This window comes from Rossellomorea sp. FM04394 (assembly GCF_041889765.1).
GTDB classification, from domain to species: Bacteria; Bacillota; Bacilli; order Bacillales; family Bacillaceae_B; genus Rossellomorea; species Rossellomorea aquimaris_B.
The window spans coordinates 1,041,709-1,272,394 of record NZ_CP168654.1; the positions used below are offsets into that span (position 1 = coordinate 1,041,709).

Annotated in this window: 214 protein-coding genes, 2 rRNA genes and 4 riboswitches (2 of these 220 running past the window's edge); of the genes, 130 read left to right on the forward strand and 86 right to left on the reverse strand. The window is 43.1% G+C overall.

Annotated features, from left to right (window positions below; translation table 11 throughout):
* Window positions 1-308: the 3' portion of an isochorismatase family protein gene (locus tag ACCB35_RS05255; protein WP_374056065.1), read on the forward strand. It extends 265 nt beyond the left edge of the window; only the last 308 of its 573 coding nucleotides appear in the window; its start codon lies beyond the left edge, outside the window; the stop codon is at window positions 306-308.
* A gap of 41 nt (window positions 309-349) precedes the next feature.
* Here ACCB35_RS05255 and ACCB35_RS05260 read toward each other — a convergent pair whose 3' ends face one another.
* Together ACCB35_RS05260 and nei are read right to left on the reverse strand one after the other, a co-directional pair.
* On the reverse strand, window positions 350-856 hold the full coding sequence (locus tag ACCB35_RS05260; protein ID WP_374056066.1) for an AAA family ATPase: 507 nt from the start codon (window positions 854-856) through the stop codon (window positions 350-352).
* 94 nt (window positions 857-950) lie between these two features.
* A complete protein-coding gene (nei, locus tag ACCB35_RS05265) occupies window positions 951-1,787 on the reverse strand; it encodes an endonuclease VIII (protein WP_374056067.1) in 837 nt (278 codons plus the stop codon).
* Window positions 1,788-1,924: 137 nt separating this feature from the next.
* Window positions 1,925-2,031: riboswitch (SAM riboswitch) on the forward strand.
* A 92-nt stretch (window positions 2,032-2,123) separates the two neighbouring features.
* On the opposite strand from nei, the gene mmuP reads away from it, so the two are divergent.
* A complete protein-coding gene (gene mmuP, locus ACCB35_RS05270; protein WP_374056068.1) occupies window positions 2,124-3,536 on the forward strand; it encodes an S-methylmethionine permease in 1,413 nt (470 codons plus the stop codon).
* Entirely contained in the window at window positions 3,505-4,455 is a 951-nt protein-coding gene (gene mmuM, locus ACCB35_RS05275; RefSeq protein ID WP_374056069.1) for a homocysteine S-methyltransferase, read from the forward strand. Before mmuP ends, mmuM begins: the two co-directional genes overlap by 32 nt.
* 75 nt (window positions 4,456-4,530) lie before the next feature.
* Here the strand turns inward: mmuM and ACCB35_RS05280 are convergent, their stop codons facing one another.
* Window positions 4,531-5,892, reverse strand: coding sequence for a glucoamylase family protein (locus ACCB35_RS05280; RefSeq protein ID WP_374056070.1), 1,362 nt, complete (start codon window positions 5,890-5,892; stop codon window positions 4,531-4,533).
* A gap of 304 nt (window positions 5,893-6,196) precedes the next feature.
* On the opposite strand from ACCB35_RS05280, the gene ACCB35_RS05285 reads away from it, so the two are divergent.
* Window positions 6,197-7,690: an amidase family protein gene (locus ACCB35_RS05285; protein ID WP_374056071.1), complete on the forward strand. Its 1,494-nt coding sequence runs from the start codon at window positions 6,197-6,199 to the stop codon at window positions 7,688-7,690.
* 85 nt (window positions 7,691-7,775) lie between these two features.
* Here ACCB35_RS05285 and ACCB35_RS05290 read toward each other — a convergent pair whose 3' ends face one another.
* On the reverse strand, window positions 7,776-8,678 hold the full coding sequence (locus tag ACCB35_RS05290; protein WP_374056959.1) for a Gfo/Idh/MocA family protein: 903 nt from the start codon (window positions 8,676-8,678) through the stop codon (window positions 7,776-7,778).
* A 192-nt stretch (window positions 8,679-8,870) separates the two neighbouring features.
* Window positions 8,871-8,974, forward strand: a riboswitch (purine riboswitch).
* A gap of 169 nt (window positions 8,975-9,143) precedes the next feature.
* Between ACCB35_RS05290 and ACCB35_RS05295 the strand changes: the two genes are divergently transcribed.
* The 3 genes from ACCB35_RS05295 (at window position 9,144) to ACCB35_RS05305 (ending at window position 12,042) form a co-directional block, all read left to right on the forward strand.
* On the forward strand, window positions 9,144-10,013 hold the full coding sequence (locus ACCB35_RS05295; RefSeq protein WP_374056072.1) for a 5'-methylthioadenosine/S-adenosylhomocysteine nucleosidase: 870 nt from the start codon (window positions 9,144-9,146) through the stop codon (window positions 10,011-10,013).
* Window positions 10,014-10,148: 135 nt separating this feature from the next.
* On the forward strand, window positions 10,149-10,934 hold the full coding sequence (locus ACCB35_RS05300) for an SDR family oxidoreductase (RefSeq protein ID WP_374056073.1): 786 nt from the start codon (window positions 10,149-10,151) through the stop codon (window positions 10,932-10,934).
* A 169-nt stretch (window positions 10,935-11,103) separates the two neighbouring features.
* A complete protein-coding gene (locus ACCB35_RS05305; protein WP_374056074.1) occupies window positions 11,104-12,042 on the forward strand; it encodes a TRM11 family methyltransferase in 939 nt (312 codons plus the stop codon).
* Between the two features lie 59 nt (window positions 12,043-12,101).
* Here the strand turns inward: ACCB35_RS05305 and ACCB35_RS05310 are convergent, their stop codons facing one another.
* On the reverse strand, window positions 12,102-12,287 hold the full coding sequence (locus ACCB35_RS05310) for a hypothetical protein (RefSeq protein WP_374056075.1): 186 nt from the start codon (window positions 12,285-12,287) through the stop codon (window positions 12,102-12,104).
* Window positions 12,288-12,673: 386 nt separating this feature from the next.
* A complete protein-coding gene (locus ACCB35_RS05315; RefSeq protein ID WP_374056076.1) occupies window positions 12,674-13,723 on the reverse strand; it encodes a DUF3231 family protein in 1,050 nt (349 codons plus the stop codon).
* Between the two features lie 275 nt (window positions 13,724-13,998).
* Here ACCB35_RS05315 and ACCB35_RS05320 point away from each other — a divergent pair, with 275 nt between their 5' ends.
* Together ACCB35_RS05320 and ACCB35_RS05325 are read left to right on the forward strand one after the other, a co-directional pair.
* The gene (locus ACCB35_RS05320) at window positions 13,999-15,030 is read left to right on the forward strand and encodes a fatty acid desaturase (RefSeq protein WP_374056077.1); all 1,032 of its coding nucleotides are present in this window, start codon (window positions 13,999-14,001) and stop codon (window positions 15,028-15,030) included.
* Between the two features lie 79 nt (window positions 15,031-15,109).
* Window positions 15,110-15,601: a response regulator gene (locus tag ACCB35_RS05325; RefSeq protein WP_374056078.1), complete on the forward strand. Its 492-nt coding sequence runs from the start codon at window positions 15,110-15,112 to the stop codon at window positions 15,599-15,601.
* Between the two features lie 64 nt (window positions 15,602-15,665).
* Here ACCB35_RS05325 and rluF read toward each other — a convergent pair whose 3' ends face one another.
* Window positions 15,666-16,373: a 23S rRNA pseudouridine(2604) synthase RluF gene (rluF, locus tag ACCB35_RS05330; RefSeq protein WP_299746019.1), complete on the reverse strand. Its 708-nt coding sequence runs from the start codon at window positions 16,371-16,373 to the stop codon at window positions 15,666-15,668.
* Window positions 16,374-16,562: 189 nt separating this feature from the next.
* Here rluF and ACCB35_RS05335 point away from each other — a divergent pair, with 189 nt between their 5' ends.
* The 3 genes from ACCB35_RS05335 (at window position 16,563) to ACCB35_RS05345 (ending at window position 17,999) form a co-directional block, all read left to right on the forward strand.
* A complete protein-coding gene (locus ACCB35_RS05335; RefSeq protein WP_374056079.1) occupies window positions 16,563-17,327 on the forward strand; it encodes a MerR family transcriptional regulator in 765 nt (254 codons plus the stop codon).
* Between the two features lie 94 nt (window positions 17,328-17,421).
* Window positions 17,422-17,571 carry a DUF3934 family protein gene (locus tag ACCB35_RS05340; RefSeq protein ID WP_082051258.1) on the forward strand — a complete coding sequence of 50 codons (150 nt, stop codon included), beginning with the start codon at window positions 17,422-17,424 and terminating at the stop codon, window positions 17,569-17,571.
* Window positions 17,572-17,798: 227 nt separating this feature from the next.
* Window positions 17,799-17,999: a cold-shock protein gene (locus ACCB35_RS05345; RefSeq protein ID WP_064094055.1), complete on the forward strand. Its 201-nt coding sequence runs from the start codon at window positions 17,799-17,801 to the stop codon at window positions 17,997-17,999.
* A gap of 95 nt (window positions 18,000-18,094) precedes the next feature.
* Here the strand turns inward: ACCB35_RS05345 and ACCB35_RS05350 are convergent, their stop codons facing one another.
* Window positions 18,095-18,307, reverse strand: a complete 213-nt coding sequence (locus tag ACCB35_RS05350) for a hypothetical protein (RefSeq protein ID WP_374056080.1) — start codon at window positions 18,305-18,307, stop codon at window positions 18,095-18,097.
* A 263-nt stretch (window positions 18,308-18,570) separates the two neighbouring features.
* On the opposite strand from ACCB35_RS05350, the gene ACCB35_RS05355 reads away from it, so the two are divergent.
* From ACCB35_RS05355 to ACCB35_RS05400, 10 genes are all read left to right on the forward strand, one after another.
* A complete protein-coding gene (locus ACCB35_RS05355; protein WP_064094055.1) occupies window positions 18,571-18,771 on the forward strand; it encodes a cold-shock protein in 201 nt (66 codons plus the stop codon).
* Window positions 18,772-19,557: 786 nt separating this feature from the next.
* Window positions 19,558-21,003 carry a DEAD/DEAH box helicase gene (locus tag ACCB35_RS05360; protein ID WP_374056081.1) on the forward strand — a complete coding sequence of 482 codons (1,446 nt, stop codon included), beginning with the start codon at window positions 19,558-19,560 and terminating at the stop codon, window positions 21,001-21,003.
* A 553-nt stretch (window positions 21,004-21,556) separates the two neighbouring features.
* Window positions 21,557-22,573 (forward strand): LacI family DNA-binding transcriptional regulator, encoded by a 1,017-nt coding sequence (locus ACCB35_RS05365; protein WP_374056082.1) that lies wholly within the window; start codon window positions 21,557-21,559, stop codon window positions 22,571-22,573.
* A 167-nt stretch (window positions 22,574-22,740) separates the two neighbouring features.
* Entirely contained in the window at window positions 22,741-24,849 is a 2,109-nt protein-coding gene (locus ACCB35_RS05370) for a glycogen debranching N-terminal domain-containing protein (protein WP_374056083.1), read from the forward strand.
* A gap of 54 nt (window positions 24,850-24,903) precedes the next feature.
* Window positions 24,904-26,154, forward strand: a complete 1,251-nt coding sequence (locus tag ACCB35_RS05375) for an ABC transporter substrate-binding protein (RefSeq protein WP_374056084.1) — start codon at window positions 24,904-24,906, stop codon at window positions 26,152-26,154.
* Window positions 26,155-26,307: 153 nt separating this feature from the next.
* Complete coding sequence (locus tag ACCB35_RS05380; RefSeq protein ID WP_044339849.1) at window positions 26,308-27,207, forward strand: carbohydrate ABC transporter permease; 900 nt, start codon at window positions 26,308-26,310, stop codon at window positions 27,205-27,207.
* 13 nt (window positions 27,208-27,220) lie between these two features.
* Window positions 27,221-28,051: a carbohydrate ABC transporter permease gene (locus tag ACCB35_RS05385; RefSeq protein ID WP_374056085.1), complete on the forward strand. Its 831-nt coding sequence runs from the start codon at window positions 27,221-27,223 to the stop codon at window positions 28,049-28,051.
* A gap of 478 nt (window positions 28,052-28,529) precedes the next feature.
* Complete coding sequence (locus ACCB35_RS05390; protein WP_374056086.1) at window positions 28,530-29,612, forward strand: glycosyltransferase; 1,083 nt, start codon at window positions 28,530-28,532, stop codon at window positions 29,610-29,612.
* A gap of 241 nt (window positions 29,613-29,853) precedes the next feature.
* A complete protein-coding gene (locus ACCB35_RS05395; RefSeq protein ID WP_374056087.1) occupies window positions 29,854-31,428 on the forward strand; it encodes a hypothetical protein in 1,575 nt (524 codons plus the stop codon).
* Between the two features lie 159 nt (window positions 31,429-31,587).
* Window positions 31,588-35,946 (forward strand): bifunctional 2',3'-cyclic-nucleotide 2'-phosphodiesterase/3'-nucleotidase, encoded by a 4,359-nt coding sequence (locus ACCB35_RS05400; RefSeq protein WP_374056088.1) that lies wholly within the window; start codon window positions 31,588-31,590, stop codon window positions 35,944-35,946.
* 216 nt (window positions 35,947-36,162) lie between these two features.
* On the opposite strand, the gene ACCB35_RS05405 is transcribed toward ACCB35_RS05400, so the two are convergent.
* From ACCB35_RS05405 to ACCB35_RS05430, 6 genes are all read right to left on the reverse strand, one after another.
* Window positions 36,163-39,327 carry a bifunctional cytochrome P450/NADPH--P450 reductase gene (locus tag ACCB35_RS05405; protein WP_374056089.1) on the reverse strand — a complete coding sequence of 1,055 codons (3,165 nt, stop codon included), beginning with the start codon at window positions 39,325-39,327 and terminating at the stop codon, window positions 36,163-36,165.
* A gap of 78 nt (window positions 39,328-39,405) precedes the next feature.
* On the reverse strand, window positions 39,406-39,981 hold the full coding sequence (locus ACCB35_RS05410) for a TetR/AcrR family transcriptional regulator (protein WP_374056090.1): 576 nt from the start codon (window positions 39,979-39,981) through the stop codon (window positions 39,406-39,408).
* Between the two features lie 279 nt (window positions 39,982-40,260).
* Window positions 40,261-41,253: a LacI family DNA-binding transcriptional regulator gene (locus ACCB35_RS05415; RefSeq protein ID WP_374056091.1), complete on the reverse strand. Its 993-nt coding sequence runs from the start codon at window positions 41,251-41,253 to the stop codon at window positions 40,261-40,263.
* Window positions 41,254-41,378: 125 nt separating this feature from the next.
* Window positions 41,379-42,209 (reverse strand): carbohydrate ABC transporter permease, encoded by an 831-nt coding sequence (locus ACCB35_RS05420; RefSeq protein ID WP_374056092.1) that lies wholly within the window; start codon window positions 42,207-42,209, stop codon window positions 41,379-41,381.
* Between the two features lie 33 nt (window positions 42,210-42,242).
* A complete protein-coding gene (locus tag ACCB35_RS05425) occupies window positions 42,243-43,142 on the reverse strand; it encodes a carbohydrate ABC transporter permease (RefSeq protein ID WP_374056093.1) in 900 nt (299 codons plus the stop codon).
* Between the two features lie 161 nt (window positions 43,143-43,303).
* Window positions 43,304-44,539: a sugar ABC transporter substrate-binding protein gene (locus ACCB35_RS05430; protein ID WP_374056094.1), complete on the reverse strand. Its 1,236-nt coding sequence runs from the start codon at window positions 44,537-44,539 to the stop codon at window positions 43,304-43,306.
* Window positions 44,540-44,912: 373 nt separating this feature from the next.
* Between ACCB35_RS05430 and bglX the strand changes: the two genes are divergently transcribed.
* On the forward strand, window positions 44,913-47,078 hold the full coding sequence (gene bglX / locus ACCB35_RS05435) for a beta-glucosidase BglX (protein WP_374056095.1): 2,166 nt from the start codon (window positions 44,913-44,915) through the stop codon (window positions 47,076-47,078).
* A 19-nt stretch (window positions 47,079-47,097) separates the two neighbouring features.
* A complete protein-coding gene (locus ACCB35_RS05440) occupies window positions 47,098-50,427 on the forward strand; it encodes a GH36-type glycosyl hydrolase domain-containing protein (RefSeq protein ID WP_374056096.1) in 3,330 nt (1,109 codons plus the stop codon).
* A 104-nt stretch (window positions 50,428-50,531) separates the two neighbouring features.
* Here the strand turns inward: ACCB35_RS05440 and ACCB35_RS05445 are convergent, their stop codons facing one another.
* From ACCB35_RS05445 to ACCB35_RS05455, 3 genes are all read right to left on the reverse strand, one after another.
* A complete protein-coding gene (locus ACCB35_RS05445) occupies window positions 50,532-50,912 on the reverse strand; it encodes a hypothetical protein (RefSeq protein WP_374056097.1) in 381 nt (126 codons plus the stop codon).
* A gap of 663 nt (window positions 50,913-51,575) precedes the next feature.
* On the reverse strand, window positions 51,576-51,932 hold the full coding sequence (locus ACCB35_RS05450) for a DUF3231 family protein (protein ID WP_374056098.1): 357 nt from the start codon (window positions 51,930-51,932) through the stop codon (window positions 51,576-51,578).
* Window positions 51,933-51,961: 29 nt separating this feature from the next.
* On the reverse strand, window positions 51,962-52,210 hold the full coding sequence (locus tag ACCB35_RS05455) for a DUF3231 family protein (RefSeq protein WP_374056960.1): 249 nt from the start codon (window positions 52,208-52,210) through the stop codon (window positions 51,962-51,964).
* Between the two features lie 155 nt (window positions 52,211-52,365).
* Here ACCB35_RS05455 and ACCB35_RS05460 point away from each other — a divergent pair, with 155 nt between their 5' ends.
* Together ACCB35_RS05460 and ACCB35_RS05465 are read left to right on the forward strand one after the other, a co-directional pair.
* Window positions 52,366-53,217: a CBO0543 family protein gene (locus ACCB35_RS05460; protein ID WP_374056099.1), complete on the forward strand. Its 852-nt coding sequence runs from the start codon at window positions 52,366-52,368 to the stop codon at window positions 53,215-53,217.
* Window positions 53,218-53,327: 110 nt separating this feature from the next.
* Window positions 53,328-54,152 (forward strand): SDR family oxidoreductase, encoded by an 825-nt coding sequence (locus ACCB35_RS05465; RefSeq protein WP_374056100.1) that lies wholly within the window; start codon window positions 53,328-53,330, stop codon window positions 54,150-54,152.
* A 78-nt stretch (window positions 54,153-54,230) separates the two neighbouring features.
* On the opposite strand, the gene ACCB35_RS05470 is transcribed toward ACCB35_RS05465, so the two are convergent.
* Window positions 54,231-54,737, reverse strand: a complete 507-nt coding sequence (locus ACCB35_RS05470; RefSeq protein WP_374056101.1) for a hypothetical protein — start codon at window positions 54,735-54,737, stop codon at window positions 54,231-54,233.
* A 421-nt stretch (window positions 54,738-55,158) separates the two neighbouring features.
* Window positions 55,159-55,335 (reverse strand): hypothetical protein, encoded by a 177-nt coding sequence (locus ACCB35_RS05475; protein ID WP_374056102.1) that lies wholly within the window; start codon window positions 55,333-55,335, stop codon window positions 55,159-55,161.
* Between the two features lie 72 nt (window positions 55,336-55,407).
* Here ACCB35_RS05475 and hflX point away from each other — a divergent pair, with 72 nt between their 5' ends.
* Together hflX and ACCB35_RS05485 are read left to right on the forward strand one after the other, a co-directional pair.
* Window positions 55,408-56,667, forward strand: a complete 1,260-nt coding sequence (gene hflX / locus ACCB35_RS05480) for a GTPase HflX (protein ID WP_374056103.1) — start codon at window positions 55,408-55,410, stop codon at window positions 56,665-56,667.
* Between the two features lie 112 nt (window positions 56,668-56,779).
* Window positions 56,780-57,883: a carbohydrate-binding protein gene (locus tag ACCB35_RS05485; RefSeq protein ID WP_374056104.1), complete on the forward strand. Its 1,104-nt coding sequence runs from the start codon at window positions 56,780-56,782 to the stop codon at window positions 57,881-57,883.
* 272 nt (window positions 57,884-58,155) lie between these two features.
* Here ACCB35_RS05485 and ACCB35_RS05490 read toward each other — a convergent pair whose 3' ends face one another.
* Window positions 58,156-59,025 (reverse strand): DMT family transporter, encoded by an 870-nt coding sequence (locus ACCB35_RS05490; protein WP_374056105.1) that lies wholly within the window; start codon window positions 59,023-59,025, stop codon window positions 58,156-58,158.
* 245 nt (window positions 59,026-59,270) lie between these two features.
* Between ACCB35_RS05490 and ACCB35_RS05495 the strand changes: the two genes are divergently transcribed.
* Window positions 59,271-59,798 carry a GNAT family N-acetyltransferase gene (locus ACCB35_RS05495; RefSeq protein WP_374056106.1) on the forward strand — a complete coding sequence of 176 codons (528 nt, stop codon included), beginning with the start codon at window positions 59,271-59,273 and terminating at the stop codon, window positions 59,796-59,798.
* A gap of 38 nt (window positions 59,799-59,836) precedes the next feature.
* On the opposite strand, the gene ACCB35_RS05500 is transcribed toward ACCB35_RS05495, so the two are convergent.
* The 3 genes from ACCB35_RS05500 to ACCB35_RS05510 form a co-directional block, all read right to left on the reverse strand.
* On the reverse strand, window positions 59,837-61,255 hold the full coding sequence (locus ACCB35_RS05500; protein WP_374056107.1) for an alanine/glycine:cation symporter family protein: 1,419 nt from the start codon (window positions 61,253-61,255) through the stop codon (window positions 59,837-59,839).
* Between the two features lie 279 nt (window positions 61,256-61,534).
* The gene (locus ACCB35_RS05505) at window positions 61,535-62,638 is read right to left on the reverse strand and encodes a DUF1648 domain-containing protein (RefSeq protein ID WP_374056108.1); all 1,104 of its coding nucleotides are present in this window, start codon (window positions 62,636-62,638) and stop codon (window positions 61,535-61,537) included.
* Window positions 62,639-62,642: 4 nt separating this feature from the next.
* Window positions 62,643-63,026: a GntR family transcriptional regulator gene (locus ACCB35_RS05510; RefSeq protein ID WP_374056109.1), complete on the reverse strand. Its 384-nt coding sequence runs from the start codon at window positions 63,024-63,026 to the stop codon at window positions 62,643-62,645.
* A gap of 240 nt (window positions 63,027-63,266) precedes the next feature.
* Between ACCB35_RS05510 and ACCB35_RS05515 the strand changes: the two genes are divergently transcribed.
* Window positions 63,267-63,776 (forward strand): GNAT family N-acetyltransferase, encoded by a 510-nt coding sequence (locus ACCB35_RS05515; RefSeq protein ID WP_374056961.1) that lies wholly within the window; start codon window positions 63,267-63,269, stop codon window positions 63,774-63,776.
* A gap of 83 nt (window positions 63,777-63,859) precedes the next feature.
* On the opposite strand, the gene ACCB35_RS05520 is transcribed toward ACCB35_RS05515, so the two are convergent.
* Window positions 63,860-64,216 (reverse strand): DUF488 domain-containing protein, encoded by a 357-nt coding sequence (locus ACCB35_RS05520; RefSeq protein WP_374056110.1) that lies wholly within the window; start codon window positions 64,214-64,216, stop codon window positions 63,860-63,862.
* Between the two features lie 234 nt (window positions 64,217-64,450).
* Window positions 64,451-64,783 (reverse strand): winged helix-turn-helix transcriptional regulator, encoded by a 333-nt coding sequence (locus ACCB35_RS05525; RefSeq protein WP_374056111.1) that lies wholly within the window; start codon window positions 64,781-64,783, stop codon window positions 64,451-64,453.
* A 131-nt stretch (window positions 64,784-64,914) separates the two neighbouring features.
* On the opposite strand from ACCB35_RS05525, the gene ACCB35_RS05530 reads away from it, so the two are divergent.
* Entirely contained in the window at window positions 64,915-65,409 is a 495-nt protein-coding gene (locus ACCB35_RS05530; protein ID WP_299744676.1) for a lactoylglutathione lyase family protein, read from the forward strand.
* 152 nt (window positions 65,410-65,561) lie between these two features.
* Window positions 65,562-66,026, forward strand: a complete 465-nt coding sequence (locus tag ACCB35_RS05535) for a GNAT family N-acetyltransferase (protein WP_374056112.1) — start codon at window positions 65,562-65,564, stop codon at window positions 66,024-66,026.
* A 160-nt stretch (window positions 66,027-66,186) separates the two neighbouring features.
* On the opposite strand, the gene brnQ is transcribed toward ACCB35_RS05535, so the two are convergent.
* The gene (brnQ, locus tag ACCB35_RS05540) at window positions 66,187-67,488 is read right to left on the reverse strand and encodes a branched-chain amino acid transport system II carrier protein (protein WP_374056113.1); all 1,302 of its coding nucleotides are present in this window, start codon (window positions 67,486-67,488) and stop codon (window positions 66,187-66,189) included.
* Window positions 67,489-67,791: 303 nt separating this feature from the next.
* On the opposite strand from brnQ, the gene ACCB35_RS05545 reads away from it, so the two are divergent.
* Together ACCB35_RS05545 and ACCB35_RS05550 are read left to right on the forward strand one after the other, a co-directional pair.
* A complete protein-coding gene (locus ACCB35_RS05545; RefSeq protein WP_044339829.1) occupies window positions 67,792-68,076 on the forward strand; it encodes a hypothetical protein in 285 nt (94 codons plus the stop codon).
* Window positions 68,077-68,245: 169 nt separating this feature from the next.
* The gene (locus tag ACCB35_RS05550) at window positions 68,246-69,043 is read left to right on the forward strand and encodes a LysM peptidoglycan-binding domain-containing protein (protein WP_374056114.1); all 798 of its coding nucleotides are present in this window, start codon (window positions 68,246-68,248) and stop codon (window positions 69,041-69,043) included.
* A gap of 54 nt (window positions 69,044-69,097) precedes the next feature.
* On the opposite strand, the gene ACCB35_RS05555 is transcribed toward ACCB35_RS05550, so the two are convergent.
* The 4 genes from ACCB35_RS05555 to ACCB35_RS05570 all read right to left on the reverse strand — a co-directional run bounded on the left by ACCB35_RS05555 (window position 69,098) and on the right by ACCB35_RS05570 (window position 74,890).
* A complete protein-coding gene (locus tag ACCB35_RS05555) occupies window positions 69,098-70,516 on the reverse strand; it encodes an NAD-dependent succinate-semialdehyde dehydrogenase (RefSeq protein ID WP_374056115.1) in 1,419 nt (472 codons plus the stop codon).
* Window positions 70,517-70,537: 21 nt separating this feature from the next.
* A complete protein-coding gene (locus ACCB35_RS05560; RefSeq protein ID WP_374056116.1) occupies window positions 70,538-71,926 on the reverse strand; it encodes a hypothetical protein in 1,389 nt (462 codons plus the stop codon).
* A gap of 51 nt (window positions 71,927-71,977) precedes the next feature.
* The gene (locus ACCB35_RS05565; protein ID WP_374056117.1) at window positions 71,978-73,126 is read right to left on the reverse strand and encodes an iron-containing alcohol dehydrogenase; all 1,149 of its coding nucleotides are present in this window, start codon (window positions 73,124-73,126) and stop codon (window positions 71,978-71,980) included.
* Between the two features lie 162 nt (window positions 73,127-73,288).
* The gene (locus ACCB35_RS05570; RefSeq protein WP_374056118.1) at window positions 73,289-74,890 is read right to left on the reverse strand and encodes a sigma 54-interacting transcriptional regulator; all 1,602 of its coding nucleotides are present in this window, start codon (window positions 74,888-74,890) and stop codon (window positions 73,289-73,291) included.
* A gap of 163 nt (window positions 74,891-75,053) precedes the next feature.
* Between ACCB35_RS05570 and ACCB35_RS05575 the strand changes: the two genes are divergently transcribed.
* Window positions 75,054-75,989, forward strand: a complete 936-nt coding sequence (locus ACCB35_RS05575) for an NADP-dependent oxidoreductase (protein ID WP_374056119.1) — start codon at window positions 75,054-75,056, stop codon at window positions 75,987-75,989.
* Window positions 75,990-76,039: 50 nt separating this feature from the next.
* On the opposite strand, the gene ACCB35_RS05580 is transcribed toward ACCB35_RS05575, so the two are convergent.
* The 3 genes from ACCB35_RS05580 to ACCB35_RS05590 form a co-directional block, all read right to left on the reverse strand.
* A complete protein-coding gene (locus ACCB35_RS05580) occupies window positions 76,040-77,017 on the reverse strand; it encodes a DUF4003 family protein (RefSeq protein ID WP_374056120.1) in 978 nt (325 codons plus the stop codon).
* A 135-nt stretch (window positions 77,018-77,152) separates the two neighbouring features.
* A complete protein-coding gene (locus ACCB35_RS05585) occupies window positions 77,153-77,509 on the reverse strand; it encodes an ArsR/SmtB family transcription factor (protein WP_374056121.1) in 357 nt (118 codons plus the stop codon).
* On the reverse strand, window positions 77,510-77,935 hold the full coding sequence (locus ACCB35_RS05590) for an SRPBCC domain-containing protein (RefSeq protein WP_374056122.1): 426 nt from the start codon (window positions 77,933-77,935) through the stop codon (window positions 77,510-77,512). It abuts the gene before it with no gap.
* A 366-nt stretch (window positions 77,936-78,301) separates the two neighbouring features.
* On the opposite strand from ACCB35_RS05590, the gene ACCB35_RS05595 reads away from it, so the two are divergent.
* The 8 genes from ACCB35_RS05595 (at window position 78,302) to ACCB35_RS05630 (ending at window position 87,005) form a co-directional block, all read left to right on the forward strand.
* Entirely contained in the window at window positions 78,302-79,162 is an 861-nt protein-coding gene (locus tag ACCB35_RS05595) for a GyrI-like domain-containing protein (RefSeq protein ID WP_374056123.1), read from the forward strand.
* Window positions 79,163-79,592: 430 nt separating this feature from the next.
* Window positions 79,593-80,312, forward strand: a complete 720-nt coding sequence (locus tag ACCB35_RS05600) for a FadR/GntR family transcriptional regulator (RefSeq protein WP_044339819.1) — start codon at window positions 79,593-79,595, stop codon at window positions 80,310-80,312.
* Between the two features lie 224 nt (window positions 80,313-80,536).
* Window positions 80,537-82,321 (forward strand): L-lactate permease, encoded by a 1,785-nt coding sequence (locus ACCB35_RS05605; RefSeq protein WP_374056962.1) that lies wholly within the window; start codon window positions 80,537-80,539, stop codon window positions 82,319-82,321.
* A gap of 374 nt (window positions 82,322-82,695) precedes the next feature.
* Complete coding sequence (locus tag ACCB35_RS05610; RefSeq protein ID WP_374056124.1) at window positions 82,696-83,412, forward strand: (Fe-S)-binding protein; 717 nt, start codon at window positions 82,696-82,698, stop codon at window positions 83,410-83,412.
* A 16-nt stretch (window positions 83,413-83,428) separates the two neighbouring features.
* Window positions 83,429-84,868: a LutB/LldF family L-lactate oxidation iron-sulfur protein gene (locus ACCB35_RS05615; RefSeq protein WP_374056125.1), complete on the forward strand. Its 1,440-nt coding sequence runs from the start codon at window positions 83,429-83,431 to the stop codon at window positions 84,866-84,868.
* Complete coding sequence (locus tag ACCB35_RS05620; protein ID WP_374056126.1) at window positions 84,855-85,559, forward strand: lactate utilization protein C; 705 nt, start codon at window positions 84,855-84,857, stop codon at window positions 85,557-85,559. Before ACCB35_RS05615 ends, ACCB35_RS05620 begins: the two co-directional genes overlap by 14 nt.
* A gap of 201 nt (window positions 85,560-85,760) precedes the next feature.
* On the forward strand, window positions 85,761-86,537 hold the full coding sequence (locus tag ACCB35_RS05625) for an SRPBCC domain-containing protein (RefSeq protein ID WP_374056127.1): 777 nt from the start codon (window positions 85,761-85,763) through the stop codon (window positions 86,535-86,537).
* Between the two features lie 33 nt (window positions 86,538-86,570).
* Window positions 86,571-87,005 (forward strand): SRPBCC family protein, encoded by a 435-nt coding sequence (locus ACCB35_RS05630; protein WP_374056128.1) that lies wholly within the window; start codon window positions 86,571-86,573, stop codon window positions 87,003-87,005.
* Window positions 87,006-87,153: 148 nt separating this feature from the next.
* Here ACCB35_RS05630 and ACCB35_RS05635 read toward each other — a convergent pair whose 3' ends face one another.
* Window positions 87,154-88,689, reverse strand: coding sequence for a multicopper oxidase family protein (locus tag ACCB35_RS05635; protein WP_374056129.1), 1,536 nt, complete (start codon window positions 88,687-88,689; stop codon window positions 87,154-87,156).
* A gap of 241 nt (window positions 88,690-88,930) precedes the next feature.
* Between ACCB35_RS05635 and ACCB35_RS05640 the strand changes: the two genes are divergently transcribed.
* The gene (locus ACCB35_RS05640) at window positions 88,931-89,797 is read left to right on the forward strand and encodes a DMT family transporter (protein WP_374056130.1); all 867 of its coding nucleotides are present in this window, start codon (window positions 88,931-88,933) and stop codon (window positions 89,795-89,797) included.
* 116 nt (window positions 89,798-89,913) lie between these two features.
* Complete coding sequence (locus tag ACCB35_RS05645) at window positions 89,914-90,936, forward strand: hypothetical protein (protein ID WP_374056131.1); 1,023 nt, start codon at window positions 89,914-89,916, stop codon at window positions 90,934-90,936.
* A 39-nt stretch (window positions 90,937-90,975) separates the two neighbouring features.
* Here ACCB35_RS05645 and ACCB35_RS05650 read toward each other — a convergent pair whose 3' ends face one another.
* Genes ACCB35_RS05650 through ACCB35_RS05665 form a run of 4 tightly spaced genes read right to left on the reverse strand, consistent with a single transcriptional unit; the run spans window position 90,976 to window position 94,781 of the window.
* A complete protein-coding gene (locus ACCB35_RS05650; protein WP_374056132.1) occupies window positions 90,976-91,629 on the reverse strand; it encodes an ABC transporter ATP-binding protein in 654 nt (217 codons plus the stop codon).
* Between the two features lies 1 nt (window position 91,630).
* The gene (locus tag ACCB35_RS05655; RefSeq protein ID WP_374056133.1) at window positions 91,631-92,689 is read right to left on the reverse strand and encodes an ABC transporter permease; all 1,059 of its coding nucleotides are present in this window, start codon (window positions 92,687-92,689) and stop codon (window positions 91,631-91,633) included.
* A 51-nt stretch (window positions 92,690-92,740) separates the two neighbouring features.
* On the reverse strand, window positions 92,741-94,111 hold the full coding sequence (locus ACCB35_RS05660; protein WP_374056134.1) for a sensor histidine kinase: 1,371 nt from the start codon (window positions 94,109-94,111) through the stop codon (window positions 92,741-92,743).
* Between the two features lies 1 nt (window position 94,112).
* A complete protein-coding gene (locus tag ACCB35_RS05665; protein ID WP_374056135.1) occupies window positions 94,113-94,781 on the reverse strand; it encodes a response regulator transcription factor in 669 nt (222 codons plus the stop codon).
* A 183-nt stretch (window positions 94,782-94,964) separates the two neighbouring features.
* Here ACCB35_RS05665 and ACCB35_RS05670 point away from each other — a divergent pair, with 183 nt between their 5' ends.
* The 6 genes from ACCB35_RS05670 (at window position 94,965) to ACCB35_RS05695 (ending at window position 100,199) form a co-directional block, all read left to right on the forward strand.
* On the forward strand, window positions 94,965-95,648 hold the full coding sequence (locus ACCB35_RS05670) for a sigma factor-like helix-turn-helix DNA-binding protein (RefSeq protein ID WP_374056136.1): 684 nt from the start codon (window positions 94,965-94,967) through the stop codon (window positions 95,646-95,648).
* 3 nt (window positions 95,649-95,651) lie between these two features.
* The gene (gene clpP / locus ACCB35_RS05675) at window positions 95,652-96,251 is read left to right on the forward strand and encodes an ATP-dependent Clp endopeptidase proteolytic subunit ClpP (protein WP_301280436.1); all 600 of its coding nucleotides are present in this window, start codon (window positions 95,652-95,654) and stop codon (window positions 96,249-96,251) included.
* A 216-nt stretch (window positions 96,252-96,467) separates the two neighbouring features.
* Entirely contained in the window at window positions 96,468-96,986 is a 519-nt protein-coding gene (locus ACCB35_RS05680; RefSeq protein WP_374056137.1) for a hypothetical protein, read from the forward strand.
* 78 nt (window positions 96,987-97,064) lie between these two features.
* Window positions 97,065-98,123, forward strand: coding sequence for a C45 family autoproteolytic acyltransferase/hydolase (locus ACCB35_RS05685; protein WP_374056138.1), 1,059 nt, complete (start codon window positions 97,065-97,067; stop codon window positions 98,121-98,123).
* Window positions 98,124-98,344: 221 nt separating this feature from the next.
* Window positions 98,345-98,914: a helix-turn-helix domain-containing protein gene (locus ACCB35_RS05690; RefSeq protein ID WP_374056139.1), complete on the forward strand. Its 570-nt coding sequence runs from the start codon at window positions 98,345-98,347 to the stop codon at window positions 98,912-98,914.
* A 37-nt stretch (window positions 98,915-98,951) separates the two neighbouring features.
* Window positions 98,952-100,199 carry an ATP-binding protein gene (locus ACCB35_RS05695; protein WP_374056140.1) on the forward strand — a complete coding sequence of 416 codons (1,248 nt, stop codon included), beginning with the start codon at window positions 98,952-98,954 and terminating at the stop codon, window positions 100,197-100,199.
* A gap of 49 nt (window positions 100,200-100,248) precedes the next feature.
* Here the strand turns inward: ACCB35_RS05695 and ACCB35_RS05700 are convergent, their stop codons facing one another.
* Together ACCB35_RS05700 and ACCB35_RS05705 are read right to left on the reverse strand one after the other, a co-directional pair.
* Window positions 100,249-100,926 (reverse strand): NAD(P)H-dependent oxidoreductase, encoded by a 678-nt coding sequence (locus tag ACCB35_RS05700; RefSeq protein WP_374056141.1) that lies wholly within the window; start codon window positions 100,924-100,926, stop codon window positions 100,249-100,251.
* 151 nt (window positions 100,927-101,077) lie between these two features.
* Window positions 101,078-102,037, reverse strand: coding sequence for a sodium:calcium antiporter (locus ACCB35_RS05705; protein WP_374056142.1), 960 nt, complete (start codon window positions 102,035-102,037; stop codon window positions 101,078-101,080).
* A gap of 308 nt (window positions 102,038-102,345) precedes the next feature.
* Here ACCB35_RS05705 and ACCB35_RS05710 point away from each other — a divergent pair, with 308 nt between their 5' ends.
* Window positions 102,346-102,954: a methyltransferase gene (locus ACCB35_RS05710; protein WP_374056143.1), complete on the forward strand. Its 609-nt coding sequence runs from the start codon at window positions 102,346-102,348 to the stop codon at window positions 102,952-102,954.
* A 128-nt stretch (window positions 102,955-103,082) separates the two neighbouring features.
* Window positions 103,083-104,000 (forward strand): ketopantoate reductase family protein, encoded by a 918-nt coding sequence (locus ACCB35_RS05715; protein ID WP_374056144.1) that lies wholly within the window; start codon window positions 103,083-103,085, stop codon window positions 103,998-104,000.
* A gap of 175 nt (window positions 104,001-104,175) precedes the next feature.
* Here the strand turns inward: ACCB35_RS05715 and ACCB35_RS05720 are convergent, their stop codons facing one another.
* Window positions 104,176-104,754 (reverse strand): biotin transporter BioY, encoded by a 579-nt coding sequence (locus ACCB35_RS05720; protein ID WP_374056145.1) that lies wholly within the window; start codon window positions 104,752-104,754, stop codon window positions 104,176-104,178.
* A gap of 86 nt (window positions 104,755-104,840) precedes the next feature.
* Between ACCB35_RS05720 and bioD the strand changes: the two genes are divergently transcribed.
* The 3 genes from bioD to ACCB35_RS05735 all read left to right on the forward strand — a co-directional run bounded on the left by bioD (window position 104,841) and on the right by ACCB35_RS05735 (window position 107,349).
* Window positions 104,841-105,569, forward strand: a complete 729-nt coding sequence (gene bioD / locus ACCB35_RS05725; protein ID WP_374056146.1) for a dethiobiotin synthase — start codon at window positions 104,841-104,843, stop codon at window positions 105,567-105,569.
* 16 nt (window positions 105,570-105,585) lie between these two features.
* Window positions 105,586-106,905 (forward strand): adenosylmethionine--8-amino-7-oxononanoate transaminase, encoded by a 1,320-nt coding sequence (gene bioA / locus ACCB35_RS05730; RefSeq protein ID WP_374056963.1) that lies wholly within the window; start codon window positions 105,586-105,588, stop codon window positions 106,903-106,905.
* 285 nt (window positions 106,906-107,190) lie between these two features.
* Window positions 107,191-107,349 carry a hypothetical protein gene (locus ACCB35_RS05735; RefSeq protein ID WP_374056147.1) on the forward strand — a complete coding sequence of 53 codons (159 nt, stop codon included), beginning with the start codon at window positions 107,191-107,193 and terminating at the stop codon, window positions 107,347-107,349.
* An 88-nt stretch (window positions 107,350-107,437) separates the two neighbouring features.
* Here ACCB35_RS05735 and ACCB35_RS05740 read toward each other — a convergent pair whose 3' ends face one another.
* The 7 genes from ACCB35_RS05740 to ACCB35_RS05770 form a co-directional block, all read right to left on the reverse strand.
* Entirely contained in the window at window positions 107,438-108,757 is a 1,320-nt protein-coding gene (locus ACCB35_RS05740; RefSeq protein WP_374056148.1) for a (Fe-S)-binding protein, read from the reverse strand.
* The gene (glcD, locus tag ACCB35_RS05745; RefSeq protein WP_374056149.1) at window positions 108,754-110,166 is read right to left on the reverse strand and encodes a glycolate oxidase subunit GlcD; all 1,413 of its coding nucleotides are present in this window, start codon (window positions 110,164-110,166) and stop codon (window positions 108,754-108,756) included. The genes ACCB35_RS05740 and glcD overlap by 4 nt, the downstream gene beginning before the upstream one ends.
* Before the next feature lie 99 nt (window positions 110,167-110,265).
* Window positions 110,266-111,165, reverse strand: a complete 900-nt coding sequence (gene murQ / locus ACCB35_RS05750) for an N-acetylmuramic acid 6-phosphate etherase (protein ID WP_374056150.1) — start codon at window positions 111,163-111,165, stop codon at window positions 110,266-110,268.
* A gap of 19 nt (window positions 111,166-111,184) precedes the next feature.
* On the reverse strand, window positions 111,185-112,351 hold the full coding sequence (anmK, locus tag ACCB35_RS05755; protein WP_374056151.1) for an anhydro-N-acetylmuramic acid kinase AnmK: 1,167 nt from the start codon (window positions 112,349-112,351) through the stop codon (window positions 111,185-111,187).
* Complete coding sequence (locus tag ACCB35_RS05760; RefSeq protein WP_374056152.1) at window positions 112,344-113,258, reverse strand: BadF/BadG/BcrA/BcrD ATPase family protein; 915 nt, start codon at window positions 113,256-113,258, stop codon at window positions 112,344-112,346. Before ACCB35_RS05760 ends, anmK begins: the two co-directional genes overlap by 8 nt.
* A gap of 17 nt (window positions 113,259-113,275) precedes the next feature.
* Window positions 113,276-114,364, reverse strand: a complete 1,089-nt coding sequence (locus tag ACCB35_RS05765; protein ID WP_374056153.1) for a DUF871 domain-containing protein — start codon at window positions 114,362-114,364, stop codon at window positions 113,276-113,278.
* A gap of 18 nt (window positions 114,365-114,382) precedes the next feature.
* Window positions 114,383-114,715 carry a PTS lactose/cellobiose transporter subunit IIA gene (locus tag ACCB35_RS05770; protein WP_044339790.1) on the reverse strand — a complete coding sequence of 111 codons (333 nt, stop codon included), beginning with the start codon at window positions 114,713-114,715 and terminating at the stop codon, window positions 114,383-114,385.
* 160 nt (window positions 114,716-114,875) lie between these two features.
* Here ACCB35_RS05770 and ACCB35_RS05775 point away from each other — a divergent pair, with 160 nt between their 5' ends.
* The 7 genes from ACCB35_RS05775 to ACCB35_RS05805 all read left to right on the forward strand — a co-directional run bounded on the left by ACCB35_RS05775 (window position 114,876) and on the right by ACCB35_RS05805 (window position 121,431).
* Entirely contained in the window at window positions 114,876-115,742 is an 867-nt protein-coding gene (locus tag ACCB35_RS05775; protein WP_374056154.1) for a MurR/RpiR family transcriptional regulator, read from the forward strand.
* Between the two features lie 2 nt (window positions 115,743-115,744).
* Window positions 115,745-116,050, forward strand: a complete 306-nt coding sequence (locus tag ACCB35_RS05780) for a PTS sugar transporter subunit IIB (RefSeq protein WP_044339788.1) — start codon at window positions 115,745-115,747, stop codon at window positions 116,048-116,050.
* A gap of 27 nt (window positions 116,051-116,077) precedes the next feature.
* The gene (locus tag ACCB35_RS05785; protein WP_044339787.1) at window positions 116,078-117,358 is read left to right on the forward strand and encodes a PTS sugar transporter subunit IIC; all 1,281 of its coding nucleotides are present in this window, start codon (window positions 116,078-116,080) and stop codon (window positions 117,356-117,358) included.
* A gap of 572 nt (window positions 117,359-117,930) precedes the next feature.
* Window positions 117,931-118,221 carry a hypothetical protein gene (locus ACCB35_RS05790; protein WP_374056155.1) on the forward strand — a complete coding sequence of 97 codons (291 nt, stop codon included), beginning with the start codon at window positions 117,931-117,933 and terminating at the stop codon, window positions 118,219-118,221.
* 18 nt (window positions 118,222-118,239) lie between these two features.
* The gene (locus ACCB35_RS05795; RefSeq protein WP_374056156.1) at window positions 118,240-119,571 is read left to right on the forward strand and encodes a 6-phospho-beta-glucosidase; all 1,332 of its coding nucleotides are present in this window, start codon (window positions 118,240-118,242) and stop codon (window positions 119,569-119,571) included.
* A gap of 366 nt (window positions 119,572-119,937) precedes the next feature.
* Window positions 119,938-120,861 (forward strand): DMT family transporter, encoded by a 924-nt coding sequence (locus ACCB35_RS05800; RefSeq protein WP_374056157.1) that lies wholly within the window; start codon window positions 119,938-119,940, stop codon window positions 120,859-120,861.
* A gap of 18 nt (window positions 120,862-120,879) precedes the next feature.
* Window positions 120,880-121,431 carry a cysteine dioxygenase family protein gene (locus ACCB35_RS05805; RefSeq protein WP_374056158.1) on the forward strand — a complete coding sequence of 184 codons (552 nt, stop codon included), beginning with the start codon at window positions 120,880-120,882 and terminating at the stop codon, window positions 121,429-121,431.
* 38 nt (window positions 121,432-121,469) lie between these two features.
* Here ACCB35_RS05805 and ACCB35_RS05810 read toward each other — a convergent pair whose 3' ends face one another.
* A complete protein-coding gene (locus ACCB35_RS05810) occupies window positions 121,470-123,020 on the reverse strand; it encodes a family 10 glycosylhydrolase (RefSeq protein ID WP_374056159.1) in 1,551 nt (516 codons plus the stop codon).
* Window positions 123,021-123,334: 314 nt separating this feature from the next.
* On the opposite strand from ACCB35_RS05810, the gene mnmH reads away from it, so the two are divergent.
* From mnmH to ACCB35_RS05875, 13 genes are all read left to right on the forward strand, one after another.
* Window positions 123,335-124,387, forward strand: a complete 1,053-nt coding sequence (gene mnmH / locus ACCB35_RS05815; RefSeq protein WP_374056160.1) for a tRNA 2-selenouridine(34) synthase MnmH — start codon at window positions 123,335-123,337, stop codon at window positions 124,385-124,387.
* Between the two features lie 55 nt (window positions 124,388-124,442).
* Complete coding sequence (locus tag ACCB35_RS05820) at window positions 124,443-124,793, forward strand: MerR family DNA-binding transcriptional regulator (RefSeq protein ID WP_374056161.1); 351 nt, start codon at window positions 124,443-124,445, stop codon at window positions 124,791-124,793.
* The gene (locus ACCB35_RS05825) at window positions 124,786-125,247 is read left to right on the forward strand and encodes an SRPBCC family protein (RefSeq protein WP_374056162.1); all 462 of its coding nucleotides are present in this window, start codon (window positions 124,786-124,788) and stop codon (window positions 125,245-125,247) included. Before ACCB35_RS05820 ends, ACCB35_RS05825 begins: the two co-directional genes overlap by 8 nt.
* A 127-nt stretch (window positions 125,248-125,374) precedes the next feature.
* Complete coding sequence (locus ACCB35_RS05830; protein ID WP_374056163.1) at window positions 125,375-125,833, forward strand: DinB family protein; 459 nt, start codon at window positions 125,375-125,377, stop codon at window positions 125,831-125,833.
* Between the two features lie 432 nt (window positions 125,834-126,265).
* Entirely contained in the window at window positions 126,266-130,864 is a 4,599-nt protein-coding gene (gene gltB, locus ACCB35_RS05835; RefSeq protein ID WP_374056164.1) for a glutamate synthase large subunit, read from the forward strand.
* 17 nt (window positions 130,865-130,881) lie between these two features.
* Entirely contained in the window at window positions 130,882-132,369 is a 1,488-nt protein-coding gene (locus ACCB35_RS05840) for a glutamate synthase subunit beta (protein WP_374056165.1), read from the forward strand.
* A 262-nt stretch (window positions 132,370-132,631) separates the two neighbouring features.
* A complete protein-coding gene (locus tag ACCB35_RS05845; RefSeq protein ID WP_374056166.1) occupies window positions 132,632-133,678 on the forward strand; it encodes a DUF5937 family protein in 1,047 nt (348 codons plus the stop codon).
* 12 nt (window positions 133,679-133,690) lie between these two features.
* On the forward strand, window positions 133,691-134,605 hold the full coding sequence (locus ACCB35_RS05850) for an ABC transporter permease subunit (protein WP_374056167.1): 915 nt from the start codon (window positions 133,691-133,693) through the stop codon (window positions 134,603-134,605).
* On the forward strand, window positions 134,602-135,504 hold the full coding sequence (locus tag ACCB35_RS05855; RefSeq protein WP_374056168.1) for an ABC transporter permease subunit: 903 nt from the start codon (window positions 134,602-134,604) through the stop codon (window positions 135,502-135,504). Before ACCB35_RS05850 ends, ACCB35_RS05855 begins: the two co-directional genes overlap by 4 nt.
* Window positions 135,505-135,672: 168 nt before the next feature.
* Window positions 135,673-137,121 (forward strand): N-acetylglucosamine-specific PTS transporter subunit IIBC, encoded by a 1,449-nt coding sequence (gene nagE, locus ACCB35_RS05860; RefSeq protein ID WP_374056169.1) that lies wholly within the window; start codon window positions 135,673-135,675, stop codon window positions 137,119-137,121.
* 209 nt (window positions 137,122-137,330) lie between these two features.
* Entirely contained in the window at window positions 137,331-138,044 is a 714-nt protein-coding gene (locus ACCB35_RS05865) for a DUF2161 domain-containing phosphodiesterase (RefSeq protein ID WP_374056170.1), read from the forward strand.
* A gap of 112 nt (window positions 138,045-138,156) precedes the next feature.
* Window positions 138,157-140,025, forward strand: a complete 1,869-nt coding sequence (shc, locus tag ACCB35_RS05870) for a squalene--hopene cyclase (RefSeq protein ID WP_374056171.1) — start codon at window positions 138,157-138,159, stop codon at window positions 140,023-140,025.
* A 116-nt stretch (window positions 140,026-140,141) separates the two neighbouring features.
* A complete protein-coding gene (locus ACCB35_RS05875) occupies window positions 140,142-140,915 on the forward strand; it encodes an arylamine N-acetyltransferase (protein ID WP_374056964.1) in 774 nt (257 codons plus the stop codon).
* Between the two features lie 40 nt (window positions 140,916-140,955).
* On the opposite strand, the gene ACCB35_RS05880 is transcribed toward ACCB35_RS05875, so the two are convergent.
* The 6 genes from ACCB35_RS05880 to ACCB35_RS05905 form a co-directional block, all read right to left on the reverse strand.
* Window positions 140,956-141,141: a hypothetical protein gene (locus tag ACCB35_RS05880; protein WP_374056172.1), complete on the reverse strand. Its 186-nt coding sequence runs from the start codon at window positions 141,139-141,141 to the stop codon at window positions 140,956-140,958.
* A 93-nt stretch (window positions 141,142-141,234) separates the two neighbouring features.
* Window positions 141,235-141,486, reverse strand: a complete 252-nt coding sequence (locus tag ACCB35_RS05885) for a YuzF family protein (protein ID WP_374056173.1) — start codon at window positions 141,484-141,486, stop codon at window positions 141,235-141,237.
* Between the two features lie 135 nt (window positions 141,487-141,621).
* Window positions 141,622-145,698, reverse strand: coding sequence for a S8 family serine peptidase (locus tag ACCB35_RS05890; protein WP_374056174.1), 4,077 nt, complete (start codon window positions 145,696-145,698; stop codon window positions 141,622-141,624).
* A gap of 295 nt (window positions 145,699-145,993) precedes the next feature.
* Window positions 145,994-147,244 carry a helix-turn-helix domain-containing protein gene (locus tag ACCB35_RS05895; RefSeq protein ID WP_374056175.1) on the reverse strand — a complete coding sequence of 417 codons (1,251 nt, stop codon included), beginning with the start codon at window positions 147,242-147,244 and terminating at the stop codon, window positions 145,994-145,996.
* Window positions 147,245-147,367: 123 nt separating this feature from the next.
* On the reverse strand, window positions 147,368-147,730 hold the full coding sequence (locus ACCB35_RS05900) for a hypothetical protein (protein WP_374056176.1): 363 nt from the start codon (window positions 147,728-147,730) through the stop codon (window positions 147,368-147,370).
* A 48-nt stretch (window positions 147,731-147,778) separates the two neighbouring features.
* Window positions 147,779-148,030, reverse strand: a complete 252-nt coding sequence (locus ACCB35_RS05905) for a hypothetical protein (protein ID WP_374056177.1) — start codon at window positions 148,028-148,030, stop codon at window positions 147,779-147,781.
* A gap of 185 nt (window positions 148,031-148,215) precedes the next feature.
* Between ACCB35_RS05905 and ACCB35_RS05910 the strand changes: the two genes are divergently transcribed.
* The gene (locus ACCB35_RS05910) at window positions 148,216-148,458 is read left to right on the forward strand and encodes a hypothetical protein (protein ID WP_374056965.1); all 243 of its coding nucleotides are present in this window, start codon (window positions 148,216-148,218) and stop codon (window positions 148,456-148,458) included.
* A gap of 115 nt (window positions 148,459-148,573) precedes the next feature.
* Here ACCB35_RS05910 and ACCB35_RS05915 read toward each other — a convergent pair whose 3' ends face one another.
* On the reverse strand, window positions 148,574-149,047 hold the full coding sequence (locus tag ACCB35_RS05915) for an acyl-CoA thioesterase (RefSeq protein WP_044339765.1): 474 nt from the start codon (window positions 149,045-149,047) through the stop codon (window positions 148,574-148,576).
* A 147-nt stretch (window positions 149,048-149,194) separates the two neighbouring features.
* Window positions 149,195-149,384: riboswitch (cobalamin riboswitch) on the reverse strand.
* A 202-nt stretch (window positions 149,385-149,586) separates the two neighbouring features.
* Between ACCB35_RS05915 and ACCB35_RS05920 the strand changes: the two genes are divergently transcribed.
* A complete protein-coding gene (locus ACCB35_RS05920) occupies window positions 149,587-151,098 on the forward strand; it encodes a flotillin family protein (protein ID WP_044339763.1) in 1,512 nt (503 codons plus the stop codon).
* 296 nt (window positions 151,099-151,394) lie between these two features.
* On the opposite strand, the gene ade is transcribed toward ACCB35_RS05920, so the two are convergent.
* On the reverse strand, window positions 151,395-153,140 hold the full coding sequence (gene ade / locus ACCB35_RS05925; RefSeq protein WP_374056178.1) for an adenine deaminase: 1,746 nt from the start codon (window positions 153,138-153,140) through the stop codon (window positions 151,395-151,397).
* A 77-nt stretch (window positions 153,141-153,217) separates the two neighbouring features.
* Window positions 153,218-153,319, reverse strand: a riboswitch (purine riboswitch).
* Window positions 153,320-153,544: 225 nt separating this feature from the next.
* Here ade and ACCB35_RS05930 point away from each other — a divergent pair.
* The 6 genes from ACCB35_RS05930 (at window position 153,545) to ACCB35_RS05955 (ending at window position 159,893) form a co-directional block, all read left to right on the forward strand.
* Complete coding sequence (locus tag ACCB35_RS05930) at window positions 153,545-154,336, forward strand: DUF4397 domain-containing protein (RefSeq protein ID WP_374056179.1); 792 nt, start codon at window positions 153,545-153,547, stop codon at window positions 154,334-154,336.
* Window positions 154,337-154,350: 14 nt separating this feature from the next.
* Window positions 154,351-154,947, forward strand: a complete 597-nt coding sequence (locus ACCB35_RS05935; protein WP_374056180.1) for a class F sortase — start codon at window positions 154,351-154,353, stop codon at window positions 154,945-154,947.
* A 166-nt stretch (window positions 154,948-155,113) separates the two neighbouring features.
* A complete protein-coding gene (locus ACCB35_RS05940; RefSeq protein ID WP_374056181.1) occupies window positions 155,114-156,076 on the forward strand; it encodes an alpha/beta hydrolase in 963 nt (320 codons plus the stop codon).
* A gap of 14 nt (window positions 156,077-156,090) precedes the next feature.
* Entirely contained in the window at window positions 156,091-157,188 is a 1,098-nt protein-coding gene (locus tag ACCB35_RS05945) for a low specificity L-threonine aldolase (RefSeq protein WP_374056182.1), read from the forward strand.
* Between the two features lie 330 nt (window positions 157,189-157,518).
* A complete protein-coding gene (locus ACCB35_RS05950) occupies window positions 157,519-158,913 on the forward strand; it encodes an FAD-binding oxidoreductase (protein WP_374056183.1) in 1,395 nt (464 codons plus the stop codon).
* A complete protein-coding gene (locus tag ACCB35_RS05955) occupies window positions 158,913-159,893 on the forward strand; it encodes a bile acid:sodium symporter family protein (protein ID WP_374056184.1) in 981 nt (326 codons plus the stop codon). Before ACCB35_RS05950 ends, ACCB35_RS05955 begins: the two co-directional genes overlap by 1 nt.
* 137 nt (window positions 159,894-160,030) lie before the next feature.
* Here ACCB35_RS05955 and ACCB35_RS05960 read toward each other — a convergent pair whose 3' ends face one another.
* The 5 genes from ACCB35_RS05960 to ACCB35_RS05980 all read right to left on the reverse strand — a co-directional run bounded on the left by ACCB35_RS05960 (window position 160,031) and on the right by ACCB35_RS05980 (window position 165,369).
* A complete protein-coding gene (locus ACCB35_RS05960; RefSeq protein WP_374056966.1) occupies window positions 160,031-161,344 on the reverse strand; it encodes a short-chain fatty acid transporter in 1,314 nt (437 codons plus the stop codon).
* A 221-nt stretch (window positions 161,345-161,565) separates the two neighbouring features.
* Entirely contained in the window at window positions 161,566-162,573 is a 1,008-nt protein-coding gene (locus ACCB35_RS05965; protein ID WP_374056185.1) for a FecCD family ABC transporter permease, read from the reverse strand.
* Entirely contained in the window at window positions 162,570-163,577 is a 1,008-nt protein-coding gene (locus tag ACCB35_RS05970) for a FecCD family ABC transporter permease (RefSeq protein ID WP_374056186.1), read from the reverse strand. The genes ACCB35_RS05965 and ACCB35_RS05970 overlap by 4 nt, the downstream gene beginning before the upstream one ends.
* 69 nt (window positions 163,578-163,646) lie before the next feature.
* On the reverse strand, window positions 163,647-164,573 hold the full coding sequence (locus ACCB35_RS05975; RefSeq protein ID WP_374056187.1) for an ABC transporter substrate-binding protein: 927 nt from the start codon (window positions 164,571-164,573) through the stop codon (window positions 163,647-163,649).
* Window positions 164,524-165,369 carry an ABC transporter ATP-binding protein gene (locus ACCB35_RS05980; protein ID WP_374056967.1) on the reverse strand — a complete coding sequence of 282 codons (846 nt, stop codon included), beginning with the start codon at window positions 165,367-165,369 and terminating at the stop codon, window positions 164,524-164,526. The genes ACCB35_RS05975 and ACCB35_RS05980 overlap by 50 nt, the downstream gene beginning before the upstream one ends.
* 195 nt (window positions 165,370-165,564) lie before the next feature.
* Here ACCB35_RS05980 and ACCB35_RS05985 point away from each other — a divergent pair, with 195 nt between their 5' ends.
* Window positions 165,565-166,617, forward strand: coding sequence for an NAD(P)/FAD-dependent oxidoreductase (locus ACCB35_RS05985; RefSeq protein ID WP_374056188.1), 1,053 nt, complete (start codon window positions 165,565-165,567; stop codon window positions 166,615-166,617).
* Window positions 166,618-166,647: 30 nt separating this feature from the next.
* Here ACCB35_RS05985 and ACCB35_RS05990 read toward each other — a convergent pair whose 3' ends face one another.
* Both ACCB35_RS05990 and ACCB35_RS05995 read right to left on the reverse strand, forming a co-directional pair.
* Window positions 166,648-167,340, reverse strand: coding sequence for a DUF421 domain-containing protein (locus ACCB35_RS05990; protein ID WP_374056189.1), 693 nt, complete (start codon window positions 167,338-167,340; stop codon window positions 166,648-166,650).
* A gap of 110 nt (window positions 167,341-167,450) precedes the next feature.
* The gene (locus ACCB35_RS05995; RefSeq protein ID WP_374056190.1) at window positions 167,451-168,176 is read right to left on the reverse strand and encodes a TerC family protein; all 726 of its coding nucleotides are present in this window, start codon (window positions 168,174-168,176) and stop codon (window positions 167,451-167,453) included.
* A 287-nt stretch (window positions 168,177-168,463) separates the two neighbouring features.
* Between ACCB35_RS05995 and ACCB35_RS06000 the strand changes: the two genes are divergently transcribed.
* Genes ACCB35_RS06000 through ACCB35_RS06010 form a run of 3 tightly spaced genes read left to right on the forward strand, consistent with a single transcriptional unit; the run spans window position 168,464 to window position 171,513 of the window.
* Window positions 168,464-169,471, forward strand: coding sequence for a tripartite tricarboxylate transporter substrate binding protein (locus tag ACCB35_RS06000; protein WP_374056968.1), 1,008 nt, complete (start codon window positions 168,464-168,466; stop codon window positions 169,469-169,471).
* Window positions 169,472-169,527: 56 nt separating this feature from the next.
* Complete coding sequence (locus ACCB35_RS06005; RefSeq protein ID WP_374056191.1) at window positions 169,528-169,986, forward strand: tripartite tricarboxylate transporter TctB family protein; 459 nt, start codon at window positions 169,528-169,530, stop codon at window positions 169,984-169,986.
* A 12-nt stretch (window positions 169,987-169,998) separates the two neighbouring features.
* Window positions 169,999-171,513 (forward strand): tripartite tricarboxylate transporter permease, encoded by a 1,515-nt coding sequence (locus ACCB35_RS06010; RefSeq protein ID WP_374056192.1) that lies wholly within the window; start codon window positions 169,999-170,001, stop codon window positions 171,511-171,513.
* A 45-nt stretch (window positions 171,514-171,558) separates the two neighbouring features.
* On the opposite strand, the gene ACCB35_RS06015 is transcribed toward ACCB35_RS06010, so the two are convergent.
* Entirely contained in the window at window positions 171,559-172,254 is a 696-nt protein-coding gene (locus tag ACCB35_RS06015) for a response regulator (RefSeq protein WP_374056193.1), read from the reverse strand.
* Window positions 172,255-172,266: 12 nt separating this feature from the next.
* The gene (locus ACCB35_RS06020; RefSeq protein WP_374056194.1) at window positions 172,267-173,850 is read right to left on the reverse strand and encodes an ATP-binding protein; all 1,584 of its coding nucleotides are present in this window, start codon (window positions 173,848-173,850) and stop codon (window positions 172,267-172,269) included.
* 157 nt (window positions 173,851-174,007) lie between these two features.
* On the opposite strand from ACCB35_RS06020, the gene ACCB35_RS06025 reads away from it, so the two are divergent.
* Window positions 174,008-174,415 (forward strand): ion channel, encoded by a 408-nt coding sequence (locus ACCB35_RS06025; protein ID WP_374056195.1) that lies wholly within the window; start codon window positions 174,008-174,010, stop codon window positions 174,413-174,415.
* Window positions 174,416-174,569: 154 nt separating this feature from the next.
* Complete coding sequence (locus tag ACCB35_RS06030; RefSeq protein ID WP_374056196.1) at window positions 174,570-174,935, forward strand: YbaN family protein; 366 nt, start codon at window positions 174,570-174,572, stop codon at window positions 174,933-174,935.
* Between the two features lie 102 nt (window positions 174,936-175,037).
* Here the strand turns inward: ACCB35_RS06030 and ACCB35_RS06035 are convergent, their stop codons facing one another.
* The gene (locus tag ACCB35_RS06035; RefSeq protein WP_374056197.1) at window positions 175,038-175,484 is read right to left on the reverse strand and encodes a hypothetical protein; all 447 of its coding nucleotides are present in this window, start codon (window positions 175,482-175,484) and stop codon (window positions 175,038-175,040) included.
* A gap of 10 nt (window positions 175,485-175,494) precedes the next feature.
* Window positions 175,495-175,833, reverse strand: coding sequence for an ASCH domain-containing protein (locus tag ACCB35_RS06040; protein ID WP_374056198.1), 339 nt, complete (start codon window positions 175,831-175,833; stop codon window positions 175,495-175,497).
* A 161-nt stretch (window positions 175,834-175,994) separates the two neighbouring features.
* On the opposite strand from ACCB35_RS06040, the gene ACCB35_RS06045 reads away from it, so the two are divergent.
* From ACCB35_RS06045 to ACCB35_RS06060, 4 genes are all read left to right on the forward strand, one after another.
* Complete coding sequence (locus ACCB35_RS06045; RefSeq protein WP_374056199.1) at window positions 175,995-176,933, forward strand: DMT family transporter; 939 nt, start codon at window positions 175,995-175,997, stop codon at window positions 176,931-176,933.
* A 550-nt stretch (window positions 176,934-177,483) separates the two neighbouring features.
* Window positions 177,484-178,032: a DUF3189 family protein gene (locus tag ACCB35_RS06050; RefSeq protein WP_374056200.1), complete on the forward strand. Its 549-nt coding sequence runs from the start codon at window positions 177,484-177,486 to the stop codon at window positions 178,030-178,032.
* Window positions 178,033-178,142: 110 nt separating this feature from the next.
* Window positions 178,143-178,286: a hypothetical protein gene (locus ACCB35_RS06055; protein WP_374056201.1), complete on the forward strand. Its 144-nt coding sequence runs from the start codon at window positions 178,143-178,145 to the stop codon at window positions 178,284-178,286.
* A 141-nt stretch (window positions 178,287-178,427) separates the two neighbouring features.
* The gene (locus tag ACCB35_RS06060; protein ID WP_374056202.1) at window positions 178,428-179,063 is read left to right on the forward strand and encodes an FMN-dependent NADH-azoreductase; all 636 of its coding nucleotides are present in this window, start codon (window positions 178,428-178,430) and stop codon (window positions 179,061-179,063) included.
* 41 nt (window positions 179,064-179,104) lie between these two features.
* Here the strand turns inward: ACCB35_RS06060 and ACCB35_RS06065 are convergent, their stop codons facing one another.
* The 4 genes from ACCB35_RS06065 to ACCB35_RS06080 all read right to left on the reverse strand — a co-directional run bounded on the left by ACCB35_RS06065 (window position 179,105) and on the right by ACCB35_RS06080 (window position 183,333).
* Window positions 179,105-180,379: an MFS transporter gene (locus tag ACCB35_RS06065; protein WP_374056203.1), complete on the reverse strand. Its 1,275-nt coding sequence runs from the start codon at window positions 180,377-180,379 to the stop codon at window positions 179,105-179,107.
* 33 nt (window positions 180,380-180,412) lie between these two features.
* Window positions 180,413-181,708, reverse strand: a complete 1,296-nt coding sequence (locus ACCB35_RS06070) for an alkaline phosphatase family protein (RefSeq protein ID WP_374056204.1) — start codon at window positions 181,706-181,708, stop codon at window positions 180,413-180,415.
* 172 nt (window positions 181,709-181,880) lie between these two features.
* Window positions 181,881-182,672, reverse strand: a complete 792-nt coding sequence (locus tag ACCB35_RS06075) for a polymer-forming cytoskeletal protein (RefSeq protein WP_374056205.1) — start codon at window positions 182,670-182,672, stop codon at window positions 181,881-181,883.
* A 25-nt stretch (window positions 182,673-182,697) separates the two neighbouring features.
* Window positions 182,698-183,333 carry a DUF4004 family protein gene (locus ACCB35_RS06080; protein ID WP_374056206.1) on the reverse strand — a complete coding sequence of 212 codons (636 nt, stop codon included), beginning with the start codon at window positions 183,331-183,333 and terminating at the stop codon, window positions 182,698-182,700.
* Window positions 183,334-183,549: 216 nt separating this feature from the next.
* On the opposite strand from ACCB35_RS06080, the gene ACCB35_RS06085 reads away from it, so the two are divergent.
* Together ACCB35_RS06085 and ACCB35_RS06090 are read left to right on the forward strand one after the other, a co-directional pair.
* On the forward strand, window positions 183,550-185,601 hold the full coding sequence (locus ACCB35_RS06085; protein WP_374056207.1) for a catalase: 2,052 nt from the start codon (window positions 183,550-183,552) through the stop codon (window positions 185,599-185,601).
* 347 nt (window positions 185,602-185,948) lie between these two features.
* A complete protein-coding gene (locus ACCB35_RS06090; RefSeq protein WP_374056208.1) occupies window positions 185,949-188,075 on the forward strand; it encodes an AAA family ATPase in 2,127 nt (708 codons plus the stop codon).
* A gap of 143 nt (window positions 188,076-188,218) precedes the next feature.
* On the opposite strand, the gene ACCB35_RS06095 is transcribed toward ACCB35_RS06090, so the two are convergent.
* On the reverse strand, window positions 188,219-188,731 hold the full coding sequence (locus ACCB35_RS06095; protein ID WP_374056209.1) for a CBO0543 family protein: 513 nt from the start codon (window positions 188,729-188,731) through the stop codon (window positions 188,219-188,221).
* Between the two features lie 113 nt (window positions 188,732-188,844).
* Entirely contained in the window at window positions 188,845-189,588 is a 744-nt protein-coding gene (locus ACCB35_RS06100; protein ID WP_374056210.1) for a Cof-type HAD-IIB family hydrolase, read from the reverse strand.
* Between the two features lie 151 nt (window positions 189,589-189,739).
* Here ACCB35_RS06100 and ACCB35_RS06105 point away from each other — a divergent pair, with 151 nt between their 5' ends.
* From ACCB35_RS06105 to cphA, 4 genes are all read left to right on the forward strand, one after another.
* Window positions 189,740-191,509 carry an ABC transporter ATP-binding protein gene (locus tag ACCB35_RS06105; protein ID WP_374056211.1) on the forward strand — a complete coding sequence of 590 codons (1,770 nt, stop codon included), beginning with the start codon at window positions 189,740-189,742 and terminating at the stop codon, window positions 191,507-191,509.
* Entirely contained in the window at window positions 191,506-191,829 is a 324-nt protein-coding gene (locus ACCB35_RS06110) for an MGMT family protein (RefSeq protein WP_374056212.1), read from the forward strand. The genes ACCB35_RS06105 and ACCB35_RS06110 overlap by 4 nt, the downstream gene beginning before the upstream one ends.
* A 524-nt stretch (window positions 191,830-192,353) precedes the next feature.
* On the forward strand, window positions 192,354-193,148 hold the full coding sequence (locus tag ACCB35_RS06115; RefSeq protein WP_374056213.1) for a cyanophycinase: 795 nt from the start codon (window positions 192,354-192,356) through the stop codon (window positions 193,146-193,148).
* Window positions 193,149-193,162: 14 nt separating this feature from the next.
* Entirely contained in the window at window positions 193,163-195,793 is a 2,631-nt protein-coding gene (gene cphA / locus ACCB35_RS06120; protein ID WP_374056214.1) for a cyanophycin synthetase, read from the forward strand.
* 84 nt (window positions 195,794-195,877) lie between these two features.
* Here cphA and ACCB35_RS06125 read toward each other — a convergent pair whose 3' ends face one another.
* Window positions 195,878-197,500 carry an ABC1 kinase family protein gene (locus ACCB35_RS06125; RefSeq protein ID WP_374056215.1) on the reverse strand — a complete coding sequence of 541 codons (1,623 nt, stop codon included), beginning with the start codon at window positions 197,498-197,500 and terminating at the stop codon, window positions 195,878-195,880.
* A 147-nt stretch (window positions 197,501-197,647) separates the two neighbouring features.
* On the opposite strand from ACCB35_RS06125, the gene ACCB35_RS06130 reads away from it, so the two are divergent.
* From ACCB35_RS06130 to ACCB35_RS06140, 3 genes are all read left to right on the forward strand, one after another.
* Window positions 197,648-197,971 (forward strand): hypothetical protein, encoded by a 324-nt coding sequence (locus tag ACCB35_RS06130; RefSeq protein WP_374056216.1) that lies wholly within the window; start codon window positions 197,648-197,650, stop codon window positions 197,969-197,971.
* Window positions 197,972-198,066: 95 nt separating this feature from the next.
* Entirely contained in the window at window positions 198,067-198,417 is a 351-nt protein-coding gene (locus ACCB35_RS06135) for a VOC family protein (protein WP_374056217.1), read from the forward strand.
* A gap of 394 nt (window positions 198,418-198,811) precedes the next feature.
* The gene (locus ACCB35_RS06140) at window positions 198,812-199,312 is read left to right on the forward strand and encodes a DoxX family protein (RefSeq protein WP_374056218.1); all 501 of its coding nucleotides are present in this window, start codon (window positions 198,812-198,814) and stop codon (window positions 199,310-199,312) included.
* Between the two features lie 96 nt (window positions 199,313-199,408).
* Here the strand turns inward: ACCB35_RS06140 and ACCB35_RS06145 are convergent, their stop codons facing one another.
* The 3 genes from ACCB35_RS06145 to ACCB35_RS06155 form a co-directional block, all read right to left on the reverse strand.
* Window positions 199,409-199,594 (reverse strand): YfhD family protein, encoded by a 186-nt coding sequence (locus ACCB35_RS06145; protein ID WP_044339722.1) that lies wholly within the window; start codon window positions 199,592-199,594, stop codon window positions 199,409-199,411.
* A 105-nt stretch (window positions 199,595-199,699) separates the two neighbouring features.
* On the reverse strand, window positions 199,700-199,825 hold the full coding sequence (locus tag ACCB35_RS06150; RefSeq protein WP_082051312.1) for a YfhE family protein: 126 nt from the start codon (window positions 199,823-199,825) through the stop codon (window positions 199,700-199,702).
* Between the two features lie 71 nt (window positions 199,826-199,896).
* Window positions 199,897-200,802, reverse strand: a complete 906-nt coding sequence (locus tag ACCB35_RS06155; protein ID WP_374056219.1) for a TIGR01777 family oxidoreductase — start codon at window positions 200,800-200,802, stop codon at window positions 199,897-199,899.
* A gap of 90 nt (window positions 200,803-200,892) precedes the next feature.
* Between ACCB35_RS06155 and recX the strand changes: the two genes are divergently transcribed.
* Window positions 200,893-201,699 carry a recombination regulator RecX gene (recX, locus tag ACCB35_RS06160; RefSeq protein WP_374056220.1) on the forward strand — a complete coding sequence of 269 codons (807 nt, stop codon included), beginning with the start codon at window positions 200,893-200,895 and terminating at the stop codon, window positions 201,697-201,699.
* Window positions 201,700-201,758: 59 nt separating this feature from the next.
* Window positions 201,759-202,172 (forward strand): hypothetical protein, encoded by a 414-nt coding sequence (locus tag ACCB35_RS06165; RefSeq protein WP_374056221.1) that lies wholly within the window; start codon window positions 201,759-201,761, stop codon window positions 202,170-202,172.
* A 43-nt stretch (window positions 202,173-202,215) separates the two neighbouring features.
* Here ACCB35_RS06165 and ACCB35_RS06170 read toward each other — a convergent pair whose 3' ends face one another.
* Entirely contained in the window at window positions 202,216-202,887 is a 672-nt protein-coding gene (locus ACCB35_RS06170; RefSeq protein ID WP_374056222.1) for an SDR family NAD(P)-dependent oxidoreductase, read from the reverse strand.
* A gap of 397 nt (window positions 202,888-203,284) precedes the next feature.
* Here ACCB35_RS06170 and ACCB35_RS06175 point away from each other — a divergent pair, with 397 nt between their 5' ends.
* Window positions 203,285-203,611 carry a YfhH family protein gene (locus ACCB35_RS06175; protein ID WP_374056223.1) on the forward strand — a complete coding sequence of 109 codons (327 nt, stop codon included), beginning with the start codon at window positions 203,285-203,287 and terminating at the stop codon, window positions 203,609-203,611.
* Window positions 203,612-203,650: 39 nt separating this feature from the next.
* Here the strand turns inward: ACCB35_RS06175 and ACCB35_RS06180 are convergent, their stop codons facing one another.
* Both ACCB35_RS06180 and ACCB35_RS06185 read right to left on the reverse strand, forming a co-directional pair.
* The gene (locus tag ACCB35_RS06180) at window positions 203,651-203,809 is read right to left on the reverse strand and encodes a YpzG family protein (RefSeq protein WP_082051311.1); all 159 of its coding nucleotides are present in this window, start codon (window positions 203,807-203,809) and stop codon (window positions 203,651-203,653) included.
* Window positions 203,810-203,840: 31 nt separating this feature from the next.
* The gene (locus tag ACCB35_RS06185) at window positions 203,841-204,005 is read right to left on the reverse strand and encodes a small, acid-soluble spore protein K (RefSeq protein WP_044339716.1); all 165 of its coding nucleotides are present in this window, start codon (window positions 204,003-204,005) and stop codon (window positions 203,841-203,843) included.
* Between the two features lie 151 nt (window positions 204,006-204,156).
* On the opposite strand from ACCB35_RS06185, the gene ACCB35_RS06190 reads away from it, so the two are divergent.
* On the forward strand, window positions 204,157-204,432 hold the full coding sequence (locus tag ACCB35_RS06190) for a YfhJ family protein (protein ID WP_034762572.1): 276 nt from the start codon (window positions 204,157-204,159) through the stop codon (window positions 204,430-204,432).
* A 43-nt stretch (window positions 204,433-204,475) separates the two neighbouring features.
* Here ACCB35_RS06190 and ACCB35_RS06195 read toward each other — a convergent pair whose 3' ends face one another.
* Window positions 204,476-205,462 carry a metal-dependent hydrolase gene (locus ACCB35_RS06195; RefSeq protein WP_374056224.1) on the reverse strand — a complete coding sequence of 329 codons (987 nt, stop codon included), beginning with the start codon at window positions 205,460-205,462 and terminating at the stop codon, window positions 204,476-204,478.
* A gap of 90 nt (window positions 205,463-205,552) precedes the next feature.
* On the opposite strand from ACCB35_RS06195, the gene ACCB35_RS06200 reads away from it, so the two are divergent.
* Both ACCB35_RS06200 and mutY read left to right on the forward strand, forming a co-directional pair.
* Complete coding sequence (locus ACCB35_RS06200) at window positions 205,553-205,861, forward strand: hypothetical protein (RefSeq protein ID WP_299745063.1); 309 nt, start codon at window positions 205,553-205,555, stop codon at window positions 205,859-205,861.
* Between the two features lie 49 nt (window positions 205,862-205,910).
* Complete coding sequence (gene mutY, locus ACCB35_RS06205; protein ID WP_374056225.1) at window positions 205,911-207,017, forward strand: A/G-specific adenine glycosylase; 1,107 nt, start codon at window positions 205,911-205,913, stop codon at window positions 207,015-207,017.
* Window positions 207,018-207,057: 40 nt separating this feature from the next.
* Here mutY and ACCB35_RS06210 read toward each other — a convergent pair whose 3' ends face one another.
* On the reverse strand, window positions 207,058-207,282 hold the full coding sequence (locus ACCB35_RS06210; RefSeq protein ID WP_044339713.1) for a hypothetical protein: 225 nt from the start codon (window positions 207,280-207,282) through the stop codon (window positions 207,058-207,060).
* Between the two features lie 103 nt (window positions 207,283-207,385).
* On the opposite strand from ACCB35_RS06210, the gene fabL reads away from it, so the two are divergent.
* The 10 genes from fabL (at window position 207,386) to nikC (ending at window position 217,913) form a co-directional block, all read left to right on the forward strand.
* On the forward strand, window positions 207,386-208,129 hold the full coding sequence (gene fabL, locus ACCB35_RS06215) for an enoyl-[acyl-carrier-protein] reductase FabL (RefSeq protein WP_034762580.1): 744 nt from the start codon (window positions 207,386-207,388) through the stop codon (window positions 208,127-208,129).
* Window positions 208,130-208,205: 76 nt separating this feature from the next.
* Window positions 208,206-208,412 carry a gamma-type small acid-soluble spore protein gene (locus ACCB35_RS06220; protein WP_034762583.1) on the forward strand — a complete coding sequence of 69 codons (207 nt, stop codon included), beginning with the start codon at window positions 208,206-208,208 and terminating at the stop codon, window positions 208,410-208,412.
* Window positions 208,413-208,679: 267 nt separating this feature from the next.
* Window positions 208,680-208,943: a YgaB family protein gene (locus tag ACCB35_RS06225; protein WP_374056226.1), complete on the forward strand. Its 264-nt coding sequence runs from the start codon at window positions 208,680-208,682 to the stop codon at window positions 208,941-208,943.
* A 251-nt stretch (window positions 208,944-209,194) separates the two neighbouring features.
* Complete coding sequence (locus tag ACCB35_RS06230) at window positions 209,195-209,725, forward strand: DUF402 domain-containing protein (protein WP_044339854.1); 531 nt, start codon at window positions 209,195-209,197, stop codon at window positions 209,723-209,725.
* Window positions 209,726-209,889: 164 nt separating this feature from the next.
* Window positions 209,890-211,638: an ABC transporter ATP-binding protein gene (locus ACCB35_RS06235; RefSeq protein ID WP_374056227.1), complete on the forward strand. Its 1,749-nt coding sequence runs from the start codon at window positions 209,890-209,892 to the stop codon at window positions 211,636-211,638.
* Window positions 211,639-211,953: 315 nt separating this feature from the next.
* Complete coding sequence (locus ACCB35_RS06240) at window positions 211,954-212,970, forward strand: ABC transporter ATP-binding protein (protein WP_374056228.1); 1,017 nt, start codon at window positions 211,954-211,956, stop codon at window positions 212,968-212,970.
* A complete protein-coding gene (locus tag ACCB35_RS06245) occupies window positions 212,945-213,910 on the forward strand; it encodes an ABC transporter ATP-binding protein (RefSeq protein WP_374056229.1) in 966 nt (321 codons plus the stop codon). The genes ACCB35_RS06240 and ACCB35_RS06245 overlap by 26 nt, the downstream gene beginning before the upstream one ends.
* A 74-nt stretch (window positions 213,911-213,984) precedes the next feature.
* Window positions 213,985-215,574, forward strand: coding sequence for an ABC transporter substrate-binding protein (locus ACCB35_RS06250; RefSeq protein WP_156142485.1), 1,590 nt, complete (start codon window positions 213,985-213,987; stop codon window positions 215,572-215,574).
* Between the two features lie 409 nt (window positions 215,575-215,983).
* Window positions 215,984-216,988, forward strand: a complete 1,005-nt coding sequence (locus ACCB35_RS06255; RefSeq protein WP_374056969.1) for an ABC transporter permease — start codon at window positions 215,984-215,986, stop codon at window positions 216,986-216,988.
* Window positions 216,989-217,016: 28 nt separating this feature from the next.
* Entirely contained in the window at window positions 217,017-217,913 is an 897-nt protein-coding gene (gene nikC, locus ACCB35_RS06260) for a nickel transporter permease (RefSeq protein ID WP_044339707.1), read from the forward strand.
* Between the two features lie 47 nt (window positions 217,914-217,960).
* Here the strand turns inward: nikC and ACCB35_RS06265 are convergent, their stop codons facing one another.
* Together ACCB35_RS06265 and ACCB35_RS06270 are read right to left on the reverse strand one after the other, a co-directional pair.
* Entirely contained in the window at window positions 217,961-219,043 is a 1,083-nt protein-coding gene (locus tag ACCB35_RS06265; protein WP_044339706.1) for an aromatic acid exporter family protein, read from the reverse strand.
* 272 nt (window positions 219,044-219,315) lie between these two features.
* A complete protein-coding gene (locus ACCB35_RS06270) occupies window positions 219,316-220,602 on the reverse strand; it encodes a glutamate-1-semialdehyde 2,1-aminomutase (protein ID WP_374056230.1) in 1,287 nt (428 codons plus the stop codon).
* 202 nt (window positions 220,603-220,804) lie between these two features.
* Here ACCB35_RS06270 and ACCB35_RS06275 point away from each other — a divergent pair, with 202 nt between their 5' ends.
* From ACCB35_RS06275 to perR, 8 genes are all read left to right on the forward strand, one after another.
* A complete protein-coding gene (locus ACCB35_RS06275) occupies window positions 220,805-221,815 on the forward strand; it encodes an ATP-binding cassette domain-containing protein (protein WP_374056231.1) in 1,011 nt (336 codons plus the stop codon).
* Window positions 221,816-221,864: 49 nt separating this feature from the next.
* Window positions 221,865-222,656 (forward strand): ABC transporter permease, encoded by a 792-nt coding sequence (locus ACCB35_RS06280; protein WP_374056232.1) that lies wholly within the window; start codon window positions 221,865-221,867, stop codon window positions 222,654-222,656.
* 3 nt (window positions 222,657-222,659) lie between these two features.
* Window positions 222,660-223,445: an ABC transporter permease gene (locus ACCB35_RS06285; RefSeq protein ID WP_044339702.1), complete on the forward strand. Its 786-nt coding sequence runs from the start codon at window positions 222,660-222,662 to the stop codon at window positions 223,443-223,445.
* Between the two features lie 61 nt (window positions 223,446-223,506).
* Entirely contained in the window at window positions 223,507-223,911 is a 405-nt protein-coding gene (locus tag ACCB35_RS06290; RefSeq protein WP_299745113.1) for an ion channel, read from the forward strand.
* 78 nt (window positions 223,912-223,989) lie between these two features.
* Window positions 223,990-224,454, forward strand: coding sequence for a thioredoxin-dependent thiol peroxidase (gene bcp / locus ACCB35_RS06295; protein WP_374056233.1), 465 nt, complete (start codon window positions 223,990-223,992; stop codon window positions 224,452-224,454).
* 226 nt (window positions 224,455-224,680) lie between these two features.
* A complete protein-coding gene (locus ACCB35_RS06300) occupies window positions 224,681-225,631 on the forward strand; it encodes a D-2-hydroxyacid dehydrogenase (protein WP_374056234.1) in 951 nt (316 codons plus the stop codon).
* A 1-nt stretch (window position 225,632) separates the two neighbouring features.
* Window positions 225,633-226,181, forward strand: coding sequence for a cob(I)yrinic acid a,c-diamide adenosyltransferase (locus ACCB35_RS06305; RefSeq protein WP_044339698.1), 549 nt, complete (start codon window positions 225,633-225,635; stop codon window positions 226,179-226,181).
* A gap of 93 nt (window positions 226,182-226,274) precedes the next feature.
* The gene (perR, locus tag ACCB35_RS06310; protein ID WP_374056235.1) at window positions 226,275-226,715 is read left to right on the forward strand and encodes a peroxide-responsive transcriptional repressor PerR; all 441 of its coding nucleotides are present in this window, start codon (window positions 226,275-226,277) and stop codon (window positions 226,713-226,715) included.
* 81 nt (window positions 226,716-226,796) lie between these two features.
* Here perR and ACCB35_RS06315 read toward each other — a convergent pair whose 3' ends face one another.
* Window positions 226,797-227,147 (reverse strand): YgzB family protein, encoded by a 351-nt coding sequence (locus ACCB35_RS06315; RefSeq protein WP_044339696.1) that lies wholly within the window; start codon window positions 227,145-227,147, stop codon window positions 226,797-226,799.
* 154 nt (window positions 227,148-227,301) lie between these two features.
* Between ACCB35_RS06315 and ACCB35_RS06320 the strand changes: the two genes are divergently transcribed.
* From ACCB35_RS06320 to ACCB35_RS06330, 3 genes are all read left to right on the forward strand, one after another.
* Complete coding sequence (locus ACCB35_RS06320) at window positions 227,302-228,168, forward strand: nucleotidyltransferase-like protein (RefSeq protein WP_374056236.1); 867 nt, start codon at window positions 227,302-227,304, stop codon at window positions 228,166-228,168.
* 260 nt (window positions 228,169-228,428) lie between these two features.
* A 16S ribosomal RNA gene (locus ACCB35_RS06325) occupies window positions 228,429-229,980 on the forward strand.
* A 222-nt stretch (window positions 229,981-230,202) separates the two neighbouring features.
* Window positions 230,203-230,686, forward strand: a 23S ribosomal RNA gene (locus ACCB35_RS06330) (it continues 2,451 nt past the right edge of the window).
* Together the 16S and 23S rRNA genes form the textbook arrangement of a ribosomal RNA operon.

Consider the following 230,686-nt stretch of genomic DNA (forward strand, 5'->3'; position numbering starts at 1 on the left):
GTACGCCATTATTAAGCTTTCTAAAAGAAAAAGAGGTTGAACATGTCGTCATCATGGGATGCCAAACGGAATATTGTATCGACACCGCCGTTCGGTATGCAACCGTTAATGGATTGGACGTAACCTTGGTAGCAGATGGTCACTCCACGAAAGATTCAACAGTGTTAAAAGCTGAACAAATTATTCAGCACCACAACAAGGCTTTGTATGGTCATTATAATGTGGATCATTTCTCCGACGTCAGACAATCTGATGAAGAGTTGTTTCAGCCCAAACATGATTTCTATCGGGAGAAATACAGAATGTAGATCCGTAAAAAGCCCCTTTTGTCTGGCAGACAAAAGGGGCTTTATATAATTATTTCTTTCATTTCCCTCACTAATTCCTCCACGGATTTATCTTCGTTCATCAGCTGAAAGTCTGTTCTCATCTCTTTTTTCATTACCTGTTTGTTGATCTCATTCACCTGTTCATCAGAAACATTTATATGGATCGATTGATCTCTTGCTTTGACTCTGTTCAGGCACAGTTCATGGTTTGCATGAACCCCGATCGTGATGACTGAGAAATCTTCCTTTATATTTTCAAACATTTGGTCAAAGTGAGGCGTCAATCCTGTGGATTCAAATACGATTCTGTCGTGTGTGTCCAATGAGTGTCGAATTCCTTTTTCAATGGCAGAAAAAACGTCAGATAGGTAATCTTCATTGTCGATGTGTCTATCCTTCTTCACTTTCTTTGCCCAATCTTCCACTCTTATAAAGGGTATTCCAAACTTTTGGTCCATCAGGGTCCCGATGAACGATTTGCCACTTCCCTTTGGTCCGATTAAAAGGTAGATCGTTTTATTGGTCATGGCACAGTCTCCTCGATTTCATCAGATCAATTGTTAGTATCATTTTATCTTATCTTGGGACTAGAGGACAGGTCCCTACTGAGAAATCATTTTCTTACAATACAGCGTCCCCCTGTCCCTGACAAACCGGACAAAAATACAAGCGCCTCGAAGCAGCAACCGTCTTCTCAATTTCACTCCCACAAACAAAGCAAGATGCTCCTTCCCGATTGAATACCCAATGTCGATATTTTGAACGCTTCTCTCCTTTGGCTTTTAACTTCTTAACTAGCTCAAGATCGTTTGTAATTCCACCTGTCTTATAGGATTGTTTCATTAAATGAATGATCGCCTCTGAGGCTTTCATCAATTGATCCTCCGTACAGTCAATTGGTCGAAATGAAGGGTGAATGCCTGCTGCAAACATGATCTCAGACCTCAAGTAATTCCCGATCCCGGCTACAAACCCTTGATCTAATAAAAGTATCGACCACTTTCGATTATAGAATCGTTTTTCTTTCATTCTTTGAAGCAATTCATCCGCTGTTACTTCCTCACTCAAAATATCAGGGCCCACTTTTGAAACGAAAGGATGCTCAGGCACCTCCTCGTCACGGAGGACTTCAATATCGGATGCACTGTATAGAAGTGCCGACTTTTTTTCATTATGTAGAGCAAGCCTTAGCTGGCGGTTTGTTTTCGGATAGTTGTACAGGTTCCTTATATACCATTTTCCATAGAGCTGATTGTGTGAGTAAATGGTGTAGCCATTGTCAAAGTGGATGAGCATGGCTTTTCCTTTCGTATCCACTCTGGTCACGACCGATCCTTTTAAAAGTTCTTCGTAGTCTTCTAAATGAGGGAAGGCGAAGTATATATCTTGTACGGTTTTATTTTTAAGAGCGTGCTCCACTCCATCTGCAGCTCTTCTGATTTCGGGACCTTCTGGCATGGCGGTTTCTCCTTTTTTAGTATAGTTGTTCCCTTTTTTCTTCCCAAAGTAACATCCGGATAGGCTGGGCTACTCAACTGTTTTATGGTCTTGACATTATTCCAATATATTGATAAAGTTTTAAAAAATCTCATATTTTCTTATCCAGAGAGGTGGAGGGACTGGCCCTTTGAAGCCTCAGCAACAGGTCTGTGAAGATACTGTGCTAATTCCAGCGGGTGATTCAAACCCTGATAGATAGGAGCAATCTTTTATTTGTCGGTGACGCACTCGTTTAGGGTGCGTTTTTTGTTTGTTCACCCATTCCTCAATAATTATAGAAGGAAGGGTGTTTGTATGGAAAACGCAGGACAGAGTTTTAAAAGGAAGATGAAGACGCGGCATTTAGTGATGCTGTCTCTTGGAGGGGTGATCGGGACCGGGCTTTTCTTGAGTTCGGGGTATACGATTCATCAGGCAGGACCGTTCGGGACGATCCTTGCTTATCTGATCGGGGCGCTGGTGGTGTATCTTGTGATGCTTTGTTTAGGCGAGCTTTCTGTCCATATGCCGGAGACGGGATCGTTTCATAGTTATGCTACAAAGTTCATTGGTCCAGGGACCGGTTACACGGTGGGCTGGTTATATTGGCTGACGTGGACAGTGGCATTGGGGTCGGAGTTTACGGCAGCTGGCTTGTTGATGCAGCGTTGGTTTCCTTCGATTAGTGTATGGATTTGGAGTGCGGTCTTTGCTGCGTTGATTTTTGTATTAAATGCGTTGTCAGTACGGTTTTTTGCTGAATCCGAATTTTGGTTTTCTTTAGTGAAAGTGATGGCGATTGTTGCGTTTATTGTGATCGGGGCAGGGGCGATCGTCGGGTTCATCCCTCTAAGTGATGCAGAGCCGGCTCCGTTTTTCTCAAATATCACGAGTTCAGGATTGTTTCCGAATGGGGCATTTGCCATCTTGATGACCATGCTTGCCGTGAATTTTGCCTTTTCAGGAACAGAATTGATCGGGGTCGCGGCGGGAGAAACAGAGAATCCATCACAATCGATTCCTAAAGCTATCCGTACCACGCTTGTGAGATTGATCCTCTTTTATGTAGGGACGATTGTCGTATTATCAGCTTTATTACCGAGCCAGTCAGCGGGTGTATTGGAGAGTCCTTTCGTGGCCGTGCTTGGACGGATCGGACTCCCTTATGCCGCCGATATCATGAATTTTGTGATCATAACGGCCATTTTATCAGCGGCAAACTCAGGTCTGTATGCTTCTTCCAGAATGCTATGGTCGCTTTCGGATAAGCAAACGATCTCACCGATTTTTGCCAAATTGACTGATAGGGGAGTCCCTCTCAATGCGATTGTATGCAGCATGCTTGGAGGGGGACTGGCCTTGCTTTCTAGCATCATTGCACCGGGGACGGTCTACATCGTATTGGTTTCGGTCTCGGGTCTTGCTGTGGTGATCGTGTGGATGAGCATTAGTGCTGCCCAATTTTTATTTCGAAGACAGTATATAAGGGAAGGGAATGATGTGAAAGACCTGGCATATAGGACGCCGCTCTATCCACTCGTTCCCATTGCGTCATTTCTGCTTTGTCTCGCTTCCTGTATCGGTATTGCCTTTGATCCCACTCAGAGGATTGCCCTTTATTGCGGGATCCCGTTTATCGCCCTTTGCTATGGAAGCTATTATCTAACACAATATGTAAAGAAAAGAGGAAAAGGTCATGTCGAAACAACTGAAGCTAAATCCCATTGATGCTATTTTACAAAAATATTCCCCGCTTATTTTAGATGGAGCATTAGCCACAGAGCTGGAATCCCAAGGCTGTGATTTGAACGATCCCCTTTGGTCTGCCCGTGTACTCCTGGAAAAACCGGAAGTGATCGGAAAGGTTCATGCTGATTATTTCCGTGCAGGAGCCGATTGTGCGATTACAGCCAGCTACCAGGCAACGGTGGATGGTTTCAGAAAGCGCGGAATAGAGAAACCGGAAGCGCTGGAATTAATCAAAAAAACGGTTACTCTTGCAAAACAAGCACGGGATGACTTCTGGAAGGAAGAGAAGGAAAATTCGAATCGGCCGAAACCAATCGTTGCTGGTTCTGTAGGACCTTACGGGGCATACCTTGCAGACGGCTCTGAATACGTTGGGAACTATGGAGTAAGCGATCAGCATTTAGCAGATTTCCATCTTCCGAGAATCCAGGCATTAGTGGAGGCGGGAGCTGATTTACTGGCATTCGAAACCATCCCATCCTTGCAGGAAGCTAAGGTACTAGGTTCTCTTTTGAAAGAATTTCCGGAAACCTGCGCCTGGCTGTCTTTTTCATTGAAGGATGGAGAGACGATAAGTGATGGAACGGAAATTGAAGAGTGTGCGCGTGTGTTCAATGACAATGAACAAATCGCTGCGATTGGTGTGAATTGTGCACCGATTCCTGTAGCCAGGGAGGCAATAAGCGTATTAAGCAGAAACACTGACAAACCAATCATCGTGTACCCGAACTCAGGTGAGACTTACAATGCCCGGACTAAAACGTGGCATGGGGAGGAAGGTTGTTACGCATTTGAGGAGCAATCAGAAATTTGGTACGAGGCAGGGGCCGGTATCATTGGTGGGTGCTGCCGGACGAATCCGGGTCATATAGAGGCGCTGGCGAAGAGGTGGAGGTAGACAAATACCAATTACATGCAAAAAGCCCAAGTGATTCAACCACTTGGGCTTTTGCATGTTTATCGCTACTATTTATTATTGAATAGAAAACGTCTCTTTGATCAGCAAGTCCTCAGGTGATTCCCCGATTTGATCTTGGTGGAAATAATCTCTGATGACTCCATCTTTTAGATAGTTGACGATGGAGACCATTGTCATACCCTGATCTAAAGCGAGGTAGGCGTTTGTCACTTCTCCCGTTTCCACATTGACTGAATCAAGGAAGCCGTATTTCCCGTACATATCGAAACGTTTCAACGCCTGGATGTTTTTGAACGCTTCCATCGGCGCGTATTCAAGCGCCAGGAAAGTGGCATGTGGAGTGACCGTACCATCAGACTTATAGCCGTCCATACCTAATGGAGTAGCGGCAAATTCTGAATAATTATCTGGTGTGGCTGCTGGTGACATGCCCCAGGCTGCATATCCCTGCTCTTTGGCATATTGAATCTGGATATCTACATGACGCTTATTGTTCAAGCCAAGTGCATTTTTCCCAAGTTCTTTTTCCTTCAGTACAAGCTGTGGCATCAATGCTTCAAACATGCTTCCTCCCCAGCTCGGTACATATTTAGTGCCCTTGTAGCTGTAATGTCCTTCGAAGACATCTACACCGTCATATGTTTCTGTATATCCTTCAGGAATTTGAGCCTGCCAATCCCAGCTTTCTGGCATGGTGCGGAACATTCTCCACCAATGTTCTTCCGGTACATCTTCTTTCCCAATCGCGATGTAGCTTGCTACGCGTGGTTCCGTATAAAAGGCACCGTAGTGGTGAGCAGTATAGCTCTCTGTTGCTACATCATATCCGCCCCGCATTTGTCCTACTTCCGGTGTGTAAAGAGTGGAATAATCCATGTCCTCTACGAGTGCGTGGGTCTCTTTATAGAGTTCCGGATACGCTTGTCCCACTACAACCAGCCCTGCAGACAGCCATCCATTATCTACAGTTGAGATGAATTGACCCCAATCCGTCATGAGGGTTGCATCTTCAGTGTAGTACCAGTTGTAAAATAACCCGTTCCATTTTTCCATCTCTTTTAACGAATTCAACGTCTTTTCGATGTTAGTCACGGCTTCTTCACGTGAGATCAGGCCGACTTCCTCAGCTGAAATCGTACTCATCATATACATGGCAATATTCGTAGGAGAAGTGAATTTCTGTGCATTGATCTCCCCGTTATCCATACGGACGGCATCAAACGTGAGGCCCGTTTTCTTATCTGTAAAATCTTCGAAGTATCGATAGGTATTTTTTGAAATCGCTTTCAATTGTTTGGATAATGCGATTTCTTTTCCTTTGTTTGTGCTCTCTGCAGAAGCCGCAGCAGGGAGCGTGGCGCTGACGATCAGCAATAAAGCGATCAGCAATGAAAAATATTTCTTCAAATTTGACACTTCCTTTCATTTTAGTGAAACGTTTCGATTAAAAGTATACAAGAGTTGTCAAGAGACGTATATCGCTCAATAGTAACAATTGTCTGAAAATAACACGTCGGCATATTATCTCTTTTTTGGGTCTTTTATACCAGTATCCTTCGCAGGTAAACTCTAATACAGACACCGCCCTCAATCATAGGTGCTACTGTATGGGGTGACTAGCGTCTTATTTTGCCTACAGTGCCATTGATTTCTATTGAAAAAAGGATATTTTCCCATTATGTAGAAAGTCATAGATACATAGTCGATAGGGGTGAGCAGGATGCAGGGTTTCCATTATAAAAACTACGACGGTTTAGGGCTCGCAGAATTAGTGAAGAAAAAAGAAGTACATCCTAAAGAATTGGTTGAAGAGGCCATTAAACTAACAGAAGCCCACAACCCGAAGTTGAACGCAGTGATTCATAAAATGTATGACCAGGCGAGGGAGGTTGCAGACAAAGAGATTACTGGAGCCTTCGCCGGTGTACCCATGCTATTGAAAAATATCACTCAGGAAATAGAAGGGGAGCCCATGACAGCAGGTTCAAAATCCCTTCAAACCTACCGGGCGAAGACAGATTCGGAATATACCAGGAGATTGCGGGAAGCAGGCGTGGTCATTCTGGGGCAAACGAATGTACCTGAATTTGCTTTAGTCGCTGTTACGGAGCCTTCACATCACGGTGCGACAAGAAATCCGTGGAACCTGGATTATACGCCTGGAGGTTCAAGTGGCGGATCAGCTGCTGCGGTAGCGGCCGGCATTGTTCCGATCGCGGGTGCCAACGATGGTGGGGGGTCTATAAGGATCCCGGCTGCCTATTGCGGGTTATTTGGTTTGAAACCGACGAGGGGAAGAACCCCAGTTGGTCCAACCTACGGAAGAACATGGCAAGGGGCCTCGGTTGAGCATGTGTTAACCCGGTCGGTAAGAGATGGCGCTGCCATGCTGGATGAATTAAAAATGTATGAAAAATCTGCAGCTTTTTATGCCCCGCCATTTGAAGGAAGCTACTTAGAAACTTCACAAACTCCAGTAGGCAAGAAATTAAAGATTGCCTATTCAACAGCTTCCCCCATACGTACCGAAGTACATCCTGAATGCGAAAAGGCTGTTGTGAAAGCTGCTAAAGTTCTAGAGTCCATGGGTCATGATGTGGAAGAAAAAGAGGTACCTGTGGATGGACATAAGATTGCGAGAAGTTTCTTAACCATGTATTTTGGGGAAACCGCTGCATTGTTAACCTCTTTAGAAGAAGTGCTGGGACGAAAAGCGACTTATGCTGATGTGGAACCGTCGACCTGGCTCCTCGGTTTGATCGGAAAGGCCACACCTGCTGAAGAATTCATCCTGAGTATGAGGGAGTGGGACAAAGCAGCTTATCAAATGGAAACATTTCATGAAACGTACGATTTCTACCTTACTCCTACAACGGCTTTTCCCCCAGCCAAGATAGGAGAACTGGAACCAACCCACACAGAGAAATTCTTGATACGTTCAATAGGGAAGCTGGGACTCAGAAGGCTGTTGAAAAAGATTGGGATCGTTGATCAGATAGCACAGAAGAATCTGATGCGTACCCCTTTTACACAGTTGGCCAATTTAACAGGACAGCCGGCCATGTCACTACCGATACATCAAACGTCTGAAGGGCTGCCTGTGGGAGTCCAGGTGATGGCAGCAAAGGGTAGAGAGGATTTACTGTTGCAATTGGCTGGAGAGATTGAGAAGTCTGAGCATTGGTTGGAAATAGAGAAAAACCCTTTGTTTTAAAAGGGGGAGGGAAGTAGGGACAGGTTCCTTGTCCCGACTCCCTTTTTGTGACTGGGACAGTTGACCTGTCCCTCTGTCCCAAACCTTACTTAATCATCCCGACAATCCTTTCACAAATCTCATGGGTTACGAGAGAATCCTCAATCGATGGGTCAGGCGTGGTACCATTTTCCACACAAGCTAAGAAGTGATCTACTAAATCATAAAAACCACGCTTATACAAAGTAGGCTCCCAATCACCAAATGAAGAAAAGCTGACTTCTTTATTATGATAATGGGTCGTTTCAACGAGACTGTCGACGACATATTTATGATGACCTGCAGAGTACTCGATGATTTCCTCCGTCACACCTCCATCCCGGTTCATGATGCCGACAGCGGTACAGTCCTCACCGATCAATTGGATGACTAAATGGTGGAGCTTGTCTTCTTTTTTTAGATACTGAACCTTTACATCCAGGACAACGGTATCCATTAAGAATCGCAGAGTATCGACGACGTGGATGAAATCTTCCACGATGAACCTTCTGGTGTAATCAGGTAAAGCGTATCTATTTTTTTGCATAAGAAGGAAGCTCGGTTTCCCATGCTCTTTAAGCTCTTTCACTTTTGGTATGAAACGTCTGTTAAAACCAACCATGGCGATTTTGCCCTTTTCTTTTGCAAGCTGGACGATTCTTTCGGTTTCGTGAAAGTTCAAGGAAATCGGCTTATCTATGTAAACGTCGATGCCACTCTGTAGTAGTTTTTCCGATATTTCAAAGTGTGCTTCCGTTGCAGTACTTATAAATGCTGCGTCTATATTGGATGCAATCAGTTCCTCCACCGTCTGTACCTTTTCCGGGATCCGATATTTATCTGCCAGAGCATTCAGGCTTTCAGCATTCCTCGTGCAAAGCACCAACTCTATTCCTTCTTTTTCAGAGAGAACTGGAAGGTAGGCTTTCTTGGCTATATCTCCTAATCCGATAAGTCCGATTTTCATCATTTTCACCTCGTTGATTATTTTGTAGCTTTCTTTCATTATATTAATCTCTATTGATATATCAAATGTAAGGCTTGTAAGAATGCAGAAGTTACTCTAAAAATAACGAAAAACACGAACGATATATTCATTAATAAAAATATTATTCGTATTTCTGTTGTATATTCATTTCGGGTCTGTTATAGTAGCACAGTACTGATTTTACATATCGTTACTCGTATATCCTCGGTAATATGGTCTGAGTGTTTCTACCTGGTTCCCATTATAAGAACTAGACTACGAGTTGAAGTATTCGGTTTTACGCCTTTTTTGACGTAGCCACTTTGTGATGGACATCCCGTTCGTCACCTATACTTTGACTTCGAAGGTCTGGAAAGTAGAAACCACTCTACATGTTCTGGATCTTTTTCTTTTGGCCGAAACAACGAGATATCAACATCAGGTAAAAACGTAAAAGGAGAGATTGTGATGAAAAAGAAACTAACATTATTTGCATTATTATCGGTATTAGCATTATCCGTATTTACTGGCTGTAGTTCGACTTCAAAGACTGCAGCGAAGCAAGAAAAGGCAAAGAGACCGATTATGATACAAGGTCCAATGCCTATTGAAGCTGAAAAGTTTGCGGGTAAACTAGAAAATGTGAAAGAAGAAAAATCGGGATCATTTGTTTTCTATATAGGAACGCTTGATAGTTATCCTGTCATCGTTGCCAAAACCGGTAAAGGTATGGAGAACACGGCAGCTGCTACTGCGGTAGCCATTGAGAAATACGATCCAATTGCCATCATCAACCAAGGAACATCAGGTGGACATGACCCTGAGTTAGATGTATTTGATATCGTGTTAGGAGAAAGAACCGTAAACCTGGGTTCATTGAAAACAGCTGACAAAGCTGATAACGAAGGAATTGATCCAACCGTCTGGAAGCCGATGGACTTAATGGCTTCTGAAGGCAGTGCGGGTGAAGACCCAAATGCTGAGAAGATCCGTTATTACGATGGAGACGAAGACTTACTTGAAGCTGCCAAAGCAGTTAAGGATACCTACACCAATGGGAAAATCGTCGAGGGTACCATCGGATCTGCAGACGTGTGGAATAATGAAGTGGACCGCATCCAGTGGTTCCATGAGAAATACGGTACTTCTGTTGAAGAAATGGAAGGGGCTGCAGCAGCACAGATTGCGGGTGCATATGATGTAGCGTTCCTGGGAATCCGTGTACTGTCAAATAACAAGACAAACGGTGGGGCATACAACCCGGAAACCGCATCAGCGAATCAGGAATATGTCTATGAAGTGGTTAAGGAGTATATTTCCACTATGGAAAATAAATAGTGTTGTGGGGCCAGACCCTTGGCAAACTAATGCGTTAGTGAGCCGGGGTCTGGCCTCTTTTTATATAAAAAGTTTTACACATTTTGTTAAAGGGAAGAAAGAAGGAAGGCACGTTTTTAATAGGAGGAATACAGAATGGCTAAAACAATTTTCATTACAGGAGCAGGAAGTGGTCTGGCAAGAGGAGCATCACTCGGTCTTGCAAAAAAGGGACACCGTGTGATTGCGACGACAGAGCTGACTTCCCAGAAAACCGATCTTATGAGGGAAGCGGAAGAGCAAAATGTGGATATGGAAGTATTCAAGCTCGATATTACAAACTCCAGAGATCGGGAACAGATTACCAAATATGATTTCGACGTATTTGTAGCAAACGCAGCGATCAATGAAGGCGGACCACTCGGAGAAGTTCCTATGGACCGTTTCCGTGCACTATTTGAAGTGAACGTCTTCGCAACCCTTGAAACCGTTCAACTGGCCGCAAGGAATCTTGTGGTAAAAGGAAGCGGAAAGATCGTGTTCATGAGTTCCATGGCAGGGATATCAGCGACACCATATGTGGGTCCTTACACAGCAACGAAGCACGCCATTGAAGGAATTGCTCAAACCTTGAAATCGGAGCTTGAAGAGTTCGGAGTGAAGGTTGCAACCATCAATCCGGGTGCGTTCGAGACGGGCTTCAATAAAAGAAGCGCAGAGGAAATCTGGAAATGGTTCGACGATGAAAAGAACTTTACCCGTAAAGAAGATATGCTAAAACAGCAGGAAGGGTTAAAAGACCAGTTCGATCCGGAAGACATGATTCAAAAGATGATTGAAATCATCCCCGCCGATAACCATAAATTCCGTACGGTTTATCCGGAAGAAACGGAGAAGCAGCTGAAGGAAACCCAGCAGGAACGTTGGGAAATGGAAATTTGATAAAGGATCATTTTTAGTAACGGCCCATTCGATTGTGGATGGGCTTTTTTTAATGAAGGTCCGTCCCTTACCGCGTTAAAGCGTTGAGGGACGGACCTTATCGGGTAAGAACCCTCTCCGTATGTTACAATGTTCTAATGCGTCACAACATTTTTAACATCACACGGAGATGATCATTATAGAAACGAAAAACTATTACTATATTTATTCATGGGAAGCGAATGAAGAATCCTTATGTGCATTGGAAAGAAGAGCGTTGTTTGGAAAAAGCTCTGAATCTTGTATTCTGGAAAGTTCAGTGAAAATAGATCCAAGTAGAAGTCCTTTTATTAGAGAACGGCTTGAGATCATATGCGAGGGAAAAAGTTTTGAAGATTTACTCGTAGAAATAGAAAAATTAGAAGCGCTGGATGGATTCAAAGTAGTATATGTACAAAATCCAGATTCCGAAAGAGTGGGCTTTAAGAAGCTGCGTAGGATTGAGAAGGAAGTGGGCATGCACCTGAAAGGAGAAGCCGAGTTAGTCGATCCGGTCATTTGGTTCGGGGTCATGCAGACGAATGATCGTTGGGTATTCGGAAAGCACATGAAAAATGAAGCGGTTTGGTTACACCATGTGAAGAAGCCACACAGCTATTCGACGGCACTAAGCACGCGTGTAGCAAGGGCGGTCGTGAACATTGCGTCTCCAAATCCTGATGGAATCAAGATGATCGATCCTTGTTGCGGAATCGGGACTGTACTTGTCGAGGCGTTGTCCATGGGAATCGATATAGTCGGTAGTGACCGCAATCCTTTGATCCTCGATGGAGTAAAGGAGAATATCGCTCATTTTGGTTTTGAAGGGGAAGTCTCGTTAAAGGATATTAATGACGTAAAGGACAGCTATGATGTGGCAGTGATTGACCTTCCCTACAATCTTTGTTCAGTGATTACAGACGATGAGCAGCTTGACATGCTTCGCAGTGCGAGAAGATTTGCAACGAAGGTCGTGATCGTGACGTTGGAAGATGTGGATGCCAATGTTGAAAGAGCGGGATTCCAGATTGTGGACCGTTGTGAAGTGAGCAAGGGGAGATTTGTACGTCAAGTTTTGGTGTGTCAGTAAGAGTGCCGGATACAACATTCAAAAAGAGACTCAGAAATCACTCTGAGTCTCTTTTCTATTTACCTGCCCAGAATGGCCAGTACCCCTTTGTAAATCAGGTAAAGTGAGAAAACCACCATAGCTACTACCCCAATCAGGGAAAGGATAGTTGCTACACTTGCTAAGAACGTTCCTGCTAAAGGAACTTCCGTTAATACAAAACCTGCCAGAATGCCGGCAAGCATCAAAAGAACAAATCGATCCATGTCTTGTTCCCCCCTTTCAGCACATTATATGTACAAGCTGAAACAACAGTGAGGGTTTATGAAAAATGTGTTTATGACATGGTGGATCCTCATGATAACATTCTAATAGAAGGCTGATATGAATTCGGGTACTTCTCTCAGGTGGAAGATAACATTTATCTATATAACTTTAAATTATGTCAAGAACAAGTGGATCGATTGGTTGCTATAGTTGAAAATCCTGACAGTAGTTCTCATTCCGATGACTTTGATTTTTGATCTTTTCTATTAGAGAAAAGAGGAGGTTCCCAAAATGAAACTTTGGGAACCTCCTCTATTTGGCAGTTATGAAATTTGACAGGGTGTTTTCTTTTATGTTTTAACCGGTTACCTGTACCAGTGCCGAATTACTTCGCCAATTCATCCCGATCGGCTGCCATGGGAGGCTGCTCAAGCCACCCTTTTTCGATCAGCATTTTTACGCCATCCTTAGAAAATTGGGATATTTCAACAACCAGTCTTGAAATATCAAGGGAAATGTCTTCTCTGAAAATCGAGGTGATGCCGATTCCATAGTTAACCATGCTTCCTGCGTTGGCGAGAGCCACATGATATAGCATAAGTTTTTCTGAAAAAGGGGCGACCTTTGAGTCCAAGACTTCGGGATCCCATAGTTGAGGAGATGGCAGATGGTCTTTTGTGAGTAAGTCTTGAAGGATGGTGATATTCTTCTGAGAGATATCCCTTCCCCGTACCATGTATTTTTTTAATTCCTTTGATTCCACCACCTGGCTGAATCCCATCATCAGTGATTTTCCAAGTTGGTTTGAGTCCAGGTTGACATACATAGAGGTTATTTCTGTCGAAGTCATCGGTCTTTCCTTACCGATCAGCTTATGTAGAAAGTCTTTGGATTCGATAAATCTCACCTTATCGGGAATAGGGATGAAAGGTGCGCGAATCAGGAGTCCTTTCGCAAGCATACTATTCATGGCGTCCTGATACAGTTCACTCGCATCATCAATGCACTCATCGAAGTATTGTCTGATATCATCCCTGAACGAAACCGTCAACGCGTTTGAAAACAGGAGTAAGTTAATGCGGGAGGTTTCCTTCAGATAGAACAAGTAAAATTTGTCGGTGAAGATGGCAGGTGCCTCTTCATTCAAATCGTTATCACTAAATCCGATGGGGATGGGGAATGTCTCCTTGTGAAAGATATCCTTTAATTTCGCAATATGCTTCCTTGTCATTTCCTGTGCTTTCTCGAGCAACTCTCTTATGCGTTGATCGTCTACATTTGTTAAATAATGGGTGTACACACAATCCAACAGGGTTTCGCCCAAATAATTTTTCCATAGTTCACCTAATTCCGTCGAGGTCAACGTAATATGTCTGCCGTCTTCATTCTTCAAATGCTCACCTTCTTCCTCCATTATCTGTTTTATCTTTAGCATTTCAGGTACAAATATTCCTGTCTTTGTTAAGGTGTTTTTCATTAAAAGTGGCCCAAATAAGAATATTTTTCTAATTTAAAAAAATAATATTATCACTTGGAAACGTGAAGCATTCACTCGAAATCCAGTATTAGCAGGCATTTGAGTATCCTTGAACTCGTGACAAATTCTCCCTTATGACATTTGTCATATCCAGCATATGACACCTACTACTAACACGATGATTTCGCTTATCTTATAATAAATCCAACGCCTTAAATGAAGGGAATTATGACATGACAAATATAAAAACGTTGAAAAAAGAAGTTGCTCCTTATGAAAAGTCAACCACAAAAGAAAGTGTATGGCAGATGGTCAATACGCTGGTGCCGTTCTTTCTATTATGGTTTCTTGCGTATCAAAGCCTTTCCGTATCGTACTGGCTCGCACTCGTTCCAATCGTGATCGCTGCAGGGTTCTTAACGCGAATCTTCATCATCTTTCATGATTGTACACATTTCTCATTCTTTAAAAGCCGCCGTGCGAACCGAATCGTCGGAACCGCTATGGGTGTGTTGACGCTATTCCCGTTCGATCAGTGGGGACATGATCATGCCGTCCATCACGCGACAAGCGGGAACCTGGATAAGCGTGGGACAGGTGACATCTGGACGCTGACCATTGATGAATATTTAGCAGCACCTCTTAAGATTCGTTTAGCGTATCGCTTTTACCGCAATCCGTTCGTTATGTTCGTTTTAGGACCGATTTATGTATTCCTTCTGAAAAATAGATTCAACCGTAAAAATGCACGTAAGAAAGAACGTAATAACACGTATTTAGTGAACGTGATCATCGTGGCCCTTATCGCACTTCTATGTGTGACACTGGGATGGCAGGAATTCCTGCTGGTACAGGGATCAATCTTCATGGTTTCAGGATCGATCGGTATTTGGTTGTTCTACGTACAGCATACGTTTGAAGACTCATATTTCGAAGAAGACAAAGAGTGGCAATATGTGTTGGCAGCTGTTGAAGGAAGCTCCTTCTATAAGCTTCCAAAAATCATGCAGTTCCTTACAGGTAACATCGGCTATCACCATATTCACCATCTAAGTCCGAGAGTACCGAACTACAGACTGGAAGAAGCGCATAAAAACTCAGAGCCATTACAAAAAGTACCAACCATCTCACTTTTAACAAGCTTAAAGTCATTACGTTTCAAGCTTTGGGATGAAGAAAACAAAACGTTTGTAAGCTTTAGAGGCATCAAGTCTCTGGATAAGTCAAAATCAAGAATTTCAACTGAAGCCAAACCTGAATTATAAACCTGACCGACTCTCCTTATGACCGATTCATATAAGGGGAGTCTTTACTTGATAAGGCCTTTAAAAGGAGAGAACCTACATGATTCGAATCGTCATACAAGAGGACCAACAGTTGCTCCGTGAAACCATGAGCTCCCTCCTTAACCTGGAGAACGATATGGAAGTCGTTGGTCAGGCATCGGGCATACAGGACTCCCAAACACTTATCCAACATCTAAAACCAGACCTCTTTATCATGGATATTGAAATGCTGGAGAGGGACGGACCTCTAGAAGCATTGAAGGAAGAAGGATGTCATCTGCTTATATTAACTACATTTCGCAAAAATGGTTATATAGAGCTGGTCCAACAAGCAGGTGCAAAGGGGTACATGTTGAAGGACAGTCCGAGTGAAGAGCTGACCTCCTCGATTCGCAGCATAGTGGAGGGGGAGCAGGTTTATTCTCCGAAGTTAATGAAAGAGGATGAGGAGACTCAGGAGTCTGATTCATACCACATTCCCCATCCACCTGGCCAGGTGAAAACCTATTTTACAATGATCATGGATAAGATGAAGTTACCGACTGGATGAAAACCCGATAAAGGGCCTGACCCCCACCTGCAGCTTATGCAGTGGGGTCAGGCCCTTTAATGTATTACCATTCCTTCGGTTCATAATCCAAATCCTGAAACAGTCGCGTCTTTTCTTTTTTAGAAAGGTCACGCCATTGTCCTACAGGCAGATTTCCTAAATGGATATTCATGATACGCGTACGCTGCAGTCTATATACCTCGTATCCAAGGGCTTCGCACATACGACGGATTTGGCGGTTCAATCCTTGAGTCAATGTGATTTGGAAGACATACTTGGAAATCTGCTCAACCTTACATGGGAGTGTCTTCGTTCCCAGAATCTTAACACCCTCTGACATTTGCTTTAGAAAATCCTCTGAAATCGGACGGTCAACCGTCACGATGTATTCCTTTTCATGCTGATTCTCGGCGCGGAGGATTTCATTGACGATATCCCCATCGTTCGTAAGGAGAATCAAGCCATCCGAATCCTTGTCCAGCCGTCCGATATTGAAAATTCGCAGGGGATGATTGACGAGGTCCACAATATTCCCTTTCACGCCTTTTTCGGTTGTACTCGTAATCCCAACGGGTTTATTTAAAGCGATATATACATTATTTCGTGCCACTCTTACAGGGGCTCCGCTCACCTTCACATCATCCCCGGGATTGACTTGATCACCAATCTTCGCGATCTTCCCGTTAATGGTCACTCTTCCTTCTGTAATCAATTTATCTGCACCGCGTCTGGATGCCTTTCCAGCTTCACTGATATATTTATTGATACGCATGTTCAACACAACCTTAAACTGATAATTAATAATCTAAGAATATCGGACTGCTGCTTTCTTTTCAAGGGATTCCCTAAATAGATCCCTACCGGGTGGGTTATCTTATCAAATAAAAAAATATTTTCAAAAACCCCCTTTACATTCACGCAGCGTCAACCTGTAAAGTAAGAATTGTCAGGAGGTGAAATCATGGAATATACCGTTAAGAAGCTTGGGGAGCTCGCTGGTGTGAGCACGCGAACTCTGCGCTACTATGATGAAATTGAGATTCTAAAGCCGGCAAGGACCAATTCGTCAGGATATCGGATATACGGGCAGAGGGAAGTCGACCGACTGCAGCAGATCCTCTTCTATAAAGAATTAGGTGTAGGACTGGACGAAATCAAGGATATCCTGGATGATCCTGCCTTTGACGCAAAGCATGCCTTGATGGAACACCGCGAAAAATTGTTAGCCAGACGAGAGCAGCTTGATCAATTGATTGCAAATGTAGATAAAACAATACATGTAAAGGAAGGGAAAATGACCATGTCAGATAAAGAAAAGTTTGAAGGCTTCAAACAAAAGATGATTGATGATAACGAGAAAAGGTATGGAAAAGAAGTACGGGAGAAATATGGTGACAAGGCAGTGGACGAATCCAACGCCAAAGTGATGAACATGTCACAGGAAGACCATGAAAGAGTCACAGGCCTTGAAAAAGAGATAAAAGAAACGTTAGCCGAAGCGTTCCAAACAGGTGATCCAACAAGTGACATCGCCCAGAAAGCTGCTGACCTGCATAAAGAGTGGATTACATTCTATTGGGGACAGTACAGCAAGGAAGGTCATGCCGGTCTTGCTCAAATGTATGTCGATGATGAACGGTTTAAGGCTTATTATGATGAAGATCAGGAAGGTGTGGCAGAGTTTTTGAGGGATGCTATCCACATCTATACAGGGCAAAAATCTTAAGTGGAATAAACAAGAAGTACTCTGCTCCACTAATAAGTGTTATGATATGAGGACGAACTTGAAAGAACGTACCTTATGATAACGGAGTGAAAAAATGAGTAAACCAAAGAAAAAGAGCGGAACAGGCCAAGGCACAGGAAAAAAAGGCTGGAATCGCTGGCAGGCCGGGGCCAATAAGAAAAAGAGCAACAAGCCTTATACGAGTAAAGGCGTAAAGCATGGAAGTAAGCAGGAAGATAAGTAGTCATATGTAAGTCCATTTCCTTTCGGGGGAGTGGACTTTTATATAGGAAGATAGTGACAAATTCATAAAAGCATTTGCTATTTTTACGATTTCCTGTTATTCTAAGAAAGAATTATTTTTGTTCGGTCTGTAAGGAATGAAAGTATTTAAACTTTTCGCCTTTGATATCTAATTGAGCAACGATAGTAATAAATCGTGGATTCAAGTCCACACAGGAGGAAACAATTATGCAACAAGGTACAGTAAAATGGTTTAACGCAGAAAAAGGTTTCGGTTTCATCGAAATCGAAGGTGGAGAAGATGTATTCGTACATTTCTCAGCTATCCAAGGCGAAGGATTTAAATCTTTAGACGAAGGTCAAAAAGTTACATTTGACACTGAGCAAGGTCAACGTGGACTTCAAGCGACTAACGTAAACAAAGCGTAATAGCTTTATGATGAAGGACTCTCTTTGAGGGTCCTTTTTTATTTGCGACATAAAAAAGATGTGCCTGCCGTTCGATCGCAGGCACCTTTTCACCATTACGTTAACGCATACTTGATGATTCCCTGAATGTAAACGGAGGATTCATTCTGATTACATTCCCTGATTTTGATTTTTCCTTCTTTTTCTAACTCAGCTGCCAGATTTTTGATTGTTTCTGCTTCTGCTTTTGAAGTCAGAGGGATTTCAATTGAAAAGAAGTTTCCGCGACTGGCTTGATTTAAACTCTTTAATAATCCAATTTTATTCATTTGGGTCATCCCCTTTATCTTTTACTTTCGACATAAGGACGGATTTATCCTTTACTGATAGAGAGTTTAAAGAATAAAGATGGATTGAGGGTGATTATTGTATTCGATTTGCTTTTTCTCAGGTTATCTGTTATTCTTAGTAAGAATTATTTTTGTTCGGTCTGTAAGGAAAGAATAAGTATTTAAACTTTTCGCCTTTGATATCTAATTGAGCAACGATAGTAATAAATCGTGGATTCAAGTCCACACAGGAGGAAACAATTATGCAACAAGGTACAGTAAAATGGTTTAACGCAGAAAAAGGTTTCGGATTCATCGAAATCGAAGGTGGAGAAGATGTATTCGTACATTTTTCAGCTATCCAAGGCGAAGGATTTAAATCTTTAGACGAAGGTCAAAAAGTTACATTTGACACTGAGCAAGGTCAACGTGGACTTCAAGCGACTAACGTAAACAAAGCGTAATAGCTTTTGATGAAGGGACTCTCTCGGAGGGTCCTTTTTTTTTTTGTGTTGTCGGGGCTGAACGAGCCGCCTGCACTTTAGGTTTCATCCAGCTCCGGCGGCTAGCCCCTCGAGGTCATAAGCTAAATAGGCCAGGAAGGCAAAGTGCGCCTTCCCAGCCTATTCATCTTATGCTTGTCGTGGCTGAACGAGCCGCCTGCACTTTAGGTTTCATCCAGCTCCGGCGGCTAGCCCCTCGAGGTCATAAGCTAAATAGGCCCGGAAGGCAAAGTGCGCCTTCCCAGCCTATTCATCTTATGCTTGTCGTGGCTGAACGAGCCGCCTGCGTTTTAGGTTTCATCCAGCTCCGGCGGCTAGCCCCTCGAGGTCATAAGCTAAATAGGCCAGGAAGGCAAAGTGCGCCTTCCCAGCCTATTCATCTTATGCTTGTCGTGGCTGAACGAGCCGCCTGCGCTTTAGGTTTCATCCAACTCCGGCGGCTAGAGGCTCGAGGTCATAAGTCAAACATGCCAAAAAGTCAAAGAGCGTCTTTCCGGCATGTTCGCCTTATGCTTGTCGCCTCTGGGAGAGCCGCCTGCGCTTTAGATATAAAAAGGGACCGACAGCGTTCGTCGGTCCCGGAGACAACATGTTACAAGTTAAAAATGGTTAGGTAAAGCATAACACACTATCGGTGGAATACCTAAAGATATTTGAAAAGAATTTGCTGGGGGTATAATTCCATTGAATAGAATCGACACTTTCCTATGAGAATAAAACTAAAGAATGAATAAATGAGGTAGTGAAATGAGTATAAAACAATTTACGGATTATAAGCTTAGTAATGATATTGTAAGGGCTCTATCCGGTTTAGGGTATCAAGCTCCAACCGAGGTTCAATCCAAGGTGCTTCCATTGGCTCTGGAGAAGAAGGATCTTGTTGTGCGTTCCCAAACAGGAAGCGGTAAGACAGCCTCTTTCGGGATTCCGATTTGCGAGATGGTACAGTGGGAAGAGAATAAGCCTCAAGCCCTTGTGCTGACGCCGACCCGGGAACTCGCTGTTCAAGTAAAAGAAGATATCACAAACATCGGGAGATATAAGCGAATCAAGGCGGCTGCGGTGTACGGGAAATCTCCTTTTCATCGACAAAAGCTTGAGCTTAAGCAGAAAAACCATATCGTAGTAGGCACCCCGGGCCGCGTACTCGATCATATTGAAAAAGGTACATTCCCATTGGAAAAGCTTGCGTACCTTGTGATTGACGAAGCCGATGAGATGCTGAACATGGGCTTTATCGAACAGGTGGAAGCGATTATTCAAGAGCTGCCGACGGATCGGGTAACGTTGACATTCTCAGCTACATTACCGGAGGATGTGGAAGCACTCTGCCATAAATATATGAAGAAACCCGTTCATATTGAAATCAAGGCAACAGGTATCACGACAGATAAAATCGATCACTCTTTGATCGAAGTGAGAGAGGAAGATAAGCTGACTCTTCTTAAAAACGTCACAACTGTTGAAAATCCCGATAGCTGCATCATCTTTTGCCGAACAAAAGAAAATGTGGATACATTATGTGAAGAGTTGGACAGGTCAGGGTATCCAGTGGATAAAATTCATGGCGGTATGATTCAGGAAGCCCGCTTTGAAGTGATGGATGATTTTAAGAGAGGGGAATTCCGCTATCTGGTGGCAACGGATGTGGCAGCCCGTGGAATCGATATTGAGAACATCACACACGTCATCAATTATGATATCCCCATGGAGAGAGAAAGTTATGTTCACCGTACGGGGAGAACGGGCCGCGCAGGTTCTGCAGGAAAGGCGATCACCTTCTGCACACCGTATGAAGATAAATTCCTTGCCGAGATTGAAGAATATATCGGATTTGCGATTCCAAAGCTGCAGCCGCCGTCGGAAGAAGCAGTGGCAAAAGCAAAGACGGATTTTGAACGAAAATTAGACACGGAACCTGATTTTAAATCAGATAAGAGTGCGCAGTTGAACAGAGATATCATGAAGCTCTACTTCAATGGCGGAAAGAAAAAGAAAATCAGGGCTGTCGATTTCGTCGGAACAATTGCGAAAATCGAAGGAGTGAGCGCTGATGACATCGGGATCATCACCATCCAGGAAAACCTTTCTTATGTGGAGATATTGAATGGCAAAGGGCCGTTAGTCTTACAAGCCATGAAAAAAACCACAGTCAAAGGTAAGGTGCTGAAGGTCCATGAAGCGAGAAAATAAATAATCTTTAAAACATGCAGCGGATTTATTGGAATTCGCTGTTTTTTTATGTTTTGGGAGAACATTTAGACGGGGCCATGAGAAAAAGGGGGAAGAAATAGTCCTTTGGTGTTCCTTCTTATATATGGTGAGTGATATATCAGCGGAATCCGGTTTATATCAGCGAAATTTCAAATTTATCAGCGAATCCAGACATTCAAAGGTAGGCTCGACTAGCATTCTGTTTTCCTTCTTCACATCCAGATAGGATCTCAGGTCCACCGGCAAGGATCTGATTATAACGGCGAAATTTTCAATATAACGGCGAAAATCAATTTTTAACGGCGAAATCCATGATTTAACGGCGAAATCCCAATTAACAGTGAATGAACTATTTAAAACAGGAGAAATTGCCAACGACCAACCAGCTCTAAGTTTTGGTACACGGTGCCTGTCCCCATGTCCCATCCCATGTCCCAAAAAACATCGTTATAGAAAAATAATGTTGTAATCGTTTTCAACCTGTTGTATTATTCAGTTAAAGGAAATCCGAAACGTTTTGGGAGATGTGCAAGTGACTACGATTAAAGATATTGCAAGAGTAGCCGGGGTATCCGTTACGACGGTGTCACGAGCGTTAAATGGGTATTCAGATGTCAATGAAGATACTAGGAAGAAGATTGCTCAAGTGGCAAAAGAGTTGAATTATAGCCCTAATTCCATTGCCAGAAGCCTGGTCATGAAAAAGTCGAAAACGATTGGCTTACTTGTTTCCGGATTTACGAAGGAAAGTGTGAAGGATAATTTCATCGTGGAAGTGCTGGCAGGGATTAATGAATTTGTTTCAGGTTCTGATTACGATCTTGTTTTATTCAACACCAATTCTTCGAAGCAGCGTGAGAAGACTTATACGCAGCTTTGCAGAGAAAGAAGAGTGGACGGGGTGATCATCCAGGGGATCAGAACGGATGATCCTTATTTACAGGAAGTGGTTGAAAGTGATATTCCTTGCGTATTGATCGACATCCCGCTTGAATCCGAATATGTGAGTCATGTGACGACGGATAATGTATTAGGGGCTGAAAAAGCGGTCCAGCATTTAATCCAATGTGGCCATACAAACATTGGGATGATTAATGGACATGACTATGCGTTTGTAAGTCAGCAGCGTTTGGAAGGATACAATAACGCTTTGCAAGGTGCACAGCTCGAACTCAATTCCAGCTACATCGTAAATGGGGAGTTCACAGAAGAAAGTGGAAAGAAAGCAGCTGCAGCATTACTAACCTCACATCCTGAAATGACAGCATTATTTTGTGCAAGTGATCTAATGGCCATCGGAGCGATGAGTGCGGCGAAGCAGCTGAACATTAGGGTGCCAGAAGACCTTTCGATTGTCGGATACGATGATATCCTGCTTGCATCGTATGTGAGCCCGAAGTTGACCACCGTACGACAAAATAAGTTTCAACTGGGGTATGAAGGGGCAAGATTATTGCTGGATTTATTGACAAATCAGTCAGGGCCCCATCGAATGGTGCTTGAGACAAGGTTGATCAGAAGGGAAAGCACAAATCATATAAACGAATAAACGTTGGTATAGATCTTTATGATAAAGCCAACTTTTATTTAGAGGCTGATCCGAAACGTTTTGGGAATGAAATGATTTTTTTTAACGAATTTCCAAAACGTTTCGGGAAACATCGTAATGATCAATGAACAAAAAAACAAAACGGTTTGAAAGTAGGAGGAACCATTATGAACTACAGAGTGATTAAAGAAAACAACTTATTTCTTCTTACAGATGAGCAAGGAGATATCATAAAAGACCATAGTTATGGGCTTGGTTTATACAAGAATGACACGAGGTACCTTAGCAAATTGAATGTGAAAATCAATCATGAAAAACCGATTCTATTACATTCCGATGGATCGGAAAATTATATGTCTACGATACTATCAACGAATCCCCACCAGGAAGAGGATGGAAATCTCATCCTTTGGAGGGAATCAGTCCAAATCGAGCGTAAGCGCTTTATTTATGATGATGTGTTGTATGAAACGATTACAACGAAAAACTATTATCCAAAACCTGTATCGTTTGAGTTGAATGTAGAAGTCGATGTGGACTTTAACGATATGTTTATCGTACGCGGGTTCCAAACTGGAAACGTAGGAAAGAGAACAGGTCAGAAAGTTGAAGATCAATCCATCACCTTCCAGTATGAGGGTGCGGACAATATCAATCGTGCGACAAAAATTCAGTGGGATGCCAAAACGAAAAACGTGAATGAAAATGGAGAGATTACTTTCCAGGTAGAGCTTCAGCATGAGGAAGAACAGTCCATTACATTTATGATCGTTCCACTTGAAAATGTAGAAACGAGAGATGACATTTTACCTGTTGAGGAAGCACTTCAAAAATTAAAGGTTTCTTATAAAGAATGGTCGGCTCAGTTAACGAAAGTAGAGACGGATTACGAACCGCTTCAACGTCTGGTGGACAGAGGTTTATCAGATCTTAGAGTGTTATTGACTGACACCGGATACGGAAAGTTTCCTGTAGCTGGTCTGCCTTGGTTCGGAGTTCCATTCGGAAGGGATAGTCTGATTGCCGCCCTGCAAATGATTGCGTTCCAACCCCAGGTTGCAAAAGGCACCCTGTTCACCATGGCGAGTGAGCAAGGGACGAAGGTGGATCCTTGGAGAGACGAGCAGCCAGGAAAGATCATGCATGAAATCCGCTACGGAGAGCTTGCGAATACGGACCAAATTCCGTTTACGCCTTATTACGGAACGATTGATGCAACACCGTTATTCCTTGTCCTATTGACAGAGTATGTGAAATGGACGGGTGACATGGATACGTTCCATCAGCTTGAGGACAATGTGAAGAGAGCGCTTGAGTGGATCGACCAGTACGGAGATCGTAATGGAGATCTATTCGTTGAGTACCACCAGGAATCATCCAAAGGGATTGCCAACCAAGGCTGGAAGGATTCCGGGGACTCCATCGTTCATCGAAATGGGGACTACGCTGATACACCGATCGCCTTAGTAGAGGTTCAAGGCTATGTGTACCAGGCAAAACGTGGATTGGCTGCTGTTTATAAAGCACTTGAAAAGAAAGAAGAGGCTGTCCGATTAGAGACGGAAGCGAAAAACCTGCAAGAACGATTTGAACAGGAGTTTTGGATGGATGACCTGGAATTCTACGCCATCGCCCTTGATCAAAAGAAAGAAAAGGTCGGTACGATCACCTCCAATCCAGGACATGTTCTGTATTCAGAAATGATGTCCGGTGATCGGGCTGCAAAAGTAAGTCAAACGTTGACGGGTGACAAGATGTTTTCTGGCTACGGAATCCGTACCATGGGGAAAGGTGAAGCTGGCTACAACCCGATGAGCTATCACGATGGCAGCATTTGGCCACATGATAATAGCATGACGTTACTTGGATTAAGCAAATTAGGATTCAAGGAAGAATCCAAGAAAGTGATGAGTGGATTGATCGATGCGTCACATCATTTCGAATACGACCGCTTGCCGGAGTTGTTCTGTGGATATGAGTCTACAATCGGGAAGGCTGTAAAGTATCCGGTCGCTTGTTCTCCACAAGCGTGGGCAGCGGGGACACCACTCGTGTTTATTCAATCTCTATTAGGGTTGTTTCCAAACAGCCTGACAAATGAAATACATCTTAATCCGATCTTACTTGATGAAATGAACATATTGACGGTGCACGATATTACGATTGGTGATGGAGTGCTGTCTCTATCCTTAACGCGAAAAGGAGACAAAATAGAAACCTCCATTATAGAAAACTCAACAGGCTACGACATTGTGAAAGAAAAGCAGACGGTGTAATCACAACCAGGAATAACAATCCTATTTTAAATAAATCAAAAAGGGGTTAAGAAAATGGCGAAGAAGAAATGGATCGCGAGTCTAGGTATTACGACGATGTTAGTGGGAACGGTTTTGGCAGGATGCAGTGGATCAGACGAGAAGACGAGTTCTAAGGGAGCAGACGGTGAGAAAGTCGAAATCACTCTTGCCGGATGGGGAGGAAATCCATCTGAACAGAAGCTTTTGACTCAAACAATAGCTGACTTTGAAGAAAAACATCCGAATATTGACGTAAAGCACGAAGTCATTTCTGAGCAGTATATGGACGTCTTGAAAACTCGTTTGATCGGCGGGGAAGGTCCTGACGTTTTCTATTTGGATGCATTGGAAGCTCCTGCCCTGATTGAAACAGGGGTTGTGGAGCCATTGGATGATTACGTAACGGAAGATTTCGATGTGAAAGATTTCGAGAAGCCGATGCTTGAAGCGTTCAAAGTTGATGGAAAGACATATGGTTTTCCGAAAGACTATTCGACTCTGGCTCTTTTTTACAATAAAAAGATGTTTGAAGAAGCAGGAGTGGAAGTTCCGAAAACATGGGATGAACTTCGTGAAGTATCTAAAGCACTGACAAAAGATGGCGTGTACGGATTTGGAGTGGCTCCGGAACTTGCTCGTCTTTACCACATTGCTCAGGCAACCGGTGGGGAAGTCGTGAAGGATGATCAAGCCAACTTTGCTTCGGATAAAGTGGTCAATGCCCTGCAGCCGATCATCGACCAGCATAACAAAGACAAAACCTCTGCACAGGCTTCAGAAGTGGGAGCGAACTGGGGAGGAGAAATGTTCGGTCAAGGAAAAGCGGCCATGGTCATTGAAGGAAACTGGGCGATACCATTCTTAGCGGATACGTTCCCGGATGTTGAATATGGAACGGCTGAATTACCGACCATCAATGGGGAAAAAGGAACGATGGCCTACACGGTTGGATATGTGATGAATGCGGCATCTGAGAAGAAGGAAGCTTCATGGGAGCTGATCTCGTACCTCACAGGTAAAGAAGGAATGGAAACATGGACGTCCAAAGGATTTGCCCTTCCTACACGTAAGTCAGTAGCTGAAAAGTTAGGGTATGACAAGGATGAATTACGAGGGGCACTTGTAGCCGGAGCTCCATATGCAACGGTGTGGGCAGAAGGAAAGAACTTGCCGATCATCATGAACAACTTTAACAACCAATTCATCGCTGCCTTCCTGGGAGACCGACCATTGGATGAAGCACTGAAAGAAGCACAGGAACAAGCGAATAGCGAAATTCAATAATACTTTAAATGTACCTGGCACTCATGACTGTGTCAGGTACAGCTTTACCATTGACTGTATTCTTTCTTTTGAGGTCAAAGCATACAGACCTCGGCGGAAAGAATCCAGGTAATCACTGTAGATTAAGAGACAGATAGAAGGTAGGGATGAGAAATGAACAAACAATCTTCTAAGAAGAGATTACAGGATGCAGGGCAAGGATACTTATTTATGTCTCCCACACTGTTTGTATTAGCGGTTTTTATTATCGGGCCGATTCTTTATGCCATATTTTTATCTTTTCATAAGGTTCAACTCCTGGGGGATATGAGTTTTGAATTTGTTGCATTTGAGAATTTTGCGAGGATCATGGAAGACAACAGGGCCATAATCGCTTTGAAAAACACGGCGAAGTACGTATTGATTGTTGTGCCTACACAAACCTTTCTGGCTTTGGTACTGGCGGCTACATTAAACGCTGGATTAAAAGGTGAGAAGCTTTTCAGGATTGTTTATTTCTTACCGACCTTAACGTCTTCAGCCGTGCTGACGCTGATCTTTATGTGGATGTACAACAAAGAAGGGCTGATCAACAACCTTTTAGAAAAAGTGGGCTTGCCGACGTATAATTTCTTAGGTGATCCTGACATCGCCCTGAATGCGATTATGTTGATGAACATCTGGGCAACGGCACCGTTTTTCATGGTCATCTATCTTGCAGCCCTACAGGATATCCCGGACTCGTTATACGAGGCGGCTGAACTGGATGGAGCGAATGCGATCCAGAAGTTCTTCTATGTGACCGTACCGTTTCTAAGGCCGGTTACATCATTTGTCGTGATCATGGGGGTTATCGGCACGTTCCAGCTATTTGATCAATCGTATATTTTCTCAGGTGGATCCGGTGGTCCGAATAACTCGACGTTAACGGTTGTCCTCCTAATCTATCAATATGCCTTTAAATCATTGGGCACCATGGGGTATGCTGCAGCACTTGCCTTCGCGCTGGCTCTTATCATCCTGGTGGCGACATTGATTCAACGTAAATTCTCTAAAGAAGAATCACTCTATTAAGGGGGATGGAAGCATGAATTCGAAGAAAAAGACGTTCAGTAAACGTCTTCTATACATTGTCCTCATCGGTTATGCCATCACCACTCTGATTCCATTCTTATGGGCACTCTCATCTTCTTTTAAGACATTAGAAGAAATCATTAGTGGAACGATGAATTTCATACCGAAGAATTTCACATTGGATAATTACAAACAGATCTTTATCGAGCAGGAGCTATTTCCAAGATGGTTATTCAATAGTTTATTCATCGCAGTGATCGGGACAGCATTGAATATCATCTTTAATTCCATGGCCGGGTACGCCTTGGCTCGCTTAACCTTTCCAGGGAAAAAGGCATTATTCATCATGATCCTGGCTGTCCTTATGATCCCAGCTCAAGTGACGATGATCCCGAACTATTTAATTTTAAAGGAAATCGGCTGGCTTAACTCGTATCAAGGGATGATCGTACCAGCCATGATCAATGCCACCTTCATCTTCATGATGAGGCAGTTCTTCATCAATTTCCCGAAGGAACTGGAAGAGGCTGCTCAAATCGATGGCCTAAGCCGTTTCGGAATCTTCTTCAAGGTGGTATTACCATTAGCAAAACCAGCATTGGCAGCACAAGCAATCTTTGTCTTCATGGGATTCTGGAACAACTTCATGACCCCGTTGATTGTCATGACCGATACGGAAATGTATACATTGCCATTAGGATTGAACACCTTTAAAGGCCAATACGTCAGCTACTGGAACTACATCATGGCGGCATCCATGGTCTTTACACTGCCGGTACTCCTTCTGTATGCATTCTTTAATCGCTACTTTATTAAAGGAATATCTTTCACAGGCGGAAAATAGTCATTGGGGGGCTTCTCTTTTAGGGAAGTCCCTTATTTGTATCTATGGAGTGAAGGATATGAAAAAAATAGAGGCGGGAAGCAGGAAAGTTGATGGAGTTGTTTCTTTTTTCGCTGAGTTGGTTGTGGTTTATGGTATTGGGGGCCATATTGATGGCGGATAGGGGTTCATTTTGCCATTAGAGATGGATTTATGAGCGATATTTTGAATATATCAGCGAAATCGGGATTAAATCAGCGAAATCCAAATTATATCAGCGAATGATGGCAGCAAAGACTGTGGGCACTGCCTTACGTGGGACAGAGTGCCTGTCCCCTCGTCCCGGAGGTGTGAATTTGATAGTTTGGGTATTGTGAGTGGAAGGGGTATGTTCACAAGTCTCAATCATGTAGTTTTTATGAAAAGATTGCTATTTTATTGAATTTCGACGTTGGTTTAGTTATAGTGGGATAGATTGAAATTTTTGGGAGGAGATACAATGAAATCCATACATGATATTGCCATCATCATTCCCGCCTATAACCCAGATGAAAAATTGACTATTTTAGTGAATGAAATCATTTCTGCTCAATTTTCACGTGTTATTATTGTAAATGATGGAAGTAAAAAAGAGTGTTCCGGGATTTTTAAAGAGTTAGAAGGAATGAAGGAATGTGTGGTGCTTCACCATAGTGAGAATCATGGGAAAGGTCGGGCATTGAAAACGGCTTTTACATATTTTAATGAGAATTATAACGACTCAATGGGCCTCATTACGATTGATTCCGATGGTCAACACACATTGGAAGATATGAAGAAAGTAGCAGCTAAATTAATGGAAAGTCCGAATAGTTTAATACTTGGCTCAAGGGATTTTTCAGAAGAGAATATTCCGTTTAGAAGCAGATTCGGGAATAACCTCACAAAGGTAGTTGTGAAATTTGCCAGCGGTATCAAAGTCTCGGATACGCAAACTGGTTTGAGGGCGATTCCTGCTATGTTTGTAGATGATCTTCTCGAAGTGAAGGGAGATCGATATGAATACGAGATGAACATGTTGCTGGAATGTAAGAAAAAGAATATTAAAATAGAAGAAGTAAAGATCAAAACGATTTATATAGAAGAAAATAAATCATCTCACTTCAATCCCATTAAAGATTCTATCAAAATCTATTCAGTGTTCCTCAAGTTTATTGCATCCTCTTTTGCATCATTTGGGATAGATATCGTTTTATTTATGATATTCTCATTGATGTTGAAGGAAGTGTTACCCGATTCATTTATCATCGTCTCGACAGTGCTCTCAAGGGTTTTATCTTCATTCATTAATTTTATGATTAATAGAAACGTAGTATTTAAATCCAGTTCATCGAATACGATGGTGAAATATTATTCCCTGAGTATTGTGCAGATGGGGATTTCAGCACTGGGGGTACACTATATTTATTCGGCTGTAAGTTCTGGAGAGGTAGTCATTAAGGTAATCGTAGATTCGTTGTTATTCCTTGTTAGTTTTGTGATTCAAAGAGAATGGGTTTTTAAAAATGAAGTTGGTCGTCGTGAGCTGTTGAATAATGAGTAACAGCATTGTTTCGTTTTTATTATTATTCGCGTCCTTAAGCGGATGGGGACTTCTCTCTTTTAATAGAATAAAAGTGCATATAGCTTTTATTCCCATCTTTGTCTTTTCATCCATTACGACAGTTGTGTTTTGTGCGGGTTTAATTAATATTATGCCTCTAGCAGTAAATCTCATTTACTACTTGGGGCTTATTCTTTTTGTTGTTTACCTTGTCCTTTTTTTAAAAAGGAAATATACATTAATGCCGGTGCTTCATCCCAGTATCATTGTATTTGCCCTGTCATTACTTGCTATGATGATCTACCTAAAGGGACTGATCTTAACCCACTATGACAATTTCAGCCACTGGGGATTAATTGTCAGGGAGATGTCACTGATCAATGGCTTACCCGACAGTTCGACGATTGTGACGTTTCATAACTATCCTCCGGGCAGTGCAGTGTTTATTTATTTCATATTGGAAGTATTAGGGAAACATGAAAGTTATGCCTTAATGGCACAAGCATTTTTAGCCCTCTCTTGTGTTGTGACCATGTACTATTTTAGTAAATGGAAGAGACCTGAAGTCATTCTTTTGACGATGGCGGCAAGTATGACTCTATTGCTCGTCAATTGGGGAAGTTTCTATAACCTTTTAGTGGATATCTTATTAGGATTGGTTGCTTTGGCCACGGTTATTGTAGCGTATTATTATAGAGATGACTGGAAGAAGCAGGTGATTGTGAATACACCCATCTTGATCCTCCTTATGCTATTAAAGGACAGCGGAAAAATCTTTCTGGCATTTAATGTCATTCTCATTCTAAGTTTTATCTATTCAAATTTCATACATAAGAAACAGTTTACGAAAGATGTAAGAAAGATTGTCTATCATGCTTTATTCTGGCTGATTGGGTTACCAATGTTCCTGAATTATTTATGGATAAAATACACCATTAAGGCTTACCAAGCGGGTTACGGTGCAAACAAGTTTGCGGTAACACCGGATAAAGTCGCGAATAATGAAAAGTCCTCAGAGTTTATGGATCAGATCGGCCCACAGTTATGGAGGGCCTCTACAAATTTAGAATCGAATAACTTTAAAGCTGTCGTTATTGTAAACATAATTGCCTTCATCTTGTTGGTCTTGATGTATACGGTCAATAGAAAGATATCCAAGCTTTTGGTATTCTCCATTTTCATTTCAAATAGCTTTTACATTTTATACATGTTCTCTCTCTATTTCATGTATGTGTACTTAATGCCGGAATTCGAGGCAGCGAGAATTGCTGGTTTCGGCAGGTATCAATCCACGATCATTATCTATGTGATTGGTATATTAATGACAGCTATTATCCATGAGTGGAACTCTTATTTAAAAAAGAGGCCGATTTCGAAAATGATTACTCTGCTTCTACTGGGGGGTCTATTTATATATCCATTTAGCGGAAACATAAAAGTGATTGCGGAAAAACCGGAAACGATTTCCTCAATCAGATGGGAAGTGAAAAACAAATTTAGTGAGATCACATCAACGGGAGCCGTTGATCCAGAGGTGACTTATTATAGTCCTGAGAGTAAAGATGATAGAGGTTATTTGAAATATATCGTTTCTTATGAGCAGCTATCTATGAACTATTCGATCACTAACGGGTTAAGTTCTGAGGAAGAAAAGGAAAAGTTCTTTACAAACCTCAAAAAATCGGACTTCCTGGTTGTGTTGGATTCGGATAAAGCGATCAATGAATGGCTATTAAAATATACAGACGTGGATGATCCTGAAGGAGTTTATAAAGTTCTGTACGAAGATGATGAATGGACACTTACTCCTATTTGATTAAGAAGACTATGAACCTTTTATAGGTTCATAGTCTTCTTTTATTTGTTCGAAATTTATTAAATTTTGTAAAAAAATGATAGTAAATGACAATTTTCGAAGTATAATTGACTTAGATAATTCAGATTAGAACAAAAAATGAGTCAATTCGACTGTTTCATGGATCTGAGTTGTTCCTTACATATTATTTTGAGAGGGTTGAATGGTTTGAACAATGGAGTAAAAAAGAAGTTAAGTAGTATTGCTCTGTCAACTTTAGCTTTAGGTATGATTGCTTCTCCGGTGGGGGGGACGGTTTCGGCAGAAAAAGCGCCAACTAATGTGTTATCGAATGATGCTTATGTGAAATTAAAGATAATGGAAACGACCGATGTTCATGGAAGTTTAATGGATCATGACTATTATTCTGATAAACCTGTTGAAAATGGACTTGTTCGCCTTTCAACTTTGATCAAAAAAGAGCGTGAAGAAAACCCGAATAATTTACTGTTGGATAATGGTGACCTGCTACAAGGAAATCCGTTCACTGATTTTATCGCTAAGGTCGATCCCTTAACATTTGTGAATCGTTTATCAGGCGATGATCGTTATGAAACGGCCGTAGAGGTATCGAGAAAAGGCTGGGAGAAGTCTGATACAGTAGTCATCGCACGTTCTGATGATTTTGCCGATGCGTTAACGGGGGCGCCACTGGCTTATCACTTGGATGCACCGATTCTATTGACAGGGACGAAGAGCTTAAATGCTAAGACAAAGGAAGAAATCAAACGTCTTGGTGCGAAAAAAGTGATTATATTAGGCGGGAAAAATGCCGTTTCTGCAGATGTACAAAGTGAATTAAGCAAAATGAAATTATATATTAAGAGAATCCAAGGTTCTGACCGCTATGAAACAGCCTCCATGATTGCAGAGGAAGTTGGAGGAAACACGGACACTGCCATCCTTGCATACGGATCCAACTATCCGGATGCCATTGCGATTGCACCATATGCTGCAAAGAATGGGTATCCGATTCTTCTGACAAAGAAGGATAGTGTACCAGGCACTACAACTGAATCTCTCAAAGGTAAAGATAAGACCATCATTGTAGGTGGACCTGGCGTCATTAGTGAAAAAGTTGAAAAACAACTGAAAAACCCATCGCGGATTTATGGTCAAAATCGATTTGAAACCTCACTCAAAATTGCTACCGAGTTAGATAAAGTAACGGATAAAGTATTTGTCGCAACAGGAAGAAACTTCGTGGATGGGTTAACGGGGTCGGTTCTCGCAGCCAAGCACGATGCTCCTGTCCTTTTAGTTGAGAAAAATGCCATGACTGATGCTGCCAAGCAATTGGTTGACAGCAAGTACGTATCCATACTAGGTGGTGAAAATGCTGTTTCTGAAGGCTTGATTGAAAACGAAACGCATCCGATCTATGAAGCGATGAACTTATTGGATTATGATGCTGCAACTCTAGGAAACCATGAATTCAACTATGGTTTAGACTTCCTGGAAAATAGCATCAAAGGGGCCAACTTCCCATATGTGTCAGGGAACGTGTATAAAGATGATCATGACCAGGACCCGTCAAATGATGAAAACCTTGTAAAACCATATAAAATCGTGGACAAAGAAGTCGTCGACGAAAAAGGGAACAAGCAAACGGTCAAGGTCGGTGTCATCGGTTTCGTGGCTCCTCAAATCATGCAATGGGATAAAGCGAACCTGGAAGGTAAAGTTGTAACGGAGGACGTAGTGGCGTCAGCTGAAAAATGGGTTCCGAAAATGAAGAAGGATGGAGCCGAAGTGGTTGTTGTTCTCTCTCATTCAGGCTTTGACAAAGACAAATCGAATAAAGAGAATACCGTGTACCCATTAAGTGAAGTAGACGGAATCGATGCAATACTATTCGGGCACACTCATCTGTCCTTCCCTGGGGATGCTTCCTACAACTCACTTGAAGGCGTGGATAATAAAAAAGGAACAATCAATGGTGTGGCTGCCGTTCAAGCGAATGTAGACGGGAAAACACTTGGTGTCATTGACTTGACCCTTGAACAAGTGGGCGGTAAATGGAAAGTGAAGGACTCTCAATCGGAAGTTATTTCTTCTACTGGAATAACAGCGGATAAAGAAATGGTTGATGTCTTAAAAGATTCCCACGGCAGCACCATTGAATACATCAATGGTGAAGTGGGTCAAACAGAAGCCCCGATTCACAGCTTCTTTGCACGGGTTCAGGATGATCCATCCGTACAAATTGTCAGCAACGCTCAAAAAGAGTATGTGGAGAATGCGTTAAAAGGAACTGAATACGAAGACCTTCCTGTCCTTTCTTCGGCGGCTCCTTTTAAAGCCGGAAGAAATGGTGCCGGTGAGTACACGAACATTCCTAAAGGAACAGTGACGATTAAAAATGTTTCTGACCTTTATAAGTATCCAAATACGGTTCAAGCGTTACTTTTAACAGGTGCACAAGTAAAAGAATATATCGAATGGACAACAGGAAACTTTAATCAAATCGATCCAGCGAAAACAGGGGAGCAGTCTCTGATCAATAAGGATTTCCAAGCTTACAACTTTGATACGATCGATGGTGTGACGTATCAAGTGGATGTTACGAAGCCTGCTAAATATGATCAGTCAGGGAACGTGATCAATGCAGGAGCAAGCCGTGTGAAAAACTTAATGTTCAACGGTAAGCCGGTAGATGAAGATCAGAAGTTTGTCGTGGCTACGAATAATTATCGTGCTTCATTTACTAAGCTTGCGAATCCTGATGGGAAACGAGTCATCTATGTTTCACCGGACGAGAATCGTCAAGTAGTCATGAACTACATTATTAAAAACAAAACGATTAACCCGACTGCCGATAAGAACTGGACGTTTGCACCGATCTCTGGAAATGTTGATGTCACGTTTGAGTCTTCGCCGGAAGCAAAAACGTTTGCTGAACAAACATCGAACATTCATCATGTCGGAGAAGGTACGAATGGGTTCCATAAATACAAGATTGACTTTCCGGCAGAAGAGCCCTTCGAAGTTCAATTATTAGGCATCAATGATCTTCACGGTCAATTGGACACGTACAACAAAGGTTTGAATGCTGGTGGGATTGAATATTTGGCTGCCCATTTAAAAGAACGTGAAGCGACGAATCCTAACACACTAATGGTGCATGCAGGAGATATCGCCGGGGCAAGTTCTCCGGTATCTGCGCTATTACAGGATGAACCAACGATCAAAATGCTAAACGAAATCGGCTTTGATGTAGGAACTGTAGGAAACCATGAGTTTGACGAAGGTGTAGATGAAATGATGCGCCTGATCGACGGTGGAAGACATTCAAAAACCTACTCTAAATATGGGGTATTTGAAGGGGCGAATTTCCCTTATGTAGCGGCGAACGTAGTGGATAGCAAAACGAAAGAACCGATTCTTTCTCCATATGTGGTGAAAGAGGTTAATGGAGTTCCTATTGGGTTTATCGGAATTGCTTTCTCTGATACACCAGGAATTGTCACACCGAGTGGAACAGCGGGAGTAATATTTACGGATGAAGCCGAAGCGATTAACAAATATGCAGAAGAACTAAAGGAAAAGGGTGTAGAGGCGATTGTCGTCCTTTCCCATAACCCGGTGAAATCAAACACTGATGGAACCAACCCTACAGAAGAACTGGCTGATATCGCAACAAAAGTAGACGATGAAGTGGATATTATGTTTGGTGGACACAATCATCAGTATGCGAATACCGTTGTGGATGGAAAGCTTCTTGTTCAATCGTATTCTTATGGAACAGCGTTTTCGGATGTTGATTTTATGATTGACCCGGCCACCAAGGATATCACGTCGAAAAAAGCGGAAATCGTATCTGCCGTCAGGACCATTACGCCAGATGCCGGGATTAAAGACATGCTGGATGAATATCTTGCAGATGTTGCACCTATCCTGAATGTGAAAATTGGGAACACAACAAAAGGAATCAGCAGGGATCAAAATGCCGATGGTGAATCTGCCATGGGTAATCTGATCGCAGACGCTATGAGAAGTCATACGGGAACAGACTTTGCCTTTATGAATCCAGGTGGCATCCGTGCAGAAATCGATGCAGGTGAAATCACATGGAAAGAAGCCTTCACTGTTCAGCCATTCGGTAATGACCTTGTAACGATGGATCTGACTGGACAGCAGGTCTATGAACTATTCGAATCTCAATGGGCGAAAGACCCTAACGCTCCACGAATCTTACAGATTTCCGGATTGAAGGTTTCGTATGATAGCAGTAAACCTGAAGGAAGCAGAATTCAATCCGTTACAACCGGAGACGATCAACCGCTTGACCTGACAAAAACATACTCCATTACGGTGAACAATTTTATGGCAGGTGGCGGTGACGGATATTCGGTTCTATTAGAAGGTAAGAATCAAGTCATTGATATCGTAGATTTAGAAGCTTTTGTAAACTATATCAAAGCACAAGGGACAGTAGATCCTGTTGAAGAAGGACGTATTTTGAAGGTTAATAAGTAAGGATTTGTTGGAAAGCACCGGAATATTCCGGTGCTTTTTTTGTATTATTTTTTGAGGATAAGTAGCATGATTGGTTGATATGGATGGGGATAAGGTAAATGCCAGGCACCTGAATAGTCAATTATCCCTTTAAATGATTCCGGGTTTTCCTGCAGCCACTCCCATTCATCACAAAAAAACAGCGAACCCGACAAAGGTCCGCTGCTTTCCTTTTCATTACGCTCCTGCCCAAACATCCTTGGCATATCTACCATCTTCTTCTAGTGACGCCAGCCATGCGGCAGCTTCTTCCCTCGTTGTTTGATAGAAATGCATATAGCTTTCTACTAATGTGTGTTCCACATCGGGTGCCATTTTACCACCGTCTCCACAGATATATAAGCGGCCGCCATCTTTCAGTAAAGGAAGGATGTCTTCAGCGTTTTCCGCCAACCGATGCTGGACGTACGTTTTTTCTTGACCAGGGCATCTTGAGAAAGCTGTGTGAAGAGTGACGATTCCATCTTGTTCAGCCTTCTCCAACTCCTCTTGATATAAGAAATCATGTTCAGGATTGCGGCAGCCGAAGTAAAGGTGGGCTGCTCCCAGCGTTTCTCCTTTTTCTTTAAGAATCCGGCGTGCCTGGATAAATCCTCTGAATGGTGCAATTCCCGTTCCGGGTCCGATCATGACGATTGGTGTTTCGGTTTCGTCCGGAAGCTGGAAGTTCGACTGCGGTGTAGATATAAAGCACGCTACTTTATCTCCTTCGGAACGTTCCGCCAGATAGTTTGATGCAATTCCTTTGTATTCTCCATTTCCGCTCCATGCAGCTCCGCGAACCACGCTGACCGTGATGCTCGCTTCTCCTTCTTTATAAAGGGGGGAGCTTGAAATAGAGTAGTATCTTGCTTTTAGTGCCGGGAGTAAAAGCAGGAAAGCTTCAAACGGGATTTCACATGCAAGATACTTTTCCACCAGGTCCAGCATTGTGATCCGTTTACCGAGAATTTCCCTTTTATATGTTTCATCCCCCAATAGTGCTTCAAGCTCCATTACATGGGGAGGACATACCGTGTGAGCCGCAAGTGCCCGGATTTGCGAACGGGTAGCGGGTTCTTGGAATTCCACATAATTAGAGAGTAATTCCTTAAGGTTCACTGGCTTCTCTGTTGGAAGGTGGACTGCTTTTCCCGGATCTCCAGTAAGTTGGACATAGTCTTCGCCGTTTAGGTTGAATCGACTGAGCACTCGCTCGACAAGAACGCCAGGATTACGAGGAAGCACCCCGATATGGTCTCCTTCCTGATAATCTACACCCTCTGGAAGAGTCAACTCAATATGTCTTGTATTCCTTCCACTTTCCACATGCTGCAATTCAACATTTCTACTTACCACCGATGTAAAAGCATGATGAGTACGGGCAAGTGGTGTGTCACTCACATCACTGACAAAATTCATCGTGATCGAACTGCTTTCTTGACCGTTTTGATGAAGCTCAATGTTCAATTCTTTTGCCAGGTTCGGCCAAAGTGCTTCCGACCATTTCTCGTAATCTCCTTCAAAATCGTCGCTTGCATCTCCATACCCGGTTTTCGACAGGCGGTGAGCACCTTTCTGTTCCAGCTGCTCATCAATGAAGGTAGGGATGCGTTGATACGTAGTGGCCCAGTTGTGATCGCCACATCCGAATACCGCATAGCGAACACCGTTCATTGTTCCTTCCCCGGTTTCTTTTAGCCAAGAAACGAATGCGTCCGCATTGTCGGGAGGATTTCCATTATAGGAAGCAGAGACAATGAGAACCGCTCCTTCTGCCGGAAGCCCGCCTGTATAATCATTTAAAGGGGTAACCTCGGTCATGAAGCCTTGTTGACGGCCTGTTTCAGCAAGATCGCGGGCGATTCCTTCAGCTGTCCCCATGTTAGACCCAAACAGAATATGCAGTGGTGTACCATGAGACGACTGAATAGCTGGTGCTGCCTTTTTTACGGATTGTACTTCTTCAGAAGATGCAGTCGTAAACGAAATGTCCGGTTTCCTCGGTGAAACGCGCATCTTTAAACCATCCGGCTTGAGGGTCAAGGTTTCTTTAACTTCCAATTGATATTCTCTATGATCAATCAGGTCAAAGTGCTGCAAGACCATGCCAAGAACAAGGGTCGCTTCGTGCAGGGCAAACTGCTGACCGATGCAGGCGCGCTGCCCGTTTCCGAAGGGTTTATACGCGTGATATGGAATCGAAGACGTGTCCTCAAAACGCTCAGGTTTGAACGATTCTACATCATCTCCCCAAACGGAAGAATCACGGTGAAGCTCTGGAATAATAAGGGTGAATACATCATCTTTTTTCACTTTGTATTTTCCGTTTAGCGTCGTGTCGTCCTTTGCATAAACGGAAAATGCCGGTGCGGTCGGCCATAGACGAAGAGCTTCATTAAGCACCATGCGAACATATTTCAATTTCTTCACCTGTTTATAATCTGGAACGTCATCACCCAGCACTTCATCGACTTCTTGCTGCGCTTTCTTCAACTTATCCGGATTATTCATAAGATAGTAAATGGCAAATGACAACAGACCACTTGTTGTTTCGTGTCCTGCAATTAAAAATGTGATGATTTGAAAACGGATGTTTTCATCATCCAATGCTTCACCCGTTTCCGGATCGGTTCCTTTTAACATATGGGAGAGCAGGTCATCCTCACCCTGATCACCATTTTGTTTACGTTCGGCAATCAATTCATCAACAACAGAGAACAGGTATTGAATGTCCTCTTTGAATTGTTTTCTAGATTTAACCATCAATTTATCTTGAACACCAAGCCGCTGCGTTTGACTCATGGCTTCATCCATTGCACGAACCATACTGTCGACAAATGGGTGGGAGTTTTCCCGGTAAAAGCTGTTAAATCGGTAATTGAACCCGCAGAGACCAATCGTGTCCAACGTTAAGCGGGTCATATCTTCAGGAACATCGATTTCATCAGCCGGATTTAAGCGGGCCCACTTCTGAATAAGTTGGGTGGCGAGATCGATCATTTTCGCGTGATAGCCTTTCATTGCCTGCTGGCTGAAGCTTGGCAGCAGAATATTATGGGCCTTCTTCCAATTGACTTCCTTCGTTTCGCTTGTGAAAAGACCGTCGCCGCCAAATGCTCTTACTTTTTGAAGGGCAGGGCCGACTTTCTTATCAAATCGTGTTTCGTCACAAATTTCTTCAGCAAGGGAGGCACTCGATACAAACGTACTAATACGTCCCGGAAATTGAAATTGAAAGATCGGGCCGAGCTCTCTTGCAAGCTTCATATAGGATTGAAGGGGTTTGTCTTTATCTATGACCGGCAAACTGCCGAGGGGTCCATACGTCTTTGGCTGCGGAAGTTGGTTTGAGTTTGTCATTTTGTAGCACCTCTTTTAAAAGATTTATAACGGAATGAACGTTCATTCCGTTTGGTGTAATGAGAAACAAATCATTTCTCATACATGTAACCGTACAGCGTCCCACATACTTTCTTCTACATCTTCCAATAGTTTTGCTTCCGGATCCAGCTCCCCGATACGAACCAGTCGTTGAAGCTCAAGAAACGCTCCGTAAACGATGGCAATCAACGCAGAGGAAGGAAGCTCCTTGATTTCTTTTTTCTCTTTTCCTGAATCAAAGAAATTCTTTAGGATATCCAAGAGTCCTTGAAAGCTGTCATGACTTGCTTTGTCTAAAAAATGGGCACTGCTATGTGTCTTTATAAAATAAAGTGCCTGGCTTTGCTTTGTTGTAAATAGAATCATGGCTTTAAATATATGATGAAATTGATCCCGAATGGTTTCATCATAAGGGAAATCATTTTCAAGAGTTTCTGTAAATATCCCTACATACTCCTGAAAGAGCGTGTTGCCAAGCACTTCTTTATTTTCAAAGTAACGATAAATGGTACCGGCTCCGACTCCTGCCGATGTCGCAATCATCGGAATCGTAGTCGCATCATATCCACGCTCAGCAAAGAGTACCAACGCGCTTGATATAATGCTGTCTCGTTTATTAACTGCAGTTGCCATAAGGATTCAGCCTTTCGTGTGTTAAATACGGAATGAATATTCATTCCCCTTCATTGTATACCCAGTAAAATACCATCTCAATCACACAATGTACCCAATATTTGTGAAGGTTTTGTTAACGGATGTGGAGGAGGTTAGTGAGAAAGACTTTAAGAAAGGAGTTGGTCATTATATATGTGTTTTTGTATCGGTAGGTGAATTAGAAATGCCATTTGCAATAGGAAGGGTGTTCCACGACGAAAAAAAGCAAACCCCATCATAACGGGCTTGCTTCATATTCTACCGTTTCTCTTTCACAGAACGCCTCACTATTAATTCAGTCGTCAACTTATAATAAGGGTCGACTTCCTCTTTAGCCAGCTTCTGAAAGATCAGATGAACAGCGAGTGCGCCGGCTTCGTATTTCGGCTGTCTCATTGTGGTCAAAGGGGGGGATACGTATTCTGCCAGCTGAATATCATCGAATCCGATAATCGAAATATCTTCCGGCACCCGGATTTTTTTCTCGGATAGAGCTTGTAATCCCCCAATGGCCATTTCATCATTGGCGTAAAAAATCGCTTGAGGAATATCCTGTTGGGCAATGAGCATTTTAGTTGCTTTATATCCGCCTTCACGTGTAAAACCACCTGATGTCTTCCATTTAGAACGATAGGTGATGCCGTGTTTTTCAAGGGCTTGTTTAAATCCTTGAAAACGAAGTTCATTATCATGGGAGTTATATGGACCGCTGATATAAGCAATATCCCGATGACCATTTTCTATCAAATGTTCCGTTGCTTGAAAAGCCCCCTCGACATTGTCGACTTGCACCTGGAGAACATAGTCATGTTTGATATCCCGGTCCAACACGACGATAGGGAATCCTTCGCGGGTGGATTCCAATATCGTTTCATCCGTGATGTTATGGGCTAAGATAATCACACCGTCAACTCGTTTTTCTCTCAAAAATTTAATGGCCGTGGATTGGGCACCCCCAATCGAGCTGCAGGCTATGAGATCATACCCATTCGTTGACGTCACATCCTGGACACCTTTAATTAATTCAGAATAGTACGGGCCTGATAAATCACTTAGGATCAGGGCGATGGTATTCGTGTTGGTCCGTTTTAAATCCGATGCAAGTCCGTTTTTTTGATAATTCAATTGCTTTGCTGCATCCAATACTTTCTTTCTTGTTTCTTCGCTTACCTTGGTGCTGTTATTTAAAGCGTAGGAGGCAGTCGAAACGGCTACTCCAGAAAGCTTTGCTACATCTTTGATTGTTGCCATTTATTCACATCCTATGATTGCTATATGAATAGCGTTGTTCATCTCAGTATCCAAAATCCATTATACATTTATAGTATAGGCATTCACACTTTTGGCTAGTAGAGGTTGATATTTTTTCCCCGTCACTATTTAATCCCCGACATCGTAAATCCTTCGACGATATACTTTTGGAAGAAAGAGAAGATAATGATGATCGGTACGACCATGAATGCTGCTCCTGCCATTTGAAGACCAAAGTTATTCGCGTATTGCCCTTGAAGCAGGGATAGACCTACTGACAGGGTATAAAGGCTTTCATCATTGGCAATGATCAACGGCCATAGGAAGCTGTTCCATGCTCCGATAAACGTCAGAATTCCCTGTACAGCAAAGATCGGCTTCGCAATGGGAACGATTAATTTAAAGAAGATATAGAATTCTCCTGCCCCATCAAGGCGGGCTGCTTCAAGCAGATCAGTTGGAATCGTGGTCATAAACTGTCTGAATAAAAAGATACTGAATGCTGCTGCAAGCCCGGGCAGGATGATTCCGGCCATCGTATTGGTCAAGCCCATTTCATTTAAAATTAAGTAAACGGGAATCATCGTTACTTGTGCAGGAATCATCATAGTTGCCAGCACAATATAAAAGATTTTTTCTTTCCCTTTAAAATGAAACTTTGCAAATCCATAACCAGCCATGGCATTAAAGAATAATCCTAAAAAGGAAAATAAGACGATGACAAGGGTATTTCTTAAATACACACCAAAGTTCATGCTTTCAAATAAGTTAAGATAGTTTTCCAATGTAGGATTCTCTGGAAACAAGGTAGGTGGTATTTGCAATACTTCACTTTCAGGTTTGAATGAGCTTGAAATCATCCAGATGAAAGGAATGGAAACAAGGACTCCACCAAGAATCATGAGTAAGGCTACCAGCGTTTTTTCGGTTTTTCGCTTCATTGTATTTGCTTTCATTGTTTCAGCCCCGATACTAATAAATTTTCAGACTTAATATTCTGTATCAGATTTTCTAAGCTTGAATTGGAATAGCGTAATCGTAATGATAAAGATAAATAGAATAAAGGAACCTGCTGCGGCATATCCAAATTCACTGAATTGGAAGCCTTTTTTGTAGATGAACAATGCCATTGAAATCGTACCATCCAATGGACCGCCATTCGTCATGACAAATGGTTCTTCGAAGAATTGCAGCCAGCCGATCAGGGTGGTGATCGTCACGAAGAATGTAGCATACCGAAGTAATGGAATCGTGACGTTGAACAGTACCTGTAATCGATTGGCTCCATCCATTTCAGCAGCCTCGTAATAGGACTTCGGAATCCCTTGCAAGGCAGCGAGGAAGATGATCATATTGATTCCGATTCCCTTCCATACGGCTAAAACAATCAACGATAGTTTCGCAATCGTTGGCTCTCCTAACCAAGGAATTTTATCCACATCTAGTAGTGATAATAGGTAGTTGAACAACCCGTACTCTGTGTTGTAAAGAAATCCCCAAATAACTGCGACGGCAATGATATTTGTGATGGAAGGCATGTAGTATACGCCCCGAAACACTTTGAATAACGAGCTTGTTCCGTAGTTCAGCAATAAGGCAATACCTAACGAGAATATAATGACAAGGGGAACGCCGATGACAACATAAAACAACGTATTAATGATCGACTTATGAAATAAATCATCCGTTATCAATTTTGAATAATTCTCAAGACCGATGAAACTGATATTGGACCAATCAGCTAAGCCTTTTAAGTCAAGGTCTGTAAAGCTTATAAAGAACGCTACAATGATCGGAATGATACTAAAGACAGTCAATATGATAACCGCAGGGGCTATAAACACATATGGATGTTTATTGTTTTTACTGAATTTGAATCCATTGCCCATGATATCCCACCTAACTAAAACTACGCTTCGTAAAGGTCAGCTTGCTAAAAATGGAGCTCAGGCAAAGGTGTGATCCATATGCCTGTAACTCCAAATGTACCTAACTATAACTTCATACTAGAAGCGTTTGTTTCATTTATTTTCGTCTTGAATGATTTGAATTACTCTTCTACCATTTCTTGTGCTTTTTTATTAAACTGTTTTAATTCTTTGTCTAAGTCAGCGTCGCCAACGGTCACTCTCTCGATTGTTGAAAGGAATTCCTGTGCGATCTTTTCGAACTCTTTGATTTGTGGTGAAGCTTTAGTCGATTTCAGCTGTTCCCCGAACACGGATAATAGTGGATCGTCTTTTAATTTAGGCTTTTCCCATGCTTCTTTTCTTGATGGAAGGGTATTGGACATTTCCAGCCATTCCATTTGTGTATCGACTTCATTTACATAGGAGATGAATTTAAGGGACTCGTCCACATTCTCTGAATTATGGAAGATTGAGAAATTTGCTCCACCCATGCTTGATGTATTCTTTTCTTTCTTCGGCATAACTGCCACTGACCATTTATCCTTAAGATCCGGAGCCTGGTCATTAATGATATTGATCATCCATGGACCACTGAAGAACATCGGTTTCACTCCATCTTTAAACGCCTGGACAATATCCATTCCTTCAGTGGTAGGGCTGATTCCTTCTTTAAAGTAGCTTGTATAGTATTCCATCGCTTCTTTGAATTCCGGACTATCGAAATTCATCTTATCTTTACCTTCAAATTCATATCCATTTTGCCAAGCGAAGATAAACGGTGTGATCTGGTCGTTGCGGTCAATATCAAGGCCGTAAACGTCATCGCCTCTGTCGTTTAACTTCTTCGCTGCATCTTTCATTTCATCCCAAGTAGCAGGAGCTTGATTGTATCCAACTTCTTTCAATAAATCAGTACGGTAGTATAAGACGCGAGTATCGATGTACCAAGGGATCCCGACAACTTGATCGTCATAAGTCATAGAGTCTGCCGAACCTGCAAAATAATTTTCAGGTTTGAAATCCGGGTAGTCTTCTAAATAAGGAGTCAGGTCAAGGAGCGCTCCTGCATCAGCGAATTCCGGTACCCAGGTTGTACCCAGTTGAAGGACATCAGGTCCATTTTTTGAAGCAACAGCTGTTAATAGTTTGTCATGAGCAGTTTCCCAAGGAATTGCTTGTACCTTTACTTTGATATCTGTGTTTTCTTTTTCAAATTTTTCGGCAAGCTTACTAAGCTTCTTACCTTCTTCACCCATTGCCCAGACAGTAATCGTTTTCTTTCCATCTTCTGATTCGCTTCCACCGCCGCAGCCTGCTAATACAGTAGATAGCGCCAGTACACAAATCATAAAGAAAGACCATGTTTTCTTTTTCATATCTTCATCTCCATTTCTATTAGTTTGAAACCCTATTAAAAAAATTGAATCAGAGGTGGTAAGAGTTATTTTCATATTAGGAAAATATCTTACCAGGTGTTATTGAAACGTTTCGATGACTATATTATAATCAAAGGTGTATCCGCTTTCAATACTTTTCTGAAAAATACTAGAATTTTAAGTTTCATTCCATATTATTCCTATGTATATCTTCTATTAATTGTTGATATTACAAGGTTTTAGGAGAATAATAGATTGTGATTCTATAGTTGACTGAGCAATCATTTACCTTTATACTTTTCTTCAATTGTTAATCGAAACGTTTCAATAATTGAATGAACCAAAATGATAAACCCGATTGGAGGTTCTACCAGTGAAAGAAAATAAACTGACTGCATTACTTAACCAAATGACGTTGGATGAAAAAATTGCCCAGCTTACCCAGCTTGCTACTCCTTTTTTCAAAGGGGCAAGCGATCAAGGAGAAATTACCGGCCCGATGGTGGACATGGGGATTGACGAGGAAGTTGTCCGAAATAGCGGATCCGTATTGGGAGCATCTGGTGCAAGGAACGTAATAAACATTCAACGCACTCATATGGAAGAAAACAGATTGGGCATTCCTTTATTAGTAATGTCTGATATTGTACACGGTTTCAAAACAATCTTCCCGGTACCACTTGGGATCGGATGCTCGTGGGACCTTGAGTTAGCGGAAAAGAGTGCGGAAATTGCTGCAAAAGAGGCATCAGTATCAGGAGTCCATGTAACGTTTGCCCCGATGGTTGATCTCGTTCGCGATCCTCGCTGGGGAAGAGTGATGGAGTCTACAGGTGAAGATCCCTTTTTAAACAGCCAATTTGGCAGAGCTTTTGTAAGAGGGTTTCAAGGGAAGGATTTAACGCACGATCATAACCGAGTGGCAGCTTGCGTCAAACACTTTGCCGCCTATGGTGCAGCGGAAGGCGGACGTGATTATAACACGGTCGATATGTCGGAACGGCAACTCAGGGAAACCTACTTACCCGCATACAAAGCGGCACTTGATGAAGGCTGTGAGATGGTCATGACCGCTTTTAATACGGTGTTTGGGATTCCGGCTACAGGAAATGAAAAGCTTATGCGATCCATACTTCGAGAGGAAATGGGATTCAACGGCGTTCTTATATCGGATTGGGGAGCAGTGAAAGAGATGATCCCTCATGGTGTGGCAGAGGATGAGAAGGAAGCTGCCCTTAAAGCGATCACAGCCGGTGTTGATATCGAAATGATGACTTCGACGTATGTGACATACTTAAAAACGCTGGTGGAAGAAAAAGCAGTAGATGAATCCATCATCGACGAAGGCGTTTTACGTATCTTAGAGCTTAAAGAAAAGTTAGGATTATTCGAGAATCCTTATCGCGGTGCAAATGAATTGCTTGAACAAGAAGTGGTGGTGTGCTCTGAACACCGCATGGCAGCTCGTAAACTAGCAGCAAAGTCTTGCGTTCTACTAAAAAATGAGAGCGTTTTACCTTTAAAACGAATTCAGAAAATTTCACTCATTGGACCATTTGCTCAAAACAATGACATCCTCGGGCCTTGGTCATGGTTAGGATCAAAAGAAGATGCCGTGACATTACTGGATGGAATGAAAATGAAAGTGGAATCTGCTAACCTTACGATTGCTAAAGGATCTGAAATTGAATCGGTTTCTGAAGAGCAATTGCTTGAGGCAGAGAGAGTGGCGGAAGAAGCAGATATCATCGTTCTGGCACTTGGGGAGGATTCTGATATGAGTGGGGAAGCAGGTTGTAGAGCAAATATCAAACTGCCTGATGCCCAACTGGAACTTGTTTCGCGATTAAAGAAATTAAATAAACCAATGGTGGCCGTTCTATTTAATGGCAGACCCCTGGATTTACATGGGGTCATCGACGAGGTCGATTCGGTCCTTGAAGCCTGGTACCCTGGTACGGAAGGCGGGGCAGCGGTTGCCGATCTATTATACGGGGATGAAAATCCGTCCGGCCGCCTGACCATGTCCTTCCCATATAGTGTAGGACAGGTGCCGGTTTACTATAATCACTACAATACAGGAAGACCAAAGGGGGCACCGGATGCCCAGGTCCGTTATGTCTCACAATACCTGGATATTCCGAATGATCCGCTCCTACCGTTTGGTTTCGGTTTAAGTTATACCTCATTTTCTTATAGCGACATGACTCTTTCAGAATCCATTATGAAACCCAATCAGGCGATTACCGTTTCTGTTACCGTAACAAATAGCGGCTCTATGAAAGGCGAGGAAGTCGTTCAGCTTTATGTACGGGATGTGAGTGGGGAAGTGATTCGACCATTAAAGGAACTAAAGGACTTCCAAAAAATTGTCCTGGAACCAGGAGAATCGAAGCATGTTTCCTTTATCCTATCGGAACCACAGCTTCGTTATCATCATTCAGATTTACAGTTTGACAGTGACCCGGGGACATTTATTGCCTATGCAGGTCCACATAGCAAAGAAGGAATGGAGCAATCCTTTACATTAGTAAAATAGACGAAACGAGGGGAACAGAATGAATTCTACACAAAAGCTTACATCCGGTGATCTTCAATTCACCTTTTTAAATAGTGGCGATCTTTTTGAAATAAACCATGCATCTACCATGATCAATCAATTATTGACGAATCCCATCGATGGCTCGTTAAACAATCTTTATTTACGAATCTATCAATCATCCGAAATCGAGATTGTTCCTTTAATCGGTGTTCAATCAACGAGTGAAGTTTCATTTTCAGAATCACAGGTGAAGTGGTCAGGGAACCATAAGGCTCTTCAATACGAAGTAACGTTTACATTATCACAAACAGGAGTTTGGTTCTGGGATGTGATGGTAGAGGGACAAGACGCGGAGATCGATGTCATTTATGGACAAGATTTAGGATTGGCAGATAAAGGCGGCGTCCGATCGAATGAAGCCTATATGTCCCAATACGTGGACCACAAAGTATTTGAAGATGATGAAAAAGGATTTGTCGTCTGTTCCCGCCAAAACCAGCCACAATCGAATGGCTTTCCCTATATTCAACAAGGGTCCATTGGAAAGACGGTCGGCTACTCGACGGACGGATTCCAATTTTTCGGCTTATCCTACAAGGAAACTAACCAACCGGAAATCTTGACGCAGCCTTCATTGGCAAACGAAGTATATCAATATGAATTTGCTTATACGGCACTGCAATCAGAAAAGGTCCGATTATCAGGACAAGAACATTTTGTCTTCTACGGTCTATTCAGAGAAAATCATTCTGAAGCGATCACGACTTTAGAATTCCAACAAGAGGTAGGAAATGCATGGGATGAAGTACAGCAGCTAAATGAGAATTTCAGTGCTCCACTCGAAAAAGTGACTTTATTACCTGAAATTGGAGAACCTCTTCGAACGGAAGAAATGTCCAAAGAAGATATTGACGGTCTATATACAGGGCGTCATACGGAAGAATGGGATGGCGACAAATTACTATCCTTCTTTACAGACACTCACGAACATGTCGTGTTAAAAGAAAAAGAGTTGGTTGTTGAACGCCCGCATGGACACATCCTCATGTCTGGAGGAAATCATGAACTGAAGGAAGGCACCATCACATCCACTTCTTTCATGTATGGTGTATTCAACTCCCAACTGGTGATTGGAAATACATCGTTTAACAAGATGTTAACCAATACCCGGAGTCATTTAAACGTCATGAAAACGTCCGGTCAGCGCATTTATGTTGAGGTTGAAGGAGTGTATCGTTTATTAACCATGCCTTCCTTGTTTGAATTAGGCTTCAACTATGCGAGATGGTATTACAAGACACAGGATGATACGATCATCATCACAAATTACACGACGGTTGATACGCCTGAAGTCCGCCTGAACGTACGATCTGAGAACGGAAAGCAGTACCGATATCTTGTTTCAAATCAGATTACAATGAACAACAATGAATATGAAGTTCCTTATAAGCTTGAAGAAAATGATGGTATCCTCTCCTTTTCTGCTGATTCTCAATCTGAAAGCAGCGAAGCGTACCCTCATCTTTGTTATAAAATAAAGGTCGATGGGGCTGACATGTGCGTGGAGACCGAGGGAAGACTGGGTAAGAACGTCCCAGTCGGAAGTGCGTCACTTTGTGTACTGGACTTAACGGCGGCATCAGAATGGACCATGACCATTCAAGGACTTCTTCATGGGGAAGATAGAGAATTCGAAGAGTCTGATATGAACGTTGAAATTGAGCGCTATCGAGAGTACTATCATCAAGTGATGAATGGATTCAAGCTTTCTCAACATGGGGAGATTCCAAGCGAACTGGCCAAAGTCAATTCCTTAGCTTGGTGGTACACTCACAACATGCTTGTCCATTTTTCTGTACCACACGGACTGGAGCAATACGGCGGAGCGGCATGGGGAACCCGGGATGTGTGCCAGGGCCCAACGGAATACTTCATGGCCACTCACAACTACCAAAGTGTGAAAGATATCATCAAAATCGTCTATTCCCATCAATATGAAGACAACGGTAATTGGCCGCAATGGTTCATGTTTGACCGTTACTTCAAGATCCAGCAGGATGACAGTCATGGGGATATCATTGTTTGGCCGTTGAAAGTTGTCGGTGACTATATCGCAGCAACCAATGATTACAGTATTCTGGAGGAAGAAATCCCTTATACGACTCGGAACGGATTTGGTTTTTCAGAGGAAAAAGCGACGCTATTACATCATATTCATAAAGAAACCGACTATATTAAGGAGCATTTCTTAAATGAAACATATCTTTCATCATACGGCGATGGAGATTGGGATGATACGCTTCAACCGGCAAACTCCCAGCTGAAAAAATTCATGGCGAGCAGCTGGACAGTAGCCCTTACCTATCAGGTATTGAATCAATTGTCTAACGTACTTGAGGGAGTTCGAGAGGAAGAAGCTTCGGAATTCAAAGCACTCGCATCAGGAATACAGAATGATTACAATCGCTATATTTTACAAAATGATGTAATACCAGGCTTTGTTTACATGGAAGATCCGGCCCATGCAGAATTAATGCTTCACCCGAGGGACACGAAAACGGGCATAGAGTATCGACTGCTGCCGATGAACCGCAGTATCATTTCTGAATTATTCACAAGGGAACAAGCAGAATCCCACTACAAATTGGTGAAGGAACACCTCTATTGTCCAGACGGAGTCCGATTAATGAACCGCCCAGCAAACTACAAAGGTGGAGTAAGCACACACTTCAAAAGAGCTGAACAAGCAGCCAATTTCGGCCGGGAAATCGGTCTGCAATATGTTCACGCCCATATTCGCTTTGTTGAAGCAATGGCTAAGCTCGGAAATACGGATGAAGTATGGAAGGGACTTGAAATCATCAATCCTGTAGGGTTGACTGAAGTCGTTCCAAACGCTGAAAGAAGACAAAGCAACGCATACTTCAGCAGCTCCGACGGAAAATTCAATACCAGATACGACGCACAAGAACGTTTTAACGAGCTGCGCGCAGGGACCGTACCGGTTAAAGGAGGCTGGAGAATCTACTCAAGCGGACCTGGAATCTACATGAACCAATTAATCTCCAACTGCCTGGGCATCCGCCAAGCAGCGGAAGATTTGATCATTGATCCCGTTTTACCAGAGAAATTTGACGGATTGACCTTTGAATTCAAATTTATGAATCAACCCGTCACGTTCACTTATCACATGGGGCAAGAGAGTGGCCGCATTGTGGTTAATGGTGAAAAAGTGAAGACTGAAGAGGTATCTAATCGATATCGTACGGGAGGGTTGAGAATTAAGCGAGAGGTTCTTGAGAGTCTATTGAATGAGGAATCCAATCGAATTGAAGTGTTTATGTAAGATGAAATAGTAGAGGAGCAAGCGCATATGGCGTTTGCTCCTTTTTTGATTGGAAATCGGGCTTTTGAAAAAAATGTTTGTATGACTCTGGTGAAAGCAAGATCCTAATCGCTTCCCAAGGTCTCTTCTTTGTTCCGTGAAAACTTTAGATAGAAATACTTAATAAGTAGAATGATGGCTGCGGATCCAATGTAGATGAAGAAAAATACAATGTATCCCCACAAACCAACGATGGCATCAATGAATTCCATCTGCCCCCGATTCGTGATTGCCTGCTGAATTTCAATTGCGAAGACCAGCACAAACATGAAGGTCAATGTATAGAAGAAAGCAAGGGCCGTGATCCCGAACTTAAGCTTCGATAGAATCTTAGACACAATGTATACAAAAAAGAACATGGAGATTCCGATAATGCCCATAATCCAAAAATGCAGATCTTTATCCGTAAGGGTGAGACCGAGATCACTCGTTATTCCTATTAACATATCGTGGAGGTTATTGATGATTTCCACAATAAACCTAATGCCTTCTTTCATAGTATCCACTCACTTCTTTATGAAAATCAGTACTTTACGAGTATAACAGGAATGTAGATTTCGTGTTAGGTGGTAAATAAGGGTGATTTTCTGGATGGAGGTGGCAGGGCGATGGTCGAGATTGATATATATTGAGATTTTTTTCAATTTTAATCGCGATAAATTGGATAAAGTTGCGATGCTGGACCTTGTAAATTGCATTCCAACGAATAATCGACGAAATTCGTATTGTTTTTATTAGGGAGAGGGACGAAATTTTGGACTTTGTCATTATATCAGCGGAATCGACGAGTTTATCAGCGAAATCCGAATTATATCAGCGGAATGTCAAATATATCAGCGAACGTGCATTCAAAGGGAGGTATGTTCCCGGCAAATGGTGCCTGTCATCTCCTGTTGAGTCGATGAGAGATTCATTTAACGGTGAAATTTTGATATAGCGGCGAAATCCTGGTTTTAACGGCGAAATTTTCGATATAACGGCGAAATTTCAAAAAAAACGGCGAAATGCCAAAATCGAAAAGCAATAAGCTTGTGCCAGGTACAAATCCTATCAAAAGCAACCGGTAGCCCCTCATCAAATAAATATTTTTAAAAAACTGTAGGGAATCATCATTTTCTTACTTCTTTTGATTGAGCCATCTGAGCGAAGCTTGTGGCAATCATGCTCACTAGTAAATTAGTTTCCGTGTTAAGGAAGAGATTAAGGAAGAGATGTGATATTTCAACGGCATTCAGTGGTCGTCTATTTACGAATGGATTCAGGCTGGAACTCATATATGATTTTTCCATGATAAACTCCACCTTTTCAGGATAATCAATATATGGTGGCCTGACTAAAATGCCTTTTTCTTTTACAGTTTCCGTTGTTTTTCTGTAGAGGTCACTAGAAAATTGAAGGGCTTGTTGGAAGAACTCAAGAATATCCTCTCGGACGGTCAGGGAAGCGGCTCCGCTATATATAATCATCCCAACCTTCCCCATTTGCCTGAGATACATTAAGAAAAAGGTGTTGAAAATCCAACAGGGATAGGGATTCGTTCCTCTTTGTAAATGGTTGAGATGAATTCAATATGCAGCTCAGATTTTTCTTGTGCTAAGCGAAGAATGGCTGCTGTATCGGGATCCTGATTTTTTGTAATGAAATATTCAAATACACACAAAGCCAAAGTGTCGCTTTGATAGGTGGACCAAAGTGAGGCCATTTCAGCTGAGGTTAAATCTGTTTGGGATGATGGGATATGGATACAATGCTCCTACTGTTCAGTCAGTGAATGGATTCATTAGTATGGATTTGTCTTAAAATAATTATTTATGCTGAGGGTATTTGGGGTTTTTAGAATACATTCCCATGATTTAAGTAAATAATGAAGACATCTAAAGAATGGCTAGGATGATATAAATGCTATTGATGTGGATAACAATCTTTGCCCTGAATGGTTTCGTTTGTATGGTAAGAAAAAGGCTTTCGATCATTGAGATGTACGTCACTTCTTTGTTTGCCATTTATTTAGCTTTATTTGCAGATTCCATTTTGGGTGGAATGTTCAAGTTATATTCCTATTTCGATGCAGGGGTGGACTGGATTGATTTTGTAGGTGCAATTGGCATTTACCCAGCAATTAATATCCTGTTTTTAGCTTTATTTCCTGCAAAGAACAATTTGAGCATCAAGGTGATGTACATACTGGGCTGGTCACTATTTGCGTTAAGTTATGAGTTTGTGGCCGCCCACTATTCTTCCTTCTTTCAATACAGTGGCTGGAAATTGATATACTCGGTTTCAATTTATCCTATTTTGTTTATGATCTTGTTATATAATTTTCGATTCGTTGATAAATTGCGTGATGTAAAGAAGACGTACTTTCATTTGACCCCTCTGGAGTGGTATGGAAGCCTATTCTTTATCCTCTATATGAATTTGTTTATAGATGCCGTATTGAAGGGGAAATATGAGCTGTATTATTACGTTGTGCACGATGTACATCCGTTTGATTTCTTTTATCGGTGGATATTATTATGTGTTCCACTTTTGATTTTTCTGAGCAGGCAAGCGAATGATCCCACTCTATGGAGATACCTTGTTTGGATAGCGGTCCTGAGTTTGCTTCAACAATGTGCAAAGGCACTCAACCTCTTTCACACTAACAACTGGAACCTCTTTCTCTCCATTGTCCATTTTGCGACTATCCTCAGCCTAACTTGGTTGAACCTGCGTATCCTACGGTATATGAAGCGAGGGACGGACCTCTAAACGAGCTTTAAGCTCGGATTATACTTGTGGGAGGTCCGTCCCTCCATATGTTTACTATTTCACATAAAGGGAAAAAGCTCTCTATGAATATTTTAAGGAGGTTTTACCCTATGGGAAGACTAGGAGGGAAGATAGCTGTAATTACAGGTGCGGCAACAGGGATTGGAGCAGCGACTGCAAAGGTTTTTGCCTATGAAGGCGCGACGGTTATTTGTGCAGATGTGAAGGAAGAGGAAATGAATGAGACCATGGAAGCCATTCAAAGTGAAGGTGGGAAAGCAGAGGCTTTTCAACTGGATGTATCCAGTGAGAAAAGTGTAAAGTTCTTTGCATCTGAATTAAAGAAGAAGTATGGTACGATCGACGTCCTCTTCAATAATGCGGGAGTAGATGAACAGGGTGGAAAGGTGCATGAATATCCTGTTGAACTGTTTGATCGAATTATTGCAGTGGACCTAAGAGGTACTTTTTTATGTAGTAAGTATTTAATTCCACTGATGCTTGATAATGGTGGATCTATTATCAATAATGCTTCTATGTCTGGACAAGCAGCAGACCATGACCGTTCAGGTTATAATGCAGCTAAAGGCGGCATTATTAATTTCACTAAAGGAATGGCAATAGATTACGCCCGGCACGGAATTCGTGTGAACTCTCTTTCACCTGGAACAATCGAAACGCCACTTATCGATGAGCTTGTCGGAAGTAGACAGGATGAGATGGGGGCAAAATTCAGAGAAGCTAACAAGTGGGTTACTCCACTCGGACGTCTTGGAAGACCGAAAGAAATGGCAACCGTCGCCCTATTCCTGGCATCAGACGACAGCTCCTATGTGACAGGGGAAGATATTACAGCAGACGGAGGTATCATGGCTTACACATGGCCAGGGAAAATGCTTGTTGAGGAAGAAGAGTGGAAAAAAGGAACGAAATAAAGTGTGAAGGGGGACGGACCTCAAAATATTAAAAAACCTCGATTAATTAAGGTTTATTAATATTGAAGGTCCGTCCCTCTAAATATTTAACTCATTTAGCAGCTCAAACCATTTTGTTACGGAGTTTGGGAAGTGAGTGATTTTTCCGTCGTGTGAAGTGAAGGACTGATTTCCCTTTAGAGTGATTTTGTATTCTCTTGCAATCTCGTTTGTAATGGTAGTTAAAAATACTGTGTTGCCACCATGCCGGGAAATAATATCATACCCGGTTGTTTCTTTGATTTTTTTCCAGGTTTCCTTTTCCTGTCTATAAAGGGAATAGTAGTTCAGTGTGTATCCAGATGTTCTTAGTTCTTCAACTATATTGTCATTATCCACACAGTGAATATCAAAATCACAGTGATTGCATTTTAACGTTCCCACCTGTCCATATCGTGAACCAAGGTGTTCATATAAGCCGGGTAACTGCTGCTCGCAATTCACACAATAAATTGGTGTAATGTGTACATCCAATTGGACGCCCCATCCATCTTTTCGAACCCTCAGGAGAACATTATGCTCTTCATTTGTTCTTCTAATTCCCATACAGTGATCACTCCTCTAAACAGATATACTTCTTAAACTTTATATACGAAAGCCTTCAATTCATATTATATAACACTCTAAATCAAAGAGGGACGGACCTTCGAAACTAGTATTATTCTCGTGAAAATGGAGATCATGTTGTTTTTGAAAGATTTCAATTTAATAGTTTAACTTGCTGAGGGACGGACCTTCAACAATAGCCTAACCTTCATTTAAAGGGATATGTGTAACTTGAAGGTCCGTCCCTCAAACCATATCTTCTCATCCTCAACTGTTTGTGGTAAGATGGTTATAATTTATGAGAAATGGAGGTTTTCCTTTTGATTTTAATCAGACTACGCATCCGCAATTTGAACGCTTAATTGAATAAGTTCAAAGGCTCTGCCTGTGTGCAGGGTAAATGGGATCGGTCTGACTATTTTTAAAGGAATTCTTCATTTGACGTTGAATGAAGGGAAGGGAGGCTAAATAGCACCTCTTTCTTCTTCTTGAAAGTAGAATTGAATACTTGCCGAGTGGTGCTATAAGGGTTTTCTACAAGAAAAGCCCTGAAGAAAATGCGGTCTTCTTCAGCCGTCACCGGTTTATTCAAATCCATTTACGAAAAGCACAGGCAGAGGCCCTGTGTTTTTTTCTGTACCGACTAAATCAGATAGGAAGTGACGAAGTAATGGAAGAACGTTTAAAAGCAATCGCCATAGGCGTTAATACAAAGGATAAGAACAATGACTTCGAATATTCGATGCTAGAGTTAAATGGATTGGCAGAAGCGAGGCATATTGATGTGGTCGGTGAACTGACTCAAAACCTGCCCAGGCCAAATCACGTACATTATATAGGAAAAGGAAAGATTGAAGAGCTTCTGCCCCTCATTGAAGAGTGGGAAGCGGATGTACTCATTTCCAATGATGAACTTTCCCCTTCGCAAATTCGTGTACTTGAGGAGAAACTTGATATTCGGGTCATGGACCGGACGATGTTGATTCTCGATATCTTCGCAGAACGTGCAAAAACCCGGGAAGCACAACTTCAAGTAGAGGTGGCCCAGCTGCAGTATATGCTCCCGCGTTTGATTGGACGCCGCGAGTCATTAGGCCGTCAAGGGGGAGGATCTGGACTCGCGAACCGTGGTGCGGGTGAAACGAAGCTCGAGCTTGATCGACGCCGGATCGAAGAGAAAATCACAGCATTGAATAAAGAGCTTGATTCACTTGTTGACCTGAGAACGACACAACGTAAGCAACGTCAAAAGAGTGAAATCCCGGTCGTATCCCTTGTAGGATACACGAATGCAGGGAAGTCGACGACGATGAACGCATTCGTTGAAAAATTCCATCCAAATGGGAACAAGCAAGTGTTTGAAAAGGATATGCTGTTCGCGACACTTGAAACCTCGGTGAGAAACATCACCTTACCGGACAAGAAGGCATTTCTTCTGACAGATACGGTTGGATTCGTTAACAAACTGCCCCATCAGCTGGTCAAAGCATTCCGTTCAACACTTGAAGAAGTGGTGGAGGCTGATCTCATCGTTCATGTGGTTGATTATTCCGATCCTCATTACGAGAAACTGATGAAGGTGACCGATCAAACACTTGAAGAACTCGGAATAGGAGATACCCCTGTGATCTATGCTTTTAACAAGGCTGAACTGATGGAAGAAGAGATACCCAGAGTGGAAAAGGACCGCATTTATTTTTCCGCAAAAAATAGAATCGGGATCGACGAGCTGCTTCAAGTGGTGAGGAGTTATATTTTTAAAGACTATAAACGCTGTCAAATGCTGATCCCATTTGATAAAGGACACTTGATTTCTTATTTTAATGAGAATGCGAATGTGTTAGAAACCGAGTATGAAGAAAATGGTACAAAGCTGACACTTGAATGCAAGATGAGTGATGCAGAACGATATCAACTGTATATGGTCTAGACATATCGAGATCCTTTCCACATGTGGAGGGGATCTTTTTTTGAGAGTAAAATAAGTACATACTCCTCTATCTGGGCTCCTGCATACAGTAAATGCAGAGGAGGGATGCAGTATGTTTTTTCCACGACGATATCCTGTAGTGCCGTGCGATGTTCAACAACAATACGATCCGTATTGGCCAGACGTCAGAAACCATTATGAAGATGGTCTGTTACCACATACTTATCAACAGTTCTATCCACCATACCAACAACAACGTGAGTACACGTATTATCCACAACAGCTGAACTATTATGATCCTTATAAGGGATTCTATGACCAGCCTGTCTACGAAGATCCATTTGATTGGCGGGCAAGCTGGAGGGAATGGGAGGATCTTGGTGCACCGCCACGGGGGATGAAGGGTTCACCGGCTGTTGCTTCTTGGCAAGCGAACCGTTTGGATACGTTTGTTCGAGGTGAGAACGATAGAATGTATCACAAATGGTGGAACGGTTCCCGCTGGAGTGATTGGGAGGATCTTGGAGCTCCACGAAGAGGTTTAAGGAGTTCTCCTGCTGCCGTGTCTTGGGGACCGAACCGTATCGATACGTTTGTAAGAGGGAATCGGGATACTCTATGGCATAAGTGGTGGGATGGTTCGAGATGGAATGAATGGGAAGACCTTGGGGGACCACCACGCGGGTTCAAGGGAGATCCGACTGTTGCATCATGGCAGGCAAATCGACTCGATGTTTTCGTCCAAGGAGACGACAACAATCTCTGGCATAAATGGTGGGACGGAAGACGATGGAGCCAATGGGAAAACCTTGGGGCTCCAAGAGGCGGTTTGAGGGATTCTCCTGGTGCCGTATCATGGGGGCCGAACCGAATCGATTGCTTCGTAAGAGGAAACAACGACCGGATGTGGCATAAGTGGTGGGACGGTTCCCGGTGGAGCAATTGGGAAGACCTTGGTTCTCCACGCAGAGGATTCGAAGGGGCACCGGCTGCCTCCTCGTGGGCACCGAACAGAATCGATACTTTTGTCCGGGGAGACAACAATAACATGTGGCACAAATGGTGGAATGGTTCCCGCTGGAGTAACTGGGAAGACCTTGGAGCACCCAGAGGTGGGGTTCGTTCTTCACCGGGAGCCGTGTCTTGGGGCCGTAACCGGGTGGATGCCTTTGTAAGAGGCAGAAACGATCATATGTGGCATAAGTGGTATGCTTGATAGATGAAACCATTTTTGTGTGTGAATAATCCGTGCTTTTTGGAGTTCATAATCAATAACTAACATGAAGAACGTCCTATGAATTAGCACAGGACGTTTATTTCTATATCATGGGTTTTTCCACTTTTTATTGGTGAAACGATTCATATTCCAAAGGCAAAAGGAAGGCAGTGGGGAATATATACTGCCTTTCGAATTTTTTTACAGAGAGAATTCTGTTTCACTAAAATAAATAAGATGAAATGAATTCCGGTTAGAGGAGATAAACTTTCTCAATTGGACTGCTTCATACTAAGGAGGGTGATCGTAACAAGGATGACTACTATGCCAAAAATCTGAATGGGGGTCAAGTGATCCCCGATAACCAGAACGCCAAATAATGAAGCTGTCACCGGCTCTACCATAGCGACCATCGAAGCAGTTGCCGGAGTAGTCCACCGAATCCCAGTCACATACAATATGAATGAAAGTCCAGCCCCGAGAATCCCTAAAAGTAAAAACCATCCTATGTCATTTGACGCCAACACAGCTGCCGCTTCATCCTTGTTTGTAAAGAGAAAAAGGATGAGACAAAATGAAAAAAAAGCAATGGTTAACGTGGTTTGCGGATTTCCGGTAGAAGAGGCATTTTTAAATCCGAATATAAACAAAGTATAGGAAAGGCCGGCAGCAAGCCCCGATGCCACCCCAAAAAAATTCCCTGAAATCGATTCAGTGTTGTAGGCACCTGTTAGCAGGATAATCCCAAATAGAACACCAGTAATGCAGGCCCATTTAAACCTAGTAGAATTTTCTAGTCGTAATAAAAAGGAGACTAAAAGTACGAAGACAGGTGCGGTGTACATTAATGTAGCAGCAACAGCAACGCTTGAAGCTTGGATACTTAGAAAATAAAACGTGAAATTTCCAGCAACACCGACACCCGCAAATAAAGCCCATAAGAATAAACGAGCAGAGATGCCCCCATTTTGTTTAAAGCGAAGGAGGAACCACACAAAGAAACATATGAGTCCGACTCCCCCCCGGTAAAATGAAATCACAAGAGGATTCCAACCCTTGTCCATTAAAATATCTGCAATCCCCCCGCTGATTCCCCAGCATATAGCGGCTAGGATAACTAAACCTGTACCTGCAAATTTCATTGTGTCCCTCCTAAAGAAGTAGTAAGTAAAAATATTTGAGTGACCCTGGATGAACTTAAGACCAAACAATCCTCTATACGCTATTAATCAAACATATATTGATCAATAAGGATGTTAATGGTAATTCCTTTTCTATTCCTTACTTAAACATGATTTAGTTTTTTTGAAATGAAGGAATGGTCAACGCTTTTGTCCAAATAATGGATGAATGATTATTATACCTAATGGGGAAAGGAGAAAAGACCATGCGAGTTAAACATGATAAAGAAGTTTATGAAATCACACAGGTAAAATCGGAGGACTTACACAAGGTTCTGGAGTTGTTAGTGGATGCTGCCGCCTGGTTAAAGACAAAAAGGACGAAGCAATGGAGTTACTATCTGACTGATTTAGATGGAAACAAAGAAGAGATTCTTCGTTCAATTGAAAACGGTGCGACCTATCTTGTTGAAAATGAAGGTCAACCCATTTCTACTTTTACTATTGAGAATATCCCAAGTGAATGGGATATGGAACTTTGGGGAGAAGAGGCAAAAGATGAAGCTTTGTATCTGCATCGATTGGTTGTACATAGAAACCACGCAGGAAAAGGGATAGGTGCCGTTTTACTGGATTGGATCGAAAAAGAGGCACAAGAAGCAGGAAAGAAAATCATTCGCTTTGATTGCATAGCGAGTAACGAAGGATTGAACCACTATTACCAGAAACGATATTCCTTAAAAGAAGTTACTCATATCCACGGCAGTCACAGTAAATATGAAATCATACTATAAATATAAAACCCGGCGTGATCATCACGCCGGGTTCCCTTTTAACTGGCTTTCTTCCTTGGTTGTGCTTGCATCATAGGCAAGTACTCATTGAAGTAATGATTCGTTTCACGAACGATGACCTTATAAAGTAAAATAAGGGCGATCAAGTTCGGAATCATCATCAACGCGTTAGACATATCAGCAAATGCCCATACGAGCTCCAGGTTTGCAACGGCACCAAGTCCGGTTGCTAAAATGTAAATGAGTCTGTATGAGTTTGCGAAACGATAATTCGTCAAATACTCAAAGCATTTCTCTCCGTACATATACCATCCGACGATCGTCGAGAATCCGAAGAAGATGACGGAGAACGATACGATGTATTCCCCGACAGTACCAAGGGCGTGCCCAAATGCCGCACTCGTCAGTGCCCCGCCGTCAAGACTTGGCGCATGCTCGACACCTGATATCGCTCCGCCTGTCGGATCCCAGAAGCCTGTGATCAAGAGGACAAGACCCGTCATCGTACAAACAACGATTGTTACAATGAACGTACCCGTCATTGCGACAAGGGCCTGTTTAACCGGGTGATCGGTTTTGGCATTACCTGCAATCAGGGCAGCCGTACCAAGTCCTGCTTCATTGGAGAAAATCCCACGTGAAACCCCGCTGCGGATCGCTTCACTGATAATGATTCCAGTGAAACCTCCAGCGGCAGCTACAGGATTGAACGCATAGTAGAAAATCATTTCAAATGCCGGAATGATCATGTCATAATTCAGTACGATAATGATCATTGAACCACCGATGTAAAGGAATGCCATGATCGGTACAAAGAAAGAGGCGACTGTACTGATCCGTTGAATCCCTCCAAAGATGATCAAACCTGTCAGGACCGCTAACACGATTCCCGTTATGATATTGTTTATTTGAAAGCTAGATGTCATGACATCTGCAATCGTATTGGACTGAACGCTGTTTCCGATTCCAAGGGCCGCAAATGCGCCGAATAAAGCGAAGGCAACAGCAAGCCATTTCCACTTGCTTCCGAGACCCTTTTCAACGTAATACATCGGCCCGCCGGAGTATTCACCGTTTTTATTTTTTACACGGTACTTCATGGCAAGCAGGGCTTCTGCGTATTTTGTGGCCATACCGAGTAGACCGACAACCCACATCCAGAAGATGGCCCCGGGTCCGCCAATCGTCAATGCAGTTGCAACCCCGGCAATGTTTCCGTTTCCGATTGTCGCTGACAAAGCCGTCATCAACGTTTTGAAGTTACTGATATCCCCTTCCGATTTGTCGGCAGAAGAAGATGGTTCTTCTTTTGTGAAAGCAAGTTTAAATGCATATAATAGCTTTCGGAACTGCAGCCCTTTTAGCATAAACGTCAAGAAAAGGCCTGTCCCAAATAACAGTACTAAACTTGGTGTCCCCCATAAAAATGAATTAATCTTGTCCAGCACATCTAACATAGAATCCTCCTTGTCATCTCATGTTGTAAACGTTTTCTTATCGGGTTTCCATCTACTATTTATATAGTATTCCGAACAATCTGTCCATAAAAAATGTCGAATTTCCAGAGATTGAGCCTTTTTTAGTAGAAGGATGGACCAGTAAGAGGGACGGACCTCTCCTTCGGTTGAAAAGTTGAATTGATGTTGAAAGTTAAAGAAGAGGGACGGACCTCTAATCGCGAAGAACGTTGATACTACGCCATCGCTATCTGTTAGGAGGTCCGTCCCTCAAAACTATTAAATTAGTGTAATAATCAGTATGACCAGCAGGGGGCCGATTAAGATGATGTAGCCCAGAGGCCGGGCGAAGTTCAGGGTCCAGCCGACTCCGAAGCGTTTTTCAACGAAGATGGAGGGATCGTTTGGGTTGAAGTAGATGAGTCCGCCCTTCCAGTATTGGTCATCATCCGCGTTAATCATTTCACCGGAAGCTTCATCGATCACTTCCATATCAAAATCCGAATCTTTTTTGCCTACTTTGACAGCGAGCAGGACCGTCCCTATCAAAACGATGGCTGAGAAGGCAAGCGGCATAATGATGATCACTAAATCGCTGACACTGTTTTCATAGAGAGTGGTAAACTGTAAGAATGTGAACAGCATGGAAATTAGAATGGAGATGAAGAACAAGAGCCAGCTTGTGTATTTCCGCAAACGCAATTGCCGGATTCGGGATGCTTTCACATTCCCGGCACTCAACTTAATACCGGAGTTTCTTGTTAATTCATTGATCCCCAGAAACATGAAACTCATTGTTAACAGTACAAAAGGCAATGTCAGGACAGATAAGTAGCTTTTTGGTGTGAATGAATCCGGTTGTCCATCGGGGCCCCAGTGTACAGGGATCTGATCAGGGAAAGAACTGTAGTTCACTAATGTAAACACAATCAATCCAACAGTAATGACTATTGGAATCGTAAACATTATCCAAGGAAGCATTTCATCTTTCGTACGAATGTTCAATTCTGAGACCTTTACCTGCTTGCGATCTTTGAACCACTGTTCCCGCTGTTTAAGCCCTGTTACTTTTACATGAAAATAAAAATACAGTGATAAGGATATGAAAAGGATCAAGAATGGAAGGGATAGCCCTGCAAAGATGAGGTGATTATCTGTAGGTGTATTGCTCGTTGCCCATGCGAAATATAGAGATACTATCAGAATTGAAATGAGAAATGTTGATACAGCATAGATTTTTTTGTATCGGAGTAATTGCCCGTTTCGTATTTCGTCAACAGGGATCGTTACACCGAAAACCACCGTCCGTTTAACGATAAAAGGAATGGCTATTTGCATCACCATTAGAAACCCGACCATGACAATTATTAGTGTCATTTCCATAAACTTATTCCCCCTTAACTTTTGAAATAATGGTTTTTACTAACGTTTGAATATCATCTTCTGTCATTCCCAACACAATGCATTCCACCAAAATCGGTCGCAGTTCACCTGAAATCTGATCAATTCTTGAAGAAGCAATCCCATCCACTGAAGGTGGACAAATAACAGCCCCTGACTTAGGAACAATCCGAATCACACCCTTGCTCTCCAATTCATGATAGCTTTTATTCACCGTATGCATATTCACACCGAGGTCAGCGGCAAGGGCACGGACGGATGGAAGCACGTCGCCAGGCAATAACTCGCCACGAACAATCCCCTCCATAATGCCATTTCTCACTTGAGCATAGATCGGTACGTCTGATTGAGGTTCAATTTGGATAAACAAGGTTTCACCTCCTATTTGTTATATGTTTAGTATAACAGAATTGTTCTACATATAATATAACAAAAGCGTTCATTTTCCAAAAAAAGTTAGGGTTAGTAGGGTATTCTCGGTATAATTTGATTAAACTACCTTAAGGTCATGCTGAAAAAAGTTTGTCAAATAATCTGACAATCCGGTTGCCGCAGTGGGGTTTCTCTAATGAAATATAGAAGTGTAACGATGTAAAATGGTGAGGGGATGATGTTGGCTATGAATCAAACAATTGAAGAACTGACAATGATTGAAAATCATATAAGTGAACTTTCCGGGCTTTTAATGAAAGTAGTGGATGATGGGGCGTCGATTGGTTTCTTATCGCCACTTGCCCACTCTGCAGCGATGGATTACTGGCAAAATGCACTGAATCAAAATATCATTCTATTAGTATCAAAAATGGAAAATCAAATTGTGGGAACGGTACAAATCCATCTATGTGCGAAGCAGAATGGGAAAAATAGAGCGGAAATCGCTAAGATGATGGTACACCCTCAATTCCGTCAAAAGGGGATTGCCCGCAGGCTCATGGAAAAGGCGGAAGAAAGAGCAAAAGAGGAGGGACGGACCTTGCTTGTACTTGATACGGTAGAGGGAGCACCCTCAAATCACTTATATACTTCCCTCGGATTTGTTCAGGGTGGACGGATTCCTGACTACGCAGCGTCACCTTTCGGGGAATTAGAAGCAACGATCATTTACTATAAACAAATTTAGGATGCAGTGAGGGACGGACCTCTAAACGTTCAAATAGCCATTTAAATGGTGTTTTAAACGAGTAGAGGTCCGTCCCTCACAGATTATAAATCCTCTAACATCTCTTTTAAAACAACCGCATGGTTATGACGCTCATCTTTTGCACCGTACAGAAGAACTAGGCGTTCGTTTGTCGCCATATCTTTTAGTTCTTGCAACTTACTTTGTTTTTTATCATCTTGTTTGAGTTCATCTTTGTAGGCTTGTTTAAACTCCTCGAACTTATCGGGATCATGATTGAACCATTTTCTTAAAGATGGACTGGGCGTAATCTCCTTCATCCAGGCATCCAGATTGGCATCCTCTTTTGAAATGCCACGTGGCCAAACCCGGTCGATTAATATCCTGTGACCTCCTAGACGGGGAGGTTCATCATAGATTCTCTTTAGAACAATAGACATGGATTGTCCTCCATTCACATTCACAGTTGGTCTACCTAAAGGATAAATCGAATCTAACTATGATGCAAAGATTTTTGAACCAAGTCCCGCATTGATTATGAATTTGCTATCATGATGCAGCAGGGTCATCTTCCATACCCGAATAAGGGACGGACCTCGGAAATCAGCTTAACCCCAATTCAATGAAGTTTTCGCTAATTTTAGGTCCGTCCCTCTCTGCTTGATAGTCCTCTCCTAAAACTCCCCATGCTCTTTCCCCCATACATGCATCTGCTTGAGGATCGGCATAAGGGTCAGTCCTAAATCAGTCATGGAGTATTCGACTTTGGGTGGGATGGTATCGTATTGGGTGCGTTTGATGAAACCATCTTCTTCAAGTTCTTTTAATTGCTGGGTGAATACTTTATGGGCTACGCCAGGCAGTAACCTGCGCAATTCATTATACCGTAGGGTCCCATCCGCACCCAGATGCCACAAAATCACGGTTTTCCACTTGCCTCCGATTTTCTTCAGTGTGTATTCGATTGAGCACTTCAGTTTCCCTTGTTGATCGATGGGTATATCCATATCCGCACCAGTCCTTTCTTACCTCAAGGTTAGTTTCTCACAAAAAAGTGCATTCTTACATTAAGAAGTCCTGTTACGTATAATGAGGACGTGTTAGATGAAACTAATCAAAAAGAGGAGGAATATTGACGATGTTACCATATCCAAGATCGTTTTCACATATTGGACTATCGGTCCCAAATCTCGAAGAGGCCATTACATTTTATACTGAGGTATTCGGGTGGTACACCATCATGGAACCTTCTGATGTGGAAAATGATGACACGGCAATCGGTCAGATGTGCCGTGATGTATTCGGGAATGATTGGGAGAAATTCAGAATTGCCCACCTGGCAACGGGTGATAAAATCGGTGTGGAGCTGTTCGAGTTCCCTCAGAACGAAAAGCCTGAGAATAACTTCGAGTATTGGAAAACAGGACTATTCCATTTCTGTATACAGGACCCTGATGTAGAGGGCATGGTTGAAAAAATCAAACAGCATGGCGGTAAACAGCGGATGCCGATCCGTGAATATTATCCCGGTGAAAAGCCTTATCGCATGGTATATGTTGAAGATCCATTCGGGAATATTTTTGAGATTTACTCACATAGCTATGAATTAACTTATTCCGATGGGGCTTATTGATTTACCATAAAAGTAAGAAGGCACGCTCAAGTTCAGAGCGTGTCTTCTTTGCATGAATCACAATTCAATTTCGAATAAAAATAAAGGTTTTCTCTCTTATATGAAGAATCAAATAAGGATGCTTCTATATCAGTACAGAGAGGAAATACTCAATGGAGATTATGGAATTGAAAAAGGATACAAGCTTATTTGATGAAGCGGTGAAAGCTTTCTGGGGACAGTGGGGGAGTGAAGACAATTACGCATTCTACCAGGATTGCATGTTTCATTCATGCCGGACCGGAGAGGACTTGCCGCGATTCTATACCGCGTTGCAGGATGGGAAAATAATAGGGACGTATGCTCTTCTACGTAATGACCTGAATAGCCGTCAAGATTTGTACCCATGGCTTGCCTGTTTATATGTCGTTCCAGATCAAAGAGGAAAAGAACTAGGTTCACGTTTACTCCAGCATGCGTTACAAGAAGCCCATGATAAAGGATATAAAAATCTCTATCTGACAACAGATTTGGAAGATTTTTATGAAAAATGCGGGTGGACCCACACAACAGAAGCATATGGACTCAGCGGAGGATCCCTGAAAGTCTACCAAAAATCAACACATAAAACTTCCTAGAACAAGGCTCCCTATCATGTGGAAAAGGTAAAGGATAAAAAGCAGCAAGGCGATGTGTAAAAGAAAACACATCGCCTTGCTGCTTTTTTTAGAGGGACGGACCTCTGGAAAAAGGTAAGCCACTCTATGTCAGGGTTTTAAAATTTTAGAGGTCCGTCCCTCACAAGATGATTTTCTTCTGCATCCGATCCAGGAAGTAACCGATGGTGACAGCCACCAGGGTAGGGAATGTCCAACCCAGGCCATTTTCACTCAGGGGAAGGAAGCCCAGGATCGCGTGAATTCCATTGATTTGAATATTTAGTGTCATTAGCATTTCGTAAAAGGCAAATAATGTTGCGGCCCCGACCCCATACACATACATTCTCTTACTTTCCCCAAAGAAATGCTGGAAGAGTGAAAGGACCACAAGCACAATAGCTACAGGATAAATAAAAACCAGTAACGGTGTAGCCACTTTCAAAATCAAATTCAGTCCAAGATTCGTAACGATCATACCAATCAGGATGAAAATCAATACATAAGTCTTATATGAATATTTCGGGAAAATTTCGTTGAAAAAACGTCCGCATGCATTAATGAGACCAATACAGGTCGTTAAGCAAGCGATCATCACAATTAAGCCAAACAATACGTTGCCACTGTATCCAAATAATTGCTGGGACGCCAGAACCAATATTTCTGCTCCATTTTGAAGTGGCTCGTCATGTGGAACCACCCGTCCGATCCATCCGAGTGAAAGGTACACCATCACCAAACCGATGGCCGCAATCACCCCGGCACTGATTGTCCCACGGATCACCTCCGCTTTACCGGATGCGCCTTTATCTTTCAACCCATTGATAATCACAATCCCAAATGCAAGGGCCGCTACAGCATCCATAGTGAAGTATCCTTCCAGAAACCCTTTAAGAAACGGATCGGACTGGAACTTTTCAGCCGCTTGAGCTTCCGTATACTCAAAGGTAATAAAGGCCCGCACACATAGTATCGCTAAAACAACGAGCAAAACAGGCGTTAAAAACTGACCGACAAGATCGATTACTTTCTTGGGATTGATGCTGAGTAAATAGGTCAATCCAAAAAAGACGAGGGAGAATAAGAATAAAGGTAATCGTCCTTCTACACTGATCATTTGCATAAAGCCCAATTCATACGCAACATTCGATGCCCTTGGAATACCATAAAGTGCTCCAATCGACATATAAATCACGATGGCAAACACAAGTCCGAAAACGGGGTGGACACGTTGACCAATCGACAATAATCCGTCAGTAGAAAGTGATACTGAAATGATCGTCAAAAAAGGTAAAAACACCGCCGTTAAAATAAACCCGGCAATAGCTGCAACAAAGTAACTGCCTGATTCCATCCCTAGATATGGTGGAAATATTAAATTTCCAGCACCGAAAAACAGTGAGAAAAGCATAAATCCTGAAACCAGCACATCTTTTTTTCTCAACGAAACCCCTCCTAATGCCTAGCCAAACCATGATAGCTTCTATCGATTATTCTGATTATTTCACATAAAAAAACCCGCCCCTGACCAGGGACGAGTCAAATTTTCTCGTCATGGAATTTCATTAATAAACACAATCTAGCACAGGAAGAAAGCGCAGTCAATAAATTTTCCTAATATAATATCAATTTCTATTTTTCTAGACTTGTATGACTATTTTAATATATAAAATTTGTATTAGTTGGAACTTTTATCAAGTTCACCCGTATGTAAAGTATAGATTTAATAGAAAAGGGGATTTGTATAATGGATATAAGTTTTTTCTGGATAGCAGTGGGGCTTTCGGCCATGGGATATCTTATAGGAGACGGGTTAAAGAACTTTGGTAACCCCAAGGCAAGCTTCTCAGAGTATCCCACGTTGATAAAAGAAAAAGATTTGCACCTTCATGTAGGTCTTACGAAAGAGGAAGTAGCCGAATTGCTACAAAAATTTCCGGACGCTCCAAAGGTTGAGTTGAAGGGATCCACTTATTATCCCTATCAGAGATTTATGGATTGGATGTCATCTGGTGAGATTTATAAAAAGTAATGATAGTCAAATGCCAACGGTACGTTGTAACGTCAATAGATACGTTGGAGCTTAATGCTATAAACTCGTAAAAATTCTTCAGTAACTAGTAAATAATAGAATGCTTAGTATAAGAGCCGTTCACTTATGCACCTCTCTACCATATTTTGTATGGAAAGGAGGTGTTAAGATGCCGATTATTACAACAAGAGGGATTATCTATTCTATTAAACAAGGAGACACGCTTTATTCGATTGCAAACCAATTTGGCAGTACCATTGCCGCAATTGAAAGAGCAAATTATTTGTTTCCCCCAGTTACAGATCGGGGGCTGATTTTTCCTGGTGATGTGTTGGTCATTCCGACTTCAACCAATAATCCGATTATGAGATATATCGTCGCGAGTGGAGATACGCTTACAGGAATTGCAAATGCCTATAATAGTTTCGTGGATCTTATCGCAGGAGTGAACAATATCAATGACCCTGATCGTATTTATGTCGGTCAGCCGCTAATGGTCCCTGCCTTCGCTTATAGAATTGTGAGCGGGGATACTTTATTTGCTATTTCCAGAAGATTTGGTGTATCCGTTTCAGCTATTGAAGAGGCAAATGCAGGGAGACCAGGTTTCCAACGGGATGTCATCTGGCCCGATTACCACTTGATTATCCCTATTCCTACCTCAAGAAATATCTTTGTGACAAAACCTCTTCCAAGTTCAACGATAAGCAGTGGCCAAAGAGTGGAAGGATATGCGAGGGTCTTTGAAGCGGTCGTGAATTACCAGCTAAGAGACAATAATGGTGTGATCGTAACGAATGAGCGATTCGCCATGACAAATGAAGGAGCCCCTGCTTACGGATTCTTCAGTACTGGCATTCCTTTTGACCGTGCCCCGACTGCGAGCTCCGGTGAACTCTGGGTATACAGCCGAAGTGCAAAAGATGGGAGCATTCAGGATCTAGTGAGGTTAAAAGTGAATTTCTAGTGCCCCAAGTAAGTCCAAATAAAAGAAGGTCGTGGGCCCACGACCTTCTTTCTTCTATAACCCGAGGGAAATATACTTCACTTCCAGATACTCCTCGATCCCATGATGTCCACCTTCACGGCCAAGGCCACTTTGCTTGAAACCGCCGAATGGAGCTTGCGGGGTGGACGGCATGCCGTCGTTCAATCCGACGATTCCATACTCCAGTTGCTCACTGATCCGGATACCCTTCGTGATATTCTCTGTGAATACATAGGCAGCAAGGCCGTAGATGGAATCATTGGCCCGCCCGATTGCTTCTTCTTCCGTTTTGAATGTCGTGATAGGAGCGACTGGACCGAATGTTTCGTCTTTCATACAGAGCATGTCATCATTGACGTTCGTAAGGACAGTGGGTTCAAAATATAACCCGCTTATTCCTTTTCCGCCATAGGCAACAGAAGCGCCTTTGTCTACAGCATCTTCCACGTGTTTCCGGACTTTTTCGATGGCACTTTCATCAATCAATGGGCCGATATCGACACCTTCTTCAAGGCCATTTCCGACTTTTAAATCCTTCACTTTTTCAACGAGCTTTTCCGTGAACGAATCCACGATGGATTCATGAACATAGACACGGTTGGAGCAGACACATGTTTGGCCGGCATTCCGGAATTTCGAGGCAATGACGCCATCGACGGCTTTGTCTAAATCAGAATCAGCCATTACGATGACAGGAGCGTGACCTCCCAGCTCCAGGGATATTTTCTTGACGGTGTCGGCTGACCCCTTCATCAGGACCTTCCCTACTTCCGTTGATCCGGTGAATGTCAGCTTTCGTACACGTGTATCTTCCATCCACGCTTCCCCGATGGATTTCGAATCCCCGGTCACCACATTGATGACCCCCTTGGGGATGCCGGCTTCTTCAGCCAGTTGCGCCATCTTTAATGCGGTCAAAGGGGTTTGGTTTGCCGGTTTGATTACGACGGTACAACCGGTGGCAAGTGCCGGTGCAACCTTACGGGTGATCATGGCCGCAGGGAAATTCCATGGTGTGATGACGGCTACTACGCCGACAGGCTGTTTATGGACGAATAGTCGTTTATTCCGCTGCGTTGCAGGGATTTGTTCTCCGTAGACGCGCTTTCCTTCTTCAGCGTACCAGGAGATGAAGCCGTTGGCGTATTGGATTTCACCAAGTGCTTCTTTTAACGGTTTCCCTTGCTCCATGGTCATGGTGCGGGCAAGGTCCTCTTTGTTTTCGTCGATCAGGTCGTACCATTTACGGATGAGTTCACTCCGTTCATATGCAGAGTATTGTGACCATTCCTTGAAGGCATCGTGTGCTGCATCGACCGCTTTTGATGCTTCTTTTTTTCCTCCATTGGGGATAGTGGCGATCACTTCCGATGTGGCAGGATTGGTTACCTCTTTCTTTTCTAGGTCCGATCCGGTTTGTTCTCCGTTGATGATGAGATTGTAGTGTTGCATGGTCATCCTCCTAATAATCTATTATGAGATTTTTCTTGCATCCTTACTTTCCAGATCTTTTGTAAAAATTTCATCATTCTCACCGGTGAAGAATTTTTTGCCGTAAATCAATAGACATAATAATATTCCGACTGCAAAGGCCCATGTAGCACCTTTGGTGGCGAGCACTGCTCCGATAACTCCTGCAATGCCAAGGTCACGGTGACTACGGGATTCCAGTATTCCTACGCGAACGCTTACATAACCTTGAATCAGTAAAGTCAAGGCAAGGGCTATGCCTAGAATGGGTTGTACTAAACTTACAATAGGGAGAAGTAAGAGTCCAGTATTTGTACCCCATCTGAAGGATCCAGAACCTCCAAATATAGAGTGCATAGCTTTCTTACCTTCCTTAAACCGTTCAATCACGACAACTTGCATGGCTGCCCATAGTGGACCGGCCATTGTGACATCGGGACCAAGTATACTCATAATGGTATTGCGTCCACCGAAGACCATATGGGCACGATTCGGATTGTAATCGATTTTTTCATCGCGACGCACATCGTCTGCTTCATCGATAAGCGCTTTACTTTGTAAAACGTCACCGAATAGGACGATATAAGCGGCCAATACAGTAGGCAAGGCAGTTACAAATAGCATAGCTGGAGGGAAACCGAGTCCAAAGATGGTGTACTCACTCCAAAGTGTACCGAAGTCAGGGTTAATGAGCCCCCACTCAATCGTTGGCCACGGTGCTTCTCCAAAGATAGGTGCGATGATAACTGCGAGAATAATGATCGGAAAGATTCCCAGTTTTCCAATAAGCCCCCATAGTGCACTTTTAGCTTTCAGTTGATTGAAATGTTGAGAGAATATAATATAAAAGGCAATCCCTACTGCGATGGAAATGGTCCATGGAAAGCTTTCGAAACGCCCGCCAACCTGGAAGACAGAAATGATTGCTGCAAATCCTGCTCCTAAGATCACCCCGGATTTAATCGCCGGGGGAACGAATGTAACGACTTTTTTCGCTAATCCTGTCACCCCTAACAGGATGGAAAGTAAGCCGAGTGTAAGCTGGAAAGCGACCAGTGCGTGCACACGTTCGGCTCCTTCTGGAAATGCTGATACATAAGCCATGATTAATGGAATTGCAGGTGTGATCCATCCGGGAACGACGGGGTCGCCGAGTAAGTGATGAGTTAAATAAAGAATTCCATTCAACAGTACAACGGCTAACGCAACTTCAAAAGGCATGCCCAGAAGTTCAATCATTAATGGAATCGCAGCTAAATCAACAGCACACATAAGTAAACCTTGGACATAATCCGGCCATTCAAATTTGTAGTGAATAAACGGGAGTCTTAATTTAAAAGGTCCCATTGGAATGTATGGTGATTCCTCACCATCTTTTCGATTTCTCCACATCCTATATACCCCTTTTCTTATTTTGATAACAAGGAACTGAATTCCTTTATATTAATAGGCAGATTGATAAATTTGTTCAATTTCACTTTTGTTTAATTGACGAGGGTTATTCTTTAGTAGTCTTTCGATCTTGCTTGCATCTTCAGCCATATCAGGAAGGTCCGTTTTCGGAATATCAAAGGAACGTAATCCAGTCGGGATGTTGACTGTGGTGCATAATCGTTTCATGGCATTCACGGCTTTATTCGCTGCTTCGGCGTCGGATAAGGAGCGGATGTTTTCGCCAAGTGCCGATGCAATATCCCGGAAGCGCTCCATACACGCAATTTTATTCCATTCCATGACATATGGAAGCAAGAGAGCATTACTTACCCCATGAGGAATATGATAGCGGCCGCCTAGAGGATAGGCGAGTGCGTGAACGGCACCGACTCCGGCATTACCAAAAGCCATACCGGCCATCAAACTTGCAGTGGCCATTTTTTCACGTGCTTCCAAATGGTTAGGATTGGCGTATGCTTTTGGCAGGTTCTCTGAAATCATTCGTATCGCATAAATGGCCAAGGCATCTGTTATAGGTGAAGCATGGACTGAGATATATGCTTCAATGGCATGAACCAATGCATCCACCCCGCTTGCTGCAGTGACTGAAGGCGGCATGGTCAGCGTCATTTCCGGTGCGACAATCGCCACATCAGGAAGCAGGTAGTCACTCACGATTCCTTTTTTGAGCTGAGCTTCTGTGTCAGAAAGGATCGATATATTCGTTACTTCTGAACCTGTCCCTGCAGTTGTCGGGAGTGTGATGATAGGTGCGCCTTTTTGTGGAACGAGATCTGTACCGATCAGTTCTGACAGGCTGCCTTCAAAACCTGCGTATACCGACACACTTTTTGCGATATCAATTGCACTTCCACCGCCAATAGCAATCAAGCCATCGTGATTCCCATTGATGAATACTTTCGTGCAATCTTCCACAATAGAGAGCTCAGGATCAGGTTTAACGCCTGTGAATATTCCGTAAGTAAGCCCTTTCAAAAATGGGGTGATTTGATCGACCACACCGATTTTTTGGAGGATTTCATCTGTGACGATTAGTGGGTTTTGAATTTGAAGACGCTTGATTTCATCGGGTAAAACTTCTGTTGCCCCTTTTCCTGTCACCAATTTGTTTGCAATTTTAAAAGTTGAGATTGTCATGAAAAGGATCTCCTTTCGATTCTTCTATAAACAGTAATGCAAGTTTTATGCCAACTTTCTGAAAAGTATGAATAGAGGGGGAGCGGTTTGTGAGGCTGTCGAAAAATAGTCAAATCCGATTATAAAAATAATCAAAAAAGAGAGCCTTGATTCGAAAAGTAATCAAAGCTCCCATTTCTTCATTTTTTGTACGATCGTGGATTGACTGACTTCAAGGACTTCTGCTGCTTTTCTCGTTGTTTTATATTTTCTTATTGCATTGGTGATCAATTGTTTCTCTACTCGATCCACGGCCTCTTTTAAAGGTAGAATTTCACCATCATAAAATGCGTCTGGTTTCTTAATGGATTCACTTAATTCAGGTGGGAGATCTTCACGTTCGATTGTTTCTAATGGAGTGATAACGACTAAGCGCTCAATCAAATTTTTTAATTCTCGAATATTACCAGGCCAATCGTATTCATGTAAACAATCCAGTGCCTCAATGCTCATCACTTTGCTTGATCCATATTCATCATTGAAGCTTTGTAAAAAGTGTTGAGAAAGGGGAATGATTTCTTCGCGACGCTGACGCAGGGAAGGGATTTGAACTGGAACGACGTTTAAACGGTAATATAAGTCTTCGCGAAATTCCCCTATTTCTACTAAGTTCTTAATGTTTTTATGAGAAGCAGCGATGATGCGAACATTAATTTGTTTGAGTTTTGAAGAACCAATGGGAATGAATGCTTGATCTTCAATGACCTTTAATAGTTTTACTTGAAGCTCCAAAGGAAGATCACCGATTTCATCAAGGAATAACGTGCCATTATCCGCCACTTCCAGCAATCCTTTTTTCCCTTTAGATAAAGCACCGGTGAAAGCACCTGATTCATAGCCGAATAATTCTGCCTCTATTAAACTTGGAGGGAAGGCTCCGCAGTTAAGCTCAAGAAAACTGCTGGTCGAACGATTCGAATGCTCGTGTATGTATTTTGCAATCATCGTTTTCCCAACACCGGTTTCCCCCTGCAAGAGGACTTTTACATCGGTTTTGGCTACTCGATTAATGGTGGTGAAAACCTTCTTCATCCTTTCACTGGAGTAGATGGATGACTTCTCTGCTTCATTAGAAAACGTAGCATTCGAACTTTGGCGGAGGTTCTTTAGTTCTTGCAGCTCATCAATTTGCAGTTTTAATTTTAACAGTTCGGTGATATCACGAACACTGTTTACAACGTATAAGATTTCATCGTCATCATTGAAAATCGGAGTACCGGACACGATGATTTTTCTTCCATTGTGAATGGACTGCATCAATGTAATCGGTCTTTTCTCTTTCAAGACCTGCATGGAGGCAGACTTGGATATATATCCAGCCTTAATGAGCTCTTCCATATGATAACCGATAAGTTGCTCGGATTTGAGGTCCGCTATTCTTTCATAGGATTTGTTTACCTTGACTGTAATACCATATCCATCTGTAATGAAGACCCCATCATAAAGGGAATTGATTATATCATTGAAAACAGGACTTTCAAGTAGCTCACTATATTGATTTCTATTCAACCTTATCTTTGGAGGAGAATGATGGAACATTATTTTCTTTAGAATTTCCCCAATCGATTCCCCGAGATGACCATCATGAAAAATCGTATTTATATCATCAAGCGTAAGAATTCCGACAATCTCACCCTCATGATTCACAACCTCCAGAGCATCCACCCCAGATTCTGAAAATAATTCAATCGCACGATCCACCTCATCTGAAACAAGCAGCTTCATACACAATCCTCTCCCAATCAACATGTTACTTGGTTAACTCTATTCTACACTAAAGTGATGAGGGACGGACCTTCACTTCCCATGAGCCTGACTAGAAAGGGTGTTTAAATCGTATCTCTCTGAGGGAACATAAACCATATGAAGATTTAAAGGAGGCGTCCATATGAAAGCCATCATCATTAACCAATACGGAGACAAAGAGGTATTACAGGAGAAGGACATCGATCAGCCAGTGATCGGAGACAATCAAATCTTACTGGAAAATCATGCGACATCCATCAACCCGATCGATTGGAAGGTGCGGGCAGGATATTTAAAAGATATGCTCGACTTTGAGTTTCCCATCATCCTGGGATGGGATGCAGCTGGAGTGATTGCCGAAAAAGGTAAAAATGTTGAAGGGTTCGAAGTGGGTGACAGAGTATTTGCAAGACCTGCGACCACAAGGGAAGGTACATATGCAGAGTATGTGGCAGTGGACGATGAGCTGCTCGCCAAAATGCCGGACAGCATGAGCTTTGAAGAAGCAGCGGCCATTCCCCTTGCCGGTTTGACCGCTTGGCAGTGCCTGGTCGATTTCGGTGGAATCAAAGAAGGGGACAAGGTGCTCATTCACGCGGGATCCGGTGGAGTCGGCAATTTCGCGATTCAGATTGCTAAAAGCTTAGGAGCCCACGTTGCGACTACGGCAAGCGGCAAAAATGAAGAGTTCGTGAAGTCATTGGGAGCTGATCAGTTCATCAATTATAAAGAAGAAGATTTCAGTGAAGTGCTGAAGGATTTCGACCTGGTGCTGGATTCCATGGGTGGGGAAGTCCAATCAAACAGTTATAAGGTACTTAAGGAAAACGGGAAACTCGTTTCCATTGCGCAGCCCCCATCCGAAGAGGAAGCGGCAAAGTACGGTGTGAAAGCCGAATTCTTGTGGCTTGATCCCAAGGGAGAACAGCTTGCAAAGCTTGCAGAACTCTACGAATCCGGGCAGTTAAAACCTGTGATCGGAGAGACCTATGAGCTGAGTGAACAAGGACTGAAAGACGCCCATGCATTAAGCGAAACGCATCATGCTAAAGGGAAAATCGTGATTAAAGTGAAATAAAAAGGGGAGGGACGGACCTTGATTCCAAAGGTCCGTCCCTCCGTTTATCATCATGAATCCCCGCCAGCAGTTGTCACCGATACAGCCGAAACGGTGGCGATCATCGTTGCCTGCTGTGCCTGGATGAGGGTTTCGATGGCCGTTGACAAACTCACTTGCATCAGAGAGTTGTTCTCTATCTTATCGCTAATCAAAAAGTTCACTGCCATCATCAGGTTTATGTCTTTATGCCATTTGAAGAGCTTTTCAGAGTTAAGCTCTTCCCAAACTTTCTTCACTCGGTTCACCAAGGAAGAGTCCGCACCCACAAATGTAAGGAGGGAGATTTGTGGATAGAATATGGCTTTCGTCTTTATGCCTTCTTGTTTGAATATGTCAAACAAGCGGGTGCAGAGATGAACCAGTTCCTCTTGAGACCACTCAGGGTGAAGGGAGAGGATGTGACTCATGCTTTGGAGGTCATTTCCTTTTCTGAAACCTGATTGATTCAACTGGTTATAGAATCCTTCGATTGTATCGATCAACGCTTCGTGATTTTCATCCCTTTGAGAGAGCAACAAGGCAAAGGGATAATCACTATGCCCGGTTAAAAAGAAATGCTTCTCCCTCATTTTTTTATAAACGTTCATCCCATGTTGGGCAAGGTCCTTTCTGCCACCTCCATCAGAAATCATCGTCATGGCTGCGAGATAGGTGAACGTTCCCCTTGAAAATCCTGCTTCGATTAATGATTCATATGAAGAAAGAAATTCATGGAATTTAGGCTGATAATCCTCAAAACGTGTATCAAGCATAGCCGCAAAGGTAAAGCGGATTTCATGCTTCAGCGTTGAAAATGCACCGACTTCCTCTTTAATATAATCACTGACCTCTACAAAACGGTCGATATCAAAAGTGCGTTGATTCGTCGCATACAATGAAGCAACCATCATCAAGGAACGGGAATCCGATACCTTCCAGCGTAAACGCTTCTTCAACTGCGAATAGATATCCTTATATTGTTCCACTTTACTCATCACGTCTTCCATCCAGTTCACACTCCCTTATTTTGATTGTTAGTAGGATATACGATTGAATGATAAAAAAAGTTTCGTGGGGAAAATGACAATTCTGCAGTTTGACGTGAAGGAGGGACGGACCTTGTAAAGGTCCGTCCCTCATCATCAATCCTTTTCCTCATCCACCATTTTCAATGGAGTTGCATCGTCCCTATCTTCCACTATATGTTTCAGCTTGGACAGGTTATTGGTCCAGAACTGCTCGTAATAAGAGAGCCAGTCTTTTAACTCAGCTAGAGGCTCAGGTTGCAGACGATAGATTTTTTCCCTGCCCACTTTTTCACCCTTTACCAATTCAGCTTCGGAAAGAATGGTGAGATGCTTCGCAATGGCGGTCCGGCTCATGGGGAATTGAGAGGTCAGTGCTGAGATGGGCATCTCTTTTTCGGAAAGTAGACGCAGCACCTCCCGGCGAGTCGGGTCTGCGATCGCCTGGAATACATCATGTTTAACAGCAGCCACTTATCCTTCCACAACCTTCCGGAGTCTTTGGTCCACAATGCCTATCCAGCCGTTGGCCATTCTTTCACGAATGACAGAGCTTTTTTCATGAGCTTTGGAAACAACCGCATCATCATGCTTCCAGCCACCATGGATAAGCGTAAATTCTGTTTGATCTCCTACCTCTTTTAAGAGAAAGGTAACGAACCAGCCATCCGTATCCCAAGAGAAGGACAGTTTATGGGGAGGGTCCACTTCCAGTACCTTGCAAGGAGAAGGTCCAAAAGGAGATTGAATATGAAATTCGTGACCGACTTCCGGTTCGAAATCATTTGGCATGAACCAAGAGGAAATTCCCTCTGAGGTGGAAACCGTGTCCCATACCTTTTGGATGGGAGCGTTGAATCGAACGGTTTGTTTAATATCTTCTAATTGATTTGTTTTCATGAATGTCGCCTGCTTTCTTTGATTAAAATAACACCATTAGGTTGCATTTATAATATAACACCTTTTGGTTTCGTGTCAATGTTGTAGTGGAATGAAAGAAGGAGATAGGTGGAAGATTGTAGAAGTAGAGTCTTGGCGTATTGAATTCGTCTTTGATTGGTAGTATTGGTGTAATAAGTGGATTTTATTTGATTTTAATTGTGGATTTAACATGGCAAATAAACGACTAGATTTAACTGTTGAAAATTGCAGGAAATTTAACAGGTAAATCATATTAGTGCAAAGTACCGGTCACACAAAAGCACAGAATGACAGGAGGACTTACCATCCGAATGGTACATTGAGATAGCAGGGAGGAGATAAGCAATGGAAATGCTTCATAGGATGAATGATTGCATCCAGTATATCGAGGACAATCTTGATGGGGAGATCGAGATGGATGAACTGGCCAGGTTGTCACTCAGTTCAAAATTTCACTTTCAGAGACTGTTTTCACTTGTGACGGGTTTTACCGTAGCCGATTACATCAGGAAGAGGAGACTCACATTAGCGGCTCAGGAACTGACTAATACGAATGCCAAAGTCATTGATGTTGCTCTCAAGTACGGGTATGAGACCCCGGAATCCTTCTCGAAAGCCTTTCGGAAGGCGCACGGAGTATCCCCATCTCAAGTCAGGGAATCAGGCACTCCCTTAAAAGCATTTCCACGCATCTCATTCCAAATCCAACTCAAAGGGGAAGTCGAAATGGATTATAAGATTATTGAAAAAGAAGCATTTCAAGTGATTGGAAAAGGAAAACGAGTTTCAACGTGTAACGGTGAAAATTTGAAAGACATTCCTGCATTTTGGGATGAGGTGAATACGTCTGATTTAGATAGGAAGATTTGTGAAGCAGCTGGAAACAACGAGATGCTCGGGATTTGTATGGAGTTTGACCATCCAAATGAAGAATTCACGTATTTTATCGGGGCTGGGAAGAAGACTGATAATGATCATACACTAGAGGCTAAAGAGATCCCCGCTGCCACGTGGGCTGTCTTTGAATCAGTCGGGGCGATGCCACATGCGATCCAAAGCGTATGGAAGCGAATCTTCTCTGAATGGTTCCCTTCCACAGGGTATGAACATGCAGGCGGACCCGAGTTTGAATTATACCCGCCGGGAAATCCGAATGACGAAAATTATCGTTGTGAGGTGTGGGTTCCGATTAAGAAGAAGAAGTAATGATAGATGGCCTCCAGTTCATGAATGGGGGCTTTTTTGTCATTAATCTGGACTTTTGATAGGGATATTCATCAATCCAGTTATGAAAAGTCCATTTTGATAGTGAAATCCAAGTGATTTAAATGGCGGGGTATGTCACGAGAGGATTATAATATCGACTTTTAAATTATATTATCGACTTTAACGTGTTTATTATCGACTTATCAGATATATTATCGAGTTCTCCTATTTTATTATCGACTTTCGTACATATATTATCGAGTTCGATTCTTTTCAATGTTCCCATTCCTGAAAAATTCATCCTCCCTCCTCATATGGTTCCTACTATTATTTTCAACTCAGCACAACTAATAACTGCCTTCCTTCAATATTGTCCCCTCACGCATAATACTATAGAATCATATATAGATACATATTGGGGTGAAAACGATTGAATTATAAACGAATTAAACCGCGAAAAATATACGAAGAAGTGGCTGAGGTTTTGATTGATATGATTAAATCGGGTCAGTTGAAGTCAGGGGACAAGCTGGATTCCGTTCAGCAGCTGGCTGAGAATTTTCAGGTGGGCCGGTCGGCTGTGCGTGAAGCTTTAAGTGCGTTACGGGCGATGGGATTAGTTGAAATGCATCAGGGAGAAGGTACCTATGTAAGGGAATTCGATTCCAGCATGCTTTCGCTGCCCATATATATAGCAGCCTTAATGAAAAAGGATGACGTGAAACAATTGCTGGAAGTGCGGAGGATATTAGAGGTAGGTGCCGTTGAAGCGGCAGCGTCCAGAAGAACCGACGAGCAATTAAAAGAAATTAAAACTGCCTTAGATCAGATGCATTCAGCCAGTGATGAAGAACTGGGGGAAGAAGCGGATTTCCGTTTCCACATGGCGATTGCCAAAGCTTCACAAAACGAGCTGCTGACGGGCCTAATGAACAATGTATCGGAAATGATGGTCACGACCATGAGGGAAACGCGCCGTCTCTGGCTGTATTCAAAAAAATCCACCTTGGATCGCTTATACCAGGAACACCAAAACATCTACGAAGCCATCGAAGCAAAAGACGGCCAAAAAGCACAGCAACTCATGCTCCACCATCTACATAGCGTCGAAGAAGTCCTCATGAAATACTTCGAGGACATCCAAGACTAAGAGGGACGGACCTCCAAAAAAGACCAAACCTTGATTTAACAGGGATTGCGCTTTGATGGAGGTCCGTCCCTCTTGATTTTTTATAAAATTACAAAAATAAGGTTGTGGTATGTAAGCGTTTTAATTATACTGTTAATTATATATTGGTCATCTGATGACCTGTTAACATGACTAGTTGTGGGGTTTGTGGGGAAAATTTATTCACTTTTAAAGGGGGAAGTATGATGAGTGTTGGTATGTTAGCTTTATTGGCGGCCATGCCTATTTTTTCGGTTTTCTTGTTTTTGGTTGTATTGAGATGGCCGGCAAAGAGAGCGATGCCTGTTTCGTTGATTGTGACCGTGTTGATGGCCATGTTTGTGTGGGGAGTGCCGGGGAATCAGGTTGCAGCCGCAAGTGTGAAAGGGATTGTAACCGCAATTGAAGTGGCCGTCATCGTATTCGGAGCGATTCTGTTATTAAATACGTTAAAAGAAAGTGGAGCCGTTTTCACAATCCGCAAAGGGTTCACGAGTATTTCACCTGACAGGAGGGTGCAGACGATCATCGTTTGCTGGTTGTTCGGAGCTTTCCTGGAAGGAGCTGCAGGATGGGGAGCACCAGCGACGATCGTTGGTCCACTCCTGGTTGCAATCGGTTTTCCGGCCATGGGAGCCGTCATGGTCGCCTTAATCTTGCAATCGACTCCCGTGTCCTTCGGGGCGGTTGGAACTCCCATATTGATCGGAGTGAATACGGGGTTAAAGGATTCACCATTAGTGCAGCAATACGTGGCTGAACAAGGGACGACCATGGATGCCTACATAAATGGAATCGGCGGTCAGGTCGCCATCATTCATGGGATCATCGGGATCTTCATTCCGCTCTTTATGGTCACGATGCTTACGTACTTCTTCGGAAAAAATAAATCCATCAGGGAAGGATTGGCTGTTTGGAAGTTTGCTCTTTTTGCAGGATTGGCGTTCACGGTTCCTTATGCGCTTGTAGCAAACCTTCTTGGACCGGAGTTTCCTTCCTTGATCGGTGGTTTAGTCGGCTTGGCCATCGTGGTGCCGGCGGCTAAAAAAGGTTTATTCGTACCAAAACGGACTTGGGACTTTGACAAAGCCTCAAATTGGGATCCGGCATGGAATGGGTCGCTTAATATTGATGAAACAGAAAAACCAAAGAAAAACATTTCATTCCTTGCAGCTTGGATGCCCTATATTTTAGTGGCGGTACTATTAGTCCTTACGAGATTAAAAACACTGCCATTCACAGACTGGATCCAAGCCTGGGTCCTATCTGCAGACAATGTATTTGGTACGGCAATTTCGGTTGCCTCAAAACCATTGAACATACCGGGAACGATCTTTATCTTCGTTTCACTGATCAGCATATTCATTTATAAAATGAATCTGAAAGATTACGGACGCGCCGTAAAAGATTCCTTTAAGACGATCGTCAGCGCCATGGCGGCTTTAATCTTCGCCGTACCAATGGTTCAAGTATTCATCAATTCAGGTGTCAACGCTGCAGAGTATGCCAGTATGCCACTGGTGTTAGCCGAAGGGATTTCAAATGTGTTCGGAAGCTATTGGCCACTGGCCGCTCCTACGATCGGTGCCATAGGTGCCTTTGCTGCCGGAAGTAACACCGTGAGCAATATGATGTTTTCCCTTTTTCAATTTGGAGTAGCGGATAATATCCTGGCGACCCCTGCCGTGATTGTGGCTCTGCAGGCAGTGGGAGGGGCTGCAGGAAACATGATTTGCGTCCATAATGTCGTAGCGGCTTCGTCTGCTGCAGGATTGATCGGCAAAGAAGGAAACTTAATAAGAAAAACGTTAATTCCGATGGGCTTTTATGTAGTATTTGCCGGAGGGATTGGCTACGTCCTGATTAACGGGATCGGCTTTAACATCGGTACATTGATCCTCGGTGTAATCGTCGTATTACTTGTCAGCTTTATCGTAAAAGGACAAAAACAAAATAAGAAGGAATTGAATCAAATCGGGAGAACAGCATAAGAAAGGACATGTAGCAAGCTCCCATTATTGGTGAGCTTGCTTTGTTTTCAGCTACAGAAAATGGGAGGATGTTCAGCTGCTGAAAAAAACGGGGAAAATAATCAGCTGAAATTTAACCGGAATTCATCTGTTAAATAGGTCGATAAAGTAAGCAGTCAAAATTCAATGGGATTTCAACTGTTGAATGAAATACCAACTTTATTTAAAAGAGGAATTACAAAAGCATGCATCGAATTTTATACCACAAGGTAATCCACACTAAGTCATCTGATGACCTGTTGACTTAATGCGATCTACGTTTTACACTAGTACTATTAGCAAACTAGCAGAGAATTCCAGCGAATGAATTCTCCGGAAAGTATGGGTGATAGTCTATGAAAGTATCATTATTTGTGACTTGTTTAATAGACATTTTTCAGACAGATGTGGGAATGGATACGGTTGAACTACTTGAAAGGCTTGGCTGTGAGGTTGATTTTCCAGAGAGGCAGACGTGCTGCGGTCAGCCTGCTTATAACAGTGGATATGTAGCGAAGGCAAAGGAATCAATGAAGCATATGATTTCCGTTTTTGAGAATTCCGACTATGTGATTACTCCATCCGGATCGTGTGGAACCATGTTCAAGGAGTATCCTCATCTTTTTAAAGGGGATCAGGAATGGGAGAAGCGTGCTCAAGAATTAGCGGATAAAACATATGAGCTTACTCAATTTATCGTGGATGTGCTGGGAGTCGAGGATGTAGGTGCGAAGCTGACCGGGAAGGCCACCTATCACACTTCATGCCATATGACGCGACTGCTGGGGGTGAAGGAAGCTCCTATGAAACTCCTGAGTCATGTGGAAGGATTGGAAATGAAATCGCTGCCACAAAATCATGATTGCTGTGGGTTTGGAGGGACATTCTCGGTGAAGATGACCCCGATCTCAGAGCAAATGGTCGATGAAAAGGTGCAGCATGTAGAAGAAACAGAAGCTGATATTTTAATAGGTGCCGATTGCGGATGCCTGATGAATATCGGTGGACGAATTGATAGAAAAGGCAAGCCGATAAAGGTCATGCATATTGCTTCTGTATTGAATAGTCGATAAGAAAGGGGGAAGGCAAATGGCAATGAAAATAGGAAATCAATCCTTTAACGATCGCGTTTCAAGCGGGCTTGCCGACACGTTTATGAGGGGAGCCGTTTCCTCTGCCCAAGGGCGTTTCCGGAACGGCCGGTTAAACGCGGCGGAAGAATTGGGGAATTGGGAAGATTGGCGTAAGCTTGGAGAAGAAATTCGTTCCCATACCATTGAAAACCTGGATTATTATCTTGAGCAATTGAGTGAAAATGTAGCGGGACGCGGCGGCCATGTATTTTTTGCGGAAACTGCAGAAGAAGCCAATGAATACATTACCAATGTTGTGAAAAAGAAGGACGGTAAGAAAGTCGTTAAATCGAAGTCCATGGTGACTGAAGAAATCAATATGAATGAAGCCTTGGAAAAAGCGGGTTGCGAGGTTGTAGAGAGTGATCTGGGAGAATGGATTCTTCAAGTCGATGATCACGATCCACCTTCACATATTGTGACTCCTGCCCTTCATAAAAATAAGGAACAAATCAGGGAAGTATTTCGAAATAAACTCGGGTATGACAAGACGGAAAAACCGGAGGAACTCGCTTTATTCGCACGGGAAAAGTTAAGGGAAGAATTCCTTCAGGCTGATATCGGAATAACAGGATGTAACTTTGCCATTGCCGAATCAGGAACCATTTCACTCGTGACTAATGAAGGGAATGCCCGTATGGTGACGACGGTGCCGAAAACACAGATCACCGTAATGGGGATGGAGCGGATTGTCCCTACTTGGGAAGAGATGGAGGTCCTCGTCAGCCTGCTGACCCGTGCCGCAGTAGGACAAAAGCTGACCAGCTATATCACTGCTTTGACGGGTCCTAAACAAGAAGGGGAAGTGGATGGACCTGAGGAGTTTCACCTTGTCATCGTCGACAATGGCCGTTCGGAAATCTTGGGAACCGCCTTTCAGTCGATTCTGCATTGCATCCGTTGTGCAGCGTGTATCAATGTGTGTCCTGTATACCGCCATGTCGGCGGCCACTCGTACGGGTCGATTTATCCCGGTCCTGTGGGAGCCGTGTTGTCTCCGCTTCTTGGTGGATATGAAGACTACAAAGAGCTGCCGTATGCGTCTTCATTATGCGGAGCCTGTACCGAAGCATGCCCGGTGAAAATTCCACTTCACGAACATTTACTCCGTCATCGTCAGGAAATCGTTGAGAAGGAAGGAAAGGCTCCTATTTTTGAGAATCTATCCATGAAGGCCTTCAGTCTCGGAACGGCTTCACCAGCCATGTACAATATCGGTTCCAGACTCGCACCAACGACACTTGCTGCGTTTACAAAAGACGGGAAGATTTCAAACGGCCCAGGGCCATTGAAAAACTGGACTGAATCACGTGAGTTTCCTGCACCGAAGAAAGATCGATTCAGAGATTGGTATAAAAAGAGACAGAAGGAGGGAAAAGCGGATGAGCATCGGTAGCATCAAGAATCGCGATTTGTTTTTGAATAACCTGGCTGGTCATCTGGGAAGAGAGCGCAAGTCTCATGTAGACAAGCCACAATGGAGTCACAACCCCCAATGGGAAGTGTACAAAGATTACTCTCAGGATCAACTTGTTGACGTATTAAAGAAACAGTGCCGGTTAATTCATACCGACGTACATGAAACTGTTTCTTCTGAGTTATCCACGCTGATCCCCCATCTTATAAGGGGGTACGGCGGGAAAACAGTTGTGACCTGGGATGACCCGCGATTTGCAGAGTTCGGTCTATCTGATTTAGGAGACGACGAGATGGATGTCCGCGTGTGGGATCGAAATGGCGGAGAAGCGAATCTGGCTTATTCAGCGACTGCTGATATCGGTATTACCTTTAGTGATGCCACACTTGCCGAGTCTGGGACAGTTGTCTTATATAGTGATGGTGGTAAGGGACGCGCAGTGAGCTTGCTTCCTGCTGTCTACATTGCTATCATCCCTAAAAGTACGATCGTCCCAAGGATGACCCAGGTGGCAAGGGACATTCACAAAAGAATCGCAAGCGGTGAATGTGTCGCATCCTGTGTGAATTTTATATCAGGTCCAAGCAACAGCGCGGATATTGAAATGAATTTGATTGTGGGTGTGCATGGTCCTGTTAAAGCTACGTATATTATTGTGGATGACAAGTGAAAAATTCTGGACCTGATCGCTGGTTTTTGCACCGGTGCTCAGGTTTTTTGTTGTAAAACTGGGAGTGTTAAAACCTCTCCATCACCGACTCAATCACCTTCAACACGTGATTGACTCCTCACACCTAACGTGTTACCATTAGGTCACACAATACATGTGACCATTCATTCACATATCAATCACAATGAAAGGATCGTAAATATGAAAGACGAACTTTCCACATTATTTAAGGCACTGGGGCACCCGATACGAAGGGAGATCCTGGACCTGTTGAAGCAGTCGGCAAGAACAACCGGTGAACTGAATGAGCATTTTCCCGAGGTGACAAGATATGCGATCATGAAACATTTGACGATTTTGGAGGAAGGGAATTTGGTGGTGGTGAAGCGGGAAGGTAAGTACCGAAGAAATTACCTTAACGCGGTTCCACTTCAGGAGATGCACAATCGGTGGGTAGAGAAGTATATGGAATCTACCGCCAATTCGCTGTTAAAGTTACGGGCATTAGCAGAAAACAAAGGAGGAGAAGAAGGAATGGAACAAAGTAAAGTATTTCGTATTGAACAAGAAGTGATGATAGATGCACCAAGGGATCAGGTATTTAAAGCGTTAACCGAGCAAGCGGGGGAATGGTGGGAGTTTAAACTGGCACCTGAGGGAGTTAGTTCACACTTTACATTTGATCCTGTACCAGGCGGGCAATTCATTGAGAAGTGGCGTGAAAACGAAGGGGCACTTTGGGGAACGGTGTATTACGTTAACGCTCCTGAGGAAATACGTCTCCATGGCCACCTTGGTATGCAAGGTGCCGTAAATAGTGCATACACATACCGTTTGATTGAAAAAGGTGATTCCACGCTCCTTCAGTTATCCCATACAGCATCAGGAGTCATTGAAGATGATTGGCAGGAAAAGCATTCAGAAGGGTGGAACTACCTGCTGGGTACCCTGTTGAAAAAATATGTAGAAGAGAAATAAAAAACGAAGTACGTTCTTAAAAAGGAGATAAAGATGGTAGATGTACTGACAGAAATAACGATTCGCTGCCCGCTTCATAAGGTTTCAGAGTATGCTGCCGATCCGGATAATGCACCAGAATGGTATGTAAATATTGATTCGGCAGCATGGGTGACGGAAAAGCCTTTAACCGTTGACTCTCAAATTGCATTTAAAGCGAGATTCTTAGGGAAGGACCTTTCCTACGTCTATAAAATCACGGAGTTTAGCCCGGGCCGGAAGCTTGTGATGAAAACCGCAGACGGACCGTTTCCGATGGAAACCACCTATACATGGGAGGCACTTGATGAACAATTGACAAGGATGACTCTCCGAAATCAAGGAAAGCCCACTGGTTTTTCAAAATGGGTGACGCCTCTTATGTCTACCATGATGAAAAAAGCGAACAAAAAGGATTTAAAAAAAATCAAAGTCATTTTGGAGAGCTAAAAGGAAGAAGACTGTTTTCTTTTGAAACTAGAGAATTCAGTCTTCCTTTTTTTGTGTGGAATGATGGGCAAGAAAAATCTGGTGTGTACCCCACGTCTTCCTAAAGAAAGTCTGCTCCTGAAAAGGGGCAGACTTTCTGTATTCATAGTTATTTGATCACCACATATGGCCTCATCATTTCATAATCCTCATGCTCTAAAATATGACAATGCCAGACATATAATCCTGTATAAGGACCGAATGGCACAATGATCCGAGTCATTTCCCATGGGTTTGCACAAACTGTATCTTTCCAGCCCTGCTCATTGGCCTCGGGTTTGATACGAGGTCCAATGGGTACGACACTACCTTCCGTTTGATAGGTTTCCTTATCGAATCTCTGCCGGTCGAGGACTTGAAACCTGACTAAATGCAAGTGGATGGGGTGTGATTCTTCCGTAACGTTGATGAAATTCCATATCTCAATACTCCAAAGATGTGGCATTTCTGTAATTGGATCCGACCATAATTGATTATTTAAAAGGTGAATTTCCCGCTTGTATTGATCGTTACTCATATTTAACAGAAGATTTCTGGTTTGGTAAGCATTTCTCTCTTTCAACCTTGGTACAGCATTTAATGTTGATGGAATCATGCTCGTATCTATACATAAGAGTTGTTTACTCACACGGAACTGCATCAGGACTCCCGTCGTATCAGGATCGGGGAGGTCACCCGTTGGAAAGGGTGCAGGCGCATCGTTTTGAATGGTAATGACTTGCCCTCTCATGGAAGAGAAGTCCAGGATGACATCCGCCCGTTCAGCTGGAGCGAGTAAAATCTTCCGGACGTTTACAGGTGCAGGGAGAAGACCTTGATCGGAACCGATTTGGATAAACGGATTATCGTTTGAGAGTGAGAGTTGATACGTCCGGGAATTAGAAGCATTAATCATTCGAAATCGATAGCGGCGTGGTTGAACTTCTAAGTATGGCCATACCATCCCGTTAATCAAGATCGTGTCTCCAAAGAAATTAGAGCGGATGGAAGGATTGACACCAGTAGTGGGAGGATCAGGCTGTGAAGGATAATAGAGTGATCCATCTTTATTGAAGGAACGATCCATGATCACTAAGGGAATATCGTATGGCACCTGGGGGAGGGACAAAGAGCTCTCCTTTTCGTCATGGATGATATAAGCACCTGCAAGTCCGGCATATATATTCAGGCGGGTGATCCCTACTGCATGGTCATGGTACCAAAGAGTAGTGGCGGGCTGCTGGTTCGGGTAAGTGTAGGCTTTCACAGCAAAGAAAGGACCAACCTCTTTAAAGTCCTTTGTAAACCAGGCATCTGGATAACCGTCGCTCGTATCAGGGGTAGCTCCACCATGAAGATGAACCACGGTACGGACCTCGGGGTTCTCCTTTTCCGCCCCGTGAACGGTTGAATCGACGGGGAGGAAATGTTCCTCTGGAAGTTCATTCTTCCATAATACCTGCAAGGTTTGATTGCGTTTTACTCTAAAAGTGGGACCGGGGAATCGTCCATTATAGCCCCATACTTTAGTCGGTGGTAAATCACTGTGCAGTTTCTGCATGACTTCTTTCATGGAAACTTCAAAAAATAAAGTATTCTTTCCACAAGAAGAGGGCTGAATCGTTTCCATAACAGGGAGTGGATCGACGAATTTTTTAAGCATCATATTCCTCCTTTATATGGAATCACTTATTGATATGTATTTCGGTCGTTGCTTAAATATCCTTTTTCCCTATAAAATATGTTTCAAGTGAAGGTTAATAGTGTCAAAATTCATATCAAAAATAGGTTCTATTACATAAGTTTAAATTCTCCATAAATCATCATAAATTTGTTACACTATCTAAGTTGCCAAAATTAATTCACTCAATTGATCCTACTATTGGCAAATGAAATTGGAGGAAGTCATGTCAAATCGAAATAAAGGAATACTCCTATTACTTCTATCAGCGTTTGGTTTTTCATTGATGGCGGCCTTTGTGAAGCTGTCAGGAGATGTGCCGACGATACAAAAAACATTTTTCAGGAACATTGTTTCTGCATTCATCGCATTCGGTTTTGTCCGGTATCATAAAGAACGTTTATTCGGGAAGAAAGAAAATCAGAAGCTGCTTTTGCTGCGCTCAAGCTTGGGGGCTGTCGGGATCGTCTTGTTCTTCTATGCGATTGATCATCTGGTGTTATCCGATGCCGATATGTTGAACAAGCTCAGTCCATTTCTGACCATCATCTTCTCGGCCATCTTCCTGAAGGAACGAACGAAGGTGTTTCAAGTGGTGGCGATCATCATTGCATTCATTGGAACACTGTTCATCATTAAACCGGCGTTCTCCTTTGATGTGATTCCATATTTGGCAGGAGTGTTTTCCGCTATATTCGCAGCCGGTGCCTATACGGTCCTACGCGTATTAGGGAGCAGGGAGAAGTTTTATACGGTCGTTTTTTACTTCTCATTCTTTACGACGGTCGTGCTGCTACCATTTGTCATCGGATTTTATGAACCGATGAGCGCTCAGCAGTGGATTTACCTGTTATCCGCCGGCGTTTTCGCGACAGTTGGTCAGTTCGGAATCACGATGGCCTACAAGTTCGCACCTGCAAGGGAAATATCCATTTTCTTCTATTCGACGGTCGTGTATTCTGCAATGATCAGCATCTTCTTATTCGGACAGATTCCTGACGCATTAAGCATCATCGGATACGTCATCATCTTTGCTGCTTCGTTTTATATGTTTTTGAAAAATAATCAAGCAGGTAAAAAACTGGAAGCATGATTCCATTCCTCATCCCCATTACAGGATGGGGATTTTTTTTGAAAACAGTATATCCAAAAAAGCTGAAAGAGTTATAATGTAAGTATATGGAATTTATTGCGGGGAGGGGAGTTTTCATGGTACTGCGCGAAACGAAATTAGCCAAATGGGCAATCGCCCTGTTAGGTGTCGTTCTCCTTAGTAATCTTTTATTATATCAACCGGTAGTTCAACGATTTCTATCAATAGAATTGGAGAGGGGAGTAGTCATAGGATCACTGCTGGATTTGATCATTATTTCCCCGGCTCTGGCCTATGCCGCGTTTAAACTGTCGAAGAAGCAAGTCGTTGGATTGATGGTCTTTGGCCTTGTGTTAGCCAGGTTCATCATTCCTGAAGAATTATTTGCACCGTTTACTATCCTTCTATATTCCGGGATAGGATTGGAAGTGTTATTCCTTGCAGCAGAGTTTGGACTTATCTTGCTCGCTATTCGAAAATATCCCATGATTCGATCGGCCATGAGGTTATCCGGAGTAGGACCTATCTTTTCTTTCTTACCGGCAGTAGAGAAGAAAGTGGCAAGCCACATTCTGATTCGGATCCTTTCCTCAGAAGTGTTGATGGTTTACTATGCCTTATTCAGCTGGCGCCGCAAGCCGGTTGTCCATGATGGTGCTGTAACGATGCATCACAAGACGAGTGCCGTTGCCATGAATATCATGCTTATCCACGCCGTTGTAATCGAGACGATCGGGATCCACTGGTGGCTTCATTCCAAGCTACCGATTCTGTCTTTCATTCTTTTGATTCTGAACGTTTATACTGTTCTATTGTTTATAGCTGAAATTCAGATTACCAGACTCCATCCACTGGAAGTGAAAAATGGTCATCTTTATGTAACGCAGGGATTAATGCAGCGAATAGGGTTCCCTCTTAATCAAATCGAAAAAATCGAATGGGGTAGGGAACCGGGCAAAGAGGCACTTGTTTTCATGCATAAAGATTTTGAAGAAATTTGTCCACAGGTGGTCCTGTTTCTGAAGAAACCAGTAGAAGCGACAATGTTTATGGGAAGAAAGCAGCTGGTATCGGAGGTTGCCCTGCGAGTGGATGACCCGGAGAAGTTAAAGGAATTGTTGGATAAAAGGACTTCATGAAAAAAGTGCCTGACTCTTTAATAGCCAGGCACTTACTTCTCACGTCATCCGGTACACCCAATCACAATATCCGATCATCGTTTCATCATGGGTCACCATGATGGTGGCGATATTTCTATCCTTCGTTTCCTTGGCGAGAAGCTCCACCACGGACTTGCCGCGGGCTTGATCCAGGCTTGCAGTAGGTTCATCTGCAAGGATCAACCTCGGTTCATTCATGAGGGCACGGGCGATGGCAACCCGCTGTTGTTCGCCACCAGACAGCTGTTCTGGGTAATGGGACAAGCGTTCTGCCATTCCGAGATGGGACAATAATTCCCCTGCTCGTTTCCGAAGACTTTCCCCTTGTTTATTCAGCTTTCCCACAAACACTAATTGCTCTTCCACGGTTAAAAAAGGAACCAGATTCGATTGTTGGAAAATAAACCCAACCTCTTTGAGGCGAAGTGATGTTTGTTCTTTCTCGTTTAGATTGTGGACGTTTCGCCCGTTCATTTTCACTTCACCACTGGAGGGACTGGTCAAGGCTCCTATGATGGAGAGAAGCGTACTTTTTCCCGATCCGGAAGGGCCCAATATGGCACCGAACTCACCTGGATTCACCTTCATGGATACATGGTCCAATACCGTCAGCTTCTCATTTCCTTGTTCATATGTTTTGCTCACATCATGTAACTCTAAAATGGCCGTCATCTTATTTCACACTCCCGATTGCTTGTAATGGATCCACAGTCACAATGCTTCTAAAGGATAAAAGTGAACCGATCCACGCCATCAGTAGGATTAATGCACTGTTGGATAGAATCATGGTGACGGATAATTCAAAAGGTACGCCTGCCGGAATCACGAATGTAAGTCCATAGGTAACGACATTCCCTGCAACGATGCCGGCGATGGTAAGGGTGGAGATTTGCGCGAATAATGAACGGAGAAGAACGCTCACTTTCGTCCCTATCGCCTTTAAAACACCGTATTGGTGAAGCTTTTGCAGGGTCATCACATAGAAGAAGGTGGCTAAGACAATCGCTGATATGATGAGCAGAAAGATCACCATCATATTTAGAGAACCTTGTTCTGCAGAATAGCCAGGCACATTGGATAGTATCTCTTCTTTAGACACCGACTCCATTTTTGAAGGTGTGTCGATCGTTTTTTTATTGGTAAATAAAACGGCTTGGTAAACGGACGAATCTCCAAAAAGATCCTCCCATGTTTCCAGAGATGTAAAAATGGCCGGGGTGTGGCCGTAACTGAATCGTTTTTCAGTAAATCCCTTGATCGTCCACTCTTTGTCGTCATAGGTGAAAGAATCCCCAATCTCAAACCCTTCTTTCTTAAGGCCAGGATCGGCAAGGACCTCATAGGGCGTAAGCTTTGCGTGTTCTGCCGTCGTTGGCATGAAAGCACTCTCGGGATCAGCGCCAAATAGGCTTACATTTACTGTCTTGTCTCCCTGATTGATCTCTACCATTTTCAGACCAAGAGGGGATCCCCCTTTTATCGAAGAAATATCTTGTTCTGTTAACTGTGACCGTTCAAGCTGATGTGTGTCGCCCGTTTTCACGACATAGGTATCAGCAGGCATATTCTTTATAGCCGAAGCATTATCAACCGATAATCCATTGGCAAGTCCTGAGATCGATAGGACCAGGCTTGTGATTAAAGTGATGATGCCAATCATTAATAAAAACTTCATCTTCGCATAACGCAATTCTTTCCATGCCAGAAACAAAAAAATCACCTTCCCTTTCATAACTTCTCCCTTATGATAAAAGAGAAGTATGAACGGAAGATGAACAACGGATTAAGGAAGAATCACTGTAAAGGTGGTTCCTTTATTGGTCCTGCTTTCGACATGGATTTCACCTTGGTGCAGGGTGATGATCTTTTTGACAATGGAAAGACCAAGGCCGCTGCTATCCTTTTCTTTGCTCCGTGAGGCATCCACTTTGTAAAAACGTTCAAATATCTTTTCCTGGTGTTCAGGAGAAATTCCGATTCCGCTGTCTTCAATAATAAATCTGAACCCCTGGTGATGTTTGTGAAGGAACAGGTTAATTTCGCCCCCTGGGGGAGTGTATTTGATGCTATTTGCCAATAGGTTCTCAAATGCTTGATAGAGCAGCTCTTCGTGGCCGTTATAAGTAACATCATCGGCTTCCAAGGACACAGCGAGGTCTTTTCTTTCCCACAGCCATCGTGTTTGTTTCATGAGATTTTGGAGCAATTGAGTCATGTTGATGGGTTCATGTTGAATCAATCCATTGTCCTTATCGAGAGAAGCGAGGGTCAACAGCTGCTTACTCAGCTTCGACAGCCGGTTGCTTTCTGATTCAATCACTTTTAAGTAATGTTCCCGATCCTCTTCTGACAAGGAAGGGGAGAGAAGCAGATTGGCATAGCCCTTCATGGAGGACAGGGGCGTCTGGATTTCATGGGAAACATTTGAAACGAACTCCTGTCGCATATTCTCCACCTGCATCAGCTGCCGGCTCATGGAAGTAAAGGAGCGGGCAAGGGTACCGATTTCGTCCTTTCGGCTTTGATTCAATTGAATCGAATACTCACCACCGGCAATTTTCTTCGTGGCATTCGTCAATTCACGGATCGGTTTCACAAGGTAGCGGGTACTGAAGAAAACGATCAGCATGCTGAGAAGTATTGTGAATACAAGCAGGACGGATAAAAGAATATGAATTTCATTAAACTGTTGTTTCACATTGGGTCTCATGAACAGGGCATGAGGTTTTCCATCGATGTCAATAGGAACACCAATGCTATTGGTTAATTCATTTGAGAAAAATCCAGTCACAAATGTGGTAGAGGGATAATTCGCAATTCCATGGTAAGTGGATCCATTCACGACCGTTTCTACAATTTCGGGAGAAATACTTTGATCACGAAAGTCCTCTCCGTAAAATGTTCCAGGAGCATTGCCATCTGTTACATAAAATTGATAGCTGAGCTTCGCCGTTTTCTGAAAGAACGCAGGGGCGTCCAGTGATGCTGCATGATATAAATCAACGATATCTTTCGCGATTTCAGTGTTTTTTTCATCATTTGAAGGCTTTAATATATGCTGATAGTAAAGATTGGAACCGATGAAGGCAATGATACTGCTCGTCATCATGATAAGAAGGGTGACGACAACAATCCGGACATACAGGGAGCGCATTTTAGGTCACCTCCAATTTATAGCCGATTCCACGTACAGTGGTGATCAAGAAATCATGGGAGTGACGGAACCGTTCACGCAGCCTTTTAATATGGACATCAATCGTTCGGTCATCCCCTTCAAAATCCATTCCCCATACTTGTTGAATGATCTCTTCCCGTGAAAAGGTTCTGTTAGGGAAGCTTGCTAAATAATATAATAATTCAAATTCCTTAAGAGGAAGGATGATTATTTTTGATCCGTCCTTCACTTCGTACGATCGTTTGTCAAGAATCATGTCATTGAGACGGATTTTCTGGGGAGCGGCACGGTGAAATCTCCTCAGGATCGCCTGTACACGGAAGAGAAGCTCTTCTTTTTCAAAGGGCTTTACCATATAATCATCGGTGCCGGCTTCATAACCTTTTGCTTTATCCGTAAGACTGTCCTTGGCGGTCAAAATAATAATCGGGATATCGTAGTTCTCCCTGATTTCCTTCGCTAATTGAAACCCATCCTTATTCGGCATCATTAAGTCGACAATCGCGAGATCGATCGATTGTGCTTCAAGAATGACAGAGGCTGCATCCCCGTCATGTGCTTCAGTAACGGAGTAGCCATTCTGCTCCAAATGAACACGTATAAGTTTACGTAAATGGGGATCGTCATCCACGACAAGTATTGAAATCATAACTAATCCTCTTTTCCGTCACCTGTTTTATGAATCAACTTTAGCATAACTCACGCTGCATAAACCAATTTATTACCCATTCAAGTACTGTTGGATATAATAAAGATAAAAATACCTTTCACCCATATCTTTTTGACCAATTCATCCGTTATAAGCATGAGAGGATTTAAAGGAGTGAGGACGATGCAAATGAGGTCTGGCTTAAAAATGAATGAACGACAGCCAAACGATCAAGTCATGGAAGAGCTTGTTCAAAAGCTCTATCGATACTGCTATTTTCTGACGAAGAGCAAATGGGATGGTGAGGACCTGGCTCAAGAGTCCATCTGTAAGGCACTGAATCATTACCCTGCTCAGCAGTGGAGGTCATCTTTACTTAATAAAATCGCTTATCATCTATGGGTGGATAAAGTCCGTAAACAGAGTAAGGAATCGATTGGCGAAATTCCAGAAGTGAAGGCTGAAGAAACGAAAGAGGGGATCAGTCTTGAAATCATTGAAAAGCTTTCAAGGAAGATGACCCCAAAACAGTTAGTCACCTTTGTTCTAAAAGAAGCGTTTCAATACAAGATTTCTGAAGTGGCAGATGTTCTGGGGATGACGGAAACCGCTGTGAAGGCCTTGCTGAATCGATCGAGGGCAAGGCTTAAGAAATTCTCCGGTAATGAAGACGGAGGCGGGATTCAACCTTACTGGGATGAAGCCCTTCAGGAAGAGTTGAACGCGATTTTATACCGCAGTCTAATGGCACAGGATCCCAGTCTCCTTTTAGCATACATTCCAATCCTGCTTGCACATGATCCTGCCCAAGGCCGATTTGTAAGAACGTCTGGCTCTCCTTCAAGCGTCCTCTCACTAGCTGCATAACGAATGAAGGAGGAAGTAAGGATGAATACCATACCTTATGTCATTGAACAGTCAAGCAAAGGCGAACGATCCTACGATATTTACTCACGATTGTTAAAAGACCGGATCATCATGGTGAGTGATGAAGTGAATGACCAGATGGCAAACAGCATAGTCGCCCAATTGTTATTTCTTGCTGCAGACGATCCGGAGAAAGATATTTCCTTATATATCAACAGCCCGGGTGGCTCCACTTCAGCAGGGTTCGCCATCTTTGATACGATGAACTATATAAGTCCCGACGTTCGAACGATCTGTACGGGAATGGCGGCTTCCTTTGGAGCGATGCTCTTGCTCGCGGGGACAAAAGGGAAGCGCTTTGCCTTACCAAACAGCGAAATCATGATCCACCAGCCATTAGGTGGCGCCCGTGGGCAGGCAACAGATTTGGAGATTTCAGCTAAGAGGATTCTGAAGCTAAGACAGCACATCAACGAAATCATTGCTGAAAAAACCGGCCAGCCCGTTGAAAAAGTTGCCCTTGATACCGATCGTGATTATTTCATGAGTGCCTATGAAGCGAAGAAATATGGGATTATTGATGAAATTATTGAGAAGAAATGATGGAAAAGAAGGGACGGTCGTTTGGGCCGTTCCTTTATTATGTCATTCAGCTGCTGATAATTGAGGGGAATTCAGCAGCTGAACGAAGGGGGGAAGGGTGTACCAGGCACAGAACGTTGAATTTGTACCTGGTACATTTCTCACGATGCACCATAATTCTAGAAGGATATGGTAAAATAAACCATGGAATCTTCGTGTATGAGGGAGGAATGGCCGGTGACATTGATTATAGTACTGGGTCTTATCGGGATTTTCATTTTCATGAGAATGCCAAGTGAAAAAACCTATTCGTTTAAGTGGATTCATTCCTTGAATAAGTATGAGTGGTTTCAGAATCCTTGGGTAGTCGGATGTTTTTTATTCGGGATGAATCTGGTTTTATTCGGTGCAACTGGACTGATATTGTATGGTATTACCTTGATGATGATTCCTTACCTTCACCTTGTTATCATGATGGCTGCTGTTGTGGTGAGTATTCTGGTGTGGAGTTCACTTAAAAGTGCGAAAGAGTGGGAGAAGGGTGAGCGCCTGAAAGCTGGTATGGTGGGAAGCAGTTTCTATTTGTTCCTATTTTTGTTCATCCTCTATCAATGGGTCACGTATGTACCTCAGTATCCAGGTGAGGACGAGGTTATGACCTCGGTCGGTTTTTTTCTTGGGCTATTGGTATCGGGGGTGGCGTTTGCCATATGCTTTGTTATGATGGTTTTTCTCCCGGTTGATAGACGCGTGTAGCAGGATTCCGATTCCTTTCTTTTTCCCATCCATTCTATTATCCTTATAGAATACATTCTGAAAAAATGAGGGACAATCATGAAAACAATACATAGCGATGTGATTCAATTCCGTGGATCTCATTATGATTTTGGCTATATGCAAGGGTTAAGGATAAAGGATTCGATCACAGTGAGAAATCGTGAGAATCAGTGGAAGGTAAGAAAGCCCCGTTTCTCTATTAACATTGAGGAAGCGAAGCAGGCGTTCATGAGATTTGCTCCGGGTGTTTGGGATGAGCTTATCGGATTACAGGAAGCGCTCGGGTGGCCGTTGGAGAAGGTGCTGCAGGAGTTTGGAGGATACCGTGTTGAATATACGAAGTCGGGCTGCTCGATTATGACGGGTGAAAATTATTTGATCCGGAATTATGATTATCATCCGAAAACGTATGAGGGAAGGTATACGTTTTACCAGCCGACGGATGGCGGTTATAGTATCATTGGACCGAGTCAACGGGTAACGGGACGGATGGACGGTATGAATGAGAAAGGATTGGCGATTGGTTATAACTTCATGCATCGAAAAAACCCAGGGGATGGCTTTATTTGCTGTATGATTGGACGTTTGATTCTGGAATCATGCGGAGATGTATCGGAAGCCGTTGAGATGCTAAAAGAAATTCCTCACCGGCACTCGTTTAGTTATGTGGTGTATGACAAAAGCGGTGAAACGTTTATCGTTGAAACGTCCCCTCGTGGCGTAGAGGTTCGGCAGTCGAATATGTGTACGAATCATTTTGAAGTGATGAAGCACGAAAATAGAAATCATTTATTGGATTCCAAGCGAAGATTAGGAATCCTTCAAGAAAACGAGTCTTCAGATGCTCTAAGCGCATTCCGCTTAATGAACGACACGGATAAAGGCGTTTTTTCAGATTTATACGGAAGCTGGGCTGGCACCATCCATACATCAGCTTATTTCCCTAACGAAATGAAGGTTTGGTTTGCCCTGGGTGGGGACCGTGAACCTGTTGTGTTTGATTTTACCCAGTGGCTTGAGGGGGAAGATGCAGTACTTGAAAGAATAACCGGAGAAGTGGATACGGATATTCCCTTTGTTCACATGGATGAAGGAGCGGATTGGTTTAGTAAATAATAGTAGAACCTCGGGAGTATTCCCAAGGTTCTTTTTTTTGACAGAAGAATGCTGATGGTATTCTTCCATTTCACTAGAAAATATTTTCTGATTTTTCCTTAATTATGGGCCTTTTAGTCGGTTTTACGTTTTTTTGCAATAGTGACAAAATAGTCACATAGTTTTTGGATTTAGAATCAGTATAATAGAACTAGAAAGGTTGCTTTATAGGAGGGATGCGAGTGAGTCAGCAGAAAAGGAATTGGCTAGAAAGATTAAGAAAAATTAAAGGATATAGCCAAGAAGAGATTTCACATCTAGTTCACATCGACAGATCCTATTATTCAAAGATCGAAAATGGTGTGAGAGTACCAAGCAGGAAGCTGGCAGAGGACTTGGCAAATATACTGAACTTTCATGTTTCCATCTTCGAATTAGAGGTTAGTCCGTTTTATTTTGCCCTGCAAGATTCCCCCATGATTGTTGCCCATTTTGATCTAGAGCTCAGATATACGTGGATATTTAATCCCCACCCAGATTTCGATCCTGTTTTGGTGATTGGCAGAAGGGATGTGGAGCTAGAAGATAATGATGGCACCAGAGAGTTAATGAGAATAAAACAAGAGGTCATCAAAAAACGTAAATCGATTAGAAAAAAAATTTCCTTTCCCCTATCGGATAGTACTCATGAGTATGATGTTACCTGTCATCCATTATTTAATGAGGAGGGTGAATTGATTGGCGGAAGCTCTGCCTCCACTAAATTGCTAAAGGAGGAGGTAACGAATTGTAGTCAAAAAATTCACTCATGAAAGGCAGGTTTGATAGATATGAGATAGGGGTGTTCATATGATCGATTCTGTTTTAACTAACTTATTATTAAACTTTTCATTTATTATAGTAGGGCTATTAGCCTTTGCATTGTATTATGATTTCAAAAGGAAGACCCCTTCTAAAGGTATCGTCATCGTACTCTCAACCATTACGATTTTGTTATGTGTGTTGTTCAGTCATGAGCTTGCGGCCGGCGTTTATGTAGATTTAAGAAGGATTCCTTTTTTCTTAGCGAGTTTATACTTTGGGCCCTTTGTTTCTTTTGTTTTAATGATCGTCATCATTTTATTGCGATATATGTTCATCGGTAGTGGACTTATCCATCTTGTCATTTTGAATTATTTTATGACGTTTTTAATTTTGGCGGCTTTTTCCAATGGATTTCTACGTGCTAAGAAAAAAGTGAAAATGCTTTTTACCGTAGTGATCTGTTTTAGCATGACTGTATTCAATCTCGTATTTGGATATGTTTATGAAGCTGAAATTACGATGAATGAATACATATACCTTGTTGTCATACCTTTAACTGCAACCATTATCTCAGTCATGATTGCTGAAATGATTCGAAAACTAATGATGATGAGAAGAACATTGTCTCAACATGAAAAACTCCAAGTTATAAGTCAATTAGCTGCGAGTATTTCCCATGAGGTGCGAAACCCTTTAACTTCCTCCAAAGGATTCCTGCAGCTGATGCGAGAAGAAAAAGATGAAAAAATACAAAAGCAGTTCATTGATTTATCTTTGAAAGGGATCGATCAAGCTACTCACGTCATTGAAGACTATCTGACCTTTACTAACTCAACACCGGACAAAATGGAACATATCAATGTAAAACATTCCATTGTGGAGCTGATAGAGATGGCAAAACCTTTGGCTCAACACGTGTCATTTAGATATCATCTCATTGATGATATCTTTGTAAAAGGCCAATCCCACAGTTTCCGGAAATGTATCGGAAACATTATGAAAAATGCCATAGAATCCATGCCACAAGGCGGGGAACTCTCCGTAGAAATGATGGAGAATGAAAACCTGGTTATTGCCATAACCGATACTGGGTTGGGGATGACGAAGGAGCAAATTCATCGATTTGGAGAGCCGTTTTTTACGACGAAGAACGAAGGAACCGGCTTGGGAGTAATGGCGGCAAACATTATTGTTCATTCTATGAAGGGTAATATTCAAGTGAAAAGTGAATTGAATAGAGGTACGACGGTTTATATAGAATTGCATAAGTCTTTAAAGATAGAGGCTGGCTAAATCAAAAGAAAAGGAGTCTGGCAACCAAGCCAGATTCCTTTTCTTTTGATTAAACAAACTTCACGATATCTTCATAAGGCCGACGTGTTTTCGGTGCCGGTTCCTTCACCCGGTAACCGAATGCAACCATGACGGAAATGCTGAAACGACCATCTTCCAACAATTCTTCCTCGTCTAAAAGCTTATTCATCTTTTCAATGTCAAAGCCTTCGATCGGACACGAGTCGACACCGATTTGAGCGGCTGCTGTCATCATATTCCCAAGGGCTAAATAGGTTTGCTTACCGGCCCAATCGTATAGGGGACGATTGCCTTCCAATAAATCGAAATCAACTTTTTGGAACTGCTCGATCTTTTCTAAGTATTTTGCCATATGATCTTCCGGCAGGTGTTTCACGTTTTTAAAATGATCCTGTAAGTATTGTGAATCGTATTTCGTATCTTTTTTCGTTCTGGCCAGGATCACGACGAAATGACTGGCTTCGGGCAGCTTTCCGTATGCTCCCCATGCAGTGTTCTTGATCTTTTCTCTCAGTTCGGGGTTTTGAATTACGACGAATCTCCAAGGTTCGAATCCAAATGAGCTTGGTGACAGACGTCCCGTTTCCATGATGAATCGGAAATCGTCATCGGACACCTTCTTGTTTGGATCGAATTCCTTTGTTGCATGTCTGAAATGGTAGGCATCTAAAATGTCTTGCTTTACTTGCTCTTTATTATCAGCCATTAAACATTCACTCCTTTTCCATTGATTCAATCATGTTTAATTTACCATAAGTGAAGAGGTGAATCATGTGATGTGCCTGAACGACTCTTTATCGTTTAATTTTGAAGCAAGGTAAGGAAAAAATGCGTGCCGCGGCACGCATTTGGTGTGTCTAAAACAATACATACGATACGACAATATATAAAACGGTTATAATAAAGGATGGAGCCATATATCTCCACTTGTTCATCACGTTTGTTGGACGAAGAAGCAAGTAGACGATGACGAGTGTCATTAATAATCCTAATCCCGCGATAAAGATATGAGACGTGTCGACTGCTTCAAGGATGGCACCTTTTCGGTAAAGTGCATCGGTCAGGACGAGCAATTGTATGTTAAACAGATTGCTTCCGAGAATTGAGCCGATCGCCATATTGTAGTTTGCCAGTTTAAAAGCAGCAAGGACTGTAACAAGCTCAGGCAGGGAAGTGGAAGCAGCGATCAAAAAGCTTCCGACAAAGCTTGCGTTCATGCCCGTTGCCTTTGCCAATTGGTCACCTGCAATCGAAAGCACACTTCCTGACGCAAATACGACAAGTGCTGCAATGATAAAACCGATGATGGCCGCTTTTAGGGAATAATCCTTCGTAGGTACGGCTTCTCCTTCTGCATCATCTCTGGAAACGAATTTCATCGCAACGAAGTATAGAATGATAATGATGAACATCTCAATCCCAACGCCAAAGAATTCAATGGAACCCGGCATGAAAAGGGCGAAAATGATAATCATGAGAAACAGGAACCCGAATAGGGCAGAAGGAATATTTGCTTTCCTGTTCACCTTTTGGAACAATCTTTGTTTACGGTAAATAAGATCCACCACTGCCAGAATAAATAGATTGAACACATTACTGCCGAGCATATTTCCAACGGCAATGTCAGGGTTATCGATATAAACCGCCGTTAAACTTGTTGTTAATTCAGGGAGTGAAGTTGCCCCTGCAATAAGGAAGGTACCTACGACAGCTCCGCTTAATGAAGACTTCTTACTAATGACATCTCCGAACTGATTCAGGTAGATAGCAGCTGCAACGACAATGGCAGCAGCCAGTAAAAAGACGATGTAAACCAAGTAATCTCCTCCTAGCCAGCGCAAACAAAAAAGACCCCGGCACAAATTTTTGTACCAAGGTCTTGCGTACTAAAGAATTAGCCTAGCCTGATGAACCAGGTATTTTCATACCGGGATGACGATTCACCAGCCGTTTACCGGTCGCTACTCCCCTTGTTACTATTAATGTATTAAGATTTATAAGGTTTGTCAATGAAAGTGCTCATATATAGAAAAAGTTTGATGAGGAAAGTGAGTAAAGTGGAAAGGGAATATCCAGTGAAACAAGTGTTTAAATATGATGTTAATAATGAAATGAAGGAGTATGTATGAAGGAAGAGCATTATGATGATTTATTAGGTGTTCGAACGAGTAAGTTACAGTTGGGATTTCACCGGTCATTTCATTATCACCGGTATGAGCCGACTCCGTATCAAGCTCTGGAAGAATTATTCAGGAACTACCAGTTGAAAAGCAGCGACCGGGTCGTTGATTTTGGCTGTGGAAAAGGAAGGCTGAATTTTTTTATCCATCATCTTTTTCAATCTACCGTTGTAGGAATAGAAATGAACGAAGAATTCTACGAAGAAGCAGTGGAGAACCGGGAGAGTTATATAAATAAAGCAAAAAATAATAGAGAAAATCTTTACTTCTATCATTGCCTGGCAGAAGAGTATAAAATTCACCCGCACGATAACCGTTTCTACTTTTTTAATCCGTTTTCCGTACAGATTTTTATGAGGGTCATCAATAATATCCTCTTTTCATTAGAAACCTCGCCCCGGGATATCGAGATCGTGTTGTACTATAGCTCAGACGACTATGTTCATTATTTAGAAGATCATCCCTTGTTCGTATTGCGTAAAGAGGTTAATTTGTCAGGGGAATATGAACAGAATGAGTATGAGCGGTTTTTGGTTTATGGTCTGAGGTATTAGGCAGAGGTAATATTACTTGTGAATGGTGCTTGTCTCTTAAGAGGGCAAGCACCATTTTCTTTGATTTATCCGCTTTCATAGCGGAAAATAGTCATATAGCAAGAGAATAGTAAAGGGAGGCAGATGATATGAGAATATTAGTTGTTGGCGCTGGTGCCGTTGGGGGTTACTTCGGCGGTAGATTAGTAGAGAAGGGCGAGGACGTTACGTTTTTAGTTCGGGAGAAAAGAGAGCAGCAGCTGAAAGAGCATGGGTTGCATATTGAAAGTATACATGGTGATTTTCACTGCGAGCCGAAAACGCTTAGATCAGTAGAAAAAGCAGAGACCTTTGACGCCATTATCCTTTCAACCAAGGCCTATCATCTTAAGGGAGCTATCGAGAGTATTCACTCCTTTGTAGGTGAAAATACGATGATACTTCCACTTTTAAACGGAATGTCTCACGTAGATGATCTTATAGAAGCATTCGGGGAAGAAAGAGTGATTGGCGGTTTATGCTTTGTGGAGTCGACGCTTAACGAAACAGGAAAAGTCATTCAATCAAGTCCGATACATGACCTTGCTTTTGGGGAGAGAAATGGTGAAAGGACTGAAAGAATCACAAAGCTTGAAGAGGCATTCTCAGGGACGAAAGCTAACTTCCGATTATCCCACACCATCGAGCAGGAAATGTGGCATAAATATTTGTTTATCACTACTCTTTCAGGTGTCACATCCCTGTACCGTTCACCGATTGGCCCTATTCGGGAAATAGCAGAGGGTGCAGATATGATCAAAGGAGTCCTTTATGAAGCGGCTATGATTATGAGAGGCTTGAAAGCGCCACTTGCTGAGAAAATAGAAGATGCCCAATACGACAAAATCAATCAAATGGGCTATAGCATGAAGTCATCCTTACAGCGGGATATGGAAAAAGGTCTCTCTGTAGAAGCAGATCATTTATACGGTTATTTATTGAAGGCTGCAGAAGCAGAGGGGATCGAAGCGCGTGAATTGCGTTTGATTTATGGGAATTTGAAGATTTATGAGTCGGCAAGTAAATAAATGTGAGAGACATCTGATACCTGTTTTAAGGTGTTGGGTGTTTTTTTGTGGAATGGAGTTGGTTTCATGGGGGATTCAGTTGTTTAATCAACGCTTAAAATCAGCTGCTGAATATTGTGCGGAAATCAGCAGCTGAATCCAATCCCTCAGCTGCCGATCTATACAAATGCTCCCCTTATTTATGAAAAGAAGGACTCATATGCCTCGACGGTACCACTTTAAACAATCGCTGAAGAATCACCATGGAAACAGCCGTCACTGCTACATCCAGCGGCAGATACGCAACCATCCATCCCCATGCAACCGTGTAACTGAATCCGTCCGGTGCTTCCGCCCAAAATGTCAGGGCCAGGTACATGAAATTCGTTCCGATTATGTAATTTAACAATAAGGCAAGGATTCCTGCAGTGAGATATCCTCCAAGGGTTCGCTTTTTTTTCAGAACCATCCCCACGGCGAAAGCAACCGCGATAAAGGATAGGACAAATCCAAAGGTGGGACTGAGTAAGCTTGATGGTCCTCCTTTAAATTGTGCAAAGACAGGTGCCCCGACTAATCCCAAAGCTAAATATACCGTCATCGCCTTCGCTCCCACTCGGCTCCCAAGCATTCCTCCGGCAATGATGGCAAACATCAACTGAAGGGTGACCGGGACTCCTCCAATCATTAGAAAGGGAGACACATTCGCTCCCACTGCCATTAAAGCGGCAAAAAGACCACATAAGACCATCTCTCTTGTTTTTCCCATTTCCATTTTCTCCTCCTTAAAACTGTGGTATGATTGTTATTATCTTAAATGTTAACCTATTTGTAAATGAGGTTAACATTAAAAGGAGGGAAATGATGAAAGGGTTTTTCATTACCGGCACAGATACGGATATCGGAAAAACGATAACGACTGGACTGCTAACAAAGTACTTCTTGGAAAAGGGCATTGATGCATTCCCCTATAAGCCCGTGCAAAGTGGAGCTGTCTTGAAAAAAGGTAGACTAGTAGCACCCGATACTGAATTTTATGAAGAGGTCACTAATCGTTCTTTTGGTAAAGATGCGAATACATATTTATTAAAAATGCCAAGCTCTCCTCATCTGGCAGCTGAAATAGACGGGGTGACAGTTGAGCTAAAGCCGATTTTAGAGCAAGTGGAGAAGTTACGAAGCACTTACGAACTTTTACTGGTTGAAGGAGCTGGGGGGCTGATTGTCCCGTTAAACAAAGAAGAAACCATTCTTGATTTAATCGAACGAGTGTCACTGCCTGTCATACTTGTCGCGCGGGCTGGACTTGGCACAATTAATCATACGGTCCTGTCTGTGATGGCATTGAAACAACGAAGTATTGATATCGGAGGCATCATCCTGAATCAGACATCCAGAGATGAAATGCCGGAGATCGAGCTGGACAACAAACGAATCATCGAAAGATTAACCGGTGTAAAGGTAATCGGTGTGCTGCCAAACATATCGCAGGATTCTTTTGCAACTGTCGATGTAGATAAGTTATTTAAAAATTGGAAACTAGAAGAGTCAGAGGAGGATATACAGAGTGAATCAACAGCAGCTTATTGAAAAAAGCAGTCAGTATATGTGGCTTCCTTTTACACAGATGAAGGATTATGATGAGAACCCGTTGGTGATAGAAAGTGGGGAAGGCGTTTATCTTTGGGACATTTACGGCAACCAATATCTTGATGGCTATTCTTCCCTTTGGCTAAATGTACATGGCCATCGCAATGAGGAAATCAATCAAGCAATCAAGGATCAGCTTGATAGAATCGCTCACTCGACCTTGCTCGGTGCCACCAATGTTCCATCTATTTTGTTAGCCGAGAAGCTGGTCCAACTTTCCCCGGAGAGACTAACCAGAGTCTTTTATTCAGACAGCGGTGCAACCTCTGTTGAAATTGCCATAAAAATGGCTTATCAATATTGGCAAAATAAAGGGAAGCCGGAAAAACAGAAATTTATCACTCTGCAAAATGCGTACCATGGAGATACGGTGGGTGCGATCAGTGTAGGGAAAGTAGACATTTTTCACAGAGTCTATAAATCTCTTATGTTTGAATCACTTGTTGCCCCGTTCCCGGACGTGGTCCATCACCCGGATTTAGAGGATGAGGAAGAGATTCGAGATCGTGCACTTGAAGAGCTGGAAGGGATTTTGAAAGAGCATCATCATGAAATCGCCGGAATGACCGTGGAGTCGTTGATACAGGGTGCTGGTGGCATGAATATTATGCCGGAGGGCTACTTTAAAGGAGTTGAAAAGCTCTGTCGAAAATATGAGGTGCTCCTGATTGTCGATGAAGTGGCAACAGGCTTCGGCCGCACAGGAAAAATGTTCGCTGTCGAGCATGAACAAGTCCAGCCGGACATCATGACAGTGGCAAAAGGAATCACCGGTGGGTACCTTCCGATTGCCGCTACCCTAACCACCGAAGAAATCTATGAAGCTTTTTATGATGATTACACATCATTGAAAACCTTCTTCCACGGCCATTCCTACACAGGAAACCAGCTGGGATGCGCAGCGGCATTGGCGAATCTGGAAATCTATGAAAGAGAAAACCTGATAGGGAAAGTTCAAGAGAAAACGAAAATCATTGAATCCTTGTTAGCTCCTTTAAAGGATCATCCCCATGTAAGCAGCATCAGGCAGCTTGGTATGATCTGCGGCATCGAGTTGGTACAGGATAAAACCAGTCAAAAGCCGTTCCTGTGGGAAAACAGAGTAGGCTACCGGACCACCATCAAGATGCGTGAACTGGGTATGCTGACCCGGCCTATCGGAGACACCATCGTCTTCATGCCGCCACTTGCCACAACCGAAGAAGAACTTGAGAAAATGGTAGGGATCATGGCCGAAGCCATAGAAATCACAACAAAGGAAGCAGTCGGGGTATAGGGACGCACCTCTAACACCCCGTGATCATAATCAAATCGTTAAAGAGCGTTAAAGAGGGACGGACCTTGGAGGGGGTTCGTCTCTTTGTTCATATGACGGTAGTTTAACAGGTGGAATTTGGCGATTTGTAAGGATGCAAATAAGCGATCGTGTGCATGTGAGATCCTTAATTTGTACTTGGTACGACCGGAAAACAACTACCTCTCAACAATAAAAAGGAAACCATTCCCACGCCTGACCGTATATACCATTATCCATTATTTAGTACTAAAAGGAGGTTCGAAAATGAACAAAACAATGTTGATAAGCGCACCAATAGTCCTCATCGCAGCCATCTTCACCTGGCTTACATCAAACGCCACAAACGCTCTTACTCTACTAGCAGCCTATGGAATCATCCTATCCCTCCTCGTCTACTTTTCTTTCTTCAAATTCAAAAAATGAAAAAAGAAGGGACGGACCTCCAAACACTCCTCCCGGAAACAAAACGTTGATATAACGGGATTTGAGTAAATGGAGAGGTCCGTCCCTCTCACTGAATTGCTTCCAATAAAAAGTCTACAATGTGGATTGCTCGCATTTTATTGGATAGGCCTTCTCGTTCGATGCCGAGTTTCATTTGGAGGAGGCAGCCCGGGTTTGATGTGATGATGGTGGTTGCCTGGGTTTGTTCGACGTTGTCCATTTTGTGATCGAGGATCTTCATGGACATTTCTGATTCGACGATGTTGTAGATTCCGGCTGATCCACAACAGTGATCGGCTTGTTTCATCTCGACGTAATCAGCACCTTCAACTGATTGCAGAAGAAGTCTTGGTTCCATAAAAGTGCGCTGCACGTTTCGCAAGTGACACGAATCCTGATACGTGATCCGTTGGGGGGAAACATTCAATTTCTTTTTATGAAACTCTAATTCTACAAGAATGGATGAGATGTCCTTGATTTTATTTTTAAACTGAACCGCACGATCTTTCCAATCGGGATCATCTTTCAGTAAATGATCATAGTCGACGAGAAAGGCTCCGCATCCCCCGGCATTGGTGATGATATAATCGACTCCTGATTCTTCAAAAGCCGCGATGTTCCTCTTTGCCAAATCCTTCGCTGCAGTCTTTTCACCGCTATGACCATGCAAGGCTCCGCAGCAGGTTTGTGTCTTTGGGATCACGATGTCACAGCCTGCCAGCTGCAATAGTTTCGTAGTGGCATTGTTTGTTTCCAGAAACATCGTATCCATTAAACAGCCAGAGAAGAAAGCGACTTTTTTACGAACGTCACCAATCGAGGAAAGCGACGTTGGGCGTTCCTTCATGTCTTTCAGCTTTGGAACTTGAGGAAGGACCCGTTCCATAGTCGCCATGCTTTCCGGGAATAGCTTCATCACACCCGTCGTGTGGACCGCCTTCTGCAATCCAGAACGCTGGTAGATTCCGAGAAGGTTCGTGACCATTCTCATTCTGTCCGGGTGCGGGAATAATCCTTCAAAAACGGTTTTTCTAAGAACCCGTACAGGAAGGGAATGTTTTTTATTTTGATTGATGATATCGCGCGCCTCTTCTAAAAGGTGACCGTAGTTCACGCCGGATGGACAAACGGGTTCACAGGCTCTGCAGCCTAAGCATAGATCCAATGTTCGTTCCACTTCTTCATCGGGTTCGATGACGCCATCCACCACTGCCTTCATTAAAGCGATTCGGCCACGGGGGGAGTGGGATTCTTTAAAGCCTGACTCAATATAAGTAGGACATGAAGGGAGACAGAAACCGCATCTCATACAATTCAATAGTTCATCTTCATCCATGCGATCTTTGAATTCCTGCTGTATCTTTTGTTTTTCTAAAAGGGTTGTCATCTTGAAATCACCACACGTTTTCTTGATTCTTTAGCGAATACTTTATTCGGATTCATAATGTTATTTGGGTCGAATGATTGCTTGATCATTTTCATGGCTGCAATGCCTTCAGGTCCAAGTTTCCATTCGAGATAAGGGGCTTTCATCATGCCGACTCCGTGTTCTCCGGTAATGGTTCCACCCAATTCGATAGCATGAGCGAATATCTCTTCAAAGGCAGCTTCGACGCGTTCCATTTCATCATGATCACGGGCGTCGGTCGCAACAGTCGGGTGAAGATTTCCGTCCCCGGCATGGCCAAAGGTACAAATCTTCAACTCATAACGCTCGGAAATATCATTGATCGCTTTTACCATCTTGGCGATTTCAGAGCGGGGAACCGTCGCGTCCTCTAAAATCGTCGTCGGTTTGAGACGGGCGAGTGCCGATAGGGCAGAACGGCGGGCGGTACGAAGGGCATCTGCTTCTATTTCTGTTTTGGCTAATTGAACGGATACAGCGTTGTTCTGTGAACACACTTCCTCCATTCGTTTCATATCACGGGCAACCACTTCAGGAGGACCATCCTGTTCAATCAGGAGAACCGCTTTTACATCGGTTGGCAAGCCGATTTTGGCAAAATCCTCAACAACCTCAAGTGTTGGCTGATCTAAAAATTCCAGGGTAGTCGGAATGATGCGATTGGCGATGATACTTGAAACACTTTGGGCAGCCGCTTCAATATCCTGATAAAGGGCTAGCATCGTCTGCTTTGTTTCAGGCATGGGAACAAGCTTTAATGTCGCTTCCGTGATGACGCAAAGTGTCCCTTCGGATCCCACAAAAAGGCGGGTCAAATCATAGCCAGCTACATCTTTCGCAAGTTTCCCACCGGTACGGATGATGTCTCCATTTGGAAGGACGGCTTCCAATGCCAGCACATAATCGCGGGTTACGCCATATTTCAGTCCTCTCAAACCACCGGAGTTCTCATTAATGTTCCCGCCGATCGTTGAGATTTTCATAGAACTTGGGTCTGGAGGATAGAAAAGACCTTTTGCTTCCACTGTATGAATGAGATCCAGGGTCACAACACCAGGCTGGACGGTAACGGTTAGATTCTCTTCATCCACCTCCAGAATCTTGTTCATATGGGTGAATAAGAGAACAAGTCCGCCTTCTGTGGGGCAGGTACCTGCGCAGAGATTCGTTCCCGATCCTCTTGGAACGATCGGAATGCGATGCTCATTACAGATTTTCACGATTTCTGATACCTCCTCCGTCGAACGTGGGACGATGACCGCGTCAGGCATGGATTGGTAATTAGGAGTTGCGTCATAGGAATAGACAAGCTTTTCTGCGGGAGTATCCCGGTAATTTTCTTCACCGACGATTTTGATGAACCGCTTTTTAATGTCTTGAGTGATCATACTATTTTCCACCTTTTTTAACATGTTTTTCAAATCTTGTATAAAAAGAGTAAAGAGACGATACCTGACGATAGGTCAAGGTCCGTCCCTCAATTATGGTTATTTAATTCCGGCTTTCATGGCTGAGCGCAGGTGGCCGTTGTGAAGGGTGAGAAGGTCGTAGACTTCTTTTTCTTCGAGGCCAGTTAGAAGCGATAGGATGGCAGGTTTGACGCTGCCGTATGTTTCAAGAGCTTCGGTTGCTTCTCGTTCGGAGACGTCCGCTGCTTCCATAATGATGTTGCGCGCTCTGACTTTCAGTTTTTCGTTTGATGGCATCACGTCGACCATGAGATTGCTGTATACTTTGCCCAGTTTGATCATGGATGCGGTTGTGAGCATATTCAAAATCAGTTTTTGGGCTGTTCCCGCTTTCATTCGCGTCGAGCCCGTGACTACTTCCGGACCGACTTCTGCGACGATCGAGTGAGCGGCCACTTCACACATCGGGGATTGTGGTGAGCAAACGACCGACGCCGTTACGGCTCCTCTTGATCTTGCTTCCTTTAAGGCTCCGATCGTATAGGGCGTCCGTCCGCTTGCGGCAATGCCAACCACGACATCATTTGGACCGACTTCACGGATCACGATTTCGTTGCGTCCACCTTCTTCATCATCCTCGGCGCCTTCTAAGGGAAACTGGATGGCTCTTTCACCACCCGCGATGATCCCGATCACCTGGGCGGGATCTGTGCTGAAGGTAGGCGGGCATTCTGATGCATCAAGGATGCCGAGACGTCCGCTTGTGCCTGCACCTACATAAAGAAGACGTCCGCCTTTTTCCAACCCTGCGACGATGGAATCGACTACTCGTGCCACGACAGGGATGGTTTTTTCGACGGCGGAGGCAACGGTCTGATCTTCACCATTGATTTTCTCTAAAATATTCTCCGTGCTTAATGTATCTATGTTTAAAGTTCGAGGGTTTCTCGTTTCAGTCAGGATCTTATGAAGGTCCATGTTCTATAGTACCTGCCTTTCAATTTGTGAATATGGGACGAGGAGTGATGGACCCCAGTATGACGGGTTTACCTGCCCCTGTTGCTCCTGGGACGTTGCCAGGATTTCCGTGAAGCGTTTCGTTCGCCAGGAGGGCAAAGGCGATTGCTTCCTTGGCATCGGATGAATAACCGATATCTTCCTGGATGTGAATGTCTAACTGGGGAAGAAGCTCCCGCATCATACGAAGAAGTGTCCCATTGTAGCTTCCCCCGCCGCCGATGATCACTTCGTTGATGGGATGCTTTGGAAGAACAAATTTTTTATACGCATCAGAAATCGACAGAGCTGTAAAGTAGGTCGCCGTTGCAATCAGGTCCTCCTTTGAAAAATCACCAAACTCGTCAAAGATCCTATTTACGAATACTTCTCCAAACAGCTCGCGTCCCGTTGATTTAGGAGGCTCTTTAAGGAAGAAATCCTTCTCCCATTCCATCCATTTTTGTGCGATTTCTTTGTGGACCGTTCCTTTCGCAGCAATCTCTCCATTCTCATCAAAAGAGAGGCCGAATAGTCGCTCGCATAAACCATCTATGACCATATTTCCAGGGCCAGTATCAAATGCGAAGACTTCTTCAAGAGAGCAATCTTTAGGAAGTACGGTCACATTTCCGATTCCGCCGATATTCTGAAGAAGTCTTCCCTGGTCTTCTTTTCGGTAGAGAAGGAATTCAGTATAAGGTACAAGTGGGGCTCCTTCACCGCCGGCAGCCATATCCATGGAGCGGAAGTTGGAGACTACCCTAGTGTTGGTACGGTACGCAATCACGCTCGGCTCACCGATTTGAAGGGTGGAAGGAACTGACTCTTCCGTATGAAAAGGCTGGTGATAAACCGTTTGCCCGTGAGATCCGATAAAGTCTAACTCCTTTACTGAAATGCCCGCCTCTGAACAAACCTTCAACACAGCATCGGCATAAACGTCTCCAAGTTCAAAATGCAAGCTGGAAAGGAGGGGAGTGGACGATTCTGTGACACTCATAACGTCGAAGATTTTCTTTTTTACGTGGGAAGGGAAGGGAGTCGTCGAATAATGAACGAGCTCCACTTTTGTATCCGTGCCACTCGCTTCAATCGAAACAAGGGCAGCATCCACCCCATCCACAGACGTACCGGACATTAATCCGACGGCTAAACGCTTACTCATATGACAACCTTCCTTCCCTGATGGCCTCTGTTACATCGACTGCCCCTGTTGCAGGGGAGGTAGAGTCGATAATATAGGAAGCGTCTGGAAAACGCTCTGAAATCCCTTCTTTAAAAGTGGATTGCACCACCACATTATGTTCAAGGACACTTCCTTTTAAGGCAATAACCGGTTTCGCAGTGATCTGCAGTTTCTCCAATAAAGTAGTTGTCTGTCGGGCCAGCTGCTCCCCGGCATTTTTAAATAAAAGAAGGGCCGATTCATTACCAGCTTCAGCCTGCTTGTGAACCACTTTCGCAAGCTTTGCAATTTCACCTTTGACAGAAGAATAGATGAACCCTTTTAATCCTTTCCCATCACTCGCTCCGATTTCGTTTAAAATATCCAGGGAGAGAGGGGAAGGTGGTTTACCGGAATCCATCTCCATGGAAATCTGCTTACAGGCTTCAATCGCAATATGATACGCACTGCCTTCGTCACCAAGAAGGTGTCCCCAGCCGCCTGTCGTTCCTTCCTGTTTACCGTTTCGTCCATAACAAATCGAACCCGTTCCCGCAATCGTCATCACACCGTCCTGATTCCCGATTAAACTGAAATAGGCAAGGGTGGCATCATTCAAAACGATTATGGGCAGGGAAGTCATCCTTTGTAACTCCATCCTGATTCGATGAGCCAGATTGCCTGACTCGGCACCTGCCATCCCGATTACAATATGGGAAACCTCATCAGAAGAAGTGTGTTCCAGGCATTGTTGAATCACGGATGAGAGATTGGTCAGTGCCTCATCAAAGGAAACCGTTGGATTGCCATGTCCGGATAAGCTTTGAAACAGGATGTTCTTCTCTGAATCAAGAACGAGTCCTTGTATTTTCGTCCCGCCTGCATCGATCCCTATTACTCTAGTCATCTAAAGAAACCTCCACATTACTTGGTTTGAAACGCAAATTTACCCCATGGCTTCAGGTAATCCAATAAGAAGATTTCTTCTTCGCGGATCCGCCCCACCACATTGGTTTTGCCTGAGTTCTCCATATCTTGAAGTGCGATTTGAAGCTCGCCCGCATACTGGGCATATAGGTCGTTTTCAATGACAATGTCTCCGCGCTTTATGTCAGCTGTATTGTGGGGAGCGAATTCTCTTCCACGATATTTCACGCGGCTTTGAGTCGAGCGGATCAAGTAATCAGACACGTCACCACGATAGAAGTGCGGTTCTTCAAATATAATCGTCTTTTCCAAGTCAGTGGTCGTCTCACAGGTTTCGACTGTAAAGGTCAGCTTCGATGTGTTCAGTTCACTAAGAAGCTGCATTTCACGTTCAGATGCATAAGCGTTACTGATAATGACATCATCAATCAACCCTGTGGCAAAAAGATGCTTCGCCTGGACTTCGATCGGAAGGTTCCGGTGCATTTCCAACGTAGGCAATCCTTCCGTGACCGGCCATGGACCGAATGTAGCATCGGAAGAAGAGACAAACGCAGCCGTTCTCATCCCGAAATCCTTAAACTTTTGGCTGCAATCGATAAAGAACGGATAAGATAAACCGGAGTAGCGGTGCGGATAGAAGTTATGACATCCAAGCAGTTGATCCTTATTCGGTTGATACGTCATGATGTTATCGATGTATTTCGTTGCATTACTCATATTGAGCTCAATTTTCAGATCATAAGGGTTGTACGACATCATCGATTCTTCATGCCCTGTATACCCGAGGTCAAGGCGGATACCGTGAGCACCCAGGTCCGCAAAAAAGGATAAATCATCATACGAGATATTCAGTTCTTTGAAAATACGGGGACTGATGTCAGCGATGACTTCCATATTTTTTTCGCGGGCAAACTTAATCGTTTCTTTAAAGTTCGAGATGATCCCATCTTTGTCTCCTTCAACTGATAATAAGCAGGTGAACACGCGCTTAAAACCGTAAGACGCAGCCAGTGCCAGGTATTCTTTATCTTTTTCAGTCGTTGAATGGTTCGGGTAAATCGAAACTCCCAGTCTTTTACTCATTGGTATGCCTCCTTAAAATTAGTTGTTTTCTAGTTTATCTATTCTTTTTAACAAGGGTATCATCTGCTCAATTAATGAGATTTCACTGATAGAGGTCATCAAGTGGTCCTGGGCATGAATCATTAGAAGTGATTTTTCAAAATCTTCTCCATTGATTTCTGCCTGAATGAGACTCGTTTGCGTTTTGTGAGCTTTGTTCAGCTCTTCGTGGGCTGTCTTAAGCATTTCTTCAGCTTCATCAAACTTACCTTCATGTGCCTTTGCCAGTGCCTCATATGCGGTGCTTTTTGCATTCCCGCCGTTTGATATAATTTCAAAAATCTCCATTTCTACGTTGCGTACCTCTGCCATTGTGTATTCCTCCTCATTTCTGTTTAGAACTAGTTTTTTCTAGAGTAGTAAAATAAAAGTTTAAATATTTTAAAATAATATTGAAATTTAATTTCATTATCGCATATAATCATATTAAACTGAAAGCCTTTTCAAGACAATCATTTTTTTGGAGGTGACTATGACAGAATTTCAAGTATTAAAACACATCAAAAGTCAGATGGAGAATTACACCCCGTCTGAAATTGCGGTTGCTCAATATGTGTTGGAGTATCCTGAGAAAGTAATGGAAATGACGACAAAGCAACTCTCACAATCATGTGGCAGCAGTGAAGCCGCCATCATCCGGTTCTGCAAACGGATCGGGATCAATAGTTTCAGCGGCTTGAAGATCGAACTGGCCAAAAGCACGAATATTGAAGAAACAATGAGTCATGATATCAATACACTCCTGCACTTTGAAGACAATCTTGAAACCGTATTTAACAAAGTACTGGTAAACACCTATCAAGCGATCAAGAACACGGAAAAGCTTTTTTCCATAGATGAACTGGATCGTGCTGTGAACGCGTTCCATGAAGCTGAACGGGTATACCTGTATGGAGTGGGAGGTTCAGCTGTAGTAGCGGAAGACTTTACTCAAAAGCTATTAAGGCTCAACTATCTGGCGTTTCAAGCGAGTGATATCCATGTGCAAATGATGATGGCCGCCAATTTAACGGAAAGAGATGTACTATTCGTCGTCTCGACTTCAGGGCAGACAAAGGAAATACTGAAGCTGATGAACGTCGCTCAAGAAAAAGGAGCCACAATCGTTCTATTGACACAGCATGGTAAATCACCGGCGAGGAAGCTCGCTGATATCGTCCTAACGATTTCCGAGGAAGAACACAATATCAGAATCGGAACCATGACGGCAAGAATTGCTCAACTCGTCGTGATTGATGCTTTATTCGTCGCTTTATGCATGAAAAAAGGACATGGCGTCTACGAGCAAATTATTCATACACATGAAGTAGTACAAAGAATGAAAGAGGAGGAAGAGTAGAAATGAGAGTATTATTCGTATGTTCCGGGGGAATGTCCAGCGCAATTGTCGTTAATGCACTGAAAAAAGAAGGGGACAAAGCAGGGATTGAGATGGAAGTCCATGCAATTGGAACCGGTGAGGTATCTGAGGAGATTTCCAAAGGATGGGATGTTTGTATGGTAGCACCGCAGATCAGACACCGTTTTGATCAAGTGAAGAAAGCCGCTGATGAAGCGAATGTTCCTTGCGGTCCGATTCCTCCACAAGCATACACGCCACTTGGTGGCCCGACTTTACTGAAAACAGTAAAAGAATTAACCAACTAATTTAATAGGAAACAAGGGGGTAAAAACATGCAAAAGTTTGTGAATTTTCTAGAGAATAACTTATCAGGTCCAATGGCCCGACTCTCTGAACAAAGGCATTTGCAAGCAATCCGGGATGGGGTTATTTCAGCACTGCCATTTATCATCGTCGGTTCATTTTTCCTGATCTTAGCTTTTCCACCGCTGCCTGATGGAGGAATATTCGGAGACATCAAACAGTGGGCCGCAGATAACATTGTCGAGATCCTGATTCCATACCGACTGACTATGTTCATCATGTCACTCTATATAGCCTTCGGGATAGGATATAACCTCTCGAAAAGCTATAACCTGGATCCATTATCCGGTGCCCAGATTTCAGTAGCTGCTCTTCTATTGACGATTACTCCAAAAGTAATGGACGGAGAAGGATGGGTCCTGCCAATGACCAACCTTGGTGGTCATGGATTATTCGTCGCCATGGTCGTATCGATTCTGGCAGTTGAAATCCTGCGATTCTGTAAGACGAAAAATATTACGATCAAAATGCCTGAACAAGTACCGGCATCTGTATCACGAAGCTTTGAAGCACTTATTCCTGTAGCGATTGTCATTCTATTGGTTTCTGCGGTTACCGTAGTGGCAGGAGTAGACTTGCATCATCTAATCGGTGTAGCGGTTGCTCCATTGGTTACCGCTGGTGACAGTATATTCGGCGTATTAATTCCGGTATTCTTAATTACATTCTTCTGGTCATTCGGTATCCACGGTGTATCTGTAGTAGGAACGGTTGCGCGTCCACTATGGGAAGTGTTCCTTGTAAACAACGCAGATGCGGTTGCAAACGGAGAAGCGATTCCACACATCGCACCGGAAACATTCTACCAGTGGTTCATCTGGATAGGTGGATCAGGAGCGACTCTTGGATTGGTTCTTGCCATGGTCTTCTTCTCCCGCTCAAAATACCTGAAAGCGTTAGGAAGAACAAGTATCGTACCTGGTATCTTCAATATCAATGAGCCTATCATCTTCGGTGCTCCCATTGTATTGAATCCGATTCTGATCATTCCATTTGTAACGATCCCGCTTATCACGGGTACTCTGGCATATGTTGCAACAACTGTAGGGCTGGTATCCCCAACCTACATCATGCCTCCATGGACACTCCCGGCACCAATCGGAGCGTACCTGGCAACGGGTGGTGACTGGAGAGCCATCGTCATGGTTCTTATCAATATTGCAATCTCGTTCGCTATCTATTTCCCATTCTTCAAAATGTACGACAAGAAGATGATGAAAATGGAAGAAAACGAACAACAAGCGGCATAATAGAAAAGCGGAGGGGCTTTGCCCAGAGGCGACAAGCATAAGACGAGTCAGCCAGAAAGGCGTTCTTTGCCTTTTTGGATGAATTGGCTTATGACCTCGAGCCTCTAAGCCCCGCAGCTGGACAATAGAAAAGCGGAGGCGGCTCGATCAGCCCCGACAAGCATAAGGCGAATCAACCGGAAAGGCGTCCTTTGCCTTTTTGGTTGAATTGACTTATGACCTCGAGGGGCTAGCCGCCGCAGCTGGACAGGTAGAAAAGCGGAGGCGGCTCGATCAGCCCCGACAAGCATAAGGCGAATCAACCGGAAAGGCGTCCTTTGCCTTTTTGGTTGAATTGACTTATGACCTCGAGGGGCTAGCCGCCGCAGCTGGACAGGTAGAAAAGCGGAGGCGGCTCGATCAGCCCCGACAAGCATAAGGCGAATCAACCGGAAAGGCGTCCTTTGCCTTTTTGGTTGAATTGACTTATGACCTCGAGGGGCTTTGCCCTTAGCAAAATACGATCATATCAAAAAAACAGAAGTGGGGGTCCTAGGATTCCCACTTCTTCATTAGCATTGGGAGTGATTCAAATGACAGAGACGGTTGTTCCTAAGAGAATCGGTTTCAGGAGTGTTTTTGTTCTTCTGATCTCCGTATCTATTGGACTTTTACTTCTTTCCAAACCTTTGATGAGTGCGGGACTCGCAAAGGATTGGAGCGTATTTTTAGCAACGGGGATTTCGGCTTCGGTTGGACTCTCATTTGTTCTTTTGAAAATTGAAGGTCCCGTTGAAGATGCTTCTGTTAAAAAGAAGCGCGTTTTATTAGCAGTGGTTGTCAGTTTCTTAATAAGCTTTGTATTGGCGTTTGTTGCCAAGTAATCAGAGGAGGCATTCACAATGAAGAACGGAATCAAGATTGTTACGATCGGAGGGGGCTCAAGCTATACGCCCGAGTTTGTGGAAGGATTGATCAAGCGTTATGATGAGCTTCCGGTGAGTGAGCTGTGGCTTGTGGATATTGAAGCTGGGAAAGATAAGCTCGCCATCGTTGGGAATTTGGCGAAGAGAATGGTGGAAAAAGCCGGGGTTCCCATGGAGATTCATCTTACATTGGACAGGAAAGAGGCATTGGTAGATGCTGATTTTGTCACTACTCAAATGAGAGTCGGACAATTAAAGGCGAGAATTCTCGATGAGAGGCTTCCGATCAAGTACGGGATGATCGGCCAGGAAACGAATGGGGCCGGGGGATTGTTCAAGGGAATGAGGACGATTCCGGTCCTACTTGATATCGCAGATGAAATGCAGGAGCTTTGCCCGGACGCCTGGCTGATCAATTTTACGAATCCGGCAGGCATGGTGACAGAAGCTCTGCTGCGGTACGGGTCACATTCTAAGGTCGTTGGGGTATGTAATCTGCCCATAAATACGAGAATGACATTGGCCAGGCTTCTTGATGTGGAGGTGGAACGACTGCATATCGACTTTGCAGGATTGAATCATATGGTTTACGGGTTGGACGTTATGGTGGACGGTAAGTCGGTTTTAGGGGACGTGCTGGAAGTCATGAGCGATCCCGACAAGCAGGTCAGCATGAGGAATATCGCTCCACTTCCATGGGAGCCGGAGTTCATCAAGAGTCTGGGAATCATTCCATGTCCGTATCACCGCTATTTCTATAAAACCAGTGATATTTTAGAAAAGCAGTTAGAGGAATTCAAGACGGGGACCACGAGGGCCGAAGTGGTCCAGCAATTAGAAAATGAGCTTTTCGAACTTTACAAGGATGAAAACCTTGATATCAAGCCTCCGCAGCTTGAACAAAGGGGAGGGGCTTATTACAGCGATGCGGCCTGTAATCTCATCTCATCCATTTATAATGACCGCGGAGACATTCAAACGCTGAATGTACAGAACGACGGTGCAATCAGTGATCTGCCGCGGGAATCCGCCGTGGAAGTGAACTGCGTCGTTACGAAGTCCGGCCCCAAGCCGATTGCAGTCGGTGAGCTGCCAGTGGCTGTGAGTGGACTTGTTCATCAAATTAAATCTTTTGAACGCGTTGCTGCAGAAGCATCGGTTACAGGATCCTATGAAAAAGCGATGCTTGCCATGACGATCAATCCGTTGGTGACGAGCGATGTGAAGGCGAAGCTGCTGCTGGATGAAATGCTTGAGGTGCATAAAGAGTATTTACCGCAGTTTCATGGGCGATTTAGCCATAGTTAAGGAAGGATAGTGTCTCAAATGGTGATTTGAGGCACTTTTTTGCGTGGATTGGCGAGAAGTAGGGGGATTGGGAGTGGTATTGTTGAGATATTATCGACTTTGAGCTGTTTATTATCGACTTTTTGGATATATTATCGAGTTTGGCCTGTTTATTATCGACTTTCTGGATATATTATCGACTCTCGATAGATAAGCGATGCCCGAAGGGTTCCTGATCCCAGTTTATTTTCAAAATCACCCAACTTATTTTCAAAAACCCCAAAATTCATCCCATCCACACTCCCAATTCCACCACAATCCCCACATCTTTCCCCTGGACGAGCATACCATGATACAAAGACCTTATTCTGAAAGGATACCCCGCCCATGATTCCAGTTAAAACAAAGGTTGCCGCCTCTTTGTATGCCACGATGTCCATCAGCTTCTGGGGCATATCATTTGTATCAACAAAAGCAGTGTTGGACACCCTTGATCCGTATACGCTGCTCGTTCTTCGGTTTGCGATCGGAGCTTTGTTTCTGCTTATACTCTTACTTTTAAAAAGATATCGGCTCACGATTCCACTAAAGTTTATCCCGCACCTGATTGTGCTGGGGGTACTTGGTGTCTTCATTCATCAGGTGATACAGGCGTCGGCCCTCCTTACAATCGATGCATCATCAGCAGGCTGGATGATATCATTTTCTCCCGTGTTCACCGTAATCCTCTCCATGATTTTTTTACATGAAAAGATGACGGTTCCAAAAGCGCTGGGCATGATTGTGGCTATTACAGGTGTACTGATGGTAACGACAGCGAGGAGCGGGCAGTCCATCGGATTTGCTGTCAATATCGGTTATATCCTGATGATTCTCAGTACTTTGAACTGGGCCATCTATTCAGTGTTGCTGAAAAAACTCCGTATCGAGCTGCCATCCCTTGTCATCACCTTTTACATGAGTCTACTGGGTTTCAGCTTAACCATTCCTTTTCTCATCCGAAACCGCGGCTGGGAAGGGATTTCTCTTTTATCAAATGTGGAATGGGCTCACTTGATGTTCCTCGGGGTGTTTGTATCGGGTATCGCGTATTGGTACTGGGCGAAAGCATTGGAGGTACTGGATGCGTCAAAGGTGTCGATGTTCCTGTATTTGGAGCCTGTCACCACTCTCATTGCTGCGATCCTTCTCCTTCATGAGAAAATTTTCTTCATAACGATACTGGGTGGAGTCATAATTATAATAGGAGTTGTGATTGTTAATGGCCAGATGATTTCTATTTTCCATCGGTTTCTATGGAGGAAACGATAACATCAGGGAGGAATCGCGGTGTCCTTAAAGGAACGGATAAAGAATCGGTTAGATGAATTGACAACCCCTTCCACGAAAGAACTTAAAGAAGTCTTGCAGTCTCTAGACGTAAAGCTCGATGATTTACAGCCCTACTTACAGTCTCCGGATGGAAAGCCATATTATCGAGAGCTCCTTTATCAAAATGAAGTAGCAGAGCTCCTCGTGATGAATTGGTCCGACATGGAATGTGCCCCGCATGATCATGGGGACTCAAAGGGATGGATCCAAGTCATGAACGGGACTTCAGTCAATACACTCTTTGAAGTAAAAGAAAACCAGCTTCCACAGGAGATATTCCATCGTGAATACAGGGAAGGTTCTTTCTTTTTTGCACCGAAAAAAGGTGTTCACAAAATGAAGAAGGGGAGTGGGGAAGACCTGGTGACTCTCCATCTCTATTCTCCGCCTATTCAGGGTATGATGGTGTACGACTTGGAAAAATGTGCTGCCTGTGTTGTTTCTGAAGAATGCGGGGCATGGTGGCCGGAACATATCAGGCAAAAGGTAAAGGAAATGCAATTAAAATAGAAAGAGCGTTTCTCCATGCGGAGAAACGCTCTTTCTGCTTATTGTACCCTTACCGTTTTCGCATCCTTACTTTCTACCCCTGTCGGAGATACGGACGTAACGCCATATGTGTACATTCCATCTTCTTCGGCTGAAGTATCTTCATACGTTGTAAGCCCTTCTTGAGAATAAACGACGTCCACAATGTTTGCCGGATTCTCGTAATCTCCTTCTTTCACGCCATCAAAGCGATAGATGACATATTTTCGGGCATCGGAGTGATGTTGATCATCGATGGTCAACGTTACATGATTTTCATGTTTGTCTGCTTTCACCGTATTCGGTTTCTTTGGCAGCGTTTCATTGTTCCAAGGAGTGGCAGGAGTTAAAGCGGGTTCTGTGTAAACCTCGTTACGTAAAATATCTGCGTAACCAAGCGGGTTCTCGAAAATTTGTCTAAGAGAGAAATGCATTTGACCAAGGGCTGTTCCATTTTGACGGTTGTCCATGATTTGCTCAGGCAGCTCGTAAGGATTGAACCATTCCTGGTCAAAATTGTCTCCCACCTTATAGTCAGCCATCCCGATATAAAGATTAACAGGGTGGTTGTACGCATACTCGTTCACTTCCTGACTCCACCAATCCAAAAGAACGGAATAGTTAGCAACAGCCAGATTTCTAGACCAATAGATTTGAGGGGTAATATAATCGATGCTTCCATCCTTGATCCATTGGCGAGTGTCTGCATACAGGTCGTCATAATTCGTTTGTCCTGCCTGTGTAGCGCTTCCTGTCGGATCATCGGCAATATTTCTCCATACACCAAATGGGGAAATACCGAACTGAACCCATTCTTTAATGTCTTTGATTGCTGAATTGATGTCAGCTACAAGAACATCTACGTTATTTCGTCTCCAGTCTTCAATATCGTCAAATGAACTTCCATATTTCTCGTATGTATCTTGATCTGGGAAGATTTCTCCTGCAATTCGGTAAGGATAGAAATAGTCGTCCATGTGAACGGCTTCAATGTCGTAATTGCTCACTAATTCTTCAACCGTATCAATCAGGTATTCTTGGACTTCAGGTATACCCGGGTCCAAATAATATTGCTTGCCATATTTCACTACCCATTCTGGATGCAGTTTAGCTACATTGTTATCTGCAAGTGACTCGATCGTTTGATTTGCCATCGTGATTCGGTACGGATTCACCCATGCATGAACCTCGATTCCGCGCTTATGAGATTCATCGATCATGATCTGAAGTGGATCATATCCCGGATCGGTTCCTTGTTTGTCACCTGTAATATACTGGGACCAAGGAGCCAGTTTAGATGGATAGAAGGCATCTACAGTAGGTTTCACCTGATAGATGACGGTATTAAACTTCAACTCTTTCAGTTCGTCAAGGGCCTCTGTAACCCAATCCGTATACTCCACTTTGTCCATTCCAGCTTTCAGATCAATGTTTTGAACCGTGGCAATCCATGCTGCACGCATTTCATGTTTAGGCACTTGAGTTTCCGAAGCTTTTGCTTTTCCTGTAGTAAAAGGAAGGGCAAGCGAGAACAACAAGGCGGCCATGATCATGTACTTTACTGCTTTCATCAACAAATCCCCCGCTTTCATTAACTGATTCCCGATAAAAGAAACCGTTTTCATTTTATTGAAATAATACTTCACGAAATAAAATAAAAACATGAAATATTATTTCTATTTTCATTATAAGGTGTTGTGATCTTATGGTATATAGTACCAATGAGGTAAAAAAACTGAATATTCCATCGGTAACCAGGAGGAATTGACTAGGTGAATAGTTTCGAAAACTGAAGAAAGGGTTAGGATGATGACAGAATCTTGCGAACATTAGCGTTAGAGTGGTGGTAAAATAGGGATGAGAAGTGAAGAGGGGAATGGATGAAATGTTCAAAGATATAATGATAGATCAATGTGATATAAATAATTATACATTCGTAGACGTCAGATCTCCTTCTGAATACAGGGAGATGACGATTCCGGGCAGTATGAACATACCCGTTTTCAATGATGAAGAGAGAGCGGAAGTCGGGACTCTATATAAGCAAGTGAGCAAAGAGAGGGCAACGGAGCGGGGGCTGGAAATCTTCTCAGGAAAGCTTCCTGATTTTATAAAAGAGTTTAAGAAACTGGATGGTGAGATTGTAGTTTTCTGCTGGCGGGGCGGGATGCGAAGCAAGGCGGCTGCCACCTTCCTGGATTTAATGGGTGTGAAAACTTCCCGTGTTCAAGGAGGAGTCAGGGCGTATCGTCAATGGGTGTTGAAAGAATTGGAAACATTTGAAGTGAAGCCTGAAGCCTTTGTGTTAAACGGTGGAACCGGTATTGGGAAAACAGCCATCCTGAAACAACTTCATAAAGAAGGGTATCCGGTCCTGGATATCGAAACGCTAGCCAATCATCGAGGCTCCATTTTTGGACAAATCGGGTTGACACCAAGGAACCAGAAAACCTTTGATTCCTTTTTGCTTCAGGACCTGATGGAGCTCCAGGAATCTCCCTTTATACTATTTGAAGCAGAAAGCAAACGAATCGGAAAGCTGCTTCTCCCAGACTTTTTAGTGGGGAAAAAGGAGAACGGTTTCCATATCTTTATTGAAATGCCAATGAAAGAGAGAGTCAAACATCTATTAAATGAATACCGCTTACACGAGCATCATGATGAATTTGCAGAAGCGTTTCGGTGTATCAAGAGACGTATACATAGCCCGGTCGCCAATCAAATAGAGAGCGAACTGAAAGAGAAGAACTATGAGCGGATCTTAGAGCTTTTATTGGAATACTATTATGACCCTAGATACTCCCATACTGCGAGTCAGTATCCTGAAGATCAAAAGGTGACGTTAAAAGCGGGTTCGATTGAAGAGGCATGTGTAGAGGTGAAGAAATTCGTAAAAAGCTGCGCATCGATTCATGGAAACCCCATTTTACAAAGATAGGGATTGACCGTGTGGTGCACCACATGGTTTATGATTTAGGTGTGAGGTGGAAAGAATGTACAAGGTGAGCGAGTTTTCCAAGATGACAGGACTGAGTAAGGAAACATTGCGTTACTACGCAGAGATTCAATTGCTGGAACCTGTGTATATCGATCCTGAAAATAACTATCGCTATTATGATAATGGATCCTATCTGGTGGGGCGTTTGTTAGTCTATTTAAGGAGATTTAACTTTTCCATTCAAGAAATGTTAACCGTGGTCAATGACGAATCCTTTGAGAACTTGGAGCAATTGATACGTGCGAAGAAACGGGATTTAGAAGCGGAAATCGAGCGCATACAAACAGTGATTGAAGAAATGGATGATTTCTTCGAGATGGGAAAAGGAGAGGATAAGAATGATTAAATGGCACGAAGAAAGGATCATTCCAGTCAATATTGAAACAGTTTGGCATTTGTTTGAGCTTGAGAACATTCAACGAATTATGCCGAACGTCGTTGAGAACAAGGTGCTGGAGCAAAAGGAAGGCGTGGTAGGGTCCACTTACCAGCAGAAATACAAAGAAGGGAAAAGAATCGAGACGTATATCGTAGAAGACCTTGAATATGAAAATACCCCCGAGAAAAAACACAATAAAATTGGTTTCACACTTGCCAAAGCATTTGAAATCGAAGCTGAATTTACCCTTCACAAAATAGACGAGAGCCAAACCAAATTCATCTATAAAGGCGAAAATAGAGGACTGAACTTCCTGGGAAAAGTCTTATTAAAACTTGGCGGAGAAAAAAACAACAACAAAGTCGTCACCGAATTCATGGACCGGGTTGAAAGTGAAGCATTAAAAGAAGCGAGTAAGTAGTGAAGAAGAGGGACGGACCTCCACGAATTGTGGAAGTCCGTCTCTCTAAACGTTCACAGGCAGGAACTATCCTTATTTTCAACGAATGTAGAATCGTTAGTGTGTATGTTAGAAGGGGATGGAGAAAATGGAAAATCAAAAAGAAAAGATCATGGCGCATCATATAAATGTAATGGAATGGGTGACATCACTTGAATCTTTAACGGAGGAACAATGGAGGAGGCCGATAGGAAAAGGGAAATGGAGTGTGGCGGAAATCATCGGCCACTTCATCCCTTGGGACAAATTTGTCCTCGAAAGCCGGATTCCGTATTTTGTAATGGGGAAAGAAATGCCTCCTGGACCTGACCCGGATGAACTGAATCATCAAGCTGCAAAGGAAAGCAGAAAACGTTCCAAACACGAAACCATTGAAGCATTCAATCTTACAAGACAAAAGATCCATAAAGCAATCCTCACAATGGATGGCCAGGAATGGGACAAAGAAATACCCATCGGCAAAAGCAAAATAACAATACATGACTATTTCAATAAATTAGCCAAACATGACGAACACCATATGAAACAAATAAATGAGCTTATTTGAGAGGGACGGACCTCCGGGAATTTCGGAGGTCCGTCCCTCTTCATGTTGTTTGAAAAGTGGTATCGAAGGGAAAAGAAGAAGAGTTTAGGGAGATGAATTTAAGGGGGGTAAAAAAATTTTTTTAGTTAAAATTTTGCATGAAAATTCATGTAGAAATTTGATGAAAAATGTTCCAGTGAGCGGTTTTTTGAAAGCGATTTCTTTGTGATTGTATCAAGCTTTTAAAGATTCTGAATATTAAGTAAAAATAAACATTTATATATCAACGTTTATCCATTGTATTACATATATATTTGGAAAAATCCCTCTTTTTCCGTTAACTTAATTTTTCGTTTTTTCTAAATTTCATGATATACTAACGAAAATTAAGAAAATTTAATTAACCGGTTAATTATTCAAAAAATATACACGTTTAGTAGAGGAGGACATTGGATGAAAACGAATCTTCCTGTAGCGCAAGGCATGTATGATCCTGCGCAAGAACATGAAGCATGTGGAATTGGAATGATTGCTAATATTGATGGAACAAAGAGTCATAGCATCGTTCAAAATGCAATTAACATTCTATGCAATTTAGAGCATCGCGGAGGACAATCAGCTGATACAAGTACTGGGGACGGTGCAGGTATCCTTACCCAAATTCCTCATCATTTCTTCAAAAAGCAATGCGAGAAAGAAGACATCATCCTTCCGAGAAAAGGTGAATATGGGATTGGAATGGTGTTCCTTCCTGAAAATTATGAGAAGCGCATGAAGAGTAAAGAGATCTTTGAGCGCATCATTGAAGAAGAAGGTCAAAAGACACTGGGCTGGAGACCGGTTCCACTCAATGATTCCTTTGTAGGGAAAGTGGCATCGAAGTCGAAACCGTTCATTCGTCAAGTATTCATCGGCGTATCGGATGATATACAATCCCGGATGGATTTCGAGCGTAAGCTATATGTAATCCGTAAACGAATTGAAAAAGAAGTGGCAACTGTAGAAGGACAAGAGGATGTATATCTTTGTAGTTTGTCTTCCACGACCATCGTTTACAAAGGGATGCTCATTCCCGAGCAGCTGGATTCCTTTTATATTGACCTCAACCACCCTGAGTTCCGGTCAGCTTTAGCCCTTGTACATTCCCGCTTTAGTACAAACACTTTCCCAAGCTGGCAGCGATCTCATCCAAACCGATATACCATCCATAATGGAGAATTCAATACATTAAGAGGTAATGTGAACTGGATGCGCGCACGTGAGAAGCTGTGCCATTCAAGTGCATTTAAAGAAGAAGATCTGGAAAAAATCCTTCCTGTCATTGATGAGACAGGCAGTGATTCCTCTATGTTTGATAACTGCTTTGAATTCCTTCATTTATCAGGGAGATCCCTTGCTCACACGGCTATGATGATGGTACCGGAGCCTTGGGAAAACGATAACACGATCCATCCGAAGAAAAAGGATTTCTACGAGTATCATAGCTGTTTGATGGAGCCGTGGGATGGACCGGCAGCCCTTGTGTTTACAGATGGAAAACAGATCGGTGCCTGTCTGGACCGAAATGGACTGCGCCCGGCTCGTTACTATGTGACAAAGAACGGCATGATCGTCCTTGGTTCTGAAGTAGGGGCCCTGGATATTTTCGCCGATGACATTGTGTACAAAGATCGATTACAGCCAGGAAAAATGCTGCTTGTTGATCTGGAAAAAGGAAGAATCATTCCGGATGAAGAGATCAAGCTTCGCGTTGCTTCCGAGCATCCTTACAGACATTGGCTGGATAACAATAAATTTGAACTTGAGGATTTACCTGAAACGACATATGAACCTGTTCAATTGGATTCAGAGGAAGTTCTCTTACAGCAGCAGGCTTTTGGCTACACAAATGAGGAACTGAACAAAATCATTAAGCCGATGGTTACGGACGGGAAAGATCCGGTTGGCTCCATGGGATATGATTCACCTCTTGCCGTATTGTCGAAAAAACCACAGCTTCTTTATAACTACTTCAAACAACTATTTGCTCAAGTGACAAACCCGCCGATCGATGCGATTAGAGAACAGATCATTACATCTGTGGGAACAACGATCGGAGCAGAAGGAAACCTGGTTAACCCGGGTCCTGAAAGCTGCAGGCATATCCATTTAAAGTCACCGATTTTAACCGGTAGAGAGCTTGAAAAGCTACGTCATCAAAACGAAAAGGGTTTCAAAGCTGTTACTTTATCGATTCTATTTGATGTAACCGATGAAGAAGATCAGCTGGAAAGCACCCTGGATGCACTGTATGAAAAAGCTGACCAGGCCGTTGAAGACGGTGCGACACTCCTCATTTTATCTGACCGTGGAGTTGTGAAAGATAAGGCAGCCATTCCGGCACTCCTTGCCGTTTCAGGTCTGCATCATCACTTAATTCGCCAAGGAACGCGTACGACTGTCAGCATCCTTTTAGAATCAGGAGAACCAAGGGAGGTCCACCATTTCGCCACCCTGCTCGGATATGGTGCAGAAGCAATCAATCCTTACTTAGCCTATGAAACCCTGCGTGATCTGATCGACAAGGGTGAGTTGCAGGACACCACATACGAACAAGCGGTGGAAAGCTTTGTGAAATCAGGGACAGACGGTGTCATCAAGGTTTTATCTAAAATGGGGATATCCACGATTCAGAGTTACCGTGGAGCACAAATATTTGAAGCGGTAGGCATTCATAAAGATGTGATTGATAAATATTTCACCCGTACAGCGTCAAGACTCGGCGGGATCGGGATGGATATCATCGAAAAAGAAGTGTTGTTAAGACATCGAAAAGCGTTCAATGATCGAAAAGATAATCAACGTACATTGGAATCGGGAGATGAATTCCAATATCGTAATAATGGAGAAGATCATGCGTACAATCCAAGTACGATCCACACCCTTCAACATGCATGTCGTACGAATAATTATGAGTTATTCAAAAAATATTCCAGCATGCTCACAGACGAAAAGCAGAATCTGCAATCTCTGCGCGGACTTCTTTCATTTAAAGAAACGAAGCCTATCCCGATTGAAGAGGTTGAATCAGTAGAAGAAATCTGTCGCCGATTCAAGACCGGTGCCATGTCGTTCGGATCCATCAGTCAGGAAGCCCATGAAGCATTAGCGATTGCCATGAATAAGATCGGGGGACGAAGCAACTCAGGTGAAGGCGGGGAACATCCAAGCCGATTCACCCCGGATGAAAATGGGGATTCAAGACGCAGCTCGATCAAACAGGTAGCGTCAGGACGCTTCGGTGTAACAAGCCATTACCTGGTTAATGCGGACGAAATTCAAATCAAGGTAGCTCAAGGAGCGAAACCTGGTGAAGGCGGACATCTCCCTGGGAAAAAAGTATATCCTTGGGTTGCTGAAGTGCGGGGATCTACTCCTGGCGTGGAATTGATTTCACCACCGCCTCATCATGATATCTATTCGATTGAAGACCTTGCCGAGCTGATTTATAACCTGAAGAATGCAAACCCGCAAGCACGCATCAGCGTAAAGCTGGTATCAGCTGTTGGTGTTGGAACGATCGCTGCAGGTGTGGCAAAAGGCCGGGCGGATGTTGTGCTGATCAGTGGATATGACGGGGGAACGGGTGCTGCACCGAGAACCAGTCTGAAACATACAGGATTGCCATGGGAGATCGGTCTTGCCGAAGCTCACCAGACCCTTTTACTGAATCGTCTTCGTGACCGGATTGTCGTCGAAACTGATGGGAAAATGATGACGGGCCGGGATGTTGTTGTTGCATCGCTTTTAGGAGCGGAAGAGTATGGATTTTCCACTGCACCGCTTGTTGTCCTTGGATGTGTCATGATGCGTGTTTGTCATTTGAATACATGTCCAGTCGGTATTGCGACACAAGACCCTGAGTTACGTAAAAAATACACAGGTGACCCTGAGCATGTAGCGAATTTCATGCGTTTTGTTGCCCAGGAAACAAGAGAGCTTATGGCTCAACTTGGTTTCAGAACGATCAATGAAATGATTGGCAGAACCGATATTCTTGAAGCAAACGAAGCAATTGATCATTGGAAGGGGAAAGGAATCGACCTCTCTGCTCTTCTGCATCAGCCCGATGTGCCTGAAAAGGTGGGCCGCTATGCGACAAGAAAACAGGATCACGAACTTGAGAAAACACTCGATTATCAAGAGCTGATTCCACGCTGCCGCCAAGCGATTGAAACGGGAGAACCGGTTGAATGGACGACAGCGATCCGTAACATTCACCGCGTGACCGGTACGATGCTTGGAAGTGAAATTACAAAACGTTACGGTGCTGAAGGCTTACCGGAAGATACGATACGCTTGACGTTTAAAGGATCTTCTGGACAAAGCTTCGGTGCCTTTATTCCAAAAGGTCTGACGCTGAGACTGGTCGGGGATTCTAATGACTTCGTAGGAAAAGGTTTATCAGGCGGGAAAATCATCGTTCATCCTGATCCAACCGCTACGTTCATTCCTGAACGAAACACGATCATTGGTAACGTTTCCTTCTACGGGGCGTCTGGTGGAGAAGCTTACATTTATGGAGTAGCCGGCGAGCGTTTCTGTGTCCGAAACAGTGGAGCGCAGGTAGTCGTTGAAAGTGTCGGGGATCACGGATGTGAATATATGACAGGTGGAAAAGTGGTTGTACTCGGTCTTACAGGCCGAAACTTTGCCGCAGGTATGTCAGGTGGAGTCGCTTATGTACTGGATGAAGATGAAAGCTTCCGATCAAGATGTAATCAGGAGCTTGTCCTCGTTCAACCATTATTTGATCCGGATGAAATGAAAGATGTATACGACATGATCGAGAAATACGTTCATTATACAAACAGCAACAATGGCAAGAAGATTTTAGCGAACTGGGATTCCTACGTGTCAAAATTTGTGCGTGTGATTCCGAAATCGTACCTTAAGATGAGAGAACGGATCAGTGAACTTGAAAATAGTGGATTAGAAAAATTCGATGCCGAAATGGCAGCATTTGAAGAAGGTACAAAAGAAGAGAAAAAAGTGTTGGAACCCGCGAAATAAAGAGGGAGGGGGATATTATGGGAAAGCCGACTGGATTCATGGAATACAAAAGACAAACATTAGATGAGCGAAATCCAGCTGAACGAACGAAGGATTGGAACGATTACACCTCTCCTCTTTCGGAAGAAGAAGTCAAGAAACAGGGGGCGCGCTGTATGGATTGCGGCGTTCCTACCTGTCAGTCTGGAATGGAAATCAACGGAGCGACAACGGGTTGCCCCGTTTATCACTTAATACCGGAATGGAATGACCTTGTGTACCAGGGACAGTGGAAGGAAGCCCTTAAGCGTGAGCATCAAATGAACAACTTCCCGGAGTTCACTGGTTTTGCTTGTCCGGCACCCTGTGAAGGAGCATGCGTACTTGGAATCAATGAGCCGCCTGTAGCAATCAGAACAGTGGAGCGCTCGATTATTGAAAAAGGGTTCGAAGAAGGCTGGGTCATTCCTGAGCCACCCAAACACCGCACAGGTAAACGAGTCGCGGTCGTTGGTTCAGGTCCTGCAGGATTAGCCTCTGCTGCTCAATTGAATAAAGCAGGCCACCTTGTGACTGTTTTCGAAAAAAATGACCGTGTAGGCGGATTATTGACATATGGCATCCCGGAAATGAAATTGCCTTATTCAGTCGTGAAGCGCCGCGTTGATATTTTAGAGGAAGAGGGCATTGAATTCGTTACGAATACGGAGGTCGGGAAAGACTACACAGTCGAAAACCTGCGTGAAAACTTTGATGCGGTAATCCTTTGCGGGGGAGCGGCCGTTCATCGTGACATCCAAGTGGATGGGCGGGATTTGAAAGGCGTTCACTACGCAATGGAATTCCTTCATGCGAATACAAAAAGCTTATTGGATTCTAACCTGAAAGACGGAAACTATATTTCTGCTGAAGGGAAAAACGTCATCGTCATCGGTGGAGGAGATACAGGTACAGACTGTTTAGCGACTTCTGTAAGGCATAATTGTAAAAGCCTCACTCAGTTTGATATCTATGATAAAAAGGGTGCCATGCGTGATGAAGTCGGCAACCCTTGGCCGCAATACCCGGTCATTCACCGGGTGGAGTACGGTCAAAAAGAAGCAGCAGAAGTACTTGGGGAAGATCCACGTGCGTATGCTGTCATGACCAAGAAGTTTGTCGGTGACGAGCATGGTCATATCAAGGAAGTTCATACGGTTAATGTAAAACTTCGTTATGACGAGGCTGGAAACAAGATCCGCGATGAAATTCCTGGAACAGAAAAAGTATGGCCAGCAGACCTTGTCCTTCTGGCTATCGGATTCAGTGGTCCGGAACAAGATCTGATCAAAGAACTTGAAGTCGAAACAAACAGCAATTCCACCGTTAAAGCAGAATACGGTAAATACCTGACCAACGTCGATGGAGTCTTCGCTGCAGGAGACATGCGTCGAGGCCAAAGCCTCATCGTCTGGGCCATCAACGAAGGCCGCGAAGCAGCCCGCGAATGCGACAGCTACCTCATGGGCACAACTGAATTACCTTAATAGAGAACGAGGGACGGACCTCCGTCGGGCTTGATGCCTGACGGGGGTTTTTTTGCGTGTCTAAAGAGGGACGGACCTCCCTTACAACCATCCGCCACCCCCCCCATAACCACAACATTCCTTATTTCGAACTCCAAGGTCCGTCCCTCAAACCCCAAAAACACTCTTGACAAATACCTCCATATACCGTAAGTTTTGTTTAATTTATCCAGTTTTAGAATTTGATTAGGTAAATAACGAATCAGTTAGAGGTGGAGTCCTTATGGGTATTGAAATTGTGTTTTCACCATTTAATGAATTGGTGGCGAGTTTGCATGTGTTGTGTAATCCTGTCCATCATCCTTATCGCAGGAAGTGGGCGGCGGACACAGAGGCGTTGCTTTCAAAAGAAATGGTCTCTGATATTCGCATGATTGGATCATTGACCTATGAGTGGTTGTATCTCATGAACATCCGCAACGAATACAAGCTTAATGAGTCCTCAACAGAAGAAGCTATCGAATTTATTTGTTCCATGCCTGATGAAGCATTCGTTTTTTATATGCTGGGAGAGCAGTACAGGGTCGAATCGCTTCAAGGCTGGAGGAAAGATAACCGTATGTCGCCGCTGAACCATCATCAAAAAGATTTGCTGAAACATCCGAAGCAATGGAAGAATCATATTCACCAGATCCTTTACGAATACAACGAAAAGATTTTCCAACGGGAATTGTTCCGGATACTGCCCTGGATTACGAGGGCTTCCGCCACTTTCCAGCGAAAGCTTGATCAGTCTTCTCTCGATGCACTGAATGAGCTCCATCCTGATGTTACGCTAAAAGGGTCGACCATTAAGGTGCAAAAGGGTGAGACGTATCGTTTTTCGTTAAAAGAATATTCCCATCTCACATTGCAGCCATCTACCTTCATTACCCCTCATGTCATGCTTGGTGTATATCCTGGAAGTCTTTTCCTGGGATTGCACGTCGCGGTACCTGAGACTGAAGCGTCGAATGATGAGCCACCCATAGATTTAGTGCTTATGTTCAAAGCCTTGGGAGAAGCAACAAGATTAAAGATCTTGCGGGATGTTTTGATGCATCCATACAGTACAAAACAGCTTGCGGAAAAACATGACCTAGCTGAAGCGACCATCTCCAGTCACATCAAAACTCTCCAAAAGTCCGGGCTGGTGAAGAGTGAGCGGAAAGGCTATTACATTTTTTATTCAGGAAACAGAGAGAAAATGGAGTCGCTGCGGGCGGACCTTAGTCAGTTCATCTCGCTGCCTTTATTAGAACAATTTATATATGAGTCTGATTTAACATAAGGGGTTATGTTCATGGTGAAATTCATTAAAGAAGTAGGACAATATGGATTGACGTGCATAGGCATCATTCTCCTACTGGCTTCTCCCGCATTGATTGGGGGCTTAAAGACCTTTACATCAACTATCCTAACGATCCTGATGGATATTTTGCAGCCGCACACACTTTCATATTATGTACATTCGGAAACCAGATCCTACGCCAGAATGCCTGAAGCGAGGTCCGAGGAATTCCATCAGCAGGTGGTCACAATGGACTTGTTTCCCTATATAACAGATTCCTATTTTTATAGTTTATCCTTACTTCTGGGAAGCTTCATATTAGCCTTATTAATTGCCGCAATGGCGAGTTTGATGTATATCCATCTACATCCTTTTTTGAAGAAAATGACGCTTGCCACCGTAGGGATTCTTGAATCACTTCCAGACGCCTTCTTTATATTTAGCATTCAATTATCTGTTGTGTGGTTTTACAAACAGACAGGGGTTGAACTTGCAGCAGCCTATTCCACCAGCGAAAAACCGGCTTATCTCTTACCACTTTTAACATTAAGCATCGTCCCGGGCATATATCTCCTTAAAATCAACCTTCTTTTCATGAAGGAAGAGATGGAAAAGGATTATGTACTCTTTGCAAAATCAAAAGGGATCTCCGATGCTGCCATTTCGTTCCACCACATTTTTAAAAATACGGTCATGGAGTGCCTGGCACATTTACCCGTCATCACCCTTGTCCTGCTTACAAATCTCGTGGTCCTCGAATTCCTGTTTCATAGCAGCGGGATCATGACCTTTATCATGGGAGATCAGCCTGCGGCATCGAGGGCAATCATGCTGATCCTCTTAATGACACCACTTTTTATAGTGATAAAAGGTACAATTCACTACCGGCAGCGATTTTATGGAACGAAGGGAGGAGGGAAAGGTTGAAATCATCAAGGGTGCTCCCAGCATATCTACTCGCTTTGATTTTTCTCGTGAGCGTCATCTGGCCATTTGTAAAAGAAGAACCCGTCCCCAAGCCATTTTTGTATGACGAAAATGGTGCAGTGGTGGATACTACTCCATACCCGCCTTCGAGCTTATATTGGCTTGGAACGGACCGGGAAGGAAGGGATCTATATTATTTGTTGGTGATCGGGGCGAAGTGGACAATGTTATTTGCATTCATTGTCACCGCATTTAGGATCATCCTTGCGACTTTTCTGGGAGTATGGCTTAAAAACTGGTTTACTTCACTATGGGTGGAAGGGTTTCTCCAGGCATTCACCTTCGTCCCCCAGTCCCTGATAGCAATTATCTGGCTGGCACCTTTTTTACTGTATGAGTTGAGGAGTGCTCCTTCGCTAACACAGCCCCAATCAATTTTTTTACAGCTCTTTGTCCTCACTATAGTAGGTGTCCCGACTACAGCAAAAATGGTCGGGGAAACGGTAAGGACTATTCACGCTTATGATTTCATGGATAGTGCACGTGTGCTGGGTGGATCTTCCTATCATCGTTCAAGAAGACATGTTTTTCCCCACCTCCTCCCGAGACTCATCATTTTGTCAGGCAGGCAGCTCGTACAGGTTCTCACTCTCCTGTTGCATCTCGCTATTTTTCATATTTTTATAGGAGGGACCGTTATTACGTCGGGACAGGAGCATGATCAGTTCAACGTTTATTCCAGTTCGACGTATGAATGGGCAGGTTTGATCGGAAGTCGATATGGAGAGTTGTTGTTGGAGCCCAATATTGTGTTGTTTCCTGTTATGGCATATTCTTTTTTGATTCTGCTGGTCAACAAGGTGGTCAATGATTTAGAGAAATCGAATAAAAATCCCTGAGTACAAAGGCTCTATTCACTATGGAACAAGTAAGTGAAAATAAGTATGAAAGGTCACCATATACACTTCTAAACAATTCGGAATAGGAATATTGTCTAATGTAAGAGTTTTGTCCAAGGGACGCACTTATATTTTACAAAAATTGAAGACTGATAGGGGGAAAACAAAATGATGAAATATCTTCAGCGTATTGGTCGTTCGTTAATGCTTCCGGTTGCCGTTCTGCCGGCCGCCGCGATTCTGATGGGGATCGGGTATTGGATCGATCCGACTGGTTGGGGTGCGGATAGTCCGATTGCGGCTTTCTTAATCAAGGCGGGCGCTTCGATCATTGATAATATGTCGATTCTGTTTGCGGTCGGGGTGGCGCTCGGGATGGCCAAAACAAAGGATGGTTCTGCAGCCCTGAGCGGGTTGGTCGCTTATCTCGTTATTACAACACTCCTTTCAACGGACTCAGTTGCACTGCTTCAAGGTGTGGATGCCGCATCGGTCAATCCTGCATTTGAGAAAATCGGTAATCAGTTTGTCGGGATTCTGTCAGGGATCGTTGCGGCAGTTATGTACAATCGATTCAGTTCTGTGAAGCTTCCGGATGCACTCGCTTTCTTTAGCGGAAAACGATTGGTTCCGATCATGTCGGCGATTGCCATGCTGGTTGTATCAGGCGTGATGCTGTTCGTTTGGCCGGTCATCTACACTGCCCTGGTTTCATTCGGGAAGGAAATCAGCGGGCTCGGCTTCACTGGTGCTGGTTTATATGGCTTCTTTAATCGATTATTAATTCCTACAGGATTGCATCATGCATTGAATTCCGTATTCTGGTTCGACGTTGCCGGTATTAATGATATCGGGAACTTCTGGTCAGGTAAGGGTGAAAAAGGTGTGACGGGAATGTATCAGGCTGGGTTCTTCCCGGTCATGATGTTTGGTCTTCCTGCAGCGGGGCTTGCCATCTATCATGCTGCAAAACCAAATAAGAAGAAGCAGGTGGCGTCACTGATGCTGGCTGCCGGTTTTGCTTCCTTTTTCACAGGAGTGACTGAGCCTCTCGAGTTTGCCTTCATGTTTGTGGCACCTGCCCTTTATGTAGCGCATGCGGTCCTGACAGGGTTATCCCTGGCCATTGCCTCCTTCTTTCAATGGACGGCAGGATTTGGCTTCAGCGCAGGATTCGTCGATTTTGTCCTGAGCTCAAGACTTCCGTTAGCGAACCTTCCGTATATGCTTCTCATACAAGGTGTCGTATTTGCTCTTCTCTACTATTTCTTGTTCCGTTTCATGATCGCGAAATTCAATCTTATGACACCAGGGCGTGAAGAAGACAGCGAAGAAGCCGTCGGGGAGAGTGCAACAGCTCATACTCAAAGCGAAAAGTTTGCCGTGATGGCAACGGAGATCTATGCAGGACTCGGCGGAGATGAAAATGTAACATCCGTTGATAATTGTATAACAAGATTGAGAGTGGAAGTGAAGGACATGGATGCCGTGGATCAGGCGCGAATCAAAGCGACAGGAGTTCCGGGCATTCATGTGGTCGGGGAAAATAGCATTCAAGTGATTGTCGGGACGTCGGTGCAGTTTGTGGCTGATGAGATTGAGAGGATTAGAGGATAGAAAGGGAAGGGGATTTGTCGTTTTTTGTAGAATGTCAGATAGTATCATGAATATGGCTGTCTATTTTTCAATCGGCAGATAAACCAATTCCAATGCTTTCCCCAATTCCAATAACAGGAGTTGGGGCCTCTTTTTTTCCCAGACTGCAAAAATCTCTCGAATAGTCTATACTTTACCCTATAGAATTCTTTCCCAGGAAGGTTTGTACCATGAAGAAACTTAAAGAATCGGATCTCTATCAACCGATCCAAAAACATTTTCACAAACAGGGATACCAGGTGAACGGTGAAGTGAACGATTGTGATGTGACTGCCTTTAAAGAAGACGAACTCGTGATTGTGGAATTGAAGCTCTCATTGAATGTCGAGCTTCTTATTCAAGCGACAAAGCGTCAGAGACTCACAGACCTTGTCTACATTGCAATCCCGAAACCGAAGCGTCCCCGGTCAAAGCGGTGGAATGATGTCTGCCACTTGGTCCGCAGATTGGAGCTTGGTCTGATCACCGTTTCGTTTACAACGAAAACGCCAAAGCTTGATTTTGTCATTCATCCAGAAACCTTTGACCGGAGTAAGAGTATGAAGAACAGTAAGCGAAAAAGGGCGGCTCTTGTAAAGGAAATCGAAGGGCGCAGTGCAGATTACAATGTAGGCGGAAGCAATAAGACGAAAATCATGACGGCTTACAAGGAAAACTGCATTCAGATAGCCTGTTACTTAGAAAAACACGGGCCAATGTCACCGAGGAACTTAACCAAGTTGGGCACGGGTGCGAAAACCCCATCCATTCTTCAGAAGAATTATTACCGCTGGTTTGAGCGGGTGAAAAGGGGAGTCTACCAGATAACGGAGCAAGGAAAGTCGGAGCTGGAGAAGTATCCCGAACTCGTAAGCTATTACTTAAAGAAAATAGAAGAACAATAGAAAGAGCCTGACTCCTGAAACCGGGAAAAAGGCTCTTCTTTGCATCTCACTACTAGTACCCGCATTCTTCACATATACATAAAAGCAGAGCAGATATCGGGAGGATAGGTCTATGAAAAAGAAGATTGAGAATACGATTCATAAACTGGTGAGTGATCTTCAGGATAAACAGAATGCAGAAGGAAGTTGGTCCTTCTGCTTTGAAAATAGCGTGATGACAGATGCGTATATGATCATTCTCCTGCGTTCACTTGACATGCATGATGAAGAGTTTGTGGAACGGCTGGTGAATCGACTATGGAAGCTGCAGACAAGGGAAGGGACATGGAAGCTTTTTGAAGATGAGAAGGAAGGAAATCTGTCTTCAACGATTGAAGCCTACTTTGCCCTATTGTATAGCGGAACGGTAAAGGGCGATGATAAGAGACTTGAGAAAACCAAACATTTTATAGAAAAAAAGGGTGGCTTAAATGGGGCGCACTCGATTACTAAATTTATGCTTGCGATTAATGGACAATATGATTGGAAGCATTTGCTTCCGATCCCCATCGAGTTTGTAATGATCCCGAAACAATTCCCCTTGAATTTTTGGGATCTCAGCAGCTACGCACGAGCCCATTTGGCACCACTACTGCTGCTGAAAGACCAGCAGTTCTCGATAAAAATGAACGACATACCACAAATAAAGCATCTGTCCCGCAGACCACAAGAAGTAAAATACAGTGAAAGGGAGCTGAAATTATTTTCGAAAATCAACGAAGGCCTGCAGTCCTTGATAAATATTCCATCCCACCTTCATCTACAGGGCCGGCAGTTTGCCCAGCAGTACATGCTTCAACGGATTGAACCAGATGGAACGTATCTGAGTTACTTCAGCACGACCTTTTATATGATTTATGCCCTGTTGGCTTTGGGATACAAGAAGGATGATCCCATCATTATAAAGGCTGTGCAGGGTTTGAAAAAGATGGCATGCGAAACGAAGGAAGGCATTCATCTACAGAATTCTCCCTCCACCGTGTGGGATACAGCACTGATCAGCCATGCTATTCAGGAAGCGGGTGTGGATGCAGGAGACCATTCCGTAGAGAAGGCGGTGGAGTACCTCCTTAAGAAACAACATTTTCGTTATGGAGATTGGGCGATGGAGAGTGGTATAAAGCCTGGAGGATGGGGCTTTTCTGAGAGCAACACCATTCACCCCGATGTGGATGATTCGACGGCGGCTCTCAGGGCCATTACCTATTCAGCTGCAGAAAGTCCACTAATCCGGCAATCATGGAACCGTGGGATTGAATGGGTGATCGGTATGCAAAACCGTGATGGAGGCTGGCCGGCTTTTGAAAAAAACAAGACGAAACCTATTCTCACTTCTTTTCCAATGGACGGGGCAGAGGCAGCGGCAATCGATCCATCAACCCCTGACTTAACAGGAAGAGCACTGGAATTCCTGGGCAGCCGGGCAGGATTGAACAAGGATCATCCACAGGTGAAAAGAGGGGTTCAGTGGCTGAAACTGATGCAAAAGGACGATGGCTCATGGTATGGGCGCTGGGGTGTCTGCTACATCTATGGAACATGGGCGGCCATCACGGGAATGAAAGCAACGGGAGTTCCTTCTTCTGATAAACATATCCAAAGAGCAAAAGCATGGCTGGAAAGAATTCAACACAAAGACGGGGGCTGGGGAGAATCCTGTTACAGTGATCAGGAGAAGAAATACGTGCCTCTTCACTTCAGTACCCCCTCACAAACTGCATGGGCACTGGAATCTCTCATCTGTATCGAAGACAAACCAACCCCTGCAATCGACCTTGGAATCATGGCGCTTCTCGAATTAATAAACGGAGCATCAGATGACCCATCCAAAACGTATCCCACGGGAGTCGGTCTTCCAGGACACTTCTATATACACTACCATAGCTACCGGTGGATATGGCCCTTGATTACACTAAGCCGGTACAAAGAGAAATACGGGTGAGGTCCATCCCTTATTAAGATTGTTTTGGAGGTGTTTTTCTTGAAATTCTACATTGAATAGAGTAAAAAAATAGTTAACAGATAGGAAAGTTTCTTTTTAGAAATGGAGGGTTCACCATCACCGATTTAAATACATTATTTCGCAAAAGGATCCATTATCCAACCAAAGCGAAAATCACCTTTCAACAATTAGATACCATTTTAGAAGAAACAGCTAAAAACATCCCATTCGAAAATCTATGCGTTATCGAAAATACATTCACCGATCTTACCAAAGAAAATCTAATGAATAAAATGCTCGTAAAGAACGAAGGTGGTCTATGTTATGAATTGAATTCATTGTTTTATTTGTTTTTGATCGAAAATCGATTTGATGCGGTTCTCGTTCGTGGAGTCGTCTACAATCATGATAAAAAGCAGTACCAGACGTCAGGAAGAACTCATGTGCTCATTTTAGTCACACATAAGGATACAACCTATGTGATTGATACAGGTTTTGGAGGGAATCTCCCGTTAAAACCAGTGCCGTTATCGGGAGAAGCTGTCGTTTCTTCAAATGGGGAGTTTAGAGTCAAAAAGGCCGACAGTCCCCATGGAGATTATATTTTTGAAATGAAATTAAAACATAAGCATTCGGAATGGAAAACCGGATATGCTTTCGATTCGGGTGATCACATAAAGGATGTCTCTCAATTGAATGACATTCAAACGATTATTGCCAAACATTCAGGTTCCCCTTTTAACAAGCATCCATTGCTGACAAAACGGACTGATAACGGGAATGTAACGTTAACCGATACGTCCTTTACACATTGGAAGGATGGAGAGATGACGAAAGAGGTAATCGATCACGAGGGATATAAAAAATTATTGAACATCTGGTTTAAATAATAAGCATAAAAAAAGACTCAGAAAAAATCTGAGTCTTTTTTTACTTACCGAGTATTTCCAAAACTCCTTTATATATAAGGAAAAGAGAGAATATAAGAATTGCTAAAATGCCAATGACGTCAGTTACCGGAGCGATGCTCGCTAAAAACGTTCCTGCTAAAGGAGCTTTCAATAATGCAAATCCGGATAAAATACCCGCTACCAACAAAAGAATAAAACGATCCATTCTGTCATGCCTCCTCTCAGGGTAGTATATGTCTGAGGGATGTGTAAGTTGAGCCCAAGATTCCCGATGTTGTCTAATGGGCAAATGGACTATTTACACAGGCATAATGGAGACAATCTGTTGAATCCTCACGAAAAATACAGAGTCACCGGCTTTAAGGGCAATATGATCCGGTTGAACCTCGATCAAGTCGCCTCGAATCGTGTCTTTCGTGGTCTCCACAATGAGCATTTTTCCCATAACGGACTGCAGTCTGCTGACGACGAATGGATCAATCAATGTGGTATAGGAAGTATTTACATTCAAGCCCTGGTTACGATCATAAGGCTGATAATAGCTATACATAAAGCACTCTCCTTCAAGATGAAGTTTTTAAGTTATCTCTTCATTTGTATGTAGGATAGGTGGTTTGTAGTATTCAAAGCAGAAAGGAATGGACCCTGGTGGATGAGGGCCCATTCCTTTAATTCTGGCAGATATTTAGTTCAATCCTAATTCCTCTAAAATCGAATCCAATGTTTTTCCGTCAATTGATTCAACTGGACCAGGAGCATCCTTAACATGCTCATTCTGTAACAGATAGTTCTCTTGAACAAACTTCATATCATTCGCATCCACCACTTCATCGAAATTGATGTCGGCAGCACGATTGTTTGTGTTCCAGGCATTCTGAATGGCAAGGGCATCATGGATGTCGATGACATTATCCTGGTTGACGTCTCCTCCAACGGGTTTCATATTGCTCACTCTATGATATTTTCCATAAAGCTCTCCATTGTATTCATATCCGATTTTCTCATTATTCTTCTTAGTTAAGAAGTGACCGGGTAGTGTTACGGTTATCTCATAAGGGTCATTATTTAATGGGAGTTTCTCGATGGAGTACTCACCATTATCCGTGATGGAAGATGGAATAAAGACGTCCCCAGTAGAATTTTTGAATTCTACGTTTGCACCTGCTTTTTCCCAATCCTTTTTGGCATTGTAGCCATTACCGGTATCGAATCCTTCAGGGCTTACGAATCCCTTTATTGAATTAAAGTCAGGATTTACAGAGAATCCAGCACCAGCATGCAATAGGTTCATTGTTTCATTGTTAGAATTTGTAATGGTTACTGTTGGATCCAGAACGTCTTGTTTAGTGAACACTTCATCTTGAAGCTTTACTTGCACATCAACAATTGTGCTATGGTCGAATGATTGAACAGGTTCGTTGAACGTTACTTTGATTTGATTTCCTTCAAGTGTCAAGGACGCTTTATCTGAAAATTTCCCGGATAGTTGGGCATCGATCACTTCCGGATTTTTTCCGTAGTAATCTTCAAATGTCCAGGTGGCTTCCTTTGCATCCTCAACATTATCAAGTACTAAGGCTGCCTTTACGGTTTCACCTGTTACAACGGTATCGACTTCGGTTTGCAGATATGCATTCGGTGTGCCTTCTTTAATGAAGAAATAGTTCTTCTCTGGAGTGTTGTTTCCGGCCATATCATACCCCTTCATTCTAAAGTTGAGGGCATCCACGTTCTCGTTCATTGCGATTTCTTCGACAAACTTACCGCTCTCATCCATATAAAGAGGGGAGGAAGGGAATGGTGAATTCCAATAATAAATCATAAAGTTTTTAGATTGATCTGCGTCGATTCCTTCTTCTTTCATGTCTTCAATAAGTGGATCTGTAATTTCAATCTCAAAAGGATACGTTTCCTGACCTGGTTTATATTCAAGGAACGGAGACTCACCATCCAGAGAACTCTTGAACGAAGGACCTACAATGTCAATATAGAAATGCTCTGTTTTTGTTTTTACTTTACTCTTTGGATCTTTCATCGCATACTTGATTTTATAGTGACCCGGTTTAGCGATGCTCATTTCTTTTGAAACGGGATTTTTCTTATCGCCTGTAAATGCGAAATAGCCACCCTGGAAAGCCCTTAATAAGTAGTCGTTATCCAGCAGGGCACCCTGTAAACCAATGGTACCGATCAATCCCAGATCTTCACCTGTTTCTCCATCCTGCAGGATCACGTCCATGCTTTCCATCGGTGAACTCAGGTTGAATTCAACAAGTGCCCATGGATAGCGGAATGGATCATAACCATGCGTATAGTGTGGAGGGGCATAGGTAGGGGATAACAATCCAAGGGTATTAAAGCCTTCCTCCGATCTCTTCACACTAAATGGCACACGGTAGCTTTCTGTTTGGTCATTTCGGTTCGTCACGACAAGGTATCCTTCATAAATCCCTTTTGCGGCGGTTTTTGGCATTGTCAGGAAGAGGTTTGAGGTCTTTTTATTGCCTCCGTTCACCTTAATGGACGTATCAGAAGTCACTTCAACTCCATTTTCCTTGAGACTGAGGGTACCTTCCTGTACATTTTCTTCAAAGGTAATGTTAAAGGTTTTCTTTTCATCGCTATTATTGATGATTTCAAAGCTTTTTTGTACTCGGAGATGATCCCCTTCTGCCACCACCTGATTTCCAAAGCTCAGTCCACCAGTCGGGTTATCGATTGCAATTAGTTCTTCTCCGTTAGGAAGTAGCGTCTTGTCTTTTATTTGGATTTTTGTCTGACTGTGAAGAGCTTGGTACGGATCCACTCTTCCTGCCCCAACCTCAAATACGCTGTAATCTCCCTTCAAAGGATCGGAAGAGTTCATAAGAATGGTTTTAATATCAGCAGGCTCAAGATCCGGATTTTCTCCTAATAATAAAGCTGCAACTCCCGCTGTGAAAGGAGAAGCCATCGAAGTTCCCGAAAGTCTTGAGTAAGCATACTGATAGTCCTCCGTGTTCTCAGGATCGATCATATAAGAAGGGAAAGTAGATAGGACGCTGACCCCGGGAGCGACTACTTCAGGTTTCATATCCAAGCTTTTGTTGACTGGACCTCTTGAACTGAAATCGGCTAACTGGTCACCTTCTGTAAAGCTTTCTTCTAAGTTCGTAAACGTGAAGTTTGATGTGCCACTGGCGATTGCTGCTTTTAATTCTTCCCCGGCAGCCTTTGTCATCGAGAAAGCCGGAACAAAGTGGGCTGATTCTCCGAGGTTATATCCTACATGACCTTCTGCATTGTTGTACATGATCACGGCTTTAGCACCATGTTCTTTGGCAAATTTCACCTTGTCATTCAGAGCAAAATTTCCTCGTTGAACAAAAGCGATCTTACCTTCTACATTTTTATTCTCATAGTCTTTTTCATACCCAAGGCCGACATCTATTAATTCCAGTGATTGCTCTTCCAGACTGGCAAATGTGTGAGCAAATCCTCTGGCCATACTCACAATGCCGGTTGACCAGCCATTTGTCGTTTGACCGGTAAAAGTGGTTTGGGCAACGGGGACATCACTCGCCCCGACTGTCAAAGCTAGAGCAGCTGTACCAGGAGAGCCAAGGGTGAAGTCATTTGGTCCTGCATTCCCTGCTGAAACAACGGCCGTCACACCGTTTAATACGGCATAGTTAAGAGCGGTACTAGTAGGATAATAAGGATCATTGACACCTGCTCCCAATGATAGGTTGATGACATCCATACCATCTTGAACCGATTTCTCAATTCCTGCAAGGACGTCTTCTGTGTAACCACTTCCGTAAGGACCAAGGACACGATACACATATAGGTCTGCATCCGGGGCAACACCTTCTACCGATACTTCACTATCATTCTCGTTTTGTCCTACAATGGTTCCGGATACATGAGTACCATGAGAAGTATAATAGGAATTTCCCGTATAACTGAACTCTGGTTCACTCGTACTCTTCCAATCTTCATACGTTGCCTCCATTGGGTCTGCATCATCGTCAACAAAGTCATATCCACCTTTGTAGGCATCTTTTAAATCAGGGTGGTTATAGTCGACACCTGTGTCAATGACTCCAACTTTGATTCCGTCTCCTGTGATTCCTTCCTTATGTAATTCATCCACCTTTAAATAAGGAATGCTTTCAACGGATGTCGTAATTTCACGGTCTACATCATCAGGAAGGTCTTGTTGAACCGGATCGACTGTATAGGAATGGTTTTTAAATACAGCTTTGACTGCTTTGGAGTTAAGCAGCAGCTCAACTTGATCGGCAGGAAGCGTCATGGCAACACCGTTATATGATTCTTTATAGGTTTCAGTGATTTTCGGCTCTATCTTCTTTCCTTTTACAAGACTGGGAGATAGATGTTTCGCAACATCTTCTTTAAACATCTTATGTTCTTTATCCACCTGGGCTTTGGCGTCTTCTTTCTTTACCGTTTTTCCTTTTACTGCAGCTTCTAGTACAGCTACATGCCCAGGTTTGGATTGAAATTGAACAATGACGGAAATCTCTTCAGTGGATGCCAATTCATTCGGTTGAAATCCTTGGAGACCCTCGGTGTTATTTAATTCCAGTTGATGCAAGGCTTGTCTTTGCTCTTCTGTCAAAGAAGACAAAATCGTTTCTGCTTTCCAATCCGCAGCCGTAGCTGTTGGAGAGGAGTAGCCCGATACGGGGGATAAGAGTAATCCAGTGGATAATGCAATCACAGCTGATTTCTTTGCGATGGAAGATCCATTCATCATTTCTACCTCTTTTCTGTAGTTTTGGAGACATAATTCGAAATATTATTACAATTTGATTGTAAATTGTAAGCTGGGATGTTTGTATGGGGGTTTATACAGTGTCTATTTAACTACTCATTGGTCTGGAATTGATGATTTACCTTCTGATCTTGAGGGGGAGTAGGAGAAAAGTAGTGAAAAAAGAGTATTGAGTTGGGGTTTTTGATACACCAAGTAGATTGACTCAACAGTCAAGGAGAAATCAGCCAGAAAAAAAATGATAAAAGAATACCTCCTTTTATCATTCGTCGTGTCATTACTCTAATTCATAATAGCTTATCTCATTGGACATTTTATCGGATGCAAGCTTGAATCCTTTGTCTGTTTGCCCGGTTTTTACAAAATATAAGAATAGTTGTCTTTCATAATGCTGATACATCAACTTGCTCCCCGTTTTGATGAAATGGGGGAGAGCTGTATTTTCAATATACTCATATAATTCTTGTTCATTTCCTTTTATGGTAAGTAAATATATTTCAAAGAATACGTAGGTGGGATCCTGATGCTGAGTTGCCATTTTCAGGCCTTTTGTCGCTAATTGATTGAGCTCTTCAAAAGAAAGCAGATTCCCTTTCAAACAAGCCAGTATATATCCGCTAAGTGTGACTAGATAATGGGAAGCTGGGGTATCTTCATTGATAAGTTTTAATGCTTTTTCATAGGATTCTTTTGATTCAGAATATCGTTTTCTCCTAAAATATTCGAATCCCAGATTGTTGTGGATTTTATGTGCCCTTTCCTTGGAATTAACGGATTCACAGACTCTGAGGAGCTTATCGTACTGTTGTTTGGTTTCTTCCATATCAAAGGGTTCTTTGGCATTCAATTGGATTAAAATCAACGTTTCAGAATCGATAACCCTAAGGATATTCAGTGTTTTTTGGAAAAAATGCAAAGCTCTTTGCCCATAATAATAGGCAAAAGTGTTTGAATGAATGGAATGATAGGCTAATGCCAGATGAAAATAATATTCGGAGTTCGGATATTCATCGTCAATCTGTTTTAATACTTTAATGCAAGAGTTAAACTGCCTTGTTGAATGATGATAGATTCCCTTGACATGCAGCAATAAATTCTGTTCGAAAGGGGAAAGAGAGTAGTTTTTATGTTCGAACATGTCCAGTATTTCTTTTGCATTTCCAAGTTTATTAAAAAAAAGATAATATCTTGCCAATAATAGGTTGTAGTGAACAAAAAAGTCGGAAAGAAATCGTAAGGGCTCTTTTTCAATTTCTTTTTTTAATTGATCGATGTCATTCGTCCGAATCATAATGATGGCATCGTTCCACTCTGACAACTTCACCTGCAGGGAATGATAGCGGGAACGTTCTGCTTCCATATCGATTCCGAGCCTCCTCGCAAGTAAATCAGTGATTTCACTGGAATACTCTGTGATTCCTCTTTCGATTTTACTGAGATGTGTGGTAGAGCAGATCCCCTGTGCAAGCTGCTCTTGAGTCAAACCCGAATCTTCACGATGAAATTTAATTAATTTACCTTCGATCATACTACACCCCAAATGAACTATTTTATTATCCATTATAGGAAATATCTTCTCTGTATTCTATAGGTTACGAACAAGACGGAGGTCTGAAGGCAATAACATCCAAATCCAATAGAAGCTGAGCTTCTAAACTGATTTTTTCTCTTCCTCATTAAATTCCATCTGCACTTCTTTCACTAATTGGGGTGAATTCTGTATTATTTTTCCAATATATATGAAACCAGCAACCGTAATCCCGGTCATGATCCAGCTAAAGGCTTGTCGGATTATTATCCCTTTATCGAATGCTTCAACTCCGTACTCCAGAATAAGCCATGCTTTAACAATTGCCAGAATCCCACTTCTCAAGGCAAAACATAGAGTGATTAATTGAAAAATCCGATAGAGAGGCTTTTTATAATAGAGTCGCTTACAAAAGGAACGGTCGTATCCTTGAAGTTCTGCGAAGTCAAGTCCAAAGAAAAGGGAAATCGGTTTTCGGCACAACATGCTAATGAAGAAAAATAAGCTTAAAGCAGCGGCATAGTATACATTACTTCAAAGGAGTTGGAGGGAGGAACCAGCCAGAACGTCAATCAGAGTACCGACAATCAGCGTGACTAAAATGAACAAGCCAAACGTATTTACTTTCTTCATTTCGATAAAACGATAAACCGTATAGATGATTCCTGGAACAGAAAAGAGGAGCATAGCATAATAATCTCCAATGTAATCCCTCATGATATTCCATACGAAAAGGGGCAGGGCTACATACATCAACAAGTCAAGTAAGACAAAATTTTTTTTCAACCTTATCCCTCTTCCTATTATTTACTATTACTATTCATACGGATAATGATGGAAGAAGTTTCACAATATGTATTCCTTTTACTAAATTATGGGCTAATTCTTTATATAAAAGTGATATGATTATTAGTGGAGGTTAAATAAGAGTTTAGAAGGAGGAATCCCTTTTGGTACCGGTTATTTTCACAATGATCCTGCTTATCTCACTATGCTCCTCTATTTTTTATGTAGTGAAGAAAAGGAAAGCGGCAGGTATTACTGGTTTTAAGACAGCTTTACCATCCATATGTTTTTTCATGATTGCAATAATGAACCTGTTGGCTCATTGGCTGGGATTCAGGGGGATCATCAGTTGGTTTCTAACCATTGTATTCCTATTTGTTGGAGCCTACTTTACTAAATATATGGTGCCATATAGAACGGGGAATTAGGGAAAGAGGTGTACTTCCTAATAATCTTATTTAGTAGATTGGCATTCTTGAACACTCAGAGCATAGAAAACTCTGAGTGTTTTTGTAGTCTCGATCGTCAACAATCACGGGCTGTTTACAAAATAAGCGCACGATTTTTTCTATGCTCTTTTCGCAAAGGAGCCGTCTTGAAAAGCCGCACTTCTTCTTCCGTTTGTGGAATGACCTTTGGCACCGGCTTCGGTTTTCCATTTTCATCAACGGCCACCATCGTAAGGAATGATTCAGTCGTCAGGGTTTTGACACTCGTTACGAGATTCGTAGAGTAGACCTTTACATATACTTCCATGGATGTTCGACCTGTAGACGTAACGTAGGCTTCCAGACTTAACGCATCGCCGACCGTTGCAGACGACAAAAAATCCACGGAGTCAATCGATGCCGTGACGACGACTGAGCTGGAGTGCTTCATTGCTGATAGTGCCGCAATTTCATCAATATAGGAAAGGATCTTTCCTCCGAAAATCGTTTGCATATGATTGGTGTCTGGTGGCAATACCAATTTTGTTTGTATGGTTTTTGAACGCTCTACCGAATAAGCTTGTTCCATTTTCTCATCTCCCAGTTTAATTTCTGAAATAAAAAAAGCATCTTCCTTTGAAAAGAAGATGCGGCTATTCCAGGTAAACGTTCTGAGTACTATAATTCCTCTTGTGACGTCTCATTAGCGCAACACCCTCCTATCTCCCGTAGGAACTCTGTGTTCTTCTCAATTGGCAGGTCTCCTGGCTCAGCGTCAGCAATTTCATATTCCTTCCCATTTCGATGCGAAACAGTGGAACCATACGAAATCTCAGCTTTACAGTGGCGGGACCGCGTTGGACTTTCACCAACTTCCCTTTTAAGAAGATGACCTGATCATCTTCACCAATGAGCAATGTTTAAATTGTGAACGCTTTTATTTTATCACAGGAATGAGAAGGAAGGGCTTTATTTGGTGGGTATTAATGGATATAAATTAGAAAATTTACCTAAATATTGAAACTTTTCTACAACTATTCCGTAAATAATAGTGTAGCTAGCAATTTTATTAAATAATAAATCGGTTGTTCGACTGATTTATAGAAAAGTTTGAGAGGGGTTGTCAGAATGCTAGGATCGTTAAGTATTATCGGATTTTTCATGTTCCTTATTCCTGTTCTGGTTATTGCCGCTATTGCAGGGATCGCGTATTATTTCTGGATGAGGTTCCGCTATCGTACAGCGAGATCCAACCAGGCACTGATCATTACCGGACCGAAACTGGGGGATCCTGAAAAGGAAACGAATATTTTCACCGACCAGGAAGGGCGTTCCATGAAAATCATCAGGGGTGGTGGGTACAGGTTAAGACGTTTCCAAACATCCACACCTGTTAATCTAACAAGTTTCCAATTGAAATTATCGACACCGAGAGTGTACACAAATGGCGGAGTACCAATCGTTGCAGACGCAGTGGCCATGGTGAAGGTGGCCGACACATTAAACGGAATTGCGAACTACGCTGAGCAGTTCCTTGGTAAGGATCAAAAAGAAATTGAAGATGAAATCATCGAAGTGCTGGGAAGTAATCTTCGTGCGATTCTTTCGAAAATGACTGTTGAAGACATCAACAGCAACCGTGAGAAATTTAACGCTGACGTTTCGGAAATTGCCCAGAAGCAGCTGGATCTCATGGGCTTCAAAATTACGTCACTCGGGTTGACTGACATAAGGGATGCAGACGAAGAAAATGGCTACTTGAAAAATCTTGGTCGTCCACGTATCGCCGAGGTTCGCAAGCAAGCTGAAATTGCAGAAGCAAACACAGAGCGAGAAACCCGTATTCACCGTGCCCAAACCGATCAGGAAGCGAAAGAAGAAGAATACAAGCGTCAAATCACGATCGCCGAATCCAAAAAAGAAAAGGATATTAAAGACGCATCCTTCAAAGAAGAAACAGAGCGGGCAAGAGCAAAATCCGAACAGTCCTATGAGCTGGAAAAAGCTAAATTAGCCAAGGAAGTGAAGGAAGAGGAATTAACGCTTCAATTCCTCGAGCGAGAACGTGCAGTCAAGCTTGAAGCAGAAGAGTCAAAAGTGCGTAAAACAAAAGCCGATGCCGAATACTACGAAACCACTCGTAAAGCGGAAGCGGAAGCTCGGAAGGCTGAAATTGACGGGGAGGCGAAAGCCAAGATCCGCAGGGAAGAAGGTTCTGCCGAAGCCGATGTTATCAGGGAACGTGGTAAGGCGGAAGCCGAATCCCGTAAACTGCTTGCTGAGGCAATGGAGAAACATGGAGATGTCATCATTACTGAGAAACTAATCGAAATGCTGCCAGTTTTCGCAGAGAAAATTGCCCAGCCGCTTAACAACATCGAATCCGTTAAGATCATTGATTCCGGTAATGGCCAGGGAGTCCCTTCCTTTGGGAAAAGCATCACCAGAACGATGCTTGATATGCAGGAACCATTGCGTGAGATGACAGGCATCGATGTAGGTGAATTACTGAAGTCATATGCAAACCGAACCCATGAGAGACCTTATCAGCCAGCGATCTCTGAATCAGCTGACAAGGAAGTCGCAGTGACGAACGAAAAGGAAGAAACAGACGTAAAAGAAGAGAGTCAAAGTAAATAAAGTGAAGGAGATGTCTCGGGTGTATGGAGACATCTCTTTTTTTGAGTGGGATAAAATGAGTGCCAGGCACGGAATGTTGATTCTGTGCCTGGCACTTATTGTTATGACCACTGTACCAGGTACAAATAGGATAAATTGTACCTGGTACAGCAGATCTATTTCAGATTGTGGACGATTCGACTGTTAAATAAATTTTAAAAATCAACAGTTAAATTTCCCAAGGAATTAAACAGGTGAAAATACATATTAATTTAACTGTCAAAAAAAGAGCATAATTCAACAGCCAAACAAACCCATCAACCCTCTACCCCAACCTCAATATGCCGGGAACCATTAACATCAAACAATCCTAAATCCGTCAGCTTCAACTCAGGGATAACAGGCAATGTGAGAAAAGAGAGAGTCAGAAATGGATTAAAGTCCCCGGAAAATCCTATTTCTATAAACGCATTTTTCAACTCCCTGAGCCCTGATACCACCTCTTCAAATCCCTGATCAGACATCAACCCGGCAATCGGTAACTGAAGAGAAGCAATGACATTTCCGCCTTTCACCATCACCAGGCCGCCATTCATTTCGTTAAGCGACTCTATGGCTTGCAGCATATCACGATCATTTGTACCAGTTGCGACAATGTTATGAGAATCATGAGCAATGGTTGTGGCGATGGCTCCTTCTTTCAATCCTAAACCCTTTACTATGCCCAAGCCGATGTTTCCTGTCCCTTTATGTCTTTCAATGACAGCCATTTTAAGTTGGTCCTGTTGAATAGAAGGGATAAAGAATCCATTTTCTACTTGAACTTTTTCAATCCGTTTATTGGTTCTAAGGTGGTTAGGGATAATTTCAATAATATGTGCTTTATTTGTTCCGCCTATCTCGATTTGCAGATCCTTTTCAGTGAGATCCGGAATATGGACAGTTGAAGTCAGAGGTGGTGTTGGCGCCGGTCTTACGATTGATTCGCCAACATATCGACTATGTGCAGCTACTAGTTTTCCTTCTTTGTACACCTCTGATATAGAGATCGTTTTAAGGTCATCCAATAATACAAAATCCGCATCGTATCCAGGTGCTATGGCTCCTTTTGTGTGTAACCCATAGCATTCAGCAGCATTCAAGGAGGCCATGGAAATGGCTAATAGAGGATTGAGTCCCTCTTGGATGGCTAGGCGGATATTGTGATCGATACTGCCTTCTTCCATCAAATCATCCAAATGTTTATCATCTGTACAAAATAGACAACGACGGGCGTTTCTTTCGTTCACTACACCTATAAGTGATTTTAAATCCTTGGCCACGGATCCTTCGCGAATGAGAAGGTACATCCCTCGTCGTATCCGTTCCAATGCTTCAGGGACGGTGGTGCATTCATGATCGGTCCGAATGCCCGCCGCTTTATACACATTGATCGCGTTTGTGGAAAGTCCTGCTAAATGTCCGTCCATATTGTGACTATACTCCGAGGTGACAGTGATTTTATCGACAATGGAATCCTCGCCTTTTTGGAGGGAAGGGTAGTCCATTACCTCTGCCAGTCCAAGGACACGCTCATGCTTATAGAAAGGGTCCAGCTCCTTGGCTGTCAGGGTTGCCCCTGCATTTTCAAACGGTGTTGCCGGCACGCATGATGGGAGCATGGTAAACACGTCTAATGGAATGTTCCGGGAATCATCTAGCATGAATCCGATTCCTTCTTCTCCGGATACATTCCCGATTTCATGGGGGTCTGTAATAACGGTCGTGACCCCATGTGGGAGGACGACTTTTGCAAATTCGGACGGTGTGACCATGGAGGATTCTATATGAACATGTGCATCGATAAAGGAAGGACTAATATATCTCCCCTCTGCGTCGATTACCTGTTTACCTTCAAAATCTCCAATTCCAACGAACATCCCATCTGAAATCGCCACATCTTCTTCAATGATGTCAAGATTGAAAACATCGATGATTTTTCCATTTTTAATAACCAGATCTGCCGGGATATCTTTATTCGCAGCTGCAATTCGTTTTTTTAGTCTTTCTTTATTGGTACTCATGGGATCCTCTCCTTATCTATATAAAAAAACCCCGGGATGCACCCGAGGTTTGACGTAGAGAGAGAAGAATAGAGACTTTTGGCTCTACTCCCTCTCGTAGTCAAACCATTTACGGTGGTTTGGTAGAAACTTTTGGACCATATTTCCAATATTATACGAGTGTTTATATGATTTTATATGTTGAAAATGATTATTTCACATTTTATATGCATCAAATGGAAGGTGTCAATGGTAATCGGTTTTTAAGTAATGAAAAATATTCTCCCTTTTGTGAGTCAAAATGTCTCAGAGAGTTGAATGTGCTAATCTGACAGTTTATAAGTTGATATATTTCTCCAATGGTTATACATTAAATGTACAAGTAAAATACAAAACTTGTACAAAACACAAAAGGAGTGGAAGAAATGAAAAAGATTTTCTCGATTTTGGCAACTGTCATGTTAATGTTATCACTGGCTGGAGGCGCGTTTGCGGCTGAGAATGATGCGATGGTGCGTATTGTCCATGCTTCTCCTGATGCTCCTGCTGTCGATGTGTATGTGGATGGAAATGCAGTGGTTGAAGGCGCAGAATTTAAAGCAGCAACAGATTATATGAATCTTCCTGCTGGGGATCATAAAGTTGAAATCTATGCTGCAGGAACCATGGGAAGCGAAGATCCTGTCATTTCTCAAGATTTAACGGTTGAAGCAGGAATGGCTTACACCGTAGCGGCTGCTAATACACTCGAAAACCTGGAGTTAGTAGTAGCTCAGGATTCAATGGATGTAACAGAGGGAATGACAAAGGTGCGTGTCGGACATCTTTCCCCGGATGCTCCAACTGTTGATGTTGGTCTTGTAGGTGGGGACTCACTATTCAGTGGAGCCGAGTTTAAAGCAATCACCGATTATCAAGAGTTAGATCCAGGAACTTATGACTTAGAAATCAGAACACCAGAAGGAGATCAAGTATTAGACCTGTCTGGAACAATGCTTGAAGAAAACACGGTATATAGCGTGTTCGCAATCAATACTGCAGATCAATTGGAAGTACTTGTCCTGAAAGATTATACATTAATGCCTGGCAGTATGCCTGAAACTGGTATGGGTGGAGCAGCGACTGAATCGTCTTCTACTCTTCCAATCGTACTTGCAACGGCAGTATTAGGTGGAGCAGCACTACTATTTGTTACACGCAGAAAACTGCAAAAATAATGAAAAGACTTCTATTGTCTATCCCATTGATGGCTCTTCTGGCGGCATGTGCTGCCGAAGAGCCTCAATCGGTTACGAAAAGTGAAGTTCAATCATCCACCATCGAACAACCTGTTCAACCCGCTACTCCTGAACCGATAAAAGAAGAATATAGTATGAGACCAGCTATTCTTTCCATACCAAAGCTTGACCTTGAAGCACCTATCAAGGAATTCGGACTCGATAAGGAAGGAAATATGGAGCTTCCGGATAACGGAGAGGATGTTGCATGGTTTGAACCGGGCTTTCAACCAGGGGAAAAAGGCAATGCTGTTTTGGCTGGACATGTAGATGATGAGAAAAAGGCTGCTGTCTTTTATGAATTAAAAGAGCTTGAGCCTGGGGATGAGATCCAGTTACAAGATAAAGATGGAGCAACCCTGACATTTGTAGTAAGGGAAAAAGTCGCCTATCAAAAAGACGACGCGCCTCTTAGAACCATTTTTGGTCCAAGTCAAAAGCGCATGCTTAATTTGATTACGTGCACAGGTTATTTTGACCGGGAAATCCATAATTACGTAGAACGATTGGTTGTCTATACAGAACTTGTCGAAGAGAATAATGGAATTTGAAGAGCTTATCTCCCCTTAAGAGGAAGATAAGCTCTTTTTTTATCCGGGGGATTCTGTATATGGAAAAGCTGTAAAAAATAGCACATATGAGCATGCCTTTTTCTATGAAACACATAACGGCTTCAAGTAAAATAGACTTAACAACTTGTACGAAGGGGACCATGTCATGAAAAAACGTATCGCATGGATCATAATCAGTTTGCTGTTGTTATTAGTGGTAGGTCTTTTTGTAGCCGGTAACTATTTTTATGAGGTTGCAATTAATAGAAGTAACGAGGCAATAGAATTATATGGAGGCACGGAAGAAGCGGTGGAAGCTGTCAGTGCTTTGGAGGAAGAACAAAAAAGATTAGAAGAATTAAGGAACTGGACACGTAAGCGGAACTTTGAATCGGTTGAAGTCAAAACAGAGGACGGCTTGACCCTTAGAGCTCAATACCTTGAAAATGAGTCACCGAATGGGAAATCCGTTATCCTCGCCCATGGGTATAAAGGGAATAGCGAGCAGATGCCTGAAATCACACGATTCTATTACCAGGAAGGATACAATATTCTCAAACCCGATGCAAGAGGACACGGGAAAAGTGAAGGGAATTATATCGGGTATGGCTGGGACGATCGATTGGATTATAAAGAATGGATCAATCTCTTAATCAATGAAAAAGGTGAAGAATCCATTTTCTTGCACGGTTTTTCCATGGGGGCAGCAACCGTATTGATGACAAGTGGTGAAGACCTTCCCGAAGAGGTGAAAGGAATCATTGCCGACAGCGGATACACCTCATTGAAAGAAGAGCTGACTCACCAATTAAAATATCTTTACCGTTTGCCGGCATTTCCCATTATGGAGATAACGAGTATGGTGACGAAGGTGAGAGCAGGCTATTCGTTCAGTGAAGCCTCTGCACTCGAACAGGTGAAAAAAAACAAGTTACCTCTATTCATCATTCATGGAGATCAGGACGAGCTTGTTCCAACCGAAATGGCCAATCGCCTGTACGAAGCAACAAATAGCATGAAAGCATTATGGATAGTGCCAGGCGCCGGTCATACAGAAGGCTTTACGGTAGAGGAAGAGGAATACAAAAAACGAGTGAAGGGATTCATTGAAGAAGTGATGAACTCATAAAAAGGAGCAATACGATGGGAGAAAAAACTTTATTTGAAGCGTATAAACAGACTGCTTTTCAACTTCAGGGACATGGGAAACGAAATCTGGATGTTCTTAAAGAGGCTTTAGTAGATGTAGATGGTGACTTGGACAGTGACATATACGGATCGGGTAGGATCATAGAAGACTTTCAAAAGAAGATGGCCAACTTCCTGGGAAAAGAAAGTGCCGTTTTCTTCCCGAGTGGGACGATGGCTCAGCAGATCGCCCTGCGTATTTGGTGTGATCAAAAAGATTTGCACAGGGTGGCCTACCATCCTTTATGCCACTTAGAGATCCATGAAGAAGATGGGCTGAAGAAATTACATGGAATTGAACCGATTTTATTAGCTGACAAGGGTCGTGTGATTGGACTGGAAGAGGTGAGGGGTCTTAAAGCAGACATTGCATGCTTACTGTTAGAGCTGCCTCAAAGGGAAATCGGCGGTCAACTGCCGGACTACGAGACGCTTGAAAACATCTCTGAATACTGCCGGGGAAAAGGAATCAAGCTTCATTTAGACGGTGCCAGACTTTATGAGATTTTGCCCCATTATGGTAAATCAGCAGCGGAAATCTGTTCTCTTTTCGATAGTGTCTATATTTCATTCTATAAGGGGATCGGCGGGGTTGCAGGTGCGATCCTGGCAGGAAGCGAGGAGTTTACGAAAGAATCAAAGGTGTGGAAAAGGCGTCATGGCGGTGATCTCATCAGCCTCTATCCCTACATCCTGAGTGCAGATTACTATTTTGACCAACGAATTAACAAAATGGATCAGTATTATGAAGGAGCTAAAGAACTTGCCGGTCTTTTTAACGGCTGCCGGGGTGTATCGACCCTTCCTGAAAAGCCTGTCTCCAATATGTTTCATGTCTTCTTTCAGTATCCACAAAAAGAAATAGAAACGATTTTAATAGATTTATATGAGGAGACAGGTATTGGGTTAACGGGATATGTAAAAGAAGTGACTGAAAATGAGTGTGCGTATGAAGTAAGCGTAGGAGATCAATACGCGAACGTTCCAAAACAAGAATTGGCTAAGTTATTTATGGTGTTGGCTCAAAAATTGAAGACACTGATAGAAAAATAAACGATTGTATTGTGGTACCGGATGATTCCGGTGCCACTTTTTTTGAGGGACGGACCTCCACCAATAAAAAATCCTTGCCATGTCAGCATTCTTCTCATAAATCACTATTTTGGAGGTCCGTCCCTCAGTTCACCGTGCCGTTTCTTTTGGAGGGACGGACCTCTCACCCTTTACTTTATTCAGAATTGAATCACGTCTCTATCACATTCCTCTAACATAAACAGAGGTCCGTCCCTCACCCGAGAAAGAAATATCTTTTTTACTATTGAAATATTCAGATTATTAGGTATAATTCGTTACATTATACATTTTCAGAAGGGGAGAGGGCATATGAGTGTGAAGGATAGTCGTTTGGTGGATAAACTGGGGGCAGTCGTAGATAGTCATCGGGTGACGGTGAATGAAACGATTTTAGAGCAGCATGGGAAGGATGAATCCTATCATAGGCCGAGTTCTCCGGATATAGTGGTGTTCCCTGAGAGTGCCGGAGAGGTTAGTGCGATTGTGAAGGTGGCATCCGCTCATCACACACCCATTATCCCGTTTGGTCTGGGTACAAGCCTTGAAGGTCATGTGATTCCATATGATAAAGGGATCACCATTGATTTTTCCCGGATGAATAAAATACTCGAGGTGAGGGAGAAGGATTTCCTCGTTAAGGTTCAACCTGGTGTTACACGTTCCCAGTTAAATAAAGAATTGAAGAAGTATGGTCTCTTTTTTTCAGTTGACCCAGGTGCTGATGCGACCCTAGGAGGCATGGCTGCCACAAACGCAAGTGGGACAACTTCTGTAAAATATGGAGTCATGCGGGATCAGGTTCGGGATTTGGAAGTGGTACTTCCGGATGGAGAGGTGATTCACACAGGAAACATGGCTCAGAAATCGTCGTCTGGCTATCACTTGAACAGTCTATTCGTAGGGTCAGAAGGAACATTAGGCTGTATCACAGAGTTAACCCTCCGCGTATATGGCATTCCTGAACATATTGTAGCAGCACGGGCATCGTTCAATCATATAAATGATGCAGTGGAAGCGGTCGTGTCCATTTTACAAGCCGGCATTCCGATTGCGAGAGTGGAGCTGGTGGATGAACCATCGATGATACAAGTAAATAGATTCAGTGAGACGGATTATAAAGAAAAACCTACTCTTTTTCTTGAGTTTCATGGTAATGAAGCAGGTCTCCAACAAGATGTGGAATTCACCAAAGAGATTATGTCTGATCATGACTGTGAAGAAATCGTGTTTGAAGAAGACACCGCAGCAAGGAATAGATTGTGGGAAGCGCGACATAATCTTGCCTATGCTTATGTACATGGAAATCCAGGAAGGAAGCTCATGGTGACAGACGTGTGTGTGCCGATTTCAGAATTGTCCGGTGCCGTGCAGTATGCACGAAAAAGGCTGGAAGAATTAGAGTTGATAGGGGGAATCCTCGGACATGTGGGAGATGGGAATTACCATACATCCCTCATGATTGATTTAAACGACCCTGAAGAGGTGAAGAGAGCGGAAATATATAACGAACAAATCGTGGAGTATGCCCTTGAACGTAATGGTACATGCACGGGTGAACATGGTGTAGGAGTCGGAAAGATGAAGTATCAACAGAGGGAACACGGTGGTGCTTTGCAGGTCATGGAAAAAATCAAGCTGGCCATAGATCCAAATGGAATCTTTAACCCTCATAAATTAGTACATAAAAAGAAGGAGGAACAATAATGAAACTACTCGAAACGATCAGCAGTCTGGCAGGTAAATATTTCGCTATTTGGGTCATCCTCGTAGCGGCGGTAGCCTATTTTGTTCCTGATCCTTTTCTGCCTTTGGGAGGGTACATAACGATTCTATTAGGTGTCGTGATGTTTGGAATGGGACTTACATTAAAGCCCGTCGACTTTCAGCTTGTTCTGAAGAAGCCGTTGCCGGTCCTAACCGGAGTACTGGCGCAATTCATCATCATGCCATTGGGTGCCCTATTGATAGCGTACATACTGAATCTACCGAATGAATTAGCTGCTGGATTGGTATTACTGGGATCGGTTCCAGGTGGAACGGCCTCCAATGTCATGGTGTATCTGGCAAAAGGGAATCTAGCACTATCCGTCGCCATGACATCACTGTCAACACTATTGGCACCGATTGCGACGCCACTGATATTGTTAGCATTAGCTGGCCAATGGCTTCCTGTCGATCCAATCGCCATGTTTCTTTCCATTGTTCAAGTGATCATCGTCCCCATCACTCTTGGGTTAGTCATTCGAAAGCTATTCCCGAGCACAGTGGAAAAAAGTCTAAATGTCATTCCGTTGATTTCGGTATTGGCTATCATTATCATCGTCTCGGCAGTCGTATCAGCCAATGTCAATAATATCGCAACCTCAGGGGCGATCATTTTTACGGCTGTGATCCTGCATAATCTATTTGGACTTGGACTGGGTTATGGAACTGGGGTCCTTATGAAATTAGATGAAAGTAAAAGAAGGGCGATATCGATTGAAGTCGGTATGCAAAATTCTGGACTTGGAGTGGCACTTGCCACTGCCCATTTTGGACCGCTGGCTGCTTTACCAAGTGTCATTGCAGCCGTATGGCATAATATTTCAGGACCGATACTTGCCACGTTCTGGAGTAAGAAGCCAGTTAAGGATGGGAAAGAGGAGGAATTTGTGCCTCGGGCAGCTAGTCCGAATGCAAGGTAATGAAACGATTGAATTGAAAGAACAATGGTTTTAACAATTTTTATGAGATTGAGGCAGTAGGGGGAAAAGACTGATCCACTTTGAGTGGACCAGTCCTTTTTTTATCTATTTTTGAGCATCAACTTTAAATAAGCTCTTTAATACAAGAATAGCAACAAGATGGTAGTAATGACTCCAACCCAGATAGCCAGTAAAAAGCAGTAACCCATGATGTGTCTAATATGAAGTCCAACAATACTCAGAATCGGAAGCGCCCAGAAGGGTTGAATCAGGTTCGTCCATGCATCTCCCCAGCCAACGGCCATTGCTATCGTTGAGGGATCAACTCCTAACTTCATTCCTGCTGGAATCTGTAAAGGACCTTGTAATGCCCATTGGCCTCCACCAGAAGGAGCTAATATATTCACAACCCCTGCTGACCAATAAGTAAAGACATCAAAGGTTTCCTTATTTGCAATGGAAGTCATACCATCAATGATAGTTTGACCCAACCCTGAACTTGAAAGAACGGCTATGATTCCGGCGTAGAATGGAAATTGCAAGATAATAGGAGAAGTTGACCCAACAGCTTCTTTAAAAGCATTCCCAAACTGTCCAAGTGAACGGTGAAGGATAAGGCCCAGAGAAAGAAACAAGATATTAATGATATTCAAGTCGAGATCTCTTCCGATCACGAATTCATTTATCACATAAATCAATCCAACAATACCTGTCACAATCCCTAATACCGGCGTTTGTTCAAGTTTAAGGGCAGGCGTATCCGCTTCCTGTGATACGGTTTCTCTTTTCAAGGTAACTTCTTTTTCCTCGTAAGGTTTAATATTTTTCTTTGGAGCCATCAGGCAAATCACGATTGGCATGGTAACAAATAAGACAGCAAAAATAATGAGAGTGGAAGGATTGAATATGGTCTCTGAAGTAGGGATGACACCCATCACATCCGCTAAGAAATGATCTTTTGTAGCGACAGTTAAACCGATTGAACTCGATAAACCAGCGGTGTAAAGGACAGTTGGTGAATAGGCTGCTGCAACTAGGAGAGGAAAGTGTGCATGCTGATTTCGCTTACCAACCTCACGTACAAAAATAGCCCCAACGACAACCGCAAGTCCCCAGTTAATATAATAGGCGAAAGCAGACACCACAAACGTAAGAACATAAGCTTTAGTAGGAGTATTTGCGAGTCCTGCTACTGATTCCAGTCCTTTTTTAACAACGGGTACAGCTGCTAATACCATCCCGGTCAGTAAAAGGAGAACCATCTGCATGGTAAACGTTAGGTAAACCCAAAATCCATCTCCAAATGATTTAACGAGAGTAATGGGTTCTTCAGGGTTCGTAATAAATCCGACTATGAAAACAAATAAAGTAAGGAGAACTGCAATGACAAATGCATCTGGCAAGTAACGCTGGACAACTCTTGAGACTCGATCTGCAATAGAAGATAACATCATAACAACTCCTTTCGGTGGTTGTTACATTATATTGAATGTAAAATAAATACATGTCCCTGATTCAAAAAAAGGAAATTGCAGGTTTTTACATAATAGTAGTTATCTTCTTGGCAGAGAGGGACGGACCTCTACGCGACTCCTTCAACACACAAAAGTGCGTTCCTATCACATAATCGTAAAAAAACAACATTTAACAAGGTCCGTCCCTCAACAAAATCTTATTTCTTCAATAACAAATACATGAAATAAGGAGCCCCGATCAAAGCGATCATGATCCCGGCTGGAATGCCATCGGGTTCAAGGATATTACGCCCGACTGTATCAGCGAGTAATAGTAGCCATCCTCCAAGCAGTATGGCAATAGGGATGAACATTTGATTGCGTGGTCCGACCAGTGCTTTGGCGATATGGGGGGCCATTAATCCGATAAAGGCGATTCCCCCTGTGACCGAAACAGCGGATGCGGCCAGGGCTACAGCTACCATCAGCATGATGAAACGTTCACGGTTGATGGAAACTCCTACACCTACAGAGACAGGTTCACTTAGTCCCAAAAGATTCAACATCTGAGATTTATAGATTGCAAACGGAATCAGAATCATGAGCCATGGTAGAAGCGCCCAGATGAACGGCCAGTCTGCCCCCCAGATATTCCCCGCCAGCCACATGGCAATGAAATCCACTTTTGCCCGTTCGGCACTGGAGATGAGAATGATCATGAGCCCAGATAGTGCCATGGAGAATCCGACCCCTACTAAGACTAATCTGACAGGCTGAATCCCATTCCGCTTACTATACGAAAACATATAGATGAAGCAGGCTGTAAGAAGAGCACCTGCGAAAGCCACAAGCGGCAGCAGATATGCAAATGAACCGGCATCTATCGGGAAAAATAAGAAGAAGATGGCAATGGAAACCCCTGCCCCGGAATTAATCCCGATAATGCCAGGATCGGCTAAGTCATTTCGGGTAATCCCTTGCAGTATGGATCCGGATAAAGCAAGGGCCATACCCGCCAAAATCGTAATGATGATTCTCGGTAAACGAATGGAAAAAAGTATGAATTCTTCTTTAAATGTTCCTTCACCTAAAATAGTAGGAAGGAGTCGATCATAGGATACGGAAGAGTAGCCCAATCCAATGCTAATAAATGTTGTTGCTGCGATAAGTACAAGTAATCCGATAAGTAGTAACCTTTGTTTTTTAATCAAATCAGGGTGTATCATGAAAATCCTTTCCCTCCTTTATGTACGATAAATAGGAAGAAAGGTAAGCCCATCATTGCGACGATCGCTGCCACTGGTGTTTCGAAAGGAGCGTTGATCGTGCGGCCGACTGTGTCTGCCAGAAGCATGAAGGATGCTCCAAACAGGGTGGAGATGGGGATGATGAATCGGTAATCAGTCCCAACCACAGCCCGGACTATATGGGGGATCATCAAGCCGATGAATACCATATTCCCAACAAGGGAAACGGCAGCTCCTGCAAGTAAAACAATTACGATAAACAGAATCGTTTTCACAAAAGCTGTTCGTTGACCCAATCCGACGGCAACTTCCTCATTTAAACTTAGTATTGTTAGCTGTCTGGATAAAAAGATCGCTACCACAATACCGATAAAAACAAATGGAACAATCACTTGAAGCTGATTCCAGGTTGTCCCGATCATTCCACCGGCGGTCCACATCGAAACATCTTTTGAAAGCTTAAAGTAAAGACCGATTCCTTCAGAAATGGCAAATAAAAAGGCGGAAACGGCTGCACCGGCCAATACAATTCTAAAGGGAGAAAAGCCGCCCCGTTTCATTGAGCTGATGCCGAATACCAACAATGCCCCTATAGCAGAGCCGATGAAGCAAGCAATCATAATGCCAAAGTAGCTGATGGAAGAAGAGAAGGCAAGAGCAACGGCTAATGCTGCATTTGCTCCCGCTGTCAATCCAAGTAACCCCGGGTCTGCAAGGGGATTTCGCGTCATGCCCTGCATGATGGCTCCCGAGACGGCTAAAGAGGCCCCAACAACAATGGCGGCAACTTCTCTGGGGAAGCGGATCTCCCGCAGGATGGTTACCTTATCTCCGTCACCGGACGGAGTCAATGCAAGCCATACGTCCTTCACAGTTGTCTCCGCAGCCCCATACACCACAGACACAAGAAAAGCAGCTACAAATAAGAAGGTGGCCCCGATTAATTTATAAAAAAATGGAATTCGCTGATTTTGAGTTTTCATAATCCATCATCTTTTCTTTATTGGAGTAGAAAGAAAGGGAATTCTTATAATAAGAATCCCCTTTACGAATTAGTTGCCTAGAAATTTCTCTTTGAAGAAATCCAGCTGGTAATCAAGTGTTAATGGATCATTAAAGTAGAATTCCATCATATTCACTTCATATACTTGGTTGTTCTTTACCGCAGGAATGTTTTTGTATGTTTCAGTTTCCATAAATGAGTTATCTGCTTTTGGATCTTTGCTTATAATCAGATAGTCTCCGGCATACTCAGGCATAACCTCTGTTGAAAGAGCGAAATATCCAGGTTCCAACGCTTGTTCTTTTACTTTTTCAGGCATTTTCAGGTCCATTTCCTGATAGAGGATCTCGGTACCGCGACCCCAATTGTCTCCATAAACGTATAATTGCTTATTGAAGCTTTCAATAACGGAAACGGTGGTATCTTCCCCAATTTTCGCTTTGATGTCTTCTCCTGCAGCCTGGGCACGCTTCTTGAAGTCATCCACCCATTCTGTCGCTTCTTTCTCTTTATTTAGTAGTTTACCAATTTCGATATGTTGTGTTAAATAGTCTACTTTTCCATAAGTGTATGTAACGGTAGGGGCAATTTCATTTAACTTATCGACATTTTTAATATTGGAAAGGCCGATGATTAAATCCGGATCAAGCTCGATGATTTTCTCCAGGTTTTCGTCGGTTACTTCTTCCACACCTTTTAATTCCTTATCCCAACGGGGATTCATTTTAGACCATGAGTCGACACCTACAACATCCACATCCAACGCCATGACGTTACCGGCAAATGAGGATAGTACGACTACGCGCTGTGGATCTGCCGGTACTTCAACCGGTCCGTTTTCTGATTGATAGGTGATGGTATCAGATTTACTATCTTTTTCTTTTGAATCCGAACCTTCTTCTTTCGTAGAACTGTTTCCGCAGGCACTAACGAGCAGCACTAACAGCAGAGTAAACGGGATGAGCCATTTTTTCATGTTGATCTTCTCCTTTTAGTAGATTATATGTGTAACACATTGGCTTGTTTGTTCGAGGATCTCTACCTATCTCAGCATCGATTTGAAAGACTTTTTTCAGGACTTCATGTGTGATGACTTCTTCACAATTTCCGGCTTTGACGATTTCTCCTTCTTTTAGAGCAACGATGTAGTCGGCAAATCGTGCAGCTTGATTTAGATCATGGAGGACCATCACAATGGTGCGTTCCTGTTCTCTATTCAGCTTCTGTAGAAGTTCCAGTACTTCCAGCTGGTGAGCCATATCTAAATATGTAGTCGGTTCATCGAGGAAGATGATATCTGTTTCCTGGGCAAGGGCCATGGCAATCCAGACGCGTTGCCTTTGACCGCCTGATAAGGCATCGACTTCCCTGTATTTAAACTCCAGGGTCCCTGTCACTTCAAGAGCCCAGTTGATGACGTCATAATCTTTCTTCGATAGACGGCCCATTCCTTTTTGATGAGGGAAACGACCATATGAAACTAATTCCCCAACTGTCAGTCCACTGGCACTCTCGGGGGTTTGAGGAAGAATCGCCATCTTCTTCGCTAATTCCTTGGTGTTTCCTTTAGAAATGTTTTCACCATCTAAAAGGACGTTGCCGGAGTGATGGGGGATGATGCGGGTAATCGCTTTCAGTAAAGTCGATTTTCCACAACCATTCGAGCCTATGATCGTTGTAATTTTTTTATCAGGGATGTCCACGCTTAAGTTCTTTACGATGAGGCGTTCACCGTAGCCAATGCTTAATTCGTTTGTATAGAGGCGGACCATATTAAGACCTCCGTATGTAGTATAGTAAATGGATAACCTATTGATAATGATTATCAATCTCGAACAATTTAAATACTATAATCCTTTTTTACTAATGTCAATATAATTTTTTATTGTCAACGAAGAAAAAAAGAGGTAGGATGTAATTGAGAATGATAATCATTTGTATTTTGGTTACTCAAGGAGTGGACGGAAATGGATAATCATGAACTATTTGATGTGACGGTCATTGGAGGAGGTCCAGCGGGACTTTACTCAGCCTTCTATAGTGGACTTAGAGAAATGAAAACAAAGATCATCGAGTTTCAACCAACATTGGGTGGAAAGATACATGTGTATCCTGAGAAAATGATTTGGGATGTAGGGGGACTCACTCCGATTCCCGGGGCGAAATTAATCCAGCAGCTTGTTCAACAAGGTTTGACTTTCGATCCCTCCGTCGTCTCGAACGAAAAAGTTGAATCCATTGCACGCAATGAAAAAGGGATCTTTATATTAAAAGGTTCCTCTGGCGAAAAGCACTACTCAAAAACGGTCATCATTGCAGTGGGAAGCGGAATCATCAATCCTCAAAAGCTTGATATCGAAGGGGCGGAACGATTTGAAGTTTCTAATTTAAACTACACTGTCAAGTCATTGAAAAGGTTCAAAGATAAGACGGTCATCATTTCAGGTGGAGGGAACTCAGCCATCGATTGGGCAAATGAATTAGAACCCGTAGCGAAGAAAGTGTATGTTGCCTATCGGAAGGAAGCATTGAACGGACACGAAGCTCAATGTGCCCAGCTCATGAACAGTTCGGCCTCATGCCTCCTCAACACATCGATTACCAAGCTGATTGCAGCCGCCGATCACGAATCCATTGAAAAGGTGGAGCTGACCAATCATCAAACTAAAGAGGTATCCTATTTACCCATTGATGAAGTGATCATTAATCATGGGTATGAAATAGATACTTCACTGCTGAAAAATAGTTCATTGGATATCGACATGATCGATCAGTATTACATAGCAGGTACGACTACCAGCGAATCATCGATCGAAGGTCTTTACGCAGCGGGTGATATCTTGAAACATGACGGAAAGGTTAACTTGATTGCAGGGGCATTCCAGGATGCTGCCAACGCAGTCAATAAAGCGAAGCAATTCATTCAGCCTGAAGCGAATAAAGTCGCCATGGTTTCTTCCCATAACGAAGTATTCAAGAAGAGAAACAAAGAACTGGTCAGGCAGATGATGAAGAAATGAATAAAGCTCTCTCCACATGCGGAGAGAGCTTTATTTATACAAATAAATCTTAATATGCTCTTGTTTATCGATCGTGGCAAGTAATACATCGTGCACGGTGACATTGTAAAGGGTCTTTAGCTGATCATGCAGCCAGCTTTCATCCTTATCCAGCTCCAGTAAGAGAGTTTGATTAATTTTCCGATCTTCAATGATAGGCATGGGGAGATCGAATCCCTTTGGCGACAGGGATAAGTCCTTTTGAGTCACAGGCTGGTATGGTGGTTTGAGGAATACGGAGATTTCTCCACCGGTTTCCCACAGGGCCAACGCCACATTCTCGACTTCCTCGGTCTGCTGCATTCTTAATTCAGATAAAAGGCTGTCCAAGGGTATTCGTGCTTTCTTGAGATTCTGATACAGGATTACCCCATTATCAATCAATGGGATAGGGGGAGGATCGAGTATCTTCCGTATAAAGGTTGAATGCAGACTGATATATACCCCAATCAAGTAGAGAACGACCAATGTACCCATAGTAAGCATGGAGCCTTTCAATCCCAGTCCTTCGTCGGACAATGGGTGAGCCATGATGTTCCCTATCAAGAGGGCCATAACAAAATCAAGGAACCTTAATTGTGAAATGGATCGCTGCCCCATTAATTTAGCTATGACAATTAAAAAGATGAACCCAATGATAGCGCGTAAAATCCATTCCAGTGCTGTCAACGATTCCTGACTCATAAAGAAATCCAAACGAACACGTCCTTACTTCTTTCAACTGCCATTTAGTATTTCCCAAAGTTTCCTCCGCAAAACAAAAAGATGCCTACACATGTAAGCATCTTTTTTGATTATGCGTTATATTGTTCAACGTTCCCATTATGATCTGCCTCTGCACGCTTATTGATTAAATAACCAACAAGTAACACGGCAGCAGTCAACCCAATCGTGATGGCATAAGTGATTGGTCCATGATGGATATTAAGTAAATCCAAGAATTTCTCGTCTCTAACAATCATTTCCCCTGCTGTAAAAGCTAGAATTCCTGCACCTAGATAGGCAATCCAGCGATATTTTTCAAGTACTCTAACGATCGCTTTCGATCCGAATATCATAATCGGAATCGAGATGAATACGCCAAGGGCAATCATTCCGATATGTCCATGTGCTGCACCCGCAACGGCCACCACATTATCAAGGCTCATAACGGCATCTGCGATGATGATGGTCGTGATGGCTTGTCTAAGTCCCGTGTGAGATTTAATATTGGCTTCTTCTTCACCTTCGACGAGAACTTTGTAGGCGATCCATAAAAGAAGGACCCCGCCGATCAGATGAACATAAGGAATCTTTAATAAGTAAACAATAATGGCTGCAAAGAAAATGCGCAGGATGACAGCTCCTGCTGTTCCCCAGAAAATCGCTCTGTTTTGATGTTCTTTTGGTAACCCTCTCGTTGCCATAGCGATGACAATCGCGTTATCCCCGGATAGTATGATATCAATTGCAATGATTTTTAATAGTGCAATGATGGCGCCGGATGAGATGGCAAGTCCAAGTGGAAATAAGATATCCATATTCAGTTCCTCCTTAATTCTACTAATCTATGAACGAAACACTAACTAATCTATAGTATCACAATAAAAAAATAGTTGAACTGCCAAAATATCCATGAAGCCAGGTTTTTATTTTGCAAGTGTTTCAAATAAAAATGTTTTCTTTTTATATTATCCGTGAACTTTATGTCCAAAATACCCACAAAGTTTCTTTTGCCGCTTATTTACGATTTATTCTAATAAGTTTCTGAATTTTCTATAATGAAAGCGTTATCAATAATAATCAGAGGGGGAAATGGTTGATGAAAATGAAAACAGGTATCATGGCTATTCTTTTATCAAGTTTACTAGTCGTAACCACTGCATGTGGGGGCTCCGATTCTGCAAGTAATGCCGAAAGTGATGGAAAGTGGACACCTTCTAAACCAATTGAAGTAGTTGCTCCTGCTGGTGCCGGCGGAGGATGGGATACGACAGCCAGGACCGTTTCAAAGGTGATGGAGGAACAGAAAATCATTGAAGAGCGCATGGCTGTAGTCAATAAACCGGGTGGCGGCGGTTCAGTCGGCTGGTCATATATTAATAGTAAAAAAGGAGATAACCACACGATGTTCGTCACGTCTCCACCGATGTTCTTTGTCCCGCTTAATGGACAGTCGTCATTGTCTCATGAAGATTTTACACCTATAGCCGGGGTGATCGCTGACTATGCAGCCTTCGTTGTAGACGCGGATTCACCTTACGATACGATGAATGACCTTGTCGATGCATTAAAAAAGGACCCGGCATCAGTATCCATCGTAGGGGTTTCTTCACCGGGAAGCATGGATCATATGCAGTTCGTAAAAGCTGTGAAGGCAGCAGGTGTCGACGTTAAAAAGCTGAAATATGTTTCCGCTCAAGACGGATCCGGAATGAGCATGCTCCTCGGAGGAAAAGTGGATGTGTACTCGACAGGCCTTGCGGAAGCTTCTGAACAAGCCCGTGCAGGCAAGGTGAAGGTTCTTGCGATTACAGCTCCCGAACGTTTGGAAGGAGATACGGTTTCAGAGTTCCCGACGTTAAAAGAACAGGGGATTGATGATGAATTTGTTGTTTGGCGTGGATTCTTAGGTCCAAAGGATATGGATCCCGATGCCGTTGCTTATTATGAGAAAGCGTTTAAAGACATGAGTGAAACGGAACAGTGGAAGGAAATGCGGGACAAGTTTGGCTGGACGGACAATTACATGTCTTCAGAAGAGTTCAGTGATTTCCTGGATGAAGAGTACAAAGAAATTGAAGCATTAATGGAGGAAATCGGTTTGAAAAAATAATGGGATCCGGGGCAGAAACATCTGCTCCTTCCTTTTCATGATTAGGAGTGAATCACATGAGGACAAAACCAGATCGGATCATCTCAATACTTTTACTAGTTTTTGCCGGCATCTATTTAGCTCTCAGTTTTCAGCTTCCCGCATTTCCATACGCCATTATCGATAGTGACGTCCTTCCGAAAGGGCTTGGCTTCCTGCTCATTATTTTAGCGGTTGTTTTGTTCTTCCAGGCGAAGGATGATACGGAAGAAGATAGGAAAAGACGTTATGTGAAAAAAGAAGATGTCATCATTTTGTTATCGGTATTAGGAGCACTGCTCGTATATATTTTTTTACTGGAACCGATCGGATTTTTATTATCTACTATTCTATTTTTGTTAGTCATCCCATTTGTATTGGGATTTAAAAAGAAGCTCACTACCGTATTAGTGGCCTTTCTGTTTTCAAGCATCATGTATTATTCTTTTAACTATTTACTCAACATTACATTACCACAGGGGATTCTACCCTTTTAGGAGGTGACGGGCATGATTGAAAGTATATTATATGGTTTTCAAGTAGCTTTCACCCCGGAAAACTTATTTTTCGCATTTATTGGGGTATTGGCTGGTACGATTATCGGGATGCTTCCTGGATTGGGTCCGATCAGCGCCATTGCGATCATGATTCCCCTTAGTTATGGGATGTCTCCGGCTTCCGCCTTGATTCTGATGGCAGGGGTTTATTACGGTGCTGTGTTCGGTGGATCTACTTCTTCGATTCTATTAAATGCGCCTGGTATATCAGGGACTGTCGCAACAGCATTTGACGGATATCCAATGGCAAAGCAGGGGAAGGCAGGCAAAGCCCTCGCCATAGCGGCCATATCGTCTTTCGCAGGTGGAACGATAAGTGTGGTGGCACTTATGCTGGTCGCCCCTTATATGGCTAAGCTTGCAATTACGTTTGGCCCTACTGAGTATTTCGCTCTGATGCTTCTTGGCCTGACAGCGATATCGAGTTTATCTGAAGGTTCCACCAATAAAGCACTGATCTCGGCGACGATGGGATTGATCATCGCAACTGTCGGGATTGATCAACAAACAGGTACACAGCGTTTCACATTCGGAAACCCGGGGTTATTAGAGGGGATCGACTTTCTGATTATTGCTTTAGGGTTATTTGCATTATCCGAGGTTTGTCAATTAATTATCTCACGGAATGAAAATACATTGAAAGGGAAGAGTGCTGTTGGAAGTTTAAAGCTTGAGAAGAAGGAATTAAAGGAGATGGCAGGCCCGATTGGCCGTCATTCCGTCCTTGGCTTTATTCTGGGAGTCCTGCCTGGAGCAGGGGCAACGATCGCTTCATTCCTTTCCTATATTTCAGAGAAGCGTTTATCCAAAGATCCATCTTCCTTTGGAAAAGGGAATATCAAGGGACTTGCCGCTCCTGAAACATCCAATAATGCTGCGACAAGCGGGGCATTTGTTCCGTTATTAACTTTAGGTATACCAGGGTCTGGAACGACTGCTGTATTACTGGGTGCCTTACTTGTTGTAGGGGTGCAGCCCGGTCCATTGATGCTTCAGGATCACCCCGACGTATTCTGGGGAGTCATCGCAAGTATGTATATCGGGAACCTTTTTCTCTTGATCCTTAACTTACCCCTTATCCCGGTACTGGCAAAAATCTTATATATTCCGAAGCAGCTCTTGATCGCCTTGATCATTGTGTTCTGTTTAATAGGGGTATACGCAGTCAGCTTCAATACGTTCCATCTGTACTTGCTTGTAGGATTTGGCGTGTTAGGCTACTTATTGAAAATGTTCAAATTCCCTGCTCCACCATTTATTCTTGCGTTTATTCTGGGTGGAATGATGGAGCAATCGTTCAGACAGGCGATGACGATTTCAAACGGGTCTTACAGTGTGTTTTTTCAAAGTAATATCACCATCGGATTACTGATTGTTTCATTCCTTTCCCTTGTTCTGCCTACCATCTTAGGATTTACGAGAAGAGGGAAGGCTACGGAAGCTCAGGATCTGAAAAAAGAAGCATAATCAATAGAAAAGCAGTGAAGGCCCCAGAACCTCACTGCTTTTCTATTATTTTTGAAAGAAATATTTTCTCTGGGGTCTCCCGACACCTCCATATGTAAGCTCCACTTTAATCTTCTTTTGTGAAACAAGATACTCCAGGTAGCGTCTGGCCGTTGTACGGGTCACGCCGACTTCCCCTGCCATTTCCTCAGCCGTAAAACCTTGACCGTGATCGGTGTTTGCTATCCTTTTGAGTATGGAATCCAATGTAATCGTATCGATCCCTTTCGGCGGTTGTTGGACGGTTTGAATAGTACTCGTGCTTTTCTTTCTATTAAATAGGTTATCCACTTCATGTTGGCTTTCGACTTGAGAATCGTTCATTCTTTCTTTATACTGTTGATATTTTAGTAGAGTATCCTGAAATCGGTTAAAGATAATGGGTTTCAGAATATAATCGAATGCCCCGCCACGGATGGCATTGGAGATATGTTCCGTTTCCTTTGCCGCTGTGACCAGGATGACGTCCGTGCTGCGATAATGCTTTCTGATCTCCCATAAAAAGTCACTCCCGGTTCCATCAGGAAAGTAGACGTCAAGTAAGATTAAGTCAGGTTTAATGACGGGTAAAACCTTTTTTGCTTCTTCAATGGTAGTGGCGATTCCGCCAACCTGAAATCTGTCCAATTGGGCGATATACTGACCGTTGATTTCAGCTGTTTGAATATCATCTTCTATAATGAGTACGTTCCACTTACGCAATACTTTCTCCCCCTAATGTTGCTTTGGAATACTGACGGTAAACAAAGCTCCCCCAAGTTCACTATCTTCCACTGTCATGTACCCGTTCAGATGCTCCACACTTCTTTGCACCAGGTGAAGTCCGATGCCCCTGTCTTTGCCGGCTTTTGTAGAATAGCCCCTTTCAAATACAGAGTCTATATCCCGGATTCCCGCACCGCTGTCTTCAATTTCAAAAATAAAATCATCACCTAAATCAGTCATAAACAATTGAACCCGCCTATTATGCAATGGCTGGGATAAGACTTCTTCAAAGGCATTATCAAGGATATTCCCTATGATGGTAATCAATTTTTCCTGCTGCACATCTATAAGTGGCGTTGTAATTGAACTATCAGGATGAATCGAGAAAGAGACCTTCAACTCTTGAGAGCGATTATATTTCCCAATGATCAGCCCTGCCAGGACAGGATCAGGAACCGCTTTCCATAGAAATTGAATTAAGTCTTCATATCCAGAGGATTCCTCCTGTATGAGGGCTAATGCCTCTTCGTGATGATGAAGTTGAATGAGACCTGCAATCGTATTCAGTTTGTTCCTGTATTCATGTGTCTGTGAGCGCAATATGCCTGCATATTCCTGCACCTGGGAAAGTTCCTTAGTGAGCTGATCGATTTCATCTTTTCTCCTGAAGCTGGCTACCACCCCGACGATTTTTTCCTCTTCAAAAATAGGGAGCCTGTTGACGATGAGATCATGATGATTCAACGAAATCTCATCATCCAGCTGGCTTTCCCGCGTTTTTAGAACATCCATCATTTTCGTATCGGGAATGACTTCCAGAATATGTCTCCCTCTATTGGAGGTTTGATGATCAAGAGCCAGGATACTGTGTGCCTTCGCGTTTATCTCAGTAATCGATCCGTATTGATTGATCGCGATGATTCCCTCTCGGACCGATTCGATGATCGCCCGTTTTTCCTTGAACTGCATGGCAATTTCAGCAGGCTCCAAACCGAAGATCGCTTTTTTAATTCCTTTCCCAATAAAAAAGGAGCCGATGATTCCGATTAATAGGATGACGGTGACGAGTAACAGTACCTTAGTACGATAGGGAACGACGATGTCGTGGATACTGTCTTCAAGAAATCCGACTGACACCAGCCCAATGATGTCGTTTTGGGCGTTTCTTATGGGGACCTTACCTCTAACAGATGGTCCAAGTGATCCCGTTGCATGAGAAACATAAGATTCACCCCTTATTAAGGCTCTTTCATTGTCTCCACCGACCATCTTTTTCCCGAGCCGTTCAGACATGGGATGAGAGTAGCGGACAGAGTCTCTATTGCCGACAACAATAAAGGTTGCCCCTGTTTCTTTTCGAATATCTTCTACCAAGGGCTGGATGATCTCTTCCGGCTGATTAGCATTAAATGCCTCGATGACAGCCGGCATCTTGGAAACAGATTGTGCCACGGCAAGTGCTTGTTTCCCTTTCAAGTCCGTTAATGTATCGGACAACATCCTGAAAAAGATGATGGACAGGGATAAAATCAATAATGAAAGAAGTGCTAATACAATAACGATAATTTTGGATTGAAGTGAGAACTTTTTCATTGCGGGTTCCTTCTTTTCGGAAAATTCTATTATTACTAGAATAAAAGAGTTGATGGGTTTGTACAAGGGGAGACGAGAATCTACTATAGATGAGTTTTAAACATACAACACGTGGTATATGAAAAATAGTACATGAAAGAGGAGGATTCACAACGTTTTGGCAAGTATCGTCACAATCGGAGCCATCATATTCATACTGGTAAACTTAATCTATTTCTTTAAGGATAAGCATTTCAAATACAGTTATTTTAGTACAACGCTATTTTATAAGCTGTTTTTCGTACTTCTCGGTATCATGATTGCATTTGCTGTCCTCTATTATGCCCTGTCAATTGATAATCCGATGCTGCGTGTCAGTTCACCCAGTGGCAAGCCGGTGGAGCATACATTTCTCAATTATCTCTATTATAGCGGGGTGACGATCCTTTCCGTCGGGTACGGAGACTATATCCCGACAGGCCATATCCGATTCTTTGCACTGCTTGAAGCAGCTATCGGATTGCTGCTTCCGACGGCTTATTTTATGAAGGTTTTGGAGTCAAAGGGTAAAGGGAAAAGAGAATAGGGGAATGAATAGAAGAGGGGATCTGATTTTGGTGAGAGTGTGCTGCATCAAGGTCAGGTTCTTTTTGTTTCTTGAAAGCTTCAATCATCATCAATAGAATAGAGAGGGAACGAACGGGTAAAAGGGAGTGGCCGTAATAAAGAAGATTAAGAAAATGATTTATATATTAGCAGGTTTTTTATTTATGGGAATCGGGGTTGTAGGCATCGTGCTGCCGCTAATCCCGACAACTCCATTACTATTGTTGGCATCCTTTTTCTTTGTGAGGGGATCCGAACGATTTGAAGTCTGGTTTAAAGGAACCAGTGTGTATAAGAAGCATTTAGAAGGCTTTATTCGTCATCGATCAATGACACTGCGCCAGAAGATTACGCTACTTGTTTTTTCTGACATCATGATTCTCATACCGCTGATTTTATCGGATAGTCTGATTGTTAAGGTGATCCTGAGTTTGATCATTGTGTATAAGTATTATTATTTTATTTTTAAGATAAGGACTGTAGCAGTCCGGAGGGGTTGATGGTGATGGATCTCATAGACTAGTTAGATTATCCTCAAAAATAGCGTGTACCAGGTACAAATGATATCCATTTTACCAGGTACACGCTATGAGTCGACTCCATTACATCCACAAATTCGGCTTCACGACCATAAACCACAGCATAGCCAGTAAAAGGATTAGATATATCCAAACGGTCCGATTCAGTTTCCCAACCAGCCCTTCGCGGTCGGCGTCCTTCTCTGCAAACTTCCGTAGTGTCGGTGAGAACGCCCTTGCGAGAAAGAACAGGGAGCAGAACATGATGACCAGGGTCATGATGATCCACGGTGTAGTCCACGTCCAAGATCCGAGCAGAACCAGGAGGATTCCTGTCCCGACGAGCACGTGTCCCGCATGCTTGGAAAGTCGGACAGTGAAGCGGAACGTGTCCAAGTACGAAGGAAGGACGGACTCAGAAGCGGTCCGTAATTTTTTCATCATCGGCAATAGGATGAAGAATGGGCCGATGGAAGCCACGACGCTGATCACATGAAGGTAGATGAGCGTTCTGTAAAATAAATACTCCATCCGTCGTACTCTATTCGTTCACTAATGTGAATTCATGAACCCATACTTTCATGCTGGGGTGCCATGGCATGCCGGGGTGATAAGAGAGGATCGTTTCTTTATACTCCTCCACCGTATTAAAGCCTTCCTGCTTGGCATGATCATCTGTCAGCTCACCAAGTGATTGGGAGTAGACGCTTTCTACTATGTATTTCTTCCCTTGAAGCTCCATGATTTCTCCAATATCAGCGTATCTTCCGTTTCTTCGGGTTGCCGTTTTCTCACCCTTAATCACTTTCTCAACGTCCTCAGCTTTAGTAACCAGACGGTCGATTGTACACGTTTTTGGCGGTAATTGTTGATTTGTCACTATTAAAACCCCTTTCAACCTTTACTATAGCATAGTCCGGGTTAAGGAAGAATGTCGTGTGCTAAAATTGTTTCACGAATCGAATTAATTTTCTGGCAGAGAACGTCACCCGGTGCTATGATGGGGGAATACTAAATACAGAAAGAAGGCCTCAGGGAGAAGTGAAAAAGTGGCAAACATATTTGATACTTGTGTTCATCATGTTGATTTGGGGCTTTAATGTCCCTGCATTAAAGGTATTGGTGAGTGAATTCACACCTGTAACGATTACATCCCTTCGCATCTTAACGGCAGGGATTACCGTATTTATCATTCTTGGTATCATGGGGAAAATTAGAAAACCAACGGCCAAAGAGTTCTTGTTCATTATCTCGGGTGGATTGTTGAATGTCGTCAGTCATCATTACTTCTTATCGGTTGGTTTAACAGGCACTTCGTCGACAAATGGTGGTCTCATATTGGGAACCGGTCCGTTGTTGACGGCTTTAATGGCGACGATCATCCTTCGAAACCGGCCTACGGTGATTAAAATCCTCGGGTTTCTATCCGGGAGTGTCGGGGTTACGATCATAGTGTTGTCGGGGGGAGAGGGATTAGGCGGACTAAAGACCGGGGATCTGTTTATCTTTATCTCCATCTTTTCACAGGCCTTAAGTTTCATTATCATCAGCAGGGCAGCCAAAACGTTGGACCCCCGATTACTTACGGGGTATATGATGGTGTTCGGCTCCATTGTCTTGTTTGCGATTAGTTTGGTTACAGAACCGGGGGCATTAAAAGAACTGGGAAGTGCAACAGGATCCATATGGCTTTTATTCTTTGCCTCTGCCATTTTAGCAACGGCAGTAGGGCACATGATTTACAACCATTCGATTGGAAAAATTGGAGCAGCCGAAACATCGATCTTCCTGAATCTCAATACCTTCTTCTCCCTCGTAGGAGCAGCCATTTTTCTTAATGAAACCGTGACGATTTACCACCTGATCGGATTGGTATTCATCGTGCTTGGAGTCGTATGCGGATCCGGTACCCTTGAAGAGATCGTCATCAGAAGAAAACAAAAAAGATTCCTAAAAGAAAAACAGAGCCATCAGATGTAGATGGCGCTGTTTTTTATTAGGCTCTTTTCGTAAAGATTGTTGCTTTTAACATAAGGGTCTGCTTGAGCTCTGCCAATCAGCATCTTTAAAAGATTTTTTGTGACAGAGCTTCAACATGCGTAATAAAACCATGTAACTAGAAAAAATAATTCTTCTTTTATAAAAGGGAAAGTAAACCCTACTCTTAAGTAAGGTTGTTTGCTAAAATTCTTGTTTTTATTGATACCCCTTAAGGATACCTGCTCAGAAAGTTGATTGGAGCGGAAGGGTGCTCGACTCCTGCGGGAATAGCTGGACAGGTGAGACCCCGGAGGCGCAGCCGAGGAGGCTCACCGCCAGCCCCGCGGAAAGCGAGCATCCTGGAGCGGAAATCAACTACTACATTCTTCATTAAGATAACCACAAACTTTGCGAAAAGAGCCTTTTTTAACGGGATAATCATTCGGTAGACACAGGGGAATATAAAAACTACCTGTAAATGGCAATGTGGATAGTCCTCTTTCTTTCTGCCCATACTGAAGGAAAAAGGTATCTCCGATAGGGTGGTTCAATGATATACATTTACAATGATTTTGGCGGGACTCATACAACCTCTCTTGCAGCAGCATATCACCTGCACATTCTAAAGCCTTCAAAGAGCCCATTAACTAAGAACGTCATCCTCAATATTCCCTACTTCAACCAGCTGACGAAAAAAGAGGCCGGGCAAATCCTTTTTCGCGGGATGGACGAAGAGAATAACCCCGTGTATACAATAGGAAGGAGATCATCAAAGTATGTCGTACCGGCACTGACTGATTTGAGTACCATCCTGCTTAGAAGATACGGAGAAAAGGAGAAAGTCATCATTTCCAACACCTCGCCGACTGTTCCTCCCCTCATGACCGCCGGGGGATTCCTTTCCAGGGAGCTTGGAATCGATTGGATCGGTGTTCCCCTACTTGTGAAGGGGGCACAGCAATGTCACGACCTTATTTATCACCTCGTTAGGGAAACGAAACAAGCGGCCAAAGCTTCCCATGAGCAGGTAGTTGTATTGGAAAATAAAAAATATCAATATAAAATTGGGAAAAAGGATATATTCTGGAAGAATAAATAGTATAATAAGTAGAAACTACTGGGTAAAAGGTCTGTCTGCAGACAACTTGGCACGAACTGAATAGACCTGTACATAAAGGTAATACTACAGTAAAAACGGAGGTGCCGACATTGGAAGGTAAACCATTTCACTTTGATGGCAGTCACCATTTCGCAGCAGGAGAAACACTAGAGAACACTCCATTTGAACTAACAGACGAAATGAGAAAAAATATCGGGGGAAACCCCTTTGAAGCGGTCCGGGAAGAAGAGTAGTAATCATTAAATCGCATCAAGAATTGGATGTTGTCCATCAGACAGCATTCTTTTTTTGTTTATATCAGCGAAACTTGGATAATTCCATCTTTTTTTCACAAAATAATACGGCGAATATTATGAGAAAAGGATGGATGAAGAATGGCACAAGTATTGTATATTACGGCACATCCCCATGATGATACACAATCATACAGCATGGCGGTAGCAAAAGCATTTATGGATACATATAAAGAAGTGAATCCTGACGATCAAGTGGTTCACATCGATCTGTACCGTGAACATATTCCCCATATAGACGCTGATGTGTTTAGTGGATGGGGGAAGCTGCAAACGGGAAAAGGATTTGAGGAGCTTTCATCAGAAGAAAAGTCGAAAGTGAATCGCCTCAATGAGTTATCAGAACAGTTTATTTCTGCTGATAAATATGTGTTCGTTACACCATTATGGAACTTTTCCTTCCCACCGGTGATGAAGGCGTATATCGACTCTGTGGCAGTTGCCGGTAAATCGTTTAAGTATACAGAGCAGGGACCTGTAGGATTACTGACAGACAAGAAAGCGATTCATATCCAGGCAAGAGGCGGGGTTTACTCAGAAGGACCTGCAGCCGGCATGGAAATGGGTCATCGTTATCTGGACATCATCATGCAATTTTTCGGTGTACCTTCCTTCGAGGGTGTATTTGTGGAGGGGCATGCGGCGATGCCTGATAAAGCACAAGAGATCAAAGAGAATGCCATTTCAAGGGCGAAGGATGCCGCTCATACATTTTAAACAAAGGGGAGAGCCTGAACAGATGCGTTCAGGCTCTCTTTTTATACAATAGTAGGCTTCTCAATCTCAGCTCCTTTTGGCTCAGGGACGAAGGCAAGAATGACAAGTCCGATGATGAAGAGGACGACGAGACTGAAAACACCGCTATTGGACTCGCCTGTCACCTGGGCGGTCACTGCCACTAACAAAGGTCCCAGGATCGAGGCGAATTTACCAAAGATATTATAAAAACCGAAAAATTCATTTGCGTTCTTCTTGGGGATTAATTTTGCAAAGTAAGCCCGACTAAGTGCCTGTATGCCACCTTGGGAAGAAGCAACGAGCATTGCAAGGATCCAGAAGTCCATTGTGGTCTCCAGGAAGTAAGCGTAAATGCAAACGATGATATAAACGAAAATTCCTACATACAGCATCTTTTTTCCCGTGAATTTCTCTGCAAGCCTCCCGTAAAGAATAGCAAAAGGTCCGGCCACCACCTGGGTAACGAACAGGATGATCAAGAGATTAGTGGATGTGATCCCGAGGTCCGTTCCGTAGGCAGTGGACATCGTAATGATGGTGCCGACTCCGTCGATATAAAAGAAATAAGCAAGAAGAAACAAAAATAATGCACGGTATTTCCTGATTTCTTTCATCGTTCTACCTAGACGCTTAAAGCTATTGGCAACGGGGTTCTTTTCACGCTCGATAAAGTAGCGCTGGTGGACATTTTTTAGTAATGGAATGGCGAATAGTCCCCACCATAAAGCGGTAATGATGAACGCGATTTTACTCGCAATGGTAACTGAGAAAGGAAGTACCCCATTTTGAGACAATATGATGATGGCAATACTTATGATAAAAGGAATCGTGCTTCCGATGTAGCCGAATCCAAATCCACGGGATGACACCCGGTTCATCCGTTCTTCTGTCGTTACGTCAGTTAAAAAGGCATCATAGAAAACATTGGAGCCTGCTGAACCGACCGCTGCCACTGTATAAAAAATTAACAGAAGCAACCACTGATCACTTGGAACGAAAGCAAGCAGGGCAGTGAATATGACACCCAGGGCAAAGAAGAAGGTAAAGAATTTCTTCTTGTACCCTTCATAATCGGCAATCGTTCCGAGAATCGGACCGATCATAGCGAGAATAAAGGTGGCAATCGCAATGGTGTACCCTAAGTAAGCAGTGGAATTGGCGGCACTGACCCCTGCATTAGTAGCGGCAGCCTTATAAAATAGTGGAAAGACTGCGGTCGAAATGATGATGGAATACGCTGAATTTGCCCAATCATAAAAGATCCAGCTACTTTCTTCTTTTGAAAAACGCTTCATTTTTCTTCCCCCTAAGGAAACAAAGTCTTTTCTTTATATATCCAGCAATTCTTCGATCACTTTTCCATCTGTTACACCCAGGTTAAGGCCCAGAAGGCGTGCAAGTGTTGGGCCTTCATCGACTAAATGCATAAATGGAATTTCAACATTTGACCGGATGCCTTTTCCGGAAGCCATGAAGATGGTGGAGTAGTCTTCTTTGTCAGGAGAATATCCGTGAGATCCATACGTATAACGCTTTTCATCCACATCCTCCGGGGTGATGACATGAATGAAGGATCCTGCTAATGTATCTTTAAAGTAAAAACCGTGTCGTGCTTCGAGCATGAACGAACAATGTTCATCGGCTCCTTTTCTCCCGGCTTCTTCCCCAGTGAGTATGTCTTCAATTCCGTTAGAAGGGTCCATTTGCAGTTGCTGCAACAGGGTTTGAACGGCATGTTTCGTTTCAGTATCCTTCACGTACACATAGGCAGAGCCATCACATCCTTTGCAATATGCTTTCCAGTCGATGACTTTTCCATGGTCATTCACTGTGATCAACCCATTTTCCTTTAAAAGAACGTTTAATTGTATAGCCTTTGATTCATCCAACGCACTATGATCCCCAAGAGCGACAATCGTAGACTCTTCATAGATGCCGTTGTCCTTCAATGCTTTCATGATTCTTCCCAAACGGGCATCATGGCGGCGTATGGCCGCATGTGCTTCTCCTGAAGAAAACCCATGGTAATGGCGCTGTGTATCAAGATCCGTAAAATGCACAAGTAATAGGTTGGGCTTCTTTTTGATCGTGTCAACCGTCGATTCCAGAACGAAATCATCAAGTTCAGGTTGATTCAGACCTTCCCGTATGTGACCGAAGAGACGATTCATGTGTAATTGATAGAGAGGACTTCCATTGAAAAGGGAAACAAGGATTTGATTATGCCATGGCCGATTGGCGAAGATTTCGGGCATGTTATAATCAATGTCCGCTTTCGCAGTCACAGGCCAAAGTAGAGCGGCAGTGGTCATACCTGCTTTCTTGGCTTCGTCATACATAGTGGTGCTCTTTATATGTCGTCGATGCCAGTACCAATCCGGGGAAACCCGGCCGGGCTGAATGAGAGTATTATTCACAACACCGTGACGATTGGGAAGCTTACCGGTGACAATGGTGGCGTGACAAGGATATGTCACAGAAGGATAAATGGTCTCAACATTTTTGCAAAAGGACCCTTTGGCAAGCAGTTCTTGGAAGTGAGGAAGACCTTTTAGAGTGGGGTAATCCAAAGCAGATAAACAATCGAAAGATATGACAATCAGATGATCGGTAAGACGAGTCATAATGGCCTCCAGCTATCAAGTAGGATTGTACTATATACCTATTAATATAGCAGAACATTCAGAATAAAAATATGAAATTTCGATTATGCATGTTAATGAATCGTAAAGACGGAGATTTACATAAAAAAACAGAGATGATTAAACCCATCCCTGTGCTTAGTTAAACGATCATTTAAATCTTCACTTTTTCCCCGATTCGACTATTTTGCTTCATATCCAGGCTGCCTGAATATTCAACCGCATCAATGTCACAATTCTCACCGATCACAACATTCTTACCACGGACCAGTTTCGCCTTCGTGTTCTCAAGAAACACCTCGTCACCTTCGATCAGTTCTGAATATAAGTAATCCTCCTTTTGGAGAAGGAAGTTCACCATCTGTTTAATCAGTCCGTTGGAATTATGATGAGTCACCGCAATCGTTTCGCCACCGATTTCTTTAATCGAGGATTCATGATTGATTTCGATTTGAATCCGGTCAGCGTTGAGCAGCCCCTCGATATGGACCGAGCCGGAAGATGAGAAGGCTTCGACTTCACAATCCTTTTCTACTCTTAAAGAGCCGCTTGCTTTAATCGATCCCCCTTGGATCTTTCCTCCGACCTTACATGAACCGCTCACCTTGAATGTCTTAAAGATAAGGTCTTTCAATACTTTGCTTGAACCACTTGTGTTCATTTCAGCAGCCATCACCGAGCCTTCATATTTGGAGCTTCCACTTGTTGTAATCGTTTCTGCTTTTGTATCACCTTTAATGGTGGAAGAACCGCTCGTTTTAATGTATCCAGCTTTTACATCACCTGTAATCGTACCGGAACCCGAAATTTTAAGCTCGTGGCAGTCGATGTCGCCGGCGATTTTTCCACTTCCACTGATCTTTACGGCATCAAATCTTCCTCCGCCGGACGTACCGGATCCACTGATCTTCAAGTCATGCAGTTCCTTCTTTTCCACTGTATTCATCCATTTCTCCTCCAGTTCAGGGACGTTAGATCCCATTCGTATTCGTTAACGTCATTTTCAATTCTTCCATCATTTGCTGTAAATCGAATCTCAACACGACCTGAGCCAAATGGTCCACCAGAAAGTCTGAAGGGAGGGGCAGCAGTATCCACATATATGCCTCTCCTTTTCGGATACCGATAAGTTCAAGGGAAGATTCTTTAAGTGGAGTGAACTTCTCATGAAGAAAGAGAAATAAGGTTTGCTGATGTTCTTTTGGAACCTGTAACCTTTGTGCCTTCTCTGTAATCATCATATTTAAAATATCGGGGAATTCAAATACGTTTTTCACCCCTAATAGCGATGTACAAAGCGCCAAGGTGTGTTCCGAAAGAAGGTTGTGTGAGCGTAATTCTTCTTCACTGATTTCAATCTTAGTGGGATTGGGGGAAAAGAAATCCGAAAGCTCATCCAAGGAGTAGCCATCTTTCATCTCTTTGATCGTATCGATGCGTGTAAGCATCTTTTCCCTCGGAAAGAACGTTTCCTGACCGGTGTAGCTGGATTTTTTGATAAACCAGCTTTCAGGTATGATATTCTTTCGTTTCCACCGGTAAAGCTGTCCATAGGATATTCCGGTGAGCTCCAATACTTCCTTTTTAGAGATAAGATCTTTGTCCATTGAGGGGTCACCTCTTTTCGTAACAAAACATTGTTACGTTACTTTGATTTCAGTTTAACAGAACAATGTTACGTTAGTAAAGGGGTTATTGGAAAATATTTAAAAATGGCCCGTTTCAACTGTCCAATAAATGTTTAAAGAAGGGGTCCAAGGGTACTAAAGAAACAGAAATGTTTTACATAGTAAACATTAATAACCGTTGAGAGGGATGAAAGAATGGGAGACGATCGTCGTACGAAAGTGAATGAGAAAAGCAAGGATGAACAGCTTGAACAGTATCGCGTTGAGGATGAAGGAAAGCATCTCACAACCAATCAAGGATTGAAGGTATCAGAAGATGAGTTTTCTTTGAAGGCAGGAGAACGGGGTCCTACCTTAATGGAGGATTTCCACTTCCGCGAGAAGATGACTCACTTTGACCATGAGCGCATACCTGAACGGATTGTTCATGCACGTGGCTTTGCTGCACACGGAGAGTTTGAACTCTATGACTCTATGAAAGAATACACCCGGGCTAAATTTCTTCAGGACACTTCAACGAAAACCCCTGTCTTTGTACGTTTTTCAACTGTGGCCGGATCCAAGGGTTCCGCAGAAACAGTGCGTGATGCACGTGGATTTGCTACCAAATTTTATACGGAAGAAGGCAATTATGATCTTGTCGGAAACAATATTCCTGTGTTTTTCATTCAAGATGCGATTAAATTTCCGGATCTAGTTCATGCACTTAAACCGGAACCACATAATGAAATGCCTCAGGCAGCTTCTGCCCACGATACGTTCTGGGATTTTATAGCGAATAACCAGGAGTCCGCTCATATGGTCATGTGGGCCATGTCCGATCGGGCGATTCCACGCAGTCTGCGTATGATGGAAGGATTCGGGGTCCATACCTTCCGCCTTGTGAACGCGGAAGGGAAGGCACATTTTGTGAAGTTCCACTGGAAGCCGGTATTGGGGACTCACTCTCTCGTTTGGGATGAAGCCCAGAAGATCAACGGGAAAGACCCGGATTTCCACCGCCGTGATTTGTATGAATCCATCGAAAATGGCGATTATCCAGAGTACGAGCTGGGAATTCAGCTCATTAAGGAAGAAGATGAGTTTAACTTTGACTTTGATGTTCTTGATCCTACCAAGCTATGGCCTGAAGAAGAAGTTCCGGTGAAAATCGTCGGGAAAATGACCCTTAATCGCAATGTGGACAATGTGTTTGCAGAAACGGAGCAAGCGGCCTTCCATCCTGGTTCCGTTGTTCCCGGGATCGATTTCTCAAATGATCCGTTATTACAAGGACGCTTATTCTCCTATACTGATACACAATTGATCCGCCTCGGTGGACCTAACTTCCATGAGCTTCCCATTAACCGACCGGTGTGCCCATTCCACAATAATCAGCGTGATGGCTATGGCCGTCATACGATTAACAAGGGCCAGGTGAGCTACCATAACAACTCACTTGCTAAAAATACTCCAGCACCTGCAAGTCAGGAAGAAGGAGGCTACACTCATTACCAGGAGAAGATGGAAGGACGTAAAGTACGGGCAAGAAGTGAAAGCTTCAAAGATCACTTCTCACAGGCCACTCTCTTCTGGAATAGCATGAGTGAGCCTGAGAAAGAGCATATCATTCAAGCCTTCAGTTTCGAGCTTGGAAAAGTGAAGAGCAAATCTGTTCAACAACAGGTAGTCGATATGTTTGCCAATGTAAGCCTGGATCTGGCAAAAGGCTTTGCAGAAGCGATAAGCGCGAAAGTTCCTAGCGGAGAAGGTTCAAAGGTAACCAAATCTTCTCCAGCTTTAAGCCAGGAAAATACGATCAAGAAACCCGCTACCCGTAAAGTAGGGGTCATCGCAGGAAACGGCTTTAAAGGTGAAGAAGTGAAAATGGTTCTCTCCGCTCTTAAAGAAGATGGCATTCAGCCTGAAATCATCAGTGACAAGCTGGGGATGAGAAAAGGGGATGACGGTACGGAGCTTGAAGTGGACCATACCTTCTTAACAGGGGAATCCGTGTTATTTGATAGCATTTACGTAGTAGGCGGAGAGAACGTAGATAAAAAGTTCTCTCAAGATACAACCTATTTTGTCAAAGAAGCGTATTCTCACTTCAAACCGATCGGTGCAACCCATGAGGGGATACACTGGTTGGAAGAAGCGGGTGTCAGCGGCTCTGGTGTGGTAACTGGGGAAGACATGAAGTCATTTGCAAAAGAATTCACAGCAGCCATCGCAGAACATCGTCACTGGGATCGAGAATTAGTATAAGATTTAATAGGAAGACTGATGACTTAATTTGAGAAGTGAGGCTGGGACAAAATTGTCTCAGCCTCATTATATATATGGAGTCTAAACCACTTTCCATCCTCCAAATCAATCACTTGATTCACTTCGTTACACCTACTATACTCTTCAATCAACAGGCAAATCGGATTTGAAAATGAAAAAATTCCCATAAGCAAAAATCTTGAAAGTCAAAAAAGGTCAAAGTATACTATCGTTATAAGGTCAAAGAAAGTCAAAGTCAAAACACTAAAACTAAACACATTGACCTTATTCATCATACAATCTACAAAACTATTAATATAAAACACTACTACAGGAGGTCATGTTTAATGAAATGCCAAGTATGTCAACACAATCAAGCAACGGTTGAAGTGTATAAGCAAGTGAATGGTCATAAGTCCAGTATGAAGATGTGTTCAGCTTGCTTTCAAAAGCAGCAAACACCTTCTGGAATACATGGAGGATTTCCGCTTGATGAGTTGTTTAAAGGGATGAGCATGGGTGGAGACTCAAACCATGGCTTCCACAATCAGCAATCTTCTCCGCAACAAGGTGGAAATGGAGGAAATGGCGTTCTCGATCAGTTTGGTCGCAATGTGACAGGGGCAGCCAAAGCTGGAATGATTGATCCTGTAATCGGCCGGGACAAAGAAGTGGACCGCGTCATTGAGATATTAAATCGTCGTAATAAGAATAACCCGGTACTCATCGGTGAGCCCGGCGTGGGTAAAACGGCTATCGCTGAAGGGTTGGCCCTTAAGATTGTAGCAGGAGATGTTCCATCCAAGTTATTAAATAAAGAAGTGTATGTGATGGATGTGGCTTCACTAACTGCCGGTACAGGCGTTCGCGGTTCTTTTGAAGAACGTTTAAAAGCCATCATCAGCGAACTTCAGAATAGAAAGAACGTGATGTTATTTATTGATGAAATCCATCAATTAGTTGGTGCCGGTTCCGCGGAAGGTTCCATGGACGCAGGGAACATTCTAAAACCTGCATTAGCCCGGGGTGAACTGCAAGTAGTCGGGGCTACCACATTGAAGGAGTACCGCCAAATTGAAAAAGACGCAGCACTTGAGCGTCGTTTCCAGCCGGTTATGGTAAACGAGCCGACACCTGAAGAAGCTATTGAGATCCTTAGAGGATTAAAAGATAAATATGAAGACTATCATGGGGTCGAGTTTACCGACGAGGCCATCGAGGCTTGTGTGAAACTATCCCATCGATATATTCAGGATCGATTCTTACCGGATAAGGCCATTGATTTAATGGATGAAGCAGGTTCTAAAGTAAATCTACAGTCAGAGGGTAAAGACAAGACTGCCCTTCTTAAAAAATTGAACGATGTAAGAGAGAAGAAGGATCTGGCAACAAAAGAAGAGAACTATGAACAAGCTGCCATCTTGCGCGATCAAGAAGCAGAATTGGAAAACAAAATGGGCGAAGATGGGTCAGACTCTAAAGCACTTGTAGAAAGAGAACTGATCCAGACGATCGTTGAATCGAAAACGGGTATTCCTGTCGGGAAGCTGCAAAGCGATGATCGGAAGCGAATGAAAGCACTGGAAGAAAACCTGGCGGGTAAAGTAATCGGACAGGAAGAAGCAGTGAAGAAAGTAGCAAAAGCGATCCGCCGCAGCCGTGCAGGATTGAAAGCGAAGCATCGTCCAATCGGTACTTTCCTCTTTGTAGGGCCAACAGGTGTAGGTAAAACAGAATTAACGAAAACACTGGCAGAAGAGTTATTCGGATCTAGGGATTCGATGCTTCGGTTAGACATGAGTGAGTATATGGAAAAACACTCTGTTTCAAAACTGATCGGTTCACCTCCAGGCTATGTAGGACATGAGGAATCCGGTCAATTGACTGAAAAAGTAAGAAGGAACCCTTACTCAATCATTCTCTTGGATGAAATCGAAAAGGCCCATCCGGATGTTCAGCACATGTTCCTGCAAATCCTTGAAGACGGACGCCTTACGGACAGTCAGGGGAGAACGGTCAGCTTTAAAGAGACTGTGATCATCATGACAAGTAACGCAGGTGTGACGGACAAGAAGGAAGCAGTGGTCGGTTTTAATACAGGGGGTACAGATGCGATAAAAGAAACGAATATTCTTCAATCACTCGGTGCCTACTTTAAGCCGGAGTTCCTGAACCGTTTTGACAGCATCATTGAATTTGAATCTCTTGAAAAAGAAGAGCTTCTTCAAATCCTTGACCTGATGCTGGACGAGTTGCAGGTTGAGCTAATGGAGCAGGGGATTACTGTAACCATCGAAGATGAAGCCAAGCGGAAGCTCGTTGAACTGGGATACCACCCTGAATTTGGTGCACGGCCATTACGCCGGGTGATCCAGGAAAGAGTGGAAGATAAGATTGCCGACTACCTTCTTGATGAAGAAGGCGTAACGGAACTAATCGTATCAGTTGAAAATGAAGAAATCATCGTGAAATAGACGAAAAGAAGCATCCTAACCGGGGTGCTTCTTTCTTTTATTCTTTTCGTTTTAAAATGGCGATATATATCGCCATCGTTACATAGACGCCTAAAACCAGGACAATAAAAAGAGGTGTAGAAATGGAATTCATAGAAACAGCCTCACTTTAAATCATGAAAAGATGGATGGAAAATCAATAATAGGATGGCAATGATGGGAACGGATAAAATGAGTGCAAGCAGAGGTTTCTTGTGATGCAATCCCAATATGGTAAACATGATGATATTAAATACGGCAGACCAGCCTAAGTTCCAGCCATTTTCGTAAAGGAAAAGCCCTTTTTTATGAAATAAGTATTCCAGGAACGTAAAGTATGCAATCCAGCTTGAGACGTACAGAAATTTCTTTTTCCGATAGGGGAAATAACGAAGATAGATCATAATCACCACTGGAATGATGAAAAAGGTGAAAATGAGATCGATTAGCGTATGATTCAACCAGTCTACCGTCACTGCTTTATACTCCCATAGAGTATGGTTATAAAAAACGACGTTATAAGAGAGATTACAGATAATATAAAACTGAACCGTTGGGTAAAAGTCCTTCCACCGCTTCCAATCAATAAAGAACTTTGCGAAAAGTATATAAACCGCGACTACCAGTAAGAGATACATAAGGGGTACAATCCTTGTTTTTGTTATTTAGTATAGACGTAATGGAAAAAGAATAGACCCCCTGTGCAGAGAAAGTGCCTGATTCAATTGAGAATCAGGCACTTTCAGTGTATTTATTCCATTCCCTTCAGAACCTTATCAATCGCTTGAGCCACACCGTGATCGGTGTTGATACCCGTCACCCAATCGGCGGCTTCCTTCACGGCTTCCTGAGCATTGCCCATGGCCACTCCGAAGCCTGATTCACGGATCATGGCGATGTCATTCATGCTGTCACCAACTGCCATGACTTGGTCCATTGAGAGATCCAGCCATTTGCACACCTTCACCAATGCTGCCGCTTTATTGACCCCGGCTGGATTGATTTCGATATTGGTCGGTGATGAATTCGTGATTTCCAGTGCTTCATTTTTTACGAGCTCGTCCATCATGACTTTACGTACGTCATCATCCTGGATATCGAAGCCGAATTTAAGCCAGTTATAAGTACCAATATCTTGATCAAAAGGCTTATTCGTATTGAAAAGTCCTTGGGAAGTGGAAGACCAGAAGTAGACATCATGCTCTTCTTTTAATTTCCAAAGCTGTTTCACAAGATCAAGATCAAGTGGGATGCTGTCTACTAGATTATATTCATGATCATAAATTTCCCCGCCGTTCACGGTTACCAGATAAGATGAACGGCCAAGCTCATCTGAAATGTCCCTGCATGTGAAAAGGGAGCGGCCGGTACTTAACACCACATGAATACCTTTTTCCTTTGCACGCTGAATGGCCTGTGCGTTTTCAGGAGATACTTCTCCTTCGTGATTGACCAGTGTTCCATCCATATCAAGGGCAATTAATTTAATATTCATTTTACCTATCACGTCCTTCTATTCATTCATATCCAGTGTAATATAATTCGAGCAAATCTTCTAGGAACCTGACTTGATGAAGGTATTATTTCCTAAGTACTGAACTTCATATTACAATAGAAAAGAGTATGTATTTGAGAGGAAGAGAACAATGGAGTCTACATATGAAAAGGGTAAGTGGAAGCAGCTTATTACTTTAATAAAGGAAACCGATCCACCGAAAACCCTGTTTGGCATTTCTATATTCTTGAGCCTGCTTACAACGATTGCTGGCCTTGCTATACCATTATTAACAAGTAAGTTGATCGATGACTTCAGTTTAGATTCGTTAAGAAAAGAGGTCATCATCGGGATGATTGCTGCCTTTTTTGTTCAAGCGATAGCAGGAGGAGTGTCTGTTTACATATTGGCGAGGGTCGGGCAGCATGTGATTGCCTCCTTGAGAGAAAAGCTTTGGAGAAAGTTGCTGGTTCTGCCCGTTTCTTATTATGATTCACATGAAACGGGTGACTCTGTCAGCCGTATGACCAGTGATACGGGAGTGATCAAGAACCTGATCACCGAGCACCTGACTGGCTTTATTACAGGGATCATTTCTGTAATAGGTGCCATCTTCGTACTGTTTTATTTAGATTGGCCCCTTACACTGGTGATGTTTTCAATCATACCACTTTCACTTTTGTTTCTTATCCCAATTGGCAAAAAGATGGCTGACATCTCAAGGGGATTGCAAACAGAGACTGCAAGCTTTTCGGCTATATTAACGAGAGTCCTTTCGGAAATCCGTCTGGTGAAGTCATCCAATGCGGAAGAGATTGAATTTCAAAAAGGGCAATCAGGAATCAAGAAGCTCTATGCCCTCGGATTAAAGGAAGGGATCATTCAAGCGTTAATGTCTCCGGTCGTTTCTTCTTTAATTATCATCGTTCTTGTCCTGATCATTGGATTCGGTGGTATCCGAGTGACCTCTGGAGCCATGACGGCCGGGGAACTTGTTGCTTTCTTCATCTACCTCTTTCAGATTATCATGCCGATCACCCAGATCATCGTGTTCGTGACTCAGTTCCAGAAAACAGTTGGGGCAACAGAGAAAGTGTTGTCGATTCTCACTTTAGACGAAGAAAAACTTGAGGAAGGAAGGTCCGTCCCTCAAACGGATCGTGCCCTGGTCCTTGACGGGGTGACGTTTGGGTATGAAGAAGGGGAGAAAGTGTTAAAGGATGTGACGATAACGGCCGAAAAAGGGAAAGTGACGGCCATCGTTGGTCCGAGTGGGAGTGGGAAAACGACACTGTTTTCATTAATTGAGCAGTTCTATAAGCCACAGCAAGGAGAGATCCTACTGGGGGAAGAGACGATCAGTTCATACTCGCTAAAATCATGGAGGGAACTTCTTGGCTACGTCTCCCAGGATAGTCCGATCTATTCGGGAACGATCGGGGACAATATCTCTTACGGGCTCCATGGGGATATATCAGAGGAAAAGATGATAGCCGCTTCAAAAATGGCTTATGCCCATGAATTTATCAAGGACCTCCCTAACGGTTATCAAACAGAAGTTGGAGAAAGAGGGATCAAGCTTTCAGGAGGACAGCGGCAGCGACTTGCCATTGCAAGAGCACTATTGAGGGACCCGGATATCCTCATGCTGGATGAAGCCACTTCAAGCCTGGACAGTCAATCGGAAATTGTCGTTCAGGAAGCCTTGAAGAACTTAATGAAGGGACGGACGACCCTCGTGATTGCCCATCGCTTATCCACCATCGTGGATGCCGATCAGATCGTCTTTTTAGAAAAAGGAAGGGTGACTGGAGTTGGTACACATGAGGAGTTGTTTACGTCCCATCCTTTATACCGTGACTTTGCGAGACAGCAGTTAAGAATAGGGGATCATCCTGATGCGGGAAGTGAATTAGCATGAAACCTTTTACTGAACGAGTGGTGAAAATCATACAGGGAATCCCTTCCGGTAAAGTGATGACGTACGGTCAAATCGCTGCACTAGCCGGCAGTCCGAGAGCTGCCAGGCAGGTCGTACGAATCCTTCATTCCATGAGTGAAAAGTATAAACTTCCCTGGCACCGGGTTTTGAATAGCAAGGGGGAAATTGGGTTCGGGGATGAAGAGCAAGCGATGCACCAAAGGCTATGTTTGGAAGCTGAGGGGGTTCATTTCATTGGGGAGAATCGGATTAAGTTAGAGGAGTATCGGTATGAGTCCGAACAGGAGTGGGACATCTAATGATAAGGATGTTCTTAAGAGTGCATAGATAAAGAGTTCATTTTTATTGGTTCAGGCTAATGGTACTGGCCGATTCCAATGTGAGATCTCTATGTCAAAACTTTAACAAGGTTTCAATCAAGAAAGCCGAAAACAATGACAAATAAAGACGTAAGTGCTATGAATGCAATGATTACGTATCCGATAACCGAATTCCCAAAGGCAGACTTCCCATTTCGGGTTTAGTCATGGGGTTCCTTCGATTTTTGACATATGGTCAGTCACATCATTAAACGGTTTTTTAGGATTTGTCATAGGATCCCCCCTTGAATTATTTTACCGTATATTTGAAAATGAAATAAAGCAAAACGATAGGAAAATGACCGAGCTCCACCTTAAATAAGGATGGACCCGGTCATTTTCTTTTTTGCTTAGGTTTGAACAATGGTCAAAAGTGGTATAGATGCTTTGTTGAAAACAAAATATATTTTAAATTTTCAACTATATTTTTGGAAAATAAATGAGAGCGAAGAGGTTGATGAAGGATGGCAAAAGGTGATTTGCTGGTCATTGGGGGCAACGAGGATAAATCGGATGAGAAAGTCATCTTATCGAAGTTCGCTGCATTATGTCAAACAAGACCAGGCCCGATCGGGATTGTTACGACTGCTACAGCTTATCCGGAGGAAGTGGGGAATGAATACGCAAGCTTGTTTCACACACTTCATGGAACAAAACCATTATTGCTCCATTTGGATTCACGGGAGAAAGCGGACAATCCCGACCTGACAGAGCAACTGTCAACACTGTCGGGGTTATTCATGACAGGCGGGGATCAGCTCAGACTCACAAGCATACTGGGGGGGACAACCTTCTATAAGCACTGCTTCCAGGAATGGAAGGGGGGACTGGTCATAGGTGGGACAAGTGCTGGCGCTGCTGTCATGAGCAGATTGATGATCATATCATCCAAGATTTCAAAAAAAGAAGATGTCTCCATCCTGGAAATGGGCTCAGGCTTCGGTTTCCTTGAAGACGTCATTATTGATCAGCACTTTTCCCAGCGTGACAGATTTACAAGGCTGATGAGGGCCATTGCCTTAAATCCTCAGATCATAGGTGTGGGAATTGATGAGAATACAGCCATTTGGGTAAATAGTGAACTCAATCAATTTGAAGTGATCGGTGAATTTAATGTGAGTATTTTTGATGGGAAAACCTCTTCCTATGTAGATGTTGCTGAAAATAAGGAGAACATGACCATTTCAGATATTCGTTTTCACACACTGGGTGAAGGCGCGATTTTTGATTTAACCAAACGGGAATTAATTATATCTTAAGGAGAGAACATTCAATGAAAATCAATCGCGTCAATTACTTATCCGGCCCTAATTTATACAGCTTCAAACCGACAATCTGCATCGAAATCGATATAGAAGGATTTGAAGAAAAGCCCTCAAATCTGCTTGAAGGGTTTACTGACGGTTTGCTTGAGGTCATGCCATCCTTATTCACACATACATGTTCACGGGGGTATGCAGGTGGCTTTGTGGAACGCCTGTATGAGGGGACGTGGATGGGACACATCCTTGAGCATATCGCACTTGAAATCCAGCATCTAGCGGGGATTTCTGTCAAGCGAGGAAAAACCATCACGAGTGAAAGGAAAGGGATTTACTTTGTGACTTACGATTATGTGGAAAAGAAGTCCGGCTATTATGCGTTCATAGCAGCGATGGAGATCGTTGCAGCCATTCTTGATCATAAAGAGGTCAGTGCCGAGCCTTACATATCAGAAACATCAGATCTCTATCATCTGCATAAAATGGGGCCGAGTACAGAAGCGATATATCAAGCAGCCAAAGACCGGAAGATACCGGTTGAAAGGACTGGGACAAACAGTCACTTGAGGCTCGGTACTGGTAAGAAACAAAAATTCGTACAGGCGACCATCTCAAGTCAATCCTCTTATCTTGCTGTTGAGAATTCCTGTGACAAAGATGAGACGAAGATATTATTGAAAAGTGCCGGTCTCCCTGTTCCAGACGGGGATGTGGTCTCAAATGAATTCGAGGTTCTTCAGTCTGCGGAAAAACTCGGATACCCTCTTGTGATCAAACCTGTCAATGGACGCCAGGGACAAAATATCGTGACGGATATCAAGAATGACCTTGATCTGCTAACGGCATATCGCTGTGTATACAGTGAAGGGACTGAATATATCATTGAGCGTTATTATAAAGGAAATGACTACCGATTTCTTGTCGTGGATGGTGAACTGATTGCCGCGAGCCTTCGCCTACCACCAACGGTTATCGGTGATGGGCGTAATTCAATCAAGGAATTAATTGAAAGTGAAAACAAAAATCCTTTGCGGGGAGAAGGGCACGAGAAAGCGATGAGCAGAATCCCCCTCGATGAAAGGACCATTGTACATTTGGAGAAGGGCGGTCACTCCCTGGATTCCGTCCTCAAAAAGGGACAGGCTCTTGAGGTTTTGGGGAACGCGAATCTTTCGACTGGTGGATCGGCCATTGACGTGACAGATGATGTCCATCCTCATTACCGGAAAATGGCAGAAGGAGCTGCGGCGGCGATCGGTCTTGATATTGCCGGGATCGATATCCTTTCAACGGATGTAACAGTCCCGTTCGAAAAGGGGGCTGCAGCCATTTTGGAAGTGAATGCTGCGCCTGGGATCCGGATGCATCATTATCCTTCAGAAGGAAAAAGCAGGGACGTCGGGGGAGCGATTGTAGACTATTTATTCTCAAATCGTGAAGAAGCGGCCATCCCCGTTGTCGCTGTGACAGGAACAAACGGAAAGACAACGACGTGCCGGCTGGTCTCCCACCTTTTGCAAAAGGAGAATGTAACCGTTGGCTTTACATGCTCGGACGGGGTTTGGATCGACGAACATCAGATTGATGAAGGCGATTGCAGCGGTCCGAAGAGCGCCAGGAAAGTACTCTCCCACCCTGGTGTTGACGTTGCTGTGCTTGAAACAGCCAGAGGTGGCATGCTAAGGGAAGGTCTGGCTTTCAGGCATTGTGACGTTGCCGTTGTAACCAATATCAGTGAAGATCATCTGGGCCTGAATGGCATAGATACTCTGGAGGATTTAAAAAAGCTGAAACAGACCGTGGCCGAAGTGGTTTTACCTGGAGGATCATGCATATTGAATGCAGATGACCCAAGATGTGTTGAAATGGCAACTGAAACATACGGGAAGGTTATCTACTTCTCCCTTTCCCTTTCCAATCCTGTGATACAGGAGCATATAGAGAATGGGCATGAGGCGTGGTACATGGATGAAGGGTGGGTCATGCATACCTGTGAGGGGAAAACCGAAAGATTCCTGCCTGTCTCTCATATCCCCCTCACCATCAAAGGAGCTGCCAGGTACAATATCCTGAATGTGCTCGGTTCTCTTGCAGCCGCCCATTCGTTAGGGCGTCCACTTTCCGAACTTCGGAGTAAGGTGATCAGTTTTCTACCGACTGAAACCCAAAATCGCGGACGGTTCAATGTACAAACCGTGCAAGGAAGAACCGTCATTGTTGATTATGCCCACAATCCAGCGGGCTTAAGGGCCTTATTCGATACCATCGCTCATCTGAAGGATGGAAGAGTCATCACGGTTGGCTCAGCAGCGGGGGACAGGAAAGATGAAACGATTCATGATATGGGGAGGATTTTTGGAGAACACTCGGATATCTTCATTATCAAGGAGGATCTGAATTTAAGGGGAAGGACACCGGGAGAAACCATCCATTTGCTGACCAGCGGTGTGAAACAATCCAAAGTACAGCCATTGATTCATGTGCAACCTGAAGAAATCCATGCTTTGTTCATGGCATGGAAGATGTCACAACCCGGTGACACACTACTGTTCCTATATGACGATTACGCATCCGTTCAAACCTTTACCGAAGAGGTCATGAAGAGCTCTGTTTCAAGGCCCGAGTTTCAAAGGGCTGAATAGAATTGTGCTTCTATAACTCATTTGTAACAGAAGAAAAAAGCTCAGAGGAGACTCTGAGCTTTTACTTTCAATAAGTACTCTCTGTTAATGCAGCTGGCCGTTCTTCAATTTCTTGAGCCACCTTCTTTGCCTTGTGGTAATAAACCAATACCCGGCCAAACCAAATCCTGCAAGTCCAAAGCTTCCTTGCAAGAGGAGTTCCATGTCGAACCCGAGTCCTGTGAATCCACCTGCGAACCCTGACAGTATAAGGATAAAAGCTTGCTTCTTTTGGCTCTCATATATCTTGAATTGAAACTCGTTTTGCTGCTGATGATCTTTTTGTTCGAGTGCTTTATCCGTTACGTCCAGAAGCTGCCGGATTTTTTGCAACGTTTGAAACAAGGGCTGAGCACTTATCCATTTCATAAAGAGCTCCCACTTGTTTGTGTTACTATCCTTAACCCAATCCATGAAGGCAGGTTTGACGACATCGAGGGTTTCCTCATCTGGACTCAATGTATGAACAAGCCCTTCTATGGTTGCAAAAGACCGACCTAAAAAGATGAAGCGGGTAGGGACTTGTATAGGCAATGATTTCACCATATCGTTGATTTCCTTCTTTACCGAAATCAGATCCATCTGTTTGAACTCCTCCATATCGAGAGTGACAAATTCCTTCAGCACAGGTTCAATGGTTTTCGGACTTGCATCAGGAAGGAGGAACCCTAATTGAGCCAACGCTTCGGCTGCTTTCCGGAAATTTTTTAGAAGAATTCCTTCCAGAAGATCTTGAAAGTGAGTGGAATCCCTCTTGGAAATTTCCCCGATCATTCCATAATCCAGGAGAACGAAGGTACCATCCGGCTGAAGCAGTATATTCCCTGCATGTGGATCGGCATGGAAGACTCCGGGCTCAAGCCATTGGGGAAGGAAAAGGCGAAACAATTCCTTAGCTAACTTCTGCCCGTCCAATCCATACGACTCAAATGCTTTTCGGTCATTCAATCGAAAGCCATCCACCCATTCCATTACCAGTACTTTATCTGTACAAAGTTCAGGATACATAGCAGGAATCTTCACATTAGGGTGGTCCCTGAACCGTTGTTTGAATGAAATACCGGTGTTCATTTCCTTTGAAAAGTCGAGCTCCTGTTCGATGACTTGCTTTAATTCCTTATAAAGCATTTTGAAATCAATGAAACCTTTTGGAACGGGTGCGAAATACCTGGCAAACCAAATAATGATGGCGAGGGAGCGGAAATCCGTCTTCACCAGGGAAGGAATCTCAGGCCGCTGCACCTTGACAGCCGCTTGGGTACCATCAAACAGCGTCGCCTTGTATACTTCTCCAATAGAAGCTGAAGCGACGGCTTCCTGGTCGATGGCCTGTACCTTGGTAGTCACCGAGCCGTCCCATTCGCGTTCCAGAACCTTTTCAATCTCCTCCCATGGTGAAGGAGGGACGTGATCGACCAAATCCTGTATTTGATTGATGAATCCTTTCGGCAGCAGATCCTCACGTATACTTAACAGTTGTCCAACCTTTATCAACACACCATTTAATTCAAAGAGAGTTTCTTTAAACTCCTTTCCTATCCGTTCCAAAAGCTTATCTTTCTCCCATTGGGACTTACCGCGGAGACGGTACCAATAGATTCTTACCACGATTGAAAATGCTAATGATAATACCTTCCACATTCTCCAAAGCTTCTTCTCTGACTTCATCGTTTCATCTCCCGTAACCGGACTGTCTAGTTCTATTATGTAATACGGATAAAAAAGAAGAAAGTTTCTACTTCTATAACTATCAGAAAATTCTATCCTTTTAATGGTTTTTTATGGTAAAATACATTTTATTGAAAGGAGAAATGTATGTTCGTAAAAGTCTACGAGTATCATATTCAGCCGGAAAAAATAGAAGAATTCTTTAAAGTACAAGAAAAGGCTGGTGAAATTTATAGAAAGTACTTAGAAAGCCATACGATCTATTTGAAAAAGCAAGATTACGGAACAAAATGGATGGAGATTAGTAGATACAAAGACGAAAGTGAATACAAAAAAAGCATAGAGTTGATTAATGAGCATGAAGAAATTCAGCATCTATTCACAGATTTTCAATCCCTACTTGTACCGGGCAGCGAAATAGTAGAAGAGGATTTTTTGCAGATTGAAGAAAAGAACTCATTAGGGATGTGAATGAAGATATGTTTGGGACTTGATTCAAAGCATGATGCGTGGGTGTATACGATTTAGGGAATGGCCCAAAAAAATACGAAATTGAGGTGTAGTATATGAAACTGGCATTTCTATGTCATCCGGTTAAAGATTTAACGGAATCTCTCCATTATTATCGTGATACTTTAGGGTTTGAAGAAGCATGGCGCGAAGGAGATCACACGATTGCTCTCAAGTTACCAGGTACGGATGTTCAATTGATGATCGAGAATGATGAGCCTGATTTAGCACCCGGTGGAATTTTCATCGTAGACAGCGTAGACGAATATTATGAACAACATCAAGTAAAACTTCATTTCATTAAAACTCCATGTGATATTCCTCCAGGCAGATATGCAATATACCAAGATGATAGTGACAATTTAATCCGAATTATTGATTTGAGTCGAGAGGGTAGAGGGGTTTAATGAAGTTCAACTGTTGAATTGACCCAGTTGTTTTCGGCTTGGGAACGAATAGCTGAAAATCGGTGGATATGTAGCAGTTGATCATTCGCTGATTTTCAGTTGTTGAATTTCGCCCGGAAATCAGCAGCCGAATCTCAAAAAACTTGACTCGTAAAGAAGTAAGTAACGTTTTCGAAGCTATTCTTAACCGGATTTGACACCTTTGTGAACTGATCAAAAGCCTATTGCAATAAGGATGGAGAAGAGGTATATTATAAATGTAAAGAAAATGTGAAACATTTCACAAATAAAACAGCTACCATATCAAAAATCATCATAAACTTTGAACAACTGTTTTTTTTAATCACTCTTGTGAAGTATTTCACAATATACATCCTAAAGGAGATGATCCATCATGAGATGGTGGGAAGATCAAAAGGTGAGCATGGTTTGGACAGTCATTAGAATTTGGTTGGGCGTTCAATGGCTGGAAGCGGGTTGGCATAAGGTGAATGATGGTTTTGATGCAAGTGGCTTCCTGCATGGGGCATTGGCTAAGGCGACGGGAGATCATCCAGCCGTTCAAGGGTGGTATGCAGAATTTCTAAAAGGTTTCGCTATACCGAATGTAGATTTATTCAATGTTTTGATTCCTTGGGGAGAAGTGCTGGTGGGAGCTGGCTTGATTGTCGGATTCATGACAATACCGGCGTTACTGGCAGGGGCATTCATGAACTTAAACTTCTTATTAGCTGGTACAGTGAGCACGAATCCAGTTCTCTACACAGTTGCCATCATCCTTCTTTTTGCCGGCAGAGGGGCAAATTGTTGGGGAGTTGACCGCTGGGTGATGCCTTACCTGAAACATATGGTTCTAGCTAAAGACGAGCATCATAAAAAGCCGATCGTGGTATGATAGTACGTTTAATTAAAACCACCCATGCAGTCACTGCATGGGTGGTTTCTTAATGAATTCCTCAGGACCTATCTTTTTTTACCTACCGGGATTGCTCTATTGGTTTTTCTTCACTCGTGCACGCTGGTTTGCAGCATTGGCGCGAGCTTGTGCTTCCATATCAGCCTGGTCGGCAAGTTCACGTGAGAACTCTTCGTCAACACCGTCAGATTTGAGCTGAGCGGGTGTTTGAGGCAAGCTGTTTTTGTTTCCTCGTTTACTATTTCCGCGTGATCTGCCCAATATGAACATCCCCTTTTCAGTTGGATAAAAAATAAAGGTACAGACTAACGAGTCTGTACCTTTATTTTTCTTCAAAGTAAGGTTTTTTAGTTAGGTAATAATTGACTATCTGTGGGATTTGGAAGTGAAGCCGCCTGCACGATCTGCTGCTTTGAATTCCCTTGAATACGTTACTTCCTGTGCACTGGATAGAACTGATTTGTTTTTGTCTTTCTTTTTCTTATTATCCATTCGTATGTACTTCCCTTCTTTTCAAGATTAATTCTATTTTTGCCTTGAAAGGAAGGGGGCATACCTGTGATTTAATGATAAATATCGATCAAGGCACTTTTAAGTTCAGGGTATTCAAATTGAAAACCGTTTTCTGAAAGGACACTCGGAAGTACCTTTTGTCCTTCCAGCACCAAGGCGCTCATTTCCCCCATGGCTACTTTTAAAGCAAGGGAAGGGACAGGGATCCAGTGTGGTCTGCCAAGCACGGCCCCGAGTATTTTCCCAAACTCTTTCATGGTAACGGGAGAAGGTGCTGTCACATTCACCGGTCCGGAGATGGATTCCGTTTCCGCAATGAAATGCACCGCTCTTGCGATGTCTTTTATATGGACCCACGACATCCATTGGTCCCCGGACCCGACCGTGCCTCCCACAAACATTTTATAAGGAAGAGCGATACGGGGGAGGGCGCCATCGTCTTTCCCCAGAATAATTCCGAAGCGTGCATATGCAACCCGGATGCCCAGCTGATTCGCCTTGCTCGCTTCCTTTTCCCATATTTGAACGGTTTCTCCTAAAAAGTTGTCTGCCGTTTCAGTTGACACTTCCGTATACGTGTTCGTTTTTGAAGAAGGGTAGTAGCCGATTGCACTTGCGTTGATAAGACACGCCGGTTTTTCTGTCAGTGCCTTAATAATGTTGATCACCTCTTGAGTTGAGTTGATCCGGCTATTGATGATTCGTTTCTTACGATCTTCCGTCCAGCGGCCGCTGTTGATGGATTCCCCTGCAAGGTTAATGAAGGCTTGTATTCCTTCGAGCTCCTCTTCGGGTTTCGCACCGTCGGATAGCCATTTTACATAGGTAACACCTGAACGATTGTCGTATTTATCCGGATTTCGGGTAAGTATCATTACTTCATGTTGGTGTTCGAGAAGTTCCTCCGTCAAAGCCTGACCGACAAAACCCGTACCACCTGTTATAGCGATCTTCATCATCATCCCTCCAATATACTTATTATTTTACCTATCTACAGAATAAAAAACATATGCTGAATGTGTTAGGATTACTATGAGGTGGAAAATATGGGTAAGATTTCGAAAATAACGAAGCAAGTGAAGAACGATGAGCGTTACAATTTATTTATAGATGGAAAATATGCCTTCAGTGTCGATGAAGCAGTCCTGGCGAAGTTTCAGCTCAGAAAAGGATTGGAGATCGATGAGCTTGAGATTTCTGAGCTACAATACGAAGACGATGTGAAAAAAGCATTCAATAAAGCCATACAGTATTTAGCCTATCGAATGCGTACGGAAAAAGAGATTCGGGATCATCTACAAGAAGGGGATCCCGAAGATGGAATCATCCAGGAAGTGATTCATAAATTAAATGATATTAAATACATCAATGATTTAGAATTCGCACACGCATTTGTCGGGACTCACATGAATACATCTGATAAGGGTCCTACATGGATCCGTGGGGAATTAAGAAGAAAAGGGGTGGATGACCCTTATATCGAAGAGGCTCTTGCTGTATTCTCAGTAGAGAAGCAGGTTGACAAAGCGGTCGGCCTTACCGAAAAACTTCTTCAGAAATACAGAAAAGACTCCAAAATGATCGCCAGGCAAAAGATTGAACAAAACCTGATGCGAAAAGGATACCCGGGTTCTGTTATGAAAATCGTCTGGGAAACAGTAGAATCAGATCGCGATGACGATGAAAAATGGGATGCCGTCTATCATCAAGGATTAAAGGCTCATAGAAAACTGAGTTCTAAATATGATGGATATGAGTACGTCCAAAAAATGAAACAAACGCTATATCGAAAAGGTTTTTCAATGGAGGACATCGAAAGACTTTTAGAAGAATTAAAAGAAAATGAAGAATGATTTGTTGTTTTCAAGATAGATTAGAGAGAACGAATGGGCTATGACAAGGGGGAATTCTGGTGGAGATTTTTACGATTCTATTTGTTTGTTTGACACTATTGCTGCTGATCGGTACGACTAAAAAGTTCAAGCTTTATGCAGGTGGAGTAGTGGTGGGGGCAGCTGCACTATTTGTCATTGGTGAAATCATCATTAAAGTTCAAACCGGATTCTATACCCTGGGGAAGCAAGAGTGGTATAACCAGGGGTACGCCGAAACAATGGGGAAATGGGTGATGCCATTTTTTCTCTTGGGTGTGGCGATCTTCCTCATCCTCGTTAACATCCGGATGATTCAGCAGTTTCTAAGAAGAAAAGAAGGTATCCGCTGGGTGTGGATGGCTCTTGTAGTCGTGATTGATGCCTTTGCTGTATTTTTGGTCCCCGTGTTATTATTTATCGTGGCCTTTATGTTCTTCCCATTTGCTCCATAATCGAGAAGGCAGTCTTCCTTTAGGGAAGGCTGCCTTCTAAGTTTTATTTTTTTGATTCAATGACGATCTCGTTTTTTTCTTTGAATTCATTCACAATCAATTCCGCAACCTCTTTAGGAGAGCGAAGCCTTGAAGGGTCACTGATATGATCACTGTTCTCCCAGAATGGAGTATCCATTCCACCCATATATGCATTCACGATGCGAAGGTTCGAATCTTCGTACTCTTTCTGTAAGCTCTCACCAAATCCTCTTAGGGCAAACTTGCTAGCTACATACAATGATTCGTTCTTTTTACCTCTAAGGCCAGCTGTTGAAATAATGTTAATTATGGTGCTATTTTGGTCCAGTTGATCTAGAAGTGCCTTGGTAAGTCGAATGGGACCCAGTGCATTTGTTTCAAACATGTTTACTAATTCCTCATCGTCTGAATCCTTGAAGGGACCAAAATAGCCTACTCCTGCGTTATGTATGAGTAATTCAACAGTATGACCATTAAGATGATTTTTGCCGAATTGTTGAATGTCTTGAGTTGAACGGATATCCAACGTGTCAAATGAAACCTGTCCGCCTAAGCTTTCGATTTCTGCTGCGGCTTCTTTTAAACGGTCTTCCGTTCGCCCAAGAAGGAAGATATGATATCCTTGCTGGCTAAGCAGTTTTCCTAATTCTTTTCCGAGGCCCGAGCCTCCTCCTGTGATGATGGCTGTTTTCATGAAAGTGTCATCCTTTCTTGTGAATGTGGTTACATAATTATCTTGGAATAAGGGTCCGTCTTATGCTTGTCGGGTCTGACCAGTCGTCTCCGCTTTTCTTATTGTCCAGCTCCAGCGGCTAGCCCCTCGAGGTCATAAGCCGTGATGGCCAAAAAGGCAAAGAACGCCTTTTCAGCCATCCCGTCTTATGCTTGTCGGGTCTGACCAAGCCGCTTCCGCTTTTCTTATTGTCCAGCTGCGGGGCTTAGAGGCTCGAGGTCATAAGTCCAGCCCACCAAAAAGGCAAAGAGCGCCTTTCCGGTGGACTTGCCTTATGCTTGTCGCCTCTTTGCAAAGCCCCTCCGCTTTTCTTATTGTATCATTTTCTCTATACTACTATTAGTAGAGGTGATGAAGGATGGAACAAGAGAGAAGATATAGTGAGATGACGGAGCATGAGTTGAAGCAGGAAATTGCTTCGTTGAAGGAGAAGGCAAGAAAGGCTGAACAGTTGGGAATTGTGAATGAGTTTGCCGTGTTGGAGCGCAAGGCCCTTATGGCGCAGGCTTATCTAATGAATCCCGACAACTACAAACCTGGAGGAATCTACGCGATAGAAGGAGATCCCGGTACATATTTCAGAGTGGACTACTTAAACGGGGTATTCGCCTGGGGATATCGCTTGGGTGGCGATGGAAAAGAAGAGGCTCTGCCCATCTCCCTTTTAGCTGGAGAAAAGAAATGATGAAGAGGTCCGTCATAGGGACGGACCTCGGGAAGCAGTCTAGGAACGCTTGCGTGTCTGGTTCTCTAGAATGATTAAGTCTTGAGTTTGTGTGGTTTGTCCATTTGCTTGGGAATGGGCATGCTTTGGATTGTAGAATGCCTTGTTAAATGGACTACTGTACTTATTTCGGTAGAAGTTGTTTTTCATGTTTGCCATCGTAACTACCCCCTAAACAAATTTCACTTCATTAAAGTGAGTCGTGATCTCTTTCTCCAGAAGCTTTCATACGTTCTTGAGGATGGGTATTGATGGTGCCGTTAGCCCTTTTAGATGCAAATTCAGCTTTAGCTCTCGGTTCACCTTCGAATTTATTGTTATTCATGTTAGGGAACCCTGTCGTTTTATTTCGCATAATGTGCCTCCTAAAAGGTGAAATGTATTTACTCATACCGTGAAGAAGCAAAGATTCACAACTAAGCTTAACCACGTACTTATAGTATGGGTGAAATGGTGTACATTATCATAAAAGCGGGAACTAAATATTTGGAAAAGGAGGAGACAAAATGGAGTCAACATTCCACGAATTAACTCAGTTGTTAATTGAAAAAAATAATAAGCTCTCGTATGAAAAAGCAAGAACCTGGATTGAACTTGTCTGGGAGGATTTCGAAGCAACATACGCAAAAGCAGGTTACGATTATAAAGGGAAAGCAGTAACGGAAAAAGTCGTTCGCCAATGGGTGAATACCTACGGAGAACAGATCCACGAATTCGCTGCACAAAACCCTAAATACAAACACCTGATCGACGATAAAGAAGATGATGATTTAGTACATTAAAGTGATGAGGGACGGACCTTTTAAAGGTCCGTCCCTCACTGCTTTAATCGATTAAAATGTCGATGTCCACTTTTGAGCGGAGTTTTTCTTCGCTGAAGACCCATCCTGTGTAGGAGCTGACGATGTTCAGGTCTTTGTCTAGCTGTACCAGGGCGACGAATGGATAATGTCCGTTATTTCTGTAACGAAGATCGATAAAGCGTACTTCAAAGTGATCTTCGTATTCGTCCACTTCCCAGCGGTAAACCGGGGAAAAGGAAAGAAAGGCCGCCAGATTTTTATCTTTTTTAGCAACATTGATTACTGGATTTTCAGGAATCGGTACCCGTTCAAATTTATCAAAAATTGTAATCGACCGTCTAAATGCTCTAGCGACATAATAATGCTCCTTCGTGACGATGGCTAATCGCCATTGGAAAAATCGGATGGTCGGGGAAACAATGATTTTTTCCGCATTCGGAATTCTTCGCTTCACAGCATTTTTCACGGCTTTTTGAACTTGGAATCTCAAGACATAATAAGCAAAAATCACAATGTACATTACCAAAAAGGTTTTTCCCGGGGGTAATCCAATGCCCCAGAGGATCAATCCCCCGATATGAATCCCGAAAATAATCGGGTCAAACGTGTTAATGACCCCTAAAGCGACCCATTTCGACGAAATCGGTCGGATGGCCTGGGTCCCATAGGCGTTGAATATGTCGACAAATACATGGAGGAATACGGCCACAAATGTCCAAATCCATAAATGAAGCAAATCTGCACCCGGGAAAAATGGATAAAGGCAAGCGACAATTAGAAGCGGCCACAGAGCAACAGCTGGAATACTGTGGGTGATGCCACGGTGATGACGTATATAGACGGCATTATTGCGTAATTTCAAAACGGTATCAATGTCTGGTATTTGAGAGCCGATGACTGCTGCAACCAGCACACTTTGAGAAGTGGCTGCACTTTCAGCAACAACGGGATCCAGGGTGGCTAAGCCCCCAAGAGCGAAACCCATGACAATATGAGTGCCTGTATCCAAAAAAAGTCCTCCCTTGGCTCATTTTCATCTGTTTTCTTTATGACTTGTATTCATTTTTGAACATGATATGGTTAAAAGGAGTTTATTTCAATGAAAAACACTTTACACATTTACTTAGAATATGAAATAAAACAAAATTTTCAACCTCAATATAAGCAGATTATGAATAATATCGTAGAGACATTACCACAATACGACGCCTTTAATATCCAATGGGAAAAGTCCGAAGCCGACTCTAATCGTTACATCGAACGGTTTATTGTGCCCACGGAATCCCATTTCCATGTTTTGAAACGTTTACGAACTTCCCGTCGTCATTTATTATTTGGATTATTGGACGAATGTATTTGTGGAGGATTAAAAGAAATAAACCTTGTTGGCTTAAAAACACAGCTTTAATTATTTATTCCCTATTCAACGTAACATTTAACATCCTGGAGGTACAAAATTGACAGAAGAATCATTGAAACATTTACAGACCATTAACCGTGAGGAATTCCAGAAAGATTTAATCTCATGGTTTTCAAGAGAGCAGCGCGATCTTCCGTGGAGGAAGGATCAAGATCCCTATAAAGTCTGGGTATCTGAAATCATGCTTCAGCAAACGAGGGTGGATACGGTCATACCTTATTTTAACCGATTCATCGAGAATTTTCCTACCATAGATGCTCTTGCTTCAGCAGATGAAGAAGATGTCCTGAAAGCATGGGAAGGCCTCGGCTATTATTCGAGGGTCAGAAATCTTCAATCCGCTGTAAAAGAAGTGAAAGAAAAGTATGATGGTATCGTCCCTGATACACCTAAAGAGATTTCGTCTTTAAAAGGAGTCGGCCCATACACTGCGGGAGCGATCTTGAGTATTGCCTACAGCAAGCCGGAGCCCGCTGTCGACGGAAATGTCATGAGGGTATTTTCGCGTATTCTATCCATCTGGCTCGATATTGCCAAACCAGCTTCACGCAAGGTGTTTGAACAAGCCGTCAGAAATCTGATTTCTGAAGAAAATCCATCATATTTCAATCAGGCATTGATGGAACTTGGGGCTCTGATCTGTACACCGACATCCCCTTCTTGTTTACTATGTCCTGTCCGGGAGCATTGTCAGGCATTTGAAGAAGGGGTGCAAACGGAACTGCCGATCAAATCGAAAAAGAAATCTGCCCGTAAATTGAATATGGCGGCAGCCGTTTTGTTTACGGAAGATGATCGAGTAGTTATTAATAAACGTCCGAGTAAAGGACTGCTCGCTAATTTATGGGAATTCCCTAATTTCGAAGTGGGAAGTTCAAGCAGTGGCAGGAAGCAATTGCTTGATTTCCTGGAGGAAAAATACAAGGTGGATTGCTCTTTGAAAGCAGGGGTTGTCACGAAGATCCAGCATATATTCTCTCACATCATTTGGGATATTGAAGTATATGTTGGTTCTATCGATAGCACTACACTTGATGCCAGCGACCTGATTGCCGTTACGACTGAAGAATTGGATAAATATGCCTTTCCTGTTTCCCATCAGAAAATTTGGAAGGAAACCGGAGCAGGAATCCTGCAGAAATAAAAAAGAGCAGCCGAATGGTTGCTCTTTTTTTATAATCATCTCAATCGTAACTGATCCTTGTGCCGTGAGTATAATCTGCTTCGCCCCGCTTCAATCCACCGCGGTTTTCAATTTCCTCAATAATTTCTCGGTGAATCGATTGTCCTTCTGCGTTCAAATAGGGTACTATTTGTTGTAGTGAATGATGAAAGAAAGCGAGCTCGCTTTTCTCCCATTCATTTTTGGGAATCATCGAAAGCTCTGTCATATCTCTGCCTACATACATAACTCATTCCTCCATTTAACTTACATGCTCTTATTAGTTTGCATGCTAGAAGGACTGATTATGCCTTACACCAAATGGAAATGAAATCGAAAGGATGATCAACATGAGTCAAAAAGTAGCATTAGTCACAGGAAGCAGTCGCGGACTTGGACGTGAAATCGCGATTCAACTAGCAGAAAAAGGGTACGATATCGTCGTTAATTACGCACGAAGCAAAAAAGGTGCACTCGAAACAGCTGAACAGGTAGAGAAGTTGGGACGAAAAGCATTTGTCGTGCGGGCAAATGTAGGGGACGTTGATAAAATCAAATCGATGTTCGAACAGATAAAAGAAGAATTCGGCCGATTGGATGTATTGGTGAGTAACGCAGCATCGGGGGTTCTGCGCCCGGTCATGGAACTTGAAGAATCTCATTGGGATTGGACGATGAACATTAACAGCAAGGCACTATTATTCTGTGCCCAGGAAGCAGCAAAATTAATGGATAAGGGCGGACGCATTGTAAGCATCAGCTCATTGGGATCCATCCGTTATTTGGACAATTACACTACGGTGGGAGTATCTAAAGCTGCAGTCGAAGCTTTAACCCGCTATTTGGCTGTTGAGTTAGCACCAAGAGATATAATTGTAAATGCAGTATCCGGTGGGGCGATTGATACAGATGCCTTAAAGCATTTCCCTAATCGTGAAGAATTACTTGAAGACGCGCGCAGTAAAACGCCTGCAGGACGAATGGTGGAGATCGATGATCTGGTGAAGTCGGTCATGTTCCTCGTTTCGGACGATTCTTCCATGATCAGAGGTCAAACCATCATCGTAGATGGCGGTCGCTCACTCCTCGTTTAGTGGAATGTTTTTCCTGAAAAATATCGAATAGTGAAATCCACGCTTGGTTATCTTAATAAGCGTGGAGGTGATTACAATGGCAAAACAACCAAACAAAACTCAATCTGGTACTAGCGTTCAACACGTGAAACAACAAAACGCTCAAGCTGGTCAAGCTCAGCAACAACAATACGGTACTGAGTTCGCTTCTGAAACAACAGCGGCTCAACACGTAAAGCAACAAAACCAACAAGCAGAAGCTAACAAAGCGAAAGCTTCTGGTAAATATGGTCAACAACAATAATTGAATTGTTCTTGACGGAAAAAGCACCCATTAAGTTGGGTGCTTTTTCGTGTTTGAGGGACGGACCTCCAAAATCGCTGCATATTTAGGGATGGCCCTCCCATTAATCCTTTCATATCATCAGCTCCAATCAATCGTCTTCCTTTGAAAAGTGGAGGTCCGTCCCTCCATCGACAAAACTGGTGGGATTGTGACAGAAGTTGTCAAAGGGTTTGGGGGTGGAAAGGAGAATGTTTTAGGAGACCTTGTTTAGAGGAGTTGGTTGGAGTGATACAGCAGCGATTTAATGAGTTGGTTACAGAGCAGTTAGAAACGATGGATAAGTTGTTATATCTTCAGTCTGAGATCGAACGTTGTCAGGAGCTGGAAGAGGAACTGCTTCAGCTTCAAGAGATGACGAAGGTTGAATCTATAAAGAGAGAGATTGCGTCAAAAAAGAAGGAACTGAAAGAGATTCAAAACATGTTTCAAAGGCAAACGGATGAAGTCATTCGTTCCTATCAAAAGGAACAGGACAGTGTAACAACGTAAAAAGCAACTTTATACGTAATGGGAAATGAGGTATGTTTCACGAGAAACCTTTCACACAAAGAAAATCAAGATAAATGGCAGATCTCCAATTTTTATAATAAAAACCCATTTTTGAACCGGAATCGGGCGATTCTTAGAGGATATTTTCTTTAAGGATAGCCCTTTTGTTTTAAATTTTCTGAGGAAACGTTATAATGTTAGAATAGACAAGTATATATAAGGGTAATTTTGAAATGAAAGAAGGGGATACGATGGCGGTTCCCACTGAAGGAAAATCTGTACAAATACATAGCTTTAAGCATGATGGCAATATTCACCGGATTTGGAATGAAACGACGGTTCTGAAAGGAACAAGCAATCAGATTATCGGTGGAAATGATCGAACGATGGTGACGGAATCAGACGGCAGAACGTGGATGACCCGTGAACCGGCAATATGCTATTTTCATTCGGAGCTATGGTTTAACATTATTTGTATGATTCGTGAGGACGGTATTTATTATTATTGTAATTTAAGTTCACCATTTGTATATGATCATGAAGCGATCAAGTATATCGATTACGACTTGGATATTAAAGTGTTTCCTGATATGACATATACATTGCTGGATGAGGATGAGTATGAAGCTCATCGAAAGTTGTACGGTTACCCGGATGTGATCGATCACATCCTCAAGCGGAATGTAGAGAAGCTTGTTCGCTGGATCCGACAAAGAAAAGGGCCTTTTGCTCCGGACTTTATTGATATTTGGTACGAGCGTTATTTGACTCACAGGGGGTAACACAGCTGGAAAATCGAATAAGCTTTAAAGGGCTGACCCAGTAAGGAGCAACCTTTTCATTCCCAAACAGGACTTGAAGAGGAACAGTTGCTGCGTTCCATACAGGGTCATCCCTTTTTATTGGGGCAAAATAAATACTAAACATCTTAGAAAGGAGTAGTCACTTGGATAGTATCAAACGATACCTTCAATTTGTAAAACCTTATCGGTGGCAAATTATTGGTACATTAATTATAGGTATTATTAAATTTACGATTCCCTTATTAATTCCGATTTTAATCAAATATGTCATTGATGATATAGTAGGGGCTTCTGGCTTATCCCCGGAAGAAAAGACCGATCAATTACTCATGATCATGGGGATCATGCTTGTCCTTTTCTTACTTGTAAGACCGCCTGTAGAGTATTATCGACAATACTTTGCTCAATGGACGGGCAACAAGATCCTGTATGATTTGAGGGATCATTTGTTTTCCCATATTCAACGACTAAGCTTTAAATATTATTCGAATACAAGAGCAGGGGAAGTCATTTCCAGGGTCATCAATGACGTTGAGCAAACAAAGAATTTCGTGATCACGGGTCTCATGAACCTTTGGCTCGATGCAGCTACCATTGTCATTGCCCTCTCCATCATGTTTACCATGGATGTTTCTTTAACACTCGTTTCTCTTATAGCGTTTCCTTTCTATGCTTTCTCTGTCCGTTATTTCTTTGGAAGACTCAGAGGGTTGACAAGGGACCGCTCTCAGGCACTGGCAGAGGTTCAAAGTCACTTACACGAAAGGGTCCAGGGGATGGCCGTCATTAAGAGCTTTGCTGTTGAAGACTATGAACAGAAACAGTTTCAGGATCAGAACAGCAATTTCTTAACGAAGGCCTTGAAGCAAACGAGCTGGAATGCGAAAGCGTTCGCGGTTGTGAATACCATTACGGATATTTCTCCATTAATCATCATCGGATATGCAGGGCTGCAAGTCATTGATGGGGATCTGACCATTGGTACGATGGCTGCCTTTATCGCATATATAGATCGTCTCTATGGACCGCTTAGACGACTGGTGAATTCTTCTACAACCTTGACTCAATCGATCGCCTCCATGGACCGTGTATTTGAGTTCATGGATGAGAAGTATGACATTGATGATGAACCAGGTGCGATTCATTGTGAAAATGTACGCGGCGATATTCGTTTTAAAAATGTTTCCTTTCGCTATGAATCTGATGAGGAAGACGTACTGCGTAATCTCAATCTTGATATTAGAACGGGTGAAACCGTCGCTCTGGTCGGGATGAGCGGAGGAGGAAAATCATCATTCGTCAGTCTTATCCCCCGATTTTACGATGTCACGGATGGTGAAATTCTTTTAGATGGTACGGATATCAGAAGATTTCAGGTGAGATCACTGCGGGACAATATCGGAATGGTGCTTCAGGACAATATCCTCTTTAGTGAATCGGTCAAGATGAATATTAAATTCGGAAATCCTGAGGCGACGGATGAAGAAGTAGTAGAAGCTGCCAAGGCGGCAAACGCACATGATTTCATCATGAAATTACCTCAGGGCTATGACACGAAAGTAGGAGAACGAGGTGTGAAACTATCTGGCGGACAGAAGCAACGTGTCGCGATTGCCAGGGTATTCCTTAAGAACCCACCGATACTCATTCTGGATGAAGCAACGTCAGCCCTTGATCTGGAAAGTGAACACCTGATCCAGGAATCCCTTGAAATCCTGGCCAAAGAGCGGACGACCTTCATAGTCGCCCATCGTCTATCAACGATCACCCACGCTGATAGAATCATTCATATGGAACACGGAGAAGTTGTCGAAATGGGGACACATGAAGAGTTGATGGCGAAGCAGGGTCATTATTATAAACTCTTCCAAGTCCAACAGCTCGATCAATGAGATGGAAAGTCATGACTTATCACTATACACGTGATAAAAGTCATGACTTTTTTTGTGTATAAAAAAAATATATCAAACTTATTTCAGGTGTGTCGTGAAGAAAGTAGGACTAAATAACTTTATCTGGAAGGAATGAAAAGGATAAATGGACATATATTGAATTGAATTAGGAATGAAAGAGTATATGGAAATTGTGTAGAAAAATTCTGAAAATAGATTGCAACATTTGTAACATCTTGTATAATAAGAAACATATAAAATTTAGAAAATAAGCACTATTAAGAAAAGAGAGATAGTTTCAAGAGGAGGATTTGAATGAGCGAAGCGCGTCCTTTACTAAAAGTGGAAGATTTGAGGACCTCCTTTTTTACTGATGACGGAGAAGTTCCTGCAGTCGATGGAGTCAGCTTTCATGTGAATGAAGGGGAGGTGCTGGGGATCGTTGGGGAAAGTGGATGTGGTAAAAGTGTCACCTCCCTATCCATCATGGGTCTGGTACCGAAACCCCCAGGGAAAATAGTAGGTGGAAAGATTCTTTACAAAGATGAAGATCTGACACAAGCATCTGAAAAGCGAATGAGAGATATCCGGGGCAATGATATAGCGATGATCTTCCAAGAGCCAATGACATCTTTAAACCCTGTCTTTACTATAGGTGACCAGTTAACGGAAGCCATACGCATACATATGAAAGTTGGAAAGAAACAAGCAAGAGATAAAGCAATTGAAATTATGAAGATGGTTGGTTTACCGAGATCGGAAGAGTTGATCAAGGAATACCCACATCAGCTATCAGGCGGTATGAGACAAAGGGTCATGATTGCCATGGCAATGGTGTGTGATCCACGGGTGTTGATAGCAGACGAGCCGACAACCGCTCTTGATGTAACGATTCAGGCCCAAATTTTAAAACTGATGAAACGATTGAATAAAGAGCTGAATACAGCGGTACTTTTGATCACTCATGATCTGGGTGTTGTAGCTGAAACATGTGAACGAGTGGTCGTTATGTACTCAGGTAAAGTGGTGGAAGAGGGGACGGTAGAAGAAATCTTCAAGAACCCTCAGCATCCTTACACGAAAGGGCTCATTCAATCCGTACCGGATATGAGAGTAAAGCAGCAGCGACTGCATTCGATTCAGGGAAATGTCCCTAAACCGGGATCCATCAAGACCGGGTGCCGATTTGCAGCCCGCTGTGAATATGCCTTCGATCGCTGTTTAGTCGAAACCCCGGAGTTATATGAAACATCACAAGGACATTGCACTCGATGCTTCCTGTTCGATGAAGTGGAGGAGGGAGTTTATGACGGAACCGTTGCTAAAGGTTGAGAATCTTAAGAAACACTTTCCGATTACAGGAGGAATTCTCGGACGACCTGTCAGTTCTGTAAAAGCCGTCGACGGGGTATCTTTTACCGTGAATAAAGGAGAGACTCTTGGGATAGTGGGAGAAAGCGGATGTGGAAAGTCGACGACGGGCAGGATGCTTATGCGACTCATCGATCCATCGGAAGGCAAAGTGACATTCGAAGATCGGGAGCTTACCAGTCTATCAAACTCAGAAATGAGAAAGATACGCCGGGAAATGCAAATGGTCTTTCAAGATCCCTTTGCTTCCTTGAATCCAAGGCATACCGTTGAACAGATTCTCGAAGAACCATTAAAGGTCCACGGAATAGGTTCAGCGAAGGATAGAAAAAAGAGAGTTCATGAGCTACTTAATATTGTCGGGTTAAGCAGCTATCATGCGAAACGGTATCCACATCAATTCAGTGGTGGACAAAGACAGCGAATCGGTATCGCCAGAGCACTCATGACGAACCCAAAACTCATCATTGCCGATGAGCCGGTGTCAGCTCTTGACGTATCCATTCAATCCCAGGTCCTGAACCTGATGCAGGACTTGCAAAAAGAGTTCGGACTCACCTATATCTTCATTGCACATGATTTAGGTGTAGTCAGACATATAAGTGACCGGGTAGGCGTGATGTACCTCGGAAAAATGGTAGAGCTGAGCAATAGTGAAACACTCTATGAAAACCCGCTTCATCCATACACCCAGGCACTTCTATCAGCGGTACCGGTGCCGGATCCTGATTTTAAAAGAGAAACAATTCTCTTGCAGGGGGACATTCCGAGCCCGTCCAACCCGCCAAGCGGCTGTACATTCCACACCAGGTGTCCACATGCAACGGAGATATGTAAACAGAAAGTGCCGGAATTCAAGGAACACCAACCAGGGCATTATGTAGCTTGTCATCTTTATTAAAAGGCAAGTCTCATAAGTATATAAACATTATTCAGGAGGGGATTTAGTTGAGAAAAAAAAGCTGGTCAATTTTAATGCTGCTCATCCTACTCGTATCATCCGTTCTTTACGGATGTGGAGGGAATGAAAGCTCATCGGGCGAAGGCAGCGACAGTAAAGATAGTGGAGATCCTAAAGTATTGATCTTTGGTCGCGGGGGAGATTCAGTAGCACTTGATCCTGCTGCGGTTACGGATGGTGAATCATTTAAAGTAACAAAGAATATCTTTGAAACTCTAGTTGAATTTGGTGAGCAGGATACAGAACCAAATCCGGGATTAGCTGAAGAGTGGAAGGTATCTGATGATGGTTTGACGTATACGTTCACATTACGTGAAGGCGTTAAATTCCAAGATGGTACAGATTTCAATGCTGACGCAGTCGTGAAAAACTTCGAGCGTTGGATGAATGGTAATGAAGAAGCATTCTACTACTATAAATCTATGTTTGGTGGATTTAAAGGTGATGAAGGTCATGTTATCAACGAGGTAAAAGCTGTTGATGAGAAAACTGTTGAGTTTGTCCTTAAACGTCCACAGGCTCCGTTCTTAAAGAACATTGCAATGAGCCCTTTTGCGATTGTAAGTCCTAAAGCTCTTGATGAGTTAGGTGACAAGTTAGGCGAAGCACCGACTGATGCAGGAACAGGTCCTTTCAAGTTCAAAGAGTGGAAACGTAATGACAAAATCGTTTTAGTTAAGAATGAAAACTACTGGAAAAAAGATCTACCGAAATTAGATCAAGTTGTCTTCAAATCAATTCCTGAAAACTCTGCACGTCTTAACGCGCTGGTTTCAGGTGAAATCGATCTTGCAGATGGAATCAATCCAAGTGATGCAGCCCAAGTTGAAGGGAACGACCAATTACAATTATTCGAACGTCCTTCTATGAACGTTGGATACTTAGGGCTGACATCAACTCGTGAACCTTTTGATGATCCAAAAGTACGTCAAGCGATCAACTATGCAATCAACAAACAGGAAATCATTGACGCATTCTTCGAAGGAAGAGCAGAAGTAGCGAAAAACCCAATGCCTCCAGTTATTGGCGGATACAATGATGCACTTGAAGGATATGAGTACAATCCTGAAAAAGCAAAGGAACTTCTTAAAGAAGCAGGCCTTGAAGATGGATTCGAAATGGAATTATGGGCAATGCCTGTTCCACGTCCATACATGCCGGATGGCCAAAAAGTAGCTGAAGCGATTCAAGCCGATCTTGAAGAAGTAGGGGTAAAAGCGAAAATCGTATCTTACGAGTGGGCGACATACTTAGAAAAAGCCCGTAACGGAGAAGCGGATGCGTTCTTACTTGGATGGACAGGTGACAACGGTGATGCGGATAACTTCCTATATGTGTTACTTGATAAAGATAATATCGGAAGCAATAACTACACGTACTACAGCAATGATGAGCTTCATGAATTATTAATTGCTGCTCAATCTGAAACAGATCAAGCAAAACGTGAAGAGATGTACAAACAGGCTCAGGAAATCATCCATGAAGATGCTCCTTGGGTACCACTGGCGCACTCTACACCATTATTAGCTGGTAGTGCGGCTGTGAAGAACTTCCAACCGCATCCAACCGGATCTGACTTCTTAGGTTCAGTAGACATGGAATAGTCGTAATAAGATTCAACCTAGGGGAGATGACTTTTTAGTCTCCCCTTTGTACATAGAAAAGCGAAGGCGGCTCGTTCAGCCCCGACAAGCATAAGAGGAATGGGCCGGGAAGGCGTTCTTTGCCTTCTTGGACCATTCAGCTTATGACCTCGAGGGGCTAGCCGCCGCAGCTGGACAAAAAGAAAAGCGAAGGCGGCTCGTTCAGCCCCGACAAGCATAAGAGGAATGGGCCGGGAAGGCGTTCTTTGCCTTCTTGGACCATTCAGCTTATGACCTCGAGGGGCTAGCCGCCGCAGCTGGACAAAAAGAAAAGCGAAGGCGGCTCGTTCAGCCCCGACAAGCATTACGAGAAAACGGTTTAAGCAAGCTTCCAAGAATACTAGAATCTCCTTTCAGAGAGGTGAACAAAATGTTTCAATACACCATACGAAGATTACTCCAATTAATTCCCGTATTATTAGGGATGACCTTTATCGTATTCTTTATCATCCGTGCAATACCAGGGGACCCTGCCCAGGTGATCTTGGGTCAACAGGCTTCTAAGGAAGCCATTGAGCAGCTTAGAGGTCAATTAGGTCTTGATAATGCCTGGTATGTTCAATATTTTGAGTATTTAAAAGGCCTGTTAACAGGTGATTTAGGCAGCTCCATTCGTACTAAAACAGAAGTTTCAAGTGAAATCTGGCCGTACTTGGCCGCGACAGCGGAATTGGCGATTGTAGCGATCATCATTGCAGTGGTCATCGGGGTGAATGCGGGTATCATCAGTGCCTGGTTCCAGAACTCATGGTTTGATTATACTGCTATGATCCTGGCTTTGGTCGGGGTGTCCATGCCGATCTTCTGGCTTGGTTTGATGGAACAGTGGATTTTCGGTATTCAGCTTGACTGGCTTCCGACCACAGGAAGGGAAAACATCCGCAATCCAATCGATGCCATTACGAATCTCTATATTATAGATACCATCATACAGGGGCGTTTTGATCAATTAGGTGAAGTGCTGAGGCATCTGATCCTTCCGGGAATTGCACTTGCTACGATCCCGATGGCGATCATTGCCCGTATGACCCGTTCAAGCATGCTTGAGGTGATGCGTTCCGATTATATCCGAACTGCCCGTGCCAAGGGTCTCAAAATGTTTTGGGTCGTGTACAAGCATTCTCTTAAAAACGCAATCATCCCAGTACTGACGGTAATCGGTCTGCAAATGGGGCTCCTATTAGGTGGAGCGATATTGACTGAGACAATCTTTGGATGGCCTGGAATCGGCCGCTATATTTATGAAGCGATCGGTTTCCGTGATTATCCTGTTGTACAGTCAGGCATCCTCGTAGTCGCAACGATCTTTGTGACGATCAACTTAATTGTCGATTTACTATATGCTGCTGTCGATCCGCGCATTAAATACAACTAACATCAGTAGAAGAAAGAGGTGAACTCTCATGGCAGAATTAGCAGAACCGCAAAAGGAGCTTCATCCTTCCCTGCAGGAAGAAACGGTTTCTCCCTGGAAGGAAGCGTGGAAAAGCTTTAGGAAAAATAAAATTGCTTTAGTCGGATTTTTCATCGTGCTTTTCTTTGTTGTCTTAGCCATTGCTGCGCCCGTCATTGCCCCGCAAGGCATCAATGAACAAGATTTATCGAAAAGACTTCAAGCCCCATCTTCCGAACATTGGCTCGGCACAGATGACTTTGGTCGGGATATATTGTCGAGGATTATTTATGGGGCACGGATTTCATTATGGGTAGGCTTCTTTGCAGTAATCGGTTCCGCGGTAGTAGGGAGTCTACTGGGAATCGTGGCAGGCTATTATGGAAGATGGGTGGATACGATCATCTCACGAATCTTTGATATTATGCTTGCATTCCCGAGTATCCTGTTAGCGATCGCTGTTGTAGCTGCTCTTGGGCCATCCCTTAGAAATGCTTTAATTGCCATTGCGATTATCAATATACCTAACTTTGGACGACTCATTCGGTCACGGGTGTTGAGTGTAAAGCAGGAGGAGTATGTGATGGCTGCGAAAGCCATTGGGATGAAAGACAGCCGTATTCTATTGAGTCATATCCTTCCAAACAGTATGGCGCCGATCATTGTACAGGGAACTCTTGCCATTGCGACTGCCATAATTGAAGCAGCGGCACTTGGCTTCCTTGGTTTAGGTGCACAAGCCCCGCAACCCGAATGGGGGAAAATGCTGGCTGACGCACGAACGTTCATGCTGCAAGCCCCGTGGACAATGATCTTCCCTGGACTTGCCATCATGCTGACGGTACTGGGATTCAACTTGATGGGGGACGGACTTCGGGATGCCCTTGATCCGAAAATGAAAAACTAAATAGAAGAAAAAACGGAGCAAAGGAAATTACATCCTTTGCTCCGTTTTTATTCTTCTTCTTCCCCGATCATCACTTCATTATCTTCTTTATGATACGATTGAAAACTTGTGATGAGTTTTTCAAGGTGCTCTAAATGCTCATCGTATTCAAAGATAGCAGAGAAAATATGCAGGAGATGGAAATTATGAATATTATCATCTTTACTGTGCTGTTTTACTTCCTGGATCATGATATTCATCAGTTCTTTTCGATGCATGCATACATCCTGCTGGGCTTCTGACTCTGCATGCGGATGCATCTTACCAAGGAACTTCAATAGAAGCTGTTCGTGATAAGTAAGGAGACAATCAAGCTGTCCCTTGATCACTCCACGTAATTCATCCGGTAGCTGAAAGATTTCATTTTCATATCGGTTCAATCGCTTCAAAATGTCGAAGCTTCGATTCGTTGATGAAATCATCTGGCGGAAAATCACAAGCTTACGACTTTTGACAATCGAATTTTTCTTGAAATAATCCCGTTCTTCTTTATATAGAAGATACAATTGATCGACCTTTATAAGTTTTTCTTTAATGCGCTCCAAGTCTTTTTTTAAAAGGTGGAACTCTGTTGCATGTCTTGAACTTAATCGAATCCACTTTAAAATTTCCTCTGTTGAATCTGATATTTTATGGTAAAGCTTCGTTTCGTATTTCGGCGGCAGGAAAATCAGGTTAATAAGGAACGATGAGAATACCCCGATCATAATGGTGGAGAAACGGATGAATGCAAATTGAATAAAATCCTGATCCGTCACTTCCATAATCGCAATCAACGTTACCAGGGCCAGACCGATCGTGTTTTGCAGCTTCAATTTAAGAATGATAGCGATGGCTATGACAGCAGCAAGACCTACAATAAGTGGATTGCTACCGAATAAGAGAACGAATATAACAGCAATTCCAGCACCGATCAGGTTTGCTTGAATCTGTTCGATGATTGATAGATATGAGCGATAAATGGTGGGCTGTACGGCAAAGACCGCCGCGATTCCAGCAAACACTGGAGAAGGTATACCCAATAGCTGCGATACAAGTAAAGCTAATACAATCGCAATTCCCGTTTTAAGGATGCGAGCACCAAGTTTCATGGAATTAGGATCCTTTCTTGTGTAACATTTTAATAAACAATACTGTACTATACATGTACTTACAAACAATATCAATAGGCAAATCTAAATAAGTTTTTACAGAATATGTACCTTTTTGTGGAGGGGGATAAACAAATCACAGCTACGGAATTCTCTACAGAATGTATAGATATGCCAGCAAGAGAAGAGATATTCTACAAATCAATAAAAAAAGACCGCTCCCGCCATGGTACAATACCACGTGGAGCAGTCCTTAGTTTCTTTTGTTTCTATTACAATTGTGCGAATGCACGATCGACAGCTTCAATCGTTACCTGGATATCTTCTTCTGTATGAGCGGTCGTAATGAACCATGCTTCATATTTAGAAGGGGCCAGATTGATTCCCTGATTAAGCATAAGCTTAAAGAACTTCGCGAACATTTCCCCATCTGTTGCTTCGGCTTGCTCATAGTTCTCCACTTTTTCCGTCGTAAAGTAAAGTGTGAGAGCACCTTTCAATCTATTAATGGAAATTGGTGTGTTATGTTTTTCAGCTGCAGTAAGGATTCCTTTTTCAAGCATTTCCCCAAGATGATCCAATTTCTCATATACGCCTTCTTCCTTTAACACTTCAAGACATGCAATTCCTGAAAGGATGGATGCAGGGTTACCAGCCATTGTACCTGCTTGATAGGCAGGTCCTAACGGGGCAACCTGTTCCATGATTTCTTTTTTTCCTCCGTAAGCACCGATTGGGAGACCGCCGCCGATGATTTTCCCCAGCGCCGTCAAATCAGGCTTCACCTTTAGCATATCCTGCGCCCCACCGTACATGAATCGGAATGCAGTGATGACTTCATCGTAAATCACAAGGCTTCCTGCACTGTGTGCAATTTCATTTACCTGTTCTAAGAAACCCTCTTTAGGCTCCACAATTCCAAAGTTCCCGACAATCGGTTCAACGAGCACTCCAGCAATTTGATCTCCCCATTTTTCCATTGCTTCTTTAAATGGTTCGATGTCATTAAAAGGGACGGTAATGACTTCCTGGGCGATGCTCTTCGGAACTCCGGCAGAATCCGGTGTGCCTAGAGTGGAAGGGCCTGAACCAGCAGCGACAAGTACCAGGTCGGAGTGACCATGATAGCATCCGGCAAATTTGATGATCTTATCTTTTCCCGTGTACGCGCGTGCTACACGTATCGTCGTCATGACGGCTTCTGTTCCTGAATTCACGAAACGTACTTTGTCCATGTATGGCATTGCTTCTTTAATCATTTTCGCGAATTTCACTTCATGCCGGGTAGGCGTTCCGTAGAGGACGCCGTTTTCTGCTGCCGTTTTAATCGCTTCTGTAATATGTGGGTGAGCATGACCGGTAATGATAGGACCATATGCTGCCAAGTAATCTATGTATTTGTTTCCATCTACATCCCAGAAATATGCGCCATGTCCTCTTTCCATCGCCACGGGAGAGCCTCCGCCTACTGCTTTATACGAGCGGGATGGACTGTTCACGCCTCCGACGATATGTTCCAGTGCTTTTGTATGTAAAGTTTCTGATTCTGTGAATTTCATGTTTTCCTCCTGAAAAATATATTTGATCATCTGGTAAGCTACAACTCTATTGTAGTACGCCTATTTGCACTTTAGCAAATAGGGAATCATTGGACACATTTATTTTCAAGCAGACTGTTCTAAGGGAAACTGTTCCCTGTGGTACACTATTCTTTGTTTGTAAAATAGGCAACAATACTTATCGATTATAGGAGGACGCAGCATGAATGCAATCGAAGTCAATCATTTGCGTAAGGAATTCAAAGCTTTTTCCAGTCGTTCCGGGTTAAAAGGGGCTTTCAGGGATTTGTTTACGCGTAATTATAAAATCGTTCCCGCGGTGAACGATATCTCATTCAATGTAAAGCAGGGAGAGATGGTCGGATACATCGGTGAAAACGGAGCAGGGAAGTCCACCACCATCAAAATGTTGACCGGGATCTTGACCCCCACCGGTGGAGAGCTGACCGTCAATGGAATGAATCCTCACCGTGACCGTGAAAAATTTGTTCAGACAATCGGTGTTGTGTTCGGACAGCGTTCACAGCTCTGGTGGGATATTGCGGTTCAGGAATCCTTTCAGCTTTTAAAGAAAGTGTATAAAGTACCTGATGAGCAATACAAGGAACACATGGATCATGTGATTGAAACTCTGGATATCGCACCCCTTCTGGATAAGCCTGTTCGTAAATTATCCCTTGGCCAGAGGATGAGATGTGAGTTAGCGGCTGCGCTTGTTCACAATCCGCCTTTGCTATTTCTTGACGAGCCAACGATCGGGTTAGACGTTCTAGTAAAACTGAAAATCCGTCAATTTTTAAAAGAAATCAATGAAAAGTACAATACGACGATTTTGTTAACCACCCATGATTTATCTGATATTGAAGCTCTTTGCGAAAGGGTCGTCATGTTGGATGAAGGGAAAATCATTTATGATGGTGAACTGAGTCAGTTGAAAGAGAATTGGGGAGACCAAAAGGAAGTCGTGTTTCAATTTCTTGATGATACGTCCCTGACTGCTTTATCCGACCTTACTGGAAATCAGAATATCTCCTGGTCTTTCGATGAGAAAAAACAGAGTTATTCGGCTTTAACTGAAGCGGATGATGAAGTCATCTCGCAACTGATAACGAAAGTCGTTGCGAACTGTAAAGTGAAAGACATGAAGATAGAAGAAACGACAACAGAAGAAATCATTCGAAACATCTATGAAAAAGGGGCTGTAACGAGATGAGTTTGGGATTGGAAGCTATCTGTTCAGCTCTAGTGTTTGGGAGGGTATCATGGCTAAGTATATCGAAATGATTCGCATCCGCTTTCTCATGATGCTGGCGTACAGAACTAATTATTATAGTGGAATACTCATTTATAGTATCAATATAGGTGCTTACTATTTCTTATGGCAGGCCATATACGGCGGAAAACAAGATATAGAAGGCTTGTCAATCATTCAAATGACCACCTATGTAGCCGTATCCTGGATGGCCAGGGCTTTTTATTTTAATAATATTGATCGAGAAATCGCTCAGGAAATTAAAGAAGGGAAAGTGGCGGTTGAATTTATCAGGCCCTATAACTATCTTGGGATGAAGACGATGCAGGGACTCGGAGAGGGAGTCTTCAGACTGTTATTTTTCTCGTTCCCGGGAATGATTATTGTCAGCCTCATCTTCCCGCTTCAATTCGGTACAGGACTGGATACATTGGTCTTATTTGCGATTTCAATCCTGTTTAGTTTCATTATCAATACACAAATCAATTTGCTGACGGGGATCACGACCTTTTTCTTATTTAATAACGACGGTCTCATCCGGGCAAAACGAGTGGTCATTGATTTGTTCTCCGGCTTATTGCTCCCGATTCATTTTTTCCCGCTTTGGGCGCAAAATGTGATGGGGTACTTACCGTTCCAGAGTATAAGTTATGTTCCTAGCATGATTTTCACCAATGGCTTTACGACTTCTGAATCATTCAATGCGATAATTATGCAGGGAGTATGGTCGTTTATTCTTCTCATACCAATCAAGATACTCTGGGTCATGGCAAAAAAACAAATGATTATTCAAGGAGGGTGACCCATGTTTTATGTGAAGATGTTTTTTCAATACGTCGCCCAATATATGAAGATCAGACTGCAGTACAGGGCCGACCTGGTTGTCGAGATTCTTTCTGATTTACTGTTTCAGGCAGTCAACCTCGTATTTATCCTGGTCGTGTTTGGCCATACTCAGTTGTTGAGCGGCTGGACAAGAGACGAAATTATTTTCATATATGGTTTCTTCCTGGTCCCGTTTGCACTATTCAGTTCGTTCTTCAACATTTGGGACTTTAACGACAGATATGTGGTGAAGGGAGAATTCGACCGGATCCTGACCCGTCCCATACACAGCTTATTTCAGATCATCTTAGAGCGAATGGAACTGGAGTCGCTTTTCGGAGTTGTTACAGGCCTCTCGGTTATGTTCTACGCCGGGGGAAGGCTGGATATTACCTTTGAATGGTACGAACCGGTTTTATTTATCCTGTTTGTCATTGGGGGAGCCCTTGTGTATGCAGGGATCTTCATCGCCCTTGCCAGCATCGGATTCTGGTCGGATGCGAAAACATCGATCATGCCGATGATGTACAATATCGGTAACTATGGAAGATACCCTGTTGATATCTATAATAAAGTGATTCGTTTCGTGTTAACGTGGATTCTTCCATTCGCGTTCGTTGGAGTTTATCCATCTGCCTTTTTCCTGGAAAAGACGGAATGGTATCCATATTCCTTTCTGACTCCATTTGTGGGCATCGGTTTTTTCATCTTCTCGATTGTGTTATGGAATGAAGGAGTGAAACGATACAGGGGTGCAGGTAATTAGAATGATTCCGGGGTATAAAGCGTACATATACTAAGACAAGCAGAAAAAAGAGGGTATGTACATGCTTTATATCATTGGGTTTTTCATTTTGTTCTGCATGGTGATGAGTTTACGGGCCTTATTCTATCCTTCCAGATGGAAAGAGCATCACGTTTCATTTCATCACTTCATCTTCCTTGGAATGAGTTATATCACGATCATGATCGGATTTGGCCTTCTGTTTACACTCCTTGAGCTTGAAGGGGTTCCGATTCTCGTTGAAGGAGGGAAACCCTTAACGGGAGACTTTCTCGATCATTTTTTCACCACAATGTATTTCAGTGGCATCACCCTCTTCTCAGTGGGGTATGGGGATGTCACGCCCATTGGGATCGGGAGAGGGATTGCCCTCATTGAATCATGGCTGGGTTACACGATACCTGCCGCCTTTGTCGTGAAATCATTTCTAAACTACGAAAACAAGTAGCTTATGGTTTGAGTTTTTTCCTTCGATTGGGTACGCTAAAGTCAGAATACTTATCATATCCAATGGAGGGGAAGATACATGACAGTCGGTCAAAAAGCACCGGAATTTGAATTACTTGCAAGCAACGGAGAAAAAGTGAAGCTTTCAGATTATCAGGGGAAAAACGTGGTTCTTTATTTCTATCCAAAGGACATGACACCTGGCTGCACGACAGAAGCATGTGATTTCAGGGATCAGCATGAAAACTTCGAAAATCTGGATGCGGTTATCCTGGGAGTGAGCCCGGATCCTGTTGATAAGCATGAAAAGTTTGTAGACAAGCATGGACTGCCATTCCTTCTACTTGTAGATGAAGATCACAAGGTGGCGGAAGATTACGGCGTGTGGAAGCTGAAGAAAAACTTCGGGAAAGAGTATATGGGAATTGAACGTTCTACCTTCATTATCGATAAAGAAGGAAACCTTTCTAAGGAATGGAGAAAGGTGAAAGTGAAGGGACATGTGGAGGAAGCTCTGCAATACATTCAAGAGAACCTTTCCTAAGCCTATTTTCAAGCCTATTTTAATAGAGTCAAGGCTTTTGTCCATTCACAAAACGTGTAAGGTCATATAGTAAGAGTAGGGCAACCTCCTCAAATAAGTCAGTCTCATCCGTGTAGAAGGATCGACCATGTCGGTCCTCTTTTTTTATATCCTAAGGATGCTAAAGCTAGGGCGATTCCTCTCCCTTATGGTAAAATAATGGGTAATAGTGATGGGGGGCAGCTACATGAAAATCATCTTTACATTCCAACCTAAGGAAGAATTCGTCTCAGACTTGAAAAACAGCTTTCCTGAGGTTGGATTTCTCTTTTATAAAAAAATCAAAGAAGCGGAAAATGAACTTCCAAACGCCGAGGTGATTGTCACTATGGGTGAAGATCTAACGGACGACCATATTGAAAAAAGTGCGAATTGCAGATGGATCATGGTCACTTCGGCAGGGTTGGAAAAAATGCCATTTGAAGCCATCAAAAAGAGAGGCATCCTGGTGACCAATGCAAGGGGGATCCATAAAATTCCCATGGCTGAGTTTACAATCGGATTAATGCTACAGTATGCGAAACAACTTCAATCGGTATGGAAACAGGAAAGCGATAACGTGTGGAGCAGGAGACTTCCCACATCGGAACTTCATCAAGCGTCTCTCCTTATACTCGGAGCCGGAGCGATTGGAGGAGAAATCGCCAGGTTGGCAAAAGCTTTTCACATGAGAGTGGTGGGTGTGAACTCCAGCGGGTCTCCCGTAGAACATTTTGACAGCATGTTCACCCTTGAAACTTTCACAGAGCAGCTTCCGCACGCAGATTTCATCGTATCCGTTCTCCCCAGTACTGCGAAAACGAAGCATCTCCTAAAGGTAGAACACTTTGAACAAATGAAGGACACGGCTGTATTTATCAACATAGGCCGTGGTGATTTGGCAGAGGAATCCGTTCTTCTTGAGGCCAGTGGAAAGAAGTTGATCGGTCATATGTATCTTGATGTATTTGAGAAGGAGCCACTACCCAAGGGTCATCCGTTCTGGTTGAATAAAGGGATAACAGTGACACCTCATCTATCCAGCATCACAAAAAAATACATGCCAAGAGCACTTGATATTTTTAAAAAGAATTTAACTACATATAGTAAGAAGAGTGAAGGGTATATTAACGTGATCGATGCAGAGAGGGGATATTAGGATGAAAATTTATACAAAAACGGGAGATAAGGGAACGACGTCTTTAGTATATGGAACGAGAGTGTCAAAAAAAGATCAGCGGGTAGAGGCATACGGGACATGCGATGAAGCGAATTCCATGATTGGTTTAGGTCTAAGCTACCTTAAAGCTGAATACTTTGATGGAAAAGAAAAGTTCGAGGAGTTCTTTCATAAGGTACAAACCATTCTCTTTCATGTTGGTGCGGAACTGGCCACTCCTGCAGGGAAAGAAGTGAAATGGAAGCTTGAAGAATCACATATCAAAGAACTGGAAGAGCAAATCGACTTTCTTGAGGGTGCCCTGACGCCACTTAGCAATTTCATCCTTCCTGGAGGTCAGCCTGCCGGGGCTGCACTTCACACAGCCAGAACAATCGTGAGAAGAGCCGAAAGAGAAGCGGTTGGAATTGATGAAGACATTAATCCTTTGGTCCTTTCTTATCTGAACAGACTTTCTGACTATCTTTTCGTTGCGGGCCGCTATATAAACCAGCAGCTTGGGGAACAAGAGAAAAACTTACACGAGTAACTAGGGAGAAAGATTGACAAAAGGGACCGTTGATTAGTACACTATTTATAAAGATTATAAAATAATAATTCTTATGAAAAGAGGTGCATGGCGATGTCTGAAGAAGGACAATTAAAAGAAGCGATTTCGACATTGAAGGAAACGGGAGTCCGTATTACTCCTCAACGTCATGCGATATTAGAGTATCTCATTGATTCAATGGCTCATCCTACTGCTGATGACATATATAAAGCACTTGAAGGGAAATTCCCGAATATGAGTGTCGCAACTGTTTATAATAACTTACGCGTATTCCGTGAAGTGGGTTTAGTGAAAGAGTTAACCTACGGTGATTCTTCCAGTAGATTTGACTTCGTGACAACGGATCATTACCACGTCATCTGTGATGGCTGCGGAAAAATTGTTGACTTTCATTACCCGGGACTGGATGAAGTGGAACAACTGGCTTCCCATGTCACTGGATTTAAAGTGAATAACCACCGTATGGAAATCTACGGAACATGCTCTGACTGCTCTACAAAAGAAACCCACTAGAAAAGAATGGTTCTGATACAGAACCATTCTTTTATTTTTCGCAAAAAAAGACCTTCAGTAGAAGGTCTTCTTTCATGCAGATTATCTCTTCTTCTTATTATAATCCTCATCAAACTCTTCGCCTTCCAAGTTCGGGTCAAGAGTCAATGGTTCATTACAATACATACACATATCTACACGCCCAAGGACCTTGGTGACCCTCCCGCAATTAGGACATGTCACTTGCACGGCCTTAGTGGAGAGCATCCCGATCCAGAAGTAAACGACTGTGCTTCCGATGATTCCCAGAAAACCCAGCAGCATAAATGTTGTCATAACCCATGGGTGTTCTCTAAAATATATACCTACGTACATAATGATAAATCCGATGAAAACCAAGCTTAAGGCAAACGTTCGGATTTTATTGATTTTACTAGAATATTTCTTAGCCATTTGTTTGTCCCTCCTAAAAAAATACTATACCATATTTGTTGTAATAAGAGGGATGCGAAACCGTTTTGTCGAAAAATGACTATATTCAGAGAAGGAAATCCCCTTTGAATGTCGAAATAGTAACCAACCAATGTGTGATGTGGAGGAGTATGAAATGGAAGACATTTTACGACCGTTATACCAAGAGCGTACAAGTCACCCCAATACTTTAGGAGCGCTTTTAATAGAACAAAGCAAGAAATCCAGCCCGTTGACAGATACGTTTGATATTGTGCTTTTTTTAGTTGTGAAAGAAGCTGAAGAACCAGTATTCATTAAACACTATTCCTATAAAGATCAAAAGGCAGCCTTGCATATCGTAACGGAAGCTAAGCTAAACGAGTGGATCTTACTAGGGTCCAACCGTAAAGTAATCGATTGGCTCTTCAATGGTAAAGTGCTGTTCGATCGCAACGAATATATTCATAATCTTAAAACAGAGTTAAGAGATTTCCCTTTCTATGGAAGAAAGATCAAGATGGGTATGGAATTTGCCAAGTTGATTCGTCGTTACATGGACGGTAAGGAATTCTTTGAAAGTAAGCATTATTTAGATGCATACAATCACATCGTTCATTCACTGCACCATTTAGCAAGGCTTGCGGTAATCGAGAATGGTTTTCATCCAGAGGTAACTGTATGGAACCAGGTAAAACAAATCGAGCCTGAAATTTATAAGCTATATGAAGAGCTTGTAACAAGCGATGAAGAAATTGATAAACGACTCGAACTGCTGTTTCTGGCAAGCGAGTTCCTCATCCACTCAAGAATGAAGGTTTCGACGGAACATCTCTTGAACATCCTGGACCAAAAAGAACACTGGACGTTTCAGGATCTTCTTAATCATCCAGAGGCAAGACATTATTCAGTGGACTTAAGCATGCTCATCGAATATCTAACCGATAAAGGATTCGTCGAAATCGTAGATGTGGAGACAAAGGGACAAGGGATTTATCACCGCTATTATCGAGTCGTAAAATAATTATAGTAAAATATTAATTTTCCGTTGACTTCAATTTGAAACCTTGTTATATTAGTAAATGTCGCTGCTGAACGACGGCAACGAGCGGTCAGTGGCGACTTAAAAAAACTTAAAAAGTTGTTGACATAAACTCCACAACTTGGTAAGATAAAAAAGTCGCTTAAACGAAGCGCTTACACATTGAACCTTGAAAACTGAACAAAACAAGACAATACGTCAACGTTAATTCTAGATTTATTTTTAAAGAGCTATTCAAACTTTTATCGGAGAGTTTGATCCTGGCTCAGGACGAACGCTGGCGGCGTGCCTAATACATGCAAGTCGAGCGGACTGATGGGAGCTTGCTCCCATCAGTCAGCGGCGGACGGGTGAGTAACACGTGGGTAACCTGCCTGTAAGACTGGGATAACTCCGGGAAACCGGGGCTAATACCGGATAACTCATTTCCTCGCATGAGGAAATGTTGAAAGATGGCTTCTTGCTATCACTTACAGATGGACCCGCGGCGCATTAGCTAGTTGGTGAGGTAACGGCTCACCAAGGCGACGATGCGTAGCCGACCTGAGAGGGTGATCGGCCACACTGGGACTGAGACACGGCCCAGACTCCTACGGGAGGCAGCAGTAGGGAATCTTCCGCAATGGACGAAAGTCTGACGGAGCAACGCCGCGTGAGTGATGAAGGTTTTCGGATCGTAAAACTCTGTTGTTAGGGAAGAACAAGTACCGTTCGAATAGGGCGGTACCTTGACGGTACCTAACCAGAAAGCCACGGCTAACTACGTGCCAGCAGCCGCGGTAATACGTAGGTGGCAAGCGTTGTCCGGAATTATTGGGCGTAAAGCGCGCGCAGGTGGTTTCTTAAGTCTGATGTGAAAGCCCACGGCTCAACCGTGGAGGGTCATTGGAAACTGGGGAACTTGAGTGCAGAAGAGGAAAGTGGAATTCCAAGTGTAGCGGTGAAATGCGTAGATATTTGGAGGAACACCAGTGGCGAAGGCGACTTTCTGGTCTGTAACTGACACTGAGGCGCGAAAGCGTGGGGAGCAAACAGGATTAGATACCCTGGTAGTCCACGCCGTAAACGATGAGTGCTAAGTGTTAGAGGGTTTCCGCCCTTTAGTGCTGCAGCTAACGCATTAAGCACTCCGCCTGGGGAGTACGGTCGCAAGACTGAAACTCAAAGGAATTGACGGGGGCCCGCACAAGCGGTGGAGCATGTGGTTTAATTCGAAGCAACGCGAAGAACCTTACCAGGTCTTGACATCCTCTGACAACCCTAGAGATAGGGCTTTCCCCTTCGGGGGACAGAGTGACAGGTGGTGCATGGTTGTCGTCAGCTCGTGTCGTGAGATGTTGGGTTAAGTCCCGCAACGAGCGCAACCCTTGATCTTAGTTGCCAGCATTCAGTTGGGCACTCTAAGATGACTGCCGGTGACAAACCGGAGGAAGGTGGGGATGACGTCAAATCATCATGCCCCTTATGACCTGGGCTACACACGTGCTACAATGGACGGTACAAAGGGCAGCAAGACCGCGAGGTTTAGCCAATCCCATAAAACCGTTCTCAGTTCGGATTGTAGGCTGCAACTCGCCTACATGAAGCTGGAATCGCTAGTAATCGCGGATCAGCATGCCGCGGTGAATACGTTCCCGGGCCTTGTACACACCGCCCGTCACACCACGAGAGTTTGTAACACCCGAAGTCGGTGAGGTAACCTTTTGGAGCCAGCCGCCTAAGGTGGGACAGATGATTGGGGTGAAGTCGTAACAAGGTAGCCGTATCGGAAGGTGCGGCTGGATCACCTCCTTTCTAAGGAAGATTTACTAAACAAGTTGACAGTCGAAGTTTTGTTCAGTTTTGATGGTTTAATTACTATCAGGGATTTTTGCGGAAGCAAAATATCCTTCCATAATGTCTCTTGCGAGATAAAAATGGATTTGTTCTTTGAAAACTAGATAAAGATAAATTGATAGTCAAGAAATTACCGAGTATCGCCATTTTAGGTTTTAAACCTGATGTAACAACCAATTCGGTTAAGTTATGAAGGGCGCACGGTGGATGCCTTGGCACTAGGAGCCGACGAAGGACGGGACTAACACCGATATGCTTTGGGGAGCTGTAAGTGAGCTTTGATCCAGAGATTTCCGAATGGGGGAACCCATTGTTCGTAATGGAACAATATCCTTACTTGAATACATAGAGTATGGAAGGCAGACCCAGGGAACTGAAACATCTAAGTACCTGGAGGAAGAGAAAGCAATTGCGATTCCCTGAGTAGCGGCGAGCGAAACGGGATGTAGCCCAAACCAAGAGGCTTGCCTCTTGGGGTTGTAGGACACTCTATACGGAGTTACAAAGGAATGAAGTAGACGAAGAAGTCTGGAAAGGCTCGTCAAAGAAGGTAACAACCCTGTAGTTGAAACTTCATTCCCTCTTGAGTGGATCCTGAGTACGGCGGGACACGTGAAATCCCGTCGGAAGCTGGGAGGACCATCTCCCAAGGCTAAATACTCCC

Coding starts and splice junctions, on each gene's coding strand:
- ACCB35_RS05260 (WP_374056066.1), bottom strand. CDS start 856: ATGACCAATAAAACGATCTACCTTTTAATCGGACCAAAGGGAAGTGGC.
- nei (WP_374056067.1), bottom strand. CDS start 1,787: ATGCCAGAAGGTCCCGAAATCAGAAGAGCTGCAGATGGAGTGGAGCAC.
- mmuP (WP_374056068.1), top strand. CDS start 2,124: ATGGAAAACGCAGGACAGAGTTTTAAAAGGAAGATGAAGACGCGGCAT.
- mmuM (WP_374056069.1), top strand. CDS start 3,505: ATGTCGAAACAACTGAAGCTAAATCCCATTGATGCTATTTTACAAAAA.
- ACCB35_RS05285 (WP_374056071.1), top strand. CDS start 6,197: ATGCAGGGTTTCCATTATAAAAACTACGACGGTTTAGGGCTCGCAGAA.
- ACCB35_RS05290 (WP_374056959.1), bottom strand. CDS start 8,678: ATGATGAAAATCGGACTTATCGGATTAGGAGATATAGCCAAGAAAGCC.
- ACCB35_RS05295 (WP_374056072.1), top strand. CDS start 9,144: ATGAAAAAGAAACTAACATTATTTGCATTATTATCGGTATTAGCATTA.
- ACCB35_RS05300 (WP_374056073.1), top strand. CDS start 10,149: ATGGCTAAAACAATTTTCATTACAGGAGCAGGAAGTGGTCTGGCAAGA.
- ACCB35_RS05305 (WP_374056074.1), top strand. CDS start 11,104: ATGATCATTATAGAAACGAAAAACTATTACTATATTTATTCATGGGAA.
- ACCB35_RS05310 (WP_374056075.1), bottom strand. CDS start 12,287: ATGGATCGATTTGTTCTTTTGATGCTTGCCGGCATTCTGGCAGGTTTT.
- ACCB35_RS05315 (WP_374056076.1), bottom strand. CDS start 13,723: ATGCTAAAGATAAAACAGATAATGGAGGAAGAAGGTGAGCATTTGAAG.
- ACCB35_RS05320 (WP_374056077.1), top strand. CDS start 13,999: ATGACAAATATAAAAACGTTGAAAAAAGAAGTTGCTCCTTATGAAAAG.
- ACCB35_RS05325 (WP_374056078.1), top strand. CDS start 15,110: ATGATTCGAATCGTCATACAAGAGGACCAACAGTTGCTCCGTGAAACC.
- rluF (WP_299746019.1), bottom strand. CDS start 16,373: ATGCGTATCAATAAATATATCAGTGAAGCTGGAAAGGCATCCAGACGC.
- ACCB35_RS05335 (WP_374056079.1), top strand. CDS start 16,563: ATGGAATATACCGTTAAGAAGCTTGGGGAGCTCGCTGGTGTGAGCACG.
- ACCB35_RS05340 (WP_082051258.1), top strand. CDS start 17,422: ATGAGTAAACCAAAGAAAAAGAGCGGAACAGGCCAAGGCACAGGAAAA.
- ACCB35_RS05345 (WP_064094055.1), top strand. CDS start 17,799: ATGCAACAAGGTACAGTAAAATGGTTTAACGCAGAAAAAGGTTTCGGT.
- ACCB35_RS05350 (WP_374056080.1), bottom strand. CDS start 18,307: ATGAATAAAATTGGATTATTAAAGAGTTTAAATCAAGCCAGTCGCGGA.
- ACCB35_RS05355 (WP_064094055.1), top strand. CDS start 18,571: ATGCAACAAGGTACAGTAAAATGGTTTAACGCAGAAAAAGGTTTCGGA.
- ACCB35_RS05360 (WP_374056081.1), top strand. CDS start 19,558: ATGAGTATAAAACAATTTACGGATTATAAGCTTAGTAATGATATTGTA.
- ACCB35_RS05370 (WP_374056083.1), top strand. CDS start 22,741: ATGAACTACAGAGTGATTAAAGAAAACAACTTATTTCTTCTTACAGAT.
- ACCB35_RS05375 (WP_374056084.1), top strand. CDS start 24,904: ATGGCGAAGAAGAAATGGATCGCGAGTCTAGGTATTACGACGATGTTA.
- ACCB35_RS05380 (WP_044339849.1), top strand. CDS start 26,308: ATGAACAAACAATCTTCTAAGAAGAGATTACAGGATGCAGGGCAAGGA.
- ACCB35_RS05385 (WP_374056085.1), top strand. CDS start 27,221: ATGAATTCGAAGAAAAAGACGTTCAGTAAACGTCTTCTATACATTGTC.
- ACCB35_RS05390 (WP_374056086.1), top strand. CDS start 28,530: ATGAAATCCATACATGATATTGCCATCATCATTCCCGCCTATAACCCA.
- ACCB35_RS05395 (WP_374056087.1), top strand. CDS start 29,854: ATGCCGGTGCTTCATCCCAGTATCATTGTATTTGCCCTGTCATTACTT.
- ACCB35_RS05400 (WP_374056088.1), top strand. CDS start 31,588: ATGGATCTGAGTTGTTCCTTACATATTATTTTGAGAGGGTTGAATGGT.
- ACCB35_RS05405 (WP_374056089.1), bottom strand. CDS start 39,327: ATGACAAACTCAAACCAACTTCCGCAGCCAAAGACGTATGGACCCCTC.
- ACCB35_RS05410 (WP_374056090.1), bottom strand. CDS start 39,981: ATGGCAACTGCAGTTAATAAACGAGACAGCATTATATCAAGCGCGTTG.
- ACCB35_RS05415 (WP_374056091.1), bottom strand. CDS start 41,253: ATGGCAACAATCAAAGATGTAGCAAAGCTTTCTGGAGTAGCCGTTTCG.
- ACCB35_RS05420 (WP_374056092.1), bottom strand. CDS start 42,209: ATGAAAGCAAATACAATGAAGCGAAAAACCGAAAAAACGCTGGTAGCC.
- ACCB35_RS05425 (WP_374056093.1), bottom strand. CDS start 43,142: ATGGGCAATGGATTCAAATTCAGTAAAAACAATAAACATCCATATGTG.
- ACCB35_RS05430 (WP_374056094.1), bottom strand. CDS start 44,539: ATGAAAAAGAAAACATGGTCTTTCTTTATGATTTGTGTACTGGCGCTA.
- ACCB35_RS05440 (WP_374056096.1), top strand. CDS start 47,098: ATGAATTCTACACAAAAGCTTACATCCGGTGATCTTCAATTCACCTTT.
- ACCB35_RS05445 (WP_374056097.1), bottom strand. CDS start 50,912: ATGTTAATAGGAATAACGAGTGATCTCGGTCTCACCCTTACGGATAAA.
- ACCB35_RS05450 (WP_374056098.1), bottom strand. CDS start 51,932: ATGATTATATATAGCGGAGCCGCTTCCCTGACCGTCCGAGAGGATATT.
- ACCB35_RS05460 (WP_374056099.1), top strand. CDS start 52,366: ATGCTATTGATGTGGATAACAATCTTTGCCCTGAATGGTTTCGTTTGT.
- ACCB35_RS05465 (WP_374056100.1), top strand. CDS start 53,328: ATGGGAAGACTAGGAGGGAAGATAGCTGTAATTACAGGTGCGGCAACA.
- ACCB35_RS05470 (WP_374056101.1), bottom strand. CDS start 54,737: ATGGGAATTAGAAGAACAAATGAAGAGCATAATGTTCTCCTGAGGGTT.
- ACCB35_RS05475 (WP_374056102.1), bottom strand. CDS start 55,335: ATGGATTTGAATAAACCGGTGACGGCTGAAGAAGACCGCATTTTCTTC.
- hflX (WP_374056103.1), top strand. CDS start 55,408: ATGGAAGAACGTTTAAAAGCAATCGCCATAGGCGTTAATACAAAGGAT.
- ACCB35_RS05485 (WP_374056104.1), top strand. CDS start 56,780: ATGTTTTTTCCACGACGATATCCTGTAGTGCCGTGCGATGTTCAACAA.
- ACCB35_RS05490 (WP_374056105.1), bottom strand. CDS start 59,025: ATGAAATTTGCAGGTACAGGTTTAGTTATCCTAGCCGCTATATGCTGG.
- ACCB35_RS05495 (WP_374056106.1), top strand. CDS start 59,271: ATGCGAGTTAAACATGATAAAGAAGTTTATGAAATCACACAGGTAAAA.
- ACCB35_RS05500 (WP_374056107.1), bottom strand. CDS start 61,255: ATGTTAGATGTGCTGGACAAGATTAATTCATTTTTATGGGGGACACCA.
- ACCB35_RS05505 (WP_374056108.1), bottom strand. CDS start 62,638: ATGGAAATGACACTAATAATTGTCATGGTCGGGTTTCTAATGGTGATG.
- ACCB35_RS05515 (WP_374056961.1), top strand. CDS start 63,267: ATGTTGGCTATGAATCAAACAATTGAAGAACTGACAATGATTGAAAAT.
- ACCB35_RS05520 (WP_374056110.1), bottom strand. CDS start 64,216: ATGTCTATTGTTCTAAAGAGAATCTATGATGAACCTCCCCGTCTAGGA.
- ACCB35_RS05525 (WP_374056111.1), bottom strand. CDS start 64,783: ATGGATATACCCATCGATCAACAAGGGAAACTGAAGTGCTCAATCGAA.
- ACCB35_RS05530 (WP_299744676.1), top strand. CDS start 64,915: ATGTTACCATATCCAAGATCGTTTTCACATATTGGACTATCGGTCCCA.
- ACCB35_RS05535 (WP_374056112.1), top strand. CDS start 65,562: ATGGAGATTATGGAATTGAAAAAGGATACAAGCTTATTTGATGAAGCG.
- ACCB35_RS05545 (WP_044339829.1), top strand. CDS start 67,792: ATGGATATAAGTTTTTTCTGGATAGCAGTGGGGCTTTCGGCCATGGGA.
- ACCB35_RS05550 (WP_374056114.1), top strand. CDS start 68,246: ATGCCGATTATTACAACAAGAGGGATTATCTATTCTATTAAACAAGGA.
- ACCB35_RS05555 (WP_374056115.1), bottom strand. CDS start 70,516: ATGCAACACTACAATCTCATCATCAACGGAGAACAAACCGGATCGGAC.
- ACCB35_RS05560 (WP_374056116.1), bottom strand. CDS start 71,926: ATGTGGAGAAATCGAAAAGATGGTGAGGAATCACCATACATTCCAATG.
- ACCB35_RS05565 (WP_374056117.1), bottom strand. CDS start 73,126: ATGACAATCTCAACTTTTAAAATTGCAAACAAATTGGTGACAGGAAAA.
- ACCB35_RS05570 (WP_374056118.1), bottom strand. CDS start 74,890: ATGAAGCTGCTTGTTTCAGATGAGGTGGATCGTGCGATTGAATTATTT.
- ACCB35_RS05575 (WP_374056119.1), top strand. CDS start 75,054: ATGAAAGCCATCATCATTAACCAATACGGAGACAAAGAGGTATTACAG.
- ACCB35_RS05580 (WP_374056120.1), bottom strand. CDS start 77,017: ATGGAAGACGTGATGAGTAAAGTGGAACAATATAAGGATATCTATTCG.
- ACCB35_RS05590 (WP_374056122.1), bottom strand. CDS start 77,935: ATGAAAACAAATCAATTAGAAGATATTAAACAAACCGTTCGATTCAAC.
- ACCB35_RS05595 (WP_374056123.1), top strand. CDS start 78,302: ATGGAAATGCTTCATAGGATGAATGATTGCATCCAGTATATCGAGGAC.
- ACCB35_RS05605 (WP_374056962.1), top strand. CDS start 80,537: ATGAGTGTTGGTATGTTAGCTTTATTGGCGGCCATGCCTATTTTTTCG.
- ACCB35_RS05610 (WP_374056124.1), top strand. CDS start 82,696: ATGAAAGTATCATTATTTGTGACTTGTTTAATAGACATTTTTCAGACA.
- ACCB35_RS05615 (WP_374056125.1), top strand. CDS start 83,429: ATGGCAATGAAAATAGGAAATCAATCCTTTAACGATCGCGTTTCAAGC.
- ACCB35_RS05620 (WP_374056126.1), top strand. CDS start 84,855: ATGAGCATCGGTAGCATCAAGAATCGCGATTTGTTTTTGAATAACCTG.
- ACCB35_RS05625 (WP_374056127.1), top strand. CDS start 85,761: ATGAAAGACGAACTTTCCACATTATTTAAGGCACTGGGGCACCCGATA.
- ACCB35_RS05630 (WP_374056128.1), top strand. CDS start 86,571: ATGGTAGATGTACTGACAGAAATAACGATTCGCTGCCCGCTTCATAAG.
- ACCB35_RS05635 (WP_374056129.1), bottom strand. CDS start 88,689: ATGATGCTTAAAAAATTCGTCGATCCACTCCCTGTTATGGAAACGATT.
- ACCB35_RS05640 (WP_374056130.1), top strand. CDS start 88,931: ATGTCAAATCGAAATAAAGGAATACTCCTATTACTTCTATCAGCGTTT.
- ACCB35_RS05645 (WP_374056131.1), top strand. CDS start 89,914: ATGGTACTGCGCGAAACGAAATTAGCCAAATGGGCAATCGCCCTGTTA.
- ACCB35_RS05650 (WP_374056132.1), bottom strand. CDS start 91,629: ATGACGGCCATTTTAGAGTTACATGATGTGAGCAAAACATATGAACAA.
- ACCB35_RS05655 (WP_374056133.1), bottom strand. CDS start 92,689: ATGAAAGGGAAGGTGATTTTTTTGTTTCTGGCATGGAAAGAATTGCGT.
- ACCB35_RS05660 (WP_374056134.1), bottom strand. CDS start 94,111: ATGCGCTCCCTGTATGTCCGGATTGTTGTCGTCACCCTTCTTATCATG.
- ACCB35_RS05665 (WP_374056135.1), bottom strand. CDS start 94,781: ATGATTTCAATACTTGTCGTGGATGACGATCCCCATTTACGTAAACTT.
- ACCB35_RS05670 (WP_374056136.1), top strand. CDS start 94,965: ATGCAAATGAGGTCTGGCTTAAAAATGAATGAACGACAGCCAAACGAT.
- clpP (WP_301280436.1), top strand. CDS start 95,652: ATGAAGGAGGAAGTAAGGATGAATACCATACCTTATGTCATTGAACAG.
- ACCB35_RS05685 (WP_374056138.1), top strand. CDS start 97,065: ATGAAAACAATACATAGCGATGTGATTCAATTCCGTGGATCTCATTAT.
- ACCB35_RS05695 (WP_374056140.1), top strand. CDS start 98,952: ATGATCGATTCTGTTTTAACTAACTTATTATTAAACTTTTCATTTATT.
- ACCB35_RS05700 (WP_374056141.1), bottom strand. CDS start 100,926: ATGGCTGATAATAAAGAGCAAGTAAAGCAAGACATTTTAGATGCCTAC.
- ACCB35_RS05710 (WP_374056143.1), top strand. CDS start 102,346: ATGAAGGAAGAGCATTATGATGATTTATTAGGTGTTCGAACGAGTAAG.
- ACCB35_RS05715 (WP_374056144.1), top strand. CDS start 103,083: ATGAGAATATTAGTTGTTGGCGCTGGTGCCGTTGGGGGTTACTTCGGC.
- ACCB35_RS05720 (WP_374056145.1), bottom strand. CDS start 104,754: ATGGAAATGGGAAAAACAAGAGAGATGGTCTTATGTGGTCTTTTTGCC.
- bioD (WP_374056146.1), top strand. CDS start 104,841: ATGATGAAAGGGTTTTTCATTACCGGCACAGATACGGATATCGGAAAA.
- bioA (WP_374056963.1), top strand. CDS start 105,586: ATGTGGCTTCCTTTTACACAGATGAAGGATTATGATGAGAACCCGTTG.
- ACCB35_RS05735 (WP_374056147.1), top strand. CDS start 107,191: ATGAACAAAACAATGTTGATAAGCGCACCAATAGTCCTCATCGCAGCC.
- ACCB35_RS05740 (WP_374056148.1), bottom strand. CDS start 108,757: ATGACAACCCTTTTAGAAAAACAAAAGATACAGCAGGAATTCAAAGAT.
- glcD (WP_374056149.1), bottom strand. CDS start 110,166: ATGATCACTCAAGACATTAAAAAGCGGTTCATCAAAATCGTCGGTGAA.
- murQ (WP_374056150.1), bottom strand. CDS start 111,165: ATGGACCTTCATAAGATCCTGACTGAAACGAGAAACCCTCGAACTTTA.
- anmK (WP_374056151.1), bottom strand. CDS start 112,351: ATGAGTAAGCGTTTAGCCGTCGGATTAATGTCCGGTACGTCTGTGGAT.
- ACCB35_RS05760 (WP_374056152.1), bottom strand. CDS start 113,258: ATGACTAGAGTAATAGGGATCGATGCAGGCGGGACGAAAATACAAGGA.
- ACCB35_RS05765 (WP_374056153.1), bottom strand. CDS start 114,364: ATGAGTAAAAGACTGGGAGTTTCGATTTACCCGAACCATTCAACGACT.
- ACCB35_RS05770 (WP_044339790.1), bottom strand. CDS start 114,715: ATGGCAGAGGTACGCAACGTAGAAATGGAGATTTTTGAAATTATATCA.
- ACCB35_RS05775 (WP_374056154.1), top strand. CDS start 114,876: ATGACAGAATTTCAAGTATTAAAACACATCAAAAGTCAGATGGAGAAT.
- ACCB35_RS05780 (WP_044339788.1), top strand. CDS start 115,745: ATGAGAGTATTATTCGTATGTTCCGGGGGAATGTCCAGCGCAATTGTC.
- ACCB35_RS05785 (WP_044339787.1), top strand. CDS start 116,078: ATGCAAAAGTTTGTGAATTTTCTAGAGAATAACTTATCAGGTCCAATG.
- ACCB35_RS05790 (WP_374056155.1), top strand. CDS start 117,931: ATGACAGAGACGGTTGTTCCTAAGAGAATCGGTTTCAGGAGTGTTTTT.
- ACCB35_RS05795 (WP_374056156.1), top strand. CDS start 118,240: ATGAAGAACGGAATCAAGATTGTTACGATCGGAGGGGGCTCAAGCTAT.
- ACCB35_RS05800 (WP_374056157.1), top strand. CDS start 119,938: ATGATTCCAGTTAAAACAAAGGTTGCCGCCTCTTTGTATGCCACGATG.
- ACCB35_RS05810 (WP_374056159.1), bottom strand. CDS start 123,020: ATGAAAGCAGTAAAGTACATGATCATGGCCGCCTTGTTGTTCTCGCTT.
- mnmH (WP_374056160.1), top strand. CDS start 123,335: ATGTTCAAAGATATAATGATAGATCAATGTGATATAAATAATTATACA.
- ACCB35_RS05820 (WP_374056161.1), top strand. CDS start 124,443: ATGTACAAGGTGAGCGAGTTTTCCAAGATGACAGGACTGAGTAAGGAA.
- ACCB35_RS05825 (WP_374056162.1), top strand. CDS start 124,786: ATGATTAAATGGCACGAAGAAAGGATCATTCCAGTCAATATTGAAACA.
- ACCB35_RS05830 (WP_374056163.1), top strand. CDS start 125,375: ATGGAAAATCAAAAAGAAAAGATCATGGCGCATCATATAAATGTAATG.
- gltB (WP_374056164.1), top strand. CDS start 126,266: ATGAAAACGAATCTTCCTGTAGCGCAAGGCATGTATGATCCTGCGCAA.
- ACCB35_RS05840 (WP_374056165.1), top strand. CDS start 130,882: ATGGGAAAGCCGACTGGATTCATGGAATACAAAAGACAAACATTAGAT.
- ACCB35_RS05845 (WP_374056166.1), top strand. CDS start 132,632: ATGGGTATTGAAATTGTGTTTTCACCATTTAATGAATTGGTGGCGAGT.
- ACCB35_RS05850 (WP_374056167.1), top strand. CDS start 133,691: ATGGTGAAATTCATTAAAGAAGTAGGACAATATGGATTGACGTGCATA.
- nagE (WP_374056169.1), top strand. CDS start 135,673: ATGATGAAATATCTTCAGCGTATTGGTCGTTCGTTAATGCTTCCGGTT.
- ACCB35_RS05865 (WP_374056170.1), top strand. CDS start 137,331: ATGAAGAAACTTAAAGAATCGGATCTCTATCAACCGATCCAAAAACAT.
- shc (WP_374056171.1), top strand. CDS start 138,157: ATGAAAAAGAAGATTGAGAATACGATTCATAAACTGGTGAGTGATCTT.
- ACCB35_RS05880 (WP_374056172.1), bottom strand. CDS start 141,141: ATGGATCGTTTTATTCTTTTGTTGGTAGCGGGTATTTTATCCGGATTT.
- ACCB35_RS05885 (WP_374056173.1), bottom strand. CDS start 141,486: ATGTATAGCTATTATCAGCCTTATGATCGTAACCAGGGCTTGAATGTA.
- ACCB35_RS05890 (WP_374056174.1), bottom strand. CDS start 145,698: ATGATGAATGGATCTTCCATCGCAAAGAAATCAGCTGTGATTGCATTA.
- ACCB35_RS05895 (WP_374056175.1), bottom strand. CDS start 147,244: ATGATCGAAGGTAAATTAATTAAATTTCATCGTGAAGATTCGGGTTTG.
- ACCB35_RS05900 (WP_374056176.1), bottom strand. CDS start 147,730: ATGTTGTGCCGAAAACCGATTTCCCTTTTCTTTGGACTTGACTTCGCA.
- ACCB35_RS05910 (WP_374056965.1), top strand. CDS start 148,216: ATGATCCTGCTTATCTCACTATGCTCCTCTATTTTTTATGTAGTGAAG.
- ACCB35_RS05915 (WP_044339765.1), bottom strand. CDS start 149,047: ATGGAACAAGCTTATTCGGTAGAGCGTTCAAAAACCATACAAACAAAA.
- ACCB35_RS05920 (WP_044339763.1), top strand. CDS start 149,587: ATGCTAGGATCGTTAAGTATTATCGGATTTTTCATGTTCCTTATTCCT.
- ade (WP_374056178.1), bottom strand. CDS start 153,140: ATGAGTACCAATAAAGAAAGACTAAAAAAACGAATTGCAGCTGCGAAT.
- ACCB35_RS05930 (WP_374056179.1), top strand. CDS start 153,545: ATGAAAAAGATTTTCTCGATTTTGGCAACTGTCATGTTAATGTTATCA.
- ACCB35_RS05940 (WP_374056181.1), top strand. CDS start 155,114: ATGAAAAAACGTATCGCATGGATCATAATCAGTTTGCTGTTGTTATTA.
- ACCB35_RS05945 (WP_374056182.1), top strand. CDS start 156,091: ATGGGAGAAAAAACTTTATTTGAAGCGTATAAACAGACTGCTTTTCAA.
- ACCB35_RS05950 (WP_374056183.1), top strand. CDS start 157,519: ATGAGTGTGAAGGATAGTCGTTTGGTGGATAAACTGGGGGCAGTCGTA.
- ACCB35_RS05955 (WP_374056184.1), top strand. CDS start 158,913: ATGAAACTACTCGAAACGATCAGCAGTCTGGCAGGTAAATATTTCGCT.
- ACCB35_RS05960 (WP_374056966.1), bottom strand. CDS start 161,344: ATGTTATCTTCTATTGCAGATCGAGTCTCAAGAGTTGTCCAGCGTTAC.
- ACCB35_RS05965 (WP_374056185.1), bottom strand. CDS start 162,573: ATGATACACCCTGATTTGATTAAAAAACAAAGGTTACTACTTATCGGA.
- ACCB35_RS05970 (WP_374056186.1), bottom strand. CDS start 163,577: ATGAAAACTCAAAATCAGCGAATTCCATTTTTTTATAAATTAATCGGG.
- ACCB35_RS05975 (WP_374056187.1), bottom strand. CDS start 164,573: ATGAAAAAATGGCTCATCCCGTTTACTCTGCTGTTAGTGCTGCTCGTT.
- ACCB35_RS05980 (WP_374056967.1), bottom strand. CDS start 165,369: ATGGTCCGCCTCTATACAAACGAATTAAGCATTGGCTACGGTGAACGC.
- ACCB35_RS05985 (WP_374056188.1), top strand. CDS start 165,565: ATGGATAATCATGAACTATTTGATGTGACGGTCATTGGAGGAGGTCCA.
- ACCB35_RS05990 (WP_374056189.1), bottom strand. CDS start 167,340: ATGAGTCAGGAATCGTTGACAGCACTGGAATGGATTTTACGCGCTATC.
- ACCB35_RS05995 (WP_374056190.1), bottom strand. CDS start 168,176: ATGGATATCTTATTTCCACTTGGACTTGCCATCTCATCCGGCGCCATC.
- ACCB35_RS06000 (WP_374056968.1), top strand. CDS start 168,464: ATGAAAACAGGTATCATGGCTATTCTTTTATCAAGTTTACTAGTCGTA.
- ACCB35_RS06005 (WP_374056191.1), top strand. CDS start 169,528: ATGAGGACAAAACCAGATCGGATCATCTCAATACTTTTACTAGTTTTT.
- ACCB35_RS06010 (WP_374056192.1), top strand. CDS start 169,999: ATGATTGAAAGTATATTATATGGTTTTCAAGTAGCTTTCACCCCGGAA.
- ACCB35_RS06020 (WP_374056194.1), bottom strand. CDS start 173,850: ATGAAAAAGTTCTCACTTCAATCCAAAATTATCGTTATTGTATTAGCA.
- ACCB35_RS06030 (WP_374056196.1), top strand. CDS start 174,570: ATGATTTATATATTAGCAGGTTTTTTATTTATGGGAATCGGGGTTGTA.
- ACCB35_RS06035 (WP_374056197.1), bottom strand. CDS start 175,484: ATGGAGTATTTATTTTACAGAACGCTCATCTACCTTCATGTGATCAGC.
- ACCB35_RS06050 (WP_374056200.1), top strand. CDS start 177,484: ATGATATACATTTACAATGATTTTGGCGGGACTCATACAACCTCTCTT.
- ACCB35_RS06060 (WP_374056202.1), top strand. CDS start 178,428: ATGGCACAAGTATTGTATATTACGGCACATCCCCATGATGATACACAA.
- ACCB35_RS06065 (WP_374056203.1), bottom strand. CDS start 180,379: ATGAAGCGTTTTTCAAAAGAAGAAAGTAGCTGGATCTTTTATGATTGG.
- ACCB35_RS06070 (WP_374056204.1), bottom strand. CDS start 181,708: ATGACTCGTCTTACCGATCATCTGATTGTCATATCTTTCGATTGTTTA.
- ACCB35_RS06075 (WP_374056205.1), bottom strand. CDS start 182,672: ATGAATACAGTGGAAAAGAAGGAACTGCATGACTTGAAGATCAGTGGA.
- ACCB35_RS06080 (WP_374056206.1), bottom strand. CDS start 183,333: ATGGACAAAGATCTTATCTCTAAAAAGGAAGTATTGGAGCTCACCGGA.
- ACCB35_RS06085 (WP_374056207.1), top strand. CDS start 183,550: ATGGGAGACGATCGTCGTACGAAAGTGAATGAGAAAAGCAAGGATGAA.
- ACCB35_RS06090 (WP_374056208.1), top strand. CDS start 185,949: ATGAAATGCCAAGTATGTCAACACAATCAAGCAACGGTTGAAGTGTAT.
- ACCB35_RS06095 (WP_374056209.1), bottom strand. CDS start 188,731: ATGTATCTCTTACTGGTAGTCGCGGTTTATATACTTTTCGCAAAGTTC.
- ACCB35_RS06100 (WP_374056210.1), bottom strand. CDS start 189,588: ATGAATATTAAATTAATTGCCCTTGATATGGATGGAACACTGGTCAAT.
- ACCB35_RS06105 (WP_374056211.1), top strand. CDS start 189,740: ATGGAGTCTACATATGAAAAGGGTAAGTGGAAGCAGCTTATTACTTTA.
- ACCB35_RS06110 (WP_374056212.1), top strand. CDS start 191,506: ATGAAACCTTTTACTGAACGAGTGGTGAAAATCATACAGGGAATCCCT.
- ACCB35_RS06115 (WP_374056213.1), top strand. CDS start 192,354: ATGGCAAAAGGTGATTTGCTGGTCATTGGGGGCAACGAGGATAAATCG.
- cphA (WP_374056214.1), top strand. CDS start 193,163: ATGAAAATCAATCGCGTCAATTACTTATCCGGCCCTAATTTATACAGC.
- ACCB35_RS06125 (WP_374056215.1), bottom strand. CDS start 197,500: ATGAAGTCAGAGAAGAAGCTTTGGAGAATGTGGAAGGTATTATCATTA.
- ACCB35_RS06130 (WP_374056216.1), top strand. CDS start 197,648: ATGTTCGTAAAAGTCTACGAGTATCATATTCAGCCGGAAAAAATAGAA.
- ACCB35_RS06135 (WP_374056217.1), top strand. CDS start 198,067: ATGAAACTGGCATTTCTATGTCATCCGGTTAAAGATTTAACGGAATCT.
- ACCB35_RS06140 (WP_374056218.1), top strand. CDS start 198,812: ATGAGATGGTGGGAAGATCAAAAGGTGAGCATGGTTTGGACAGTCATT.
- ACCB35_RS06150 (WP_082051312.1), bottom strand. CDS start 199,825: ATGGATAATAAGAAAAAGAAAGACAAAAACAAATCAGTTCTATCCAGT.
- ACCB35_RS06155 (WP_374056219.1), bottom strand. CDS start 200,802: ATGAAGATCGCTATAACAGGTGGTACGGGTTTTGTCGGTCAGGCTTTG.
- recX (WP_374056220.1), top strand. CDS start 200,893: ATGGGTAAGATTTCGAAAATAACGAAGCAAGTGAAGAACGATGAGCGT.
- ACCB35_RS06170 (WP_374056222.1), bottom strand. CDS start 202,887: ATGAAAACAGCCATCATCACAGGAGGAGGCTCGGGCCTCGGAAAAGAA.
- ACCB35_RS06175 (WP_374056223.1), top strand. CDS start 203,285: ATGGAACAAGAGAGAAGATATAGTGAGATGACGGAGCATGAGTTGAAG.
- ACCB35_RS06180 (WP_082051311.1), bottom strand. CDS start 203,809: ATGGCAAACATGAAAAACAACTTCTACCGAAATAAGTACAGTAGTCCA.
- ACCB35_RS06185 (WP_044339716.1), bottom strand. CDS start 204,005: ATGCGAAATAAAACGACAGGGTTCCCTAACATGAATAACAATAAATTC.
- ACCB35_RS06190 (WP_034762572.1), top strand. CDS start 204,157: ATGGAGTCAACATTCCACGAATTAACTCAGTTGTTAATTGAAAAAAAT.
- ACCB35_RS06200 (WP_299745063.1), top strand. CDS start 205,553: ATGAAAAACACTTTACACATTTACTTAGAATATGAAATAAAACAAAAT.
- ACCB35_RS06210 (WP_044339713.1), bottom strand. CDS start 207,282: ATGTATGTAGGCAGAGATATGACAGAGCTTTCGATGATTCCCAAAAAT.
- fabL (WP_034762580.1), top strand. CDS start 207,386: ATGAGTCAAAAAGTAGCATTAGTCACAGGAAGCAGTCGCGGACTTGGA.
- ACCB35_RS06220 (WP_034762583.1), top strand. CDS start 208,206: ATGGCAAAACAACCAAACAAAACTCAATCTGGTACTAGCGTTCAACAC.
- ACCB35_RS06230 (WP_044339854.1), top strand. CDS start 209,195: ATGGCGGTTCCCACTGAAGGAAAATCTGTACAAATACATAGCTTTAAG.
- ACCB35_RS06240 (WP_374056228.1), top strand. CDS start 211,954: ATGAGCGAAGCGCGTCCTTTACTAAAAGTGGAAGATTTGAGGACCTCC.
- ACCB35_RS06245 (WP_374056229.1), top strand. CDS start 212,945: ATGACGGAACCGTTGCTAAAGGTTGAGAATCTTAAGAAACACTTTCCG.
- ACCB35_RS06250 (WP_156142485.1), top strand. CDS start 213,985: ATGCTGCTCATCCTACTCGTATCATCCGTTCTTTACGGATGTGGAGGG.
- ACCB35_RS06255 (WP_374056969.1), top strand. CDS start 215,984: ATGTTTCAATACACCATACGAAGATTACTCCAATTAATTCCCGTATTA.
- nikC (WP_044339707.1), top strand. CDS start 217,017: ATGGCAGAATTAGCAGAACCGCAAAAGGAGCTTCATCCTTCCCTGCAG.
- ACCB35_RS06265 (WP_044339706.1), bottom strand. CDS start 219,043: ATGAAACTTGGTGCTCGCATCCTTAAAACGGGAATTGCGATTGTATTA.
- ACCB35_RS06270 (WP_374056230.1), bottom strand. CDS start 220,602: ATGAAATTCACAGAATCAGAAACTTTACATACAAAAGCACTGGAACAT.
- ACCB35_RS06275 (WP_374056231.1), top strand. CDS start 220,805: ATGAATGCAATCGAAGTCAATCATTTGCGTAAGGAATTCAAAGCTTTT.
- ACCB35_RS06280 (WP_374056232.1), top strand. CDS start 221,865: ATGGCTAAGTATATCGAAATGATTCGCATCCGCTTTCTCATGATGCTG.
- ACCB35_RS06285 (WP_044339702.1), top strand. CDS start 222,660: ATGTTTTATGTGAAGATGTTTTTTCAATACGTCGCCCAATATATGAAG.
- ACCB35_RS06290 (WP_299745113.1), top strand. CDS start 223,507: ATGCTTTATATCATTGGGTTTTTCATTTTGTTCTGCATGGTGATGAGT.
- bcp (WP_374056233.1), top strand. CDS start 223,990: ATGACAGTCGGTCAAAAAGCACCGGAATTTGAATTACTTGCAAGCAAC.
- ACCB35_RS06300 (WP_374056234.1), top strand. CDS start 224,681: ATGAAAATCATCTTTACATTCCAACCTAAGGAAGAATTCGTCTCAGAC.
- ACCB35_RS06305 (WP_044339698.1), top strand. CDS start 225,633: ATGAAAATTTATACAAAAACGGGAGATAAGGGAACGACGTCTTTAGTA.
- perR (WP_374056235.1), top strand. CDS start 226,275: ATGTCTGAAGAAGGACAATTAAAAGAAGCGATTTCGACATTGAAGGAA.
- ACCB35_RS06315 (WP_044339696.1), bottom strand. CDS start 227,147: ATGGCTAAGAAATATTCTAGTAAAATCAATAAAATCCGAACGTTTGCC.
- ACCB35_RS06320 (WP_374056236.1), top strand. CDS start 227,302: ATGGAAGACATTTTACGACCGTTATACCAAGAGCGTACAAGTCACCCC.